The sequence below is a fragment of the Kitasatospora sp. NPDC087314 genome (assembly GCF_044744365.1).
In the GTDB taxonomy this organism is placed as follows: Bacteria; Actinomycetota; Actinomycetes; order Streptomycetales; family Streptomycetaceae; genus Kitasatospora.
On record NZ_JBIUYE010000005.1, the window covers coordinates 1 to 210,609 of the forward strand.

Below are 210,609 nucleotides of genomic sequence, written 5' to 3' on the forward strand. Positions count from 1 at the left end.
GGTGGAGCGGATGATGCGGGACGCGAAGATCACCCAGATCTACGAGGGGACCAACCAGGTCCAGCGCATCGTCATGGCCCGCAACCTGCCGTAACGGCGGCTCCGAGGTGTACCGACGGCCGGGCCGAGCACCGGTCCGGCCGTTCGGAGCCGATGCTATGTTCCGAGAATGAGCGAGAAGGAAGAGCAGGACCTGCCCATGAACGACGGGCCCTCCAAGCCGGCGATGCGCGAGGCGCTGGTCGCCGCCGCCTTCGAGCTCTTCCTGGAACGCGGCTTCGAGCAGACCACCATCGACGACATCGTCTCGCTCGCCGGGGTCGGCCGGCGCTCCTTCTTCCGCTACTTCCCGGCCAAGGAGGACGTGGTCTTCCCGGACCACGAGCGCAGCCTCGCCGAGATGACGGAGTTCCTGGAGTCCGGCACCGGCGAGGAGGACCCGGTCAAGCACGCCTGCGACGCGGCCCGGCTCGTCCTGCGGATGTACGCCGAGCAGCCCTCCTTCTCCGTCCAGCGCTACCGCCTCACCCGCAAGGTGCCCGGCCTGCGGGCGTACGAGCTGTCGGTGGTCTGGCGCTACGAGCACACCCTCGCGGCCTACCTGCGCGGCCGGTTCGCCGACCGTCCGGACGGCCCGCTGCGGGCCGACGTGATAGCCGCCGCCGTGGTCTCCGCGCACAACCACGCCCTGCGCACCTGGCTGCGATCGGGCGGGGAGAGCGACTGGGTGGCCGAGGTCGACGTGGCGATGGCCTTCGTCACCGGCACCTGGCGCGACCGCCCGGCCGAGGGCGGAGCGGACGACGAGGCCGGGGCGGACGACGTGGTGGTGCTGGTCGCCAGCCGCCGGGCGCCGCTGTGGCGGATGGTCCAGGGCATCGAGAGCGCACTCGGCGACGTCCAGCGGGTCTAGGGGTCTGTCCTCAAACCCCCGCCTGCGTGGCGACGCCGGGGCACGCGCCTCACTGGCTCACGCCTCGCCGCCTCACGCCTCGCCGCCTCACGCCTCACCCGTACGGCGCAACCACGGCCGCCCGGCGCCCGGCTGACGGCCGCACGCCGTGCGGTCCCCCCGCCTCCGGGCGAGACTCGGTCGCAAGACGGGGGCCGCGCGCCCCGGGAGCGCGAAGGAGCGGCGATGCCGGGGACACCCCAGCAGCAGAGTGGTGACCCCGTCCTGCGTCAGGTGCTGCTCGGCCGGGGCTATCTCGGCCTGCTGCTGGTCGCCGCCCTGATCGGAATCCCGGTCTCGCTGGTCGCCTTCGGCTTCGTCGGCCTGGAACACCAGCTCCAGCACTGGATCTGGGAGAGCCTGCCGGCCGCCGCCGGCTTCGACCGCGCCCCCTGGTGGTGGCCGTTGCCCGCACTGCTGCTGGCCGGCCTGCTGCTCGCGCCGGTGGTCACCCGGCTGCCCGGGCGCGGCGGCCACGTCCCGGTGGACGGGCTGGGCGGCCCGCCCACCCCGCCGAGCGCCGTGCCGGGCGTGGTGCTGGCCGCGCTCGCCTGTCTGCCGCTCGGCGCGGTGCTCGGCCCGGAGGCGCCGCTGATGGCGCTGGGCGGCGGCCTTGCGCTGCTCGCCGTCCGCTCCGCCAGGCGGACCGAACACCCTCAGCTGGTAGCGGTGTTGGGCACGGCGGGCGCGGCGGCGGCGATCTCCACCATCTTCGGGAGTCCGCTGGTGGCGGGCGTGATGATGATCGAGGCGGCCGGGCTGGGCGGCCCGCAGCTGATCGCGCTGATCCTGCCCTGCCTGCTGGCCAGCGGGGTCGGCGCGCTGGTCTTCACCGGCTTCGGCCACTGGACCGGGCTGTCGATCGGCGCGCTCTCGCTGCCGCAGGTGCCCCCGAGCGGCGTCCCCGACCCGGGCGACTTCCTCTGGGGCGTCCCGCTGGCCGCGGCGGTCGCCGTGGTCTGCGTGGCCGGGCAGGCCCTCGGCCGGCGGGTGAAGGCCTTCACCACGGGCGATCCGGACGGCCCCCGCCCGGCGCCGACCGCCCGTCAGACTGCCGTCCGGACGGTGCTGTGCGCGGTCGCGGTCGGCGCCTGCCTCGCCGCGTACGCCCTGCTCACCGGCCGTTCGCCGGAGGAGGCCGCGCTCTCCGGGCAGGCCACCCTCGGCGTGCTGGCGGCCGACCCGACGGCCTGGCCGATCGGCGCGCTGCTCGCCCTGGTGCTGTGCAAGACGGTCGGCTGGGGGATCGCCCTGGGCAGCCTGCGCGGCGGCCCGATCTTCCCGGCGATCCTGATCGGCGCCGTGCTCGGGGCGGCCTGCGCGCCGCTGCCCGGCCTCGGCTCCGCGCCGGCGCTGGCCGTCGGGCTGGCCGCCTCCGGCGCGGCCGTCACCCGGTTGCCGGTCACCAGCATGGTGCTGGCGGCGATGCTGCTGGGCGGCGATGCCGCCAACGAGATGCCGCTGCTGATCGTCGCGGCGGTGACGGCCTTCGTCACCGGCGAGCTGGTCCGGGGTCGGCGCAGGCGTGGTCCCGTCCCGGCCGACCGGGGCCTCCCGGCAGGCCGGTGACCCGACCGACTGTCGACGCCCGGCTCCGGCCCCTGCCGTCGGCCCGGAGGCCAACGCCCTGCGGCGCGAAAGCCCTTTCAGTGGACGGGAGATGAACACCTGGGGATGTACCGGAACCCGGTCGGCGGGGTGCGCGATAACGGAGGAAGCCCCGGCCGACCGGCCGGCGGGGAACCAGCGAACCGAGGAACCGCACCCATGCCGATCCGTGACTACGGCGTGCTCGCCGGCACCGCCGTCGACCGGCGCCGTGAAGGCGCCACCGACACCCCGCACTACCAGATCCACCTGCGCGATGCGCAGGGCACCGACTTCCGCGCGGCGGTCAACGTCCTCTCCCAGCAGGCCCCCGCCGACCTGCGCTACCTCGCGGTCGAGGACTTCCGGCACCCCGTCACCGCAGTCCTCCCGCCGGCCGGCAGCGGCTGGAACCCGCTCTCGTCGCGGCCGGGTGCGGCGAGCCTGGACTTCGTCCGCGGGCGCCTGTTCGACCCCGCGGCGATGCGCGTCCTGCCGCCCGACCTCCCGGGCCCGGACAACGACCTCGCCGACCTGCTCGACCGGCACGTCCAGCGGGCGATCGCCGACCCGGTGGCCGCGGTGTACGTGTTCGGGCAGCGCTTCGGACCCGAACCCGGCGTCCCCGACAAGGTGTTCGGCTTCCTGCCCGGTAACGGCGTGCACGACGTGCACATGAACCAGGGCAACGGCGGGCGGTTCCGGGCGGACGACGGGGTGTACCAGGACGGCGCGCTGCTCATCCACCTGCCGTCGGAGAACCGCTGGGCGGCGGTGTTCCTGGCCTTCCAGTCGCAGTCCTGGCACACCGACGACCGCACCGGGCACGCCCTGCCCGCCGCCGTCCCGCGCCCCACCCGCCCCCGCCAGGCGACCGGCCCGCAGCAGTAGCCGGCGCAACCGGGGCAGCGCAACCGGGGGCAGCGCAACCGGGGGCGGTGGCGCCAGGGCCGGACGGGCCCAAGGACGGGGCAACCGGTGCCGGACGGCCCCCGGTCCGCCCGGCCCGCGTCCTCAGCCCGCGCTGCGGGACTGGGCGAGCAGCCAGGCGTAGACCTCGGGGTCGTCGTACGTCCGCGTCCAGGAGTCGTGGCCGACTCCCGGGTAGCGGGTGAACCGCACCGGACCGCCCAACTCCCGCAGCGCCGCGACCAGTCGGTCGGTGTGCTCGACCGGGACGACGTCGTCCTCGTCGCCGTGGAAGGTCCACACCGGGAGGGCGGCGAGGCGCGGCGCGGCCTCCTGCAGCCAGGAGCCGCAGACCGGTACGGCCGCGGCGAACCGGCGCGGGTACCGGGCGGCGAGCGCCCACGCCCCGGCGCCGCCCATGCTGAGGCCGGTCACGTACCGCCGGTCCGGGTCGATCCGGTACGTCCGCGACACGTCCTCGACCAGGGCCGCCAGTGTGCTCAACTCCGCCACCCACGAACTGTGGGCCGGGCACTGCGGCGCCACCACCACGAACGGGAGCTTCGCCCCGTCGGCGATCTGCCGCACCGGCCCGTGCGCGGCGAGCGCCGCCAGGTCCTCGCCGCGCTCCCCGGCGCCGTGCAGGAACAGCAGCAGCGGCCACGGCCCGGGGCCCTCGTCGTACCCGTCCGGCAGGGACAGGACGTACCCCAGGTCGTTGCCGTCCTCGTCGACGGCGAACCGGTGGTGCTGAACAGGTGCGGACATCGGCTTCCTCCCAGGCATCAGGCGCTCCACGGGGCCGGCGCGCCCGCACCACCCTTACCCGGCCGACCCGCCGAATGTCGAGGTCCCGGCGTCACGGTCGACGTCGCAATCACGCCAGACCGGGGCCCGGGAGGGCTGGTGGACTCGTACGGAGACACCCGCCGATCGTCGGACAGGACCGCCGCCGTGCCCAGTTCCCCCCGCTCCACCCCGCCCGCCCCCGCCCCCGCGGCCGCCGCCCCGCCCGCCCCCGCAGCCTCCGTCCGGGTCCCGGCGCGCGGCTGGCTCGCCGTCGTCTCCGTGATGACCGGGATCTTCTCCCTCGTCACCACCGAGATCCTGCCGATCGGCCTGTTGACACCGATCGGCGCCTCGTTCCGGATCTCGGCCGGCACGGCCGGGCTGATGATGGCCCTGCCCGGGATCGTGGCCGCCGTCGCCGCCCCCGTGGTGACCGTCGCCACCCGGCGGACCGACCGGCGCACCGTGCTCTGCGTGCTGATGCTCGCCCTCGTCCTGGCCGACCTCCTCAACGCGCTGGCCCCCGCCTACTGGGCGGTGCTGGTGGCCCGGATCGTGCTCGGCCTGGTCATCGGCGCCTTCTGGTCGATCGGCGCCGGCCTCGCCCCGCGCCTGGTGCCCGAAGCCCGGCAGGCCAGGGCCAACGCCGTGATCTTCTCGGCCGTCCCGCTCGGCTCCGTCCTCGGCGTGCCCGCCGGGGTCTTCCTCGGCCACCTGGCCGGCTGGCGGACCGCCTTCGCGGCCATGGCCGCGCTGACGCTGATCGTCTTCGCCGCGCTCGCCGTGTCCCTGCCCCCGCTGCCGCCGCAGACCGTCACCAGCCTGTCCGTGCTGCGCGGCCTGCTCCGGACGAGGGGCGCACGCACCGGGATCGCGGTGACGTTCCTCGTCGTGACGGCCCACTTCGGCACGTACACCTACGTCACGCCGTTCCTGCAGGACGTCACCCACGCCGGCCCGAACCTCGTCACCGTGCTCCTGCTGGCCTACGGCGTCGCCGGCATCGCGGGGAACTTCCTCGTGGGCACCTGGGCCGCACGAGCCCTGCGCCCCGCGTTCGTCACGGCCGCCTGCCTGCTCGCCGCCTCGACCCTGCTGCTCCCCGTCATCGGGCGGACCACACCCGGCGCGACCGTACTCCTCCTCCTGTGGGGTCTCGCGTACGGTGCCGTCCCGGTCTGCTCCCAGCTCTGGTTCCGCACCGCGGCACCCCACGCGCCGGAGGCGGCGACCGTCGTCTTCACCTCCTCCTTCCAGGCCACCATCTCCCTGGGCGCACTGCTCGGCGGCGCCGTGGTCGACACCGCCTCGACCTCCACGGTCATGCTCCTCGGCGGCCTCACCGCACTCGCCACAGCGCTGGTGGTCCGACTCCACGCCGGCTCGCCGGACTGATCGTCACCCACCGGACCGCCGGTGCCGCCCTGCGCCCGGAGCCCCCGGAGCCACCTGAGCCATCCGGGACCGGGCGCTCCGGCAGCCCGAGCAAGGGCGCAGTGACGGCGGCGAGCCACCCGCTCGCCCCAGGCCGTCACCGCAGCCGCCCGCTGGCAGGCCCGGCCCACCGCCTCCGCACCAGATAGCCCCCCCCACCTGACGCGGCGCCCGAACCGCCCCCCCCGCAGCCCGGGCGCCGCCCAGGCCATACCCAACGCAAAATGCGGGCCAGGATATCTCCTGACCCGCATCTATGGTGTCCGAGGGGGGACTTGAACCCCCACGCCCGATAAAGGGCACTAGCACCTCAAGCTAGCGCGTCTGCCATTCCGCCACCCGGACGGGGTGTCGCCTTCGCGGCTTTCGTTCTCTCGTCGGCCGCGCTGACAGATGTAACTGTAGCAAAGATCGGCTTGGGCTCCCAAAACGGTTCCGGGTGGGGGATCGGGGGTGGTGGCGGAGGCAAGGGGGTGTGTGTGGCGGGGGCGTGACCAGGGGGTTTTGGGGGTGCGCGGGGGGTGGATCCGGTTCGGGGGCTGGGGGAGGATGGGCGGACGTGCTCGTACGGCCCGGGTGCAGGTCCTGGGGATGGCGCGCTGGTGCGTCGGTGCGGGCCAGAGACGAGGAGTGACCGTGAGCGAGCGGAGCGAGTCGGCGACGCCGAGGGTGACGGCTGAGTCGGAGGTCGCCGGGATCTGTCGCGATCTGATCCGGATCGACACCAGCAACTACGGGGACGGTTCCGGCCCGGGGGAGCGCAAGGCGGCGGAGTACGTCGCCGAGCAGCTCGCCGAGTTCGGGGTGGAGCCGCAGATCTTCGAGTCGGCGAAGGGGCGCGCCTCGACGGTGGTCCGGATCGAGGGCGAGGACCGTTCCCGCCCGGGCCTGCTGATCCACGGCCACACCGACGTGGTGCCGGCCAACGCCGCGGACTGGACGCACGACCCGTTCGGCGGGGAGATCGCGGACGGCTGCGTCTGGGGGCGCGGCGCGGTCGACATGAAGGACATGGACGCGATGACCCTCGCGGTGGTCCGCGACCGGCTGCGCACCGGACGCAAGCCCCCGCGCGACCTGGTGCTGGCGTTCGTCGCGGACGAGGAGGCCGGCGGCACGTACGGGGCGCGGTTCCTGGTGGACAAGCACCCGGAGCTGTTCGAGGGCGTGACCGAGGGCATCGGCGAGGTCGGCGGCTTCTCCTTCACGGTCAACGATCAGGTGCGGCTGTACCTGGTGGAGACGGCCGAGAAGGGCATGCACTGGATGCGCCTGACGGTCGAGGGCCGGGCCGGGCACGGCTCGATGGAGAACGACGACAACGCGATCACCGAGCTGTGCGAGGCGGTCGCCCGGCTCGGCCGGCACAAGTTCCCGCTGCGGATCACCAAGACCGTCCGGGCCTTCCTGGACGAGCTGTCGGACGCCCTCGGGGTCGAGCTGGACCCGGAGAACATGGACGAGACGCTGCGGGTGCTCGGCGGCATCGCCAAGATGATCGGCACCACGCTGCGCAACACCGCCCAGCCGACCATGCTCGGTGCCGGGTACAAGGTGAACGTGATCCCCGGCCAGGCCACCGCGCACGTGGACGGGCGCTTCCTGCCCGGCTACGAGGAGGAGTTCCTGGCGGAGCTGGACAGCGTCCTGGGCCCGCGCGTGAAGCGGGAGAGCCTGCACTCGGACCGGGCGATCGAGACCAGCTTCGACGGTGCGCTGGTGGAGGCGATGCAGACGGCGCTGCGGGCGGAGGACCCGATCGCCCGTGCGGTGCCGTACTGCCTGTCGGGCGGGACGGACGCGAAGTCGTTCCAGGACCTCGGGATCCGCTGCTTCGGCTTCGCGCCGCTGCAGCTGCCGCCGGAGCTGGACTTCGCCGGGATGTTCCACGGCGTGGACGAGCGGGTGCCGGTGGACGGGCTGAAGTTCGGCGTCCGGGTGCTGGACCGGTTCCTCGACGCCTGCTGAGCAGCTGCCGGACACCTGCCCGGCAGCTGGTGCGGACGGCCCGTTCCCGGGGTGCCGGGGGCGGGCCGTCCGCATTGTCCGAGCTAATGATTTGGGACGAGGTGGTGGAGATCATCAGAAACGATTCTGCAAGGGAATACGTGTCGAGTATGTGTGCGAGGCCTCACCGTTGCGGGTGAATGGCAAATCTGTTCCGTACCCCGTTTGCCACACCGTCGTTCATTCCTGTGCAGCCCGCCGAACGGGTTGCGTTGTCCATACAGGAGGAATGATGAAGGTCAAGAAGATCGCCGCTGTCGCCGCCGCCACCGGTGGCCTGGTGATCGCCGCCGCCGGTGTCGCGTCCGCTCACGGCGGTGCCGCCGCCGAGGGTGTGGCCGCCGGCTCCCCGGGTGTCGTCGCGGGCAACCAGGTCCAGGTCCCGGTGCACATCCCGGTCAACCTGTGCGGCAACACCGTCAGCGTGATCGGCGTGCTGAACCCGGCGTTCGGCAACCACTGCGCCAACTTCTGAGCCACGCTCCGAGCCCCTGAGGCTCGTTGAGCTGACTCACTCGGCCCCCTGTACGGCGGACGCGCCGCACGGGGGGCCGTTCGCATGTCCGGGGATTGGACGCTGAGGAGTCGAGGAGCTGAGGAGTGGAGTGGAGAGGGCGAGGAACCGAGGTATCGGGGAACCGAGGAGTCGCGGGCCGGACGGGGGGGCTCGCTCGATCGGGTGAAGCGCGCGCGTTCGGCTCAACCTCCCCGTCGCCCTCTCGTTAACTCCTGTGCAGTCGAAGACCTTGCCGGATATCTGGATATGCAGAAATTCCGACTTTCGGACGGCAGCCACGTCAAGGTCGTCACGTCGTTCTCGATACGTCAGGGGATAAAGATGAGGAATGTAGCCAAGAAGGGGATCCTCACGGTCGTGGCCACCGGCAGTGTCCTGGCCTCGACCGCCGGCTACGCCTACGCGGGCTCCGAGGCTCAGGGAGGTGCGGCCGGTTCGGCGGGTGTCGCCTCCGGAAACTCGGTGCAGGTGCCGGTCGAGGTGCCGGTCAACGCCTGCGGCAACACCGTCGACGTGATCGGCGTGCTGAACCCGTCCTACGGCAACCGCTGCGCCAACGTCAGCGGCCACCACGAGGCCGCGAAGCCGGGCGGCTCCCACGCGGGCGCCGGTTCCAGCTCCAGCTCCAGCACCGGCGCGGGTACGTCCGCCCCGGGCGCGTCCGCCTCCGGTGTCGCCGCCAACTCGCCCGGTGTGGTCTCCGGCAACAGCATCCAGGCCCCGGTGCACGTCCCGGTCAACGCCTGCGGCAACTCCGTGGACGTGGTCGGCGTCGGGAACCCCGCCTTCGGCAACGAATGCGGCAACGTCGCCCACTCCGCCCCGGCCCCGAAGCCGACCGACGACTGCCCCGAGGACCACAGCCCGTCCTCCCCGCCGCAGACCGGCGGCGCGGAAACCCCGGGCAACCCGCGCACCGGCGGCCCGATCGCCACCCCCCCCGGGGTCGGCTCGACCCCCGTCGCGCCGGTCGCGAGCGGTCAGGCCGTCCCGGCCGCGGCCCGCACCGCAGCCGCCTCGCCGAGCACCGCCGTCGGCGGCCAGCTGGCCTCCACCGGCGCCGGTGACGTCGAACTGCTCGGCGCCGCCGGCCTCGCCCTGCTGCTCGGCGGCGGCGTGCTCTACCGCCGCGCCCGCGCCGGCGCGCGTTGAGCCGCCGGTAGGCCACACCCCGCAGCGCCGCCGGAGCGCGTGACGCGCCCGCGGCCGCCCGTCCATCGGGCGGCCGCGGGCGCGTGAAAGCCCGGAGTGCAGTCTCGGGGGTGATGGCCTGGCATGAAGGCCTGGCGTGAAATCCCCGCCGGGGCGGGCACGTTCCTGGTCGGGCTTACCCCGCCCGGCCGATCCTCGCCCGAGGCGGATCTGCCCGTACGCCCCCCGCCCGTACGCCCCCGCCGTGACGGGCGGACTCAGGCGCGCCCGCCCGTCACCAGCTCCGGACCTGTCGGATGATCCGCCGTCGCAGCCGGACCGTCCGGCTCCCGTCGGGAAACAGCCGCAACCGGTCGAGTTCCCAGTGTCCGTACTCGGCGTGCTCGGTGAGCAGTTGGCGTGCCGCGTTGCGCGTGGTGCCGCGCGGCATCCGCAGTGACTGGTACTCGTACTCCGGTTGCCGGACCGGCTTCGGTGGGGTCAAAACGCTCCTCCTGAGGATCACCTGCACGCAAGCCTACGACCTGCCTCGGACAGCCGGACCGGGTATTTCCGGTCGTCCTCCCTGCCGTCGTTCCCGCAGTCATTCCTGCTGTCGTTCCCGTCGTCCTCCCGACCCGACGGGACCGGCCCGGACCGGCCCAGCTGACAGTGCATCAGTTCCGTTGTTCCTGTGGACGGGATACCCCGATCCCGGCGCGCGAAGCGGCACCCGATCGGCCTCGTCGGGCCCGGCCGCACGCCCTCTGCGCCGGGCATGCGCGGGGACAGAACCACGCGGATCGGACATCAGGGGGGAAGTTGCGGTGAAATCGCGGGTGTAGGTGACAACCGCTGTGCGTACCGACACCGCGGGGAGATAGCGTCTGCACCATGTCTGATGCCGCGCAGCCCACCATTGCCGAGGTACGCGCCGCCGCCGAGGCGGTCAAGGCCGCCATCGACCGTCATCTGGAAGCGGTGTCAAGCCCCAGCGCAGCGGATGATCCCGCTGTGTCCGCCGCCTACGAGCAGCTCGCGACGGCGGCCATCGCCTACGACCAACTCCTCTACGAGGTCTACGACGAGGTCACCCCCTTCGAGATCCCCGGGGACGAGGGCCCGGGCGGCTACCACGGCCCCGAACAGCCCGAGGCGATCAGCGTGCTGATCCGCCGGGACTACCACGTCGCCGACCCCAAGCGGCTGCGCGCCCAGGCCGAGCGGCTCGACGAGTCGCTGACCCCCGGCGGGGGCGGCACCAGCGGGGTGAACGCCGCGATCGGTGTGCTGTTCGGCGAGTACGAGCCGGACGAGATCGCCGCCCGCAGCGAGGAGTTCGGCCTGGAGGAGGCGGACTCGACGCTCTGGGTCGCGGCGGCGGAGCCGACCGAGCCGGGGGAGTGGCTGCCGGAGCCCTTCGAGCACGCCGACCCGCAGATGCTGATCTGCCGGTTCGACGTGAGCGAGGTCTACGACGACGAGGACCCCGACGACTGACCGGCTCGGACCGCAGCGGGCGGACCCCACCGGGTGTGGGGCCCGCCCGCTGTGTTCCCGGTCCGGCGTGTTCGGACCGGAGTGTCAACCGGTGTGCGCGGATCAGTACGCCGACGCGGCGTTCTCGGCGAGGATCGCCCGCAGCCGGGTGGTGCGCGGCTGCGCCGGGCGCTCGGCGACGGCCTGGGCGAGCGCCGGGCCCGCGGCGTGCACCACGGACAGGTGCCGCTCGCCGCGGCCGAAGGCGGTGTAGACCCACTGCCGGGTGAGCGCCGGGGCGGCGTCCTCCGGGAGCACGACCACCGCGCCGGGCCAACGGCGGCCGAGCGCCTGGTGGACGGTCAGCGCCCAGCCGTGCCGCAGCCGGGCGGCCTCGGCGGGCGGGACGGTCCGGCGCGAGCCGTCCGCGTACTCCAGGTGCAGGCCGGTGGCGTCGCCGTCCAGCACGCGGGCCGGGCGGGTGATGCCGGGGGCGGGGGAGTCGACCACCCGGTCGCCCGGGTCGAAGCCGCCGAACCGGCCGGGCCCCGGGTTGAGCCGGGCCTTCGCGGCGGCGTTCAGGCCCCGGGTGCCGGCCGGGCCGCCGTGGCCCGGGGTGAGCAGTACCACCTGCTCGGCGGGGATGCCGAGGGCGCGCGGGATGGAGTCGGTGAGCAGCTGGACGGCGCGGTGGACGGCCTCGCCGCCGTCCTTGGCGGTCAGGATGACCACCTCCTTGTCCGGCGCCTCGACCGGCTGGAGTTCGCCGATGCCGATGCCGGAGACCAGCTCGCCGATCGGGCCGAAGTCCGGGGTACGGGAGGCGACCGCGGGGCAGACCTTGGCGGCCAGCAGGTCGGCGAAGAACCGTCCGGGGCCGGCCGACCAGAGCTGGCCCGGGTCACCGCTGAGCACCAGGCGGGTGCCGTCGGCGAGCGACTCCAGGACGGTGGCGGCCAGTTCGACGTCCAGCAGCGGGGCGTCGAGGACGACCAGGACGTCCAGGGCGAGCGTGCCGTCGGAGGAGCGGCCCGGTCCGGCGGCGCCGGAGAGCAGGTCGGCGAGGGTGACCACGGCGGCCGGGGCGTCGATGAGCGCGGCGAAGGACTCCCGGCCCTGGTCGGTCCAGGTGACGGCCCAGGCCCGCAGCCCGAGGCCGCGGACTGCGGCCAGCAGCGCGGCGGGTTCGGCGCGGGCGGCCTCGCCGCCGGTGTGCAGCACCAGGGCGTTGTCGGCGACGGCCTGGATCAGGGCGGTGGCGGAGGAGGACGGCGCGGCTTCACCGGCGGCCGCCCACGCGGTCGGGCCGGGCATGGCGGGGGCCTGCGGAGCGCCCTCGCCCGAGCCGGCGGCCTCACCCGCGTCGGAACGCGCCTCCGAGCCGGCGGCCTCACTCAGGTCGGCGGCCTCGCCCGAGTCGGCGCCCTCACCGGCGTCAGCCTCCTCGCTCGGCTCAGGGCCCTCGTCCGGTACCGAGTCCTCGTCCGGTACCGAGTCCTCGCCCGGCTCCGGGTCCTCGCCGGGCACGAAGGTCGACATCAGCCGGACCAGCCCGTCCGCGAGGCTCTCCTCGGCCAGCGCGAGCCGCTCCAGGGCGAGCAGCGTCCGGGTCGGCGGCTCCTCGTCCTCGTCCCCGCCCGCCGCGTGGGCCTCGGGTCCGGTCAGCTCCTCCTGGAAGGGCATCGCGCGCCCGTCGAGGACGGCGGCCTGGATCGCCGCGGCCGAGTCCGGCAGCCCGTGGCGGTCGAGTCCGGCCGCGATCTCGGCGACCTCCACGGCGGAGTGGCCGCGCAGCGCCGCCTGCTCCAGCAGCCACGGCACCAGCGCCTGGGCGCGGCGCGGGTCGCCGGGGCCGGCGGCGGGGCCGAGCAGGCCGCGCGCGAAGCCGTCCGCGTGGTCGGGCCGGACGCCGGGCAGGGACAGCACCGCCCATGGGTCGGAGCGCAGCTGCTCGGCGGCGCCGTCGCCGAACTCGGCCACCGCGGCGGCCGCGAGCTCCGCCGGGGCGCCCCCGGCGGTCAGCACCTCAGCGGTGTCCTTGAGCGCCTGGGCGCGCTGTCGGTCGAGCTCCCCGGGGCCCGGAGCCGGGCCCGGAGTCGGGCCCGGAGTCGGCGCGGTGGCCGGGGCCCCGGCGCCCTTGGCGTCCTCGACGACGGCCGGGCGGTCCCCGCCCTCCGGCGGTGCGGCCTGCGGGCCGACGCTGCGGATCCGCTGCGCCAACTCGGCGATCGCCGCCGCCTTGTCCGCCGGGCGGGCCGAGCCGGCCGAGCCCCCGGTGGTCTCCTCCGGAGCGCCGTTCTCCGTGTCACTCATCGTCCGCTCCAAAGGTCACTCCACTGCCTGTTCATCAGGACGAGGGGCTACAGCTCGCTCCACCCCTGGTCCGGGTAGCGGTGCACGGGCGACGAGATGTCGTCCAGCGCACCACGGATCTCACCCGGAAGCGTAAGCGCCTCCACCGACAGCGCCGCCTGCAGCTGGGCCACCGTACGGGCTCCGACCAGCGCGCTCGCCACCCCGGGCCGGTCCCGGACCCAGGCGAGGGCGACCGCGAGCGGGCTGCTGGCGAGCCCGTCGGCGGCCGTGGCGACGGCGTCGACGATCCGCCGCGAGCGCTCCCCGAGGTACGGCTGGACGAACCCGGACAGGTACGGCGAGGCGCCGCGCGAGTCCTGCGGGACGCCGTGCCGGTACTTGCCGGTGAGTACCCCGCGTCCGAGCGGCGAGGAGGCGACCAGCCCGACCCCGGCGTCCTGGGCGGCGGGCAGCGCCTCGCGTTCGATGCCGCGCTGGAGCAGCGAGTACTCCAGCTGGGCCCCGGCCAGCGGCGTGCGCCCGTGGTGGGAGTGCTGCCAGGTGGCGGCCTTGGCGAGCTGCCAGCCGCTGAAGTCGCAGACCCCGACGTACCGGGCGCGTCCGGAGGAGACGGCGATGTCGAGGGCGCTGAGCGTCTCCTCGACGGGCGTCATGGGGTCGAAGGAGTGCACCTGCCACAGGTCGACGTAGTCGGTGCCGAGTCGGCGCAGCGAGGCGTCGAGCGCGGAGAGGAGATGCCCGCGCGAGCCGTCGAAGCGGCGGGTGGACTCCGGCACGCTGCCGGCCTTGGTGGCGATGACGAGTTCGGAGCGGGGGATCAGACTGTCGGTGAGCCGGGAGATCAGGTATTCGGCGCCGCCGTCGGCGTACACGTCGGCCGTGTCGAGCAGGTTGCCGCCGGCGGCGACGAAGTCCTTGAGCTGCTCGGCGGCCTCGTGTTCGTCGGTGTCGCGGCCCCAGGTCATGGTGCCGAGGCCGAGCCGGGAGACCTGCAGACCGGTACGGCCGAGGTGTCGCTTTTCCATCGGTCGGGCCCTCCTCTGGCCGGTGGCACCGGGAGCGCCGGTAGCCCTGAATACGCGCAGGTGGGAAGAGCGCTCCCCACGTCGGCTGAGCGTAGTCGCCGGTACCCGGGCAGGGGTGGCGACCCGCAGAACGATCACCGGCCACCGGGGGCCGGCAGGTGTGACCCAGACCACCACTACCGGTCAGTAGCATGACCGGTGAGTGCGCGGCTACCCTCGCCACCAACCCTCACCGACTGGAAGGTTCGGCACATGCGACTCGGAATCAACCTCGGCTACTGGGGGCTCGGCATGGACGCCGACAACATCGCCGTGGCCCAGGAGGCGGACCGGCTCGGCTATTCGGTGTGCTGGGCGGCCGAGGCGTACGGCTCGGACGCGGCGACCGTCCTGAGCTTCGTCGCCGCGAAGACCGAGCGGATCGACGTCGGCTCGGCCATCTTCCAGATCCCCGCCCGCACGCCGGCGATGACCGCGATGACCGCGGCGACCCTGGACACCCTGTCCGGCGGCCGGTTCCGGCTCGGCCTCGGCGTCTCCGGACCGCAGGTCTCCGAGGGCTGGTACGGCGTGAAGTTCGACAAGCCGCTCGCCCGCACCCGCGAGTACGTGGAGATCATCCGCAAGGCGATGTCCCGCGAGCGGCTGGTCCACGAGGGCGCGCACTGGACGCTGCCGCTGCCCGGGGGCCCCGGCAAGCCGATCAAGCTCACCGTGCACCCGGTGCGCGAGCACATCCCGCTGTACATCGCCGCGATCGGCCCGAAGAACCTGGAGCAGACCGGCGAGATCGCCGACGGCTGGCTCGGCATCTTCTTCTCGCCCGAGCACGCCGCACTCTCCCTCGACCCGCTGAAGGCCGGCCGCGCCAGGACCGGGCAGGGCCTGGACGGCTTCGACCTCTGCCCGACCGTCACCATCGCGGTCGGCGAGGACATCAAGGCCGGCGTCGACTCCCAGCGCTCCTACGCCGCGCTGTACATCGGCGGCATGGGCAGCAAGGAGAAGAACTTCTACAACCAGCTCACCCGGCGGATGGGCTACGAGCAGGCCGCCGACGAGATCCAGGAGAAGTACCTGGCCAAGGACTACGCGGGCGCCGCGGCCGCCGTCCCGCACGAGCTGATCGACGCCACCTCGCTGATCGGCGACACCGCCCGGATCGCGGACCGGATGCAGGCCTACGCCGACGCCGGCGTCACCACGCTCACCCTGGCCCCGTCCGGCTTCACCCTGGACGAGCGGATCCAGGCGCTGCGCACGGGCGTCGAGGCGCTGGAGCGCGCCGGCCTGGTGTAGCGGCGCCCGGCGCCACCGGCGAGCGGGTACCCGGTGAACCGGCACCCGGCGAAGCGGTACCCGGGTCTTCGAGCGGCACTACAGCCAGTCGTGCCGCTTGAACACCCGGTGCAGCACCAGGCAGACCGCCACCATCAGTGACAGCACCGCCGGGTACCCCCAGGGCTGGCGCAGTTCGGGCATGTCGACGAAGTTCATCCCGTACACGCCCGCGATCAGCGTCGGCACGGCAGCCAGCGCCGCCCAGGCCGAGATCTTCCGCATGTCGTTGTTCTGCTGCACGCTGACCTGCGCCAGGTTGGCGTTGAGGATGTCGGACAGCAGCCGGTCCATGCCCTCCACCTGGTCGGTCACCCGGGCCAGATGGTCGGCGACGTCCCGCAGGTAGGGCAGGGTCTCCGGGCGGACGTACGGTTCGCCGCCCCGGGCCAGGCGCAGCGCCGGCTCCAGCAGCGGGCCGGTGGCGCGGCGGACGGTCATCACCTGGCGTTTGTAGCCGTAGATCCGGCCGGCGGTGTCGCGACCGACCCGGCCGGGGGCGAAGACGTCCGCCTCCAGTTCGTCCAGGTCGGCCTGCAGCCCGGTGGCCACGTCCATGTAGCCGTCGACGACGGTGTCGAGGACCGAGTGCAGCACCGAGCTCGGCCCGTACCGCAGCAGTTCGGGCTGCTTCTCCAGTCGGGCCCGCAGGCCGGAGAGCGGGGTGTCGTCGCCGTGCCGGACGGTCATCACGAAGTCCGCACCGAGGAACACCATCACCTCGCCGATGGTCACCGCGTGGGCGCCGGGGTGGTAGCCGAGCGTCTTGAGGGCGACGAACAGGGAGCCCTGGTAGGGCTCGACCTTGGGGCGCTGGTGGGCGCTGACGGCGTCCTCGACGGCGAGCGGGTGCAGGGCGAACTCCCGGCCGACGTGGTCGAGTTCCTCGGCGGTGGGCTCGAACAGGCCTATCCAGACGAAGCCGCCGGGCCCGGCCGCGCGGGCGGCGGCGAGCGCGCCGGCGAGGTCGCCGGGGGCCTCGATCCGGTGGCCGTCGTGGTAGCTGGCACAGTGGACGATCATGCGGGCCATTGTGGCCCGGGACGGGGCGTCCGGTGTGAAGCCGGGCCAGAACGGCTGCGGGACCGGCGCCCCCGCCCGCGCCCCACGGTCGGGCCCCGCACCCCCGCCCCACGGCCGTCCCCGGAGGCCGTAGGCTAAGCCCCATGCCCACCCTGCTGCTCGTCCGCCACGGCCGCTCGACCGCGAACACCGCCGGAATCCTGGCCGGTTGGACGCCCGGCGTGGACCTCGACGACACCGGGCGCGCGCAGGCCGCCGCGCTGGCCGGCCGGCTCGCCGGGATCCCGCTGGCGGGGGTCGTCAGCAGTCCGCTGGAGCGCTGCCGGCAGACCCTGGAGCCGCTGCTGGCGGCCCGGCCCGAGCTGGGACCGCCGGCCGAGGACGAACGGCTGGGCGAGTGCCACTACGGCGAGTGGACCGGCCGGCCGCTGGCCGAGCTGGCGAAGGAACCGCTCTGGCGCACCGTGCAGGACCACGCGGCCGCCGCGGCCTTCCCGGGCGGGGAGTCGCTGCGCGAGCTGAGCCACCGCACGGTGAGCGCGGTCCGGGAGTGGAACGAGAAGATCGCCGCCGAGCACGGCGAGGACGCGGTCTGGGTGGCCTGCTCGCACGGGGACGTGATCAAGGCGGTGGTGGCCGACGCGCTCGGCCTGCACCTGGACCACTTCCAGCGGATCAGCGTCGAGCCCTGCTCGGTCACCGCGATCCGCTACACCCCGCAGCGGCCCTTCGTACTGAGGATGGGCGACACCGGCGACCTCGCCTCGCTCGCGCCGCGCACCGGCGCGGCCCCGGCCACCCCGGCCGGCGACGCGGTGGTCGGCGGCACCACCTGAGGCGAACCGCCCGCCGCGGCGGCCCGCCGCCCGAGGCGACCGCCCGCCGACACGACCCGCCACCCCGAGCCGGTCGTCAGGCCCCGCACCACCCGGCGGCACCGCCTGAGCTGGCCGGTGCCAGTCCGGCTCGGCTCCCCGACGGGGGCCCGGAGGTCGTAGGGTGACTAACGAGCCCCGCCGCGTGGCGAGCCCGCGCGCGGGCCGCCGAACGGCAGCCCGAGCCATGACCTCCCAGCGATCCCTGTGATCCCCACGAACGACACGATCCGGAGCGAGAGCGTGCCCCGTCAGGTCTTCTTCTACGACCAGCCCGAACGGTTCGTGGCCGGCACTGTCGGCCAGCCCGGCGCCCGGGCGTTCTACCTGCAGGCCAGCGCCCGGGGCCGGATCACCAGCGTCCTGTTGGAGAAGACCCAGGTGGCGGCGCTCGCCGAGCGGATCGAGGAGGTCCTCGACGAGGCGCTGCGGCGCAGCGGCGGCGACGTCTCCATCCCGGCCGCCGCCCCGCAGGACCTGCTCGACACCGCTCCGCTGGACCTGCCGCTGGAGCAGGAGTTCCGGGTCGGCACCATGGCCCTGGCCTGGGACAGCGTGGACGGCTGCCTGGTGGTCGAGGCGCAGGCGCTGATCGAGGGCGAGGACGACGACGAGGACAGCACCGCGGCGGTCTTCGAGGACGACGACAACGGCCCGGACATGCTGCGGGTGCGGCTCTCCGGCGCGATGGCCCGGGTGTTCGCCAAGCGGGCCCTGGACCTGGTCGCGGCCGGTCGCAAGCCCTGCCCGTTCTGCAACCTGCCGCTCGACCCGGAGGGCCACCTGTGCCCGCGCGCGAACGGCTACCGGCGCTGAACACCGAGACGCCGCCCCAGACGGACCCGGCGGCCGCCGCCGCCCTCGCCGCCGACGTGCCCACCGCGCTGGAGCTGCTGCGCGAGGGCGAGTTGACCGTGCACGGCCGCCTCACCGAGGCCTCCAACGCCGCGCTGTACTGCACCGTCACGCACGGCTCGCTGAGCGCGCAGGCCGTCTACAAGCCGGTGGCCGGCGAGCGCCCGCTCTGGGACTTCCCGGACGGCACGCTGGCCGGCCGCGAGGTCGCCGCGTACGAGGTGTCCGCCGCGACCGGCTGGGCGCTGGTCCCGCCCACCGTGCTGCGCGACGGCCCGCACGGGCCCGGCATGGTGCAGCTGTGGGTCGAGCCGGACCACGAGGCCGAGCCGCTGCTGGCCCTCCAGGACCCGCGCGGCCCCGAGGAGGGCTGGCTGCCGATCGTGCGGGCCGAGGTCGGCGAGGGCCGCACCGCGCTGCTGGTGCACCACGACGACCAGCGGCTGCGTCGGCTCGCCGTGCTGGACGCGGTGCTCAACAACGCCGATCGCAAAGGCGGCCACCTGATCCCGGCCGCCGACGGCCGGGTCTACGGCATCGACCACGGCGTCACCTTCAACACCGAGGGCAAGCTGCGCACCCTGCTCTGGGGCTGGGCCGGCGAGCCGCTGCCCGCCGAGGCGCTGGAGGTGCTGGCCCGGCTCGCCGAGCGGCTGGACGGTGAACTGGCCGAGCGCCTCGCCCCGCACCTGACCGCCGCCGAACTGGAGGCGACCCGCGCCCGGGTGGCCGGACTGCGCCGCACCGGCCGGTACCCGCTGCCCTCCGAGGACTGGCCCGCGATCCCCTGGCCGCCGGTGTAGCACCGGCGCAGGCAACGGGCCGGTTGATGGTCTGGACCTGTCACGTGAATCGGTCGCACACTGCTCCGATGGACGCGCGACGGACCACCCCCACCCCCCGAACCACGCCGGACCTGCCGTTGCACCGGCTGCAGGCCCGGCTCCCGTTCGCCATCGGCACCTTCGACACGATCGGCCCGCTCTCCCGCGCGGGCTTCCCGCACCGGCACTCGTTCTACGAGATCGTCCACGTCACCGGCGGCCGCGGCGCCCACGTCCTGGACCTGGTCCACCAGCCGTTGGCGCCACCGCAGTTGTGCGTGATCACGCCCGGCCAGGTGCACTACTGGTCGGACGCGGACGAACTCACCGGCCAGGTCGTCCTGTTCGACGAGGACTTCCTGCTCAGGAACCCGCAGGACCTCGCCGCGTTACGTGCGCTGGCGACCCGCCCGGCGCTCGGACTCGGCGAACAGGCCGGGTCGATCGGCGCGTTGCTCGCCGACATGGAGGACGAGTACCGGGCCGGGCAGCCCGGTTTCCAGGGCGTGCTGCGGGCCAGCCTGCACATCCTGATCATCCGGGCGCTGCGTGCCGCCGAGCGGGCCGACCGGCCGTCACCGCCCGGTCGGCCGACCGAACTGGCCGCCGCCTTCACCCGGTTGATCGCCCGGCCGGGCGGCGTGCGCCACTCGGTGGCCTCCAGTGCGCAGGAACTCGGCGTCTCGCCGGGCCACTTGCAGACCCTGGTCAAGCAGGCCACCGGCCGCACCCCGGGCAGGCTGATCCGCCGCCAGCAGACCCTGGAGGCCAAACGGTTGCTGGCCTGCACGGATCTGACGATTCGTCAGGTGGCGAAGGAGGCGGGATTCGCCGACCCCGCCTACTTCTGCCGCTTCTTCCGGCGGGAGACCGGGATGACGCCGGGGGAGTTCCGGGCCAGGGTCGACGGAAATCACCACGATCCCCGGATCGCGTCCATCGCGGCGGCTCCGGACGGCCCGTAACTTTGCTGCTGGCCACCGGTGGCCGGTCCGGTGCAGGTGGACGGGTGACCGGTCCGGTCCTTGTCATGCCCCCACCATGGCAAGGGCCGCCCCCACCTCCACCCCATCCCGGCTCCGTCACCCCCCATCCCAAAGGAGAGGGCGCATGCCCAGCCCCGACGGCATGATCAGCCGAAAGACCGTCCTGAAGGCCGCAGCCGTGCTCGGCGCGGCCCCGCTGCTGGTCGGCGGCGGTGTCGCGCTGGCCCGCGAGCAGGCCGGCACCGGCCGACCCCCCGGCTTCACCCCCGAGTGTCACGACGGCGACGACCCCACCATCGAGCAGACCGAGGGCCCCTATTTCAAGCCCGACTCCCCGCTGCGCAGTTCCCTGGTCGACGACGGCCCCGGCACCCGGCTGACCGTCAGCGGCTACGTCTTCGGCCGCGCCTGCCGGCCGATCCCCGGCGTCCTGTTGGACTTCTGGCAGGCCGACGACAACGGCGCCTACGACAACGTCGGCTACACCTTCCGCGGTCACCAGTTCACCGACGCGAACGGCGTCTTCAAGCTGGACACCATCGTCCCCGGCCTCTACCCGGGCCGGACCCGGCACCTCCACGTCAAGCTCCAGGCGCCCAGCCACCCGGTGATCACCACCCAGCTCTACTTCCCGGGCGAGCCGCGCAACAGCACGGACACCATCTACGACGCCCGGCTGCTGATGAACGTCCGCCAGAACGGCCCGGCCCGCGAAGGCAGCTTCGACTTCGTCCTGGACGTGCCGCAGACCCCGGGCACGCCGAGCCCGACGCCCACCTCCACCCCCACCGGAACACCCAGCACGCCGCCGAGCGGCAGCTGGAAGGCGGGGACCCCGTACAACGCGGGCGACCGCGTCACCTACTCCGGCGCCTCCTACACCTGCCTCCAGGCGCACACCGCCCTGGTCGGCTGGGAGCCGCCGAACGTGCCGGCCCTCTGGAAGCGGTCGTAGCGGCTCCGGCCGCGTCCCCCGGGGTGCCGGGCGCCCGGTCGGCGGCAGGGCCGGCCGGGCGCTCACCCGTGTCCGAAGACCTCCGGCGGGCTCGTCGGACCCGCTCTTTATCAGTCGAGAAGCGGTCCGGCAACGACAGGAAGCGAATCCAGTCGATCTTGCGTACTGGTTAGGCTTTCAAATGTTCGCAAGGTTAAAGTCGGTTCCATGCATGCCTGGCCCGCCTCCGAGGTTCCCGCCCTGCCTGGTCAGGGGCTCCCCCTTCGTATCTTCGACACCGCAGCGGGTACGGTCCGGGAGGTCGTGCCGCAGGACGGCACCGCCCGGATCTACGTCTGCGGAATCACCCCCTACGACGCGACCCACATGGGCCACGCCGCCACCTACAACGCCTTCGACCTGGTGCAGCGCGTGTGGAAGGACGCCGGTCACGACGTCCTGTACGTCCAGAACGTCACCGACGTGGACGACCCGCTGCTGGAGCGCGCCGTCGCCACCGGGCAGGACTGGACCGCGCTGGCCGAGCGCGAGACGGCCCTGTTCCGCGAGGACATGACCGCCCTGCGGCTGCTCCCGCCGGCGCACTACATCGGCGCCGTCGAGTCGATCCCGTGGATCGTCCCGCTGGTCCAGAAGCTGCTCGCGAGCGGTGCCGCCTACGAGGTGGACGGCGACATCTACTTCTCGGTCGACTCCGACCCGCACTTCGGCCAGGTCTCCGGCCTCGACCGGGAGGCCATGCGCCCGGTCTTCGCCGAGCGCGGTGGCGACCCGGACCGCCCCGGCAAGCGCCACCCGCTGGACGCCCTGCTCTGGCTCGCCGCCCGCCCGGGCGAGCCCGCCTGGGAGACCGAACTCGGCCACGGCCGCCCCGGCTGGCACATCGAGTGCGTCGCCATCGCGCTGCAGTACCTCGGGATGTCCTTCGACATCCAGGGCGGCGGCAGCGACCTCTCCTTCCCGCACCACGAGATGGGCGCCTCGCACGCCCAGGTGGCCACCGGCACCCACCCGTACGCCAAGGCGTACGTGCACGCCGGCATGGTCGGCCTGGACGGCCACAAGATGTCCAAGTCCCGCGGAAACCTGGTCTTCGTCTCGGCGCTGCGCCGCGAGGGCGTCGACCCGGCGGCGATCCGCCTGGCGCTGCTCTCGCGTCACTACCGCGAGGACTGGGAGTGGACCAAGGCGACCCTGGACGAGGCCGTCGAGCGCCTCGCCCGCTGGCGGGCCGCGGTCTCCCGGCCGGACGGCCCGGCCGCCGAGCGCCTGCTCGGCGAGGTCCGCACGGCGCTCGCGAACGACCTGGACGCGCCCGCCGCGCTGGCCGCCGTCGACCGCTGGGCGGCCCGGCAGGAGGCCGAGGGCGGCACGGACATCGGCGCGCCCGGCCTGGTCACCCGCACCGTGGACGCGCTGCTCGGCGTCGCGCTCTGACCGACGGCCGACGGCCGACAACCGCTCCGGACAACGCCGAAGGGGCGTCAGGACCAGGTGTCCTGACGCCCCTTCGGCGTTGTCCGGAGCGTGGGGCTACTCCTCGTCGCCGTCCTGGCTCTCCCGGGCCGCGCCCGGGGCCTCCGGCTCGGCCGGCCGCTCCGCCGTGGCGTGGCCGGACACCGGCTTCTCCCCGGTCGGGCCGACATTCTCCCGGCGGCGCAGGTAGCGCTCGAACTCGCGGGCGATCGCGTCGCCGGAGGCCTCCGGCAGCTCCGCGGTGTCCTGCGCCTCCTCCAACTGCTGGACGTACTCGGCCACCTCGCTGTCCTCGGCCGCCAGCTGGTCCACGCCCAGCTGCCAGGCCCGGGCGTCCTCGCCGAGCTCACCCGGCGGGATGCGCAGGTCCAGCAGGTCCTCCAGCTTGTTGACCAGGGCCAGCGTCGCCTTGGGGTTCGGCGGCTGCGCGACGTAGTGCGGCACGGCGGCCCAGAGCGTCACGGCCGGCACCCCGGCGTGCGTGCAGGCCTCCTGGAGCACCCCGACGATGCCGGTCGGGCCCTCGTAGCGGCTCTCCTCCAGGTCCAGGCGGCGGGCCAGCTCCGGGTCGGAGGTGACCCCGCTGACCGGCACCGGGCGGCTGTGTGGGGTGTCGCCGAGCAGTGCGCCCAGGATCACCACCAGCTCGATGCCGAGCTCGTGCGCGAAACCGAGCAGTTCGTTGCAGAACGAGCGCCAGCGCATGCTCGGCTCGATGCCGCGCACCAGGACGAGGTCCCGGGTGGTCGGCTCGGTCACCCGGATCACCGAGAGCCGGGTGGTGGGCCAGGTGATCCGGCGGATGCCGCCGTCCAGCCAGACCGTGGGCCGGTTGACCTGGAAGTCGTAGTAGTCCTCCGCGTCCAGGGCGGCGATGACCTTGCCGCCCCAGGTCTCGTCCAGATGCGCCAGAGCCGCGGAGGCGGCGTCGCCCGCGTCGTTCCAGCCCTCGAAAGCGCAGACCATCACCGGGTCGATCAACTCGGGAACATCTTCCAGCTCGATCACCCAGCGTCTCCCTCCGGTCGGCGGTCGGACCGGCGCCGCCTCGGCTGGCCTGCCGGGGCGCCGACGGGTCGGCTGCCGACTGTCGAACCTCTCGTCACCCATGGAACGCCTCGCCCCATGGTCCCTACCTGCCCAGCCTACGGGCTTTGATGCGCACCGCGGCCGGGCACCGGGACAGTCTGGGGGAGCGGACCGCCCCGATCCAGCGGATATCCGGACGGCACGGACTGACGGTCCGTCAGACGCCCGGGTCGGGTGCAGACCGTGCCGGAACGGCCACACAGCGCGAGGGCATCCCCTCGCCCAGGGGTCCTTAGACCTCCACCCACCCGCGCCGGTACGCCGCCCAGTGCTCCGGGGTGGCGGCGAAGTCCACGTACAGCGCGACGCCGAAGTTCCGCCGCCCGGGGTCCTGACGGCCCAGCCCCAACCGGACGCCCCGGACGGCGGCGGACACGGTCTCGGCGTCACCCCAGTGGCCCCACTTGTCGTCCCAGAAGAACGGCAGCCCGATCAGCAGGTCCACGCCCGCCGGCGTGGCCTCCAGCGCCAGCTCGGTCTGCAGGGCGACGTAGCCGCCGTACAGCGGCTCGGTCGGCATGCTGGTGTCGTACGTCATCACGGCGACCTGGTCGACCCGGCGGGCGGTCTCGGTGAAGTAGGCCCGGTCCCACCACTTGCCGTGGTCGGTGAGCAGGATGCCGGCGGTGTGCAGGCCGGGCACCGGATCGATCTGCGGGGCCGCCACCGAGAGCTTCGCGTCGCGCGCGGCCGTCACCGGGCGGACCTGGTCGAGCAGGGCCAGCCAGCCGGCGCTGCCGGGGCGGATCGGTTCCATGTCGAAGTGCACGCCGTCGAAACCGAGGTCCAGTACCTGTCGGGCGGAGGCGGTGACCCGCTCCCGGGTGGGGGCGTCCTCCAGGTCCAGGGCGTCCTTCTCCGGCTTGACCTCGTCGCCCAGCCAGCCCTGCAGCCGGACGTCCGGCAGCGCCCGGTGCACCGTGTCGGTGAACCAGCGGGCCCTGGGGTGGACGGTCGGCGGCAGTGAGCCGTCGTGTTCCAGCGGGCCGGTGTGCACGTACAGGTCGCGGATGCCGGTGCCGGCCAGCTGCCGCACCAGGGCGGTGACGTCGGCGTCGGTCTTGCGGCCGTCCACCCAGGCGTGGCCGAGCCAGAGCGCGTCCCGGCCGCGGGTGTGGGCCTCGGCGGACGGGTCGCCGGTGTACTGCAAGCGGATCGCGACGAAGGCCGAGCCGAGTGCGGCGGCCGGCACGGCCACCGCGAGGCCCAGCGCCAGCAGCGCCCGGCGCCACCAGGACCAGCTCCGCCAGCGTCTGCGCGCCGCCCGGAACGGGGCCGCCAGCGCCCCCGTCGTGCGCCGCGCGAAAGTCCGGAATCGGGCCACGCGGTTGCTCCCCCCTTGCGCTCGAACGCTCAGGATACGGAATGCCGCCGCAGGTCGGGGCGCGGGCCGGATACCCTGGCCACGTGCGGGCCCGAGTAAGCGGGCCCGCAAAGCCGACAGCCGTCGCACAGGGAGAAGCCCCATGGCCACTGCAGCCGATCCGTCCATCACTCAGCAGAGCCGCGCGAACGCGCTGCGTGAAGCACTCGCCACCCGGGTGGTGGTCGCCGACGGTGCGATGGGCACCATGCTCCAGGCACAGGATCCGACGCTGGAGGACTTCCAGAACCTGGAGGGCTGCAACGAGGTCCTCAACGTCACCCGGCCCGACATCGTCCGCTCCGTCCACGAGGCCTACTTCTCGGTGGGCGTGGACTGCGTCGAGACCAACACCTTCGGGTCCAACTTCTCCGCACTCGGCGAGTACGACATTGCGGAGCGGATCTTCGAGCTGTCCGAGGCCGGCGCCCGGATCGCCCGCGAGGTCGCCGACGCGCACGCCGCCGACGGCCGCACCCGCTGGGTGCTCGGCTCGATCGGCCCCGGCACCAAGCTGCCCACCCTCGGCCACGCCCCGTACGAGACGCTGCGCGACGGCTTCCAGCAGAACGCGGCCGGCCTGATCGCCGGCGGCGCCGACGCGCTGCTGGTCGAGACCAGTCAGGACCTGCTGCAGACCAAGGCCGCCATCCTCGGCTCCAAGCGCGCCCTCGCCGAGGCCGGGCTGGACCTGCCGGTGCTGGTGCAGGTGACGGTGGAGACCACCGGCACCATGTTGCTCGGCTCCGAGATCGGCGCCGCGCTGACGGCCCTGGAGCCGCTCGGCGTCGACTACATCGGCCTCAACTGCGCCACCGGCCCGGCCGAGATGAGCGAGCACCTGCGCTACCTGGCCAAGAACGCGCGGATCGGCCTGTCCTGCATGCCGAACGCGGGCCTGCCGGTGCTCGGCAAGGACGGCGCCCACTACCCGCTCTCCCCGGCCGAACTGGCCGACGCGCACGACGTGTTCACCCGCGAGTACGGCCTCTCGCTGGTCGGCGGCTGCTGCGGCACCACTCCCGAGCACCTGCGCCAGGTGGTCGAGCGGGTGCAGGGCCGCCCGGTCACCCCGCGCACCCCGCAGCCGGAGCCCTCGGCGGCCTCGCTGTACCAGGCGGTGCCGTTCCGCCAGGACACCTCGTACCTGGCGATCGGCGAGCGCACCAACGCCAACGGCTCGAAGAAGTTCCGGGAGTCGATGCTGGCCGGCGACTGGCAGGCCTGCGTGGAGATCGCCCGCGAGCAGATCCGGGACGGCTCCCACCTGCTGGACCTCTGCGTGGACTACGTCGGCCGCGACGGCGTCGCCGACATGAAGGAGATCGCCGGCCGGCTGGCCACCGCCTCCACCCTGCCGATCGTGCTGGACTCCACCGAGCCGCAGGTGCTGCGGGCCGGCCTGGAGGCGCTCGGCGGCCGCGCGGTGCTCAACTCGGTCAACTACGAGGACGGCAACGCCCCGGACTCGCGTTTCGGCCGGATCGCCTCGCTGGCCCGCGAGCACGGCGCCGGCCTGATCGCGCTGACCATCGACGAGGAGGGCCAGGCTCGCACCGCCGGGAAGAAGGTCGAGATCGCCGAGCGGCTGATCGCCGAGCTGACCGCCGACTACGGCGTCGACGAGGGTTCGATCCTGGTCGACTGCCTCACCTTCACCCTGGCCACCGGCCAGGAGGAGTCCCGCCGGGACGGCATCGAGACCATCGAGGCGATCCGGGAGCTCAAGCGCCGCCACCCGGCCGTGCAGACCACGCTGGGCCTGTCCAACATCTCCTTCGGCCTCAACCCGGCCGCCCGCGTGGTGCTGAACTCGGTCTTCCTGCACGAGTGCGTGGAGGCGGGCCTGGACTCGGCGATCGTGCACGCCTCCAAGATCCTGCCGATCTCCCGGATCCCCGAGGACCAGCGCGAGGCCGCCCTCGACCTGGTCTACGACCGCCGCCGGGACGGCTACGACCCGCTGCAGCGCCTGCTGGAGCTGTTCGAGGGCGTCTCCTCGGCCTCGGTCAAGGCCTCCAAGGCGGAGGAGCTGGCCGCGCTGCCGCTGGACGAGCGGCTGCAGCGCCGGATCATCGACGGCGAGCGCAACGGCCTGGAGGCCGATCTGGACGAGGCGCTGGCCGGGCGGCCCGCGCTGGAGATCATCAACGACACCCTGCTGTCCGGCATGAAGGTGGTCGGCGAGCTGTTCGGCTCCGGCCAGATGCAGCTGCCGTTCGTGCTCCAGTCCGCCGAGGTGATGAAGACCGCGGTGGCTCACCTGGAGCCGTACATGGAGAAGTCCGACAGCGAGGGCAAGGGCACCATCGTGCTGGCCACCGTCAAGGGCGACGTCCACGACATCGGCAAGAACCTGGTGGACATCATCCTGTCCAACAACGGCTACAACGTGGTCAACCTGGGCATCAAGCAGCCGGTCTCGGCGATCCTGGACGCCGCGCAGGAGCACAAGGCGGACGTGATCGGGATGTCCGGCCTGCTGGTGAAGTCCACCGTGATCATGAAGGAGAACCTGGAGGAGCTCAACCAGCGCAAGCTGGCCGCGAGTTACCCGGTGATCCTCGGCGGCGCCGCGCTCACCCGCGCCTACGTCGAGCAGGACCTGCACGAGATCTACGAGGGCGAGGTCCGCTACGCCCGGGACGCCTTCGAGGGCCTGCGGCTGATGGACGCGCTGATCGCCGTCAAGCGCGGGGTGCCCGGCGCGACCCTGCCGGAGCTCAAGCAGCGCCGGCACGCCCGGGTCGAGGCGACGGAGGAGGAGCCGGAGGTCAACCTCGGCCAGATCCGCTCCGACGTCGCCGTCGACAACACCGTGCCCACCCCGCCGTTCTGGGGCGACCGGATCGTCAAGGGCATCCCGTTCGCCGACTACGCCTCCTGGCTGGACGAGGACGCGCTGTTCAAGGGGCAGTGGGGCCTGAAGGCGGCCCGCAGCGGCGACGGGCCGTCCTACGAGGAGCTGGTGGAGACCGAGGGCCGGCCGCGGCTGCGGGCCTGGCTGGACCGGCTGCAGACCGAGGGCTGGCTGGAGGCGGCCGTGGTCTACGGTTACTACCCGGCCAACTCCAAGGGCGACGACCTGATCGTCTTCCACGAGGACGGCACCGAGCGGACCCGCTTCACCTTCCCCCGCCAGCGGCGCGGTCGCCGGCTCTGCCTGGCCGACTTCTTCCGCCCGGAGGAGTCCGGCGCCCGGGACGTGGTGGGCCTGCAGGTGGTCACCATGGGCAACCGCATCTCGGAGGCGGCGAACGAGCTGTTCGCCGGGAACTCCTACCGCGACTACCTGGAGCTGCACGGCCTGTCGGTGCAACTGGCCGAGGCGCTGGCCGAGTTCTGGCACGCCCGGGTCCGCTACGAGCTGGGCTTCTCCGGCGAGGACCCGCAGGACGTCAAGGACATGTTCGCGCTCAAGTACCGGGGCGCCCGGTTCTCGCTCGGCTACGGGGCCTGCCCGGAGCTGGAGGATCGCGCCAAGATCGCCGAGCTGCTGAGGCCCGAGCGGATCGGCGTGGTGCTCTCCGAGGAGTTCCAGCTGCACCCGGAGCAGTCCACCGACGCGATCGTGATCCACCACCCGGAGGCGAAGTACTTCAACGCCCGGTAACTCCGGTGCCCTGCTGCGTTCGCTCCTTCCGGGGGGTACGGGCGTATCCTTGATGATCCTGAACGGGCCGGTCCGCTCACCAGCGGGCCGGCCTGTGCCATCCCCAGGGTGCGCTCGGGCGCGCCCCGGGGGTACCGACGGAAGGACTCCCGCCATGACCACCACCTCCACCGCCACCCGGGTCCTCGACCACGGGGACGGCCGCGGCCTGCAGGCGGTGCTGCTGGACATGGACGGGACGCTGGTGGACACCGAGGACTTCTGGTGGCAGGCCGAGGTGACCCTGTTCGCCGAGCTGGGCCACGCGCTGACCGACGAGGACCGGGCCCAGGTGGTCGGCGGCCCGATGACGCGGGTGATCGACTACCTGGTCGGCACCACCGGGGTGGACCTCGCCCCGGCGGACCTGACGGCGCTGATCAACCAGCGCTTCGTCGACCTGCTGGCGGGCGGCGTGCCGCTCATGCCGGGCGCCGAGCGCCTCCTCAACACCCTTGCCGCGCACGGGATCCCGGCCGCCCTGGTGTCCGCCTCGCACCGGCACGTGATCGACATCGTGCTGCGTTCGCTGGGTGCCCACCACTTCGCCTTCACGGTCGCCGGGGACGAGGTGCCGCGCACCAAGCCGCACCCGGACCCGTACCTGGAGGCGGCCCGCCGGCTGGGTGCGGAGCCGGCCCGTTGCGTGGTGATCGAGGACGCGCCGACCGGGGTGCGGGCGGCCGAGGCGGCCGGCTGTCCGGTGATCGCGGTGCCCTCGGTGGCGCCGATCGAGCCGGCCCCGGGGCGGCTGGTGCTCTCCTCGCTGGAGCAGGTCGATCTTGAACTGCTGCGCTCGCTGGTCACCTCGCGAGTGTGATTGTCATCTCATTGCGGGAGTGGCCTACTCGCCGGTAAGTGGCCCGATCCGGTCGTGGCGGAGGGCCGCCCGGGGAGAAAACGGGCATTGCCTGACAACTCGTCGGGTGCGTCGCGATGCCCCCAACGGCCGTATCCCAAACGTCATCTGCACGGGTATCGGTCGTGCGTGTTCGATATGGCACGCTACTCCAGTTCGTTCCCCTCCCTCGCGCCCTGCCACCGCCGACGACGGGCAACCCCGTCCCGCCCGCGGTCGTACGGGCGCCGGGCCCGCGCACGCCTTCCGCACCCCGGAGCGCACTCGACGCGGGCCACCGACCCCGGTCGGACAGCACCCAGAAGGACGCGCCCCGTGAAGACTTCAGCTGAACGCCTGGCAGTACTCGGCTGCGCCGGTCTTGTCGCCGTGACGGCGGCCGGCTGCGGATCGGTCACCGACGCCGTCAAGGGGGAGGGCGGCAAGGCGATCACCATGGGCACCACGCAGCTGACCGGCGTGCTGGACCCGGCCGCCGCCTACGACTCCGGCTCCTGGCTGCTGCTGCGCAACACCTTCCAGTCGCTGCTCGCCTTCCCGGCCGCCTCCAGCGCGCCGTCCCCGGACGCCGCGCAGTCCTGTGAGTTCCCCGGCGGCGACGCCACCCAGTTCCACTGCACCCTGCGGTCCGGCCTGAAGTTCTCCAACGGCCACCCGATGACCGCCGCCGACGTGGTGTTCTCGATCCAGCGCACCAAGAAGATCAACGACGAGAACGGCCCGGCGGCCCTGCTCTCCTCGATCAAGAGCGTCGAGGCCAAGGGCGACACCGAGGTGATCTTCCAGCTGGCCGCGCCCGACGCGACCCTGCCGGCCAAGCTGGCCGGTCCGGCCGGCGCCATCGTCGACCACCAGGTCTACCCGGCCGACAAGGTGGCCCCCAACGACAAGCAGGTCGGCTCCGGCCCGTACCGCTTCGACTCGATCGAGAGCATGGGCGGCGGCAACGGCACCGCCAAGCAGCTGGGCAAGGTCGTGCTGGTGCCCAACGACAAGTACAGCGGCGAAGCCAAGCTGCGGAACAGCAAGTTCACCGTGCGGTACTTCGACAAGCCCGCCGACCTGAAGACCGCGCTGGACAAGGGCGACGTCGACCTCACCGACAACAGCCTGGAGCCGAACACCGCCGCCCAGATCCACTCCGACCAGCAGGGCGGCAAGACCGACCTGCAGGTCGTCGAGGGCGACAGCAACGACACCCGCTCGCTGGTCTTCAACACCAAGGACCCGGTCGGCGGCAACCTCGCCGTCCGCCAGGCCGCCGCCCAGCTGATCGACCGCAAGGCGCTCGCCCGCGACGTCTTCGCCCGCACCGTCCAGCCGCTGTACTCGATGGTCCCGGCCGGCACCACCGGCCACACCACCGCCTTCTTCGACCGCTACGGCGACCAGGACGCCGGCAAGGCCAAGAAGATCCTCACCGACGCCAAGGTGCAGATCCCGGTCAAGCTCACCCTCTCCTGGTCGCGCTCGCGCGCCGGCAACGCCGAGCCCGACATGCTGAAGAAGCAGTTGGAGGCCGGCGGCCTGTTCCAGGTGACGGTCCAGCAGGAGCCGGACTGGGACAAGTACCGGGCGGGCTGGGCCGAGGGCCGCTACCAGGCGTACATCATCGGCTGGTTCGCCGACTACCCGGACCCCGACAACTACACCGCCCCGATGCTCGTCGACGGCGGCGCCTACCACCACGGCTGGGACGACCCGCGGATCAGCCAGAAGCTGGTGCCGGACGGCCAGAAGCAGGCCGACCGCAGCGCCGCGGCGGCCGGCTACGCCCAGATCCAGCAGATCGTCGCCGAGAACGCGCCGCTCATCCCGCTGTACCAGAACAAGGCCTTCTACGCGGCCCGTTCGTCGATCACCGGCGTCGAGTCCACCGTCGACACCACCGGCGTGTTCCGCTTCTGGGAGATCAGCCGCAGCGGCAAGTAGGGTCCCTCGACACGGCGGCCCGCCCGCTTTCCCCCAGGGTGCACGGGGGAAGCGGGCGGGCCGCCGTCACGTCCGGGACCAGCCCTACAGGGCGCCCGGGCGCACCAGCCCGCTCTCGTACGCGTACACCGCCGCCTGCACCCGGTCGCGCAGCTGGAGCTTGGTCAGCACGTGGCCGACGTGCGTCTTCACGGTGGTCTCGCTGACGAACAGCTCGGCCGCGATCTCCGCGTTCGACAGCCCGCGCGCCACCAGCTTCAGCACCTCCAGCTCGCGCTCGGTCAGCGCGCCCAGCGCCTGCGGCGGCGCCTCCTCGCCCGAGGGCAGCTTGGTGGCGTACATGTCCAGCAGTCGGCGGGTGATGCTCGGCGCCAGCATCGCCGCGCCGTCCGCCACCACCCGGATCGCCTGCACCAGCTCCTCGGCCGGGACGTCCTTCAGCAGGAAGCCGCTGGCGCCCGCGCGCAGTGCCTCCACCACGTACTCGTCCAGGTCGAAGGTGGTCAGCACCAGCACCTTGGCCGGGCCGTCCCGCCCCGGGCCGGCGATCCTGCGGGTCGCCTCGACGCCGTCCATCCTGGGCATCCGGATGTCCATCAGCACCACGTCGGGCTGCAGCGCCCGCACCTGGTCCAGCGCCTGCTGACCGTCGCCGGCCTCACCGACCACCACCAGGTCGGACTCGGCCTCCAGGATCATCCGGAAACCGGTGCGCAGCAGCGGCTGGTCGTCGACCAGCAGCACTCGGATCGTCACTAGGACTCCTTGCTCATCAGATCCCCCGTGGGATCGTCTTCGTCAGACGTACGGCTCGATGTGTCGACCTGCACGGGCAGCGGGTACGGCGGGGGAGTGCCGCCGAACTCCGGGCAGCTGGCCTGGTGGTCGCACCAGTCGCAGAGGCGGTTGCGGGTCGCCGGGAAGTCCCCGGTGGCCACCGCGTGGGTGATCCGCTCCCAGAGTGCCCGCAACTTGCGCTCCACCGCGAGCAGGTCGGCCTCGTCCGGGTCGTAGCTGACCACGTTGCCGCCCCCGCCGAGGTAGACCAGCTGGAGCCGCTTGGGGACGACGCCCTTCCAGCGCCACACCACGAGCGCGTAGAACTTCATCTGGAACATCGCCTTGCCCTCGAAGTCCCGCGAGGGCGCCCGGCCGGTCTTGTAGTCCACCAGGCGGACCTCACCGGTCGGGGCGACGTCCACCCGGTCGATGTAGCCGCGCAGCAGCAGCCCCGACTCCAGGGCCGTCTCCACGTACAGCTCGCGCTCCACCGGGTGCAGCCGGGTCGGGTCCTCCAGCCGGAACCACTGGCCGACCAGCTTCTCGGCGTCCGCCAGCCAGCGGGTGAGCGCCGCGCCGTCCGGGTCGTCCGGGAAGAGCGAGCCCAGCTCCGGGCGCTCGCCCAGCAGCCGCTCCCACTGCGGGCGCAGCAGGCCCAGCGCCTGCTCCGGCGTCCGCTCGGCCGCCGGGCTGTCGAACAGCCGCTCCAGCACCGCGTGCACCAGCGTGCCCCTGGTCGCCGCCGCGCTCGGCGGCTCGGGCAGCCGGTCGATCACCCGCAGCCGGTACAGCAGGGGACAGGTCAGGAAGTCCCCCGCACGGGACGGGGACAGGCCGGTCGGGGGCGCCGCCGGGCGCGCCGGGGCCCCGGCGGCACTGGTGGTGTCGGTCTGCTGCATGCCTACGACCCTATTGCCCTTCGCTGTCATCCCGCTGCCACGGTGCTGCCACACCGGTCGGCACAGTGGGTATGAAGCCTGACAGAGGGGCGCGCGCCGCCGGAGCGCCGCGATCACGTAGCGTGGGCGCACCGGGGCACGACGGGGCAGACGACCGAAGGGATCACGGTGAGCGACAGCAGGGGGCAGCAGACCTCCGACCAGCCACCGCAGGACGACGGCAGCCGCCCCCCGGGGCGCCCGCCCCAGCCGCCCGAGCGCGGCGGCGGCCTCCTGATGGGCCGCCCCTTCGGCGTGCCCATCTACGTCACCCCGTCCTGGTTCGTCATCGCCGCGCTGATCACCTGGGTGTTCGGCGGCCAGCTCGGCGACGTCCTGCCGGAGCTCGGCGCCGCCCGCTACCTGCTCGCGTTCTTCTTCGCGGTCGCCTTCTACGCCTCCGTCCTGGTGCACGAGCTCGCTCACACCCTGGTCGCGCTGCGCTACGGACTCGGTGTACGGCGGATCCAGCTGCAGTTCTTCGGCGGCGTCTCCGAGATCGAGAACGAGGCCGAGACCCCGTGGCGCGAGTTCTGGCTGGCCTTCGTCGGCCCGCTGCTCTCGCTGGCGCTCGGCGGCCTGTTCTACCTCGGGCTGCAGGCCGTGGAGCTCTCCACCGTGCCCGGGGTGCTGCTCACCGGGCTGATGGTCTCCAACCTGGTGGTCGCCGCGTTCAACCTGTTGCCCGGCCTGCCGCTGGACGGCGGCCGGATGCTGCGGGCGGTCGTCTGGGCGATCAGCGGCAAGGCGATGACCGGCACGGTCGCCGCCGCCTGGGTCGGCCGGGCGCTGGCCGTCGTCGTCCTGATCGGCCTGCCGCTGGTCAGCTCCGCCCGCGGGATCGAGCGCACCACGACCGACACCCTGGTGGACGCGGTGCTGGCCGCCGTCCTCGCCGCGATCATCTGGAACGGCGCCACCGGAAGCCTGCGCAACGCCCGGCTCAAGGAGGTGCTGCCCGGCCTGCGGCTGCGCGAGCTCGCCCGCCGGACCGTCGAGGTCACCGCCGACACCCCGCTCGGCGAGGCGCTGCGCCGTGCCCGCGAGGCCCAGGCCGGCGCGGTCGTGGTGGTGGACGGCCGGGGCGATCCGATCGCCATCGTCCGCGAGTCCGCCGTCCGCGGGGTGCCGGAGCACCGCCGCCCGTGGGTCGCGGTCGGCCCGCTCGCCCGCGACCTCGAACCCGGCCTGCGGCTGGACGCCGACCTCGGCGGCGAGGACCTGCTGCGCGCCGTCCAGGCCACCCCGGCCGGGGAGTACCTGGTCGTCGAGACGGACGGCCGGGTGTTCGGCGTCGTCGCGCTCACCGACATCGAGCAGCGCCTCACCGCCGCCGTCAGCGGCCGCTGACCGGGGCCTGGTCAGGCGGGCCGGTCCGCTTCCCTTAGGATTGTCCGCATGTCCGAACCGACCGGTGCCACCCGCCGACGCGGGCCCTTCCAGGTCGGGGACCAGGTCCAGCTGACCGACCCCAAGGGCCGCCACTACACGTTCACGCTCCAGGCCGGGAACCAGTTCCACACCCACAAGGGTGCGTTCCCGCACGACGAGCTGATCGGCGCCCCCGAGGGCACGGTCGTGCGCACCACGGGTAACGTCCCGTACCTTGCGCTGCGCCCCCTGCTCCCCGACTACGTCCTGTCCATGCCGCGCGGCGCCGCCGTGATCTACCCCAAGGACGCGGGGCAGATCCTGGCGATGGCCGACATCTTCGCCGGCGCCCGCGTGGTCGAGGCCGGCGTGGGCTCGGGAGCGCTCTCCACCTACCTGCTGCGCGCCGTCGGCGACACCGGCATGCTGGCCTCCTACGAGCGCCGGCAGGACTTCGCCGACATCGCCCAGAGCAACGTCGAGCGCTACTTCGGCGGGCCGCACCCGGCGTGGAAGCTCACCGTCGGCGACCTGCAGGACAATCTGGTCGAGACCGACGTCGACCGCGTCATCCTCGACATGCTCGCCCCCTGGGAGTGCCTGGACGTCGCCTCCAAGGCGCTCGTCCCCGGCGGCCTCATCTGCTGCTACGTGGCCACCACCACGCAGATGTCCAAGACCGTCGAGGCGCTGCGCGAGCACGGCACCTTCACCGAGCCGCAGGCCTGGGAGACCATGGTCCGCACCTGGCACCTGGAGGGCCTGGCCGTCCGCCCGGACCACCGGATGATCGGCCACACCGGCTTCCTGCTCACCGCCCGCCGCCTCGCCGACGGCGTCGAGCCGCCGCTGCGCCGCCGCCGCCCGGCCAAGGGCGCGTACGGCGAGGACTACGACAACGGGGGCTCCGAGCCGAGCCTGCAGGAGCGCGCCGCGGCCCGTGCCGCCGCCCGCGCCACCGAGACCGAGCAGCCCGACCTCGGCTGACCCGGATCGCTTCGCCCAGGGGTGGTACGAGCCTGCTCGTGCCACCCCTCGGCATTCCGGTCGCCGGCGTGTGGGACGATGCTCGCGCACGCAGACCAGCTCCTGGGAGCACTGGAGGGGACGCCTGGTGGAGACCGCGGTCGGGATGACGGCTGGACAGCAGACACCGCGGGGCCGCACCGGGCCCGAACCCGCGCGCACCGCCCCCTGGCACTGGGCCCTCGCCCTGGCCGGCTGCGGCGCGGTGGTGGCCGCCGCCCTCGCGGCCGCGCCGGCCACCGGCACCCCGGTGCCCGTCCGCAGCACTCCCAAGGCCCTCGCCGCAAGCGCCGCCCCCGACCCGGCCAAGGCCCAACTTCCTTTGGAATGTGGCCCGTTCCCGATCGAGACGGTCATCGGCATGCCCGCCGACTTGGGCGACGGACGGCCCGGCACGGTGGTCGCCGCGCACTGCGCGGCCGAGACCGGCACCCCACCGGACGCCGTCTACCTGCTCGGATTCGGGCCCGGCGACCACCCGGTGGTGCTGACCACGCTGCTCTCCGAACGGGAGAACCTCACCGTCGGACGGCTCGCGCTGCGCTCCGACGGCGCCATCACCGGCCACGCGCAGGGGTATTCGAGCGAGGACGTGCCGCGGTTCCGTCCCGACATCTCACTCGATCTCACCTGGACGCGCAAGGGCGGCGGCTGGGAACGCTCCCAGACCGCCGCCCCGGTCAGCCAGACCTGACGGGAGGACGCGTCAGTCCGCGTCCGGCCCGTACACCTCGACCCGGTCGGAGACCCGGCGCACGTGGATGCAGTCGCCGGGGCACTCCTTCGCCGAGTCCACCACGTCCTGAAGGATCGTCAGCGGCACCGGGGCGGTCTCCCCGGGCTGCTGGCGCAGTTCGTCGTCCGGCCCCTTCACGTAGGCGAGGCCGTCGATGTCCAGCTCGAAGACCTCGGGCGCGTACTGCGCGCAGATGCCGTCGCCGGTGCACAGATCCTGGTCGATCCACACCTCCAGCTGCTCGGCCGTCGTGGCCGTGTGCTCGGTTGCCGACATGGTCCCCTGCCGTTTCTGTCCCGGGTCGCCCTATTCCTGGGGCAATCCCGCCATTCGTACAACGATCGGACCTAGCTGAGCGGTCGCGATCGGATATCACTTCGCTCGACGATACATCTGGCCCGCTTTGGGTGGTGCGCGGTGGGTATCCCCTTAGCAGAGGGGAAGCACGCTGGGGCGAAGATCGGACACGCCCGTTCCATCTTTCTTGATCTAGGGGTTTACGGACCCCTGGTCCCAGGTAGGGTCTGGAAGCGTCCAGCTCCCCGGAGGAGGTGAGGACCGTGGCAGCCCACGATGACGACTACAACCGCAGCACCGGCAGGCCCGCTCGTGGTTCCGACGAGACCGCTCAGGTCTCGTACCTTGAGCAGGAAATCGCCGTGTTGCGCCGCAAGCTCGCCGACTCGCCGCGCAATTCGAGGATCCTCGAAGAGCGGATCGTCGAGCTCCAGACCAACCTGGCCGGTGTGACCGCCCAGAACGAACGGCTCGCCTCCACCCTGCGTGAGGCCCGCGACCAGATCGTGGCCCTCAAGGAGGAAGTGGACCGGCTGGCACAGCCCCCGGCCGGTTTCGGCACCTTCCTCGAGGCCAACGAGGACGGCACCGCCGACATCTTCACCGGGGGGCGCAAGCTCCGCGTGAACGTCAGCCCCAACGTCGCCCTCGACGAACTGCGGCGCGGTCAGGAGGTGATGCTCAACGAGGCCCTCAACATCGTGGACGCGATGGCCTTCGAGCGCATCGGCGAGATCGTCACCCTCAAGGAGATCCTGGAGGACGGCGAGCGCGCCCTGGTCGTCGGCCACACCGACGAGGAGCGGGTGGTGCGCCTCGCCGAACCGCTGCGCGAGCTCACCATCCGGGCGGGGGACGCCCTGCTGCTGGAGCCCCGCTCCGGCTACGTGTACGAGGTGGTCCCGAAGTCCGAGGTCGAGGAGCTGGTCCTCGAAGAGGTCCCGGACATCGACTACCGGCAGATCGGCGGTCTGAGCAACCAGATCGAGCTGATCCGCGACGCGGTCGAGCTGCCGTACCTGCACGCCGACCTCTTCAAGGAGTACGAGCTGCGCCCGCCCAAGGGCGTGCTGCTCTACGGCCCGCCCGGCTGCGGCAAGACGCTGATCGCCAAGGCGGTCGCCAACTCGCTGGCCAAGAAGGTCGCCGAGGTCACCGGACGCCCCCAGGGGAAGAGCTACTTCCTCAACATCAAGGGCCCCGAACTGCTCAACAAGTACGTGGGCGAGACCGAGCGGCAGATCCGCCTGGTCTTCCAGCGGGCCCGGGAGAAGGCGAGCGAGGGCACGCCCGTCATCGTCTTCTTCGACGAGATGGAGTCGCTGTTCCGCACCCGCGGTTCCGGCGTCAGCTCGGACGTGGAGAACACCATCGTCCCGCAGCTGCTCGCCGAGATCGACGGCGTGGAGGGCCTGGAGAACGTCATCGTCATCGGCGCCTCGAACCGCGAGGACATGATCGACCCGGCGATCCTGCGGCCCGGCCGCCTGGACGTCAAGATCAAGATCGAGCGCCCGGACGCCGAGGCCGCGAAGGACATCTTCTCCAAGTACCTCAAGGACTCGTTGCCCTTCCACCCGGACGACCTCAAGGAGCACGGCAGCTCCGTCGAGGCGACGGTGGAGGCGATGATCCAGGCGGTCGTGGAGCGGATGTACACCGAGACCGAGGAGAACCGCTTCCTGGAGGTCACCTACGCCAACGGCGACAAGGAGGTCCTGTACTTCAAGGACTTCAACTCCGGCGCGATGATCCAGAACATCGTCGACCGCGCGAAGAAGATGGCCATCAAGGACTTCCTCGACCACGGTCAGCGCGGACTCCGCGTCTCCCACCTGCTCGCCGCCTGCGTGGACGAGTTCAAGGAGAACGAGGACCTGCCGAACACCACCAACCCGGACGACTGGGCCCGCATCTCCGGCAAGAAGGGCGAGCGGATCGTCTTCATCCGCACGCTGGTCACCGGCAAGCAGGGCGCCGAGTCCGGCCGCTCGATCGACACTGTCGCCAACACGGGGCAGTACCTGTAAGCACGCGGTGACCGGGCCGCCCGGCGGTCCCCGGAACAGCACGCACCCCGTCCGGCTGTGGCGCCTCGCGGCCCCGCAGCCGGACGGCGCGTCTCGGGGCCCGCCCGTCGGCACCGGGTTCTAGGCTCGACCCACCGTCCGCGGGCAGACCGCCGGCGTCGGTGTTGTTTCAGCGGTACGTCGGCGTGCTCCGCCCGTGGGGGGCGGCGCACCGGGCAAGGAGGGCCGCATGACCGTACGGCGCGTGATGGGCATCGAGACCGAGTACGGGATCTCCGTGCCCGGGCACCCCAACGCCAACGCCATGCTCACCTCGTCCCAGATCGTCAACGCGTACGCGGCGGCGATGCACCGGGCGCGGCGGGCCCGCTGGGACTTCGAGGAGGAGAACCCGCTGCGTGACGCCCGGGGCTTCGACCTGGCGCGCGAGGTGGCGGACGCCAGCCAGCTGACCGACGAGGACATCGGCCTCGCCAACATCATCCTCACCAACGGGGCCCGGTTCTACGTGGACCACGCGCACCCCGAGTACAGCTCGCCGGAGGTCACCAACCCGCGCGACGCCGTGCTCTGGGACAAGGCCGGGGAACGGATCATGGCGGCCGCGGCGCAGCGCGCGCTGGAGCTGCCCAACGGGCAGAACATCCACCTGTACAAGAACAACACCGACAACAAGGGCGCCTCGTACGGCACCCACGAGAACTACCTGATGAAGCGGGCGACGCCGTTCGCCGACATCGTCCGCCACCTCACCCCGTTCTTCGTCTCCCGCCAGGTGGTCACCGGTGCCGGCCGGGTCGGCATCGGCCAGGACGGTTCGGCGCACGGCTTCCAGATCAGCCAGCGGGCCGACTACTTCGAGGTCGAGGTCGGCCTGGAGACCACGCTCAAGCGCCCGATCATCAACACCCGGGACGAGCCGCACGCCGACGCGGAGAAGTACCGCCGGCTGCACGTGATCATCGGGGACGCCAACCTCTCCGAGATCTCCACCTACCTCAAGCTGGGCACCACCTCGCTGGTCCTGTCGATGATCGAGGACTCCTTCATCGCCGCCGACCTCGCCGTCGACCAGCCGGTGCGCACCCTGCACCGGGTCTCCCACGACCCCACGCTCAAGCACCTGATCACCCTGCGCAACGGGCGCAAGCTCACTGCCGTCCAGCTCCAGCTGGAGTACTTCGAGCTGGCCCGCAAGTACGTCGAGGACCGCTTCGGCAACGACGCGGACGAGCAGACGACGGACGTGCTGGCCCGCTGGGAGGACGTCCTCGGCCGGCTGGAGCGCGATCCGATGTCGCTCTCCAAACAGCTGGACTGGATCGCCAAGCGGGAGATCCTGGAGGGCTACCGCAGCCGGGACGCCCTGGGGTGGGAGAACCCGAGGCTGCACCTGGTCGACCTCCAGTACAGCGACGTACGGCCCGAGAAGGGCCTCTACAACCGCCTGGTGGCCCGTGGCCGGTTCGAGCGGCTGGTGACCGAGGAGGAGGTCGAGCGGGCCGTCTCCAAGCCCCCGGAGGACACCAGGGCGTACTTCCGCGGGCGCTGTCTGGAGCAGTACGCCGACCACGTCGCGGCGGCCTCCTGGGACTCGGTGATCTTCGACCTGCCGGGCCGGGACTCCTTGCAGCGGGTGCCCACGCTGGAGCCGCTGCGCGGCACCCGCAACCACGTCAAGGAGCTGCTGGACCGCTGCCGCACCGCGGAGGACCTGCTCCGGGTCCTCTCCGGCGGGTAACTTTTCGATCACCATGGGTGAACGTCCGCCGAATGGGAATCATCCGGGGTGGCAGCGGGTGTTGGACAGGAAGCGCCACCGGCAAACCGGGAGCGGTAGTCGCACCTTGTGTATAGGGTCGATGCAGCAAGCAACGACCAAACCGTGCCAGACGAATCGAGCGGGGTGAGGGAAATGGCGAGCAAGGACACCGGCGGCGGCCAGCAGCGGGCAAACCGGTCCTCCGAGGAGGTCGAGGAGCAGGCCGCGGAAACCCAGAATTCCGACGACCTCAAGGAGCGCCAGGAAAAGCTGAGCGACGACGTCGACGCGGTGCTGGACGAAATCGACGAAGTACTCGAGTCGAACGCCGAGGATTTCGTCCGGGGATTCGTGCAGAAGGGCGGGCAATAGCCCGTCGCCGGTATTCGGGAATTCACGGTCGCGACCGTCGGGGCGGCTGGGTGGCGAGGGCCGCCCGGCCGCCCGGCACCGGCCCCCTCCACGCGTGGACAGTGATCGTCGGGCGGGTAGGGTGCGGGCAGCGCGAGCTTCAAGCTACCTGGAAGGAATCGTGTGGAAGCCAACACTCGTGGCACCGGGCGTCTACCGGCTGCCTTCCTGACCCCGGGGTCCTCCTCGTTCCTGGACTTCCTCGCCGAGCACAGGCCGGAGCTGATCCCCGGCCACCGCGGGTTCCCCGAGGGTGCCGTGGTCGAGGCCCCGCACGGGACCACCATCGTGGCCGCGGTGTTCGACGGCGGTGTGGTGATCGCCGGTGACCGCCGGGCGACGATGGGCAACGTGATCGCCCAGCGCGACATCGAGAAGGTGTTCCCGGCCGACGAGTACAGCGCGGTCGGCATCGCCGGCACCGCCGGCCTCGCGGTCGAGATGGTCCGGCTGTTCCAGCTGGAGCTGGAGCACTACGAGAAGATCGAGGGCGCCGTGCTCTCCCTGGAGGGCAAGGCCAACCGGCTCACCAGCATGATCCGGGGCAACCTGGGCATGGCGATGCAGGGCCTCGCGGTCGTCCCGATGTTCGCCGGCTACGACCTGGACCTCGGCCGCGGCCGGATCTTCAACTACGACGTCACCGGCGGGCGCTCCGAGGAGCGCGGCTTCGCCGCCACCGGTTCGGGTTCGGTGTTCGCCCGCGGCTCGATGAAGAAGCTCTACCGCGACGACCTGACGGCCGAACAGGCCTCGACCCTGGTCATCCAGGCGCTCTACGACGCGGCCGACGACGACTCCGCCACCGGCGGCCCGGACCTCGCCCGCAAGATCTTCCCGATCGTCTCGCTGATCACCGAGGACGGCTTCCGCCGGCTCACCGACGCGGAGGTCGCCGAGATCGCGGTCTCGATCACCGACCAGCGTCTCTCCCACCCCAACGGCCCGCAGGCCCCGCTGCTCTAGCCGTCACCTCACAGGAAAGGGACGACCGCCGGTGTCGACACCGTTCTACGTCTCGCCCCAGCAGGCCATGGCGGACCGCGCGGAGTACGCCCGCAAGGGCATCGCGCGCGGCCGCAGCGTGGTCGTGCTCACCTACGCCGACGGCATCGTCTTCGTCGCCGAGAACACCTCCAGAGCGCTCCACAAGGTCTCCGAGATCTACGACAAGATCGCCTTCGCGGCGGTCGGCCGGTACAACGAGTTCGAGAACCTGCGCATCGGCGGCGTCCGCTACGCCGACCTGCGCGGCTACTCCTACGACCGGGCCGACGTCACCGCCCGAGGCCTGGCCAACGTCTACGCCCAGACCCTCGGCACCATCTTCTCCTCGGTCGGCGAGAAGCCCTACGAGGTCGAGCTGATCGTGGCCGAGGTCGGCCGCACCGCGGACGAGGACCAGATCTACCGCCTCACCCCGGACGGCTCGATCGTCGACGAGAAGAACTACGTCGTGGTCGGCGGCAACGCCGACTCGATCGGCAACTACCTGGGCCAGCGCCACCGCGCCGGGATGAGCCTCACCGAGGTGGTCCGGGCCGCCGTGGACTCGCTCGCCCGCGACCCCAACGGCGGCAGCCCGCGCACCCTCACCCCGGAGCAGCTGGAGGTCGCGGTCCTCGACCGCCAGCGCTTCCAGCAGCGCAAGTTCAAGCGCATCCTGGGAAACCAGCTCGCCCGGCTGCTCGACGGAGACCAGTCCGCGGAGTCGGACGACGAGGACAACCCGGCGGACACCGCGCCGGAGTAGCAGTGCCTGCGGAGTCCCGTACGGCGGCCGGACGGAGGCCGTACGGGGCTCCGGTGCCCCTGCGGCGGCCCAGTCGTCGTGGAGGCGGTTTCGGACAGCTCCGACCAGATAGGAGTGCTCATGGACCGCCGGATTTTCGGGCTGGAGAACGAGTACGGCGTGACCTGCACGTTCCGCGGTCAGCGGCGGCTGTCGCCGGACGAGGTGGCGCGGTACCTGTTCCGCCGCGTCGTCTCCTGGGGCCGCAGCAGCAACGTCTTCCTGCGCAACGGTGCCAGGCTGTACCTCGACGTCGGCTCCCACCCCGAGTACGCCACCCCCGAGTGCGACGACGTGATCGAGCTGGTGACGCACGACAAGGCGGGCGAGCGCATCCTCGAAGGGCTCCTGGTGGACGCCGAGCGGCGGCTGCACGAGGAGGGCATCGCGGGCGACGTCTACCTGTTCAAGAACAACACCGACTCGGCCGGCAACTCCTACGGCTGCCACGAGAACTACCTGGTGGCCCGGCACGGGGAGTTCTCCCGGCTGGCGGACGTGCTGATCCCCTTCCTGGTGACCCGGCAGTTGATCTGCGGCGCCGGCAAGGTGCTGCAGACCCCGCGCGGCGCGGTCTACTGCGTCAGCCAGCGCGCCGAGCACATCTGGGAGGGCGTCAGCTCCGCCACCACCCGCTCGCGCCCGATCATCAACACCCGCGACGAGCCGCACGCGGACGCCGAGCGCTACCGCCGGCTGCACGTCATCGTCGGCGACTCCAACATGTCCGAGACCACGACGCTGCTCAAGGTCGGCGCCACCGACCTGGTGCTGCGGCTGATCGAGGCCGGCGTGGTGATGCGCGACCTCACCCTGGAGAACCCGATCCGGGCGATCCGCGAGGTCAGCCACGACCTCACCGGCACCCACCAGGTGCGGCTCGCCAACGGGCGCGAGGCCAGCGCGCTGGACATCCAGGAGGAGTACTACACCAAGGCGTTGGAGTTCGCCGACCGCAAGGGCATCAACACCGGCACCATCGCCCGGGTGCTCGACCTGTGGGGCCGGACCCTGGAGGCCGTCCGCACCGAGAACCTGGACGGGGTGGCCACCGAGATCGACTGGATCATGAAGTACAAGCTCATCGAGCGCTACCGCGAGAAGCACCAGATGAGCATGTCCAACCCCCGGGTGGCCCAGATCGACCTCGCGTACCACGACATCCACCGCCGGCGCGGGCTGTTCTACCTGCTCCAGGGCAAGGGCCAGGCGCAGCGGGTGACCACCGACCTCAAGACCTTCGAGGCCAAGTCGATCCCGCCGCAGACCACCCGGGCCCGGCTGCGCGGGGACTTCATCCGGCGGGCGCAGGAGCAGCGCCGGGACTTCACGGTGGACTGGGTGCACCTGAAGCTGAACGACCAGGCGCAGCGGACGGTGCTCTGCAAGGACCCGTTCCGCTCGGTGGACGAGCGGGTGGAGAAGCTCATCGCCGGGATGTGATCCGCGGCGCCCTCGGGTTTGTGATCAAGGCGGTGTCCGGCCCCGGTGGTGTCTACCGGGGCCGGACACCGTCCGGGCATACGCTGTCCGTCGAGTCAGGAGAGCCGACCTCGAACGACAGTTAGGACCCCCGTGCGCCGCACCGCCGGTTTGCTTTTCACCCTGCCGTTGCTGCTGGCGGTCGCCTGCAGCAGTTCGCCCAAGGCGGCCGGCCCGGCGACTCCGTCCGCGCCGAGCGCGCCTCCGACGGTGCCCGCGCCGGTCGGCGAGGCGTCGCCGATGCCCGTGCTCTCGGGGGGCGGGTTCGGCAGCAAGGCCACCATCACCCTCCCCGAGGGCCAGCCCAGCGGCCAGTTCGTGGTGAACACCGTCAGCGAGGGCGACCGGCCGGCGGTCAACAAGGGCGACTGGGTGACGGTCAACTACACGGCGAAGGACTGGACCACCGGCAAGGACCTGCCCAGCTCGTACGACCCGAGCGGGAAGCCGCAGCTCTACCAGGCGGGCAGCGGGCAGCTGGTGCCGGCGCTGGACCAGAGCGTGATCGGCAAGAAGGTCGGCAGTCGGCTGCTGGTGGTGGCCCCGCCGACGGCGGCCTTCGGCGAGCAGGGCAGCACCCAGCTCGGCGTCAGCAAGGGCGACACCGTGGTGTTCGTCCTGGACATCATGGAGAGCCTGCCGCAGGACTCCACGCTGAGCGGCGCCATGACCCAGCCGCCGGCGAACCTGCCGCAGGTCAAGGACAACGGCAAGGCCCCGGTGACGATCACCGTCCCGGCCGGGCAGGCCGCGCCCACCGACCTCCAGCAGGCGGTGCTCATCAAGGGCGAGGGCAAGCAGGTCAAGACCGGGCAGACCCTGGTGGTGCAGTACACCGGGGTGCTCTGGAACAACGGCCAGCAGTTCGACGCCTCCTGGACGCACGGCGGCGCGCAGGCGGTGCAGATCGGCACCGGCAGTGTGATCGAGGGCTGGGACAAGGGGCTGGTCGGCCAGACCGTCGGCAGCCGGATCCAGCTCGTGGTGCCGCCCGGGCTCGGCTACAAGGACCAGGCTCAGGGCTCGGTGCCGCCCAACTCCACGCTGGTCTTCGTGATCGACATTCTGGAAGCGGTCTAGGAAGTCACCCAGGGGATTCCGTACGCTTGGGCGGACGCTCGTACAACGAAGCGTCCGCCCTCATCCTGAGCTGTCATACTGCCCTCGCACTGTGGCAGGCGCCGCCCGGCGCCAAGGCCGGGGCGGATGGTGCGACGGCAGGCCGGCGCTCAGCACGCCGGTCGCAGACCTGGAAGACCTCGTGGCGAGATGGATGGGGAGTCATGACTGAGAAGACGCCGAGCCCGGGCGGGGCCGGTACCGCGGCGAACGACAGCTCTGCGGGTGACCCGGCCGCCTCGCGTCCCGGCGGCCCGCTTCCGGGGGACGGTGAGTCGATCGTCGTCCCGCCGTCGATCCTGAAGCAGCAGGCCGGCTGGGCGCAGCCCGGCCAGCAGCCGCGTGCCACGGGCGGGACCAAGACCGACGACACCCCGCAGATCTTCGCCTCCACCGTGCGCCGGGGCGACACCTCGGAGGCCGGGTACGACGAGAACCCGCCCGGGGTGGGCCGACTGGGCGTGATCCTCGGCACGGTGCTGGCCGTACTGCTGGCCGGCAGCGCCGTGACGCTGTACCTGGTGAACAAGGACGGCTCCACGTCGGACACCGCCGCGAAGCCGGACGCGGCCAAGTCCGCGCCGCCCACTCCGACCGCCGACCCGGTGCCGCCGATCAAGGACAGCGCCAAGGTGCTGCCGACGGTCGCCGGCGACTTCGGCAAGAAGGCCGAGATCCAGGTGCCGGGCGAGGCGTCCGACGGCAGCTTCGTGGTCAAGGTGCTGTCCGAGGGCACCGGCCCCAAGGTGGACAAGAACTCCTGGACCTCGGTGGACTACACCGCCAAGGACTGGAACACCGGCAAGGACATCCCGAGCTCGTACGACAACAACGGCAAGCCGCAGATCTTCCAGGCCGGCACGGACGCGCTGATCCCGGCGCTGGACCAGGCCGTGGTCGGGAAGAAGGCCGGCAGCCGGATCCTGGTGGTGGCCCCGCCGGCCGCCGCGTTCGGCTCCCAGGGCAAGTCCGACATGTCGATCGGGCCCAAGGACGACCTGATCTTCGTGATCGACATCCGCAACTCCAGCGCGCCCGACGCCGTGGTGAGCGGTACCGTCACGCCGCCGCCGGCGGGCTTCCCGCAGGTCAAGGACAACGGCAAGAAGCCGGCCGAGATCACCCCGGTGTCCGGCGCGGCCGACCCGACCGAGCTGAAGACGCACGTCCTGATCCAGGGCACCGGGCCGAAGGTGGAGAAGGGCGAGAAGGTCGTCGTCCAGTACACCGGCGCGCTGTTCAAGGACGGCAAGGTGTTCGACTCCTCGCTCAGCAAGGGCCAGGCGTTCTCCTTCCCGGTCGGCGGCGGTCAGGTCATCCAGGGCTGGGACCAGGGCCTGGTGGGCCAGACCGTCGGCAGCCGGGTGGAGCTGGTGATCCCGGCCGCGCTGGCCTACGGCGACAAGGGCCAGGGCGACATCCCGCCGAACGCGCCGCTGGTGTTCGTGGTGGACATCCTGGACGCCGGTCAGGGCTGATCCACTTTCGGGTGACAATGGTGTGCGTGTGACCTTCGGGTCCGGCCGCGTGGCCGGACCCGTACGGGCGGCGGGCGCCCGTACCGTGGTCCGGGAACGGACCGGGGTGCGGGCGTCCGCCGCTTGGTCGTGACCGCAAGCGAATACGAGAAGCACGAGAAGAGGGACTGTGAGCCTCAACGAGAAGCCCGAGATCGACTTCCCGGGCGGTGACGCTCCGGCGGAGCTGCAGATCCGCGACATCGTCGTCGGTGACGGGGCCGAGGCCAAGCCGGGTCAGAACGTCAAGGTCCGCTACGTCGGCGTGACCTTCGAGACCGGCGAGGAGTTCGACGCCAGCTGGAACCGGACCCCGAACGAGTTCGCGTTCCCGCTGGGCGCGGGCCGGGTCATCAAGGGCTGGGACCAGGGCGTCGCCGGCATGAAGGTCGGCGGCCGCCGCGAGCTGGTCATCCCGCCGCACCTGGGCTACGGCAACCAGTCGCCGACCCCGCTCATCCCGGCGGGCTCGACCCTGATCTTCGTGGTCGACCTGCTGGGCGTCTGAGCCTGCTGTCGTGGGGGGGGGCCCCCCCCGGGGGGGGGGCCCCGCCGGGGGGGGGGGGGGGGGGGGGGGGGGCCGCCGGTGGAGTGGGTTACACTGAACGGGAAGGGGGGGACCCCCCGGGGCCTCCCCCACCCCCCCCCCCCCCGCGGGGGGGGGGGGGGGCGGGGGGGGGGGGGGGGGGGCGCGGGGGGGGGGGGCGGGGGGGGGGGGGGGGGCCCCCCCCCCGGGGGGGGCCCCCCCCCACGGCCGTGTCCTGAGGAGCAGGTGCCGGACGCCGCTTTTGCAGTGCGTACCGCTACCGGTACGGTCGGTCCCGCCGGGTGACGACTACCCGGCGGCGCACCCCGCGCACGGCGCGGCACACCGGAAGGGTCAGCGATGGCGATCGCCAAGGCAGAGCGGCTGATGAATCTCGCCCTGTGCCTGATGAACACCAGGCGTCCGCTCTCCAAGAAGGAGCTGCGGGAATCCATCGAGGCGTATCGCGAAGCCTGGCAGAACAGCAGCGAGGACGCCTTCAACCGGATGTTCGAGCGGGACAAGGACGACCTGCGCGAACTCGGCCTGGTGATCGACGTGGACGAGAACGCCCTGGACGGCGAACTCGGCTACCTGGCCCGCGCCGACCGCAACCGGCTGCCCGAGATCGCGCTGGACGCCGAGGAGGCGGCCGCGTTGACCCTGGCCGCCCGGGTCTGGCAGCAGGCCAAGATGTCCGGCGCGGCCAGCGGCGCGCTGCAGAAGCTGCGCGCGGCCGGGGTGCCGTTCGCCGAGCCCGAGGGCCGGACCGCCCTGGAGCCGCGCATCCCCGCCCGGGAGGCCGCGTTCGAGCCGCTGCTCACCGCCGCCCGGGACCGCCGAGCGGTCGGCTTCGAGTACCGCAAGGCCGGCGCCGCCGCCGTCGAACTGCGCAGCGTCGAGCCGTGGGCACTGGAGTGCTGGCGCGGGCACTGGTACCTGGCGGGGTGGGACCGAGACCGCGGCGACGCCCGGGTGTTCCGGCTCAGCCGGATCATCGGCAAGGTCCGGGCCAAGTCCGGCGCGTTCCTCGGCACCGTGCCCGAGCACGTGGACGTCCGCGCCACCGTCGCGAAGTTCGCCGGTGAGGGCGCCACCGCCACCGCCTCCGTCCGGGTCCGCCGGGGGGCGGGCTTCCCGCTGCGCACCAAGGCGCTGAGCAGCTCGCGGGTGGACGAGGACTGGGACGAACTGGAGATCCCGTACGGCAACGGGCTGGGCGCCGACCTCGCGGAGTTCGGGCCGGACGTGCTGGTGGTCGGCCCCGAGGAGCTGCGGGCCGACGTGATCGACCGGCTGCGGGCCGTCGCAGGGCTGAGTGAAGGAGTGCGGGCGTGAGCAACGCGATCGACCAGACCAGGCGGATGCTGTCGCTGGTCACCTACCTGCGCGAGCGCCCCGGCGCCGAGGTGGCCGAGGTGGCCCGCGCCTTCGGGATCTCCGAGCGCGAGCTGATCGGGGACCTCAACGTGCTGCCGATGTGCGGCACCAGCTTCCGCGGCGGCGACCTGCTCGACATCGACACCGACGGCGAGCGGATCTGGTGGCACAACGTCGACGACGTGGCCCAGCCGCTGCGCCTGGCCGCCGACGAGGCCACCGCGCTGCTGGTCGCCGCCCGTGCGGTGGCCGGCCTGCCCGGCCTGCGGGCGGGCGACCGCGAGGCGCTCACCCGGGCCGTCGTCAAGATCGAGAACGCGGCCGGCGAGAGCGCCGCCGGCAGCGCCCGGGTCGGCGTGACCTTCGAGGCGGAGGGCCACGTGTTCGCGGACATCGACCGCGCGCTCAGCGAGGGGCGCCGGCTGTGGCTGCGCTACTACTCGCACGGGCGCGGTGGGATGACCGAGCGCGAGGTCGACCCGATCCGGCTGCTCACCGAGGGCCACACCTACCTCGAGGCCTGGTGCCGCACCTCCGAGGACCACCGGATGTTCCGGCTGGACCGGGTCGCCGAGATCCGGGTGCTGGACGTCCCGGCCGACCCGCCCCGGCGCGAGCCGCGCGACCTGAGCGGAGGGCTGGTCAACCCGTCCGCGGACGACCCCGAGGTGGTCGTCGAGGTGTCCTCCGGTGGGCGCTGGGTGGCCGAGTACTACACCCACGACCGGGCCGAGGAACTGCCCGACGGCGGACTGCGGATCACCCTGCGCAGCGCCGACCCCTCCCAGCTGCGCCCGCTGGCGCTGCGGCTGGGCCGGGACGGCCGGATCGTCTCGCCGCCCGAGCTGGCCGGACAGGCCCGCGCGGCCGCCCTGGAGGCGCTGGCCGCCTACGGGGAGCCGACGGTCGGCGGGGAGCGGCAGGTCTGATCGGTGGAGCCCGGGACCAGATTCAAGGTGTACTGCTCCGAGTGCCGGGAGAAGGTCGAGCTCCCGGCCGAGGAGTTCCGGCTGACCCTCGGCCGCACCCCGGCCCAGGCGTACTACAGCTTCGGCTGTCCGCTCTGCGGGGCGCCGGTGCGCAAGCCGGCCGGGGAGAAGATCGTCGCGGCGCTCACCGGTGCCGGGGTCCGCACCATGCGGCTCGTCCCGGCCGAGGGGTAGCGCACCCGGCCGGAGCCGCAGGTGGGCCCGTATAGGGTGGGGCGCATGTCCTGGATGCTCGTCGCCGCCGTCCTGCTCGCCACCGCGGGCCTGCTGGTCCTCGGGGCACTCGCGATCCGGCTCTGGCTGGACGTGCGGGCGCTGGCCGAGGGCGTGGACGCGGCCTCGCGGGCGCTGGCCGAGGCGGCGGGGGACCTGGCCTCGGCCGTGCCCGGCCGGTAGGGCCGGTCCGGTAGCACAGTGGGGCCGTCGGTGGGACGGGGCTGCTGCCGGGAGGCCCGGGCGGGTTACGCTCTCAGGTGGCTCCTGCACTGCTTCTGGCGAACGGGGGTCGCTGTCCTGTTAGGGGGACCGTCGTCGTGGCGTCATCCGCAGCGGTTACCATCCGCGGCGGGCGGCCCGACGGGTCGCCATGAGTGAAGGTGGTCGCGCATGCGTATCTCGATGACCGCGATCGTGGTGGTCGTGGTTTTCGCCGTCCTGCTGTTCGGCGCGAAGCGGCTGCCCGATCTGGCGCGTTCGCTCGGGAAGTCGATGCGGATCCTGAAGAGCGAGGCCAGGGCGATGCGCTCGGACGGCGCCGAGGAGGGCGACGCCGCGACGCCGCCCCCGGCGGCGCAGGTCGACGGTGGTCCGGCGACGACCGCGGCCAGGACCATCCAGGCCGCTCCGGGTGCGTCGGGCACGGCCCGTCCGGTGGCCGAGCCCACCGCCGGGCCGTCCGCGCCCGACGGCGACCGCCCGCACTGAGCGCGGTGCACGTGACGAACGCGACCACGGAGGCCCGTCGACCGGCGGGCCTCGACGCACGAGTTGAGGACCGGGGTTGAGCAAGCTCTCCAAGGCGTCGAAGGCGTCCAAGGATCCTGAGGGGCGGATGGCCCTCGCCGACCACCTGCGGGAACTGCGCAACCGCGTGGTCAAGTCGGTCCTGGCGATCGTGGTGATCACGATCATCGCGGCGATCTACCACAAGAAGATCGAGGACTTCCTGCTCACGCCGCTGCCGCACTGCACGCCGGACACCGCCGACCAGTACCACGGCAAGTGCGCCCAGGTCTCCAACATCGGTCTGACCGCCGGTTTCACCTGGATGCTCAAGGTGTCGCTGACGGCCGGTGTGGTCGCGACCGTGCCGATCTGGCTCTACCAGGTCTGGGCCTTCGTGGCGCCCGGTCTGCACAAGCACGAGAAGAAGTACGCGGTCATCTTCATGGCCGCCGGGGCACCGCTCTTCCTGGCCGGTGTGGGCTGCGCCATCCTGGTGCTGCCGACCACCGTCGACGTGCTGATCTCGTTCACCCCGAACCACACCACGCCGATCCTGCCGCCCGAGGACTACCTCGACATCGCCACCCGGATGGTGCTGGTCTTCGGCCTGGCCTTCGAGTTCCCGTTGCTGCTCGTGATGCTGAACATGGTCGGCATGGTCACCGGCAAGCGGCTGCTCGGCTGGTGGCGCGGCATGGTCATGGGCATCACGGTCTTCGCGGCCTTCGCGACGCCGAGTGCCGATCCGGTGAGCATGCTCGTCCTGGCCGCGCCGATCTGGGCGCTCTACTTCATCGCGGTGGCCATCGCGTTGTTCAACGACAAGCGCAAGCTCCGCCGGAACCCCGATGCCGGGCTGAGCGACGAGGAGGCCTCGCAGCTGGACCTCTCGGTGCAGCCGGTGGCCGGTGCGGAGATGGTCGAGGCCTCGACCGCGCCGGCGGCCGGAGCCCCGGTGCCGGCCACCCGCCACGAGCAGATCGACGACATCACCTGAGCCGCTAGCGCATCGTGAGGACGTGTGCCACACGCCCGGAGCCCCGGCCCGCCGCCCGACGCGGCGGGCCGGGGCTTTTGCGCTGTTCCGGTCCGGTTCGGGATTCGGCCGGATGGTCTTGGCAGGGTGGATGGCATGTGACATATTACCGACGTGCTGAAGACCCAGAGACCTCCCCTGGACGTCGTCGTGGTCGGCGCCGGCGTGGTCGGCGCCGCCTGCGCCTACTACGCGGCCCGCGCCGGGCTCACCGTCGCCGTCGTCGACCGCGGGCCGGTGGCCGGCGGCACCACCGGCGCCGGCGAGGGCAACCTGCTGGTCTCCGACAAGGAGCCCGGGCCCGAGCTCGACCTCGCGCTGCTCAGCACCCGGCTCTGGCGCGAGCTCGCCGAGCGCTTCGGCGCGGCCATGGAGTACGAGCCCAAGGGCGGCGTGGTGGTCTCCGCCACCGCGGCCGGGCAGGACGCCCTGCGGGCCTTCGCCGCCGGGCAGGCCGCCGTCGGCGTCACCGCCGAGGAGGTCCCCGCCGAGCGGCTGCGCGACCTGGAGCCGCACCTCGCCCCCGGTCTGGCCGGCGGCTTCCACTACCCGCAGGACGCCCAGGTCCAGCCCGCCCTCGCCGCCGCCCACCTGCTGCGCGAGGCCCGCCGGATGGGCGCCGAGCTGATCACCGGCGAGACCGTCACCGCCGTGCGCCGGGGGCCGGACGGCGCCGTGCGCGGCGTGCGGACCGACCGCCGCCGGCTGGACGCCCCCGCCGTGGTCAACGCGGCCGGCACCTGGGGCGGCGAACTGGCCCGGCTGGCCGGGGTGCACCTGCCGGTGATGCCCCGCCGCGGCTTCGTCCTGGTCACCGAGCCGCTGCCGCGGATCGTCCGGCACAAGGTCTACGCCGCCGACTACGTGGCCGACGTCGCCAGTGGCTCGGCCGGGCTGCAGACCTCCGCCGTGGTCGAGGGCACCCCCGGCGGGCCGGTGCTGATCGGCGCCAGCCGCGAGCGGGTCGGCTTCGACCGGACCCTCTCCCAGGAGGCGCTGCGGCGGCTCGCCGCGCAGGCCGCGGCGCTGTTCCCGGTGCTCGCGGACGTCACCGTGATGCGCACCTACCGGGGCTTTCGCCCGTACCTGCCGGACCACCTGCCGGCGATCGGCGAGGACCCCCGGGTGCCCGGGCTCCACCACGCCTGCGGGCACGAGGGCGCCGGCATCGGGCTGGCCCCGGCGACCGGCCTGCTGATCAGCGAGCAGCTGACCGGCAAGCGGCCGGAACTCGACCTCGCGCCGTTCCGCGCGGACCGCTTCCCGGTGGACAGCGGTACGGACGCCTGAACCGGCTCCTCGACCTGCGTCCGACCCCCCTGCACCCCCTGCCGACCACCCCCGGAACGGAGAGGCCGCTGATGCGCCGCACCCCCGCCGAGCTGGTCGGGGCCGAGCCCGGCCCCGCCCACCACATCGAGTTCGACGGCCGACCCGTCCCGGCCCTGCCCGGACAGTCGATCGCCGCCGCGCTCTGGGCCGACGGCGTGCTCGCCTGGCGCACCACCCGGGTCGGCGGCCGGCCGCGCGGCGTGTTCTGCGGCATCGGCGCCTGCTTCGACTGCCTGGCCACCGTCGACGGCCGCCCCAACCAGCGCACCTGCCTGCTCCCCGCCGAGCCCGGCACCACCGTGACCACCCAGGAGGGCAACGGCCGTGCCGACCTCGCCGTCTGAGCCCGTGGAATCGCCGCAGTCCTCCCGGTACGACCTCGCGGTGGTCGGCGCCGGCCCGGCCGGGCTCGCCGCCGCCGTCACCGCCGCCGACCTCGGGCTGCGCTGCGTCCTGCTGGACGCCGGCCGCGACACCGGCGGGCAGTACTACCGCCACCCCGCGCCCGGCCTCGGTGCGGCCCGCCCGGACCGGCTCCACCACGGCTGGTCCGTCTACACCGGACTGGCCGACCGGCTCGCCGCGCATGAGCGGGCCGGGCGGGTCCGCTTCCGCGGCGGGCACCAGGTGTGGGCGCTGGAGCGGACCACCGACGGCTTCGCCGTGCACGTGACGCTCGGGCCGGAGGCCGCCGACCGGACCACCGTCCCGGCCCGCTCCGTGCTGCTCGCCACCGGCGCGTACGAGCGGCAGCTGCCGTTCCCCGGCTGGACCCTGCCCGGGGTGGTCACCGCGGGCGGCGCGCAGGCCATGCTCAAGGCCGGGCTGGTGCTGCCCGGGCGGCGGATCGTGGTGGCCGGCAGCGGGCCGCTACTGCTCGCGGCGGCGTCCTCGCTGGTCACCGCCGGGGCCGAGGTGCCCGCGGTGGTCGAGGCCACCGACTACCTCGGCTACGCCCGGCGTCCGGGCGTGCTGGCGGCCGTCCCCGCCAAGCTCGTCGAGGGCGCCGGGCACGGGGGCGCGCTGCTGCGGCACGGCGTCCGGCTGCGCCCGCGCAGTGCCGTCGTCGAGGCGCACGGGACCGAGCGGGTCACCGCCGTCACGGTGGCCCGGCTGGACGCCGAGTGGCGGCCGGTGCCCGGCACGGAGCGCCGGATCGACTGCGACGCCGTCGCCGTGGGTCACGGGCTGCTGCCGCAGATCGACCTGGCGACCGAACTCGGCGCGGCCACCCGGACCGCCCCGGACGGCGCGGTCGGACTCCGGGTCGACGCCCGGCTGCGCACCACCGTGCCCGGCCTGTGGTCGGCGGGGGAGACCAACGGCGTCGGCGGCGCGGACCTCGCGATCGTCGAGGGCGAACTGGCCGCGCACGCCGTGGCCGACCGGGTGCCGAAGCCCGCGCTGCTGCGCCGCCGGACCCGGCTGCGGAAGTTCGCCGAGCTGATGGCCGCGGCCCACCGGCCCGGCCCCGGCTGGACGGGCTGGCTGCGGCCGGACACCGACGTCTGCCGGTGCGAGGAGGTGCCGGTCGCGAGGATCCGGGAGGCCGTGGACGAGCTGGGCGCGGGCGATCCGCGCACCGTCAAGCTGCTCACCCGGGCCGGGATGGGCTGGTGCCAGGGCCGGATGTGCGGTCCGGCCGTGGCCTGCCTGGCCGGTCCGGGTGAGCCTGGGCCGGACCGGCGGCCGCTGGCCTGCCCGGTGCCGCTCTCGCAGCTGGCGGCCGGGCCGTCCGGCGAGGGACCCGATCCGGCCTAGGGCCGGTCTCCAAACCTGTGGGCCGGGGACTCTTGTCTCCGGCCCTTCCCTCTAATAAAATGTCACACCTCACCAAGGAGCTCATCGTGTCCAACACCCCGCGCGACACCACCCGGCCCTGGCGCGGCATCATGGTCGCCACCACGATCCCGCTGCGCCCGGACCTCTCCGTCGACTACGACGCGTACGCCGAGCACGTCCGCTGGCTGATCGAGTCCGGCTGCGACGGCGTCGTCCCCAACGGCTCGCTGGGCGAGTACCAGACGCTCACCGCCGAGGAGCGCGCCCGCGTCGTCGAGGTGGCCGTCGAGGCGGCCGGTGACGGCTCCCGGGTCATGCCCGGCGTGGCCGCCTACGGCAGTGCCGAGTCCCGCCGCTGGGCCGAGCAGGCCGCCGAGGCCGGTGCCGGGTCCGTGCTGCTGCTGCCGCCGAACGCCTACCGGGCCGACCACGCGTCCGTCCGCGCGCACTACGCCGAGGTCGCCAGGGCCGGCCTGCCGGTCGTCGCGTACAACAACCCGATCGACACCAAGGTCGACCTCGTCCCTGCGCTGCTCGCGCAGCTGCACGGCGAGGGCTCGATCGTCGCGGTCAAGGAGTTCAGCGGCGACGTCCGCCGGGCCTACGAAATCGCCGAGCTGGCCCCCGGGCTGGACCTGCTGATCGGCGCCGACGACGTGCTGCTGGAGCTGGCGCTGGCCGGCGCGGTCGGCTGGATCGCCGGCTACCCGAACGCGCTGCCGGAGGCCAGCGTGGCGCTGTACCGGGCGGCCGTGGCGCACGAGTTGGACACCGCGCTGCCGCTGTACAAGTCGCTGCACTCGCTGCTGCGCTGGGACTCCAAGACCGAGTTCGTGCAGGCCATCAAGCTGTCCATGGACATCGCCGGGCGCCCCGGCGGCCCGGTCCGCGCGCCGCGCCAGCCGCTGACCCCGGAGATCGAGGCGGCCGTCCGCGCGGCCACCGAGAAGGCGCTGGCCGAGGGCCTCGCCTAACTGCGGGACGTCGTCACCAGGCCGGCTGAGGGGGCAGCCGGCCCGGCCCACCCATCCGATCCCGTACGGTCGTCCCGTCCGTACGGCCACCCGACGGGAGTCGTAAGCCATGCGCAGCCGTCACGTGTTCCACGCCGTCGACTCGCACACCGAGGGCATGCCGACCCGGGTCGTCACCGGCGGCTTCGGCGTCATCCCCGGCGCCACCATGGCCGAGCGCCGGGTGCACTTCCAGCAGCACCTGGACCACTTCCGCACCCTGCTGATGTACGAGCCGCGCGGCCACGCCGCGATGAGCGGCGCCATCCTGCAGCCGCCGACCCGGCCGGACGCCGACTTCGGCGTGCTCTACATCGAGGTCTCCGGACTGCTGCCGATGTGCGGGCACGGCACCATCGGCGTCGCCACCGTGCTGGTCGAGACCGGCATGGTGCCCGTGGTCGAACCGGTCACCACGGTCCGGCTGGACACGCCCGCCGGGCTGGTGATCGCCGAGGTGCGGGTCGAGAACGGTGCCGCAACGGCGGTGACCATCCGCAACGTGCCCTCCTACTCGGTCGCGCTGGACAGCAAGATCGAGGTGCCCGGGTACGGCGCGGTCGGCTACGACCTGGCGTACGGCGGCAACTTCTACGCCGTCCTGCCGCTCGCCGAGTTCGGGCTGCCGTTCGAGCGCGAGCGCAAGCAGGACATCCTGGACGCCGGACTGGCCCTGATGAAGGCCATCAACGCGAGCCCCGACCGCCCGGTGCACCCGGAGGACGCGTCCATCCACGGCTGCCACCACGTCCAGCTGCTCGCGCCCGGCTCGACCGCCGAGCACTCCCGGCACGCCATGGCCATCCACCCCGGCTGGTTCGACCGCTCGCCCTGCGGCACCGGCACCTCGGCGCGGATGGCGCAGCTGCACGCGCGCGGCGAACTGCCGCTGGGGCGGGACTTCCGCAACGACTCCTTCATCGGGACGACCTTCATCGGGCGCCTGGTCGAGGAGACCGAGGTGGCCGGGCGGCCCGCCGTGGTGCCCACCGTCACCGGGCGGGCCTGGATCACCGGCACCGCCCAGTACTTCCTGGACCCGAGCGACCCGTTCCCGGCCGGATTCCTGTTGTGAGCGGTGCCTGCTCCGACGCCTGCTGAACCACCTCTGAAGGGCTGCTAGTTGTGACCATCACCTCGTACAACCCCGCCGACCCCGCGGACCTCGTCGTCGCCGTCGAGGAGCCCGGAGCGGAGGCCGTCCGGGCCGCCGTCGGGCGGGCCCGGGCCGCGCAGCCCGGCTGGCTCGCGGCCGGTGCGGGCGCCCGCTCGGCGGCGCTCGGCCGGATCGCCGAGGCGGTCGAGGCGCACGCGGAGGAACTGGCCGGGCTGATCGTGCGCGAGGTCGGCAAGCCGCTCGCCGAGGCGCGCGGCGAGGTCGCCCGCACCGCGGCGATCTGGCGGTACTACGCGCAGGCGCCGTTCGCGCCGTCCGGGGCGGTGCACGAGACCGCGGCCGGGCCCGGGCTGCTGCTCACCCGGCGCCGTCCGTACGGGGTGGCCGGGCTGATCGCACCGTGGAACTTCCCGCTGGCGATCCCGACCTGGAAGGCCGCGCCGGCGCTGGCGGTCGGCAACACCGCGGTGCTCAAGCCGGCGCCCGAGGCGACCGCCTGCGCGCTGCGGCTGGCCGAACTGGCCGCGGGGGCCGGGCTGCCCGAGGACGTGTTCACCGTGCTGCCGGGCGGCGCGGAGGAGGGCGTGGCGCTGGTCGACGCGGTGGACGTGGTCTCCTTCACCGGCTCGACCGGCGTCGGCCGGGCCGTGGTCCGGGCCGCCACCGAGCGCGGCGTGCCGGTGCAGGCCGAACTCGGCGGGCTGAACGCCGCGCTGGTGCTGCCGGACGCCGACCTCGCGCAGGCCGCCGCCCACATCGCCTCCGCCATCGCCGGGTACGCCGGGCAGAAGTGCACCGCCACCAGCCGGGTGATCGCGGTCGGCGCCGCGTACGAGCCGCTGCGCGACGCCCTGGTCAAGGCGCTGGAGCTGGTCGACGACGCGGCCTGCGGGCCGGTCATCAACGCCGCCGCCCGGGACCGGCTCACCGACGCCGTCGCCACCGCGACCGCCGCCGGGGCCACCCTGCTCACCGGCGGCCGGGCGCCCGAGCGGGACGGCTGGTACGTCGAACCGGCCCTGCTCACCGACGTGCCGGCCGAACACCCGCTGGCGCGTGAGGAGTTCTTCGGCCCGATCGCGCTGCTGCACGCCGCCGCCGACCTGGACGAGGCGATCGCGCTCGCCAACGACACCCCGCACAGCCTCTCCACCTCGGTGCACACCCGCAGCCTGGACGTGGCGCTGGCCGCCGCCGACCGGCTGGACGCGGGCATGATCCGGGTCAACGCGCCGTCCAGCGGCGTCGACTTCCACCTGCCGTTCGGCGGCGCCAAGGGAGCCGCCCACGGCGAGCGCGAGCAGGGCCAGGCGGCGCTGGACTTCTACACCGTCAGCCGCACGGTCAGCGTCCTGCCGGGTGGTGGTGCGTGATGTCCGTCCGCACCGTCGACTACCACGCGGCCGGTGAGCCGTTCCGGATCGTGCTGGACGGCGTGCCGGCGATCCCCGGCGACACCGTCGCCGAGCGGCGGGCCATCGCGCTCGGCGCCGGCGGCAGCGCGACCGCGCCCCGGCCGAGCGCGCTGGACGACGTCCGGCGGCTGCTCAGCCGCGAGCCGCGCGGCCACGCCGGGATGTACGGCGGGTTCCTGGTGCCGCCGGACGACGACGAGGCGCACCTCGGGGTGCTGTTCTGGCACAAGGACGGCTACTCGACGGCCTGTGGGCACGGCACCATCGCGCTCGGCGCCTGGGCGGTGGACTCCGGACTGGTCGCGGCCCCCGCCGACGGCGTGGCGCGGGTGCGGATCGACGTGCCGTCCGGCCGGGTCACCGCGCTGGTGCACCGGGCCGGCGGCCGGACCACCGGCGTGACCTTCCGCAACGTGCCCACCCGGGTCAGCGCGCTCAAGCTGGCGCTGGCCACCTCGCGGGGCACCGTGGAGGTCGCGGTGGCGCACGCGGGCGCCTGTTACGCCTCGGTGCCGGCGGCCGCCCTCGGCCTCGCGGTGGAGCCCGGGCAGCTGCCCGAACTCACCGCCGCCGGGCGGGAGATCAGGGAACTGCTGGCCGGCTCGGCGGCGGTGGCGCACCCGGCCGACCCGCTGCTGTCGGGCGTCTACGGGGTCATCCTCTACGACGAACTCCCGGCCGAGGGCGGGGGGGTGAACCAGCGCAACGTCACCGTCTTCGCGGACGGGCAGATCGACCGTTCGCCCTGCGGCTCCGGCACCTCGGCCCGGCTCGCCGTGCTCGCCGCCGAGGGGCGGCTGGCGCCGGGGGAGGAGCTGCGGCACGAGTCCGTCATCGGGACGGTCTTCACCGGCCGCGTCCTGCCCGGCGGCGACCCGCTGGGGGGCGGCGTCGTCACCGAGGTCACCGGCAGCGCGCACCGCACCGGCGAGCACGGGTTCGTCCTGGAACCGGACGACGACCTGGGTGCGGGGTTCCTGCTGTGAGCGGGCCCGTCCCCATTTCCCCCGTCCCGGTTTCCCCCGCGCAGCCCGGTGCGGCGGCTGAGCCGCTCCAGTACGCCGTGCCGGGTGTTGGTGAGGTCACGGCCGCCGGGGCCGTGGCGGCGATCGAGCGGGCGCTGCTCGACGGGTTCGATCCGGAGCCGGCCCCGGCCCGCTCGGCCGTCCCGGTCCCGGCCGGCGAGCTGCTGATGATGCCGGCCGCCGCCGGGCCGTACGCCGGCGTCAAGATCGCCGGGGTCGCGCCCGCCAACCCCGAGCGGGGGCTGCCCCGGATCACCGGCAGCTACCTGCTGCTCGACGGGCCCACCCTGCAGCCGCTCGCCCTGCTCGACGGCGCCGCGCTCACCACGCTGCGCACGCCCGCCGTCACCGCCGTCGCGCTGCGCCGGCTGGCCGTGCCGGACGCCGCGCACCTGGTGCTGTTCGGCTCCGGGCCGCAGGCGTACGGGCACCTGGACGCGCTGCTGGCCGTCCGGCCGCTGACCCGGCTCACCGTGGTGGCGCGCAACGCCGAACGGGCCGGGGCACTGGCCGCGTACGGGCGGGGGCTCGGGCTGGCGGCCGAGGTCGGCGGGCCCGAGGCGGTGGCCGGGGCGGACCTGGTGGTCTGCTGCACCACCGCGCGCACGCCGCTGTTCGACGGCGCGCTGGTGCCCGCGCACGCCGCCGTCGCGGCGGTCGGCTCGCACGAGCCGGACGCGCGGGAGGTGGACGAGGTGCTGGTCGAGCGGGCCGAACTGTACGTGGAGGCACGGGCGGTGGCGGCCCGGGAGGCGGGCGACCTGCTGATGGCCGGGGTCGCGGGGGGCGGGGCCGGTTCGCGGCGGGTGTGGAACCTGGCCGAGCTGGTGGCCGGGGAGGTGACGGTGCCGGCGGACCGGCCTCGGTTCTTCAAGAGCGTCGGCATGGCCTGGGAGGACCTGGCGGTCGCGGCGGCGGTGTACCGGAGCGCCGGGCGTGCGGAGGCGGGTGGAGCCGCCGGGAGTGCCTGACGCTCAGTCGCCGAGGAGGCGGAGCCGGCTGCCCGGGGCGGCGGCGTGTGCCGGGTGGTCGCCGGAGAGGTGCGGCAGCGTCGGGCCGGGCCGGCGGCCGGTGTTCGGAGGGCCGTCGTACAGCGCGATGTCGCTTCCCAAGTCCGTTACTCCGGGCGTTTGTTGGGAGTTGTGAAGCTGGGGTCGGCGCGGCGGGAAGGGATCCCCCGTCGCGCCGGCCCCGTTCGCCTGCCCGGGGAGAGCGCCGTGTGAGAATGCGTGGCAGATCGTGTGCCGCCGGCCGTTGTCACGGTCGGCGGCCGCTGCCACGATGGGTGTCGGCCGGATCGAAGCCGGCGAGGGCTCGGTGAACTGACAGTAGCTGACAGGTCGCTCGAATCGCGGAATGTTGCACACTCAACGTAACGTGACATTGTACACTGGTGTTCTGCACCCACCCGGAGGAACACCATGGCCGACCTCAAACCCCGCACCCTGATCTCCGTACAGGAGCGGCTTCGCGACCAGGTCGCCCACGCGCTCCGGGCGGCCCTGATCTCCGGAGAACTGCGCCCCGGCGTCGTCTACTCCGCACCCGCGCTCGCCGCCGACTTCGGCGTCTCCGCCACCCCCGTCCGCGAGGCCATGCTCGACCTCGCCCGCGAAGGCCTCGTCGAGGCCGTCCGCAACAAGGGCTTCCGGGTCACCGAGCTCACCGAGCGCGACCTCGACGACTACACCGAGATCCGCGCCCTGATCGAGGTCCCCACCGTCGGCCGGGTCACCCGCACCGCCACCAAGGAGCAGCTGGAGCGGCTGCGTCCGCAGGCGGAGGCCATCGTCGCCGCAGCCCGCAAGCACGACCTCATCGGCTACCTGGAGGCGGACCGGCAGTTCCACCTGGACCTGCTGGGGCTGGCCGGGAACGCCCGCCTCGTCGACGTCGTCAGCGACCTGCGCAAGCGCTCGCGGCTGTACGGCCTCAACCGGCTCGACGAGCGCGGTGAGCTGACCTCCTCGGCGGAGGAGCACCTGGAGCTGCTGGACCTGATGCTCACGGGTGACGTGGCGGCGGCGGAGGCCTGCATGACGCGCCACCTCAGCCACGTCCGCTCGCTGTGGGCGGGCCAGGAGGAGGCGACCGAGGAGGAGCGCCCGGCGCTGCGGCTGCGGGCTCGGTAAGGGCAAACCACTCGTTCGAGCGAAGAGCGCGTCCTGGTGCCGACCGAGCCGCAGGGCGGCGGGTACCGGGTGCACGCCGTCCACCACCCGGCGCAGTCGTTCACACTGCCGGAGTCGATCGGGGCGTCGGTGACGCCCGCGGTGGACGGCGTGCCGGCGGCGGGGAAGTAGCTCAGACCGCCGTCGCGGGCACCGTCAGGCGGCCGTCGTGGACCTCGGCGACCTGGTCGACGGCGGTCAGGTGGGTGCGGTCGTGGGTGACCAGGACGGTGGCGGTGGCGCGGCGGTGGGTGAGTTCGGTGATCAGGTCGAGGACGGCCGCGCCGCGCTCGTGGTCGAGGGCGCTGGTGGGTTCGTCGATCAGCAGGACGGTGGGGTCGTTCATCAGCGCGCGGGCGATGTTGACGCGCTGGCGCTGACCGCCGGAGAGCTGGTGCGGGCGGCGGCCGGCCTGGTCGCGCAGGCCGACCGCGTCCAGCAGGTCCAGCGCCCGGGGGAGGGCGGCGCGCGGGGAGCGGCCGTCCAGGTGGGCCATCACCTGGAGCTGTTCGGCGGCGGTCAGCGAGGGCAGCAGGTTGGCCTGCTGGAAGACGATGCCGATCCGGGTGCGGCGCAGCGCGGTCAGCTCGGCGCGGCCGAGGCCTGCGGTGTCGGTGCCGTCCACCACGACCCGGCCGGAGTCCGGGGCGATCAGGGTGGCGGCGACCGCCAGCAGGCTGGACTTGCCGGAGCCGGACGGCCCGACCACGGCCGTGATGGAGCCCTTGGGGACGGTCAGCGAGACGTCGTCCAGGGCGGTGAGCCGGTCGTCGCCGTCCGGGTAGGTGAGGGTGATGCGGTCGAGGTGCAGGCTCATCGGGCGCTCCCCAGGGCGGTCAGCGGGTCGACGGAGGTGATCCGGCGGATGGACAGGGCCGCGCCGACGGCGCCGAGCGCGATCATCACCACGGCCGGGAACAGGACGGTCGGGGCGTCCAGCACGAAGGGCACGGCGGAGCCGACCAGGGCCCCCACGCCCGCCGCGAGGGCGGTGCCGAGGGCGGTGCCGAGCACCAGCAGCAGGACGGCCTGGCCGAGGGCGTCGCGCAGCAGGTAGCGGGTGGAGGCGCCGAGGGCCTTCAGTACCGCGATGTCGCCGCTGCGCTGGATCGTCCAGACGGTGAAGAACGCGCCGATGACCAGCGCGGAGATGGCGAACAGGAAGCCGCGCATCAGTTGCAGCGAGCCGTTCTCGGAGGTGTAGGAGCCGATCGCGGCGAGGGCGTCGTCGCGGGTGCGGGTCACGGTGCCGTGGCGGGCGTCGGCGCCGCCCAGGTCGGCGCCCTTGGCGGTGCTGAGCGCGATGACGGTCGCGCGCCCTGCGCCGCCGGGGGCGGCCTGCTGCCAGTCGGTGAGGCTGGTCCAGATCACCGGGGTGTGGCTGTACGCGGCGTCGCCGTCGACGGCCGCGATCTGGAGGTGGTGGCCGGCCAGGGTGACGTCGGCGCCGGGGGCGAGCCCGCCCAGGTTCTCGGCGGCGGTCTTCGACAGGACGGCCTGGCCGGGGGCGATCCGGGCGCCCTGCGGGGCCAGCCCGGAGCCGTCCGGGACGCCGAAGGCGGACAGCGCGGCGGTGCGGGCGCCGGCGGCGGCCTTGGTGGTGGTGATGCCCAGCGGCTGGGCGGAGGTGACGCCCGGCTCGCGCGCCCAGGCCTGCCACTGCTCGGGGGTGACCTGGGAGTCGGTGAAGGAGAGCTGCTGCCCGTCGGCCGGTTTGCCGAACACCAGGTGGTCGGCGGGCAGGCCGGTGATCGCGGAGATGTTCTGCCGGCCGAGCCCGGCGGTCAGGCCGGACAGCAGGCCGACCAATACGGTGATCAGTACGATGACGGTCCCCATCAGGGCGAACCGCCCCTTGGCGAACCCCAGATCCCTCCAGGCGACGAACACGGTGGGCCTTTCTTGTGGACAGCTGCTTTCCGACGCTTCCACCGTCCCGGAGGAGGGGCCCCGCGGGCATCGCACCGGGGATTGCATCCTCGGCATCAAAGGGCAGAAGCGGAGTTCAACCTTTTGATTGATGCCGGGGCCCGGCGCGGAACCTAGGCTGGATGGATGGCGACCGAACGATCCCGCATCACCCCCGTCGCCCGCGTCCTCCAGGTCTGCCTGCACCTGCTCGTGGCGGGCCTGCTCGCACTCGCCGTCGCCCGCGCCGTGGTCGGCCGCGGCGCCGACCCGGCGTCCGTCGTCGCCGCGGCCACCGCGATGGCCGCCGGCTACGCCGTCGGGCCCCGACTGGCCGCCGTCCGCCGCTCGCGCCGGGCCGCCGCGCTCTGGCTGGCGCTGCTCGGCGTGACCTGGGTGGGCGTGCTGGTCGCCACCCAGGACGGGGTGTGGCTGGCGTTCCCGCTGTACTTCCTGGAACTCCACCTGCTCGGGCGGCGCGGCGGCCTCACCGCGGTCGGGCTGACCGCCGCCACCGCGATCGCCGCCTGGTCGTGGCACCAGCACACCTTCAGCCTGCCCGCCGCGATCGGGCCCGCGCTCGGCGCGGCCGTCGCCACCGCCACCGTGCTCGGCTACCAGGCGCTGTACCGGGAGAGCGAGGAACGGCGCCGGCTGATCGACGAGCTGACCGCCGCCCGTGCCGACGCCGCCGCCGCGCACCACATGGCCGGGGTGCTCGCCGAGCGGGAGCGCCTCGCGCGGGAGATCCACGACACCCTCGCGCAGAGCCTCACCTCCATCCAGCTGCTGCTGCGGGCCGCCCAGCGGGAACTGCCGGAACGCACCGAGGCCGCCGCCGGGTACGTCGAACAGGCCCGGCAGGCCGCCCAGGACAACCTGGACGAGGCCCGGCGGTTCGTCCGTGCGCTCACCCCGCCCGCGTTGGACGGCGACCCACTGCCGGTCGCGCTGGAACGGCTCTGCGCGACCACCACGGCGCACAGCGCCCTGCCCGTCCACCTGCACGTCTCCGGGGAGCCGGTACGGCTGCCGGTACCGCAGGAGGTCGCGCTGCTGCGGATCGCGCAGTCCGCGCTCGGCAACACCGTCCGGCACGCGCAGGCCTCGCACGCCGAGGTGACACTCAGCTACATGGAGGGCGAGGTGGCGTTGGACGTGTTCGACGACGGGGCCGGATTCGATCCGGCGGCGGTCGCGGGTCGCACCGGCGGGGACGGCGGATTCGGGCTGCCGTCGATGCGGGCCCGGGCGCGGGCGCTGGGCGGCACCTTCACGGTGGAGTCGGCACCCGGCGAGGGGACGGCGCTCGCGGTGCAGTTGCCCGTCGCGGGTCGGCCGCTTGTCGCGGAGGACTCGCCCGGTGCGGAGGGTCTGCCCGGTGGGGAGGAGCACGGATGAGCGGCGCGGTGATCCGGCTGCTGCTGGCGGACGACCACCCGGTGGTGCGGGCCGGGCTGCGGGCGGTACTGGAGGGCGAACCGGACTTCGCCATCGTCGCCGAGGCCGCGACCGCCGAGCGGGCCGTCGAGCTGGCGGCGGCGGGCGGGGTCGACGTGGTGCTGATGGACCTCCAGTTCGGGCCCGGTTCGGCCATGAACGGCGCCCAGGCGACCGCCGAGATCACCGCCCGGGCGGGCGCGCCCCGGGTCCTCGTCGTCACCACCTACGACACCGACGCCGACACCCTGCCCGCGCTGGAGGCCGGCGCCACCGGCTACCTGCTCAAGGACGCCCCGCCGGAGCAACTGGCCCAGGCCGTCCGGGCGGCCGCGGCGGGACGCTCGGCGCTGGCGCCGAGCGTCGCCGACCGGCTGCTGGAACGGATGCGGACGCCCGCGGCCGCGCTCAGCGCGCGGGAGACCGAGGTGCTGGGGCTGGTCGCGGACGGGCTGACCAACCAGCAGATCAGCCAGCGACTGCACCTGAGCCAGGCCACGGTGAAGTCCCATCTGGTGCACATCTACACCAAGTTGGGGGTGGACTCGCGTACTGCGGCGGTGCGGGCGGCGCGCGGGCGGGGGCTGATCCGCTAGGGCTTGTCCGGGCATAGGGTGGGGTCGTCCGTGCCCGCAGGAAGTGGAGGAAGCTCCGATGGCCGTGCGTCTCGACGAACTTGCCGTACCGGTGGTCGGCGCGCCGATGGCGGGTGGGGCGTCCACCCCGGAACTGGTGGCCGCGGTGAACCGGGCCGGCGGGCTGGGGTTCCTCGCCGCCGGGTACCGGAGTGCCGCCGCGATGGCCGAACAGATCGCACGGGTTCGGGAGTTGACCGATCGACCGTACGGCGTGAACCTGTTCGTCCCGGCTCCGCCCGGCGATCCGGCGGCCGTCGCCGCGTACCGGGAGCGGCTGCGGCCCGAGGCCGAGCGGTGGGGTGTGGCGCTGCCCGAGGAGATCGGGCCGGACCGGGACGACTGGGAGGCCAAGCTCGCCGTACTGCTGGCGGATCCGGTGCCGGTGGTGTCGTACACCTTCGGTCTGCCCGCGCCGGAGGAGGCGGCGGCGGTCCGTGCGGCCGGGACGTTCCAGGTCGGCACCGTCACCACGCCCGCCGAGGCGCGGGCGGCGGAGGCGGTCGGGATGGACGCGCTGTGCGTGCAGGGCCCGGAGGCCGGCGGGCACCGCGCCACCCACCGTGTCGAGGACGAGCCCGGGGCCGTCCCGCTGCTGGAACTGCTGCCCGCCGTACGGGCGGTGACGACGGGGCCGCTGATCGCGGCCGGCGGGCTCGGCGACGGCCCGGCGGTGGCGGCGGCGCTGCGCGCCGGGGCGGTCGCGGTGCAGCTGGGCACGGCCCTGCTGCGCGCCGACGAGTCCGGCGCCTCGGCGGCGCACCGGGCGGCGCTCACCGACCTCCCGGAGACGGCCGTCACCCGGGCCTTCACCGGTCGCCCGGCCCGCGGCCTGCGCAACGCCTTCATCGACCGCCACGGCTCGTACGCGCCGCCCGCCTACCCCGAGGTGCACCACCTCACCCAGCCGCTGCGCGCCGCCGCCACCCGTCGTGCCGACGTCCAGGCCATGCACCTCTGGGCCGGCACCGCCCACCACCTCGCCCGCACCGGCCCCGCGGCCGACCTGGTCACCCGGCTCTGGCGGTCCGCCCAGGGGTAGCGCGCCCCGCGCGCAGGCGCTGAGGCGTGTCGTCCCCCGCAGGACTCTTCGTCTTCGACCAGGAGCGGGAGGCGGTCGTCCTGGGGGAGGTGCGGCACGGACACAGCTCGGTAACGGGTGGCGTCACCTCTTGTGCAGTGCAATTTCACATTACTATGTTACGGGTCACACCGCGGAGTGGCCGGGCCTTGACGGTCGCCCTCCCGGTCGGGCCCCGGATCCCTGCCGGGGTGGACCACGGGCTTCACGGCAGGCCCCCCACAGCGGAGTTGCACATGACCAGGCGCACCCACGCCGCCCTCGCGGCGGCCCTCGCGGCGACCCTCACCCTCGGCCTCGGGGCCTGCAAGAACGACAAGAGCGACAGTGGCGGCGACGCCGCGCCCTCCAGCACCAAGGGCCCGGGTGCGGAGTCCGGGTCGATCGTCGGCGGCACCCCGGTCAAGGGCGGCACCCTCACCGTCCTGACCAACCAGGACTTCGCCCACCTCGACCCGGCCCGCAACTGGGTGGTGCCGCACATGGACTTCGGCACCCGGTTGATCTACCGCACCCTGACCACCTTCAAGTCCGAGCCGGGCGCGGCCGGCAGCGAGATCGTCCCGGACCTCGCCACCGACCTGGGCAAGTCCAGCGAGGGCGGCAAGGTGTGGACCTTCACCCTGAAGGACGGCCTCAAGTACGAGGACGGCACGCCGATCAAGTCCGCCGACATCAAGTACAACGTCGAGCGGTCCTTCTCCCCGGATCTCACCGGTGGCCCCGACTACGCGGCCCAGTACCTGGCCGGCGGCGAGAACTACAAGGGTCCGCTGAACGGCGAGCACCTGGCGAGCATCGAGACCCCCGACGACAAGACCATCGTCTTCCACCTGAAGCGCCCGGTCGCCGAGTTCTCGGACACCGTCACCCTGCCGACCTTCTCCCCGGTGCCGCAGGCGCAGGAGAAGGGCACCCAGTACGACGCCCGGCCGTTCTCCTCCGGCCCGTACAAGATCGAGACCTACGACCGCGGCAAGCAGCTGGTGCTGGTCCGCAACGACAGCTGGGACCAGGCCACCGACACCGTCCGCAAGGCCTACCCGGACCGGATCGTGGTCACCCAGGGCATCAAGGGCGGCCAGGCCGACGACCGGATCATCGCCAGTGACGGCGCCGACGCCAACGCCATCAACATGCCCTGGATGCAGCACGAGACCGTCGCCAAGGTGCTGCCCAAGGCGGACATCAGGTCCCGCATGGTCGCCGAGCAGACCGGCTGTACCGACATGCTCTACCTGAACACCGCCAAGGCCCCCTTCGACGACCCGAAGGTGCGCGAGGCGATGATGTGGGCGGTCGACCGCGAGGCGCAGGTGACGGCCTTCGGTGGCCCCGCGGTGACCGACGCGGCGACCTCCTACCTGCCGCCGTCGCTGACCGGCGGCGTCAAGTCCGACCCGCTGAAGATCCCGGTGGCCGGTGACCCGGAGAAGGCCAAGGCGATGCTCAAGGACGCGGGCAAGACCGACCTCAAGGTCTCGCTCACCGTCTCGCTCGGCGACAAGACCCGCGCCGAGGCGATCCAGCAGTCGCTGGCCAAGGCCGGCGTCCAGGTCACCGTCAACACCACGGACCCGTCCGCATTCGCCGACACCATCGGCGACACCAAGAACGCCCCCGAGCTGACCCTCAACGGCTGGTGCCCCGACTACCCCTCCGGCGCGACCTTCCTGCCGTTCCTCTTCGACGGCCGCACCATCAAGGAGAAGGGCAACCAGGGCAACTACAGCCAGTTCAAGGACCAGGCCACGATGGACCGGATGGACCAGATCGCGGCCATGACGGACGTCAACGAGGCCAACAAGGCCTGGCAGCAGCTGGACCAGGACCTGATGCAGAAGGCCCCGGCCGTCCCGCTGCTGTGGGAGCGCCGCCCGCTGCTGGTGGGCACCAACGTGGCCGGTGCGTTCGGCAACGCGGGCTTCGCCGGCATGATCGACCTGGCCACGGTCGGCCTCAAGGACCCCGCCAAGGGCAAGTGAGGGACCGGCAGCGATGAGTACCACCACTGAGCCTGCCGCCGTGGCCGAGTCCACGCCGGCGAGCGCCAAGAAGAGTTCCGGGCGGGGTCCGTGGCGGCTGGTCTGGGACCAGCTGTGGGCCAAGGGCCCGGCCCGGTTCGGGCTGATCACCGTCGGCGTGCTGGTCCTGGTCACCGCGTTGGCCGGACCGCTCAGCTCGCTCGGCGGCTGGACCCCCGAGGAGTTCGACAAACGCGCCATCGACCCGTACCTGGGCGGCCTGCCCCGGGGTGACTTCGGCGGCATCAGCACCCGGCACTGGCTGGGCGTCGAGCCGATCACCGGCCGCGACCTGTTCGCCCGGGTACTGCACGGAGGGCAGGTGTCCCTGCTGATCGCGTTCACCGCGACCGCCGTCGTCGTGATCGTCGGCACCCTGGCCGGCATCGCGGCGGGCTACTTCGGCGGGCGCGTCGACACGCTGCTGTCCCGGCTGATGGACCTCACGATGTCCTTCCCCTCGCTGATCTTCATGATCGCGATGATGTCGGTGGCCAAGGACGTCAACCGGATCCTGCTGATCACCCTGGTGATCGGTCTGTTCACCTGGCCCGGCATCGCCCGCGTGGTGCGCGGCCAGACCCTCTCGCTCAAGCACCGCGAGTACGTCGAGGCCGCCAAGGTCGGCGGGGCGCGCTCCTGGCGCATCCTCACCCGGGAGATCCTGCCGAACGTCTCCGGCCCGATCATCGCCTACACCACCCTGCTCGTCCCCGGCATGATCGCCACCGAGGCCGCGCTCAGCTACCTCGGCGTGGGCGTCCGCCCGCCGACCGCGTCCTGGGGCCAGATGATCGCCGAGAGCATCGTGCACTACGAGACCGACCCGACCTACTTCCTGATCCCGACGGCCTTCCTGTTCCTCGCCGTGCTCGCGTTCACCCTGCTCGGGGACGCACTGCGCGACATCCTCGACCCCCGGGGAGGCCGGTCGTGATCCTCTACCTCGGCCGCCGACTGCTCGGCGTGGTGGGCATCCTGCTCGCCATCTGCGCCATCACCTTCACCATCTTCTACCTGCTGCCCAACGACCCGGCGGCGGCTGCCTGCGGCAAGACGTGCAGCCCCGAGCGGCTCGCCGACGTCAAGGCGGCGATGGGCCTGGACAAGCCGGTCTGGGACCAGTTCCTCGCCTACCTCGGCGGCATCTTCGCCGGCCGCGACTACGGCTCCGGCCCCGGCGCGGTGCACTGCGGCTTCCCCTGCCTCGGCTACTCCTACGAGTACGGGCTGCCGGTGTGGGACCTGCTCACCGACCGGCTGCCGGTCTCCATCTCGCTGGCCCTCGGCGCGGCCGTGCTCTGGCTGGTCCTCGGCCTCGGCGCGGGCGTCACCTCGGCGCTGCGCAAGGGCAAGCCGATCGACCGGACGCTGATGGTGCTCTCGGTCGGCACCGCCTCGCTGCCGGTCTACTTCACCTCGATCATGCTGATCTGGGGCGTCGTCAGGACGGCCGGCGTGCTGCCCTACCCCTCGTACCACAAGTTCACCGAGAACCCCCTGGAGTGGGGCTCCAACCTGCTGTTGCCGTGGATCGCGCTGGCCCTGCTGTACGCGGCGATGTACGCCCGGCAGAGCCGCAACTCGATGATCGAGACGATGGCCGAGCCGTACATCCGCACCGCCCGGGCCAAGGGCCTGCCGTCGCGGACGGTCACGGTCAAGCACGGGCTGCGCGCCGGGATGACGCCGATCCTCACGATCTTCGGCATGGACCTCGGCGGCCTGTTGGCCGGTGCGGTCATCACCGAGTCCATCTTCGGCCTGCCCGGCGTCGGACGGCTGTTCTACGACGGTCTGGGCCGCTCCGACCAGCCCGTCATCCTCGGCGTCACCCTGCTCGCGGCCTTCTTCATCGTCGCGGCGAACCTGCTGGTCGACCTGCTCTACGCGTTCGTCGACCCGAGAGTGAGGTACTGATGACTCTGTTGGAGGTCGACGACCTCAGGGTCTCCTTCGACACGCCCCGCGGCCTCGTCCGGGCGGTGGACGGCATCTCCTTCGCCGTCGAGGCCGGGCGGACCCTCGGCCTGGTCGGCGAGTCCGGCAGCGGCAAGTCGGTCACCTCGCTCGCCGTGATGGGCCTGCACCGCGACGCCACCGTCACCGGCTCGATCCGACTGATCGGGCAGGAGCTCAACGGGCTCGGCGAGCGGGAGCTGGGCACCGTCCGGGGCCGCCGGATCGCGATGATCTTCCAGGACCCGCTGTCCAGCCTGCACCCCTTCTACACCGTCGGGGAGCAGATCGCCGAGCACTACCGGGTGCACTTCAAGGCCAATCGCAAGACCGGCCGCCAGCGGGCGATCGAGATGCTGGCCGAGGTCGGCATCCCGGAGCCGGCCCGCCGGGTCGACGAGTACCCGCACCAGTTCTCCGGCGGCATGCGCCAGCGCGTCATGATCGCCATGGCGCTCGCCTGCGAGCCCGAGCTGCTGATCGCCGACGAGCCCACCACGGCCCTCGACGTCACCGTCCAGGCGCAGATCCTCGACCTGATCGCCCGCATCCAGCAGGAGCGCGGCCTCGGTGTCGTCATGATCACCCACGACCTCGGGGTGGTCGCCCGGGTCGCCGACGAGGTGCTGGTCATGTACGGCGGCCGGGCCGCCGAACAGGCCCCGGTGGACCGGCTGTTCGCCACCCCCGCGCACCCGTACACCCGCGGCCTGCTGGACTCGCTGCCCCGACTGGACGACACCGACGACGCCCCGCTGCGGGCCATCCCCGGCAGCCCGCCGTCGCTGATCGCCCCCGCCCCCGGCTGTTCCTTCGCCCCGCGCTGCGCCCGCACCGCCGCCGCCACCACCGAGGAACACGCCCGCTGCCTGGCCGAACGCCCCGTGCTCGGCCCGCTCGCCCCCGGCCACCAGGCCGCCTGCCATCTGCCGCTGGTGCCGGAAGGAGCCCGGGCATGACCGAGACCCTGCTGTCCGTACGGGACCTGGTGAAGACCTTCCCCGGTCGGCGCGGGCGCACCGGCCGGCCCGGCGCCCCGATCCGCGCCGTCGACGGCGTCAGCTTCGACGTCGGCACGGGCGAGACGCTCGGCCTGGTCGGCGAGTCCGGCTGCGGCAAGTCCACCACCGGGCGGATGATCGTCCGGCTGCTCGACCCGACCTCGGGAACCGTCACCTTCGGCGGCACCGAGATCGGCGGGCTCTCCCAGGCCCAGCTGCGGCCGCACCGCAAGCACCTGCAGATGGTCTTCCAGGACCCGTACTCCTCGCTCAACCCCCGGCAGACGGTGGCCCGGATCATCTCCGAGCCGCTGCTGGTCCAGGGGTCGAGTGCGGCCGACGCGCGCAAGCGGGCCGGCGAGCTGATGGAACTGGTCGGGCTGATCCCCGAGCACATCGACCGCTACCCGCACGAGTTCTCCGGCGGCCAGGCGCAGCGCATCGGCATCGCCCGTTCGCTCGCGACCTCGCCGAAGCTGGTCATCGCCGACGAGCCGGTCTCCGCGCTCGACGTGTCGATCCAGGCGCAGGTGGTCAACCTGATGGAGCGGCTCCAGCAGGAGCTGGGCCTGGCGTACGTGTTCATCGCGCACGACCTCTCGGTGGTCAAGCGGGTCTGCGACCGGGTGGCGGTGATGTACCTCGGACGGATCGTCGAGATCGGCGACAAGAGCGAGGTGTACGGCAACCCGGCGCACCCGTACACCAATGCGCTGCTGTCCGCCGTGCCGCTGCCGGACCCGGCGGCGGAGCGCGCGCGGGAGCGGATCGTGCTGCTCGGGGACCCGCCGAGCCCGGCGAACCCGCCGTCCGGGTGCAGCTTCCACCCGCGCTGCGCGAAGGCGCAGGAGGTCTGCCGGACGGAACGCCCGCTGCTGCAGATCACCGGGGCGGGCAGCCGGCAGGCGGCCTGCCACTTCCCGGAGGCCTGAGCCTCTCCCGGGCCTGAGCCCTTCGGGAGCCTGCGGCTCCCCGAGGTCCGAGGCCACCACCAGAGCCGCCGTACCGCCCAGTTGCCCCCACGCCGGGCGGTACGGCACCCAACCGGCGAGGGACGTACCCCCTCGCCGCACACGCCCGGTCGGACGTGGCGGGGAACCTCACGAGGGCCGCGTCCGACCGGGTTCCGCCGTTGCTACGCCCCTGCCGCCCCGCCGGCCCCGCCCGCCGCACTGGCCTCGCCCGCCGTACCCGGCAGCAGCCGGCGCGGGCCCGGCCCCTCGGCGGCCAGTTCGTCCCCGGGGTTGAGCACCCGGCAGCGGCGCAGCGACACGCAGCCGCAGCCGATGCAGCCGGTCAGCTCCGCCTCCAGGCGCTCCAGCTCGGCCCGCCGGGCGCGCAGCTGCTCGGCCCACCGCCGCGAGATGCGGTCCCAGTCGTGCTTGCCCGGCATCCGGTCCTCGGGGAGCCCGGTGAACACCTCGGCCACCTCGGAGAGCGGGATGCCGAGCCGCTTGGCGACCAGGATCAGCGAGATCCGGCGCAGCACGTGCCGCCGGTAGCGGCGCTGGTTGCCCGTCGTCCGCTCGGAGGAGATCAGCCCCTGGTCCTCGTAGAAGCGCACCGCGGAGGTGGCGATCCCGGCCCGCCGGGCCACCTCGCCGACGCTCAGCAGATCGACCGGTGCGGTGTCCATGACGGCTCCTTGACTTCAAGTCCCCTTGAAGATCCAGCGTACCGGACGTGACCTGATCTCTCGCTGCACAGAGGGTTGCCGCCCTTGCCGAGCAGGACAGTTGCCTGACGGAGCCGGGGTCGAACGGACCCTCCGGCGGTTGGCGTGAACTGTTCTCGGGGCGATCCTGACCTCCGGCATCGCCGTGACCACCCTGCTGGGGGGTGGCCACGGCTGTGCTCACCGCCCGCCGCCGCGGGCGGTGGCCCCGACCGGCCCCGGGTCCCTTTTCGTCGGGGGGACCCGGGGCCTTCGTGCCCGGGTACGGCTCAGGAGGCCGGGCCCACCCGGACGGTGGTGATCCGCCCGCCCTGGGACTCCCGGACGACCTCGATCCTGGTGTTGGTGTCCGGCACCTTCACCGTGAGCTGCGGGGTGGCCGGGTCACCGTACCCGCCGGTGTGGTCGTTGAAGACCGGGACGGCCGGCTCGGACGGGATCCGCACCGCGACGCCGCCCTTGTGCAGGGTGAACGGCGTGGTCGGCTTGAGCGAGAACGGCGCGTCGTACGTCTGCGCCCGCGCGTTGACCAGTGTGCCGTCGGCGAAGCGGATCGGCGCCGGGTGGGCGTCGATCGGCAGGATCAGCCCGCCGCCGGGGTGGTCCTTGGTGTTGTTGTCGCCGTACGCGGTGTCCCACAGCCAGAGCAGGACGCCCTCCTGGTAGGGGTAGTTGTCGACGACGTTGGCCTTGCCCGTGACGCCGCCGTACCCGAAGTTGTACGGACCGGTCTTCAGGAACGCGCCGTAGCCGGTGTAGCGGCGGTTCTCGGCGAGGTAGGCGCGCGGGTGCTGCTTGACGGCGGTGCGGCCGGTGATGATGGTGAACCCGTTGGCGGTCCAGCCGTTGGCGCCGTTCTCGGCGCCGTCGGCGAACAGCTCGGCGCCGCCGGCGGTGACCTTCACGGCGTCGACCAGCACGCCCCGGCCGTGGGTGTTGTTGTCCGAGGTGGCGTGGAAACGCAGCCGGACCTGCTGGCCGAGGTAGCCGTCCAGCGGGATGTGCAGCTTCCGGTAGGTACCGGAACTGCCGCTGAGGCCCGGGGTGTTGGCGTTGGTGTTGCCGATCGGCGCGCCGTCGACGGTGCCGCCGAGGGCGGTCCAGTGCTTGCCCTGGTCGGTGGAGGCCTCGACGGTGAGGAAGTCGTAGTCCTGCTCGGTGTCGTACCAGGCCGCGGCGTCCAGGGCGGCCGGGCCGGTGGTGGTGCGCAGGTCGACGTCCCGGCTGAGGGAGTTGTCGAGGTTGTCGCCGGTGTCGCTCCACCACTGCTTGCCGCCCTCGTACGGGTCGGCGAGGTCGGTGCTGGTGGTGCCGTCCGGCAGGTGGACCAGGACGGCCTGGGCCTGGTCGGTGTTGTAGCTGCTCACCCCGAGGGCGTGGCTGGAGCGGGTGGCGGCCTGCGCCTCGTCGTAGTTGAGCCAGCCGAACTGGAGCTTGCTCCAGGCGTCGAGGTCGCCGGGGTAGCCGCCGGTGGTGTTCGGGCCCTTGCCCAGGTACGAGCCGGAGGACATCAGCGACCAGAAGTTGACGCTGTTGTCACCGCCGTTGGTGCTGTACAGGTCGGGCAGGCCGAGGTTGTGGCCGTACTCGTGGGCGAACAGGCCGACGCCGCTGTTCTCGCCGGCCTGGACGTAGTCGTAGACGTAGAGGCCGGTGTCGCCGACCGGCGCGCCGCCGATCTTGTTGCCCTCCGGGCCGGTCTGGCCGGTCGCGTCGGGGAAGGTCCAACTGCGGTGCGCCCACAGCGCGTCGGCGCCCTGGGCGCCGCCGCCCCAGGTCTCGTCGACGCCCGCGTGCACCACGATGACGTTGTCGAGGTAGCCGTCGGGCTGGTCGAACTCGCCGGTCTTGGTGTGGTCGTAGCGGTCCTGGACGTCGTACTGGGCGAGCTGCGCCCTGATGTCGGCGACGCTGCGGCCCTTGGCGATCTCGCCGTCGTACCAGGCCTTGACGGCGTCCCGGATGAACTCCTGCCCCTGGGTCCAGGCGCCGGAGCCCTGCGGGCCCTTGTTGCTGCCGTAGCGGGCCTCGTTGTACGGGACGGTGACCCAGTCGCTGACGGTGCCCTGGACGTCGTAGCGGCCGGAGGACTGGGTGCGGTAGTAGTTGCGCATCGACACGGCGCCGGGCGTGTCGTCGAAGAACATCTTCTGGTAGTAGTCGCGGCTGAAGTCCGAGGCCCACAGCGTGTGGTTGTCGTCCTTGCCCGGCTCGGGGATCTGGTTGTGGCGCGGGCCGGGGGTGCCGCCGTAGCGGGGCTGGCCGCCGTACTGGGTGGTGTTGTCGACCTCGTCGCCGAACTGGGCGAGGATCACGAAGACCTTGTCCGTGCGCTGGTGCGCCAGCTGGACGTAGTCGTTGCCGATCTTCACCTTGGCGGGGGCCCGCTTGTCGGCGGTCTTGGCGACCGTGCCCTTGTTGAGCTGTTCCAGGGCCTTGGTGCGGAGTGCCTGGCGCTCGCGCTCCTGGGGGGCGAGCGGCGCGGGCGGCGCTTCGGCGCCGCCGGCTTCGGCGCCTTGTTCGGCGGCGGCGGCGATCGTGGCGGGGGCGGGCGGTGCGGCCTGGGCGGGGGTGCCCAGCAGGGTGGCCGCTATCGCGCTCGTGGTGAGCGCGGCCGCGAGTACCGCGGACAGTCTGCGCAACTGACCGGTCCTTTCCGGGGGAGGGGAGTAATCGTCCGGTGAAGCGCAGGTAATATTTCACATGTCACGGGTCACGTGGAAGAGTCGGGGACGGCGAAGAGGGCGCCGCACCACCGGTGCGACGCCCTCTCCCGGACGGTCCGTCAGCGGGTGCTGTACTCCACCGCCACGCTGACCACCACCAGTGCCCCGTACACCGCCGCGAGGGTGGTCCGCCCGGTGCCGTACAGGGCGAGCGCGGCCGAGCCGAGGACGAGCAGCTTGAGCGCGATCTCCACGGCGAGCGGCTGCCGGAACCTCGGCCCGCCGGCGGCCAGGAACAGGCCCCAGAGCGCGGCGGCCAGGGCCGGCGCGCCGATCCCCAGCAGGATCCGGGCGGCCAGGCCGGAACCGGTCTTGAAGCCCCAGTAGCAGAGCGCGGCCAGCATCGCGAGCTCCAGCCCGAACGCGAGCCCGCCGTTGACCACGGTCAGCGGCGTCCACTGCCGCTGGCCGACCGGGCCGGGTCTGTCGATCCTCATCCGTGCGCTCTCCCCGTCTCCTCGCGCCGCCCGGGCCGGGCGGCGCTCACGCGGGAGTGTGGCAGTCCGGCCCGGGGGATTCAACGGATCAGCCCAAGGAAGCGCGCAGGAAGGCCAGTTCGGCCTGGGTGACCTGCTCGTTCACCCCGCCCGGGGTCATGTGGGTGACGCCCGGCAGCGGCAGCACGGCGTGCGGGCGGCCGGCCTTGGTGAGGGCTTCGGAGAGCAACAGGGTGTGCGAGGGGTGGACGTTGTCGTCGGCCAGCCCGTGGATCAGCAGCAGCGGCCGGGTCAGCCCCGGCGCGTCGGTGACCAGGCAGTCGTCGGCGTAGCCCTCGGGGTTGTCCTGCGGCAGTCCGAGGTAGCGCTCGGTGTACGCGGTGTCGTAGTGCCGGAAGTCGGTGGGCGGGGCGCCCGCGCAGGCGGCGTGGAAGACCTCCGGGCGGCGCAGCACGGCGAGCGCCGCGAAGTACCCTCCGTAGGACCAGCCGCGCACGCCGACCCGGCCGAGGTCGAGGTCGGGGTGGTCGTCGGAGAGCGCCCGCAGGGCGTTCACCTGGTCGTCCAGTGCCACCTGGGAGAAGCGGCGGAAGATCGCCCGGGTGAAGTCCGGCGAGACGAACGGGGTGCCGCGGTTGTCGGTGGTGACGACGGCGAAGCCCTGGTCGGCCCACCACTGGCGGAGCTGCCAGCGGCGCGGCTCGGCTGCCACGGCCTGGAAGCCGGGCCCGCCGTAGACGTCCAGCAGCACCGGCAGCCGGCGGCCGGGGGTGTGGTCGCGCGGGTACACCACCGCGGTGGGCAGGGCGAGTTCGGTGACCCGGGCGAGCTGCGGCCGGACCCGGTGGGGCAGGGCGGCGCTCAGGTCGGTGAGCGGCAGCTCGCGCCCGTCCAGCAGCAGGCGGCGGCGGATGCCGTCGGCGTCGGCGGTGGTGAGCAGCAGGGTGTCGGCGGCGGCGAGCGCGGAGTGCGCGCCGGGGCCGGTGGTGACGGCCTCGGGTGCGCCGCCGTCCGGGTCGATCAGGTGGACGTACTGGTCGGCCGGGTCGCCCTGGCCGGTCTCGCAGAGCAGCCTGCCGCGCAGCCGTCCGACCACCCGGCGGATCTGCAGGCCGGTGGTGTCCAGCGGCTTGCCGTCCAGGGCGAGGCCGCGGGCCTGCGGGGTGTCGTGGACGGTGAGGAGCCGTCCGTCGGCCAGCCGGGCGGGGGTGCCGGGCAGGTCGTCGACCCAGAACTCGTCGGTGGTGCGGGAGAGTTCGCGGGTCTCGCCGGTGGCCGGGTCGGCGGTCAGCAGCAGCACGTGCTGCTGCAGCCGGTCGGCGACGGTGAGCAGCACCTCGTCGTCCGAGGCCCAGGCGGCGGCGCAGAGGTACGGGAACGTGGCGGTGTCCCAGTACAGGCGGACCCGGCTGCGGTCGAGGCCGAGCACCCAGAGCTGGACGTCCGCGTTGGGGCCGCCGGCCAGCGGGTAGGCGAAGTCCTCGGCGGGCTCGCCGGGGTGGGCCGGGTCGGCGAAGTAGCGCCGGGGGAGAGCGGATTCGTCCACCCGGGCGGCCAGCAACGCGCCGCCGTCCGGGCGCCACCAGTGGCCGCGGGAGCGCCCGAGCTCCTCGGCGGCGGCGAACTCGGCGACGCCCCAGCGGGCGCCGTCGGCGGGCGAGAGCGGTTCGGGGTCGGGGGTGGCGTACAGGGCGTCGTAGGCGACGTAGGCGACGCGCTCGCCGGCGGCGTCCGGTCGGGGGTCGAACGCGGGGCCGGCGACGGGCAGTTCGGTGCCGGTTCCGGTCGCGGTGTCGATGCGGAACAGTCGGCCGTCGAGGGCGAGGACGGCGGTCGCGAGGTCGGCGGTGGCCGCGTACGTGCCGATGCCGGCGGCGACCAGGCGGGTGCGTTCGCGCAGGCGGCGCTCGACGGCGGGCAGGTCGTCACGGTGGCCGGTGCGTCCGGGCGCGAGCACCGCCGGGTCGGCGACCAGCCGTTCCTCGCCGGTGGTGGCGTCGAGCAGGTGGAGGCGGTCGACCGGGTCCTCGGGGCCGGTCGAGCGGAGCAGCAGCAGCCGGGTACCGTCCTCGGCGAGGGTGAACGCGCGTGGCGCACCGAAGGTGAACCGGCCGGTACGGGCACTGAGGGACAGGAAGGCGTCGGTGATGGTCACGGCCCGATCGTGGTCGCGGGGCGCGCCGCCCGACCAGTAGTCTGGCATGTGAAATGTCACACATCATTATCAGGGAGGATGCCGTGATCGAGGACCTGTGGACCGCCGAACCCCCTGCCCCGTTGCCTGCCGCCGACGGGCTGTTCAGCGTCTCGGCGGACGCGGCGCACCTGAACCACGGTTCGTTCGGCGCGGTGCCCGTCCCGGTGCAGCGGGTGCAGGAGCGGTTGCGGACCGAGCACGAGCTGGACCCGGACGACTTCTTCGCCGACCTGCCGGCCCGGGTCGGCGCGGCGCGCCGCCGGATCGCCGCCGACCTGGCCACCGATCCGGACCGGCTCGCCCTGGTCTCCAACGTCACCGAGGCAGCCGCGATAGCCCTGGACACCATCCCGTTCGCGCCCGGTGACCGGATCCTGGTCACCGACCACGGCTACGGCGCGGTCACCCAGGCGGTGGCCCGCAGGGCCGCCGAGACCGGCGCCGAACTGGTCGTCGCGGCGGTGCCCTTGGACGCTCCGGACGATCAGGCCGTCCGGGAGGCGGTGCTCGCCGCCGTCGACGAGCGCGTCACCGTCGCCGTGCTGGACCAGATCACCTCGCCCACCGCCCGCCTGGTCGCCGGCCCGGCCCTGCTCGCCGACCTGCGCGAACGCGGCGTGACCACCGTCGTGGACGGCGCCCACGCGCCCGGCATGCTGCCCGATCCGGTCGACCCGAACGCCGACTTCTGGTTCGGCAACCTGCACAAGTGGGCCTTCGCCCCGCGCGCCACCGGCGTGCTCTCCGTCGGCCCGCAGTGGACGGACCGGGTGCGCCCGCTCGCCCTCTCCTGGGAGCACGACAAGGGCTTCCCGGGCAACGTCGAGTGGCGCGGCACCTGCGACTACACGCCCTGGCTGGCCGCCCCGGCCGGGTTCGACCTGCTGCGCGAGCTCGGCGCGGAGGCGGTGGCCGCGCACAACGCCGGGCTCGCCCGGTACGGCCAGCGGGTGCTCGCCGAGCGGGCCGGTCTGGCGCCGCTGCCCGCGACGCCCGGGGTGTGGATGCGCTCCCTGCGGCTGCCGGCCGGGTGGGTCGAGGCGGAGCAGGACGTGCGGCCGCTGAAGGACGAGGTGCGGCGGCGCCTCGGCACCCGGATCGCGATCCGCCCGTGGGACGGCGGCGGGGTGCTGCGGATCAGCGCGCAGCTGTACAACCGGCCGCAGGAGTACGAGCGGCTGGCGGACGGGCTGGCCGCCCTGTTGAAGGGCTGACGGGTCTGAAGGGCTGGCGGGTCTGAAGGGTTGACCGGCCTGAAGGGCTGACCGGTCACCCGGATCACTCGGAGCCGGCCCGCAGCTCGGCGAGCAGCAGGTTCTGGTCGGCGAGCAGCCCGGTGAGGATCCGCCGGGCCGCTCGCAGCAGGTCGGCGACGTCGCCGCCGGCCAGTGCGTACACCACCGTGCTGCCCTCCCGGGTGGCGGTGACGATGCCGGACCGGCGCAGCACCGCGAGCTGCTGGGAGAGGCTGGAGCGTTCGACCTCCAGCTCGGCGAGCAGGCCGCGGACGGGCGTCGGTCCGGCCTGGAGCAGCTCCAGCACCCGGATCCGGACGGGATGGCCGAGCATCCGGAAGAACTCGGCCTTGGCCTGGTAGAGCGCTACCGCCACGAGGCCCCCCTTTCCTGGTGTCGGTCCGCTCAGACCTCCAGCGAGAGTTCGATCCGCCTGAGGTGGTGGCGGGCCATCGCCAGGTTGGAACGCCCGCGGTTGAGCGCCAGGAAGAGGAAGAGGCCGCGTCCGGTCGGCGTGGTGATCGGCCGGACCAGGTGGTACTGGTTGGTGAGGCTGATCAGGATGTCCTCGATCTCGTTGTCGAGGAGGTTGAGCATCTCCATCGCCCGCATCTTGGCGCGGACCACGTCGGTGTTCCCGGCGGCGGCGAGGTTGAGGTCCAGTTCGCCGCCGTCGCTGAGACTGCCGAGCGCCATGCCGCTGCTGTAGTCGACCAGCGCGACGCCGATCGCGCCGTCGATCGACATGGCCTCTTTGAGGGACGTCTCCAGGTTCGCCATCGTCGGTGTCCTCCCGTGAGTTGGTGGCTGTGGCACCGAAGGTAGGGAAGCGCCGCCGCGTTCCACCGGGGATGACCGGAGACGTCCGAAGCTGGTCGGACTCTGATCACTTGAAGATGTTTGCAACTATGGATGTGAGAGGGAAGTGATCCCGGAGTGATCCCGCAGCCGATCCCGCGCTGTGGAAAAACGGTGCTATCGATGTCAGTGCCGCCGGGTAACCTCTCGCTGAGATGCGAGATCACACCAACCACACCCGGACGGCGATGAACACCCCTGAGCCCCAGCCCCACGTCGACCAGGAGCTCAGCCCCGCCGAGGCGTACGCGGCCAGTCGCCGCCGGGCCAAGGAGCAGGCGGCCGCCCTCCACGGCTTCCAGCAGCTGTACGACTTCCCGCTGGACGACTTCCAGCTGGAGGCCTGCGAGGCGCTGGAGGCCGGCTCCGGCGTCCTGGTCGCCGCGCCCACCGGCTCCGGGAAGACCATCGTCGGCGAGTTCGCCGTGCACCTGGCCCTCCTGGGCGGGCGCAAGTGCTTCTACACGACGCCGATCAAGGCGTTGTCCAACCAGAAGTACGGCGACCTGGTCAAGCGCTACGGCGCCGCCAAGGTCGGCCTGCTCACCGGCGACAACACCGTCAACGGCGACGCCCCCGTGGTGGTCATGACCACCGAGGTGCTGCGCAACATGCTCTACGCGGGCTCCAGCACCCTCGACGGCCTCGGCTACGTCGTCATGGACGAGGTGCACTACCTCGCCGACCGCTTCCGCGGCGCCGTCTGGGAGGAGGTCATCATCCACCTCCCCGAGTCGGTCACCCTCGTCTCGCTCTCCGCGACCGTCTCCAACGCCGAGGAGTTCGGCGACTGGCTGGACACCGTGCGCGGCGGCACCCGGGTGATCGTCTCCGAGACCCGGCCCGTACCGCTGTGGCAGCACGTGATGGCCGGCAACCGGATGTACGACCTGTTCGCCAACCCCGACCGGGACGGCCGCCCCAAGGACGGCCCGCGCAACCCCGGCAAGGCCGTCAACCCCGAGCTGGTCCGGCTCGCCCGCTCCGAGCTCGACCGCAACCCGCGCGACCGGTTCGGCCGCGGCCGGGGCCGCAGCATGCCCAACGGCCGCCCCGGCAAGGTCTGGACGCCGGGCCGGGTGGACGTCATCGACCGGCTCGACGCCGAGGGCCTGCTGCCCGCGATCACCTTCATCTTCAGCCGGGCCGGCTGCGAGGCCGCCGTCCAGCAGTGCCTCAGCTCCGGCCTGCGGCTCAACAAGGACGGGGACCGCGCCCGGGTCCGGGCCATCGTCGAGGAGCGCTGCGCCGACATCCCCGACGAGGACCTGCACGTCCTCGGCTACTTCGAGTGGCTGGACGGGCTGGAGCGCGGCATCGCCGCCCACCACGCCGGGATGCTGCCGCGGTTCAAGGAGGTGGTCGAGGAGCTGTTCGTGAAGGGCCTGGTCAAGGCCGTCTTCGCGACCGAGACCCTGGCGCTCGGCATCAACATGCCCGCCCGCTCGGTGGTCATGGAGAAGCTGGTCAAGTGGAACGGCGAGACCCACGCCGACATCACCCCCGGCGAGTACACCCAGCTCACCGGCCGGGCCGGGCGTCGCGGCATCGACGTCGAGGGCCACGCCGTGGTGCTCTGGCAGCGCGGCCTCGACCCGGAGGCGCTGGCCGGCCTGGCCGGCACCCGCACCTACCCGCTCAAGTCCTCGTTCCGGCCCTCCTACAACATGGCCGTCAACCTGGTCTCCCAGTTCGGCCGGCACCGTTCGCGCGAACTGCTGGAGACCTCCTTCGCCCAGTTCCAGGCCGACCGCTCGGTGGTCGGCATCGCCCGCCAGGTCCAGCGCAACGAGGAGGGGCTGGAGGGCTACCGCGAGTCGATGACCTGCCACCTCGGCGACTTCGACGAGTACATGGAGCTGCGCCGCCGGCTCAAGGACCGGGAGAACGAACTCGCCCGCGAGGGCAGCAGCCAGCGCCGCGCCGCCGCCATCGAGTCCATCGAGCAGCTCAAGCCGGGCGACGTGATCCACGTGCCCACCGGCAAGTTCGCCGGCCTCGCCCTGGTCCTCGACCCGGGCCTGCCGCCGGTCAGCCGCAACGGCCGGGTCGGCGCCCGCCACCCCGACTTCCAGGACGGGCCGCGCCCGGTGGTGCTCACCGCCGAGCGGCAGGTCAAGCGGCTCGCCATGATCGACTTCCCGTACCCGGTCGCCGCCGTCGAGCGGCTGCGCATCCCGAAGTCCTTCAACCCGCGCAGCCCGCAGTCCCGTCGGGACCTCGCCTCCGCGCTGCGCACCAAGGCCGGCCACCTGGAGCCCGAGCGGTTCCGCCGGGGCCGGGCGGCCGCCGCCGACGACCCGGAGATCACCCGGCTGCGCACCGAACTGCGCCAGCACCCCTGCCACGGCTGCGACGAGCGCGAGGACCACGCCCGCTGGGCCGAGCGCTACCACCGCCTGCACCGCGACACCGAGCTGTTGGAACGCCGGATGCGCTCGCGCACCCACACCATCGCCCGCACCTTCGACCGGGTCTGCGGGCTGCTCACCGACCTCGGCTACCTGAGCGGCGACACCGTCACCGACGACGGCAAGCGGCTCGGCCGGCTCTACGGCGAACTCGACCTGCTCGCCTCCGAGTGCATCCGCGAGGGCGTCTGGAGCGGCCTGGACGCCGCCGAACTCGCCGCCTGCGCATCGGCGTTGGTCTTCGAGGCGCGCCAGGCCGACGACGCCACCGCCCCCCGGGTGCCGGAGGGCGCGGCCAAGGAGGCGCTGGGCCAGATGGTCCGGATCTGGGGCCACCTGGACGCCCTGGAGGAGCAGCACCGGATCAACACCGCCGAGGGCGTCGGCCAGCGCGAGCCCGACCTGGGCTTCGCCTGGGCCGCCCACCGCTGGGCCCTCGGCCACAGCCTGGACCAGGTGCTGCGCGACGCCGACATGCCGGCCGGCGACTTCGTCCGCTGGACCAAGCAGCTGATCGACGTCCTCGGCCAGATCCAGGACGCGGCCGGCGAGGACGCCGAACTGCGACGGACGGCCCGCAAGGCCGTCGACGGCCTGCGCCGCGGCATCATCGCGTACTCCTCGGTGGGCTGACACCGCACCCCGCAGGGGCCCGCACGTTCGACATCGAACGTGCGGGCCCTTCCGCGTGCCCGGTGCCTTCCCAACGCTGAACGGTGGAAGCCGCCAGGCCGCCACCCCCCACCGCTTCGGCTGCGCCTCGCCTCTCGCGGATGCCGTAGGCGCGATTGCTTCTGTCGAATGAGTGATGCCGGTCTTCGAGGAACTCGAAGACCGGCATCAGGCCCCGCGGTTACTGCCTTCGCCTACCTGCTCCGGACGATGACGGCTGACGAACTCGACTACCACGTCTGGTTTCGGCGGGCCTCGCTCGAGTCGAGCGAGGCCCGCCAACCACAACTCCCCCCATCCCCCGTCGCCGCTCCAACGGGAATGGAAGCGGCGAGGCGCAGCCCGAAGCCGCACGGGAGGTGCTGCGCGGGAAATCGACCCGGCCGACTTCCTAGTTCTGGGGGCGCCCCGACCCTGCGGCGTCGAGACGGCGGACCAGCTCGCGCAGGGCGCGGAGTTCGCGGTCCAGGGCCTGCGCGCCCTGCGTGGTGAGGGTGACCCAGGTGCGCGGGCGGCGGCCGGCGTAGCCCTTGGTGACCGTGACCAGGCCGGAGTCCTCCAGGACTTTCAGGTGCCGGGACAGGTTGCCGTCGGTGAGGCCCAGCTCCTGCTTGAGGAAGCCGAACTCGACCCTCTCGGCCTCGCGGGTGACGGTCAGCACGCCGAGCCGGACCCGTTGGTGGACGGTGTCGTCCAGGTCCAGGGTCGGGTGCTGTCCCTCGGGCTCCCCGGGTCCGTCGGGTCCTCCGGGCCCCGCGGCCTTGGCCTGGCCTTCTTGTCCGCCGCCCGTTCCGTCGGGCGCCTGCGCAACGCTCATGGGGTGACCGTACGGGACGGTGCCGGTTCGCGGCGGGCCGCGGTCCATTGGGCCAGCCCGGCGGCCAGCAGGATCGTGGCCAGCAGTAGTGCCTTGAGCTGCGGGCCGTCGGCCCAGCCACCGTCACCCCGGTCGAGCCACGGCAGCCAGCCGCTCTCCCAAGGTGCCGCGAGGTAGGCGGTGAGCAGCGCGGTGTGGGCGAGGCCGGCGCCGGCGACCAGCGGGCTGTGCTCGGTCAGGCCGAGGACGAGCAGGCCGATGCCGATCACGTACCAGGGCGAGGCGTAGCTGTTGGCCAGCAGGGAGAGTGTGAACGGCGTCCGGTCCGAGAAGAGCAACGCGAGCAGTACGGCGGCGATCAGGACGCCGGCACCGGCCGCGGCGCCGAGCCAGGTGGCGCGGTGCGGGACGACGCCGCGCGCCTCGCCGCGTCGCTTGTACCAGCGGGCCAGAGCGATCCACGCCAGCGGGAGCAGCGCGAACCAGATCCCCCAGCCGAGGAAGCGCAGGACCGCCCCGTCGAATTCGTGGGCATCGCAGGCGGCATCCGGCGCGTGGGTGACGCAGAGGTCGGTCAGCTGCGCGTACGCGAAGGCCGGGTACGACTCGACGTTCCGCCCGTTGGCGCCGAAGTTGTAGGCCCGTCCGGCGATCGGCGCGGCGGTCAGTGAGAGCAGGCCGAAGCCCAGGAGCGGCACCCCCGCGCCGCGCAGTCGGGTGCGGGTTCGGGCCCGCAACCCTTCGGTGGCGGCCAGCAGTTCGGCCGGGTTGCCGCGTTGCAGTTCTTCCATGATCCACCCCTGTTGTGCTTGATCGTGGAAGATACTTTGCAGTGCAAAGTAGATTGCGGTCAAGAGTTCATGGGGAGGCAAAGCAGAAGTCGGTCCGGGAACGCCGGAGGGGCCCGCCGCGCGATGCGACGGGCCCCTCCGGGCGCGGGGTCAGCGGGTGACGAGCGCCTCCAGGAGGCGTTCCAGGGAGGTGCCGAGGCCCCAGCGGGCGGAGAGGTGCTCCAGGGTCATCGGGTCCAGCGGCTCGCGGGGGAGTGCCGGGTCGACCTCGGGCAACGGGGCGTCGGCGGCGACCCGGACCACCGTCGGGGCGACGTCGAGGTAGGCCGCGCCCTCGACGATGTTGCGGCGGCGGGCCGGAGTCAGTCGGGAGCCGACGTCGAGTGCGGCGGCCCGGATGCCCGCGAGGTCCCCGTACTCGTCGATCAACTGGGCGGCGGTCTTCTCGCCGATGCCCTTGACCCCGGGCAGGCCGTCGCTCGGGTCCCCGCGCAGGGCGGCCATGTCGGCGTACTGGGCGCCGCGCACGCCGTACTTCTCCAGCAGCAGTGCGTCGTCGGTGACCTGGAGGTTGCCCATGCCCTTGACCGGGTAGAGCACGGTGATCCCGCGGGCGTCGTCGACCAGTTGGAAAAGGTCGCGGTCGCCGGTGACGATCTGCACCGGCCCCTTCGCGCGGGCGGTCAGGGTGCCGATCACGTCGTCCGCCTCGTAGCCGGGGGAGCCGATCCGGGCGATGCCGAGCGCGTCCAGCACCTGCTCGATCACCGGGACCTGCGGGGCCAGCGTGTCCGGCACCTCCTCCTCGCCGTCCTCGGCGGCCTCGGCGACCCGGTGGGTCTTGTACGAGGGGATGAGGTCCACCCGCCACTGCGGGCGCCAGTCGGCGTCCATGCAGGCGACGAGCTGGTCGGGGCGGTGGTCGTGGACCAGCCGGGCGATGAAGTCCAGCAGGCCGCGGACGGCGTTGACCGGTTCACCCTGCGGGGAGCGCAGGGTGTCCGGCACGCCGTAGTAGGCCCGGAAGTACAGGCTGGCGGAGTCGAGGAGCATCAGTCGCGGTGCGGTCACGGGTCAGATCATGCCGTACGGGGGCGACAGCCGGCGGTCTTCAGTGCTCGTGCGGGCCGGCGCGGTGCACCGGGCCGTGCGCGTCGGCGCAGTGCTCGGCCGGCTGCTCGCCCGGGGCGACGATCTGCAGCAGCGCGCCCGCCGCGTCCTCGCCGACGTGGTCGACCTGGAGCGTGCTGTGCGTGATGCCGTACTCGTCGCCCAGCCGGCGCTGCAGCTCGCGCCGGACGGCGTGGCAGTCGCCGCCGGGGGTGACCAGGATGTGCGCGGACAGCGCCGGCTGGCCGGAGGTGATCTCCCAGATGTGCAGGTCGTGGATCTCCTCCACCAGCGGCTGGGCGACCATCCGGTCGGCCACCGCGTCCGGGTCGATCCCGGCCGGAGCGGCCTCCAGGAAGATCCGCCCGGAGTCGCGGACCAGGCCGATGCCGGCCTTGAGCATCAGCGCGACCACGATCAGCGAGGCGATCGCGTCGGCCCGGGCGAAGCCGGTGGTCAGCATGACCGCGCCGGCGACGGCGGTGGCGATGAACGCGTACAGGTCGGTCAGCACGTGCTGGAAGGCGCCCTCGACGTTCAGCGAACTGCGGTTGGCCTTCGACATGCACCAGGCGGCGGCCAGGTTGACCACGATCCCGATCAGCGCGGTGACCAGCACCAGCGAGCCGGCGACCTCCGGCGGCTCGAACAGCCGGGTGATCGCCTCGTAGCCGAGCCAGGCGGACAGCACCAGCAGGGTGACGCCGTTGGCCTGCGCGGACAGGATCTCGGCGCGCTTGAGGCCGTAGGTGTAGCCGCCGCGGGCCGGGCGGGCGGCGAGGCGCATCGCGACCAGCGCGAGGACGATCGAGGCGGCGTCGGTGAGCATGTGCGCCGCGTCGGAGATCAGGGCCAGGGACTTCGCGGCGAAGCCGACCACGACCTCGCCGGCCATGAAGACGACGATGAGGGCGAGGGCGCCGAGCAGCCAGCGGCGGTCGGCGTCGGCGGCGACGCCGTGCGAGTGGCCGCCGTGGCCGTGACCGCCGTGCGAGTGCCCGCCGTGCCCGTGGCCGCGGTCTTTCGGGCCGTGGTCGTGCGCGGGCTGGTGGTCATGCGCATGATCATCGAGGGAATGCTCGTGCCCGGCCATCGAAGTCCTCTCTGGACGCACGGGTGGGAGGGGCGGGGTCGCGATCGCCCCGCATCCGAAGTGAACCTCAGATCGGACAAAGATCCAAAGGCTGTACTGGTGACCGTTGTCGTTGCCGTTCGGATGCCCTGCGCCGAACGGGTGGCGCGGCCCGCGGGGCGGCCTCCCGACTGCTCAACGCGGCCGCCCTCGGCGGGTTACCCGGGGCCGGTGGCGGCCGGATTGCCGGCGGCATAGACCCTGGTCAGAGCCGGATGACGGCCTCACTCGAACGGGTGAGGTGAGTTTGCGCGGCGACGCGGGATTCGACGACGATCATGGCCCGTGAGGATCGCTACTGCGGATACCGTCCGCTGGCTCGTCGAACTCGAGGCAACGGCCGAAGAGCTGATGAACCGTCACTTGGCGTCGGCTCGCGAGTGGTTCCCGTACCAGTACGTCCCGTGGAGCCTCGGCCGGGACTTCGACGGCCCGCTCGACGGCGAGCCCCGGCACCCCGGGCAGTCCGCGCTCAGCCCCGCCCTGCGCTCCGCCCTGGTCGTCAACCTGCTGACCGAGGACAACCTGCCCGCCTACCACTGGATCATCGGCGCGCAGACCTCCCGGGACGGCGCCTGGGGGGCCTGGCTGCACCAGTGGACCGCCGAGGAGGACCGGCACGCCTCCGCCCTGCGCGGATACCTGCACGCCGCCCGCGCCGTCGACCCGGTCGCCCTGGAACGCGCCAGGACGGCCCACCTGGGCACCGGCGCCGCGCCGGAGCCCGAGGGTGTCCTCGGACTGGTCGCCTACGCCGCCGTCCAGGAGCTGGCTACCCGGGTCAGCCACCGCAACGCCGGCCGGCTCGGCGGCGACCCGGTCTGCGACCGGTTGCTCGCCCGGATCGCCCAGGACGAGAACCTGCACATGGTGTTCTACCGGGAACTGCTGCGCGCGGCCCTGGAGTTGGACGCCGACCAGGTGCTCGTCACGCTCGACGAGACCGTCCGCGGCTTCGCCATGCCGGGCCAGGGCATGCCCGGCTTCGGCCGGATGGCCGTCGAGGTCGCGGTGGCCGGGGTCTACGACCCGCGGGTGCACCACGACGAGGTGCTCGTCCCGTTGCTGCGCGCCCTCCGGGTCCACGACCTGGCCGGGCTCGGCCCCGCCGGGGAGCCGGCCCGCGACCGGATCGCCGCGCACGTCGAGCAGCTGGACGCCCGGGCCACCCGCTTCGTCGAACGCCGCGCCCGGACCCTCGCCGTCCGGGCCCGCCATGCCGGATCCGCCTGAGCCCCGCCCCTTTGCCGCCCGATCGAACAGGAACCGCATGACCATCACCACCGCCGGCAGCAGCGCCGCCGACATCGAGTTCCACTACGACCTCGGCAACGACTTCTACGCCCTCTGGCTCGACGAGACGCTCGCCTACACCGCCGCCCGGTGGGACGGCATCTCCCCCGACGAGCCGGACGCCACCGCGCTGCCCCGCGCCCAGCGCGCCAAACTCGACCACCACCTGGACCTGGTCGGTGCCCGCCCCGGCGACGGCCTGCGGTTGCTGGACGTCGGCTGCGGCTGGGGCGCGATGCTGGAGCACGCGAGCCGCGACGACCGGGTCGCCGAGGCCGTCGGCCTGACCATCTCCCGGGCCCAGTACGAGTTCCTCGCCGCCCGCGCCCTGCCCGGCGTCGAACCCCGGCTGGAGAGCTGGGAGGACCACACCCCCGAGCGCGCCTACGACGCCGTCGTCTCGATGGGCGCCTTCGAACACTTCGCCACCGCCGGGATGGCCAGGGCCGAGCGGCTCGACGGCTACGCCCGCTACTTCGAGGCCTGCCACCGCTGGCTGCGCCGCGGCGGCCGGATGTCGCTGCAGACCATCGCCTACGACGGCGCCGTCGACGGCTCCGGCCCGGTCGGCGAGTTCGTCGGCAGCGACATCTTCCCGGGCGGCCGACTGCCCCGGCTGAGCGAGATCGCCGCCGCCTGCGACCCGTACTTCTCGGTGGTCGCGCTCACCGCCTCGGCCGAGGACTATTCCCGCACCCTGGCCTCCTGGTCGGCGCGGCTGCTGCGGGCCCGCGAGGAGGCCGAGCGGCTGGTCGGCCCCGAGGGCTACCGGCGTTACCGGCGCTACCTGCGGGCCAGCGAGGTGACCTTCCTGCGCGGCGCGGCCACGCTGTACCGGATCGGCTTCCGGCGGCGTGACGAACCGCTCCGGCTGCCGGTCTGAGGCCCGGGCGTGCACCCCTCGGACACGGTGCTCCCGCCGTACCGGGCCTGGGCGGCCGTCGCGGTGGTCTGCGCCGCGCTGTTCCTGCTCGGTCTGGACTTCACCGTCCTCAACGTGGCGATCCCCCGCCTGCGCACCGACCTCGGCCCCACCCTCGCCGAGACCCAGTGGATCGTCGACGGCTATGCCCTCGCGCTCGGCGGCTGCGTGCTGGCCGCCGGCGCGCTCGGCGACCGGTACGGCCGGCGGAAGGCCTTCCTCGCGGGCCTGGCGCTCTGCGCGGCCGCCTCGGCGGCCGGCACGCTCGGCACCGGTGCCGCCCAGCTGGTCGCCGCCCGCTGCGGGATGGGCCTCGGCGCGGCCCTGTTCATGCCCGCGACCCTCTCCACCGTCGTGCACGTGCTGCCCGAACCGGCCGCCCGGAAGCGGGCGATCGGGATCTGGGCGGCGGTGGCCGGGGTCGGCGCGGTGTTCGGCCCGGTCGCCGGCGGCCTGTTGGTCGAGCGGTACGGCTGGCAGTCGGCGTTCTGGCTGAACGTCCCGGTCATCGCGCTGATCGCCGCGGCGGCGGTCGTCCTGCTGCCCGAGTCCCGCGACTCCGATGCCCGCCCGCTGGACGGGCCCGGCGCGCTGCTGTCCTGCACCGGGCTGCTCGCGCTGGTCTGGGGCGTGATCGAGGCCCCGGGTCTCGGCTGGACCAGCCCCGGGGTGCTGGCCGCCGGCGCGCTCGCCGTCCTGCTGGTGGCCGCCTTCGTCCGGCGTCAACTCCGGTGCGCGGCACCGATGGTGCCCGTCCGGCTGCTCAGCGGCGGACCGGTCTGGCCGGCCACCGCCGCGCTCGCCCTGATGTCCTTCGCGATGTTCGGCGCGATGTTCCTGCTCACCCTCTACCTCCAGCAGATCCGCGGCCTGACCGCCTGGCAGGCCGGGATGCGGATGATCCCGCTCTCGCTCGGCCTCGCCGCCGGCGCGCTCCTCGGGCCACTGCTGGCGCGGCGGTCGGGCGCGCGGGTGCCGTGCGCCGGGGGACTGCTGCTGATCGCCGCCGGGTTCGTCCAACTCGGCGGGCTGGAAGCCGGGTCGGGGGACGTCCCGGTGCTGCTCTTCGAGGCCCTCGCCGGGCTCGGCGCCGGGCTGCTCGCGCCGGTCGCCACCGAACTGGTGATGGGCGCCGTCCCGGCCGCCGCGGCCGGCGTCGGCTCCGCGCTCAACGACGCCACCCGGCAGGTCGGTTCGACCCTCGGAGTCGCGGTGCTCGGCTCCGTCCTCGCCACCTCGCTCACCGACACCGCGCCCGGCGACCAGATCGCCTTCACCGAAGGCCTCACCGCGGCGGCCGTGGTGGGCGGCGCCGTCGCCCTGGTCGCCGCCGTCCTCGCCTGGTTCCGGCTGCCCGGGCGCCGGCCCCGGCCCGTCCTCGTGCCCGACCGTGACCTCTCAACCACCCAGAGATGAAAGGCAGTTCACCATGTCCACCGCCTACGAAACGATCCGCGCCAGCCTCGTCGACGAGTTCGACGTCGCCCCCGCCATGGTCACCCCCGACGCCACCCTCGCCTCGCTGGCGCTCGACAGCCTCGCCCTGGTCGAGCTCTCCCTGGTGGTGGAGGAGCGGCTCGGCGTCACCGTCGCCGACGTCACCCCGGACCGCACCCTCGGTGAACTCGCCGCCCACGCGGACGCCGCCCTGGCCGCCGGCGCCGTCAGTTGAGCGCCCGCGCGGTGGCCGTCACCGGGCTCGGGCTGGTCACGCCCGCCGGCACCGGGGCGGCCGCCGTCTGGGAGCGTTTCCTCGGCGCCGAGCCCACCGCCGGGACCGACCCCGAACTCGCCGGCCTGAACGTCGACTTCTCCTGCCAGGTGGCCGACTTCGACCCGTCCGCGCTACTCGGCGGGCGGCTCGCCCGCCGCCTCGACCGCTTCGCCCAACTCGCCCTGGTCGCCGCCCGGCAGGCCGTCGCCGACGCCGCGCTCGACCCGGCCGCCTGGGACGGTACCCGGGTCGGCGTGGTCCTCGGCGTCAGCGCCAACAGCGTGCAGACCTATGCGGTCGAGTACGCCCGGCTGGAGCAGGGCCGGGCCGACCGGGTCTCCCCGCTGATGCTGCCGCGCAGCATCCCCAACATGGCGGCCGGCGAGGTCGGCCTCGACCTGGGCATCCGCGGCCCCGGCCTGGTGGTCAGCACCGCCTGCGCCTCCGGCACCACCGCGCTCGCCCTCGGCGCCGACCTGATCCGGGCCGGCACCTGCGACCTCGTCCTCGCCGGCGGCACCGACAGCCCCCGCACCCCGATGACGGCCGTCGCCTTCGACCGGCTCGGCGCGCTCTCCCGCCGACGGCACGACCCGGCCGGCGCCTCCCGCCCCTTCGACGCCGACCGGGACGGCTTCGTCCTCGGCGAGGGCGCCGGCGTCCTCGTCCTCGAACGCGCCGAACACGCCCGGGCCCGCGGCGCGCGCCCCCGCGCCTACCTGGCCGGACACGGCGCCGCCGGCGACGCCCACCACTTCACCGCCCCACACCCCGGCGGCGACGGCCTCGCCCGCGCCGTCCGCGCGGCCCTCACGGACGCCGGGCTCGCCCCGCACGAGATCGGGCACGTCAACGCGCACGGCACCGGCACCCTGCTCAACGACCCCGCCGAGGCGGCCGCCCTGCGGCAGGTCTTCCACCGGCCGCCGCCGGTCACCGCCAACAAGAGCGTCATCGGCCACACCATGGGCGCGGCCGGCGCGATCGAGGCCGCCGTCACCGTCCTCACCCTTCAGCACCGGCTCATCCCGCCCACCGCCAACCTCGACCGGCTCGACGACGCGATCGACCTCGACGTGGTCGCCAAGGCGCCGCGCCCGCTCGCCGTCCCGGCCGCCCTGTCCGTCTCCAGCGGCTTCGGCGGGCAGAACGCCGCCCTCGTCCTCACCGCCGCCTGATCCCGGAGCACCGTCATGCGCCGCCCCGCCACCCGGCTCGCCCGGCTCGCCCGGCTGTACACCCACCTGCTGGCCCACCGCCCGCCCGCCGACTGGTCCGTCCCGGTCGCCGACGGACGGTACGGGCCGGCCGAACCCGCCGCCGAAGACCGGCCGCTCACCCTGCTGATGCTCGGCGACTCGCTCGCCCAGAGCTTCGGCGCCCACCGGCCCGAGCAGACCCTCGGCGCCCGGCTCGCCCAGGGACTCTCCGAGGGCACCGGCCGCCCGGTGGACCTCCGGGTCCTGGCCCGGGTCGGCGCCACCACCGCCGCGGTCGGCCGCCAGGTGTTGCGCGCCGCCCGGCTGCGGCCCGGCATCGCGGTCCTGATCGTCGGCGGCAACGACGTCCTGCTGCCGAGCCCGCTCGGCCGCTCCGCCCGCCGCTTCGCCCACCTCGCCCAGAACCTGCGCGACGCCGGCTGGCAGCTGGTCGTGGTGCCCTGCCCCGACCCCGGTCACGCCCCCGGCTTCCGCGTCCACGCCCGCTGGATCGGCCGCTACCGCTCCCGCCGCCTCGCCCGCTTCCACACCCGCACCGCCGAGCGGGTCGGCGCCCACCTGGCCGCCACCTCGGGCCCCGAGTTCCGGGACCAGGCGGCCCACCTCCTCGGCCCCGACGGCGTCCACCCCTCGCCCCACGGCTACGCCACCCACGCCGCCCGGATGCTGCCCACCCTGCTCGCCGCCGCCCACCACCCCGAACCGGCCGCGCACGTCTGACCCCGGAACACCGGGGCCCGCGAATGCGGAGGCCCCCGCGCTCCGGAGACGGAGCGCGGGGGCCTCCCGGGCCGAAACCCGACTCCCCGGCGGCCTGACGGCGGCGCCCCGGCTACCCCGGCAGCACCGCGTCCAACTGCGCCGCGGTGGCCGCCCGGACGAGGGCCCGCATGACCCGCAGGTCGTCCCCCTGCTCCGGGTGCCACTGCACGCCCAGGGTGAACCCCGGACCCTCGACCGCCTCCACCGTCCCGTCCGGCGCATGGGCGCCGACCCGCAGGCCCGTCCCGACCCGGTCGACGGCCTGGTGGTGGAAGGTCGGCACCTCCACCTCGCTCTCCGGCAGCAGCCCGCCGAGCAGCGTCCCCGGTACGGGCCGCACCAGGTGCGTCCCGTACCCGCCGTCGGTGCCGCCGTGGACGTCCACCGGCAGGACGTCCGGGAGGTGTTGGACGAGCGTCCCCCCGCAGACGACGTTCAGCACCTGCATGCCCCGGCAGATCCCCAGCAGCGGCATCCCGGCCGCCAGGGCCGCCCGGAGCAGGGCCGCCTCCCACTGGTCCCGTTCCGGGGAGTCGACCTCGGTGCGGGGGTGGGCGGGCTGCCCGTAGTAGGCCGGGTCGATGTCCGGCCCGCCGGCGATGACGAGGGCGTCGAGCCGGGCGAGCACCTCGGGTGCGCGTTCGGGGGCGTCGGGCGGCAGGAGTACCGCGATCCCGCCGGAGTCCTGGACGTACGCGGTGTACTGCTCGGGCACCAGGGCCACCCGGCGGCCCCGCCAGTTGCTCCAACTCGCGTCGACCACGTAGGTGCTGACGCCGATGAAAGGCCTGCGATCCATGGCGCGCATTCTCCTCCCGTACCGCCTGATCCCCCGTCAATCACGCACATCGGCGCGCCACACCCGCCCGCCCTCTTCCGCGCCGTCCGCCGCAGGCCGTACGGTTCGCTGTGACCGCTTGATCTCGAAGAGTGATCGAGGAGAAGGGTTCCGTCATGCCCGAGAACGCCGCCGCGGGCGTGTCGCCCCGTCCGCCGTTGACCCTGGACGAGCTGCGCACCCTGGTGGACACCGGAGAAGTCCACACCGTCGCGCTGGCGTTCACGGACATGCAGGGGCGCCTGCAGGGCAAGCGCTTCGCCGCCCGCTTCTTCCTGGACGAGGTGGTCGAGCGCGGCGCCGAGGCCTGCGACTACCTGCTGGCCGTCGACGTGGACCTGAACACCGTGGACGGCTACGCCTTCTCCTCCTGGGCGACCGGCTACGGCGACTTCGCGATGCGCCCCGACCTCGGCACCCTGCGGCTGACCCCCTGGCAGCCGGGCACCGCACAGGTGACCGCGGACCTGGCCCGGCACGGCGGCCACCCGGTCGACGCGGCCCCGCGCCAGTTGCTGCGCCGCCAGATCGCGCGGCTGGCGGAGTACGGGCTGGCCGCCGACATCGGCACCGAGTTGGAGTTCCTGGTGTTCCGGGACACCTACGAGCAGGCCTGGTTGGGCGGCTACCGCGGTCTGACGCCGGCGAACCTGTACAACGTGGACTACTCGATGCTGGGCACGGCCCGGGTGGAGCCGCTGCTGTCCCGGATCCGCACCGAAATGGCGGGCGCGGGCCTGGTGGTGGAGTCCGCGAAGGGCGAGTGCAACCTGGGCCAGCACGAGATCGCCTTCCGTTACGCGGACGCGCTGACCACCTGCGACCAGCACAGCGTCTACAAGACGGGCGCGAAGGAGATCGCCGCGCAACAGGGCTGCGCGCTGACCTTCATGGCCAAGTACAACGAGCGCGAGGGCAACAGCTGCCACATCCACCTGTCGCTGCGCGACGCGGTGGGCGCGCCGGCCTTCGCCGACCGGGACGGCCGGATGACCGACACCATGCGGCACTTCCTGGCCGGCCAGCTGACGGCGCTGCGCGAGTTCAGCCTGCTGTACGCGCCGAACATCAACTCGTACAAGCGGTACCGCCCGGGCTCGTTCGCCCCGACGGCGGTGGCCTGGGGCCGGGACAACCGGACCTGCGCCTACCGGGTGGTCGGCCACGGCCCCGGCCTGCGGATGGAGAACCGGGTGCCGGGCGGGGACGTCAACCCGTACCTGGCGGTGGCCGGGATGATCGCGGCCGGCCTGCACGGGCTGCAGCGCAAGCTGGAGCTGCCCGCGCCGTGCCTGGGCAACGCCTACGCGGTGCAGGAGTACGCCCGGGTGCCGGGTTCGCTGCGCGAGGCGGCGGAGCTGTGGGCGCAGAGCGAGACGGCCCGGGCCGCCTTCGGCGACGACGTGGTCGAGCACTACCTGAACATGGCCCGGGTGGAGCAGTGCGCCTTCGACGGGGCCGTGACCGACTGGGAGCGCTACCGCTCCTTCGAACGGATGTGAGGCCGATGACCGAGCCGGCTACCACCGGGCCCACCAGCAGCACCGTCCGCAATCCGACCACCGGCGAGGTGCTCGCCACCGTCCCGGACACCACCGCCGAGCAGCTGGAAGCGGCGGTGCAGCGCGCGCTGAAGGCCCAGTCGGGCTGGGCGGCGCTGGCACCGGGTGAACGGGCCCGGCTGCTGCGCCGGTTCGCCGACCAGGTCGAGGTGCATGTCCCGGAGCTGGCCGCGCTGGAGGTGCGCGAGGCCGGGCACACCGTGGGCAACGCCCGCTGGGAGGCCGGCAACGTCCGGGACCTGCTGGAGTACGCGGCCGGGGGAGTGGAGCGGCTGACCGGCCGCCAGATCCCGGTGGCGGGCGGCCTGGACGTGACCTTCCACGAGCCGGTCGGCGTGGTCGGGGTGATCGCGCCGTGGAACTTCCCGATGCCGATCGCCGCCTGGGGCTTCGCGCCCGCCCTGGCGGCGGGCAACGCCGTCCTGCTGAAGCCCGCCGAGGCGACCCCGCTGACGGCACTGCGCCTGGCCGAACTCGCCCTGGCGGCAGGGCTGCCGGAGGGCCTGTTCCAGGTGGTGCCGGGCGCGGGCGGGACGACCGGGCGGGCCCTGGTGGACCATCCGGCGGTCCGCAAGATCGTCTTCACCGGCTCGACCGTGGTCGGCAAGGAGGTGGCCGCCCGCTGCGCGGCCCGGGCCAAGCGGGTCACCCTGGAGCTGGGCGGCAAGAGCCCCAGCATCGTCTTCGCCGACGCCGACCTGGCCCGCTCCGCGGACCCGATGTCCTTCGCCGACAACAGCGGCCAGGACTGCTGTGCCCGCAGTCGGATCCTGGTCCAGCGGGAGGTGTACGACGACTTCCTGGCCCTGCTGCTGCCCGCCGTCGAGGCGCTGCGCACCGGCGACCCGGCGGACCCCGAGACCCGGCTCGGCCCGCTGATCTCGGCCGCCCAGGTGCGCCGGGTGGCCTCCTACCTCACCCCGGAGCTGCCGGTGCTGGCCCGCGGCGCGGTGCCGGACGGGCCCGGTTACTGGTACCCGCCGACGGTGATCGCGCCGCCCGACCCGCAGGTGCCGGCGGTCACCGAGGAGATCTTCGGTCCGGTCGCCGCCGTGCTGCCCTTCACCGACGAGGCGGACGCGCTGCGGTTGGCCAACGCCACCCGTTACGGCCTGTCCGGCTCGATCTGGACCAGGGACCTCGGCCGGGCGCTGCGGCTGGCCCGGGGCGTCGCGGCGGGCAACCTGTCGGTCAACTCGCACTCCTCGGTGCGGTACTGGACGCCGTTCGGCGGCTACGGCGAGTCCGGCGTCGGCCGGGAGCTGGGGCCGGACGCGCTGCGCCAGTTCACCGAGACCAAGAACGTCTTCATCCACAGCGAGGAGTAGCAGCCCGATGACCGACAACGACGCCACGGTGTGCCGCCGACTGGTCGACCGCACCGCCGTGATCACCGGCGCGGGCAGCGGGATCGGCCTGGCGGCCGCGCGCCGGCTCGCCTCGGAGGGCGCGAAGGTGGTCTGCGCGGACCTGGACGAGGAGTCGGGGCGGGCGGCGGCCAAGGAGGTCGGCGGCCTGTTCGTGCACACCGACGTCACCGACCCGTACATGGTCGAGGCGCTGTTCGACGAGGCCTACGAGAGGTACGGGAGCGTGGACGTCGCGTTCAACAACGCGGGCATCTCGCCGCCGGAGGACGACTCGATCCTGACCACCGGGCTGGACGCCTGGCGCAAGGTCCAGGAGGTCAACCTGACCTCGGTGTACCTGTGTTGCAAGGCCGCGCTGCCGTACATGCGGCGGCACGGGCGGGGCTCGATCATCAACACCGCCAGCTTCGTGGCCCGGATGGGCGCGGCCACCTCGCAGATCTCGTACACCGCCTCCAAGGGCGGGGTGCTCGCGATGTCCCGCGAACTGGGCGTGCAGTTCGCCCGGGAGGGGATCCGGGTGAACGCGCTGTCGCCGGGGCCGGTGGACACCCCGCTGCTGCGGGAGCTGTTCGCCGAGGACCCGGAGCGGGCGGCCCGCCGGCTGGTGCACATCCCGTTGGGCCGGTTCGCCCGGGCGGAGGAGATCGCCGCCGCGGTGGCCTTCCTGGCGAGCGACGACTCGTCCTTCATCACGGCGAGCGAGTTCCTGGTGGACGGCGGCATCTCGGGCGCGTACGTGACCCCGCTGTAGCCGCGCGGCGGCGCGGCGGGCCCCTTCTCACCGTAATCTCATCGAAAACCGCCGGAATTCCGGGCTGCGCTGATTTCGCGCTTATCCACGTGCCTTTAGATTCTCTGTTGTGAGTGAGCAGATTCCCGCCGGGTGGTACCCGGACCCGAAGGACACCGGCAGCGACCCGAGGCCGCAGCGCTGGTGGGACGGCAGGGGTTGGACGGCCAGCACCCGGCCCGCACCCTCGGACGCCCCGGAGCCGGTGCCCCCGGCGGCCGGGGCTCCGGGGCCGGGGGCGGCCGAGGAACCCAAGGTCCTGGAGGGGGAGGTGCTGGACAGCGGACCGACGGTCCGCTACCCGGAGCCGCCGCCCTTCGGCACCGCCTACGGTGCCGCGGCGCCGCCCCCGGCGCGGGGGCCCCGGCGCCGCCCGTCCCGGCTGGTGATCGCCGCCGCCGTGGCGGCGCTGCTCGGCCTGGGCGCCGGCTCCGGGATCACCTACCTGGCGATGGACGGCCACGGCGACAACCGCCCGCAGCGCAGCGCCCGACCGGTCGTGCCGAACGGCGAGAACGGGCCCTGGAACGGCTTCCCGGGCCTCGGCGGCGGCAACGGCGACAGCGGCAACGGTGGGAGCGGGGGCGGCGGCAACGGGAGCGGTGGCAACGGCGGCAACGGGAGTGGCGGCAACGGCAGCGGCAAGACCAGGCCAGGCGCCGGGAACGCGATCGACCCGGTGAACCGGCTCACCCTGCCCGTCCCCTCCGGCTGGCAGGCCGGCGCCACCAGCGACGGCTACGCCGCGCTCACCGTCGGCTCGTACACCTGCCCGGACGGCAGCCAGTGCACCCTCGGCGGCGTGACCACCGGCCGGATCGACGGCGGCGGCACCGACGCCCAGGCGGCGGCCAAGGCGGACATCGACAAGGCGGCCAAGCAGTCGTACGGCGACATCACCGGGCACCAGGAGCTGAAGTCCGAGGCGGTCAAGGTCAACGGCCAGGACGGCTACCTGGTCCGCTGGAAGGTCGACGCGCCCAAGGGCAACAACGGCTACGTGCAGACGGTGGTCTTCCCGTCCGCCGACGGCAAGGCGCTGGTCTCGGTGCACTTCGGCTTCGACATCGCCGACAAGGCGCCGGACCCCGGCGTGATGGACACCATCCTCAACGGCATCACCGACTACAAGGGCAAGCTGCCGTCCCTCCCGGGCGGCGGACTGCCCGGCGGCGTCCCCGGTGGCGTTCCCGGCGGTGGTGCCGCTGGGACCGGCGGCACCAGCACCTGAGCCACCCGCTCCTCACACGGGGTGGAGCCACGGAACCGGGTCGGACGGGGGCGTGGCCGGCCCGGCCCCGCGTCCGGCGTCAGGAGTCGCGTCGAACAGCCTCGATGCGACGGCGCCGGAGCACCATGCCGGCCCAGCCGACGCTGATCGCGGCGGCGCCGGCCAGCAGCAGCGGACCGGTGGCCGACGTGCCGACGGCCGCGGAGGTGGTCGGGATCACCGCGCCGGCCGGGGAGTTGGGGTCACCGCCGTGGCCGTGGTGGGCGACCGTGGACTTGGACGCGTCGGCCGCGATCTGCGCGTCGCTGGGCGCGGCCGGGGCCTGCGCGGCGAGCGCCGTGCCGGCCGGGGCGCCGGCCGTGCCGAAGTCGATGTCGGAGCAGCTGTAGAACGCCTCCGGGCTGTCGCTGCGCTGCCAGACCGTGTACAGCAGCTGGCGGCCGGTGCGTTGCGGCAGGGTGCCGGAGTAGGTGTAGAAGCCGTTGGTGGCGGTCCGGTCGACCTGCACCTGGGCGACCGGGGTCGGGTCGAGGTCCGACCACTTCAGCGGCTTGGTGGGGTCGTAGCTCGGCTTGGTGATGTAGACGGTCTGGGTACCGACGTGCGGTGCGGTGGTGCGGAACTGGAAGGTGAAGGCGCCCGCCCTGACCGCGGTGGCCGGCCAGTCGGTGCGCGGCCAGTCGAGGGCCTGGTACTTGTCGCGGTTGGCCGAGCAGAGCTTGCCGTCCGGGATCAGCGCCTGGTGGTTGCCGGCCGCGTTGGCGATGTTGACCTCGTTCCAGTCGTACAGCGGCTGGGTGCCGCTCGTGGCGACGAGGTCCTTGCAGACCTGGGACACCGGGTGCTCGGGGCCCTCGGCGTAGCAGGCGGCGACCCGGCTGACCGGGTTGGTCATCGTGCCGTGGGCGCTGGCGGTGCCGGCGGTGGAAACGGCCACCGCGAGGACCGCGGCGCCGACCACACCGACGGACAGGGCACTTCGCTTGATGGACATGGGGTGGGGACTCCTTGACCGTCGTTCCGGGCGAGTGTGGGGGAGCGGGCACGCCTGCCCGTTCGGGAGCCGCCGGCCCGGCGCACGGCCCCGGCCAGAGCGTAGAATTGGTCTGGACCAGAGTGCAATAGTCGTGCGCCGGCCACTTGTTGACGGACTGTAGGCCCCAGATCAGCGCAAAGGCCCGATGGAAGGCTGTGGTTAGCCGTTCCATCGGGCCCGCTTAAGGCTCCGGAAAGGTCGGGCGTCAGAAGTTCAGGCTGCCGTTGATCGTGTGGGCCTGGACGACCTTGCCGTGGACCGTGGCGGTGCCGCTGATCTCGTTGTGCACCGTACCGGGTTGAGCAGGCACCTGTGGCGCCAACTCATCCAGGATCTGCCGGAGTTCATCGACGGCCTCCGGGTTCTCGCGGAACAGCGTGCGCAGTCGGGTGCGCAGCACCGCGGTCTGGTCGTTGCGGGCCTCCTGGTCCTCGCCGGCCTCCAGCAGTCCGCTCCGGACCGCTTCCAGCTCGGCGCCGGCCTGCTCGTCGCTCGCGCCCCGCCCGAACAGCCGGGCGAACCGCGAACTGACCTGCTCCCAGGCCGCGGTGGCCATCAGCGTGGCCAGCGACGTGGCGCCCGACGTCACCATCTGTTGCACGATCTCGGCTTCCATGCGGCCCCCCTTCTCTCCCTGCTCCGCACTATCGGCACCACGGTAGAGCACGGACGGGGCGCCGGTCAGAGGAACGTCTTCCCCTCACCCCGGTATGTCGGGGCGGTCCGCACCACCCGATCCCCCTCGATCAGGTGCAGTTCGGCGAAGCGCTCGCACAGCTCGCCCGCCTTGGCGTGCCGGAACCAGACCCGGTCGCCGATCAGCAGGTCGTCCGCGGCCGAGCCGAGCAACGGGGTCTGCACCTCGCCGGCGCCCTCCATCGGGTCGTACCGCAGCCCCTGCGGCAGGTACGGCACCGGGGAGCGGTCCGGGCCGGCCGCGCCCGAGGCGGGGTAGCCGCCGCCGAGCACCGTCACCACCCCGACGCCGGGTCGGCGCACCACCGGCTGGCCGAACAGCGCGGCCGGACGGCCCTGGAACGAGCGGTAGTTGTCGAACAGCCGGGGCAGGTAGAGCCCGGAGCCGGCCGCGACCTCGGTGACGGCGCGCTCGGCCGCGGTGGACTCCACGCTGCCGGTGCCGCCGCCGTTGACGAACTCCAGCTCGGCCACCCGCCGCAGCCGCCTGACCACGGCCGCGCGCCGCTCGGCCAGCTCGGTCCGGGCCTTGGCCTGCATCAGCCGGATCAGCCGCGAGCGCGCCGGCCGTCCGGGCACCCGGTCGCCCACCCCGGCGACGTGCCCCTCGTAGGCCATCAGGCCGACCACCCGGAACCCCCGGCGGTGCTGGACGAGTTCGGCGAAGGCGCCGAGGTCCTCGGGGGTGCGCAGCGGGGAGCGTCGGGCGCCCACCCGGACGCGTCCGCCGAACAGGTGCAGCGCGGTGTCCAGTTCCAGGCAGACCCGCACCTCGGCGTCGCCGCCGCGGGCCTTGTCGATCAGGTCCAGCTGGGCGGGGTCGTCGAGGACGACGGTGATCTCGCGGGCGAGCGCCGGATCGGCGGTCAGCTCGGCGTAGCCGGTCCGGTCGGCGGAGGGATAGGCGAGCAGGATGTCGCGGACGCCGGTGCGCGCCAGCCAGAGCGACTCGTCGAGGGTGTAGCTCATCACCCCGGCGAAGCCGTCCACGGCCAGTGCGCGCTCCAGCAGGGCCCGGCAGCGCACCGACTTGCTGGCGACCCGGATCGGCTTGCCGGCGGCCCGGCGTACCAGGTCGGCGGCGTTGGCGTCGAAGGCGGCGAGGTCGACGACGGCCACCGGCCCGTCCAGGTGTGCGGTGGCCCGGTCGTACCGGTGGCGGTCGGAGACCGGGGCGGGGGCGGCGGTTTCGAGCATGACCATGCGCGCAGAGTGCCACACCGTCCTACCCGTGGGTAGGCCCCGCGTGCAGGGAAATGAGGTCGGGGGCGCGCGGTGGCATAGGGTCGGCGGGTGGACCGCAAGAACATCCCGAACCCCGGCTTCGCCGACGACGACGGCACCGCCGACCCGGCGCTCACCGAGGCCCTCGCCCGCTGGTCGCAGGACCGCGCGGCGGAGCCCGAGCTGCTGGCGGCGCTGACTCCGACCCGGCTGATGGTCCCGATCGTCGCCCTCCTGGGCGAGGTCGAGGTGGACGAGCACGGGCACAAGCACGAGAAGACCAGCGACATGGCCGTCCCGGTGCTGGAGGCCCCGGACGGGCGCCGCGCGCTGCCGGCCTTCACGTCGCTGGAGACGATGGCCCGCTGGCGCGCCGACGCCCGCCCGGCGCCGGTGGCCGCTCCGCAGGCCGCGATGGTGGCCTTCTCCGAGCGCGCCGACACCCTGCTGATCGACCCGGCCGGTCCGGTCGCCTACCAGGTGGCCGGGGCCCGGCTGCGGGCGCTGGCGGAGAACCGGCCGTACCTGCCGCCGGTGCGCGACCCCGAGGTGCGCGAGGCGGTACGGGCGCTGCTGGCGGCCGAGCCGCAGGTGCTCACCGGGCTGCTGGCGGCCGCTGAGGGCGCGGACGGGGTGCTCGCCGTGGTGTTCGACCCGGAGCTGGACCAGCCGGGCGTCCAGGCGGCCGCGCAGCGGGTGGGGCGGGCGGTGGCCGCGGACCCGGTGCTGCGGGTGCGGCTGGACCGGGGGCTGGACCTGGCGGTGCTGCCGGCGACCGCGCAGCTGCCCGGCGAGCCGCTCTACCGGCGGTAGGAACGGCTCGGGCGGTGGGAACAGAGCAGGGGCAGTGGCTCACGAGAGCCACTGCCCCTGCTGCGTACCCGGGTCAGGAGTAGACCGGCCCGGTGAACTTCTCGCCCGGGCCCGTGCCCGGGGCGTCCGGGACGATGGAGGCCTCGCGGAAGGCCAGCTGCAGCGAGCGCAGGCCGTCCCGCAGCGGCGCCGCGTGGAAGTTGCTGATCTCCGGGGCGCCGGCGGTGATCAGCCCGGCCAGCGCGGTGATCAGCTTGCGGGCCTCGTCGAGGTCCTTGTCCTTGTCGCCGCCCTCGGCCAGGCCGCACTTGACCGCGGCGGCGCTCATCAGGTGCACCGCGACGGTGGTGATCACCTCGACGGCCGGGACCTCGGCGATGTCCCGGGTGAGGTCGTCGAAGCCGATCGCGTCGTCGTCCGCGCCGGGGGTCTGGGTGGGCTCGCTGCTCAAGGGGGGCTCGTTCCGTCGTGCCGGTGTCCGTACCCCTGGAGCGTACAAGTTGGTCCGAAGTGGGGCGGAATAGTGTTCTACGGCGCAACGCTGTATGCTTCGAGACTGACCGGCCGGGATCCCGCAGGGGAGCCTGGCCAGCAAGAGGAGGCTCCACCCAGGAGGCCCGAGAGGGCAACCGCGAAAGTCTCCCACCTGGTCGACCTCGCGGTCGACGGGTCCCGGTCCGCGACGGGCGCCACGGCGCCGAGTCGCCGCAGCGCTCCTCACCAGGGCGCCGCCCCCGGTTGTGTGGAGCCCCGCTTGTACCGAGCGGGGCTTTTTTCGTGTCGCGGTGCACACGGTACCGAGCAGGTGCCTGGCAGCGCAGCACGAATGAAGCCCCGCCCAGTGGTCGAGTCCACTACGTGCGACCGCCGTCCGACGGCCGCATCGCAGAAGGTGCAACCGAGGAGGCCCCATCAGCACCGAGCCCCGCATCAACGACCGGATTCGCGTTCCGGAGGTGCGACTCGTCGGTCCCAGCGGCGAGCAGGTCGGCATCGTGCCGCTTGCCAAGGCGCTGGAGCTCGCGCAGGAGTACGACCTCGACCTGGTCGAGGTCGCGGCGACCGCCCGGCCGCCGGTGTGCAAGCTCATGGACTACGGCAAGTTCAAGTACGAGTCGGCCATGAAGGCCCGTGAGGCGCGCAAGAACCAGGCGCACACGGTCATCAAGGAGATGAAGCTCCGGCCGAAGATCGACCCGCACGACTATGACACCAAGAAGGGTCACGTCGTTCGGTTCCTCAAGCAGGGCGACAAGGTCAAGATCACGATCATGTTCCGCGGTCGTGAGCAGTCCCGCCCCGAGCTGGGCTTCCGTCTGCTGCAGCGGCTCGCCGACGACGTCCAGGACCTGGGCTTCGTCGAGTCCTCGCCGAAGCAGGACGGCCGAAACATGATCATGGTTCTTGGCCCGCACAAGAAGAAGACCGAGGCGATGGCCGAGGCCCGCGCGCTCGCCGACGCCCGCAAGGCCGAGCGTCAGGGCCGGACCCCCGGCTCCGACGCCGCCGCGGCTGACGAGGACGCAGCGCTCGAGGCCGAGAACGCCGCGGCCGAGGCGGAAGCCGACGAGGCTGACGTCGAGGACGCCGCCGAGGTCGAGCAGCCGGCCGAGGCCTCCCAGGACGCCTGAGCCGTTACGGCCAGGGCGGCCCGGGGGACCGGCCACCAGAGGTGACGGGGCGTCCCGCCCGGTCACCGTAGATCCATCCAGTTCACGCCCGCGTGGCTCAGGCCGCGCGGGCGCGGACGGGACCGACGAGGAGATACGGCGAAATGCCGAAGCAGAAGACGCACAGTGGCGCCAGCAAGCGCTTCAAGATCAGTGGCTCTGGCAAGGTGCTGCGCGAGCGCGCCGGCCGCCGCCACCTCCTGGAGCACAAGCCCTCGACGCTGACCCGCAAGCTGGCCGGGACCGTCGAGCTGGCCCCCGCTGACGCCAAGAAGATCAAGAAGCTTCTCGGCAAGTGATCGCCCTCCCGCTCGGCGCGAGCCCGAGCGGGGCAGCTGATCCTTCCCGACCCATTCGAATGACGGACCACGTGAAGTAGTCCGTGGTCCAATCCAAGGAGTAATCAAGTGGCACGCGTCAAGCGGGCAGTCAACGCCCACAAGAAGCGCCGGGTCATCCTGGAGCGCGCCAGCGGCTACCGTGGCCAGCGTTCGCGGCTGTACCGCAAGGCCAAGGAGCAGGTCACCCACTCGCTGGTCTACAACTTCAACGACCGCAAGAAGCGCAAGGGCGACTTCCGTCAGCTGTGGATCCAGCGCATCAACGCTGCGGCCCGTGCCAACGGCATCACCTACAACCGCTTCGTGCAGGGCCTGAAGGCCGCCAGCGTCGAGATCGACCGCAAGATGCTGGCCGACCTGGCCGTCAACGACCCGGGCGCCTTCGCGTCGCTGGTCGAGGTCGCCCAGAAGGCGCTGCCGGCCGACGTCAACGCCCCCAAGGCTGCCGCCGACGCCGCCTGATCTTCCGAGATCAGTCGAGCTCTGACCGGACCCGCAGGCCCTCCTGCGGGTCCGGTTCTGCGTTCCCCCGGATCTTCAGCGGTTTCCCCGGATCCTCAGAGCCGCCCGCCACAGAGAACGAGACCATGCCGAGCACCGACATCCCCCTGCTCACCTCCGTGCGCTCGCCGCGCGTCGTCGCCGCCCGCCGGCTCGCCAAGCGGAACCAGCGCACCAAGGAGCGCCGCTTCCTGGCCGAGGGCCCGCAGGCCGTCCGGGAGGCCGTCGCCTTCGGGCAGCTGCCGGGATCGGCCGAGCACGCCGTGGTCGAGGTGTACGTGACCCCGGAGGCCGCCGAGCGGCACGCCGGCATCGTCGAGGCGGCGCTGGCCGAGGGACTGCCGGTGCTGACCGCCACCGACGAGGTGATCGCGGAGATCTGCGACACGGTGACCCCGCAGGGCATCGTGGCGCTCTGCCGCTTCATCGACACCCCGTTCGCCGAGGTGCTCAAGGCCCGCCCGAGGCTCGTCGCGGTGCTCGCCCACGTCCGCGACCCCGGCAACGCCGGCACCGTGCTGCGCACCGCCGACGCGGCCGGCGCGGACGCCGTGGTGCTCACCGACGCCTCGGTGGACCTGTACAACCCGAAGGCCGTCCGGGCCTCCGTCGGCAGCCTGTTCCACCTGCCGGTGGCGGTCGGCGTGCCGGTCGAGGAGGCGGTCGGGCAGCTGCGCGCGGCCGGAGTCCGGGTGCTCGCCGCGGACGGCGCGGGGGAGCGCGACCTGGACCAGGAGCTCGACGAGGGCACCCTGGGCGCGCCCGGCGCGTGGGTGTTCGGCAACGAGGCGTGGGGGCTCCCGGAGGAGACCCGCGCGCTCGCCGACGAGGTCGTGCGCGTCCCGATCCACGGGCACGCCGAGAGCCTCAACCTGGCCACCGCGGCGGCCGTCTGCCTGTACGCCTCGGCCCGGGCGCAGCGTTCGCCCGGCGGCTGCCGCTCGAACGCCTGAACCGCGCGCTCGCGGCGCGCCCGGATCACCCCGCCGCGGGCCCTACTGCGGGGGGCTGCGAGGCGCTAGGGTCTGCCTCGGTGGGGGGAACGGCACGGTGGGTAATCGGGGAGGACACCCATGGTCGGCAGCGGGCCAGAGCTCGACCCGGACGACCTACCGGACGGCCTGGTGGTCGCCGACGGGCGGGGCCGGGTGGTCTGCTTCAACCGGGCCGCGGTCCGGCTCACCGGCGTGCTCCGGGAGGTCGCGCTCGGGCAGGCGCTGGAGGACGTCCTCCCGCTGGAGGACCTGGACGGCCGCCGCTGGTGGCAGCTGACCGACCCGTACGGCGGCCTGGCCACCCGTACCGGCCAGCCGGAGCGCAACCTGCTGCTGCCCGGCGGTCGCGAGGTGCTGGTCTCCGCCCGGTACGTCCGGGCCGTACCGCTGGGCCCGCCGGAGCGCCTGGTGATCGCGCTGCGCGGCACCGAGGCCCGGCGCCGCACCGAGCGCAGCCACGCCGAGCTGATCGCCACCGTCGCGCACGAGCTGCGCTCGCCGCTGACCAGCGTCAAGGGCTTCACGGCCACGCTGCTGGCGAAGTGGGAGCGGTTCACCGACGGGCAGAAGCGGCTGATGCTGGAGACCGTGGACGCCGACGCCGACCGGGTCACCCGGCTGATCGCCGAGCTGCTGGACATCTCCCGGATCGACGCGGGCCGGCTGGAGCTGCGCAAGCAGGTGGTGGACCTGGCCGCCGCGGTGCGCCGGCACGTCGAGCGCAAGGTCGCCACCGGCATCCCGGAGGAGCGCTTCGACGTCCGGATCAGCGAGTCGCTGACCGTCCTGTGGGCCGACCCGGACAAGGTCGACCAGGTGCTGGCCAACCTGCTGGAAAACGCGGTGCGCCACGGCGAGGGAACTGTCACGATCGAGGTGGCACCGGCCAAGGAGGTCGTCGAGGCACCCGTCTGGGAGCGCTCCGGCACCCCGCCCCGCATCGTGGAAGGCACCGCGGTCACCGTGAGCGACGAAGGAAGCGGCATCCCCGAGGAGTCGATGCCGCGCGTCTTCACCCGCTTCTGGCGCGGGTCCAAGCGCGGCGGCACCGGTCTGGGCCTGTACATCGTCAAGGGCATCGTGGAGGCCCACGGCGGTTCGATCCGGGTCGACCGCGCCCCCTGCGGCGGCGCCCGGTTCCGATTTATCCTGCCCGCCAGCGTTCCGGACTTCATGTTCTGAGGTCCCGCTGGACGGGCATCGCGGCAGGCGCGCTACGCGCTGCGACTACACTCGACCTTTGGCGTTGTGGGACGCCCTGTGCGGCTGAGCCGCGGACACCCCTCTTCCCCGTCGTGCGGAGAACGGCTGCCCGTGCCCCGGCCACGCCGGGCGTAGCGCAAAGGTCCCCTCCTGCCCGAGGGCGGGCGAGGAGGGAGAGCCACCCTTACCTGAGCACGGACGAGCAGGAGCACGGGAAAGATAGAGATGTCGGCACCCAACAAGTCGTACGACCCGGTCGAGGTCGAGGCCCTCAAGCCCGAGGTGGTGGAGCAGGCGCGGGACGAGGCCGTCGCCGCCTTCGCCGCCGCCAGCACGCTCGACGAGCTGAAGCAGGCCAAGGTCGCCCACACCGGCGACCGCTCCGCGCTCTCCCTCGCCAACCGCGAGATCGGCGCCCTGCCCCCGCACGCCAAGGCCGCCGCAGGCAAGCTGATCGGCCAGGCCCGCGGCGCCGTCAACCAGGCCCTCGCCAAGCGGCAGGTCGAACTGGAGGCGGAGCGCGACGCCCGCGTGCTGGTCGAGGAGGCGGTGGACGTCACGCTGCCGTACGACCGCGCTCCGCGCGGCGCCCGGCACCCGCTGACCACGCTGGCCGAGCGCATCGAGGACACCTTCGTCGCGATGGGCTACCAGGTCGCCGAGGGCCCCGAGGTCGAGGCCGAGTGGCTCAACTTCGATGCCCTCAACCTGGGCCCGGACCACCCGGCCCGCTCGATGCAGGACACCTTCTTCGTCCAGGCCCCGGACGGCTCCGCCGACTCCGGCGTGGTGCTGCGCACCCAGACCTCCCCGGTCCAGGCCCGCACCCTGCTCGACCGCGAGCCCCCCGTCTACGTCGTCTGCCCCGGCCGGGTCTACCGCACCGACGAGCTGGACGCCACCCACACCCCGGTGTTCCGCCAGGTCGAGGGCCTCGCGGTGGACGAGGGCATCACCTTCGCCGACCTCAAGGGCACCATCGAGGTGCTGGTCGAGAAGCTGATCGGCGGCGGCCTGGAGCTGCGCTGGCGCCCCTCGTACTTCCCGTTCACCGAGCCGAGCGCCGAGATCGACCTGCAGTGCTTCGTGTGCCGCGGCGAGAGCGTCGGCAACCCGGACCGCCCCTGCCGCACCTGCTCGTCCGAGGGCTGGATCGAGCTCGGCGGCTGCGGTGTGGTCAACCCGCGCGTGCTGGTCGCCTGCGGCGTCGACCCGAACCGCTACAGCGGGTTCGCCTTCGGCCTGGGCCTGGAGCGGATCCTGATGAATCGTCACAACGTCGCCGACATGCGCGACATGGTCGAGGGTGACGTGCGTTTCACCCTCCCGTTCGGGATGGAGATCTGATGCGCGTCCCGCTTTCCTGGCTGCGCGAGTACGTCGACCTGCCGGCCGGCGAGACCGGCCGTGACGTGGCGGAGCGCCTGGTCCGGGCCGGCCTGGAGGTCGAGACCGTCGAGCAGCTCGGCGGCGACCTCAAGGGCCCGCTGGTGGTCGGCGAGGTGCTCTCCATCGAGGAGCTGACCGGCTTCAAGAAGCCGATCCGGCACTGCTTCGTCAACGTCGGCGACGCCAACGGCACCGGTGAGCCGCAGGAGATCGTCTGCGGTGCCACCAACTTCGCCGTCGGCGACAAGGTCGTCGTGGTGCTCCCGGGCGCCGTGCTGCCCGGCCCCTTCCCGATCTCGGCCCGCCAGACCTACGGCCAGACCTCGGCCGGCATGATCTGCTCCGCCCGCGAGCTCGGCATGGGCGACGACCACGACGGCATCATCGTGCTGCCGCCGGAGTTCGAGCCCGGCACCGACGCGATCGAGCTGCTCCAGCTGGTCGACGAGGTGCTGGACATCGCCGTCACCCCGGACCGCGGCTACTGCCTGTCCCTGCGCGGCGTCGCCCGCGAGGCCGCCGCCGCGTACGGGCTGCCGCTGGCCGACCCGGCGCTGCTCGACGTGCCGCCGGCCAACTCCTTCGGCTACCTGGTCAAGGTCGCCGACCCGGCCGGCTGCGACCGCTTCGTGGCCCGTACGGTCGTCGGCGTCGACCCGACCGCCAAGTCCCCGATCTGGCTGCAGCGCCGCCTGCAGAAGGCCGGCATCCGCCCGATCTCGCTGACCGTCGACATCACCAACTACGTGATGCTGGAGGTCGGCCAGCCGCTGCACGCCTACGACAAGCAGCGCGTGGAGGGCCCGATCACGGTCCGTCGGGCGGAGCAGGGCGAGACCCTCACCACCCTCGACGGCGTGAAGCGCACGCTCTCCGCCGAGGACCTGCTGATCTGCGACAACAGCGGCCCGATCGGCCTGGCCGGCGTCATGGGCGGCGCCTCCACCGAGATCCTCGACCCGGCCGCCGGCCCGGGCACCACCGAGGTGATCATCGAGGCGGCGCACTTCGACGCGGTCGCCATCGCCCGCGCCGCCAAGCGGCACAAGCTGCCCTCCGAGGCGTCCAAGCGCTTCGAGCGCGGTGTCGACCCGGAGGCCGCCCGCGCCGCCGCCCAGCGCGCCGTCGACCTGCTGGTCCTGATCGCCGGCGGCACCGCCGAGGCCGGGGTCACCGACATCGCCGCCCCGCACCCGGTGCGCACCATCACCATCGCCGCCGACCTGCCCGACCGGGTCGCCGGCACCGCGTACGGCCGCGAGACCGTCACCCGGCGCCTGCAGGAGATCGGCTGCTCGGTCGCCGGCGCCGACATCCTGGAGGTCACCCCGCCGACCTGGCGGCCCGACCTCACCGACCCGTACGACCTCGCGGAGGAGGTCATCCGGCTGGAGGGCTACGACAACGTCCCCGCCCGGATGCCCAACGTGCCCCCGGGCAAGGGACTGACCGAGGCCCAGCGCACCCACCGCCGGATCGGCGTCGCGCTGGCCGGGGCCGGCTACGTCGAGGTCAACAACTACCCGTTCCTCGGCGAGAGCGCCTTCGATGCGCTCGGCCTGGAGCCGGAGGACCGGCGCCGCCGCACCGTCAAGCTGGTCAACCCGCTCAACGACGAGGAGCCGGCGCTGCGCACCACGCTGCTGCCGGGCCTGCTCGGCGCGCTGCGCCGCAACGTCGGCCGGGGCAACACCGACCTGGCGATCTACGAGACCGGCACCGTCTTCCTGCCCAAGGACGAGCTGACCGTGGCCCCGCGCCCGGCCGTCGACCACCGGCCGAGCAACGAGGAGCTGGCCGAGCTGGACGCCGCGCTGCCGGACCAGCCGCGCCGGGTCGCCGTCGCCCTCACGGGCGAGCGGCTGCCCTCCGGCTGGTGGGGCCAGGGCGCCCAGGCCTTCTGGGCGGACGCCGTCGAGGCGGCCCGCACGGTGGCCCGCGCGGCCGGTGTCGAGCTGACCGTCCGCCAGGGGCAGCAGGCGCCCTGGCACCCGGGCCGCTGCGCCGAGCTGGTCGTCGCCGGCACCGACCGGGTGGTCGGCCACGCCGGTGAGCTGCACCCGCGCGTCGTCAAGGCGCTCGGCCTGCCGGCCCGCACCAGCGCGATGGAGGTCGACATCGACCTGCTCACCGCCGACGGTGCCGAGAAGGTCAACGGCCCGGCCGTCTCCGGCTTCCCGGTGGCCACCCAGGACGTCGCGCTGATCGTCGACGCCGCCGTCCCGGCCGCCGACGTGGAGGCCGCGCTGCGCTCCGGCGCGGGCGAACTGCTGGAAGCCATCCGGCTGTTCGACGTCTTCACCGGCGAGCAGGTCGGCGAGGGCCGCAAGTCGCTGGCGTACGCGCTGCGCTTCCGCGCCGCGGACCGCACGCTGACCGCCGAGGAGGCGACCGCCGCCCGTGAGGCGGCCGTCGCCGAGGCCGTCGCCCGCACCGGCGCGGTGCTGCGCGGCGCCTGATCGCGCCCGGCCCAAGGGCCTCGTCCGGACCTCGGTCCGGGCGGGGCCTTTTGCCTTTCCTTGGGTTGACAGCCCGTCACCATCTCCACTTAGCTCATTAACTATGGAACTAGATAAAGGTGACCAGACCTCCCCGGTCGAGTTCCGTCTGGACCCGGCCTCCGGCGTCCCGACCTACCTGCAACTCGTGCAGCAGGTCGAACAGGCGCTGCGGATGGGCTGGTTGACCGAGGGGGACCGCTTGCCCCGGGTGCGCGAGGTGGTGGCGGGGCTGGCGATCAACCCCAACACCGTGCTCAAGGCGTACCGCGAACTGGAGCACCGTGGGCTGGCGGTCGGCCGGCGCGGCCAGGGCACCTTCGTGCGTGGGCTGCCCGCCGGAGTGGTGCCGCTGCGCGAACGGGCCGCGCTGCGGCGGGGGCTGCTGGACTGGATGCGCTCGGCGCGGAACGCCGGGCTGGACGAAGGGGGGATGGTCGCGGTGTTCGAGGACGCGCTGCGCGACCTGCGCGAGGGCCGGGACGGGGTGGTGGCCTGATGGCCGCGGACACGGTGATCGACTGCGGCGGGCTGGGCAAGCGCTACCGCCGCTCCTGGGCGCTGCGGGACTGCAACCTCGCCGTCCCGGCCGGGCACGTGGTGGCGCTGGTCGGCCCGAACGGCGCCGGCAAGTCCACCCTGCTGGGCCTGGCCGCCGGACTGACCCTGCCGAGCGAGGGCATGTTGTCCGTCCTCGGCGGTCAACTCCCGGGCTCGCCCGAGGGGTTGGACCGGATCGGCTTCGTCGCCCAGAACGCCTCGCTCTACCCGGGCCTGCCCGTCCGCGATCTGCTCCGGATGGGCGGCCACCTGAACCGCCGCTGGGACGGGGACCGGGCGCGTACCCACCTGGACGGCCTCGGCATCCCGCTGGACCGCAAGTACGGCCGGCTCTCCGGTGGCCAGCAGGCCCAGGTGTCGCTCGCCCTGGCCCTCGCCAAGCGTCCTGAACTGCTGCTGCTGGACGAGCCGTTGGCGGCCCTGGATCCGCTGGCCCGGCACGACTTCATGGCCGTGCTGCTGACGGCCGTGGCCGAGGACGGCCTGTCGGTGGTGTTCTCCTCGCACGCGGTCAACGAGCTGGAGCAGACCTGCGACTACCTGGTGGTGCTCGGCGGTGGCCGGGTCCAGGTGGCGGGGGAGGTGGACGACCTGGTCGGCGGCCACCGGATGCTGACCGGCCCGACCGCGGAGGCGGACGAGGTCGCCGACCGCCTGCCGGTGGTCCGCGAGCGCCGGGCCGGCGTCCAGTCCCACCTGCTGGTCCGCACCGGCGGCGTGGACGCGCCGGTCTCCGACGGCTGGCGCCAACAGCGTGTCGGCCTGGAGGAGTTGGTGCTCTCCTACTTGCGCGAGCCGGCCGCCTCCGCCCTGCCCGGCCCGCGCGGGGCCGTCCGTACGTCCGAGAAAGCGATGCTGTCATGAGTGCCGTCACCGCCGCTCCCGCCGCGCTGCCCCGCAGCGGGGCGATCCGGGCGGCCTGGCTCCGCCACCGGTCCGCGCTGCGGATCCTGCTGGGCGTCCTCGCCGGGCTCACCCTGCTGCTGGCCGTCACCGGGTACTTCCTGCACGCCGGGTTCGAGCGTTCCGGTGCGGGTGGCTGCGACATGGCGACGCGGGCCTGCAACGAGCGGTGGAAGGAGTTCCTGCGCGAGTACGGCACCGAGCTGACGGTCGGCGGGAACATCGTCTACTTCCTGGGCGGAGCCTTCGGCGCCTTCGTGGGCGGTCCGTTGCTGGCGCGGGAGTTCGAGCACGGCACGGTCCGCTTCGCCTGGACCCAGGGCGCCGGGCGGACCCGGTGGACGGTGGGTGTGCTGGCCGTCGTGGGCGGTGTGCTGGCGGCCGCGACGGTACCGGTGGCCGCGGTGTTCAGCTGGTGGATCGCGCCGATGGCGGGGGAGTCGGGCCGCTTCCTGCCCCTGCTCTTCTCGGCCGCTCCGCCCGCCCTGGTCGGCCGGGTCCTGCTGGTCTTCGCGGTGGCCGCGCTCGCGGGCGCGGTGCTGCGGCGGACCGTGGTGGCGGTCGGGATCGGTGTGGTGGCCTCGGTGGTGACCACTCTGGTGGCCGAGTCCCTGCGCTTCCACTACCGAACCCCGCTGGAGGACACGGTGCACACGCTGGCCCAGTCCTCGGTCGACCACCGCTGGGAGGGGAGCGTGTGGTACGCCGATCCGGCCGGGAACCGGCTGAGCGGTGGTGATGTCTACGACCTGGGACACGACTACTACGGCGCCGAGAAGCTGGTGAGCGAGGGGGGCTACTCGGTGCACGAGACGTACCAGCCGGACGGACGCTACTGGTCGTTCCAGTTCATCGAGCTGGGCTGGATGCTCCTGCTCGCGGTGGCGCTGTGCGCGGCGACGGTCTGGTGGGTGCGCCGCCGGGCGGTCTGAGCGGAGAAATCTGAAGAGGTTCTGTCAAAACCCTTGCGGGGGTGGGGGTTCGGGGCGCTAATTTCCCGTTAGGAAAGTTTCCTAACCTCCCGAGGAAACGGAGCATCGTATGCGTCCCCAGCACCACCGTGCCCTGCGCATAGCCCTCGCCGCCGCCCTGGTGGCCGCACCCGCCACGGTCGCGGCCGCCGGCGCGGCCGCCGCCGCCCCGGCGGCCGCGGCATCCGTCCAGCTCAAGGGAGTCGGGCTGGACGACCCGCACAAGAAGGACATCGCGATGCAGCTGGTGTCCAGCGCGGAGAACTCCTCGCTGGACTGGAAGGCCCAGTACAAGTACATCGAGGACATCGGCGACGGGCGCGGCTACACCGCCGGCATCATCGGCTTCTGTTCCGGCACCGGTGACATGCTCGACCTCGTCCAGCACTACACGGACCTCAAGCCCGGCAACATCCTCGCCAAGTACCTGCCGGCCCTGAAGAAGGTCAACGGCAGCGCCTCGCACTCCGGCCTCGGCACCCCCTTCGTCAAGGACTGGGCCACCGCCGCCAAGGACACCGTCTTCCAGAAGGCCCAGGACGACGAGCGCGACCGGGTGTACTTCAACCCCTCCGTCAACCAGGCCAAGTCGGACGGCCTGCGCGCGCTCGGGCAGTTCGCCTACTACGACGCCATCGTCATGCACGGCCCCGGCAACAGCTCGGACAGCTTCGGCGGCATCCGCGCCGCCGCCATGAAGAAGGCCAAGACCCCGGCCCAGGGCGGCGACGAGGCCACCTACCTCAAGGCCTTCCTGGACGCCCGCAAGGTGGTCATGAAGAAGGAGGAGGCGCACTCCGACACCAGCCGGGTGGACACCGAGCAGTCGGTCTTCCTCAACGCGAAGAACTTCGACCTCAACCCGCCGCTCAAGTGGAAGGTCTACGGCGACAGTTGCGCCATCAACAGCTGACGTGACGCAGGACGGGGCCCGGGAGCGGCATGCTCCCGGGCCCCGTCGCCGTCCGCCGGCCGGTGCTCAGGCGCTCGCGGTGTAGTCGTAGAAGCCGCGGCCGGACTTGCGGCCCAGCAGGCCCGCGTCGACCATCCGGGAGAGCAGCGGGGGAGCGGCGTACAGCGGCTCCTTGTACTCGTCGTACATGAGGCGTACTTGCATGACAGGCCGGTTGCAGCCGCCTTGCACCTCTTGAGCTGCGAATACAGTTCCTCATAATTCCTCAGCTTTTCTCGGGGGTCCTCGCTTCGGACCTCCCCAGGTGCTCCCCAGTTTCCCCGGGAACTCCCCAGATCTTCCCGCTCGGGACGTACGTGAGCCGCCCCGTACCCTCCACATGGGGGGTACGGGGCGGCATCAGGGGTCGGTAGGATCCCGACAGCCTCCCACAGCATGAGGGTCCCCTGCCGGCCCCGAGATCCCCGCTCCTCAGCGCCCGATGCAAGCGGGCACTGCGAAGCGGGAGTTTGAGGCCGGGCCGGCCGCCATCAGGCGGCCGGCCCGAGCTGCTAGCCCCAGATGGTGTCGTCGAGGGCGGCGGCGCTCGCTGTGACGGTTGGCGTGGGACTGGGCTGGGGCGGTACGGCCCCCCAGATGGTGTCCGCAACGTGCGTCGGGCTATCTACGGGCGTCCCCGCGGAGAGCCCGATGCCGACGGCGAGGCCGATGCTGGCCAGGATGCCGACGACGACGGCGCGGTAGGTCTTGCGCTTGGGCATGGCAAACACCCCTTTCGCTGCTGCTCGGCAGCCTGTGGTGTGGGTGGGTCAGGTGTGAAAACCCCGTGCACTCATGGTCCAGTTGGTTCGCCTTTGAATCAAGCGTTCACGCGATACGCTCCGAAGTGTGCACTCAAGTGCATCCAGACATTCAGGGGATAGCGTGCAAAGTAGGGTGAAGTCGGACGCTGATGATGGCTGATGATGGTCGACTTTTGCTTACGAGTGCATCAAAAGAGTTGTACTTGCGGATGCTTGACGGTGAGCGGGCCCCAGACGACGGCGCCGACCTCAGGCTGCTGATCCAGTCGCAGCTTGTGGAGCGCCACCCGGACACGGGTGAATGGGAACCGTCCGACGCCGACGTGGTCATCCACCAGTGGCAGACCACTCTGCAGACCATGGCAGGAACGTTCCTGGCCGAGGCCCAGTCGGTACCGATCCAACTGCGGGAACTGAGCGACGCCTACCGAAAGGCCCGCCCGAAGCTCACCCCGATCGAGTACGTGGTCGGCACTCAGGCCATCAACGAGCGAATCGGTGCGGCCGTGCGGGAAGCGCGTGAGGAGCTCCTCAGCGCCCAGGCCTCCGGTCCACGGCCGGCCCATGTCCTGGCCGCCTCCTACGTGCAGGATATGGCCGCACTCGAACGCGGGTTGAAGCTGCGAACGATCTACCTGCCATCGGCTCGCACGGACGAACCCACTGCGCGGTGGGCCAAGACAGTGACTGAGCGCGGGGCGCGGATCAGAACCGCAAGCCATCTCAGCCGCATGATCATCATTGACCGTCGGCTGGCCGTGACATCGGTGCTGACTCGCGGGGAGCCGGACCCGGTGGCAGTGGATCGTGCGGTCTTCATTTCGGACGAGACCGTAGTCCAGTTGCTGGTTGCCGCATGGGAACGGGACTGGGAACGTGCAGATCCCTGGGATGGCACCGACAGGGGCGTCACGCTCACGTCGTTGCAGACGGCGATCCTCGACGGCCTTGGGCGCGGTCTTGACTGGGAGGAGATCGGGGCCGAACTGCACATCTCGAAGCGGACCGTCGCCAACCGGCTCGCCGAACTGCGCGAGGCGACGGGGTCGCGTTCGATCGCCCAGCTTATGTACTGGTACGGCACGCGTCGTTGATCAGTCCTGATCAACCGGTGTTGTCCGGGGTGCAATGACGGCGGTGAAGGTGCCGCCAGCTGCCGTGAACTGCAGGTTCATCCGGCCGTCGCGCCGGATGTAGTCGTCCGCCCATGCGGGGTCACTGAGAATCAGGTCGAACCCGACGCGGTCCGTAGCGATGAGGGGAAGTTCGGCAAGGAGCTTTCGTAGGGCGGAAACCGCCGCTGCCAGCGTCTCGTGCTCAGACGGCTCGATCAGGCCCTCGACGGTGAGGGTGTAACTCACGTGTGCTCCCGGTTCAGTCCCCCCGGACTGCGGTGGGTCGATCCTATCGAACTAGTAATCGATAAATGGCGGCATATCGGTACAGACTTTTGATCATGATCCGGTCAGCGTCAAGAGGTGCCCGCCCCGTACAAACCTGATGACCAGCAGATCCGCGACCGACGGGACGTCGGGGCACGGATCCTCTCACTCCGACGACAAGCTGACCTCACTCAGGAACGGCTCGGAGAGCGGGCAGGCGTGGACCGAAGGACTGTCGGCCGCATCGAGAACGGCCTCGTCCCCCCGACGCTGGATCAGCTCAGCGCGATCGCACGGGCAATCGGGGTCCCGCTTTGGAGGCTGTTCCGCGACAGGTGACCCTGGCCGGCCGGCCCGCCGAGGCGGCCGGCCAGGGAGTCGGGGGGCTACTCGGTCGGCGGCGGGGGCGGCGGAGGGTCGGACTTGGGAGCCTTCGGGCCGCCGATCCCTCCACTTCCGCCGCTGGGGTCCTTCTGAGGGGTCATGTCGTCCTCCTCAATCTCCAGTGCCGCCGGACATGTCGGCGGTGGCATCAGGGGGTGTACACGCGACCGGTTGGGCCCGCGGGAAGCGCGGCCTCGCTGGTCGCGCCACCGGCCCTGGTCGTGCGGGTGGACAGTGCCGCTCATGGCGACCTCCTCTTGATGGTCGGACCCGCCATCGTGGCGCGTCCGCGATACCCCCGTGGCACGGTTCCGGTCATCCATCACGACCCCTCGTGGTCCACCTCCCGGAGCGCCGCCGCGACGTCGCCCGCTCGCCGGGACGCGTCGTCGTACGACGCCGCATCGGTTGCGGCCCGCCCGTCCTGGACGGCGTCCACCAGGTGGCCCAGCTGCTCGAAGAACGCGTCATCCGGGTCGCTCATGCACTTCTCCTTGGGTGACCCCAGGGCTAGCCCTGAGGGAGTTACTTCCGATCGGTGATCACGCCGTCTGACTCGCCTCTCCGTAATGCTGTGACCTACCGGTAGGCCAGAACCAGCAGCGCGGTCACAACCGCCAGCCCTGCCACGGAGACCGCGCACGCCGCCGCCAGGCAGTTGGGCGGACCTTCGCGATGCCTACCGGTCACCGGTGCTTTGCCTCGTGGTGACGGCGCATCCGAACACGTGCGTCCACTGCCCCCGCGTGGTCGCGCCGACGTTCAGCCTCGGCGTGCTGTCTGGCCAGCCGGGTGCACTCCGTACAGCGGGAACGGGGTGCGAGCAGGGTTCCAACCGGTGTTCCCCCGGCGGCGCTCACTCGGCGACCGTCCGCATCGGGAAGGCCCGGTACCCGGCGAGGTTCACCCGGCCACGGGTCCACTCATCGGCGCTCTCCCGGATCGAAAACTCAAGCGGCCGCGGCCCGGTGCCAGCGGTGACCAGGCCGCCGGTCTCGGCGTCCCGGATCACCCACGGGCGCCGCCCTCGCTGGTCGGCTGGCAGCTGCACGACGGTGTACCGGGCCGCGACGCGCTGCCGGCAGGTCAGCCCGTCGCCGTACGACACCCGTACGACAGCGACGGCATCCCCATCAAGGCCAAGCGTCCAATCGGTGGACTTGTCACCGTTCATCCAGCGCTCCAGGTCGCGCGTGTCGCCGCTGCCCACCAGCCGCTCCATCGCCCGCAGCTGGTACTCGCCGATCGGCAACTCGCGCAGCGTCTGCCACAGGATGTCCAGCGCCTGCAGCGCCGGCGCGGTGACCGGCTCCAGGTGACCGTCCACCGAAACGGTGAGATCGTCGGTCAACATGTCCTCTCCTTGATGGTGATGCACTTCGGGTGGGCCACGATTGCCCAGCCGAGCGGGGCCCGCCCAGGGCCGGTGGGGGTGTAGACGTGGCCGGCGGGGACCAACTCGCCGTCCTCGCCGCCGCAACAGATGCAAGCCTCGGCCTGGAGCTGAGCCCTGTTGGGCGCTGGCTGATGCGTCGTCACAGGCACAGCATCAACGCCCTGTGAGGACGTCACTAGGGTCACGGTGGGTACCCACCGTGACACCGCGGTGGCCGCTACCCTCGTGACACCATCAACTCGGGAGGCAACGTGTCCGCACCGGAACCGCTCCCCTCGCATGTCCTTGCCGACCCGGCGTTCGCGGCAGCCTGCTCTGCTCGCCGAATCGGCACCGTGTTTCAGACCGCCAGGCGTGCAGGCATCAGCCCGGCTCAGATCGCCCGTCGCACGGGCCTATCCATTAGCAGGGTCACCGAGATCATGAGCGGTCCTCGGGAGGTCTCCAGCATGGGGGTCATCGAGCGCATCGCCGACGGCATGCGAATCCCCGGACGCATGCTCGGCCTCGCCGACCGCCCGTGGGAGACAACCCCTGGACCGACGGCCTACCAGCCCGCCGCCGTACCTGAGACCTGGGAAGTCCTCGACATGCTGTCCCGTTCCACCGCGTCCGACGCTGCCCTCGCGAACCTTGAGATGGCCGTTGCCGACGTCGCCTATCGTTATCCCGAGACACCGCTCGATGAGTCCGTCTCCACACTCAAACGCCAGCTCGCCAGCGTGCACGAGCTGCTCAGCCGGCCTCAGACCCTCAAGGCTCGTCGGCGGTGCACCCAGATACTGACCGTCGTATCTGGGCTACTTGCGTTCGCGCACCACGACCTCGGTGACCGCGGGCGCTCCGACGCCCACTTTCACCTGAGCGCCGTAGCTGCGGGAGAGGGGGAGGCAGACGACTTGGCCGCGTGGCTGCTGACCATGCAGTCCATCGTTGAGTACACGGCTGGTCGCTGGGACACCGCCGCGACGCTGCTCCAGCAGGCCGCTGGCCTCTCCCAGGTGGCCAGTCCCCGACGGCGCGCTTGGGTTACAGCGAACCTCGCTCGGGCGCTCGCAGCCACAGGTCGGCAGGCCGAGGCGCTGGCCACGTTGGACGAGGCCACCTACCTGCTCGACATTGCCAGCACAGAGCCGCTCGGCGGGCTGGACTTCTTCACATCACCGCGCCTCGACGGTCTCGCTGGGGAGACCTACGCACACCTCGGTGAGCACAAAGCTGCTGCCAGCCTCCTAGAGACGGCCATCCGGTGCCGTGCCGAGGCCGACATCAAGGGGCGCTCCGTACTTACCGTCGACCTCGCAGAGTGTCAGCTGGGCCAGGGGGACCTCGACGCCGCATGCTCTACCGCCAATGCTGCCCTCGACCTGGCCGGGGACGCTGTTGCGCACCGGCTCGTCCTGCGCGCCCGCCAGTTCCAGGCTGCCCTTACCCCATGGCAGTCCGCACGCCCGGTGCGGGAGCTCACGGCGCGCGTGAGAGAGTCGAGGTACCAGCTTGCACGCGCGTGAGGAGGTCCCAATGCCGGGGTCGGAGTGGCCGGTCTACGGCCGACGGCAGGTCTACGGCTCCCCGTGGGTCGAGGTGTGGCTGGACGACGTCGACATCCCCGGAGTCGGCCGGATCGAGCATCACGTGCTCCGCATGCCCCGGGCCTCCACCACCGCCGTCGTCACTAACGACCAAGGCGAGTTTCTCCTGATCTACCGACACCGGTTCATCACCAACCGCTGGGGCTGGGAGGTCCCGGCGGGCTGGGCCGAGCCGGGCGAGGATCCAGCAGCCGCAATCGCCCGCGAGGTCGAGGAGGAGACCGGGTGGCGGCCCGGACGGGTCGAACTGCTGACCGAGTACGACGCCATGGCCGGCATCTCGGACGCCCATTTCCGCTCGTACCACGTCACCGGCTGCACGCGGGTCAGCGAGCCGGAGGACATCTCCGAGGCAGCCCGGGTTGAGTGGGTCCCGGAGGCCGAGGTGATCAAGTTGCTGACCACCGGAGAGATCTCCGACGGACCGTCCCACGCCGCGCTCTCCTACTATCTCGGCCCGCATCGGCTCACCGATCGCCCCTGAACTGCGTTGTCCGAGGCCGGTCGTACGATGACGCGACAACGAGCAGGCCTAACCGATTTGGTCACAGGTCGGCCACACGGTGAAGACCGGCGCCCGGCTGCCCGGTAGGTTCGTGGCCCACCGGCCACAGGAGGACCCATGCCCAAAGTCGTAACCCGCCGCAAGATGGGGCCGTTCGCCCTCACCGGCCACATCTTCATGATGTTCCTGACCTGCGGCCTGTGGATCCCGGTCTTCCTCATGGCGCGCCGCGGACGCAAGACCGTCACCAAGTACCACGGGTTCGACGGCCAGTACCCGCCGCAGGGCTGACCCCGAACACGACGAACGCCCCCGCCCGGCCCTCCCGAGGGAGAGCTGAGCGGGGACGCGCTGTGTCAGTGCGGCTGCTGTAGTCCCTTGACTGCCTCCTCGATCCGGTTCACCGCGTCCCTCAGAGACAGGCCCGAGTTGGGGTGGAGCTCGTGCTCAATCCGGTCCAACCGCTCCATCACGCCCGGACGCCCCGGGACGCCCGGGCGGGACGGCGTCCCCTGCCAGTCCTCGGTGAACGTCTCCATGACGTGAGTCAGCCGCCGCACCGTCCGCCAGACCACCGCCAGAGCGCCGGCGAGAGCAGTGCCTACCGCCGACCAGGCGACCAAGGTGTCAACGCTCACTGACCGCCCCGGATCTGCGGCACATCGGCCGCTCGCGCCGCGTTCACGTCCGCCCGCGGAGTGTGCCGGGCCTGGTACGCGGCCACCCCGGTGACGGCAGTCGGCAGCAGCGCCAGCAGCCACGGCGCCAGCCACCCCGGCAGCATCCCCAGGAGGCTGGGTTGGTCCTGCACCGTGGTGAGTACCTCCAGCAGGGCCGTCGACCCCAGGTAGGTGGCGAGCGTGGCCGCCTTGACCTTCGTCTCGATCGGTCCAGTTGTCATGATCATTGTCCCTTCTAGTCGGTGGTGGTGAAGCCGTGGGCGGCGCCGAGGCGGGCGAGACTGTCGTGACCGGGGATGCCGTCGGCGGCGGAGCCGCTGTAGCCGCAACGGTGCTGCCAACCGGAGTAGGCGGTGACCGTCAGGCTGCCGAACGAGCCGTCGACCCAGCGCTGTTCGAGGAGGCCCTCGTCCGCCAGTGCCTGCTCGACGATCTGCACCTCGGGCCCGTAGGTGGTGTGCCCCTGCTCGGCCGGCGGGTCCTGCTGGGCGGCGGCGATCACGTGCGTGAGGGACACCGTCCGGCTGCCGGGCAGGTTGCCGAGCAGCTGCCGCAGGGAGTCCGGGCCCGGGACGCCGTCCGCCGCCTGGCCGGTGTAGCCGAGGCTCGCCTGGTAGTCCGCGTAGTTCTCGGTGTCCGCGTCCGTCCAGTCCGGACCCGGGCCCTGCTGGTAGTGGGAGCCGAAACCGGCCGCGACCAGCGCCCGCCCGACCTCGGTCACCTGGTCGCCCTGGGCGCCGTAGCCGTACGCCAGGCCGTTGATGCTGGTCTGGTACCGGGCCGGAGTCGGGTCCGGCGTGGGCGAGGAGGTGGACGGCGCCGGGGGCTGGGGGGTGTCGACCTGCGCGGTCGGTGTCCCGCCGAGCGCCGGGTCCGCGCTGATCGTGCCCTCGGGGTAGTCCGGTATGCCGTAGCCGTACGGGCTGCCCTGGCCACGGCGGGGACGCTGGCGGGCGTACACTCCATCGCCCTGAGGCGACCCCCCGGAGTTCGTGTTGCCCTCGATGGTGTAGATCCACTGGTTGTCGTAGCCGGTGACCACGCCTACGTGGTCCTGGCCGGAGGTGCCCAGGTAGAACGGGCCGCCCAGCACGGGGTAGTCGGTCCAGCGGTTGTGCTGCTGCCACCAGTCCACCGCGGTGGCGCACGAGGCGGTGATCGGCCAGCGGTCGGCCATCCCCGACTGCGTCGCGCCCCAGGCGGTGAACGTCGCACACCACGCCTGCCCCTGCGACCACTCCAGGCCTGGGACGGCTGGGGAGTACTTCTGAATGTTGTTCCACGTGCCGTCGCTGTCGCGACCCTCGTGGTAGCCCACCTGACTGGTGAGCAAGGCGACGAACTCATCGCGCACGGATTCCTCCTGGGCATGAGAAAGCCCCCGGGCCGGTGGCACGGTGGCGGTGTGGGAGTTGAGGTCAGGTGAGTGGGACGGCCTGGTCGGTGCAGGTGGCGCCGAATGTGGTGTAGTGCCGCATGACGATGTCGAGGCCGGCGGCCGCGAAGGCCTGGGCGACCTGGCGGGGGTCGCGGATCCCGCCGGTGTAGTAGGACAGCCGGTCCGGCCAGCCGGGAATGTCAGCGTCGGACGTGAGCCCGTAGACAACCCACTCGCCCGGATCGAGGCTGGGTCGGGCGACGGCGAGTAGCCACAGGTCTGCCTGCTGCTGCGGGGTGTTCGCCTGTAGCGGGGACAGCCGTCCGGCGCGGCCTGCGAGGAACTCGGCGACGGCGAGCGGCACGAGGCGGTCGATGAGCTGCTGTGGGGTGTCAGCCCTCAGGGTGGTGACGGTGTACACGGGTCTCCTAGTCGAGGGCACGGATCAGCTGAACCTGGGCGTAGACCGAGCCGCCGCCGGACGTGCGCTGGGCCTCGACCGCGACCCGGTATTCGTCGCCGATGCGGATCGTGGCGGGCAGCTGGACGGTGACATCCAGCGGCAGGCCGGCGGCAACCGGCGTGCCCAAGGGGGTGCCGTTGACGCTGATTCGGACGTTTCCGGCGGTGCCGACGGAGACGGATGTAGCGGCCGCGATCCGCAGTTTCCGTTTCCAGGCGATGTTGCGGCTGGCCGCGATGGCGGTGTACGTGGCGGCGGTGGTCTGCGGCCATCGGCTGGTGTCGACGTCCACCGGTGCGAGGAGAGCATCAGCCGCGGACATGTCCGGCTGCCGGGCCCGCAGTTGGGCGATTTCGGCGGCGAGCTCTCCCAGTCTGCGGGCGAACGACGCGGCGTCCCGGGGCAGCTGGTCCAACCGGACGGTCACTGGTCCTCCAGGAGAATCGGTCGGATCCGGTCAGCCGTTGGGTCGAGTTCCCAGGCGTAGGCGCGGGCGACGGTCTCGGCGCCCTGTGGGTGGCGGGGCGAGGAGGCGACGGCGATGCGGACGCTGTCGCCGAGGCCCCAGGTGCTGCCGAGCCGCGGTGCCCGGGAGGCGACGGCGGTGACGGACCAGGCGCGGCTGCCGGTGCCCATCAGGGCGAGCGCCACGGCGGCATGCCGCTCCAACTGGTCCACGGACGTGATGCCCTGAGCGGGGGTCCATCGGTGTTCCCACAGTGGCCAGCCGGCGGCCATCAGGGCGTCGGCGGTGTGGGTGGTACTGGTGGCGCGTACGCCATCGGATCGGTCGCCGCGGGCGGTGACGCTCGTGGCGCCGCGGCCGCGTTCGTACGACTCAATCAACCGGTACTCACTCATGCAGCCTGGCATGTCGAAGACCGCCTCGGGGGTTGGGTCCTGGACACCGATCGTCGGCCGGATCCGCAGCACGAACTGGAACCGCGTCTGCGCGGTGTCCGCCCAGACCGTGTCCACGGTCCACTCCGGGGCGCCCTGCATCGCGCTGATCTCCTGCAGGTAGGAGAGGATCGTTCGGTCGTCGGTGTCGATGGCGGTGTAGTCGATCAGGGTGCCGCTGGTAGCGGTGTCGAGGACGATCGGCATGCCGCCGGACAGCGCCGGAGCAGCGAGCGCGGCCATGACGCTGGTCTGGTCTAGGCCAAGTGCCGTGTAATCCCCGGGGTACCTGCGGTCGAGGTAACACTCGATCGAAGCGACGCCAAGGTGCGCGGTCGTCGCGGAACCGCCCTCGCGAGTCAGGTTTGCCCCTGCCCAAACCGGCCAGCCAGTGGCGGTGTCCACCGCGACCATCACCGTACGGCCCGGATCCAGAGCGGCCTCCCAGCCGAGCGGAGCGCCTGCCAGCGCGAGGGACAGGCTCGCGGATGTCTGTGCGCCGAGACGCCGCTGCAAAGACTGCTCGGTCCGGACGGCCCGCAGCTCCTCGGCGATCACGCCGGTGCGCAAGTCACACCCGTACCAGGTGAGTTCGACCGCGCTCATGCGATCTCGTACGCCATCGTGGCTGAGATCGAGTTGTTGGTCGCCCAGGTCGTCGGCTGTCCGGGCCCGATCAGCACGCCGGGAGCTGAGGACTGCAAGAGCAGCAGCTTGTTGGCGAAGCCGACGTTCGACTGGCACAACGCCAGGGCGGCGTACCCGACGCCGACGGAGAGGTAGGAGGATCCCGCGAATCCTTCTGAGGGGTCCGTTGCCGCGGCTTGGTTGAACGGCAGTGTCCATGACCAGGTGCCAGTGGTGCCGCCCTGGTTGGTGGTCGACCCGATCTTCATGAAGATTTGTACCGTGCAGAGCCGGCCGACCAGGCTGTACCTGCCTTTGAGGATGCCGTTTCCGATGGACGGGACGCTGCTGCTGCCCCAGGTCGGCGTATAGGTCACCCAGTCGCCCTGAGCCATCCAGATGCTGCCGTTCCAGGTCTCCAGCTGTCCGCGAACAGTGTTGTAGCGGGTCTGGCCGGCATAGGTGCCGTTGGCGGCGATGTCGGCTGCGAGGCTGACTGGCAGGATCCCACCGGGGGCGACGGTGATCTGGCGCACCGCGCTGGACACCGTGGCGGCGCCGGTGCCGCCACCGCCGGTGGACGGCACGGTGATGGTGGCCAGCGGGATGTAGATTTCGGTCGCGCCCGGTGCCGGTGCCACCGGCGTCGCCGAAGCCGTTCCGGGCAGCAAGATTATGTCGGCCTTGCGGAAGCCGGAGGCGTCCACGCTCGTGTCCCAGACCCGCAGGTACACGAGGTCGATGCGGGAGAACGAGGCGCTCGCGGCGGCGAGGGTGCCTGGGCTGCTGGCGGGCAGCTGGGCCCGGTACAGGCCCTGGCCTGAGCGCCAGAGGGTGGCGGTGCCAGCGGAGACGTTGACGGTGGTCCCGCTGAGGGTGACCGTCAGACCCGGGTCGCCCGGCCGGATCCCGGGGCGCGCGCCGAGTGATGTTCCGTCCGACATGGCGAGCGTCAGGTCCATCTTGCGGAGCTCGGTCTCGTCGTAGGGCAGCGTTGGGAGCCAGAGCGGATCGGTGGGCACGGGGCGGCTCCTTACATCCAGGCGGATCGGACGGTTGCGGTCAGTAGGGCGGCCGGGTCGGATCCGGCGGAGTTCCACAGCACGGTGACGCCCTGGCCTGCGGGTATCTCGGGCCACGGGCCGGACAGGTAACGGCGGCGGCCGACCGTGCCGTTGAGGACGGCGGTGTGGGCGTCGGTGTCGATGACGAGGGTGTCGCCGACACCGAGGGTGTCCGTGTAGGCGAGCTGACGGACGGTGCCGTCGGGGTACTGCACGAGGATGTTGAAGCCGGGTACCGGGCCGACGGCGGCGAACACCGGGCGGGCGCCGATCGTCCCCTCGTTGGACAGGGTGAGGGTGCCGGAGCTGCTGCCGGCTGTGATGGTCAGCGGCAGCGTGATTGGCAGGACGACGCCTCCGGTCGAGACGGGCAACCCGGTGGATGCGGACTGCAGGACGGTCGAGTAGCGGCGCGGGTCGGCGGAGGTCAGCAGCATCGACCACCGGGCGACCGTGTCCGTCTCGTACTCCAGCAGCACCTCGCCCGAGCGCCGGACCATGGCCTGCTTGGGGACGCTCTCTGTCACGACCAGGGGGGTGTCCGTGAGTGCGGCCGCCGCGTACAGCTGCTCGGCGGCCGCATCCAGAGTGGCCAGATCGGGGGCGGTGATGGTGCCGGCCAGGGTGATAGTCCGCATGCCCAGGCATGTCGGGCCGGCCCAGGACCCGTGGTCGGCCTCCCGGTCGCTGTACTGGGTGCGGACTGCGGGGCCGGACCATCCCTTCAGGCCGTCCTTCGCGACGGTCCAGGCGACTCCGGCCGCGTCGACCTGGCCGAGAACGAGCGCGCCGAGCGTGATCTGGCGGCCGCCGAGGAGCTGCCCGGGGACGTAGCCCACTGGCCACCCCCTTTCAGGCGATGAAGTTCAAGTGCCGTGTAAGGTCGGCGAGTTGCTCCTCGGGCGACTGGCGGGCGCCGTAGAGGTTGACGGTGGTGGTGCGGTGCGCGGCCTGAGGTGCGGCGGCCGCCGCACCGGCGACCTGCCGGGCCGGGATGAGCTCGCCGGCCGTCGGGCGCGCTGGGATGAGCTGCTGGCCGAACATGCCGGCGACCTGGCCGAGGATCCGCATGCTGCGGTCGCGCTTGGCCTGCGCGAGCGGGATGTACGCCTCGCCGCCGGTCTCCGGCTCCGCCCACAACCTCATCGCGCCGGCCGGGGCGATCTGAGCGACATGCCGCTCCGCCCCGTCTGCGAACGCGGTGACGCCGCCGTTCGCGTATCCGGTGATGCCGCCGTCAGCCCAGCCGACGGGGATGTGCCGGTCCGCGTAGTCGGCGTTGTAGCGGACGTTGACGTTGACGGTCCGGTCCTGGATGCCGTTGATGACCTGCTGGATTCGGGCGGATCCGTTCACCGCGTCGGATGATGGCACGGTGATCTTGACGTCTTTGCCGCCGGGTAGTTGCTCGACGGTGTAGCCGATGGACTGCAGGTCCCGGATGGCGTCCTGACTCGGCGCCCGGACCGTGATGCTCTTGCCAGGCGGGACGTCCTCGACCCTGGACTTGACCTCCTGCAGGTCCCGGATGGTTTGCAGTGCGCCCGGATCGGTGACCTTGGTCTCTTTCGCTGCGGGCAGCTGGGCATACGCGGAGGTCAGACTGTCGATCTGCTCCTTGGTGAAGCCGGCCTGCTTCATGACGCCCTTGAGGGCCTCAATATCCTGGCCGAGCACGATGATGGCCTGCTCGCTCGACCCCGTCTGCTTCATCACCGCCTCGGCGTGGGCCTGGGCGGCGCCTGCAGCGTCGAGGAACGCTGACTTGACGTTTCGGCCCTTCTCGGTGGTGATGTCGAGACTCTTGCCGTTCTCCTTGATCTTGTCTTTGAGGTCGGAGAGCGACGACTGCATGCTGATCGCCGCCTTCGCGGCGGAGATGTTCATGCCGTTGAGGTTGTTCAGCGAGTCGTTGAGTTTCTCGACCTCGGACCGGGTGTCGGATAGATCCTTGGCGGTCACCTTCGCGGAGTCGCCGAGCTTGCCGGTGCTGTCAGCCGCGCTGCCGGTCGCCTCCGCCTCCCGTTTGGCCGCCTCGACGCTCTGCGTGATCTGCGGGCTGAGCCCGTTGAGGGCCTGGTCGACCTTGACGAGGCTTTTCGACCAGTCGTCGTTGCCGCCGCCGGCCTCCGCCGCAGCCTGGGCCTGGGCCTGGGCTTCGTCTCGCATCGGTCCGAGCTGATCACGGACACGCTGGATTGCGGACGCGTTGCCGAGGATGGCCTCGGTCAGATCCGCGGTGCTGATGCCGAGCGACTGGGACGCCTTGAGGACGCCGTCGGTCTCCAGACGGTGTGCCAACCAGGCCTTGACGTTGGCCCCGACCGCGTTGCTGTCCGCCTTGACGGCTTCGGTCAGGGACTCCTGCTCCTGCTTGGCGCCGTGCGAGGCCAGCCCGAACACCGCCAGCGCCGCAGTGGCGACGCCGAGGATGGCACCGAACGGGCCGCCGAGAAACCCGACCGCGCCGGAGGCTGCTGATGCCAGCCTGGGCATCGTCTCCGCGAGTGTGGCGACGGATGCCCGGAATGCGACGATCTTCGGCAGGGCCAACATCAGGCCGCCGACCACGATCGTGAGCGCGCCGCCGATGCCGAGAATCGCGGCGGCGGACGTCTGCAACCACGGAGGCAGATCTGAGTAGGCGTTGACCAGCTTGGTGACCCACTGGACCATGTCACGGAGCACGGCGTTGGCCGCGGTCCCGCCGTTGATCAGAGCGACCTCCAAGGAGCCCTTGAGCTGCTCGACGTCGCCAGCCAGGTTGTCCATCTGGGTCGCGGCCATGCGGGACGCGGCGCCAGAGTCGTTGACGGCGGCCCGGTACTTGTCGACACCATCGGCGCCCAGCTCGTACAGGATCGTCGCCGCCCTGACGGAGTCCGATCCGAAGATCGTCGCCATCGCCGCGTTGCGGGCCTCGGGAGTGAGGTTCGAGAACGAGGACTTGAGATTCCCGGCGAGCTTGGTCAGGCCGACGAAGTTGCCGCCCGCGTCGTAGGCGCTGAACCCGAGCTTGTTCATGATGCCGAGGGCCTCGTCGCTCTGCGGGACGAGTCGCTGCAGCATGACCTTTAGGGAAGTGCCGGCGTCCGACCCGATGAGCGCGTGGTCGGCGAAGGCGGAGAGCGCGCCCACCGTGTCCTCCAGGCTGAGCCCGGTCTGGTGGGCCAGCAGGCCGCCCATGCGCAGGGACTCACCGAGCCCGTGGACGTCGGCGGCGCTCTTGTTGGCGCCGGCGGCGAGGACGTCGGCAATGTGCTCGACATCCCGGCCCTTGAGGCCGAATGTATTCATCGCCTGCGCCGAAATGGTGGCAGCTTCGGCGAGGTCGAGCTGGCCGGCCGCCGCGAGCGACAGGGACCCGTGCAGGGCGCCCCCGAGGATGTCGGCAACGCTGACACCAGCCCGGGCGAGTTCGCCTTCGGCGTCGGCGGCCTGGCTGGCACTGTACGCGGTGTCGCGGCCGGCCACGATCGCCGCTGTCCGCAGCTGGCTCAGCTGCAAGGTCGATGCGTCGGCGACCGCCGCCACACCGGACATCGACTTTTCGAAATGGGCGGCGGTCAGCGAGGCTGCGGCGAACGCACCGAGCATCAGCAGTCCGGTGGTGCGGACGGTGCTGAACGCGGTCTCGGCCCGCTCGCCAGCGGTCGCCACGCGGGACAGCGCCCCGGCCTGGGCAGTCGCGGAGGACGTGGTGGACGCGGCGAGCGCGCCCTGCTGGGCCATCACCGCCTCGCCTGCGGCCAGGCGCATCGCCAGGGACGACCGGATGCCGGCCGCAGAGGCGGCGGTGGCCTCCGACATGCGCGTCTCGGCCGACACCACCGACGTGGCGGCGCCCTGCGCGGCTGCGGCCATCTCGCCCATAGCGCGCGAGGAGATCGCCGCGGCCGAGGCGAACGTGGCGGGGACTTCCTCGGCCGCCACGGCGAGTCGGCCCATGCTCGCAGTGGTCGCGGTGACGGCCTCCTGCGTGGCCCGGCTGGACGCCCGCGCCACAGTGGTAGTGCGCTCGAACGAGGCCTGCTCGGTGGCGGCCGCCCGCTGCACGGCGTTCTGCTGCTCGGCAGCCGAGGCCACCGCGGCCTGGGCGAGCCGCCGGAAGTCCTGCTCCGACTGGACCGTGCTCCGGCGGGCACCGGCGTTGTCCAGGTTGAGGCGGACGTTGACGACGCGGTCAGCCATGGCGCGTCACCTCCGATGCCGTACGTGGATGTGGGCGCCGCCGAGGTCGCCGCCGTCCTTCTGGAACTGCGTGGAGCGTTGGTGTGCGGTGGTGCAGGCGTGGCAGCGGATGACCTCTGCCGTCCACGCGTTCTCGGCGTCCGCGTCGGTCGATTCGGTGAGTGGCTGGCCGCAGCCCCGGCATGTGTCCTCCTCGACGGTGAGGAGGGCGAGCGCCCACGCCCGGTCGGAGTCCGTCCACAGGGGCTCGCCCGCACCGACCACCCGGCCGAGGAACACTGACCGGGGCACGCCCCAGGCCCGGGCAGCCTCTACTTCTCGCCGGTTGGGGAGGCGGCGGTCGCGGAGGCGAGCAGCGAGAAAGGGACCTGCTGGGCCGCCTTCGTGTTGAGGTCCCAGACCGTGTTGAGCAGGGCTTCCTGCTGGCCGTGGTTGAGCCGTTTGGCCAGCCGCTGGTACTGGTCGACGGTCATGGCCGGTTCGACCGCGCACGCGGCGACGGCAGCCGGTCCGAAGGTCTTCGGGTCGAAGGCCTGGACGCCGGTGCCCGGGTGGGCGGCGATCAGGTCGGACCAGGCCTCGTCGCCGAGGGCGCGCAGGCGGAACTCGACCGTGTGCTCGGCCATCTCGGCGCGGAGTTCCTCCATGCGGGCGGCAATGTCGACTCGCGGGCCGCCGGCCAGGGACTGGCCGACCAGGGCAGCGGCGTCCGAGAGCTGGCGCTCCAGCGCCTCGTAGTCGCCGAGCAGGTCGCCGGCCAGACACAGCGGCACCCGGGCCTCGCGCAGCGTGGCGCCCGCGATGATGTCCTCGATGTCCTGGGGCATCAGGCGACCGTCGCGTTGGTGGCCGGCTCGGTGGGGACGAACATCGGAACGCTGTACTTCATGACCTCGTTCGGGGCGGTCGCCTTGTTCTGACGCTCACCACAGACGGTCGGGTACACCTCGACCTGCTGGCCGGATGCCCACGCGGTCGTGTAGTCGACGGCGCGGCGCACGACCATGAAGCCGCGCGCGCCCTTGACGAGAGTGCCGTAGGCGAGATCCTCCGGGGCGGTGTTGCCCCGCTTGAGCGTCAGCTCGTTGGTGAACTTGACGCGGCCGGCCTCCTCCGTGTCGAAGGTGGAGGCGAGGGAGCTGGTGTTGACCGCGGCGGTGGCCGGGTCGGTCTTCAGTCCGTCCGGGGTGATGCGAACGGTGATGTCCATGGCGGCAGTGAGTTCTGCCGCAGTCGGGGCGTTGATGTTGGCGATGGACGTAGCCCAGGCCACCCGGACCTTGCCATCACCGATGACGTCAGACATGAGCCCTCCTGGGCATACAGAAGCCCGGCCAAGTGGCGGGGCACGTTGGTGGAGCTGGTCAGATGCGGAGCGCGGCGGCCGTCACGGTGGCGGTCGCCGAGTAGCCGATGGCAGCGAGGCCGTCGGTGGCGCCGGCGAACAGGTCCGCGGTGAGCGGGCCGATCATGCGCTCGCCGGAGGCGGGGACGGAGACGGTCGGCGAGGTGACGGCCTGGCCGCGCACGCTGCCGGTGGCGGTCAGCGTCACGGTGATGCTGCTGGCGGAGGCGTTCTTCACGTGGATGAACGTGCGCTCGCCGCAACTGACCTTGTCGCCGGACGCTCCGGCTGCGGTGTAGGTGGGGGTGAGGCCGGCAATGGAGACGACCTGGGGTGTCAGGGTGGCCATGGGGCCCTCCTCTATGCGGGTATGGATCGGAGTCGGTACTGGACCGGCTGGTGGTAGAGGGGCGGGGTGACGTCGTTGTCGCGCTGGAGCGGCGGCCCGCCGAGTTCCTCGGGGCGCCAGGTGGCGCGGCCGTCCACGGCCAGTGAGGCGGAGAGCGCCGTGCGGGTCCGGTCGGCCGTGCCGAGGGCGCCGTCGGGGGTGGTGGCCACGCAGGTGACCTGCAAGAGCAGGTCGAGGACGGTGCGGTCGTCGGCAATCGACGCGGCGCCGGACGCCCCGGGCCCCGGGTAGAGCACGACGTAGGCCTTGGGCAGCGGCGCGGGCCCGGCCGGCGCGCCGCCGAGATACACCGTCAACCCAGCGGCCGCCAGCGCGGCCTGGACGGCGGTGATGTGTGGCAGGGTGGCGGGCGTGGTCACAGCAGGTCCCGGGCGAGCTGCTCAACTGCGGTCAGGAACCGGGGCTCCTCGGCCAGCAGCGCGCGCCCGCCATCGTTGTGGCCGCCCTGCCGCGAGGTGCCGTACTCCAGGATGTTGCCGAGTGGCCCCTGCGGGCCGGCCTTGTCCGGGCCGATGACCGCGCTCGCACCCAACGGTGTGACCTCAAGGTCGTAGCCGATGGAGGCGGGGTAGTGCGGCGCGTACCGGCCGCTGGAAGCTCGGGCGTTCTGTTGCCAGTCGCGTTTGATGTTGAGCGCGCCCCGGGAGACGACGGCCCTGGCCTGCCGGTCCAGCGTGGCGCCGGCGCGGGCGAGTTCGGCGGCGAATGCCTCCAGGCCGCTCACGTCCACGGTCATGAGCGGTCCTCCACTCCGAGGTGCCACGCGGTAGCAGTCGACGACTCTCCGACCGACGTCACCCACAACGTCATGCCAGCCAGCCGTGGGTCCGGTGAGGCATCCACGATCAGCTGGTCGCCGGCCACCACCCGGTCCACCGCCAGCGGCATGGCGGACCACGGCAGCGCGACTTGGTAGCGACGCAGGACGACCTCGCGCTGCCCGGCCTGAACGTCCCGCTCCTGCACGACGTTCGGCTTCACCCTGGCCGGACCCTGGTAGAGGACCCGGGCGTCCGGCTGGCCGGTGGCGCCGGTCGCCGGGTCGTAAACGTCCTTGCCGGGGCGCACCAGGCGAACCGTGTCCAGCATCAGGGCCTCGTGAGCCACCCGGCCAGCGGCCAGCGCCGGACCTGGGTCGATCACGACGTCACCACCGGCGGCATGACGGGCGTGATGCTGAACGCCGAGGTACGGATCGGCCGGAGGGTGTCCAGTTCGTGCTCGGTGATGTACAGCTCCCCGGCCGAGCGAGCGCTGTCGACGGTGTAGGAGTAGTCATCGATCTGCTCGCTCCGCTTCCCGTCCGGGTTGCGGAGTACCCGCAGCACCATCGCGCTGCACACTGCGGTTGAAGCGGCGGTCGGCGTGGTGGCGTACCGGGGGAAGCGGTCGAGGATGACCGCGGTCGCGTCGTGCAGGAGGGCGGTGGCCTGGCGGGACTCGGTCGGCGTGAGGTCCCGCCCGAGCCGGTCCGCCAGGTCCGTGAGCGTCGCCAGGTCTGTCACCGCTTACTTCGGAGGGGTCTCGGCCGGGGCGTCCTTTACCTCGGCGACCTCGTAGTCGTCGGGCAGGGTGCGTAGGCGCTTGATGGTGGACTGGTCGGCGGTCTCGCAGGCGCCGTCCGTGAACTGAGCCCAGATGCCCTTGTCGTCCTGCAGGCTGAGCCCGGGATAGCGTGTGGTGGTGAACCGTGCCATGGCGGCGGTCTCCTTAGGTCAGGTCCTTGATGAGGCCGTGGTAAGCCTCAGCGCCGTACTCCAAGCCGATCTCGCCGTACAGCTGCCACTTCTCGGAGGCGCCGACCTTGGCGAGCTGCTCGGCGAACAGCAGGCCCTTACCGGGGATCTCCAGCCACACCGGGGCGCACACCGACAGGTCTACGATGGCGATCTGGCCGGTGGGCATCCAGCGGTCGAGCATCACGCCGAAGGTGCCGAAGTCGGTGACGAGGGTGTCGACCGCGACGCCGCCGACGTTGCGGGTCATGGTCGGCTGGTTGAGGGAGCCGGTGCCGTACAGGTTTGACAGGGCGACCTTCTGGCCGGGGCCGAGGAGGAACACCGTGCTGTCTTGCGGCATGCGGGCGCCGTTGCCGAACATGGTCTGCAGGGTGGTGTCGACGATGGCCTTGGATAGGGCCCGGCCGGTGCCGCCGTTGGCGTTGACGTTGGTTGCGATGGCGGTCAGCAGGCCGCGGGTCTTGCGGGCCGTCGAGTTGTTGGCCGGCTTTTGGTAGGTACCGGTCAGGAACGACATCTCGACGTCAACAGCCATCGACTCCAGCTCGACGCGGATCTGGTGGTCGAGCTCGTCGCCGACCGGGTTGTCGTCCTGGCCGATGTTGATGCCGGAGTACATGCCGGTCGCGGCCTGCCGGGTGTACGAGACCTCGACGGCGGACTGGTGGATCTCCACCACGTTGGAGACGTTGGAGCGCGAGCGGGCGACTGCGGTCGGGGCGGGGGCGCCCTCCACGACGGTGTTGTTCGCGGTGGAGGCGCGGCGGTCCTCGGTCTGCCACTCGAACTCGACGCTCCGGGTGCGCTTGCCGCCGGTCAGGCCGCCAATCGCGGACAGGAACGGGGTCTCGGTCGGGGTGACCTTGTACAGCTCACCGTGGTAGTTCGGCAGGTTGTAGGTCGTCCCCTGCCCGGAAACAGCGCCCATGAAGGGCTCCTCTCAGATGGGGCAGGCGACGGCCTGCCGTGCTACTTGCGGTTGGTCTGGAGTTCCCGCAGCTGGCGGGACTTGAGGGCGATCGACGCCTGGACGTCGCCGCGGGACTCGGCGTCGGAGATCTGCTGGGCCAGCGTGGGTGTGCTGTTCGGCCGGGCGCCCTGAGCGGGGTCGGGGGCCGGGGTGCGCGGCCCGGTCGGCCCGGCTGCGGCCCAGTGGGGCTTGCGCTCCAGGAGGGCGGTCAGGGCCTGCTCGATGGCGGTGGCGTCGATCTGGCCAGCGTCGTCGAGGAAGCCGCCGCCGAGGGCGTCGACGGCGTCCTGCGGGTCGGCGAACCGGCCGGTGGCCATGGCCTCGACCCGGGCGGCCACGGCCAGCCGGGTGGCGGCGGTGGCGCGGTCCTCCGCTGCGGCGAGGCGCTCGGTGAGCTTCTCGGTCTCGCTCTTCTGGGCATCCTCGATCTCGGCGAGCCGCTTCGCTGCGTCCGCGTTGGTCTTGGCCCGTGTCTCGTTCTCGCGGGACAGGCGCTTCCACTTCTCCGATTCGGCCTGCCAGTCCTTCGGGGCCGGCTCCGGGGCGTCGGGCGGCGTCGGCGGGTCGGCGGCCGGCGGCTCCGGAGTGGGTGGCGGGGTCGGGTCTGTGGGTGTGGACATGGTGGGCTCCCGTTGCGGGTGAAGTGGTCCGGCCCCGTTGCGGGGTCAGATGAGGTAGCCATAGCGGCGGAGCATGCCGATCAGCTCGTCCCGGCTGCCCGCGCGCTTGTAGATCTCCTCCGGCAACAGCCGGTGGGCGGTCAACCGAAAGCCCCGGCCGGACGGCGGGATCAGGCCCCGGTCGATCGCCCGCTGGCGCTCGATTCGGAAGAATCTGCCGCGCTTGGTGGTCGCGTCGTACGTCGACTTCAGGCGCTGCCCGTAGGCGTCGGCGGTGTACATGCTCCGGCGGGCGTTGACGATCTGCCCGATGTCCGCGCCGTCCCGGATCGCCTGCGCACCAGCCTGCGTGAAGATGCGGTCCTGCTCGGCCCGCGTGAGGCTGCGGAAGTAATCCTTCGGGTCCGAGGCTGCGCGGCCCTTGCTGTAGCGGGTGACCGGAAGGTGGACGCAGTCGCACCTCGGATGGCGCTGGAACCCGGCGTTGTAGCGGTAGCGGATGCCGGCCAGGACCGCACATCTTGCGCAGGACGGGGGGTTGAGCACGCGCACATAGCCGCGGGTCGCCCGGTTGCTGGCCAGGCTCACCCCGGCTGCCCCACGGCCAGCATCGGGCACCTCGGTGCCGACCTGGCGGATCAGCGTGGCCAGGCCGCCGCGCATTGCCTCAGGCCTGGCCTGGCCGGCCGCAAGGCGCCACCGGGTCTCGATCCACGGCTCGTACAGCAGGCTCGACAGCGACCGGCCGTCCGCGGCCCGCCCGGCGAACGCCTCGACGGCCAGGCGTCCGCCCGGCTCCGTTGCGGCGCCGTCCGCGGAGACCACCGCGGTGACATAGCCGTCGGCCGGGGCCGCCGCACGGCGCTGGCCGTCCGCGACCGTCCGTACGAGCAACGGTCCGGACGCCCGCCACGACTCGTCGAGAGCGTCGACGTCGACCGTCCGCCAGATCGCCTGGGCAGCGGCCGCGGCCTGTCGGGTGGTGACCTGTTGGCGGCGGTAGTAGGCGGCCGCGATCTCCTCGGCGCTCTGCTCAGCCACCGGGCACCGGTTTGACCGCCGGGGGCGGCGGCTTGGGGCCAAGCAGGGCGGCGAGATCACCTTCCATGGCCCGGTCCAGAGCGGAGGCCTGCATCTGCTTCATCCGCTCCTGCTGCACCGCGGTGAAGCCGAGTACGTCCCAGGACATCTCGACCGGCAGGATCCCGGCGGCCACCAACTTCACGGTGGCGTCCGCCTTCTGCGCGAACGTCGGTACCGCCGGGTCTCGCCAGCGGGTCTCCAGTGATCGAGCCCGGGGGGCCCATACGCCGTCGCGGAACCGCAGCACCAGGCGCATCACCTGCTCGTACGAGCCGCCCCAGGCGCGCTGCCGGCGTTCAGCCCGCTTCACCAGGCGGATCTCCGAGGAGCGGATCGCGTCCGCCGACGGCGGGTTGTCGGTCGACAGGCCCATGAAGTGCGGCGGCAGCCCGGCGAGCGCGGCAACCGTCCGCGCCAGCTGGTTCAAGGTGGCGTGGAAGTTGTCCAGCGCAGCCTCGGGGAACTGGCCGACCTCGACCCCGTCGTCGCGCTTGTTCTTGGCAGTCGCCCAGATCCGGCCGGCGAGCTGGGTCCACGCCGAAACGGGCTTGCCGTCGGCGTCGACGAAGTCCTCCTGGTCGAAGCCGAGCGCGTACCTGCGCGGCATGGCGTGGTACTCCGCGGCGATCATCATGTCCGTCGCCACCTTGCACGCGGCATCCGACAGCGGGATCACGTCCGCGAGTTCGGACACGCCGCCCGGGTTGAGCAGACGCCCGCGGTTGACCAACGGCACCACCGGCACCACGCCCAGCTCGTGAACGTCCTCGCTCTGCTGAGTCCAGCCGTTCGGCACGGTCTTGGCGTAGTGCATGGTGCGGTCGGGCAGGTAGATCGTCGCCTTCTCGTCCCGGATCGCGCCGGTTACCGGGTCGACCTCGTACCAGCGCTTCATCGCCGCCCGCACCGCGCGGGTGGCCGGCTCGTAGTCGACCTCCATCTGCAGCGGCGACTCCACCGTGATCAGCGGCGTCGACGGGTCGGAGGGGTTCGAGCCGACGATCATGAACGAGCGGCGCATCACCAGCGCGTCGACGTGCGCCTGCTGGCTGCCCTCGTCGAGGTTGTTGGCCTGCCAGATCCGCCACAGATCGTCGGCCGTGGCCTCGTCCTGCTCGTCCTCCGCGGCCGTCGAGTCGGGCACCGCGAAGCGGAACCCCTCGACGTCCAGACGCTCCTCAAGGGAGTCGACGACCAGGCGCGGCCAGTTGATGACCACCTGCCGCAACTGGTCGCCGATCTCCGTCACCAGCTGGGGGTGCATGTACGAGAGCGGCTGCAGACCCTCGTAGTAGCGGTCCAGGGCCTGCAGGTCCGGCAGGAGCTGGGTGTGGCGGCGCGTCAGCAGCGTCAGCCACTCGTCCGGGCTCAGATCCATCAGCGCATCACCACCATCCGGCTCGACTTCTTCGGCTTGTTGAGGCCCGCGGTGATGGCGTCGCGCCTGGCCTCCCAGGACAGGCACCCGGCCATGGCGGCGTCGATCTTGCGTGGCGAGTCGTGGCGGTCCTTCTGGATCGCCCACATCGGCTTGCCGTCGTCGTCGCGCACCCGGGCGTCCCGCTTCACCGCGTTGGCGATGTGCCGGGCGTACAGCGTGTCGCCGTCGTGCGCGAGCGAGCCGTCGGTCTGGGCGGTGCGGAACGCGCGCAAGGCGAAGGCCATCTGCCGGGGCCGGTGCGTCCACCACTCGACGACGATCCGCTCGCCGTATTTCCCAGCCCACGCCGCCACGGTCTCCTCCCAGTACGGCGGGTCCGCGTAGACCCGCACCACGCGCCACTGGTCGAAGGCCGCTTCGAGGGCGGCGTTCACCTCGGCAGCCGGGACCTCCCACTGCTCGGCCTCGTCCGGTCGGACAGGAGACTCCCAGGCCCCGAGCACCCACTGGTGCCCGGTCTCCAGGTGCGTGCCGACCAGCGCGGTGGCGTCCCGCCAGCGGGCGCCGTCGAAGCCGACCACGATCAGCTCCTTCCTCGGCACCACGAAGTCCGGATTCGCCAACTCCGCCCAGCGGCCCGCATCGAAGGCCTTCGCCGACGCGGTGCCGGGCTGGTTGAGGAAGTAGCGTCGGGCATCCGCCGGATCGGTGTCCGGCTCGCGCATGTCCGCTGCGATGCGCTCCAGGTCCATCCACCCGGCCGCATCCCCGTAGACGTACTCCAGCGCGGGCAGCAACTGGGCGTCGTCCATGAGGTCTTCGACGTGCGGGGCTTGCCGGTGGTCGAAGAGGAGGCCGCCGTCGCGCACCTTGCCGGCCTTGACGGCCTCGTAGTACTGGTGGGTGGCCTCGGCCACCGAGCTCTCGCCGACCGCGTACATCGTCGAGGTCTCCAGCGACCACGGCTCGGCCTGGCGACGCTTCACCAAGTTGCGCCGCACCGTCTTGTGCATCGCCCGGGTCTCCGGCAGCACGTACAGGTGCGTCTCGTCGAAGACCCCGAACGTCTCCTTGCCGCCGTCCTTCGACGCCGAGGACGCCGTCGAGGGGACGATCTCGCCGCCGCCCTCGATGAAGATCCGGCTCGACGTCTGGGCGTTGCGGCCCAGGTCGATCCCGGGGAACTCGTCCCCGAAGTGCTCAACCAGGTGCTCCAGCATCGTGGCGACGTTGTCGTAGGTGTTGCCGGCCTGGCCCTCCTCGGTGGCCATGCACCGGATGAACGGGTACGTCTGCACGCGGCCCACCGGATCGCCGTTCGCGTCCCAGCCGTCGAACCGGCACGGGCCGAGCGCCTCGAAGCACACCAACGCACCGGCCAGCTCCGACTTGGCGCGGCCCTTCGGCCGGGACAGGAACGCCCGGTTGACCCTCCGGCGGCCTGTCGCCGGGTCCAGCTCGTACGCCTTGACGATGAACGCGGCCATCTCGTCATCGATGACGAGCGGCTGGCCCTGGACGTCGCCCGGGCCGTGGCAGAGGTAGTGCTCGATCCAGTCGATGGCGTCGAAGCCTAGGGAGACGAACCGAGTCGGGTCAGCTTTCCGCCTGGCCATCAACCACTCGCAGCACTCGGTCCCGTCGGGAGGCCGCAGCACGGCCTGCGGCGGCGCGCTTCCTCACCGGAACTTCCGGCTCGGCCACGCTCCAGCGCAACCGGGCCCGGTCGGCCGCTGTCGCGCCGAGGGCCGCCTCGTTCAGCCGGATCTCCGACAGGAGTTCCTTCTTCGGCTCGATCCAGTACTGCTCGACCAGCTGGGCCAGCATGTGCAGCCGCTGCCAGTCCGTGGCCAGGAACAGCGCGGCCTGCGGCGAGCTCCGCCACGTCTCGTACCAGGCGAGCGTGCGGCTGTCGTAGTCGTGGCCTCCGGGCAGAACCGGGGTCGGTCCGTCGGGGCCGGCAGCAGGCAGGACCGCTCCGGCGACCGGATCGGCGTTGCGCCGGCGTCGCTGCGAGGGGTCCTTGGGGGCGGGGCCGACACCGGCCATCGTGATCACCTCTCCGGGTGCCGTTGCGGCACGTCAGCACCGGCCGTTGCGGCCCGCGCAGGGGTCACACTGAGTTACGAAAGTGGGGCTGCGGAACCTTCCAGACCCGTACGCACCGCGAGCTCCCTCCCCCGCGGGTCCCTGGCAGATGGCCAGAGGGGGTCACCCCCCTGGGTCCTGTCACCCTGGGTGACTGACCTGGGGTGGCTGGCAGTTAGTGGTCACTGGGCGTTCCAGCCTCCTGGCTGGTGCCTGGCCGTCTCCCTGCTGTGGCAGCTGTGGCAGAGCCCTCGACCATGCTGCGGGTCATCTGGGTCGTGGCCAGCGTCGACCAGCTCGCGCCTGCTGAGCGGCCAGTGGTCGGCGTGCTGGCTGGCCTGCTGGTGGCAGAGCACGCAGACCGGGTCGCGGGCCAGGACTCCGGGTCGGAAGCGGCGCTGGTGTCCGGTGCCGTAGCCACGCTGGGTGCGGGTGCCGCGGGCCTGTTCGGCTGCGGCCTGGTGGGTGGGGCAGCGGCCGCCGGTGGTGAGCTCAGGGCAGCCGGCCACGGTGCAGACGGTGAGTGCGCGATGTCTGGTCATGGTCGATCACCTGCCCTACGCTGTGCGGCCTGTCTACGACGGGGGTTGGTTGTGTCTCAGGTGACACAGGGTGTGGCGCTGGCTGGTGTGGTGTTGGCGGCCGGGGGTGCGGTGCTGGGCCTGTACCCGGCAGGGGATGAGTGCGGGTCGCCGTGGTCGCCGAAGGAGTCGGTGTCGATCTCTCGGGATGTGCCGGTGTCGTGCTCGGCGAAGATCAGCGAGCGGCAGGGTGTGTCCTGGCTGCTGGTGGTTGGTGGTGCCGCCGCCCTGGTGGGCGGCCTGGTTGCTGGCCGTGACTCGCTGCCGGCTGCCTCAGCTGCGAGGCAGTCTGGTAGTGAGGGCCCGTTGGTTCCGTAGCTACGGCAGCCAGGGCCCGATGGCGGTGAGCCAGGTCTGGGCCATGGTGAGGTAGGCGGCATCGAGGGGGTGCATGCCGTCGGCGGTCCAGTGCTGGGTGATGACGCTCATGTCGGCGGCGGCGACGCGGCCGGTGCGCTGCCGGGACTGGACGACGGCGTCCACGGCGGCGTTGACACTGTCCACGGTGCTGGTGGCGATGCCCCGGTAGTAGGGGATGCGGGCGCAGGCGACGCGGACGGCGGGGCTGCTGGCGAGGATCTGGTCGACGAATTGGCCGTATCGGCTTTGCCAGTCCGTGAAGTCGCCGCCCATGTCGTTGGTGCCGAGGTCGATGAGGACGATGTCGGGCTGGGCGGTCGGCAGCGCGGCAAGCGTGGGCGGCGCCATGGTGCGGACGGTCTGACCGCCTTGGGCGAGGGTGGTGAGCTGGGCGGAGATGCGTCGGCGGGCGAGGAGGTCGGTGATCCAGGGGCGGTAGCCCTGCCCGATGCCGTTGCCGTAGCGGTCGATCTGGCCGCCGGGGCCGGTGCTGCCGGAGCCGACGGTGATGCTGTCGCCGACGCACATGATTCGGATGTTCCGGGTGGGCGGGGCAACGACGGCCCGTAGGGCGGCGAGGTTGTCCCGCAGGTCCGTGAGCAGGGTGGCGGTGCGTTGTTCGATCGACCGCTGGTTGTAGGAGACGACGGCGCCGTCCCATGGGACGCCGGTCTCGTCGACCCATCCGTCCGAGGTGGCGCCGATGGCCAGCGCTGTCGCGGTGGCGGGGCTGTACGGGGTGTCAGTCACTGGCTCTCCTCATGCGGCGAGGACTCGGCCGGCCCGCTTGCGGGTCCGCACTTCGGCTCGGGCGACGTCGAGTTGCCGGTAGAGGGGCCGACCGTGGTGGTCGAGGCCGGCGGGCTGCAGGTGGCCGCGGCGCTTCCACTGCCGAATCGCCTCTGGCGTGACGCGGCAGAGGTTTGCGGCTTCGGGTCCGGTGAGCAGGGTATCCATGGCCGCCTCCCGGGAATGCGGAAGGGCCCGACCGTGGCGGTCGGGCCCTTCGCTACGTGGGCGCACGTGTGGTGCTGTCAGCAGCGTGACACAGGTGCGGATCTTGTGCAAGCGGAGCGCTTAGCGGTCGACGGGGTGGCAGGTATGACCGGGCTCGACCCACCAGCGGCAACTGGGGCAGAGGTACGCGGCCAGGGCGATGATGCGGCTCACCGGCCGGTCTTCCTCGGGAGCGCGTGGCAGGCCTTGGCGTGTTTCTGCGCGGTGTCGAGGGTTTCCTGCCGCCCGCAGGCAGCCAGGGGCTGTTCGGCGCGGCAGCCGGGGCAGGACCAGATGTAGATCTCGTAGTCGCCGTCGAAGTCGGTGCGGGCGATGACGTCGATGACGGCGCCGCCAGCGGTGCGGTAGCTGGCCTCGATGGTCTCGGTGGTCTCGTTCATGATGCTTCCTTCCAGTGGACGATGGAGTGGGCGGGGTTGGCCGGGTCCGCCTTGATCAGGAACCCCTCTCGGGGCGCTTCTACGGGTTGTTGTTGCTGTTGTTGTTGCTGGTCAGGCTCGGCAACAACGCCTGAGAGGGTTTGGTGGTCAGGGTTGGGGAGTGGGGGTAGGTCGCGTCGGTAGATGCCCTTGGAGGGGCCTCGGCCGGGGACGCGGCAGTCGGTGATGGGGATGCCGGTGTCACTGAGGAGGGCCCGGATGGGGGAGGTGTCGGTGGGGTTGTCGGACCAGGCGTCAGCGATCTGGACGAGGTGGATCCGGTCGTCCCTGCCGGGCGTGGTGCCGGGCATCAGGTGGTACAGGAGAGCGAGGAACTCGTCCTGCTCGTTCGGCTCTTGGTCTTGGGTCGCTTGGGTCGCTGACGGCTCGGCCCCAGGTTTCTGTGCTGCCTCTTTCCCGGGTTCGGGAAGAGGGGCAGGGTGTCCTGCTCGCCATGCTGCCCAGGTCCAGGCTGCTGCGGTGCCGACGGGGATGAGGGGCTGGTGGTGGGCGGCGTCGAGGAGAACGGGGGCGCCTTTCCAGAGGAGGGCTCCCCCGCCGATCTTGACGCCGACGCTGGTGCCGGCCGCCCACCGGCCGAGGCGCCGGGCTACCTCGGCCGATCCGGCGTACAGCCTTTCGGCGGCCCGGCGCTGGATGGTGGTCACCGTCCGAGGCTGGTCTGGGTGATGGTGGTGCCGGTCTGGTCGGCGGTGTTGCGGACGGTGTCGAGGAGGCTGCCGACGATGCCGGATCCGCCGTAGAGGCAGGCGGTCATGATGACGGCGACGATGATGCTCTTCTTCTCGCTGTCGGACAGCTTGTCGTTGCGCCACTTGGTGATGAGGACAGTGGCGAGGATGAGTCCGATGATGAGGGCGCCGCCCATGGCGCCGTTGACCTCGACGGCGGGGGCCTTTTCGGGGGCGGCGAGCTGGTACTGGGCGGCGGTGTCAATGGCGGTGGCGAGGTGGTGGTCCATGGCGGGCCTCTCAGAGGACGTAGGGGAGGAGGAGCAGGACGGCGATGGCGAGGGCGGTCCAGCGGAGCCAGAGGAGGGCTGCCTGCTTGATCCGCTTCGGAGCGAGCGCCAAGAGGAGCAGGATGGCGAGGGGCCACATGGCCGGCCCCATTTGGTAGGGCGGCATGTCAGCTCCGGAGGAGGAGGGGGAGCGCGGCGATGATGAGGGCGGTCCAGGCGCTGGCGGCGTCGAGCAGCAGCACGGTGCGGTAGCCGCGCGGGGCGCGGATGGTGAGCACGGTGAGTGCGAGCGCGGCGGGGACCGCCCACCACAGGGCGGCGGGCATGGCGGTCTAGTCGAGCGCTGCGACGGTGGCGGGGTGAAAGAGCAGCCTGCCGTCACTGTCGCGCTGCACCGAGGGCAACTTGTTGCGGTGGTGCCACGACCGCACGGTGCCTTCCGCAACGCCCTTGGCGGCGGCAACTTCCGGGACGGTCATGAGCGTGACGGTCTCGGTGTCGTCTGCGACGGGCCGCATGGCTTCTTCGACGTCCTGCCACACCAGTGCATCGGCCATTGCGGGCGGTGCAACGGGCTGTTCGGGCTGGCTGTCGTCGTAGACCGACTCGTCGTCGCTGGGCGAGCTCTGTGGGGTGAGGTACTCGTGCACCTGTCGCATGAGTGCGCCGAAGGCGAGGAGGGCCGCGATGGGCGGCACCGCGGCGACGACGTAGGTGAGGCGCGGGGCTCCGGCCCCGACGCCGGCGACGTTGAGGGCGATGCTGGCACCGGACCCGGCGATCGTGAGGGCGATGGCCCATCCGTCGACGCGGGCGGCGAGGCTGGCGCGCAGGATGAGGAGTTCGCCGACGATGATGAACAGATCGACGGTGGCGGGCCAGGCCCAGCTACGGGCGACGGCGCCCTGGAGGCCGTTGGTGGCGGCGACGTCGTGGAGGTGCTCGTAGGAGAGCCAGAAGGCGGCTGCGGTGAGCACGGTGCTCGTGATGGCGGCGCCGATGGCGAGCCAGGTGCGGGCGTCGCGGGGCGGGGGGTTGATCGGCGCCGTTGCGGTGGCGCTATCGTTCTGGGTGGCCATGGGAGGTCGTGACTCCTGTGGTCGGGCGGTCCCGGTCGGGTGGTTGCAGCCACGCCGGCCGGGGCCGTTGTTGTTATGGGGTTGTGGTGTGGCCCGTTGCAGCGGGCCGGTTCTTGCGCATCGCCTTGCTGACTGCGGGACGGCTGATGCCGAGTTCCGCAGCGACTGCTTCGACGCTGCCGAGCTCGGCGACGCCCTGGTACAGGGCTTCTGCGCGGCGTTGTCCGGCGTGCGACATTTTGGTTCGGAGCTGTTGCAGCAGCTCGTCTTCCTGTTGCACCCGGTCTTGCCATCGGCTCGGGTTCATTGCTTCGACCGTAGCGTAACCCTGGGGTTACGGTCAATCAGTTCGTGTTGTGCGCCGCGCTGTTGCGCGCCACCTTGGCTGCGTTGCGGATAGTCGCAACGCAGCCGCTGGGCATCGATTCACGCCGCGTCGTGTAGCGCGAGGTACTGCTCGACACGCCACTCGTACTCGGCCTGGCTCATGAGGTCACGCGGGCAGGCGTCGTTGCCGCATCGGATGTCCTCGCCGTCGATTTGGGACAGGGAGAGCAGTCCGCACCGCGGGCAGGGTAGCTGCAGCGGGCGCCGGCGGGCGCGGGTGGCGGCGTAGGCGTCGAGGGTGCGCCAGGCGTCGTGGATTTCGGCGGCGTACTCGTCGGCCCACATGCGGGTGACGGCCCACGCGAGGACGTCTCGACGACCGAGGTAGGTGAGGAGGCCGCCGATGGTGGCGTCGGCGGGGGCGCCGAAGCGGCTGCACTCCTCCAGGTGGATGCGGGCCCAGGCGGTGAGGGTTCCGGCGAGGGGCACGATGCCGTCCTGGTCGCCGTAGGGGTCGCGGACGTCGCCGCTGGCGGGGCCGAGGTAGGACGCGATGTCGAGGCGGAGCGGGACACGGGCTCCTCGCGGGCTGGCGCCGGAGACACGGGCTCCTCGCGGGCTGGCGCCGGGTTGGATGGCGAGCTGGGCCTGGATGGCGAGCTGGGGCATTTCGGCGAGCTCGCGGGTGAGGCGGGCGCCGATGGCGAAGTCGAGCATTCCGGTCTCCGGTCTCCGTGCGGTTCAGTGGGCGGGCTGGCCGTTGTGTTGACAGGTCACAGCTGTGCGTGCTCGCGCCGGATGTGGGCGATGCACTCGGCGTACGCGGCCTGCAACTCGGCCTGTGGCTGGTCGGCCTGCTCGCAGGTCTCATCGGGGTGAGCGGGGTGGTAGCAGTCGGGGGTCGAGGCCGTCAAGCAGGGCCTCGTCCTTCCAGCCGTCTCACTCGTCGTCGGGGCAGCTCACGGCCGGGCCTCGGCGCCGTCGAGGGCGCGGATCGTTGGACACGGCCACGGCTCTGGGTAGTCGGGGTTGTAGCAGTCGCCGCCGGTGTCCGCGAGGTACTGGCACTGGGCGCGTGCCTCGTCGGCCTGCTGGCGCATGATGGGGCCACCGGTGCCGTCGGGGTGGCGCTGGTCTCCCCACCGGGCAATCTGGCGGGCGCGTTCGGCGTCGATTTCCTCGGCGACCCGGGCGAGGCCGGGGGTGGTGAAGAGGTTGGGGTACACGGCGTGCTCCTTGGGGTTGGGGCCGCCCGCGGGTTGCGGGCGGCGTCGGGCGTCAGGGGGTCAGTTGCCGTCGGGGTCGATGAGCTGCAGGCCGAGGGCCTCGCGGTGTTCGTCGCTGAGGATGAGGGCGACGGGCCGGCCGTCGTCGGTGAGGCAGCAGACGATGGTGTCGGCGCCGGGCGCGGTGGGGAGGATGGTGCGGTCCCAGCGGATGGTGATCGGGTCCATGGCGTGGCCTCAGTTGGTCGTGGTACGGGCGGTGTCGAGCGCGGTTGCGGTGTCGCAGGGCCAGGGGCGGGTGATGTGGCCGATGCGGCTGCATTCGGTGCAGATCTGCCAGCCGCCGTGGTCGCGCACTTGGTGGAGCTGCCGTACGGCGCCGATGGCGGCTTGGAGGCGTTCGCACTCCTCGACGGCCACGCGATGGGCGGCGGCGTTGGTCCGGGCGACTGCCGTCAGGGTGTCCAGCTCGGCGCGGAGCCGGTCTTCCTCTGCGAAGGCCTGCCAGGCAACGCGGGCGGGCACGTCGTTGGCGCTTTCCAGCGCTGCGGTCAGCCTCGAAACTCGCTCCTCCAAAAGCGGGATGCGGTCCAGCTCGGGCTGCACCACGGCCAGCACGGCGGCGGCGAGCCCCTCAGGGCTTCCCTCGATCCGGACGACGTAGCGCCACGGCTCGGGCCGACGGACCGGGTGGGCGGCCTCGCACTCCTGGTCGGTGGCGCGGCAGTCGGTGCCGTCGCAGGAGTAGGCGACGGTGCGCAGGGCGTCGGCGATGCGCTCGGTGAGGGTGGGCGGCGGGGTGTCGGTCACCGGGTACCGCTGACGGTCACGGCGCGAGCGGCCTGCTCAAGGACATCGTTGACGTGGTGGTCAACATCGTCGAGCGGCTCGCGGATCTTCAGGGCGCGGACGCGTTCGGCAGCTGCGGCGAGGATCTTGCGGGTCTCGGCGTCGGTGGGCTGGGACATGGCGGGTCTCCGTGGTGGGTGTGTGTGGCGAGGTTGTGGGGGCGCGTGGCGGGCTGGGCGCGCCCCCGTGGTGTCCGTGGTCCGGTGCGGTGCTGTTCGGCCGTCAGGCGGCCGTCTGCGGGCCGCTGGGGGCGGGCTCCGGGTCGGTGGCGTCCCGGCCGAAGACGTCGTGGCGGGCGACGAACACGCCGGTGTGCTCGCCGTCGTCAAGGAGTTCGAGGCCCCACGCGGTCTCGTGCCAGCCCGGGATGAAGCCCTTCGGGCGGTCGCTGCCGTCGTACTCGGACTCGGACCAGATCTGGATGGCGGCGGCCTTGGCATCGGCTTCGGTGGTGCAGAGCGTGTGGTCGCCCTCTTCGGCCCAGGCTTCCCAGACGTGGCGGCCGGAGTAGGAGCTGCGGTTGGCGCGGGCCAGCTCGGCCTCCAGTTCCCGGACCCGGGCGAGCAGGGCCTCGACGTCGGTACGGGCGGCTGCAACGAACGCGGCGTCGCCCTCGGTGCGGTTGCCGAGGTAGCCGAAGTTGATGCCGAGGGTGCCGTCGAGGGTGGCAACCCATCGGGTGTAGTCCCGCCGGTCCTCCTCGACGTGCCAGGGTCCGGGGGTGGCCGCCTCTGCGCGGGCCTGGATGGCGTCGAGGTCGAGGGGCGCGTCGGGCTGGGGCTGGGTCATGGCTCAGGCCTCCTGGGCGCCGTGGTGGTGGTAGGCGGCGATGTGGCTGGGGTGCAGGGGCCCGTCGAGGTACGGGCCGAGGTCGCCGGCGATGCCGGCCGGGTCCTGGCTGACGTCGACCGCGGCGAGGGTCTGCTCGATGAGCCAGAGGCGGACGCGGGCGCCCTCAGCCTGCTCGCGAAGCTGCTAATTCTCGGCGAGCAGGGCGTCGTTCTGTCGGCTCAGACCGTCGATGACGGTGATGGTGTCGGCGTCGCCGCGCTGGCCGGCGTGGTTGAGCACGGACTCGGTGGCTCGCCAGTCCAGGCCGTCGGGGGTGGGCACGTCGGTGGGCTGCCATTCGCCGTTGCGGTACGCCTCGGTGACGCCGATGGTGCGGCGGTAACGGATGGTGGTGTTGGCGGCGTCCCGGCCCTGGTGCCAGTTGTCGCGGTGCCCGCGGGACAGTTCGCACCTGAGGAGCAGGTGCCAGTGGGTGGACGGGCAGCGGGTCTGCTCGCTGGCGGCGGGCTGGGGCTGGTTCATCGGGTGGGCTCCTCGGTGATGGCGAGCAGGTCGGTCGCGGCGTCACGGATGCGGGCCGGAGCGACCCAGACGAGGGCGCCCGGGTCGATCAGGTCAGCCACGGTGCCGATCAGCGGGCGAACGGCGGCGAGGTGTTCGGGGAGGATGTCTGCGGCGGCCCGCTGCCGGGCGGCCTCCTTGGCAAGTACCTCCTTGCGGTAGGCGTCGAGGAGGCCCTCCGGAGTCCTGCCCCGGTTGGCGCACTCGGTGACGCTGATGACGTCGAGCAGGAGGTCACGGGCAGACTGCTGGGTACTCATCGGGTGGTCTCCTCGGCGGTGGCGCGCCAGCCGGCAAGGCGGGCAGCCTCGCGGATCGCGGCGATGAACTCGTCGATCGCGTCGAGGGGCACGTACACGCCGTTGTCGCTGGTCTCGATGTAGACGGCGGCACGGGTCCGGTCGTCGGCGACGATGCCGGCGGGGGTGATGGTTGCGGTGTCGCCGTCGCGGTCGACGAACTGGACGCGGCCGAGTCCGTTGAGCGGGAGGAATCTGCTGGTGTCGGGCGTGCTCATCGGGTGGTCTCCTCGGTGGTGGGCTCGACCATGGAAATGACGTCGACCTCGAAGCGGTGACCGTCCGGGCACTCGACGTACATGCGGGCCCCGGTCGTGCCGTACAGGGTGGTGACCTCGAAGGTGTCGCCGAGGTCGAGCGTGCAGTCGGGGCGGGGGCACGGGATCACGAGCGCACCTCGGTGGCGGCTTGGACGGTCCAGGTGCCGTCGGTGTGGCGGGTGATGGTGTCGCCGAACCGGGCAACGGTGCGCGGCATGCCGTTGTGGGCCCAGATGGTGAGGCCGTCGACCTCTGTCCGGCCGTTCATGGCGGCGTAGTGCGGCTTGGACGGCCCGATCAACTCCCACAGTTCGGCGAGATTGGCCGGGGTGAGGGTCCATTCGGTGCGGTCGACCTCGACGCACACGAGGCACGGGGTGTGGGTGCTGCTGTTGGCGGTGATCTGGAGGACGGTGCCGCCGGTGTTGAGGCGGGCGCTGTCGAGGGCCTGGCAGGCGGCGTCGGCGTGGTAGCGGCTGCTGCCGCGGACGACGAAGGCGGTGGTCACGGTGGTCTCCTCAGGCGGCGGGCTGGGTGGTGAACTTGGCCTCGGCGTGCGCGGTCAACACATCCACGTCGATCCCGATGGCGACCGCGTCGACGTACGCGGCCTCGTGCGCGTCGCCCATCTGCAGCTCTTCGCTGATGTCGTCGAGCAGGTCGGCGAGGGCCGTCGCAGGCATAGCGGTGGCGAGCGCACCGAGAAGGCGGTGGGCCCACCAGGCGTTGACGGATGCGTCGGAGTGGGCACCGGTCGTCCCGCGCGGGCCGCGGGCAACGCCGACGCCGTGCGCGATGGTCTGACGGAGGAAGATCTCGTGCCGGGCGCGGGTGATGTCGATGGGGTTCATCGGGGTCTCCTCAGGCGGCGGGACGGTCGGTGGTCTGGTGGGTGCACTCGCCGAGGACGCAGGCCCGAACGGAGCGCCAGGTGTCGGGGCTGACGAGGCGGTAGCGGACGCCGCGGCGGTACTCGCGGTCGCGGTCACGCCGACTGGCGGTGAAGTGGATGGCGGCATCCTCGGGGGTGGTGGCGCGGGTGCCGTGGATGGATCCGGTGGCACATCCGTTGGCGGTGTAGCGGACCCACCGGCAAGCGGCGAGGGGCCAGTTGGCGTTGTCGAGGGTGACGAACAGCAGCAGGGTGTCGGGCATGGCGGTGGCTCCGTTCAGGCGGCTGCGGGAATGCAACCGGGGTGGTGGTCCGGTCGACCGGGGCGGGGCAGCATGTGCCGGCCGCAGACGGTGCAGGAGATCCAGTCCGGTGGCGGTGTGGGGTACTCGGCTGATTGATCGTTTTCGCGTGGCTCGTGCGCGCGTACCTGTGGCTGAGGTGGGTGATCAGCCGTGTCGTGGTGGTGGAGTGGGTCCCTACCGGAGGTAGGGGTACTGGTAGGGGCCGCTACGGACGCTGTCCGGATGGCGTCCACGGACGCTGTCCGGGGGCGTCCACGGACGCTGTCCGAATCCTCGGATGGCGTCCACGGACGCTGTCCGGAAACCCCGCTGTGGACGCTGTCCGGAAGGCAGTCCACGGACGCTGTCCGGATGGCGTCCACGGACGCTGTCCGGGGGCTGAGCGCAGCTTCCATCTCGCGTGCCTTCTTCGCCGCGTACGCCCGCTTCTGCCGCGTCTCCGTGAACAGCGGCATCGCTGCCGCCCAGTCCAGGCGTTGGCCGGTCGGCATCAGTAGCCGATACACCTGCGAGGCGTTCGGCCGACGGCGTCGCTCCAGGATTCCCACCGCCACCAGCACCGCCACGGCCCGCGTCACGGCTTCCTTCGTGCAGCCGCACAGCACCGACAGAGTCTCCCGAGACGGCCACGCGTTGTCGCCGTCCGCGTCCGCGTAGGTGGCGATCCAGTGTCCGACCTGCGCTACCCGAGCCTGCTCCCGCTCTGCAACGCGCAGAGTCTCGGCACGGAGCGCGTTGATCCACGCGTTCCGCACGGACTGCGTGCGCTCGGCGGGTCGGTCAGTGGCCACGGGGCGGGCTCCCAGGTTCGGGGTGGTGAGGGTTGGTGGCCTGGGGCGGGGGACGGTGCCGCCCCGCCCCAGGCAGTCAGCGGGTTGCGGTGCAGGTGCAGCGGTTGGTGACACCGTTCGTGAAGCCGCACAGCTCGTTGTGGACGGCGAGCACCTCGGCCGCAGCCTCGGCGTCGAGGCGGTCGGCGACCTGGCGCAGGATGTACGCGGCCTGGGCCCTGGTCAGGCCGCTCCCGCCGTGCTCAAGGGTGACGTTGGAGCCGCTGGCACCCTGGGCGCCGGGGCGGACGATCAGGAAGAACAGGGCGTCGCGGCCGTCGATGGCGACCATCGAGGTGTTCTGTTCGGTGCTCATCTCAACTCCGTTGGTGTCGAGGGTGGGTCGTCGTGGCCGGCTGGTCGAGGTCGAGAGCGGCCAGCAGCAGCCGCTCGTCCGCCTCGTCGAGGGCTCGGCGGGCCACGTACCGGCGGGCGCTCTCCCGGTCCTCCTCGGGCACCGTGGCGGCCGTCATGGTGGCGCCGAATTCCTCTGCCCGGTCGGCCGGATCCCGGTAGCGCTGGACGGTCACGCTGCCACCCCGACCCTGCGCATCCGGTGCACCGTGCGCTCGTTGAGTCCGGTTCGGACCGCGATCTCCCGCGGCCCGAACCCAACCCGGGCTAGGTGCTCGACCGTGCGCCGTTGCTCGTCCTCGAACAGCTCCTCGACGTCGATGCCGCCGTAGCAGTCCTCGGCGATGTCGCGCAGGGTGCGGGTGGCACCGGTCGGCTTCACGCGGTGGCCGTGCTCGTCCCAGGTCAGGTAGCCGAGCACGTCGCGCAGTCGGGCGTTCGGGTCGACTAGGCCGGCCAGGACCACGATCAGCGCGTCCCGCTCGGCGTCGTCGAGTTGGACCAGGGCGTGCCGGATCTCGTCCGGGCCGCCGTCGCCGTGGACGACGCACGCGAGGCCGGCCGCGAGCGGCAGCAGTCGCTGGGCGAGGTCGCCGCGCTCCTCGGGGGTCACGCCGTTACCCCCTGCCGGGGGATGAGCGGCCAGTGGCCGTCCACGACTGCGGCGGGGTCGGTGCGGCGCTTGTGCGCCTGTCGGGCCGCCGCACGCTCCGCCGCCCACTTGACCTGGGCCTCGTGGACCTCGGCCAACGTCATGGCCTGCAGCTGCGGAAAGTGGCCGACGATCCGGTACGCCACCGCAGCCGCGGCCGCCGCGTCGGCGTCAGCCCGGTGCGGGCCGCCGTGCTCGACCTCGTAGTGTCGGCACAGGTCCTCCAGCCGCCGACGGCCCTCCCGGAACGGGTCGAGCCGCCAGTCGAGCAGCAGCGGGTCCAGAACCCGCATTACCTCCGGCGCCCTGTATGAGGTCCGGTGGAGCTCGCAGGCGAGCATCGTTAGGTCGAACGGCGCGTTCGCCACGACCACGGGCGCCCGGTCATCGGCAGCCACCGACATCAGGCCCGCGACAGCGTGCGCGACCAGCCCGGTCGGCCGCCCGTACCGGTGTGCGTGCCGCGTCGTGATCCCGTGGATCTTCGTGGCCTCGACCGGGATCTCCTGCCGGCCAGCGTCAGCCAGCCAGGTGCGGGTCTCGAACGGCACCCCACGCTCACACCACGCAGTCGCAGCCGAGACGATCCGGTCGGCCTTCGGATCCAGGCCAGTGGTCTCCAGGTCCACCGCCAGCCACTCATCCGTCCACCAGCTCACTCGGCACCCCCGAGCTGCAACTCGATGCCCAGGGCGTCCAGCATCAGGGTCAGATCGTCAGGGTCTTGGGCCCACGCCTCCAGGTACTGCCGGGCGGCCGCCAGCGTCTCGTCGGACAGCGGGAGCGCCGTTAGCACCGTCCTCATGCCGCCGCCTTGGCGGTGCCGGCGTTGATGGTGGCGATCGTCCGCTCGTCGTACAACGCGTTGTCGAGCTGGGCGAGTGCGCCGTCGCGGTCCTTGCGGAGCTGGTCGATCTCGCGCTGCTGCTGGCCGACGCGGCGGACCAGCTGGGCGTGGCCGTCGCGGAGCGCGAGGCGCATCTGGTCGAGGGCCTCTTCGGCCTGGTCGGCGCGGCGCGTCTCACCTCGCAGGCGCGCGGCCAGCTGCACGTTCTGCTGGTGGGATTCGGCGAGTTCGGCCTGCAGGTGGCGGACTCGGGGGTCGTCGGTGACGGTACGGCGGAACAGCATCAGGACTCCCGGTTGGTGCGCTGGCGGGGGAAGCGGGCGAGGTAACGGTGTTCGGCCTGCTCGGCGGTGGGCGGCTCGTAGACGTGCCAGCCGGGCCCGGGCATCCACCCGCGGACGTGGTCACGGCGCGGCAGGCCGCAGGTGGCGTAGTCGGTGTTGTCGGGGATGGTCACTCGGCACCGTCCGTGCCCTCGACGCGCAGCTGGGCGACCGCTGCCGCGTAGTCCAACGTCGCCTGCTCCGACCAGTCCGCGGGGACACCGTGGTCATCCATCCAGCGGGCCATCAGGTCGTCCTCGCCGGGCATCGGGTGGCGCACCGGCAGCTTCGGCACCGGGGTGCTCACCGGGCACCACCGATCCCGCGCGACTTCGCGTAGAGGACCCAGCCCCTGGCGTCGTGCTTCCGGTCGAACGTCCTCGAGTGCCGCTTGCCGTCCGTGTCGCACCAACGGGCCCGCCACTTACCGGACGGCAACTTCGACACCGAACCCGTCACCGCCTTGGGCTCGTACCGCGCACGCAGACGTTCGACCTCGTCCTCCGAATCCGACAAGGCGCCGTCCAACGCGTCGATCTCGTCCAGCAGCTTCACGACGACAGCGGCGTCCTCGTCCGTCCGGGCGCTGTACCGGTCACGGAGCTCGTCGAGGTACTCCTCGCTCTGGATCTCGTTCACCGGGCACCGCCCGTCCGCGCCTCGAACTCGGCGACCAGCAGCTCCGTCTGCGGCGACCACGCCGGCAGCTCCGGCAGCGGGCCGAACAGGTGGTCGAGGATCAGGTAGTTCAGCTCGTCGTAATCGCTGCCCAGGTCCGGGCAGCGCGGCAGCGACGGCGAGGCCAGCCGGGACAGTGCCGCGTCCAGCGGGGCGTTGACGATGCTCTCCCGGACCGCAGTGGCGGTCTCCGGGAACGTGTAGGGGATGATGGGGGACAAGACGTCCACCTCTCTGTGCAGTAGGGGTGGGGTCCAGGGCTCTCACTGGCGGCATCCGGGTGCGACCGGGTGTCTGCCGGGCGGGGGCCCGACCCATGTCAGGGGTGGCTCAGGCGGCGAGCGGCTGCGGCCGGCGCTTCGTGCGGCGCAACTCCGGGGCCTGGCGGGTGGGGTCCAGTTCAGGGTTCGACCTGGAGTCGAGGGCTTCGTGGGCGGCGAGCCACTCGTCGAGGGCGACGATGCGGTACATCCGTCGGCCGCCGAGACGGAAGGACGGCGGGCCCATCCGCCGGTCGTTCAGGCAGTACAGAGCCTTCGGAGTACGGCCGATGTAAGCAGCGGCCTGGTCGTGCTGGAGCAGGGGCGACGATGCCTCAATGGCACCCATCACTTACCTCCATTGCTCAGGTTGGTAGGTCGGCGATGTCCGAGACAGCCGCGTTGAGCTTGTCGGCTATGCGCCTCACCACCTCGGGCTGGGCGCCTCGCAGGTCTCGCTCAAGGCGGGACAAGTGCGAGGCAGAGATGTCGACTTGGGCTGCAAAGTTGCGTAGGCCATGGCCCGCTAGTTCGCGCCTTCGCCGGATTTCTGCGCCTCGCATTCTCACGACTGAAGACTATGCGCAGCGGTGAGCAATGGCAAGCCCGAATGGGCATTGATGAGCAATGTGTGCCGCGACCTGCGGAAATGGCGGGAACCTGACGCGCATCGGTGGGCAGCGATCTGCGATGCTGTTGCCTAACGTTGTCCATCAAGAGGAACCCGGGGGCCGTGATGAGTGCAGCCAAGCAGGCTGACCTCGACTGGGCCGCGATCGGCCACATGATCCGGCGCGAGCGGATCAAGAGCGGCATGAACCAGTCGGAGCTTGGCGCTGCGGCCGGCCTTGATCGGAAGTCGATCAGCAACTACGAGAACGGCCGGGCGCCCGCCAGGGCTGACCGGGTTCCCGACGGCTACTACAAGGTCGGGGCGATCCTCGGCTGGACCCCCGACAGGGTCGATAGCTATCTGCGGGGCGAGCGGCCAGTGTCACCCGAGCCGGCTGCCGAGGCCCCGGGGGTCAGTGGCCTGTCTCCCACGGAGCTGTTTCCGGCCGTTGGTCGGTTCGCCCGCGCTGCTGTCCAGGCTGGCGGCGACCCGAGACTTCGCGACCTGCTGGAAGATGCAGCGGACCGACTCTTGCAGTCAATCCCGCGAGGAGCCGCCACTCAGCAGACCTCCTACGGCCTCGCCGCATACCGGCCGCACGGCTGGGCGGAGGGCGACCCGGGCGTCCCAGGCGACGATGCAGCCCGGATCCGCCAGGCCCTCGATGAGTACGAGCGGGGCCGACAACAGCCGTAACTCCCCAGCGCGTCTGCGACACGCGTGACTTTACGTGGCTATTTCCTCACGTTTACTCGCGCGCATATGCCAGAATCGGCTCTCCGGCATGCCTCCCACACGTCAGGACTCAGGGGGAGAGGCATGCCCACAGCCGTCGGCACCGTCGCCGAGGTAGCGCAGCAGTACGACCCGCTTGCCACGTTGGAACAGATGGGCATACCCGTCATCCGCCAGTGGCTTCGGGACACCTGGGGCGCGTGGTCCCCGACCCACCGCGTCGTGATCCTCGCCCAGGGCCTCAGCCCCGTCCAAGAGCGCTGCGTGCTCGCGCACGAGATCGAGCACATCCTCGCCGGTGACATCGGCTGCGGCGGCGTAGCCGGCCTGCGGGCAGAGCGCCTCGCCGACCTCCACGCCAGCCGCAAGCTGATTGGACTGTCCGACTTCTGCGCGGCTGTGCAGTGGGCAACATCTGAGGCCGAGCTCGCCGCCGAGCTCGGCGTGACCGGCTGGATCCTCCGCACCCGTGCGGCCGACCTGGAAGGGGGTGCCCAGTGGCTGGGTACGTCGAAGATCGGTGGCTGAACAAGAGGCCCGACCCGGAGACAGGTAAGCGAAAGCGCACCGACCGCTGGGGCAAGGGAAAGCGGTACCGTGTCGGCGGGATCCCGGGAGTCAGGGATGCATCGTTCGACCGGCTGTCTGACGCGCAGGCCTGGAAGTCCACGGCGGAGACCGACTCCCGACGGCTTACATGGCTGGACCCGCGCGAAGGCGAGATGACGCTCAAGGAGTACGTCGAGGAACACTGGTGGCCCGGTCGGAACGACCCGGTCAACACCAGCATCCCCATGAAGTCGAAGATCTGGAACCACATCCTCGGGCCCATCGGCGCACTGCAACTACGACAGATCGATGAAGGCATACTCCGCATCTGGCTCAAGGAACTGAGGACGAAGGGAACTCTCAGCGAGAGCACCCTTGAGGTGATTTGGGTCCACCTCTCCTCCATCCTTGGCTCCACGGTGGGAAAGCGGTTGGCATCGAACCCCTGCCAACTCGCGCTCCACCTGCGGCCGTCGGGCGGTGGAGACACCAAGGCTCGAGCCTGGACTGTCGATGAGGTCTTCGGCATCAAGGACGGCATGCGACCGCGCTACCAGATCTCGCCGGACCTCGGCGTCCGGGCCGGCATGCGGCAGGCGGAGATGTTCGGATTCAGCCCCGACGACATCGACGAGCGGGCGATGATGATCCACCTTCGCCGCCAACTGCTGTGGGAGAACGGTACACGCCCCTACTTCAAGCTTCCCAAGGGGAAGAAGGAGCGAGACATTCCGTTGTCGCCCGGGCTTTTGCAGGCCATTCGTGAGCACGAGGAGCTGTTCCCGCCAGTGACCGTGACTCTGCCGTGGTATGGGCCCGGAAACGGCAAGCGGAAGGAAGCGACAGTTCGGCTCCTGGTGACGACCCAGTGGGGCAACCGCCTCCACTCGTCTATCTACAACCAGAAGATCCTTAAGCCAGCACTTGCGACCGCTGGGCTGATCCTCCCCAAGGGCGAGGACGGCTGGGAGCCGTCACGCGAGGAGATGTTCCATCGGTTCCGCCACACCTACGCCAGCGTTCAACTCCGACGGGAGGATTCGGTCGCCGTCTCGAAGTGGATGGGTCACGCATCGCCGGAGATCACGCTCAGGGTCTACGCTCACTTCATCCCCGAGGACGGTCAACGGGGCCGGAGCGCCGTCGATGACTGGCTCAGCACGGCCAGCCGCTGAAACTCCCCAGACTCTCCCCAGAAGGGACGGCGTGGATCTACTGGTAGCCGCCCCTTCGTCGCAAGAGATGCGCCGGTCGGCCGATCGCGAGATGGGCCGACCGGCAAACCAGCAGCTCAGGCGCTCGCGGTGTAGTCGTAGAAGCCGCGGCCGGACTTGCGGCCCAGCAGGCCCGCGTCGACCATCCGGGAGAGCAGCGGGGGAGCGGCGTACAGCGGCTCCTTGTACTCGTCGTACATCGACTCGGCGATCGAGACGATGGTGTCCAGGCCGATCAGGTCGCACAGCCGCAGCGGGCCCATCGGGTGGGCGCAGCCGGCCTCCATGCCCTTGTCGATGTCGGAGGCGGTGGCCACGCCCGACTCGAACATCCGCACCGCGGACAGCAGGTAGGGCACCAGCAGCGCGTTGACCACGAAGCCGGCCCGGTCCCGGGCGCGGATCGGCTCCTTGCCGAGCTCCTGCGAGGCGAAGGCCTCGACCCGCTCGGTGGTGACCGCCGAGGTGGTCAGGGTCGGGATGACCTCGACCAGCTTCTGCACCGGCGCGGGGTTGAAGAAGTGCAGGCCGATCACCTGCTCGGGGCGGGAGGTGGCGGCGGCCAGCTTCACGATCGGGATCGAGGAGGTGTTGGAGGCGAGGATCGCGTCGCGGCGCTCGACCACCTGGTCCAGGGTCTGGAAGATCTTGACCTTGACGTCCTCGCGCTCGGCGACCGCCTCGACCACCAGGTCGCGGTCGGCGAAGTCGGACAGCTCGACGGTGAAGGTCAGCCGGGCCATCGCCTCGTCCCGCTGCTCGGGGGTCAGCTTGCCGCGCTTGACCGCCGTGTCCAGGGAGTTGGTCAGCCGGGTGCGGCCGAACTCCAGCGCCTCACCGCTGGCCTCCGCCACCAGGACGTCCAGCCCCGCCCGGGCGAAGACCTCCGCGATGCCCGACCCCATCAGGCCGCAGCCGATCACTCCGACGCGCGCGATGTCACTCACTCAGTTGCCCTTCGGTGGTGCTGGGGGTCGCCCAGCGACTGGTGGCCCAGCGAGTTGCTGGTCAGCGGGCCGGAGCACCGGAATGGGTGCACCGGTCACCGCCCCGACGACGTTACTACTCCGTACCGGCCAGTAGGTCACCCCCTCCCCGGGCGGGTGCCACCGCTTCTGATCGCCCGATCGGGTGAGGCCGCGCCCGCCGCCCGTGCGCCCGGGGGCTCGCCCGCCCGGTGGCCGCGAGAATGCCGCAGACGGGGGCCGGGGACGGGAAGGGAGCACGCGGTGTCGACGGGATTGCTCACAGGGCAGGTCGCCCTGATCACCGGCGCAGGCCGGGGCATCGGCCGGGAGATCGCCATCGGCCTGGCCGCCGAGGGCATGGCCGTCGGTCTGGTCGGCCGCACCCACGAGACGCTGACCGACACCCTCAAGGAGTGCGTCCGGCACGGCTCCCGGGGCGTCGCCGTCACCGCCGACGTCACCCGCCCGGGCTCGGTCCGGGAGGCCGTCCGGCTCGTCGAACGCGACCTCGGCCCGGTCGACCTGCTGATCAACAACGCCGGCCTGGTCGACCGCGCCGAGGTGCCGCTCTGGGAGACCGACGCCAACCAGTGGTGGCAGGTGATCGAGACCAACCTGCGCGGCCCCTACAACCTGCTGCGCTGCGTCCTGCCCGGCATGGTGTCCCGGCGGCACGGCCGGGTGGTCAACCTCAACTCCGGCTTCGCGCTGCGCCCGGACGGGAACTACACCGCGTACGCCACCTCCAAGGGCGCGCTGCTGCAGCTCTCCGACAACATGGCGGACTCGCTCGCCCAGCACGGCGTCGTCATCCTCGACATCAGCCCGGGCGCGGTGGCCACCGACATGACCGCCGGGATGCCGATGTTCAAGGACAAGAAGACCTGGGGCTCCATCCCGTACATGGTCGCGGTCACCGCGGACGTGGCCCGCGGCCGCTTCGACGGCCTGCACGGACGGTTCATCCACGCCGAGCGGGACGACCTGGAGGAGCTGGTCAACCGGGCCGAGGAGATCCGTACGGCGGACGCCAGGACGCTGCGGCTCCGCCCGTACAAGGAGGACGACCCGATGGGCTGAACGGGCCCGGTCGGTCTAAGCACACAGCTGACTGGCGGTCACCGGCTTCAGGCCCGCCTTGGCGAGGCCGTCCAGGATGGCCGGCAGCGCGTCCACCGTGCACTGGTGGCCCATGTGCAGGGCGACCACCGAGCCGCCGCGCACCGAGCCCAGCACCCGGCGCTGCAGCTCGGCGGCCGTCGGGTCGGTGTAGTCGCGCGGGTCGACGTCGAAGGAGAGCACGTGCTCGTAGCCGACCGCCCTGGCCTGCTCGCGCACCATCCGGTTGGCGTACTGCGTGGCGGACGGGCGGAACCAGCGGCCGATCGAGCCGGTGAGCCGCTGCAGCCGGTCGGCGCACTGGGCGATCTCGGCGCGCGCCTGGTCGGGGCTCATCGCGGAGATGTTGAGGTGGTTCTGGGTGTGGTTGCCCAGCTCGTGGCCGGCGTCCAGGATCCGGCGGGCCATCTGCGGCTGCTGGTCGAGCCAGCTGCCGACCGCCATCACGGTCAGCTTGGCACCGCGCTGCTCGGCGGCCTCCAGCAGTGCGGTGGCCAGCTTCGGATCACCGCTGCCGTGAACGGTGAGTGCCACGTTCTTGCCGGTGCGCGGCCCGTTCACCACCTCGACCGGGGTGCCGGGGGCGAGCGGCGGCAGCGCGGGCGGCGTCGGCGGCTGGGTGGCGGCCGCGGTGGCCGTTTCGGTCGCGGTGGGCTGCGGCTGCGGATCCGGCGGGGCGCTCGGCGCGGCGGAGGCCGGGCCCTCGCCGCCGTTCCAGGCCGGGTCGGTGGTGTGCTGCGGGTCGACGGTGCCGGGGTGCACGGCGAGCGCTCCGGTGTCGGCCCGACGCGGGGTGCCGCTGGTGCACGACGTCAGGAGCCCGCCGGCGGCGGTCAGGGCGGCCAGCTGGGCGACGGTGCGCAGTACGCTGCGGCGGTCGGCAGTCATCGGCAGCCAGCATAGAGAGGGTGGACCTCCGGGGCGATCCGGGGAGCGTCCGGATACCGCCGTTGACGTGCACACACTCCACCGGCCGGGTATTGCGTAAACCTGAACTCCCGCTGTTTCCCCGGCGTGTCGTCGGATACGATCACGGCGCACCGTACGCCACACAACGGTGGCGGGGCCGGAGGATGGCCAACCGGCCGTACCGGACGGGCCCGCCGACCGCCGCGGCGGTGACCATTTCCGGCAGTGAGCATGGCATTGGGGGCGGAACAGGATGCACGAGGACACCGCGGCGGTCGGCGAGGCCACCGGCACCGACTGGGGCTGGGCCAGAGCGGACGACTGGCAGCCGCCGAGCGAGCTCGACACCGGCGTCCCGCACACCGCCCGGATGTACGACTACTACCTGGGTGGCAAGGACAACTTCGAGGCGGACCGCAAGGCCGCCCAGGCCGCGATAGCCGCCTACCCCGCGCTGCCGCTGCTGGCCCGCACCAACCGCCGGTTCCTCGGCGACGCGGTCGAGTTCGCCGCCGGTCGGGGCATCCGCCAGTTCGTCGACATCGGTACCGGCATCCCGGCCGTCGGCTCCACCAGCGAGGTCGCCCAGCGGGTCGCCCCGGACGCCCGGGTGGTGTACGTCGACAACGACCCGATCGTCGCCACCCACGCCCGCGCCCTGCTGGCCGGCCACCCCGCCGGGCACACCTCGGTCATCGAGGCCGACCTGCGCGACCCGGCCGAGATCCTCGACCACCCGGGCCTGCGCGCCGCCGTCGACCTGTCCGAGCCGGTCGCGCTGATGCTGGTCGCCGTGCTGCACTTCATCCGCGACGAGGACGGCGCCCAGCAGATCGTCCGCACCCTGCGCGACGCGCTCGCCCCCGGCAGCGCGCTGATCCTCTCCCACGGCAGCCCCGACTTCGCCTCCCGGGAGAGCGCCGCCGAAGGCACCCGCATCTACCGCAGCGCCAGCGCCCCCCTGGTGCTGCGCCCGCGCGCCGACGTCGAACCCTTCTTCGGCGACTTCGAGTTCGCCGGCCCCGGCCTGGTCCAGCTCCCGCTCTGGCGCCCCACCTCCGGCCACGTCCCGACCACCGAACTCCCCGAGGGCTGGCAGGACGTCTCCGCCTACGCGGGCGTCGCCTTCAAGAAGTAGCACCCGCGGACCGGTCCCGGCGCCTCCCTCCTGCGCCGGGACCGGGCCCGCACACCGAACTCTAGGGTCGGGCACTGACAGCCCGTCACCCGGCCCCGGGGACGTAGCGGGATAAATTGCTGCGACACCGTGTCCGGGCGGGTGTTAGCTTCCGCAGCATGGAACCCCTGAGCGAGAACGAGATCCGCGCGTCCTTCGTCAACTGCTCCAAGGGCGAGGCCCGTCGGCTCGGCCTTCCCCGGGGCCTGGCCGAACTTCCCTGGCAGAACCTGGACTTCCTCGGCTGGCGGGACCAGGGCGCGCCCGACCGGGCCTACCTGGTGGCGCCGTACGCGGGCGAGCCGGTCGGCGTGACGCTGCGGGTGCCGACGATCCGCCGCAGCCTCACCAAGACGAACGTCTGCTCACTGTGCATCACCGCGCACGCCGGCTCCGGCGTCGCGCTGCTCGCCGCCCGCCGGGCCGGGGCGGCCGGGCGCGAGGGCAACACCGTCGGCACGTACATCTGCGCCGACCTCGCCTGCTCGCTGTACGTGCGCGGGCTGAAGAAGTCCACCTTGATCACCAGGCCGGACGAGTCGGTGCCGCTGGAGCTGCAGATCGACCGGACGGTCGGCAACCTGGACGCGTTCCTCGCCAGGGTGCTCGGCGACACCGCGCTCTGACGGGTTCAGCGCCCGCGCAGGTGGTTGAGGTCGCGCCGTTCGCGCTTGGTCGGGCGCCCCGCGCCCCGGTCCCGCTCGCCGGCCGCCGCGACGACCTCGCGCGGCGGCCGCGGCGGGCTGTTGTCGATCAGGCACTCCGCCGCCACCGTGGCGCCGACCCGCTTGCGGATCAGCTTCCGCACCACGACGACCCGCTCGTAGCCCTCCTCGCGCACCCGCACCTCGTCCCCGGGGCGCAGCGCCTGGGCCGGCTTGACCCGCTCGCCGTTCACCCGCACGTGCCCGGCCCGGCAGGCGGCGGCCGCCAGCGCCCGCGTCTTGGCGAGCCGGACCGACCAGATCCAGCTGTCCACCCGCACGCTTCCCTCGTGTTCAGCCATCCCTGGAGCCTACCCAGCGCGGGCCGAGACCGGCCGGGCCGACCCGGGTGCCGGTCGGTCTAAGCCGCCTGCGGCGCCTCCTGGACCGCCCAGCCGTTGCCGTCCGGGTCGCTGAAGAACACGAAGGAGTTCCACGCCTCCCCGTGCCCGTTCACCCGCACCCCCGCCTCGAAGTGCTGGACCGGGCTGACCTCGACGCCCCGCGCCGCGAGTTCGTCGTGGGCCCGCTCGATGTCCGGCACGACCAGCTGCAGCCCCTTCACCGATCCGGGTGGCGACGCGATCACCCCGGTGCCGACCACGATGGAGCACGCCGAGCCCGGGGGAGTCAGCTGGACGACCCGGACCCCGTCCCGCAGCCGGGTGTCGTGGTCGACCGTGAAGCCGGCCCGCTCCTCGTAGAACAGCTTCGCGCGGTCCACGTCGGACACCGGGACCACCAAGACCTCGAGCTTCCAGTCCATCGCCCTCACCCCTCTCGGCCGGGCTCTTTCAGTATCCGTCGAAACGGTTCCCCGTCGGGGTGTCGGATAGCCTGAGAACACGATGAATCCCGAGATCACGCCCGCCGCGGCGACCCCGTTCAGCACGCCGTGGGGCGTCTTCGACCTCACCCGCTTCCCCGAGGACCCGCGCGAGCGGCTGCGGGCCTGGGACGCCGCCGACGAGTACCTGCTGCGCCACCTCGCGGGCGAGGCGGGCGGCGCCGACGGCGCCACGGACCTCGCCGGCCGCCGGATCGTCGTCCTGGGCGACCGCTGGGGCGCGTTGACCACCGCGCTCGCCGCCCACGAGCCGGTCCAGATCGCCGACTCCCACCTCGGCCGCCGGGCGACCCTGGCCAACCTGGCCCGGGCCGGCGCCACCTCCGACCCGGCCCGGCTGCTCACCACCCGGGACACCCCGCCGGAGCGGATCGACGTCCTGCTGGTGCGCGTCCCCAAGAGCCTGGCCCTGCTGGAGGACCAGCTGCACCGGCTCGCCCCCGCCGTCCACCCGGGCACCGTGGTGATCGGCACCGGCATGGTCACCGAGATCCACACCTCCACCCTCCAGCTCTTCGAGCGGATCCTCGGCCCGACCCGCACCTCGCTCGCCGCCCGCAAGGCCCGGCTGATCTTCTGCACCCCGGACCCGGCGCTGGACCCCGGCCCCAGCCCGTGGCCGCACCGCTACGCACTGCCGCCGGACGTCGGCCCGGTCTCCGGGCGCACGGTGGTCAACCACGCCGGCACCTTCTGCGCCGAGCGCCTCGACATCGGCACCCGCTTCTTCCTCGGTCACCTGCCGACCCCCGCCCCCGGGGCCCGGGTGGTCGACCTGGGTTGCGGCAACGGCGTGGTCGGTACGGCCGCCGCGCTGGCCGGGCCGGGTGCGGAGCTGGTGTTCGTCGACGAGTCCCACCAGGCGGTGGCCTCGGCGGAGGAGACCTTCCGCACCAACCTGGGCCCGGACGCCCGGGCCGAGTTCCTGACCGCCGACGCGCTCGCGGCGGAGGTGATCGCCCCGGGTTCGGTGGACCTCGTCCTGAACAATCCGCCGTTCCACTCGCATCAGGCCACCACGGACGCCACCGCCTGGCGGATGTTCACCGGCTCCCGGCGGGCGCTGAAGCCGGGTGGGGAGCTGTGGGTGGTCGGAAACCGCCATCTCGGTTACCACGTCAAGCTGCGCCGTCTCTTCGGCAACTGCCAGCTGGTGGCGGGGAACCCCAAGTTCGTGGTGCTGCGCGCCGTCAAGCGGTAGTCCGGCGCCCGCCCGGTCCGCCGGGCGGGCGAGGGGCGGTTTTCGGGCGTTCTCCGCGGTCCCGGCAGGAGCTTCTTGCATGGATGTTCCGTGCTGCGTATATTCATGCCACAACCAAGGAGGAACGCCATGGCATTGCGAGTCGCCGTCGCCGGCGCGAGCGGATACGCGGGCGGCGAGGTGCTGCGCCTGCTGCTCGGCCACCCGGAGGTGGAGATCGGGGCGCTGACCGGCGGCTCGAACGCGGGCACCCGGCTGGGCGCGCTCCAGCCGCACCTGATCCCGCTCGCCGACCGCATCCTCGAACCCACCACCCCCGAGGTGCTGGCCGACCACGACGTGGTGTTCCTGGCGCTGCCGCACGGCCAGTCCGCGGCCGTCGCCGAGGCGCTCGGCGGCAACGTCCTGGTGGTCGACTGCGGCGCCGACTTCCGGCTCCGGGCCGCCGCCGACTGGGAGCAGTTCTACGGCTCCGCGCACGCCGGCACCTGGCCCTACGGCCTGCCGGAACTCCCCGGCCACCGGGCCGCGTTGAAGGGCAGCAACCGGATCGCCGTACCCGGCTGCTACCCGACGGCCGTGTCCCTGGCGCTGTTCCCGGCGTACGCGGCCGGGCTCGCCGAGCCGGAGGCCGTCGTGGTCGCCGCCTCCGGCACCTCCGGCGCGGGCAAGGCCGCCAAGACCCACCTGCTGGGCAGCGAGGTCATGGGCAGCGTCAGCCCGTACGGCGTCGGCGGCGTGCACCGGCACACTCCGGAGATGGTGCAGAACCTCACCCCGGTCGCGGGCGAGCCGGTCACCGTCTCCTTCACGCCGACCCTCGTCCCGATGCCGCGCGGCATCCTCGCCACCTGCTCCGCCAAGGCGAAGCCCGGGGTGACGGCCGCGAGCCTGCGCGCCGCCTACCGCGACGCGTTCGCGGCCGAGCCGTTCGTCCACCTGCTGCCCGAGGGGCAGTGGCCGCAGACCAGCAGCGTCTACGGCGCCAACACCGCGCTCGTCCAGGTCGCGCTGGACGCCACCGCCGGGCGGATCATCGCGATCAGCGCGATCGACAACCTCGTGAAGGGCACCGCGGGCGGCGCGGTGCAGAGCATGAACATCGCCCTGGGCCTGCCCGAGGAGCTGGGCCTTCCCGTGAACGGAGTCGCACCGTGAGCAGCAGCACGAACGTGGGGGTGACGGCCGCCAAGGGCTTCCGCGCCGCCGGTGTCACCGCCGGCATCAAGGCCTCCGGCACCCCGGACCTCGCCCTGGTGGTCAACGACGGCCCCGCGCTCGCCGCCGCCGGCGTCTTCACCGCCAACCGGGTCAAGGCCGCGCCGGTCCTCTGGTCCGAGCAGGTCCTCAAGGGCGGCCAGGTCTCCGCCGTGATCCTCAACTCCGGTGGCGCCAACGCCTGCACCGGCCCGCTCGGCTTCCAGGACACCCACGCCACCGCGGAGAAGGTCGCCGAGGAGCTGAAGCTCAACGCCGGCGAGGTCGCCGTCGCCTCGACCGGTCTGATCGGCGAGCGCCTGCCGATGCACGTCCTGCTGCCCGGCGTCACGCTGGCCGCCCAGGAGCTGAGCGCGACCGGCGGCGAGACCGCCGCGATCGCCATCAAGACCACCGACACCGTGCACAAGACCGCCCAGGTCACCAGCCCGGCCGGCTGGACGGTCGGTGGCATGGCCAAGGGCGCGGGCATGCTCGCTCCGAGCCTGGCCACCATGCTGGTCGTGATCACCACCGACGCCGACCTGGACAGCGCCGCCCTGGACGCCGCGCTGCGCGGCGCCACCCGCACCACCTTCGACCGGATCGACTCCGACGGCTGCATGTCCACCAACGACACCGTGCTGCTGCTCGCCTCGGCCGCCTCCGGCGTCACCCCGGACCAGGCCGAGTTCGCCGAGGCCGTCCGCACCGTCAGCGCCGACCTGGCCCGCCAGCTGATCGCCGACGCCGAGGGCGCCAGCAAGGAGATCCGGATCGACGTCACCGGCGCCGCCACCGAGGGCGAGGCCGTCGACGTCGCCCGGACGATCAGCCGCAACAACCTGCTCAAGTGCGCCATCCACGGCGAGGACCCCAACTGGGGCCGGGTGCTGGCCGCCATCGGCACCACCGACGCCGCCTTCGACCCGGACCGGCTGGACGTGGCCATCAACGGCGTCTGGGTCTGCAGGAACGGCAGCGTGGGCGAGGACCGCGACCTGGTGGACATGAGCGGCCGCGAGGTCGTCATCACCGCGAACCTCAACGCCGGCACGGCGAGCGCCTCGCTGTGGACCAACGACCTCACCGCCGACTACGTCCACGAGAACAGCGCTTACTCCACCTGATCCGCGACACCTGACGCGCGACACCCGTTCGGACGAGGGACACCCGTGAAGATCGCACCCAAGGGCGAACAGGCCCGCAACAACACCGCGTTGCCCAAGGCGATGACGCTGATCGAGGCGCTGCCGTGGCTGGAGCGCTTCCACGGCAAGACCGTCGTGATCAAGTTCGGCGGCAACGCCATGGTGGACGAGGGCCTCAAGGCGGCCTTCGCCCAGGACGTCGTCTTCCTCCGCTACGCCGGCCTGCACCCCGTCGTGGTGCACGGCGGCGGCCCGCAGATCAGCGCCCAGCTGGACCGGCTCGGCCTGGAGTCCAACTTCACCAACGGGCTGCGGGTGACCACCCCCGAGACCATGGACGTGGTCCGGATGGTGCTGGCCGGCCAGGTGCAGCGCGAGCTGGTCGGCCTGCTCAACGGGCACGGCCCGTTCGCGGTCGGCATGACCGGCGAGGACGCGCACACCATGACGGCGGTCAAGCGGTACGCGGTGGTGGACGGCGAGCAGGTCGACATCGGCCTGGTCGGCGACATCGTCAACATCGAGGCCGGCGCGGTGAAGGCGCTGATCGCCGACGGCCGGATCCCGGTCATCTCCTCGATCGCGCGCGGCGCCGACGGCCACGTCTACAACATCAACGCCGACACCGCCGCCGCCGCCCTGGCGGTCTCGCTCGGCGCCGAGATGCTGGTGGTCCTGACCGACGTCGAGGGCCTCTACAAGGACTGGCCGAACTCCGACGACGTGATCAGCCAGCTCAGCGCGAGCGAGCTGGAAGAGCTGCTGCCGGGCCTGGCCAGCGGCATGCTCCCCAAGATGGAGGGCTGCCTGCGCGCCGTCCGCTCCGGGGTGGGCACCGCGCGCGTCCTGGACGGCCGGGTGCAGCACAGCCTGCTGCTGGAGATCTTCACCGACGAGGGCATCGGCACGATGGTCGTGCCGGACGACGAGACGATTGTGACCGGGGGACTGGCATGACCGCGAACGAGCAACTGACCGGCCGGTGGCAGCACACCTTCACCGACAACTACGGCACCCCGCGGATCCCGCTGGTGCGCGGCGCCGGCGCCAAGCTCTGGGACGCCGACGGCAAGGAGTACACCGACCTGCTCGGCGGCATCGCCGTCAACGCCCTCGGCACCGCCCACCCGGCGGTCGTCGAGGCGGTCAGCCGGCAGATCGCCACCCTCGGCCACGTCTCCAACCTCTTCATGGCCGAGCCGACCATCGCCCTCGCCGAGCGGCTGCTGGCGCTGGACGGCCGGGAGGGCGGCCGGGTGTTCTTCTGCAACTCCGGCGCCGAGGCCAACGAGGCCGCGTTCAAGATCAGCCGCCGGACCGGCCGCACCCATCTGGTCGCCCTCCAGGGCGCCTTCCACGGCCGGACGATGGGCGCTCTCGCGCTCACCGGCCAGCCCGCCAAGCAGGAGCCGTTCCGCCCGCTGCCCGGCGACGTCACGCACGTCCCGTTCGGCGACGTCGAGGCGCTGCGCGCGGCCGTCACCACCGAGACCGCGGCGGTCTTCCTGGAGCCGATCCAGGGCGAGAACGGCGCCATCCCGCTGCCCGAGGGCTACCTCCGGGCGGCCCGCGAGATCACCCGGGCGACGGGCACCCTGCTGGTCCTGGACGAGATCCAGACCGGCGTCGGCCGCACCGGGCACTGGTTCGCCCACCAGGCCGTCGAGGGCGTCGAGCCGGACGTCGTCACCCTCGCCAAGGCGCTCGGCGGCGGCCTGCCGATGGGCGCGGTGCTGGCCTTCGGCGAGGCTGCCGAACTGCTCACCCCGGGCCAGCACGGCACCACCTTCGGCGGCAACCCGGTGGCCGCGGCGGCCGGGCTCGCGGTGCTGGACACCATCGAGTCCGAGGGCCTGCTGGAGCACGTCCGCAAGCTGGGCGAGCGGCTGCGCCACGGCGTCGAGGCGATCGGCGACCCGCTGGTCTCGCACGTGCGCGGCGCCGGCCTGCTGCTCGGCATCGTGCTCACCGAGCCGGTGTCGGCGAAGGTGCAGGCCGCCGCGCAGGAGGCGGGCTTCCTGGTCAACGCGGCCGTCCCGGACGCCGTCCGACTGGCCCCGCCGCTGGTGCTGACCGAGCAGGAGGCGGATGCCTTCCTCGCCGCGCTGCCGGGCCTGCTGCAGGCGGTGCGCGAGAGCGCCCCGGCCGATGCGAGTTGACCGTCGTCCGGGAGAATAATCACATGACCGCTTCCCACTCCGGCCCGTCCGCCGCAAGCCCGTCGCCGCAGGTGCCGCAGACCCGCACCGCGCGGCACCGGCGGATCGTGGACCTGCTCACCCGCCAGCCCGTGCGCTCGCAGAGCCAGCTCGCCAAGCTGCTCGCCGACGACGGACTCGTGGTCACCCAGGCGACCCTCTCCCGGGACCTGGACGAGCTGGGCGCGGTCAAGATCCGCAACCGGGACGGCGCGCTGATCTACGCCGTCCCGGCGGAGGGCGGCGACCGTACGCCGCGCGCTCCGATGGGGGAGTCGGCCAGCGAGGGCCGGATGGCCCGGCTGGCCGGCGAGCTGATGGTCTCCGCGACGGCCTCCGGCAACCTGGTGGTGCTGCGCACCCCGCCGGGGGCCGCGCAGTTCCTCGCCTCGGCGATCGACCAGGCCGAGGTGTTCGAGATCATCGGCACCATCGCCGGCGACGACACCGTCCTGCTGATCAGCCGCGATCCGGCGGGCGGCCAGGCGCTCGCCGACCACCTCATGCAACTCGCCCAGGCCAAGGCGCAGTAGCGCGGCACCCCCGCAGACCCCGGCCGGTGGATTCCACCGGTCGGGGTTTTGTGTTTCATACGGAGTAGTGCATACTTATGCCCATCGCCGCAAACCTGTACGCCTTGTACGCAGCACAGTGAGGAGAAAGCCGTGGCCGAGCGCGTCGTACTCGCCTACTCGGGCGGTCTGGACACGTCCGTCTGCATCGGCTGGATCGCCGAGGAGACCGGTGCCGAGGTCATCGCCGTCGCCGTCGACGTCGGCCAGGGCGGCGAGGACCTGGACGTCATCCGTCAGCGCGCGCTGGACTGCGGCGCCGTCGAGGCCGAGGTCGCGGACGCCCGCGACGAGTTCGCCGACGAGTACTGCCTCCCGGCCGTCAAGGCCAACGCGCTCTACCAGGGCCAGTACCCGCTGGTCTCCGCGCTCTCCCGGCCGGTCATCGTCAAGCACCTGGCCGCCGCCGCCCGCAAGCACGGCGCCACCACCGTCGCGCACGGCTGCACCGGCAAGGGCAACGACCAGGTCCGCTTCGAGGTCGGCATCAACTCCCTGGCCCCCGGCCTGAAGTGCATCGCCCCGGTGCGCGACTACGCGATGACCCGGGACAAGGCGATCGCCTTCGCGGAGGCCAGGGGCCTGCCGATCGCCACCACCAAGAAGTCCCCGTACTCGATCGACCAGAACGTCTTCGGCCGGGCCGTCGAGACCGGCTTCCTGGAGGACATCTGGAACGCCCCGATCGAGGACGTCTACGAGTACACCCAGGACCCGGCCGCCCCGCGCGAGGCCGACGAGGTGGTCATCACCTTCGACGCCGGCGTCCCGGTCGCCGTCGACGGCCGCAAGGTCACCGTCCTGCAGGCGATCGAGGAGCTCAACCGGCGGGCCGGCGCCCAGGGCATCGGCCGGCTGGACATGGTCGAGGACCGGCTGGTCGGCATCAAGTCCCGGGAGATCTACGAGGCCCCCGGCGCGATCGCCCTGATCACCGCCCACCAGGCCCTGGAGAACGTCACCGTCGAGCGCGAACTCGCCCGCTACAAGCGGCAGGTGGAGCAGCGCTGGGCCGAACTCGTCTACGACGGCCTCTGGTTCTCCCCGCTCAAGCGCGCGCTGGACGGCTTCGTGAACGAGGCGAACCAGCACGTGTCCGGCGAGATCCGGATGGTCCTGCACGGCGGCCGGGCCGTGGTCAACGGCCGCAAGTCCGCCCAGTCGCTGTACGACTTCAACCTCGCCACCTACGACACCGGCGACACCTTCGACCAGTCGATGTCCAAGGGCTTCATCGAGATCTTCGGGATGTCCTCGAAGCTCGCCGCCCGCCGTGACCTGGCCTGATCCCGCTGACCCCCTCAACTCCCGCCCACTGCAAGGAGCCCACGCGATGACCGCCGATCAGAACGCCGACGTCCGCCTCTGGGGCGCGCGCTTCGCCGACGGCCCGTCCGAGGCGCTGGCCAAGCTCTCCGCCTCGGTCCACTTCGACTGGCGCCTCGCGCCGTACGACATCGCCGGCTCCAAGGCCCACGCCCGGGTCCTGCACAAGGCCGGCCTGCTGTCCGACGACGAGCTCGCCGCGATGCTGGCCGGCCTCGACGCCCTGCTCGCCGACGTCCAGGCGGGCACCTTCACCGGCACCGTCGCCGACGAGGACGTGCACACCGCGCTGGAACGCGGCCTGCTGGAGCGCCTCGGTGCCGAACTCGGCGGCAAGCTGCGGGCCGGACGCTCGCGCAACGACCAGATCGCCACCCTGTTCCGGATGTACCTGCGGGACCACGCGAGGACCATCGGCGCCCTGGTGCTCGACCTCCAGCACGCCCTGGTCGGCCTCGCCGAGGCGCACCCGGACACCGCGATGCCAGGCCGCACCCACCTCCAGCACGCCCAGCCCGTCCTCTTCGCCCACCACGTCCTCGCGCACGTGCAGGCCCTCGGCCGGGACGCCGAGCGGCTGCGCCAGTGGGACGCCCGCACCGCCGTCTCCCCGTACGGCTCCGGGGCGCTGGCCGGCTCCTCGCTCGGCCTCGACCCGCAGGCCGTCGCCGCCGACCTCGGCTTCGAGGGCGGCTCGGTCGGCAACTCCATCGACGGCACGGCCTCGCGCGACTTCGTCGCCGAGTTCGCGTTCGTGACCGCGATGATCGGCATCAACCTCTCCCGGATCGCGGAGGAGGTGATCATCTGGAACACCAAGGAGTTCGGCTTCATCACGCTGCACGACGCCTTCTCCACCGGTTCCTCGATCATGCCGCAGAAGAAGAACCCGGACATCGCCGAGCTCGCCCGTGGCAAGTCCGGCCGGCTGATCGGCAACCTGACCGGCCTGCTGGCCACCCTCAAGGCCCTGCCGCTCGCCTACAACCGGGACCTCCAGGAGGACAAGGAGCCGGTCTTCGACTCCTGCGACACGCTGGAGGTGCTGCTGCCCGCGTTCACCGGGATGATGGCCACCCTCACCGTGCACCGGGAGCGGCTGGAGGAGCTGGCCCCGGCGGGCTTCTCGCTCGCCACCGACATCGCCGAGTGGCTGGTCAAGCAGGGCGTGCCGTTCCGGGTCGCGCACGAGGTGGCCGGCGCCTGCGTCAAGGTCTGCGAGGCCGAGGGCATCGAGCTGTCCGACCTGACGGACGAGCAGTTCGCCGCGATCTCGGTGCACCTGACGCCCGACGTCCGGTCGGTGCTCAGCGTGCACGGCGCCATCGCCTCCCGCGACGGGCGCGGCGGCACCGCGCCGTCGGCGGTGGCGGTCCAGCTCGCCGAGGTGAAGGCGGACCTGGCGCGGCAGCGGGAGTGGGTCCAGGGCTGACCTCCGGTCGACCGGGGGAGGGGGCGCGACGGTCCGACCGTCGCGCCCCCTCCCGGGTCCGCGCCCCCGGCCGGGCGTAACCGGCCCCGCCCCGGCCCGTCATGCACGGTGTGTGCACAACCCTTCCGCCCGTTCCCTCCGCCGAGGACGTCTACCTCGCCGAACGCCGCCGCCGCGTGGTCCGCGAGACCGTGGCCGCCCTGCCGGGCCGCTGCCCCGAGCTGGTCGCCGCCCTCGCCGAGGACCCGCCGCCCACCTACCGGGAGCTCTCCGAACGCCTCGGGATGCCGCGCGGCTCGATCGGGCCCACCCGATCCCGCTGCTTCGCCTGCCTGCGCGTCCTCCTGCACGCCGAGCGGTTCCTGTGAGTCGAGGGGCGGGGGTGACGCTTCTCGTGCCGGTCACCCCGGAGGCCGGCTCCGGCCGGGTGACGCCCCTCGCGTCCGGCCGTCGCCGCTTTCCGACCCGTCCTCCGCGCGGCGCCCGCCACCCGCCCGGATCTCCGCGTGACCCTCGCCACGTCGAACGCCCTGGAGGTTGAGAGCAGCTGACGCGCGGGTAGAGCGCTGGCGAACGTAGCTCTTGACGGTGCCGCGATCACTCGGATACTGAGCGTGAGCGCGTCGCCGTCGACCCGGGTCACTTCCGGGCCGGCGGCTGGTACGTTCGTGCGCCACCCCCGGTCAGGGCAGATCCCCGGCCGGGACATCTCCGGCAGGGCATCCGGTGCGGCACCCTCACGTTCGCGCGCCGGGCACGACGATGGGGAGGCCCCAGCACATGGGCATGAGCGTGATCATCTCGGCGGCGGGCGTCGAGGACGCGGAGCAGATCCTCAAGCTCCAGTACCTCGGCTACCAGCCCGAGGCGGAGCTGTACGGCGACTGGGCGATCGAGCCCCTGACGCAGACCCTGGAGAGCCTGCGCGCCGAGCTGTCCGAGCAGCACGTCCTGGTCGCCCGGCTCGGCGACGAGGTGGTCGGCACCGTGCGCGGCCGGGTCGACGCCGACGGCGTCGGCCGGATAGGGCGCCTGGTCGTCCACCCGAGGATGCAGCGGCACGGCCTGGGCGGCCGGCTGCTGGACGCGCTGGAGCGTCGCCTCGCCGAGGGCGGCCGCCCGCTGACCTCCTACCGCCTGTCCACCGGCCACCGCAGCCTCGGCAACCTGCGCCTGTACGCCCGCCTGGGCTACCGGCAGGCCGCGGTCGAGCCGATCAGCGACCGGCTCAGCATGGTGCACCTGGAGAAGCCCGTCGTGGTGCCGCTCGCCGCGACCGCCTGAGTCCTCCGCCCGTTCCCGCCCGCCCGGCGCCGCCACCATCCGGACATCCCGGTGGCGGCGCCGAGTCGTATCGTCGCTGGTGGCGGAGCCGGCCATCCGCATTGCGGACATCACATCCAAGTAATTGGGCCCAAATCGGCCCATCTGATTTACTGGCTCACATGACTGCGACGACGAAATGGACCCCCACCGGCACCCTGCCGGCAGGTGAGCGCGCCATGTGCCGTCGAATGTGTCACCGCTGAGGGCCATCGCCCCCGGCACCCGACCGAGGGTGCCCCACCTCGCGCCCCGAAGCGAGACCCGGCGTCGTTCCCGTCCGTAGGAGCGCGCCCAGCCTGCCGCACCCCTCTCCTCCCCTGCCCCCCCCATGGGCGGGTAGTCGTCCACGGCTCCTCGTGCCCGATGACTCGTAAGGGCCACGCCGTCGCGCGGCCCGGCCGTCCAGCGGCCACGATCAAGAGGTGGCAGGTCCGGATCCCCCTGGCGAAGCGCCGTGCGCACCGCCGACCGCAACCCGGTCGGGTGGCCGCCCGCCGCCCGCCCCCGACCCACGGAAGCAGCTGTGATCACCACCACGGACCTCACGAAGGTCTACCGCTCGCGAGGCCGCGAGGTGACCGCCCTCGCCGGCGTCGACCTGCACGTCCGGCCGGGTGAGGTCTACGGAGTCGTCGGCACCAGCGGCGCCGGGAAGTCCACCCTCATCCGCTGCGTGAACATGCTGGAGCGTCCGTCGTCCGGCACCGTCACGGTCGACGGGCTCGAGCTCACCGCGCTGTCGGGCGGCGAGAACCGGGCCGGCCGGGAACTGCGCGAGGCGCGGCGCCGGATCGGCATGGTCTTCCAGCACTTCAACCTGCTCTCCTCGCGCACCGTCCAGCAGAACGTCGAGCTCCCGCTGGAGATCATCGGCCTGGACCGCACCCAGCGACGCCGCAAGGCCGCCGAACTGCTCGACCTGGTCGGCCTCGGCGACAAGGCCCGCAGCTTCCCCAACCAGCTCTCCGGCGGCCAGAAGCAGCGCGTCGGCATCGCCCGTGCCCTGGCCGGCGACCCCAAGGTGCTGCTCTCCGACGAGGCCACCTCGGCGCTCGACCCGGAGACCACCCGCTCGATCCTCAAGCTGCTGCGCGACCTCAACCAGCAGCTCGGCCTCACCGTCCTGCTGATCACCCACGAGATGGACGTCATCAAGTCCGTCTGCGACTCCGCGGCCCTGATGCGCGGCGGCCGGGTGGTCGAGTCCGGCGAGCTGACCGACCTGCTGGCCAAGCCCGGCTCCGAGCTGGCCCGCGAGCTGTTCCCGCTCAGCGAGTTCGGCACCGGCCACCCCGGCTCGACCGTGCTGGAGATCACCTTCCAGGGCGACACCTCGGCTCGGCCGTTCGTCTCCCAGCTGGCCCGCACCTACCAGATCGACATCAACATCCTCGGCGCCGCCGTGGAGACCATCGCCGGCCGGATGGTCGGCCGGATGCGGGTCGAGCTGTCCGGCGGCCACCAGGACAACGTGGTGCCGATCGGCTACCTGCGCGAGCAGGGCCTGCAGGTGGACGTACTCGGCGCGGCGGACGGAGCGGTGGCATGACCTGGGACCAGATGCAGGAACTGATGTGGCCCGCCACGCAGGAGACCCTCCAGATGGTCGGGGTGTCCACGGTCGTCACCGTGCTGATCGGCCTGCCGCTGGGCGTCCTGCTGGTGCTCACCGACAAGGGCGGCCTGCTGGCCAACCGGGCCGTCAACAAGGTCCTCGCCTTCGTGGTGAACATCGCCCGCTCGGTGCCGTTCATCATCCTGATGATCGCGCTGATCACCTTCACCCGCTGGCTGGTCGGCACCTCCATCGGCTGGCAGGCGGCGACCGTGCCGCTCACCATCGGCGCCATCCCGTTCTTCGCCCGCCTGGTCGAGACCTCCGTCCGCGAGGTGGACCGCGGCCTGGTCGAGGCCGTCCAGTCGATGGGCGGCAGCACCTGGACGATCGTCCGCAAGACGCTGCTCCCCGAGGCGCTGCCGGCGCTGGCGGCCTCGGTGACCACCACGATCATCACGCTGGTCAGCTACTCCGCGATGGCCGGCGTGGTCGGCGGCGGCGGCCTCGGCACCCTCGCCGTCAACTACGGCTACTACCGCTTCGAGACCGCCTTCATGTGGGTCATCGTCGCGGAGCTGGTGATCATCGTCCAGATCATCCAGATGCTCGGCGACTACGCCGTCCGCCGCCTCGGCAACCGCGGCCGGTCCGGCCTGTTCGGCTCCCGGGACCGCACCCCGGCCGCCCCCGACGAGGACCTCGTCGCCTCCTAGACCTCCCTCGTCCGACTCCGGACGCGGCTCCCCGTATCACGCAGAAAGGCACTTTTCGTGCGCAACGCCCTGAAGTTCACCAGCATCCTCGCCACCGCCGGCATCGCCCTCTCGCTGGCCGCGTGCGGCAGCTCCGGGTCGTCCTCCTCGGACCCGAACGCGCCGCTCAAGGTCGTCGCCAGCCCCACCCCGCACGGGCAGATCCTCAAGTTCGTCAAGGACAACCTCGCGGAGAAGGCGGGCCTCAAGCTCGACATCAAGGAGGTCACCGACTACGTGACCCCCAACACGGCGGTGCAGGACGGTTCGGCCGACGCCAACTACTTCCAGCACGTCCCGTACCTGGAGGACTTCAACAAGAAGCACGGCACCGAGATCGTCTCGGTCGAGCCCGTGCACCTGGAGCCGCTGGGCGTCTACTCCAAGAAGGTCAAGGCGATCGCCGACCTGCCGGACGGCGCCACCGTCGGCCTGCCCAACGACGCCACCAACGAGGGCCGCGCGCTCAAGCTGCTCGCCGACAACAAGCTCATCACCCTCAAGGACGGCGCCGGCACCGCCGCCACCCCGGCCGACGTGACGGGCAACCCGAAGAACCTCAAGTGGAAGGAGCTGGAGGCCGCCCAGCTGCCCCGCTCCATCGCCGACCTCGACGCCGCCGTCATCAACGGCAACTACGCGCTCGACTCCGGCCTGAAGCCGGCCACCGACGCGCTGGTGCTGGAGAAGGCCGAGGGCAACCCGTACGCCAACATCCTCGCCGTGAAGAAGGGCAAGGAGAACGACCCGCGCGTGAAGAAGCTCGCCGAGCTGCTGCACTCCGACGAGGTCAAGAAGTACATCGACGACACCTTCCAGGGCTCGGTCATCCCGGCCTTCTGAGCCGCCACCCGATCCACGCCCTGACCCCGACCGGGCCCCCGCCGCACCTCGGCGGGGGCCCGGTCGGGCAGGATGCACCAGGGACGCCCTGGCCGGTGGCGCTCTGACGCACCGTCGAGCGGCCGGCGCACCGCCTGGTACCCCGGGCGCGGCGGAGGCGTACGGTGTTGTGTTCACGACCCGGCGAGGAGAGACGGCATGGCAGCGAGCTTCCCCGAGACCGCCATCAGCACCGAACGGCTTCTGCTGCGGCCCCTTGCGGAGGACGACGCGCCCGGCCTGGCCGAGATGATGGCCGACGACCTCGTCCTGGCCTGGACGGACCTGCCGCACCCGTTCACCGAGGCGTACGCGGCCGAGCTCGCCCGCACCCTCGCCCCCGCCCACCGGGCCGCCGGCCGTGGCATCGTCTTCGCCGTCACCGAGCACCTCACCCAGCGCCTGGTCGGCCTGGTCGAACTGCGCAACACCGACTGGCGGCTGCGCACCACCGAGATCTCCTACGTCACCGCCCCCTGGGCCCGCGGCGAGGGCTACGCGCCGGAGGCCGTCCTCGGCGTCGCCCAGTGGCTGTTCGAGGACCGCGACTTCCTGCGCCTGGAGATGCGCACCGCCGCCGGGAACACCGCCGCCCAGCAGGTCGCCCAGAAGATCGGCGGCATCAGCGAGGGCGTGCTGCGCAGCGCCTGGATAGTCCGCGGCGAAACCGGCGAGGTCGTCGTGGAGAGCCGCAGCGACCTCATCCTGTGGAGCCTGCTCCCGGAGGACATGGAGGCGCCCGAGCCGCACCCGGGCGGCTGGCACGGCGACCACCGGTACGTGCTGCGGGACTGAGCCGCCCGGTCCGCGAAGGCCGCCCGAGCCGCCCGAGCCGCCGACCCGCCACCCGCCCGTCACGGACATGTGTACGAGATGTCGGCGTCGAGGGGATCACACCCGGTAACCTCTGGACCGGCGCCGCACACCGGCGCGGTTTGTCGGCGCACCGAGGCGCGTACCGGTTGGCACCACAGGGGCACACCGGACCGCCTGCCGGGTCGCGCACCGAGTCGAGGGAGAACGGCCGCAGATGGCTGACCGGATCACGGTCATCGGGTGGGACGGCACGCCGCTGACCGAGGCCGCCGGTGCGGCGCTCGCCGCCGCGACCCTGGTGGCCGGAGCCCCCTACCAGCTGAGCGCCCTTCCGGTGCCGGACGCCGCCGAGCGGATCACGCTCGGCAACGTCCAGCAGGCCGCCCGGCGGATCGCCGAGCACCGGGGCGCCGCCGTCGTGGTCGCCGAGGGCGATCCCGGCTTCTTCGGCGTCGTGCGCGCGCTGCGCCGCCCCGAGTACGGCCTCGAACTGGAGGTCCTGCCCGCCGTCTCCTCGGTCGCCGCCGCCTTCGCCCGGGCCGGCATGCCCTGGGAGGACGCCCAGGTGGTCAGCGCCCACGGCGGTCGGCTGCGCCGCGCGGCCAACATCTGCCGGGCCCACCCCAAGGTCGCGGTGCTGACCGCGCCGGGCGCCGGCCCGAGCGAACTGGCCCTCATGCTGCGCGGGGTGCACCGGACCTTCGTGGTCTGTGAGGCCCTCGGCACCCCGGACGAGGACGTCACCGTCCTCACCTCCGACCGGATCGCCGACCACGTGTGGCGCGACCCCAACGTGGTGCTGGTGATCGGCGGCAACAGCGGCGGCCCGCAGTCCGGCGGCGTCGGCGCGGCGGCCGGCTGGCTGGCGGGGCGCCCGGTCGGCTTCCCCGGCGCGGACCGCGGCTGGGCGCTCCCCGGCGACGCCTACGCGGGCGCCGGGCGCGCGGGGGACGAGCCGGGCGCGTCGGGGGCGCTCCCCGCGCACGTGCGCGCCCTGGTGCTGGCCCGTCTGGGTGCTCGTCCCGGGGACCTGGTCTGGTCGGTCGGCGCGGGCAGCGGCGCCCTCGCGGTGGAGGCGGCCCGCTTCGGCGCCGCCGTGGTCGCGGTCGAGGCGTCCCGTTCGGCCTGCGCCCGGCTCGCCGTGAACGCCCGCCGGTACGGCGTCGAGGTGGAGACCGTGCACGGGCAGGGCCCCGAGGTGCTGGGCGGCCTGCCGGAGCCGGACGCGGCGGTGGTGGAGTCCGGCGGCCTCGACGTGGTGCGTGCGGTGCTGGCCCGCCGGCCGGAACGGTTCGTCGCGCTGCCCCGGACCCTCGCCGAGGCGGAGAAGGTGCACCGGGCGATCGCCGAGGCCGGTTACCGGGCGGACGGCGCGCTCCTGCAGTCCACCCCGCTGCTGGCGGCCGACGGTGACGGTGGTGGGGGGTTGGCGCTGGGGGCGGGCGGAACCGGTGTGCTGCTGCTCTGGGGTGAGCAGATCGCGTGAAGGCCTCGGGCTCGTCCTGTGCTGCCGGGTGGCCGCAACGGGGCCCGGCGGTGATCCAGGTCGCATCCGGACACCGATTCGAGAGGTGACCGTGCGGGGCCGGTAGTGTGGCGTCCTGGGCCGCTGCGACGGTCGGTGACCCACCCGATTCGGTCGGTTTGTCGCCTTTTTGACGCGGTGCAACCAGGTTCCGCTCGAAGTGTGGGCAATTCGACGGGCCGCGTGCCGGACCTGGAGAATGCCGTAGGGTCCGGTGCGGTCGTGCCGGTTGCCCCGGGTTGTCGTTGTTTCAGATGGTGCGTCGCCCGTGCGGGCGGCGCGCGGGCCGGGGTGCCGCAGCGCGCCGGAAGGACTTGGGCCGCAGCGCCTCGGCGCGGCGGCCGCGTGTGGTTGAGGAGCGGGTCGGTGCAGGCCCGGCCCGTGCGGATGGGCGCTGCGGTCGGTGATCGTGTCGCCAAGGGCGCGGCAGCGGCCTGGAAGGAGCGTTTGACAATGACCGATGGCGGCCACGTCCCGGGCGAGGGACTGCCGGAGCACCTGCACGCCGGGCCGGACCCGCTCGGCGGACCGGAGGGCGTCGCGGGCGTTGCACCCCTGCAGGGCGTCGCGACGGACGGCGGCGTGATCCCGAACCCGACGGTGCCGGGCCACGGCCTGGCCGGAGCGGTGCCCCCCGGCGCGGGCCTCATCCCGCCGCAGGGCCAGCCGCTGGGCGCGTCCGGCTTCGGTGTTCCGGCCCCCGGCATGTCAGGGGCCGGCGTTCCGGCTCACGGCGTGCCCGGTGAGGGCTGGGGCGTCGACCAGGGCGCCCCGCGCCCGGCCTTCCACTTCCTCGACCAGCCCGACGGGCCGGACCTGCTGGACGACGAGGACGACGTGCTGCTGATGCCCGGTCCGCAGGGCTCCTGGGGCGAACCGCTGGCGTCCGTCCCGACCGAGCAGACGCCGCTCGCACCGCAGCAGGACGGCATGCCGGTCGAGCCTTCGTGGCCGCCGCTGGAGCCGCCGGCGCTCGGCGCCGAGCCGGCGCAGCAGCCCGCTCACGCCGCCCCGCCGCACCTCCAGACCCCGGAGGCGATGACGGCGGCTCAGCCGCCGCGCCGCCCGCTGCACGCCGGCCCGCCGATCCCGGACCCGTCGCTGATGACCGGCCAGGTCCCGGTCCGTTCGCTCGCCGACCGCGGCCCGTCGCAGGGCGGTACGCCCGCGCACGGCATCCCGGTGGTCGGTCGGCCGCCGATGGCCGAGGCCGTCGCCCCGGCGCAGGCCGCCGTGCCGCAGGCGGTTCCGGTGGCGCCGGTGCCGGTGGCGCCCGTGACTCCGGCGGCTCCGCCGGCGGAGGTTCAGGAGTTCCAGCAGGTGCCGCTGGCCTCACAGCCGGTCGAGGCCGTGCTGGCCGTCGAGACGGTCGGGGCGATCGAGGTGATCGAGGTCGTCGAGTCTCCGGAGACCGTCGCTGTCGCCGAGGCCGTGGCGGACGACTCCCGGGCCGTCGTCGCCGAGCCGGTTCCGGCGGAGGCCGGTCGGCCGGTCGCCGATCCGGCGGGCACGCCGATCGCCTCGTCCCTCGCCGGGGCCGTCGTGCCGGCCCCGGCCGAGGGTGCCGTCGAGCCCCTGGCCGAGGTGGCCGAGCAGGTGGCCGCGCCCGTGGAGCAGGCCGCCCCGGCCGGCCCGCCGCGGCGCATCTCCGCGTTCCTCGCCGCACCCACCCCGCACGGCCTGCCCCCGGTCTCGGCGGCTGGTCAGGCCCCGGTGGCCCCAGTGGCCGAGGAAGCCGCGCCGCAGCAGCCCGCTCCCATAGCGGCCGCCGAGCAGGCCCAGGCCGTCCCGCCCGCCGAGGCCGGTGAGACCGTGGAGTCCGCGCCGGAGCCCGTCGTCGAGGCGGTGGCCGAGACCGCCGCCGGTACCGGCGAGATGCCGTCCGGCCAGGCGGTCGGCGAGCCCGTCGTCGAGCCGGTCGTCGAGCCCGTCGTCGAGGGCGAGCAGCCGCAGCAGGAGGTCGTCGCGGTCGAGGTGCCGGCCGAGCCGGTGGTGGACCAGGCCGCCGAGGTCGCGGTCGAGCCCGCCGCCGAGCCCGTCGTGGCCGAGCCCGAGGCCGAGGTCGTCGCACCGGAGGCCGGGGCACAGCCGGCCGCTGGCGCGACCGAGGTCGCCGAGCCTGCAGCCGTACCCGCCGAGACCGCCGCCGATGCCCCGGCGACGTCGGAGGCTCGGACCCCGGCCCAGGCGGAGCCCGTCGCCGAGCCGGCCGCCGAGCCCGTCGTGCCCGCCGAGCAGGCCCCGGCCGCCGCGGAGTCTGCCGTCGCCGAGCCCGTCGCCGTGGAGGCCGCCCAGCCGGAGGCCCCGGCCGCCGACCAGGCCCCGGAGACCCCCGAGGCCCCGGAGGCCCCGGAGGCCCCCGAGACTCCTGAAGCCGCTGAGACCCCCGAGGCCGCCGCCGAGGAACAGCCGGCCCAGCAGCCCGCCGAGCAGTCGGCCGCCACCCAGGTCGACGAGCAGCCGGCCGAGGACCCGCAGGCCGAGGACCCGCAGTCCGAGGAGCCGGCCGAACCGCGCGGCCCGGCCGCCGCCGGCTTCGACGAGATCGGCCGCGAGGCCGTTCACCAGGTCATCCGCGAGCGCCGCGACATCCGCAACGGCTTCCGCCCGGACCCGATCCCGCACGAGGTGCTGATCCGCGTCCTGGAGGCCGCCCACACCGCGCCCAGCGTCGGCTACTCGCAGCCCTGGGACTTCGTGGTGATCCGTTCGGCCAAGACCCGCCGGCGGATGCACGCCCTGGCCGAGCGCCAGCGCGAGGCGTACGCGGACTCGCTGCCCAAGGGCCGGGCCAAGCAGTTCAAGGAAATCAAGATCGAGGCCATCCTCGAGACGCCGGTCAACATCGTGGTGACGGCCGACCGCACCCGCGGCGGCCGGCACACGCTGGGCCGGCACACCCAGCCCCAGATGGCCCCGTACTCGGCCGCCCTGGCCGTCGAGAACCTCTGGCTGGCCGCCCGCGCCGAGGGCCTGGGCGTCGGCTGGGTGAGTTTCTTCGACGACGAGGAGCTGGTCCGCGAGCTCGGCCTGCCCGAACACCTGGAGGTCGTCGCCTACCTCTGCGTCGGCTACGTCGATGCCTTCCCGGACGAGCCCGAGCTGCAGCAGCAGGGCTGGGCCAAGAAGCGCCCGCTGTCCTGGGTCGTCCACGAGGAGCAGTACGGCAACCGCGCGCTGCCCGGCGAGGAGCCGCAGAGCCTGCTCTCCGAGACCCTGCGCGGCATCCGCCCGCTGGACGCCAAGGCGCTCGGCGAGGCCTGGGACCGGCAGAAGCGGATGACCAAGCCGGCCGGCTCGCTCGGCATGCTGGAGATCATCTCGGCCCAGCTGTGCGGCCTGTCCCGCAAGTGCCCGCCGCCGATCCCGGAGCCCGCCTGCGTGGCGATCTTCGCCGGCGACCACGGCGTGCACGCGCAGGGCGTCAGCCCGTGGCCGCAGGAGGTGACCGCCCAGATGGTCGGCAACTTCCTGGCCGGGGGAGCGGTGATCAACTCCTTCGCCAAGCAGATCGGCACCGAGGTCTGCGTGGTCGACGTCGGCGTCGCCGCCGAGCTGCCGGACGCCATCCAGCAGGGTCGCACCACCGGCCTGCTGCCGCGCAAGGTCAAGCCCGGCACCGCCGACATGACCCAGGGCCCGGCGATGACCCGCGAGGAGGCGCTCAAGGCCATCGAGGTCGGCATCGAGACCGCCCGCGACCTGGTCGCGGCCGGCAACAAGGCACTGGTCACCGGTGACATGGGGATCGCCAACACCACCGCCTCGGCCGCCCTGATCTCGGTGTTCACCGGCCTCGACCCGGCGGAGGTCACCGGCCGCGGCACCGGCATCGACGACGAGACGCACGCCCGCAAGATCGAGGTCATCCGCGCCGCGCTGGCCCTGCACCGGCCCGACCCGGCCGACCCGATCGGCGTCCTGGCCGCCGTCGGCGGCCTGGAGCACGCGGCCCTCGCCGGCTTCCTGCTGGGTGCGGCCTCGCTGCGCACCCCGGTGGTCCTGGACGGTGTCATCGCGGGTTCGGCCGCGCTGGCGGCCAAGGCGATCGCCCCCGAGGTGCTCGCCGCCTGCATCGCCGGGCACCGATCCGCCGAGCCCGGCCACCAGGCCGCGCTGGCGAAGCTGGGCCTGCGCCCGCTGATCGACCTGGACCTGCGGCTCGGTGAGGGCACCGGTGCCCTGCTGGCCCTGCCGCTGGTGCAGAGCGCGGCCCGGGCGATGCACGATGTAGCCACCTTCGACTCCGCCGGGGTCACCGAGAAGGCCTGACGCTCGACGTCACCACTCCGCGGACCGGCCCGAGGGCGCGCCGGTCCGCGGAGCGGCATCACGCCGCACCCGCACCCACACCCTCATCCCCGATCAGGAGCACCGCCGATGACCGCGCCCACCCCGCACCCCAGCACCGAAGGCCGTACCCCGTACCCGGTCGGCCTGCTGCTCGCCGGCCGCCGCGTGGTCGTGGTCGGTGGCGGCCAGGTCGCGCAGCGCCGGCTCCCGGCGCTGATCGCCACCGGCGCGGAGCTGCACCTGATATCGCCGGACACGACCCCGGCCGTCCAGGCGATGGCCGACGCGGGCGAGCTCACCTGGCACGCCCGCCCGTACCAGGACGGCGACCTGGCCGGCGCCTGGTACGCCCTGGTCGCCACCGACGACCCGGCGGTCAACGGCGCGGTCAGCGCCGAGGCCGAGCGCGAGCGGGTGTTCTGTGCCCGCAGCGACGACGCCTCCGCCGCGACCGCCTGGACCCCGGCCAGCGGTCGTGACGCGGGCGCCACCGTCGCGGTCCTCACCGGCGACCCGCGCCACTCCGCCGCCCTGCGCGACGCCATCGTGGACGGCCTGCGGGACGGCTCGCTGGCCGTCCGCCAGTTCCGTGCGCACGGCGTCGGGGGCGCCTCCGGGCTGCCGGGCCAGGGGAGCGTCGCCCTGGTCGGCGGCGGCCCGGGCGACCCGGACCTCATCACCGTGCGCGGCCGCCGCCTGCTCGCCGACGCGGACGTGGTGGTCGCCGACCGCCTCGCCCCGCGTGAGCTGCTCGCCGAACTGCCCGAGCACGTCGAGGTGATCGACGCGTCCAAGATCCCGTACGGCCGGTTCATGGCCCAGGAGGCGATCAACCGGACGCTGATCGAGCACGCCAAGGCGGGCCGGTTCGTGGTCCGGCTCAAGGGCGGCGACCCGTACGTCTTCGGGCGCGGCGGCGAGGAGCTGCTGGCCTGCGCCGAGGCCGGGCTCCCGGTCACGGTCGTCCCGGGCATCTCCAGCTCGATCAGCGTCCCGGCGGCGGCCGGCGTCCCGGTCACCCACCGGGGCATGACGCACGAGTTCACCGTGATCTCCGGCCACGTCGGTCCGGACGACGAGCGCTCGCTCACCAACTGGGAGGCCGCCGCGAAGATGCGCGGCACCCTGGTGCTGCTGATGGCCGTGGACAAGATCGGCGCGATCGCCGCGAAGCTCGTCGAGCACGGCCGCCCGGCCGACACCCCGGTGGCGATCGTCCAGGAGGGCACCACCGCGGCCCAGCGCCGGGTGGACGCCACCCTGGCCACCGTCGCCGCGACCGTCGAGGCCGAGGGGATCAAGCCCCCGGCCGTGATCGTCGTCGGCGACGTGGTCAACGTCCTGGCGGCCGCCTTCCGGCACTGAGCGCCACGGAGTGGGAAGTCGGTCCCGCCGACTTCCCACTCAGGTCCGGCTACTCCAGCGGCTGCTCCGTCCAGATCACCTTCCCCGTCGCCGTGTAGCGAGTCCCCCAGCGGTCCGCGAACTGCGCGACCAGGAACAGCCCGCGCCCGCCCTCGTCCGTGGTCGCCGCGTACCGCAGGTGCGGCGAGGTGCTGCTGCCGTCCGACACCTCGCAGATCAGCGTCCGGTCCCGCAGCAGCCGCACTCGGATCGGCCCGGTGCTGTACCGGATCGCGTTGGTCACCAGCTCGCTCAGGATCAGCTCGGTGACGAACGCCACCTCGTCCAGCCCCCAGGCCGCCAGCCGCTCCGCCACCGCGGCCCGGACCTGGCCCACCGCCGCCGGCTCGGACGGCACGTCCCACTCCGCCACCTGGTCCGGCGCCAGCACCCTGGTCCGCGCGACCAGCAGCGCGATGTCGTCCAGCGGATGCTCCGGCAGCAACGCCCCGAGCACGTCCGAGCAGGTCTGCTCCGGCGTGCGCGGCGGCCCGGTCAGCGCCGCCCGCAGCAGGTCGATCCCCACGCCGATGTCCCGCTCGCGGTCCTCCACCAGCCCGTCCGTGTACAGCACCAGGCGGCTGCCCTCCGCGAGGTCCAGCTCGACCGTCTCGAACGGCAGCACCGACAGCCCCAGCGGCGGCCCGGTCGCCAGCTCCGGGAACACCACCCGCCCGTCCGGGTCCACCACGGCCGGCGGCGGATGCCCGGCACTGGCCAGCGTGCACCGCCGGGATACCGGGTCGTAGATCGCGTACAGGCAGGTCGCCCCGGCCAGGGCCGAGCCCTCGCCGCTCGCGGCCTCGTCCTGGTCGATCCGGTTCACCAGGTCGTCCAGGTGCCCCAGCAACTCGTCCGGCGGCAGGTCCAGCGTCGAGAAGTTGTGGATCGCCGTCCGCAGCCGCCCCATCGTCGCCGCCGCGTGCAGCCCGTGCCCCACCACGTCCCCCACCACCAGCGCCACCCGCGCGCCCGGCAGCGGGATCACGTCGAACCAGTCCCCACCCACCCCGGCCTGCGCCGGCAGGTAGCGGTGCGCGACCTCCAGCGCGTTCTGCGGCGGCAGGTTGCGCGGCAGCAGGCTGTGCTGCAGGGTCACCGCCATCGCGTGCTCGCGGGTGTAGCGGCGCGCGTTGTCGATGCACACCGCCGCGTGCGCCACCAGCTCCTCGGCCAGGGTCAGGTCTTCCGCCTCGAACGGCTCCGGCCGATCCACCCGCCAGAACCGGGCCACGCCCAGCAGCACCCCGCGCGCCCGCAGCGGCACCCGCACCAGCGAGTGCACCCCGTACGCCAGCACCTGCGCGGACCGCTCCGGATCCTGCTCCCGCCACCCCGCGGCCTCGGCCAGCCGAGGCTCCAGCCCCGGGGCCCCGCTGTGCAGCGCCCCGGCCAGCGGGGTGGCCGGCACCACGTCCAGCACGGTGTCCACCGGGTAGAACGGCGAGTCGTCGCGGATCCCGGCGACGGCCGCGCGCCGCATCCGCCGCAGCGAGGAGCCCGGCGGCGGCTCCTCGCCCGTCAGCACCTCGTCCGCCAGGTCCACCGTGACGAAGTCCGCGAACCGGGGCACCGCGACCTGCGTCAGCTCCTCCGCCGTCCGCGTCGCGTCCAGCGAACTGCCCACCGTCACCCCGGCGTCGTACAGCAGCCGCAGCCGTCGCTGCGCGCCCTCGGCCCGGCCGGACAGCGCCAGCAGCTCGGTGGAGTCGCGCAGCGTGGCGACGCAGCCCGGCGGGCCGCCCGCCTGGTCGGTGAGCCGGACGTTCACCGCCAGCAGCCGCTCCCCGGCCAGCACCACCTCGTCGGTCACCGGCCGGTCGCCGGTCAGCAGGGCCAGCGGCGCGGGCTCCAGCCCCAACCCGGCCACCGGCCGGCCCTCGGCGTCCGGCGGCAGGTCCAGCAGGCGCCGCGCCTCGTCGTTGCAGAGCAGCAGCCGACCGTCCACGCCGACGATCACGACGCCCTCGCGCACCGCGTGCAGCACGGCCGCGTGGTGCTCGTACATCCGGGTCATCTCGGACGGGCCCAGGCCGCGGGTCTGGCGCCGCAGCCGACGGTTGATCAGCGCCGTGCCGAGGACGGCCAGCCCGACCGCGCCCGCGGCGGTGCCCAGCACCACCGGCAGCTGCCGCCCGCTCGCGCTGCTGACGTTCTTCACCGTGATGCCCGCCGAGACCAGCCCGGCCACCGAGCCGTCCGGCGCGTACACCGGGACCACCGCCCGGACCTGCGGGCCGAGCGTGCTGGTGACCTGCTCGGTCATCACCTGCCCGTGCAGCGCGGGCAGGTAGGCGCCGACGAATTTCCGGCCGATCAGGTCCGGGTTGGGGTGGGTGTAGCGGATGCCGTCGTCGTTCAGCACGACGATGAAGTCGACGCCCGACCCGACCCGGGCGGCCTCCGCCTTCGGTTGCAGGATCGCGGTCGGATCGGGGGAACGGAGGGCCTCGACGATGCCCGGCGAGTTGGCGAAGGTCTGCGCGACCGCAACGGACCGGCTGCGCGCCTCGTGGTCGGCGTCGCCGTGCGACTGCACCACCAGCGCGACCGCGGCCGCCGCCACCAGCAGCAGCACGACGAGGATCTGTAGCGCGAACACCTGCCCGGCCACCGACCGGAGCCGCACGGGCCACGGCCGCTTCGGGCGTGGCAGCTGTTGCCGACCGTTTGGGCGCCCACCGGAGGAGCCGGCGGAACCAGTAGCACCAGAGGCCGACGGAGCCCAGGATCGGCCCGGAAACTGGGCCATACGATCATATTTGCACCATGGCTGGCGCAGGGCCAAGGCCAGCCCACCCTGCGGCTTGGGCCGTTTGGCCTTCCCCGTCCGGCCTTGGCAAGATCGCAGGGTGTCCGAACCCAGCACCGTCACCGACCCCGCCGACCCCCGCCTCGGCGACTACACCGGCCTCACCGACGTCGAACTGCGCCGCCGGCGCGAACCCGCCGAAGGCCTGTTCATCGCCGAGGGGGAGAAGGTCATCCGCCGCGCCCTCGCCGCCGGCTACCGGATGCGGTCGATGCTGCTGACCTCCAAGTGGCTGGACGTGATGGCCGACGTCATCGCCGAGGCCGACGCGCCCGTCCACGTCGTCGAACCCGCGCTCGCCGAAGCCGTCACCGGGTACCACGTCCACCGCGGCGCGCTCGCCTCGATGGAGCGCAGGCCGCTGCCGCAGGCCGCGGAGCTACTCGCCGGGGCCCGCCGGGTCGCCGTGTTCGAGGACATGGTCGATCACGCCAACATGGGGGCGGCCTTCCGGAACGCGGCCGCCCTGGGCGTTGACGTCATCCTCCTCACCCCGCGCTGTGCCGATCCCCTCTACCGCCGGTCCGTGAAGGTGTCGATGGGCGCCGTCTTCCAGGTGCCGTGGACTCGCCTGGAGGCCTGGCCGAAGGGCATCGAGATCCTGCGTTCCGCAGGCTTCACGGTCGCCGCACTGTGCCTGAGCGACCAGGCGATCACCCTCGATGAACTCGCTTCGCGCGACGACGAGAAGCTCGCCCTGGTCTTCGGCACGGAGGGCACCGGCCTCGCCGCCACGACACTCGCTTCGGTCGACGAGCATGTCCGCATCCCGATGGACGCCGGTGTCGACTCGCTCAACGTCGCAGCGGCCTCGGCGGTGGCCTTCTACGCGACCCGCCCGCGAGGTGAGCTGGTCCGGTAGATCACTCAGGGCGCCGCACCGTCGGGGCTGAGGGTGTGGAGTGCGGTGAGGCAGGCGGCGATCGCGGGTTCGTGTGCCGTGCCGTGGCGGACGGCGGTCTCGATCGTGCGGGTGAGCGTGCTGTCCGTCACCGGTCGTGCGGTCAGGGTGGGCGGGAGGTGAGCCGCGGCCATGCGGGGGATGAGGACCGTGTGACCGCCGCTCGCGGCGAGGGCGATCATGGCGGAGAAGTCGGTGCAGGTGTGCCGCACCTGCGGGGTGAAGCCGGCCGATCGGCAGGCCTGGAGGACGGCGTCCCCGCAGGCGGTCTGCGGCGGGGCGGTGATCCACGGGGTGCCTGCGAGCTCCCGCAGCCCGATCGGAGATCCCTCGGCGTGAGCTGCCGGGTGATCGCTGGGCAGGACCGCGACCAGCGGATCGGTCCGCAGGACGTGGGTCTCGACGCCCGGGTGCGGGGGTGTGGCGAGGTTCGTGTAGCGGTAGACCAGGGCGATGTCGACGCGGCGCTGGTGCAGCAGCCGTACGGCGGTTTCGGGTTCCGCCTCGGTGATGTGGAGTCGCAGCTCCGGGTGGGCGCCTTCCAGGGCATCGCCGAGCGGGGCGGCCAAGGGCACGAGGGCGCTGGGGAAGCAGGCGAGCTGGAGCGGGCCGGACGGTTTCCCGGTTCCGGTGTACAGGCGGCTCCGGGCCTGTTCGAGAGCCGCGAGGACGTGCTCGGTGTCCATGGCCAGTTGGTGCCCGGCGGCGGTGAGGTGGATGGAACGTCCGGTGCGTTCCAGCAGTCGGGTGCGGGTCTCGTCCTCCAGAAGCCGTAGCTGCTGCGAGACGGCGGAAGGGGTGACGCGGTGGAGCTCGGCCACGGCGGTCACCGTGCCGTGCACGTCCAGGTCGCGCAGGAGAACGAGCCGTCGAACATCGAGCATTAGTTCATCTTAAAGGTGTGCTGTAGAGGATGTAGCTGGACGCGGGAACGTGTGTGCGGCGAACCTGACTGCCTCAACCCAGGTCTTCGAACAGTGCGGGAGTGCTTTCGTGCGTGCCACCGTGATCCACGGCCCCAACGACATCCGGATCGAGGAGGTGCCCGACCCGGTGCTCCGGCGGCCGACCGACGCCGTGGTGCGGGTGGTCAACGCCTGCATCTGCGGCAGCGACCTGTGGGCGTACCGGGGAGTGGCGTCCCGGGTCGCCGGGCAGCGGATCGGCCACGAGTTCCTCGGCATCGTCGAGGAGGTCGGCTCCGAGGTGACCGGCTTCACACCGGGCGACTTCGTGGTCGCCCCGTTCGTCTGGTCCGACGGTACCTGCGACTTCTGCCGCGAGGGCCTGCACACCTCCTGCCCGAGGGCGGCTTCTGGGGCGAGGTCGGCTCCGACGGCGGTCAGGGCGAGGCCGTCCGGGTGCCGTTCGCCGACGGCACCCTGGTCAAGCTGCCCAGGGAGGCGGCCGGCGAGGAGAAGCTGCTGCCCGGCCTGCTCGCGCTGTCGGACGTGATGAGCACCGGCCACCACGCCGCGGTCGCCGCCGGGGTCCGGCCCGGCGCCACGGTGGCCGTGGTCGGAGACGGCGCGGTCGGTCTGTGCGGCGTGCTCGCCGCCCAGCGGCTCGGCGCCGGGCGGATCATCGCGCTGGGCCGGCACGAGCGGCGCACCGCGATCGCCCGCGGCTTCGGTGCCACCGACGTGGTCGCCGAGCGTGGCGAGGCCGCGATCGAGGCGGTCAAGGAGCTGACCGGTGGTCAGGGCGCGCACGCCGTGTTGGAGGCCGTCGGCACCGAGGAGTCCATGCGCACCGCCATTTCCATCGCCCGCGACGGCGGCGCGGTCGGCTACGTCGGCGTGCCGCACGGCGGTAGCGCCGGTGTCGACATCGGCCAGATGTTCAACCGGAACGTGACGCTGGCCGGCGGTGTCGCCCCCGCCCGCGCCTACATCCCCGAGCTGCTGCCGGACGTGCTTTCCGGCGCCATCGACCCCGGCCTGGTCTTCGACCGAACCGTGGACCTCGACGGCGTCCCGGACGGCTACCGCGCCATGGACGACCGCACGGCCCTGAAGGTCCGCATCGCCTTCTGACGCGTGGGGTCTGCCACGGTCGGATCGCCCGGCGTCCGGGCCGGACGCCCACCCACCTCGACGCCCTGGCCGAACCCGCCCGGAGCTGAACCACCCCCGGTCCGGCCGCCCGGCAGGTGCGGTGCCCGGTCCACACTCTCACCCCAACCGCGCCGAGTGTTGCCCCCCGGAGCGGAGTGCCGGATCTTGGAAGGACCCCGCTCAGGCGGCGCCTCCGCCATGTCCGCGGCCCGGCTGCCGTCTCGGCCGTCGTCGCCCGCCTCCCGGCGCCGCAGGCCGACAGCCGTCCAGCGGGGGAGGAGCGGTACCCGACGGGCGTCGGGGAGCGGCCGCGCGCGAGGGAGCGGGCTGCTTGCCCCAGCAGGAAGGCGGTGCCGGATGCGTGGCCTGGAAGTCACCGTGGTGGTCCTCGCGGCCGTGCTGACCATGACGTGGCTGGCTCGCCGCCTGCAGTGGAACGAGCCGGTCCTGCTGGTGGCGGGCGGCTGCCTGATCGGCCTGACCCCCGACTTCCACAGCCTGGCCCTGCCTCCCGAGGTGGTCCTGCTGCTGTTCTTGCCCCCACTGCTCTACTGGGAGTCGCTGACCACCTCGCTCCGTGAGATCCGGACGAACCTGCGCGCCATCGTGCTGCTCGGGACCGGCCTGGTGCTGGCCACCGCTGCCGCCGTGGCCGCGGTAGGGCACGCGCTGGGCCTCTCCTGGCCGCTCGCCTGGGTCCTGGGTGCTGTCGTCGCCCCCACCGACGCCATCGCCGTGGCGACGGTCGCCCGGGAGCTGCCCCGCAGGGTCCGGACCATCCTCCGGGCGGAGAGCCTGATCAACGACGGCACCGCGCTCGCCCTGTACACGGTGGTGGTCGGCGTCGCCGTTCAACAACTGGCCGTCAGCTGGTCGGGTACCGCCGTGCGATTCCTGATCGCCTACGTGGGCGGTGCCGCGATCGGCTCCGCATGCGCCGCCGTCGTGGTGGCCCTGCGCAGGCGGTTGCGTGACCGCACGGTGGAGAACGCCTTGGGCGTGCTCACCCCGTTCGCCACCTATCTGCCCGCGCAGGCCGTGGGCGTCTCCGGCGTCCTGGCGGTGGTCACCTGTGGTCTCGTCCTCAGCCAGGCGGGCCCCAAGGTGATCAGCGCGGGCGCGAGAGTGCAGATCACCTGCTTCTGGGAGGTGAGCACCGCCATCCTCAACAGCGCTCTCTTCGTCCTGGTCGGCATCCAGACGCCCGCCATCGTCAGCGCGATCGGCTCCGTCTCCCCGGGACACGCGGCCATCACCGCCTTGCTGGTCAGCGGCGTGGTGATCGCCACCCGCCTGCTGTGGCTGTACTCGGTGCCCTACCTCATCCGCGCCGTCGACCGCCGCCCCGTCCAGCGCACGCTGCGTGCCGGTGCCCGGCAGAGGTTCCCACTCGCCTGGAGCGGGGTGCGCGGGGCCGTGTCGCTGGCGGCCGTCCTCGCCGTCCCGGCCACCACCACCGCGGGCCGGCCGCTCGCGGGACACGGTCTGCTGGTCCTCACCGCCGTCACCGTCATCCTGGTCACCCTGGTCCTCCAGGGGACGACCATGCCTGCGGTGATCCGCTGGTCCGGACTGCACGGAGATCCCGACGAGACCACCGAGGAACGCCGCGCCCACCGCCACATCGCCGCCGCCGCGATGGAAGCTCTCCCCGAGCACGCCGAGCGCCTGCAAACGCCGCCGAAGACCGCCGAGGCCATCCTGAGCGAACTGCGCCAGTACGCCGCCGAGGACGCGGAACCACTGGACGATTTCGGCGCGCGTGCCGGGCTCGAACTGCGCCGCGCCCTGATCGGCGTCAAACGCGGCGCCCTGATCCGCCTGCGGGACCAGCGCAGCATCGACGACATCGTCCTGCGCCGACTGCAGCTGCTCCTGGACCTCGAGGAGATCAGGGTCGAGCTGGCCCTGCGTGACTTCACCGATCCGCCGCCGTGACCACCGGCCGGCGAAAGCGGGGCCCGCACGGGCGGCCGCCCGGGATCGGCGTCGGGGGTCAGCCCCGCGCGTCCCGGCGGGCGAGCAGGCGGTAGGCGTTGGACAGCCGCGCGCGTCCGGCGAAGCGGGCGACCAGGCGGTCGAGCACGGCTGCCGACAGCAGCACCGGGGCGCCGACCAGGAAGAGGGCGCCGCGCAGCAGCCGCCGCAGCCGCCCGGGCGGCGCCCCCGGCAGCCACGGCGCGTCCTCGCGCGGTGCGACGGCGTCCAGCAGCAGCCAGCAGGCGGCCAGCAGGTCCACCGGGTCGTGCGGCTCGCCGTGCTCTTCCAGCACCACGTCGAAGCCCAACTCGCCGAGGCGGCGGCGCAGGTTGGCCGCCGGCATCAGGTTCAGGTGCTGCGGCTGCAGCCAGGGCAGCCACCACCGGCCCAGCAACCGGGCGAAGCGGCACTGCGGGTCGGGGACCTCGATCAGCAGGAACCCGCCGGGGCGCAGCGCCTCCCGCGCGGCCGCAAGTTCCCGCGCCGGGTCCGTGCTGTGCTCCAGGTAGTGGAACATGCTCACCACCTCGTACTGCCCGGCCATGGTGGGCGCCAGCTCGGCGAAGGAGCCGCGGAAGCCGCGGGCCAACCGGCCCTCCCGCTCGGCCAGTTGAACGCCCTCGCTGAGGTCCAGGCCGTCGAACGGCGTGTCGGGGAAGACCTCGCGGGCACGCTCGCAGAAGTGCCCGTGTCCCGTCCCGACGTCCAGCCACCTGCTCGGCGCGGTGGTGAACGGGGCCACCGACCGGGCGCGGCTCCGGTAGACCCCGGCCCGGGTCGCGAACACCCCGCCGAGCCGCTGCTCGCCGAGGCCGTCGTAGAAGTCGCGGTAGTAGAACTCCAGTCCGGCACCGGTCAGCCGGGGATTCTGGAAGACGTGCCCGCAGTCCCGGCACGCGTCCAGCACGAACCGTCCCGGCTTGTGCTGCAGCAGGTCGCGGGTGCGCAGGCGGACCCGCAGCAGGGTGGAGCCGCACCACGGGCAGTCGGTGCGGCGCGGTTCGAAGAACCGGTCGGTGCCGTCGGCCAGGTCGGCCTGGTAGCCGGGACGGAGCGCGGCGACCCGCTCGGCGCGGGCAGCCGCTTTGCCCGTGGACGGGCGGGCTGCGGACGGTCCGGGTGCCGGCGGGCCTGCTTCGGTCGTGGTCATCGGGTCTCCCTGTCCGTCTGCCGCGGGCCTGCGGGCAGCAGCTGTTCGAGGTGGGTGGCGGCCGCGGCCGCGCCGCCCGCGGACCGGAAGGAGGCACCGATCCGGCGCGCCGCGACCCGGTGGGCGGGATCGTCGAGCACCGCGTCCAGCGCCTGGCCGAGCCGGGCCGCGTCGGCCCGGCCGAAGCGCACCCGGACGCCGGCTCCGGCCGCCGCCACCTGGCCGGCCACCACCGGCTGGTCGTCCCGGATCGGGGCGACCACCAGCGGTACGCCGTGCCACAGTGCCTCGCAGACGGTGTTGTGACCGGCGTGGCAGACCACGGCGGCGGTGCGGGCCAGCAACCGCAACTGCGGTACGGAGGGCAGTACCAGGACGTCGGGGTCGGGTGCGGGGCTCCCCAGGGCCCCGCCCGGGTCGACGATCACCGCCTGCAGCCGCTCGGCACGGGCCCGCAGTGCCTGCCGAGCGGCCGTCAGGAACGCGGCGCCCGTGTCGGTGTTGACCGTACCGAGGCTGACCAGCACCGTCGCGCGGTCCGGGTCCAGCCAGTCCCAGGGGAACGGCGGCGCCGTCGGGCGGCTCGTGATCGACGGGCCGACGAACCGGATCGGGCCCGCCGGTGACGCGACGGGCCCGGCGAGCTCCGCGGTGGTGAAGGCGAGGGTCAGCAGCGGGGAGAACCGCGGGTCGGCCGTCCCGTTCGGGTCACCGATGAGCTTGCGCAGGCCGGCGAGGAGGCCGGAGACCCAGGCGTCCACCAGGGGCATGCCGTCCAGCGCGCCGGCGAACTCGGCCGAGGTGGTCGCCGAGGTGGCCCACGGCAGTCCGAGTCGCTCGGCGACCAGCGCGCCGGCGACCGCCTGCTGGTCCACCACGACCACGTCGGGGCCGAAGCGCCGCACCGCTTCCGCCACGCCGGGTGCCATCGCCTCGGCGAGCGGGACCAGGAAGTCCTCCCAGAGGAACTTCAGCGCCGCCGGCCCGCGCAGCTCCGGTGGCCGCTGCGCCTCGTCCGCCGCGGGGACGGCGCAGGGGAAGACCTCGGCATCCGGGCCGGCGAGCGCGCCGACCACCTCGGGCAGCCCCGCCCAGGCCGTCGTGTGCCCGCGGGCGGCCAGTTCGGCCGCGACGCCCACGGCCGGGTTCACGTGCCCGACCAGCGGCGGGACGACGAAGAGGAAGCGGCTCACCGGACGGCTCCCCGGGCAGGCTCCCGGACTGCTTCGCGAACGGGCGGGTCGGCGGCCAGGCCGCGCAGCTCCGCGCCCTGCTCGCGCAGCCAGGACAACGTGAGTTCGCGGACCACGTCCGGGGTTTCGATCAGGACGGAGTGCTCCTGCCCGGGGACGAAGGCGCTGCGGCAGTCGGGCAGCAGCCCGTCCAGCCAGGCGGCCTGGGCGGCCAGATCGGACCGGGTGCCGTAGACGGCCAGCACCGGGCAGCGGATCGCCCGCAGCTGCGCCTCGTCGGGCAGCCGGCTGGCGGGGATCTCCCGCGCCAGCGAGGTCTCGGCCAGGATCGTGCCGGCCGAGCGGGCGAGCCGGGCGGTGTGCCGGCCGCGTTTGGCCGCCACCCAGGCCAGCGTGGACTTCTTGACCAGCTCGGTCTCGGCCCGCCGCAGGATGCCGTCCAGCTTGGCGGCCCAGGCCGCGGTGGCCGGCTCGGACTCGATGGCCAGGATGCCGACGACCTGCTCCGGCCGCCGGGCGGCGAGGCCGAACGCCACCGTGCCGCCGAAGGAGTTGCCCAGCAGGTGGACGGGCCCGGTCACCTCCAACCGGTCCAGCAGGGCTTCCAGGTCGTCGACGAACCGCTCCAGCCGGTAGCCGGTCGGCGGCCGCCCGGTGCGGCCGTGGCCGCGCTGGTCGTACATCAGCACCTCCACCCCGGCGGCGGCGAGCGCGGGGGCCAGGGTGAAGTAATAGCTGGCGAGGCTGTCGGTGAGCAGCCCGTGCAGCAGGACGACGGTCGCGGCGGGCGGGCCCGTGTCCTGCGGGCCGAGCCGCTGCACGTGGAAGCGGAGTCCGTCGAGGTCGATGAAGACCATGGTCAGCTCAGCTCCGCGGTCCGCAGCCGGTCCGCGACGTAGCCGACCAGCCGGCCCACCGTCAGGCCGATGATCTCTTCGAGCTCCATGCCCGCGATGAACTCGGCGAAGTTGATCCGGGCGCCCCAGCGTTCCTGGAGCTTCCCGGCCAGGGTCACCAGGTCGATGCTCTCCAGTTCGAGGTCCTCGGTGAATCGGGCCTCCATGGTGACCTCGGCCTCGTCGAGGCCGTACTCGCCGAGCACGGTGGCCAGCATGCCGGCGATCTCGCCGAGGATCTCCTGCTCGGTGGGCGGGTGCCGCTCCATGGTCTGCTCGCTGACGGTCACTTGGTCACTGCCCCTTCGTGCGTCTCGGCAAGGTGGTTCACCACGAGGTCGTTCTCGGTGGTGCGGTTCTCGGTGTGTCGGCTCTCGGCGTCGTCCGTGGTCCAGGCCACGACGTAGCGGCGGTCCGGGAGGCCGGGCGGGCTGCCGACCAGCGTGCAGCGCACCCGGTGGGCACGGGGGCCGCCGGGTCCGGCGACCATGACCAGCAGGGCGGTCGGATCGGCGCGGACCACCGTGACGTCGCGTGGCCGACCCCGCGATCCGGTGCCCTCGGCCTTGGCCACCGCCTCCTTCGCGGCCCTGAGGCGGGCGGACCAGAGCGCTTCGGTGCCGCCGTGGGCCGCGCGGCAGGCCGCCAGCAGAGCCGGCTCCGCCGGACCTGGCGCGACCGGCGGCGGCTGGACCGGACGGTCCGCCACCTCCTCCAGGCCGATGCCCGTGCCCGTCCCGCCGGCGGCCCCGGGCGGTCGGACGAGGGCCACCGCCACCCCGTCCCGATGCGCGAGGCAGACGTCGAGTTCGGGGACCTGTCGGCCGTGCAGCCCGACCACCAGGGGCCGGCCGCCCGGGTCGTCGCGCACCTCGATCTCGGCGGGGAACACCGGACCCTCGCCCTGCTCCCACAGCCACCGCCGCACCGCGTCCTTCACCGCGATCCGCCCCAGCAGCCACGCCCGGCGGCCGCGCGGCGGCTGTTGTTCGTACCGGGCCCGTTCGGCGGCACCCAGGTGGTTGCGCATGATCAGGTCGCGGGAGGCGAGGTCGGGCCAGCGCTCGTGCAGCAGCACCCAGCCGCCGCGCTGCGGCGTCGAGAGGGTGTTGCGCTCGACGAACCGCTCGACCGGGCGGGCCTCGGGGTGGCTGTCGAAGCGGCGGTCCTGCCAGCCGCGCACCTGGGCCCAGACCGTGCCGCCCGACCGCAGCTGCACGTCGGCTTCGAGGGTGGTGTCGGTGAGTTCGGTGATCCGGATGTGGCAGTGGAGCTCGGTGCCGGGCCGCGGCGGCCGTCCGTGGAAGCGGAGCTCTCGCAGGCCGACGGGGAAGACGACGGTGCGATCGGTGCGGGTGGCCATGATCCAGTAGCCGAGCAGCTGGCCGACGTTGTCCAGCAGCGCGCCGGGGGCGGGCGGCGCGGTGATCACGCCGCGTACGTGCCGCTCGCCGAGCGCGGTCAGCTCGGTCAGCCCCTGGAACGCCGGGCCGTGGAACATCCACCGCTCCTCGTACAGCCCGGCGGCCGTCAGCTCCGGGGTGCGCTCGCTGTCCGGGTCCACCGGCCAGGGGGCCGGCGGTGGATCATGGCGATCCGTCAGTTCGACCGTGCCGCGCGCGTATTCGCCGAACGACGCGGTGTACCGGCCCGGGCCGGCCTCCCGCAGGGTGAGTGGCACGTCCATCGGTGTCGCGGCCGGTACCCACTGCCCGAACCGCATCTCCCGCACGCCGCCGGCCACTCGGCCGGGCTCGGCCCGCTCGGCGGCGTCCACCAGGTGCTGCACGATCGTGGTGGCCGGGACGACGGGCCAGCGGTCCGCCAGGTCGGGCCAGTCGGGGCGCTGCCGGAAGAAGCAGTGGTCGCGCAGGTAGGGCATGGCGTCGCACGAGATGTGCACGCTGCTGGTGCGCACGGACGGCGTCCGGTCGGTCAGCGGCTGCGGCCGATCGCTCACCGGCTGCGGCGGTTCGCTCACCGGCCGCCCCGCGCCGAGCAGTTCGACTGCGGCCCGCTCGGTGTCGCGCAGCAGCGCGTCGAGTTCGGCCGCCACCGGGAAGCGGTCGGCCAGCGCGGCGAGGTCCGCACCGCCCGGGCCCGGCCGGTGCGGCGGCGCAGCGGGCGGGCCCGACTTCCGCGCGCCGGCGACCAGTTCGGCGCGGAGCCCGCCGAGCGCGGCCGCGTCCAGCGAGACGAGCGCGCCGCCGAGGTCCAGCCGTACCGCCGGGTGCGCCCGTTCCACCACCCCGGCGCCGGCCACCGCGGCGCGGGCATCCGCCGGCAGCAGCGCGTCCGTGTCCGGTTCGGCGCCGTCCGCCCAGAGCGCGGCGGCGACCCGGCGCAGCTGGGCCATCCCGTCGCGGTGCGGGGAGTTCGCCGCGACCGCCAGGTGCTCCCGGTCGCCCAGCGTGTCGCCCACCAGCGAGGCGAGCTGCCCGCCGCCCAGCTGGACGAACGTCCGGAAGCCGGCCGCGTACAGGGCTTCGACCAGCGGACGGAACCGCACCGGCTGCACCAGGTGACGGAGGAACAGGGCGCGCACCTCGGCCTCGGCGGCCGGGAAGGGCGCGGCCGTCGTGCCGGACCAGACGGGCACGGTCGGCCGGTGGAGTTCGAATCCCTCGGCCGCCCGCTGGATCGGCGCCAGGTACGGGGCCAGCATCGGCGTGTGGAAGCCGGACCGGAACGGCAGCACCTGGCCCAGCACGCCGTGCGTGCGGAACCAGCGCACCAGCTCGGCGACGGGCCGCTCCGGACCGCAGACGATCGACTGCTGCGGCGCGTTGTCGTGCGACAGCACGACCTGCGACATGCCGTCCACCGTCGCCAGCGCGTCGAGCACCCGGGCGACCGGGGCGCCGAGCGCGGCGAAGGCGAGCCCCGGGACGCGGAGCGTGTCGGGGTCGAACGCCTCCAGGAAGGCGTCCACCGAGGCGCCGGAGTAGAGGCCGCCGGCGGCCATCGCCGTCCACTCGCCGACGCTGTGCCCGGCCACGGCGTCCGGCCGCACGCCGATCCTGCGCAGGGCCGCGTCGAGCAGCCGGCCGACGGCGAAGACCCCGACGCCGTGCCGCCCGATGTCGCCCACGCCGCCCGTCAGGACGGGGCGGGGCAGGCCGAAGTGGTCGGCGACGTCGTCCACCCGCGGGGCGAACTCGGCCTCCAGGCCCGGGAAGAGGAACGCCACCCGGCCCGCCCGGCCGCCCCGGTCGGCGGCGAGCAGCGGCTCGGGCGCGAACCAGACGTCGCTGCGCCCGCGCCAGGGCCGCCCGTTGGCGACCGCGCGGCGAGCCAGCGCCAGCCGCTTTCCGGTCGGGTCGGCGATCGCCACCCGGCAGCGCGGCGCGGGGCCGCCCTGCTCGGGCAGTCCGGCGGCGAGCAGCGTGCGGTCGTCGGCCGCGAGCAGCTCCGCGAGCTGCTCGGGTCCGTCGGCGGCGAGCCGCAGCACCCGCTCGGGTTCGGCCACGACCGCGGTGGGCCGCGCGGCCGTCGCGCCTACCCGGGCCGGGCCCGGGGCCTGCTCCAGCACCACGTGGGCGTTGATCCCGCCGAAGCCGAAGGCGTTCACCCCGGCGCGCCGGGGCGTGCCGTCGGCACTCTCCCAGGGCTGCGCGGTGTCGACGGTCCGGAACCGGGTGCGGGCCAGCGCGGGGTGCGGTTCGTCGCAGTGCAGGGTGGGCAGCAGGACCGCGTGGTGCACGGCCAGCGCCGCCTTGACCAGTCCGGCGACGCCGGCGGCCGGCATGGTGTGGCCGATCATCGACTTCACGGAGCCGAGCACCGCCCGCTCCTCACCCGCCACCGCAGGGCCGAAAACCTCGGCCAGCGTGGCGAGTTCGGCCGCGTCCCCGGCCGGGGTCGCGGTGCCGTGGGCCTCCAGCAGGCCGAGCGCGCCGCCGGCCGCCGGGTCGAGTCCGGCCGCCCGCCAGGCCGCCCGCACCGCCCGGCTCTGGCCACCCGGGTCGGGGGTGGCCGGCCCTGCGGTCCGGCCGTCGCTCGCCACGCCGGTGCCGCGGATCACCGCGTACACCCGGTCGCCGTCGCGCTGCGCGTCGGCGAGCCGCTTGAGCACCACCACGCCGGTGCCCTCGCCGATCAGCAGCCCGTCGGCGCCCCGGTGGAACGGGCGGATCCGCTGGCTCCGGGAGAGCGCCCGCAGCTGCGCGAACACGCTCCACAGCGTGATGTCGTGGCAGTGGTGCACGCCGCCCGCCAGCACCAGGTCGCAGCGCCCGCCCGCCAGCTCGCCGACCGCCTGGTCCACCGCGACCAGCGACGACGCGCAGGCGGCGTCCACCGTGTACGCGGGGCCGCGCAGGTCGAGCCGGTTGGCCAGCCGGGAGGCCGCGAGGTTGGGCACCAGGCCGATCGCCGACTCCGGCCGGTCCGGGCCGAGCCGGTCGGTGAACGCGACCCGCACCCGGTCGAGTTGGTCGGCGGTCAGCTCGGGCAGCAGCTCGCCGAGGGTGCGCACCAGCTGGTGGGCACCGCGGACCCGCTGGTCGAGCCGGACCAGGCCCGGCGTCAGGTAGCCGCCCCGGCCCAGCACCACGCCGACCCGGTCGCGATCGGGCAGCCGCTCCGGGCCGCCCGCGTCGGCGATGGCGGCGGCGGCGACGTGCAGCGCGATCAACTGGTCGGGCTCGGTGCCGGGCACCGAGTTCGGCATGATGCCGAACCGGGTCGGGCGCACCTCGGCCAGTTGGTCCACGAAGCCGCCGCGCCGGCAGTACAGCCGGTCCGGCGCGGCCGGTCCGGCTGCCGCCGCCGGGTCGTAGTAGTCCGCGTCCCAGCGGCCCTCGGGGACGTCGGTGATCGCATCGACACCGCCCACCAGGTTCTGCCAGTACGTCGCGAGGTCCGGCGCGCCGGGCAGCAGCACCGCCATGCCCACCACGGCCACCGGCGGCAGTTGAGTGCCTGTCACCGCTCCCCTCACCAGCCCGAGGCGGTGTAGACCACGGACCGGACCGACTCCTCGCCCCAGGCCAGCTCGCGCAGCAGCGCCAGCGTGCCCGCACCCGGGTCGATCAGCCGCACGCCCCGGCGGGCGTAGTCCCGGGCCAGCTCCGGCGAGACCATGCCGCCGTGCGGGCCGGACGGTGCCCACGGGCCCCAGTGGACGGTCAGCGCCCGGCGTCCGGTGCGGTCCGACCAGCGGGTGCCCAGCTCCTCCAGCGCGTCGTTGGCCGCCGCGTAGTCGGCCTGCCCGCGGTTGCCCAGGGCGGCGGCGATGCTGCCGAAGAGCACCGTGAAGCGCGGCCCGGCCGGCAGCTCGGCCAGCGCGTCGAGCAGGGCCCGCGCGCCGTCCGCCTTGGTGGCGAAGACCCGCCGGAACGACTCCGGGGCCTTCTCGGCGAGCACCTTGTCCTCGATCACGCCCGCGGCGAAGACGACGCCGTCCAGCCGGCCGTGTTCCGCGTACACCTCCTTGACCGCCTGCCGCAGGGCCGCCGGATCGGCCGCGTCCACGACCTGGTAGCGAGCCGTCGAGCCCAGCGCGGACAGCTCGTCGAGCGTCGCCGCGACCTCGCGGCCGGCCAGCAGCCCGGCGGCGGTGCGGTCGACGTCGGCCAGCGGCACACCCTGCCGGGCGAGCACGGCCCGCAGCGCCGACCGGTCCCGGGCGGCGGCCACCGCCGGGGCCTCGACGCCCTCCGGCGGTGCGGTGCGGCCCAGCAGTTCCAGGCGGCAGCGCGAGGCCGCCGCGAGGGCCGCGGCGAACCGCGCGGTGATGCCGCGCGCCCCGCCGACCAGCAGCACCACCGCGTCGCGGTCCAGACCCAGCGCGGCGGCCTCCGCCACTCCGTCGCCGGCCGGCCCTGCCCCGGTACTGCCCAGCACTCCCAGGCCGCGCTCCACCAGCGCCAGGCCCTGGCGCCCGTCCGGCCCGTGCAGCACCACCGGCTCGCGGTCCTCGGCCAGCAGCTCGCCGACCAGCGCGTCCGCCACCTGCGCCGGACCGACCCCGATGCCGAACTCGACCAGCCGGGCGGTGGTCTGCGGGTACTCGCGACTCAAGGTGCGGAACAGCCCGCGCAGTCCGTCCGTCCGACCGCGGCCGGCCGGTGCCGCGGTGCGGGCGCCGAGCAGCCAGCGGGGAGCACCGGCCAAGGCGCTCTGGAGCGCGGGCACAAAGCCCGGCAGCACCGGCGCACCGTCCTCGCGGAGCGGGTCCAGCAGCAGCACACCGTCCACCGGGCCGTCCGCCGTGGACAGTTCGTGCCCGGCGTCCAGGGCCAGCAGCTGCGCGCCGGCCGCGGCGAGCCGCGCCGCCAGGGCCTCGGCGACCGCGCCGCCGTCCGAGCCCAGCACGGCGAAGCGCCGGCCGGCCAGCGACTGCGGTGCCAGGGCGGGCCCGGCCAGCGGCACGGCGGCGAACTCCAGGCGGGCGGGCTCGTCACCGACGACGTCCGACGGCTCGGGCAGCTCCGCCGCCGACCCTGCTGCCACCGTCGGCTCCGGGGCCGGCCTGCGCTCGGGAGCGGCCCCGTCCAGCCGGTCGGTCAGCCAGCGGGTGATGGCGGCGGCGGTGCGGGCGCCGGAGAGCTGCTCCAGCCCCTCGTCGCCGAGCGTGACGAGCTCGCCGCCCGGGCCCGCGGCCAGCCGGCGGGCGAGTTGGCCGATGATCTCGGTGCGCTTGATCGAGTCGATGCTGAGGTCGGCTTCGAGGTCCAGGTCGGGTTCGATCATGTCGGCCGGGTAGCCGGTGCGCTCGCTGATCACCTCGACCACCGTGCGCAGGACATCGGCCTCACCGAGGGCGGGCCGCGCCCCGTCCTGCGGCTGAGCCACCGGCACGGCAGCGGGTGCGGCCGCGGGCTCGGGCAGGGCCGCCGCCCTGACCGGCATCGGCAGGACCTGCGTCACCGGGTACGGCGTCGGCGGGACCGGCAGCGGGACGGCCGGCGCGACGCCCGACCCGCCGAGATGCGTGAGCAGCACGTCCCGCTGAGCCGCGATCATCTCCCGGCTGCTCCGCAGGAACTCCGACACCAGGGCGTCCCCAGCGGACTGCTGACCGTTCGCGTGCGGTTCCTGCGTCGTCATGAGGGCTCCAGGTACGGGTCGGGCCGGTGCCAGCGCACCGGGCAGAAGTTCTCCGGCGGCGGTGCGCACCAGCTGCCCGTCCACCGTCCAGCCTGGCCGGCGCGCGCTCCGCGTCCGGCCCGCGGCCACCGCGTCACGGCCGCGCAGCAACCGGCCGGTACGCACCGGCACTCCGGCGACGGCCAGCTCGGCCAGCGCGTCGAGGAAGCCGTGCAGGCCGCCGCGCCGCCCCTCCACCGAGACCGCCCGGTGCGGCCGGTCGCCCAGCACCGCCGAGACCAGCCGGGTCAGCACCGACCCGGGGCCGGCCTCGACGAACACCCGGGCGCCCGCCTCGTACATCGCCTCGATCTGCTCCGCGAAGCGCACCGGGGCGCCGAGCTGCGCGGCTAGCTCGCCACGCACCGCGGCGGGATCAACCGGATAGCGCGCGGCCGTGCGGTTCGACCAGACCGGGAACTCCGGGCTGCGCACCGTGCGGTCGGCCAGCGCCCGGGCGAACCGCTCGCCCGCGCCCGCGACCAGCGGGCTGTGGAAGGCGCAGGCGACCGGCAGCCGCTTCGCGCCGTACCCGGCCTCCGCCAGCAGTCGCACCGCGGCGGTCATCTCCGGCGTCCCACCGGAGACGACCGTCTGGCGCGGTGAGTTGCGGTTCGCCGCCACCACGCGACCCGCCAGCCCGGCGGCCACCAGCACCTGCTCGACCTGCTCGGCGCCGGCCGCCACCGCGGCCATCGACCCTGGGTCGCCGCCCTCGCCGACCGCGTCCAGGATCGCGCGCGCACGATCCGCGCTGATCGAGGGCAGGTCCTCGGCCGCCAGCGCGCCCGCCGCGCACAGCGCCACCAGTTCGCCGTAGCTGTGGCCGGCCGCCAGTTGCGGACGTACCCCCGCGAGCCCCAGCAGCTCGTACGCCGCCAGGCCGGTCATCCCGAGCGTGGGCTGGGCCACGGTGGTGTCGGTCAGCGCGGCACGCTGCCGTTCGCGTGCCTGCGGTGTGAAGGCCATCGGCGGGTACAGCGCGTCCGCGTACGCCTGCCCCAGCAGCAGATGCCGCCGCACTGCGGGGAACGTCGAGAACAGCTCCGCGAACATCCCCGGACGCTGGCTGCCCTGCCCGGGGAAGAGGAACGCCACCTCGCCCTGCGCCACCTCGCCCTGCGCCACCTCGCCCTGCGCCACCTCGCCCTGCGTCGCCTCGCCCTGCGCCACCTCGCCCTGCGTCGCCTCGCCCTGCGCCACCTCGCCCTGCGTCGCCTCGCCCTGTGCCGCGCAGTCCGGCTCGGCCAGGTGCAGCCCGGCCGCCGGGTCGCCCTGCCCCGCCATCGCCCGCCGCAGCAGCGCGGCCAGCTCCGCGACGTCCGAGGCCACCACCGCCACCTGGACCGGCCCGGCCGCCGACTCCGCCCGCTCGGCGGCGGCCAGTGCCAGGTCGCGCAGCCGCCACGGCGACCCGTCCGCCTCGACCTGCCGCAGCAGCTCCGCCACTGTGCGCAGCGCCCGTGCCCGATCGGTGCCCCGGAAGGTGAAGAGCTCGGCCGGCCACTCCTGCAGCCCGTGCACCGGCGGCGGTCCGTCGTAACCGCGCAGCACCGCGTGGAAGTTGGTGCCGCCGAAACCGAACGCGCTGACACCGGCCACCCGTTCGGCGGGCGGTGCGACCCACGGCCGGGCCTCGGCGTGGAACGCGAACGGGCTGACGTCCTCCTGCCACGCCGAGTTCGGCTGCGTCAGGTGCAGCGTCGGCGGCTTGATCCCGGTGTACAGCGCCAGCGAGGCCTTGATCAGCCCGGCCAGACCGGCCGCGCACTTGGTGTGTCCGATCTGCGACTTCACCGACCCCAGCGCGCAACTCTGCGGCGCCGCACCCGCCTCCGCGAAGACCGCGCTCAGCGTGGCCAGTTCGGTACGGTCGCCGACCACCGTCCCGGTGCCGTGCGCCTCCACCAGCCCCACCTCGGCCGGCCCGATCCCGGCACTGCGGTAGGCGCGCTCCAGCGCTGCCCGCTGCCCCTCGGGCCGGGGAGCCGTCAGGCCCAGCGACCGGCCGTCACTCGCGCTGCCGATACCCCGCACCACCGCGTACACCCGGTCGCCGTCGCGCTCCGCGTCCGCCAGCCGCTTCAGCACCAGGCAGCCCACCCCCTCGCCGAGTGCGATCCCGTCCGCCGACGCGTCGAACGGGCGGGAGCTGCCGGTCGGCGAGAGCGCGTGCACCGAGGCGAAGAGCAGGTAGTCGTTGATCCCGTTGTGCAGGTCCGCTCCGCCGCACAGCACCAGGTCGCTGGTGCCCGCGACGAGTTCCCGGCACGCCACGTCCAACGCCGCCAGCGAGGAGGCGCACGCCGCGTCGACCGTGAAGTTGGCGCCGCCCAGGTCCAGCCGGTTGGCGATCCGCCCGGAGATGACGTTGGCCAGCATGCCGGGGAACGAGTCCTCGGTGAGCTTCGGCAGCTGCTGCGCGATCTCCTCCGGGACCGTGTCCAGGTAGGCGGGCAGCACCGCCGACAGCACCCCGGCGTTCGAGAGGTCGCTGCCCGCCTCCGCGCCGAACACCACGCTGGTCCGCGAGCGCTCGAAGGCCCGGCCGCCGCCCTCTCCGCCGCCGTCGTACCCGGCGTCCAGCAGCGCCCGGCGCGCCGCCTCCAGCGCCAGCAGCTGCACCGGCTCGATGCTGCCCAGCGCGGTGGGCGGGATGCCGTAGCTCAGCGGGTCGAAGGGGATCCGCGGCAGGAAGCCGCCCCACTTGGACGGCGTGGTGCCGGGCCCGCCGTCCGCCGCGTGGTAGCGCGCCGGGTCCCAGCGCTCGGCCGGCACCTCGGTCACCGCGTCCACCCCGCCCACCACGTTCGCCCAGAACGCGGGCAGGTCGGGAGCCTGCGGGAACATGCCCGCCATGCCGATCACCGCGATGTCCAGCGGCGCGGGCGCCGGCTCCGGTTCGGCGAGGGGGAGCAGGCCCAGGCGCTCCGTCAGCTCCACGGCCCGGGCGGCCAGGAAGCCTGCCGCCCCGGTGCTCACCGTGGCGTGCAGCTCGGCCAGCGTCGTGGTGGCCGAGCGCAGCACCGCGACCTGTCCGGCCATGAACATGCCCTGGTCCAGCTGTCCCTGCTCGTCCACCTCGGTCAGCGCCCCCGCCACCCGGTCGACGCCCTTGGCGGCGATCCGCAGCCGGCCGACGTTCAGCCGTTCCAGCTGCTCCCAGGCCTCCCGGTCCGGCACCCCCTCCGCCCGCAACCGCTCGCGTGCCTGGCGGAACTCCACCGTGAAGGGGCTCGGCACACAGCGGGTGGCGTGCCCCGGCGCCGTCTGCAGCAGCTCCGTCCCGCGCGCCGCCAGCACCTGCCGCTGGAACTGCGGCCGCACCGCTCCGCAGGCCACCGCCTCCTCGGTGAACAGGTACGCCGTGCCCATCAGCACCCCCGCGGCGACCCCCCGGGCCGTCAGCGCTGCGGCCATCGCCGCCACCATCGCCGCGGAGCGCGCGTCGTGCACGCCGCCCGCGAAGAGCACCTCCACCTGCGGGTCGGCCTGCGCGGTGGCCAGGAAGTCCTCCAGGACCGCCAACTGCGCCTCCCAGAGCGGGAAGCTGTGCCGCGGCCCGACATGCCCGCCGCACTCCGAACCCTCGAAGACGAACTTGCGGGCCCCGTCCTCCAGGAACTGCCTCAGCAACCCCGGCGAGGGTACGTGCAGGAAGGTGCTGATGCCCGCCTCCTCCAGCACCCGTGCCTGCGACGGCCGCCCACCGGCGATCACCGCGTGGCTGGGTCTCGCGACCAGGACCTCCGCAAGCTGGGCGCTGCGCACCTCCTCCGGCGCGAATCCCAACACGCCGACACCCCAGGGGAGTCCGTCGACCGTCGCGGCGGTCCGGGCGAGCAGCTCGCGGGTCTGCTCCGCGCCGGCCAGCGCCAGCGCCACGCACGGCAACGCGCCGGCCGCGGCCACCGCTGCCGCGAATGCCGGCTGGTCACTGACCCGGGTCATCGGCCCCTGCACCACCGGCAGCCGAGTGCCCAGCGCCTCGCCCAGCCGCGCCCCGGGCCCGAGCAGGTCCGCCGCCGCACCCGGCTCCGCCGCCGCCCGCAGGCCGTCCAGGACGGCCTCCCGTACGGCCCGCACCGCGCGTGGGACCGTCTCCCAGCGCTCGGCGAACCGTTCGGCCAGGAAGCCGTCCTGACCGACCGTCAGCTCAGTCTGCGGGGCCGCGCCCGGCCGGCTGCGGCGCAGCACGCGTCGCCCGTCGACCACGACGGTCTCGGAACCGTCCATGCCGCGCACGGCCGCCGCGATCTCCTCCGGCACCGCCGACTCCGCCAGCAGTGCGAGCTGGCTGTCCAGCACCACCCCGGCCGCCCCGCCGGCCACGGCCGCCATCGCCGTGCGCGGCCCGATCCCGCCCCAGGCCCAGACCGGTGCCTCGATCCCGGGCGCGGCCAGCAGCTGCTGCAGCAGCACGAAGGTGCTCAACTCCCCGACCCGGCCGCCACTCTCGCAGCCGCGCGCGATCAGCCCGTGGACCCCGGCGCGGACGGCGGCCAGGGCCTGCGCCAGGTCCGTCACCTCCACCAGCAGGCGGTACTCGGCACGGAGCGCCGCGATGTCCCAGCCGGGCGTGTCCACCGCCAGCACGACCACCTGCGGGCCGGCGCCCCCTGCGGAGCGGAGCTCCTCGGGCACCATCCGGCAGCCGGGGCCCACCCGGACACCGAACCCGGCCGGGGCCCGCTCCCGCAGCCTGGCGAGCTCCTCGCGCGACCGCCGATCACCAACTCCCAGGTCCAGCACGCCCAGTGCGCCCGCACGGCAGACGGCTTCGGCGAGCCCGGCGTCCGGTAGGTGGAACGGGGTGATCCCGATGACGACGTCGGTCAGTGAGCAATGGGGTCTCATGGACTCTCCGGTATGCATCGTGGTGCAGGTCGGGGCATGAGCGAATTCGGAAGGGTGCCACGGGCAACCCCTCACCGCGGACGCGAGGGCACCATTGCGCCATCCCGTGATCCGGTCCAACATCGAGGCTACTGAGTGGTAAGGCCCGCCAGGTTAAACCCACGTGGCGAGTGCATGTCAACAGATCGGGAGAGGGGAGCCGCTCGAACCCGGATCCAGCCCGACCGCCGGCCCCACGGCGCCGCTCCGGCCCGCGAGCCCCACGCTGGGCCGATCGCCGCCTTCCACCGGCGTCCGTCGACGACCGACATCAGAAAGTCAGCCCACCCGACTTCCTGCGCTCCCCGGGGCCCACCACCCGGCGTGCGTCCCACGCACGGGAAGTCGGCCCACCTCTGCGTGCTGCGCACCCTCCGGGCCGGGCGCGCGGCCGCTGGGCGCCCTGCCCTGGGCCCGGTTCACGCGCGGGAAGTCGAATCAGCCGACTTCCCGCGCTCAGCCTGCCGGGGCGGTGGGCGGGGCCGGGGCGGCGGCCGGGGGCGGCGCGGCGGGGCCGGAGGTGGAGGCGCCGGGCCAGGACTCCTCCAGCGTGCCGTCGGCGCGGACGGTGTAGCGGGTGGAGGTGGCCGCGCCGGTCGCGGCGACCCGCTCCTCCCGCACGACCGTCCCGCCGTCGAGCCGCCAGGCGGCCGTCGCCTGCGGGTCGGCCGCCGAGGTGCGGGAGGTGGCGGCGACCGGGGTGTCCCCGGTGAAGGTGAAGAGTTGGACGAGGTCGACGGGCACCGAGCCTTCCGCCCGCCGCAGCACGACGACCGCTGCCGGGGCGCCCTTGTACCGGGCCGGCAGTACGGTGCTGAGGGCGACCTGCGGGCCGGCCCCGACCGATCGGCCGTCCCGCAGCGCGATGCCGGGCCCGCCGGCCCCGTCGGGGTAGCTGCGGTTGGGCCAGTCCACCACCGGCCCCGCTCCCTGAGGCGGCGCCAACGGGCTGTCGCCCGGGCCGCCGTGCGCGGCCGCCGCGAGCGGCGTGACCGACGACTGGGTGGCGGCGGGCGACGGGACGGCGGCGGGGGGCCGGGCGGCGGTGGAGGCCACGGCGACCCCGTCCACCGAAGTCCCGTCCACCGAGGTCCCGGTCAGCGCTCGCTCACCGGCCGTGGCCAGCGCACTGGCGGTCGATCCTCCCGAGGGCCGCAGACCCTGGTTGCTGCGGTTCTCGCACCCCTGCGCGGCCGCGATGGCCAGCGCGACACCGACCGTCACGGTGACGAAGACGATGAGGCGCTGCCGCAGCAGCCGCTGCCGCGCGCCGACGGGCCGCCCGCCCGGGGCGGGGGTGTGCTGGCGGTCCCGGGGCCGCCCCCGGTCATGGGCGCCGGGCCGGCCGGGGGGAGGGGTCTGCGGCCGGGCCCGCAGCGGGCGGGTCACCGGTGTCGCCTCGGGCCGGGGGAGCGGGGCGGTGGCCCCCTGCGGGTGCCGCGCCGCAGCTGCGGCCGCAGCCCGGGCCCGCGCGGGGGCGGCGGGTTCGGGGGAGCGTCCGGGTGCGGGCACGCCGTGCCGCGCGCCGTCGGGGGCGGACGGGGCCGTCGGGCCTGCCGAGGCCTGGGCTGCGGCCCGCCCGTGGCCGGGCCGTGCACTGCGCGAGCCGCTGCCGGCTCCCGTCGCCGCGCCGCGCGCCGCCAGTTCGCTGAGCCGCTCGTGCAGGGCGGCCGCGCCGGGCCGTTCGGCGGATTCCTTGGCGAGGCAGGCCCGGATGAGCGGTGCCAGCTGCGGCGGTACGGCCGACAGGTCGGGTTCCTCGTGGACGACCCGGTAGAGCATGACCTCGGAGGACGCGCCCGACCCGAACGGGGTGTCCCCGGTGAGCGCGTAGGCGAGGGTGGCCCCGAAGGCGAAGACGTCGGTTGCGGGCGTGACGGCGGCTCCGCGCACCTGCTCGGGCGCGAGGAAGCCGGGTGAGCCGACCGCGGTGCCGACGTGGGTGAGCGTGCTGGCGCCGCGCGACCAGGCGATGCCGAAGTCGATGATGCGCGGGCCCCGGGGCGACAGCAGGATGTTGGAGGGCTTGAGGTCGCGGTGGACGACCCCGGCCTCGTGCACCTTGACCAGCCCGTCGGCGAGTGCGGCGCCGATCCGGGCGGCCTCGGGCCAGCTCAGCGGCCCCTCGTCGCCGACCCGCTTGTAGAGCGAGGGCCCGGGCACGTACGCGGTGGCGAGCCAGGGGCGGTCGGCCTCGATGTCGGAGCCGACGACGCGGGCGGTGCAGCCGCCCCGGATGCGGGAGGCGGCGGCGATCTCCCGGGCGAAGCGGGTGCGGAACTCCTGGTCCTCGGCGAGTTCGGCGCGGATCAGCTTGAGGGCGACGCGCTGCCCGCGGCGGTCGGAGCCGAGGTAGACCACACCCATGCCGCCGGCGCCCAGTCGCCGGTGCAGGCGGTACGGCCCGACGATGCGGGGGTCCTCACGCCTCAGCCGCATCATCGCCATGTTCCGTTCCCCGTCAGCCTGTGGGTGGGGCCCCGTCGGGTGGGGCATCGTCAGTTCCTGTCTGGCACAGCTTACGGACTGCCCACTGCGGTGTGCTGATACGCAACGCCTCAACCGACCGTGCGATTGTCGGATCTTGCGTTGACCCGCAGGTCATAGGGGTGCCGAATCGTTTCTCGGGGTTGCCCCTCAGGGTTCCCCCGGGGGTGCGGGCGAGGCTCTCTCCCCCTGCGGTAGTACACCTTGGGTCTGAGCGTCATACTCCGGGATGCCCGAGGAACAGTACGACGGCATGACGCCTGGACGGCCCCCTGAGCAATAGCGTTGTGTTCAGCGGTGGACGGGGAGCTCGTCCCCCGAGGTAAGCCGTCCACCGCGCCAACTCGACCGGATCACAGGAGTAAGGGCATGGCACCGCAGCTCACGGGAACCTCCCGCCGCCGTCGGCCGGCCGTCACCCAGTCCCGGTCGACGGAGCAGCCCACCCGGCACCCGGCCGTGGCGTTGGCCATGGCCCTGCCGTGCGCGGTGCTGCTGGTGATGCTGTTCGGCGGCTGGGACCAGATGGCGAACCAGGCTCAGGCCGTCGCCGATCTGATCGGACGCTGAGATCACGCCGGCCCCGACGGGGTCGGCCACAGAACGGGCACTGGTCCCCTGGGGACGGGGAGCAGTGCCGCCGGGGAGGCCGCGGCCGCAGTGACACGCGGACGGGCGTGAGTGGTGCGCAGAGCGCCCCGGCAGGCGGAGACGCCGCGTACGGACGTCGGTGAGGGCGACCGTACGCGGCTCTTCTCTTTTCCCGATCTCCTCCCGACCGTCTGTCCTGACGGTCGGACAGCCCTGCGGCCCGAGGCTGCGGCAACGCCAAAACGGCCGGGGCCGCAACCCTTACGGATCGCGGCCCCGGCCGTTACTGTGCGCGATACA

The 210,609-nt window shown here is 72.8% G+C and carries 215 protein-coding genes, 1 tRNA gene and 3 pseudogenes; 111 read left to right on the top strand and 108 right to left on the bottom strand.

Annotated elements, in window-relative coordinates; genetic code table 11:
* From ACIO5E_RS11850 to ACIO5E_RS11865, 4 genes are all read left to right on the top strand, one after another.
* Positions 1 to 94: acyl-CoA dehydrogenase family protein (locus ACIO5E_RS11850; protein ID WP_132919430.1), on the top strand; the 94-nt coding region annotated here is incomplete at its 5' end.
* Positions 95 to 169: 75 nt separating this feature from the next.
* Positions 170 to 913 carry a TetR family transcriptional regulator gene (locus ACIO5E_RS11855; protein WP_400666297.1) on the top strand — a complete coding sequence of 248 codons (744 nt, stop codon included), beginning with the start codon at positions 170 to 172 and terminating at the stop codon, positions 911 to 913.
* 225 nt (positions 914 to 1,138) lie between these two features.
* The gene (locus ACIO5E_RS11860; protein WP_400666298.1) at positions 1,139 to 2,521 is read left to right on the top strand and encodes a chloride channel protein; all 1,383 of its coding nucleotides are present in this window, start codon (positions 1,139 to 1,141) and stop codon (positions 2,519 to 2,521) included.
* 198 nt (positions 2,522 to 2,719) lie between these two features.
* Positions 2,720 to 3,430, top strand: a complete 711-nt coding sequence (locus ACIO5E_RS11865; RefSeq protein ID WP_400666300.1) for a DUF2278 family protein — start codon at positions 2,720 to 2,722, stop codon at positions 3,428 to 3,430.
* A gap of 123 nt (positions 3,431 to 3,553) precedes the next feature.
* Here ACIO5E_RS11865 and ACIO5E_RS11870 read toward each other — a convergent pair whose 3' ends face one another.
* Positions 3,554 to 4,216, bottom strand: coding sequence for a prolyl oligopeptidase family serine peptidase (locus tag ACIO5E_RS11870; protein WP_400666302.1), 663 nt, complete (start codon positions 4,214 to 4,216; stop codon positions 3,554 to 3,556).
* Positions 4,217 to 4,519: 303 nt separating this feature from the next.
* Between ACIO5E_RS11870 and ACIO5E_RS11875 the strand changes: the two genes are divergently transcribed.
* Positions 4,520 to 5,632: an MFS transporter gene (locus tag ACIO5E_RS11875; RefSeq protein ID WP_400667055.1), complete on the top strand. Its 1,113-nt coding sequence runs from the start codon at positions 4,520 to 4,522 to the stop codon at positions 5,630 to 5,632.
* Between the two features lie 296 nt (positions 5,633 to 5,928).
* On the opposite strand, the gene ACIO5E_RS11880 is transcribed toward ACIO5E_RS11875, so the two are convergent.
* Positions 5,929 to 6,016 (bottom strand) — tRNA-Leu (locus tag ACIO5E_RS11880).
* 291 nt (positions 6,017 to 6,307) lie between these two features.
* On the opposite strand from ACIO5E_RS11880, the gene ACIO5E_RS11885 reads away from it, so the two are divergent.
* From ACIO5E_RS11885 to ACIO5E_RS11895, 3 genes are all read left to right on the top strand, one after another.
* Complete coding sequence (locus ACIO5E_RS11885; RefSeq protein WP_400666305.1) at positions 6,308 to 7,639, top strand: M20/M25/M40 family metallo-hydrolase; 1,332 nt, start codon at positions 6,308 to 6,310, stop codon at positions 7,637 to 7,639.
* Positions 7,640 to 7,910: 271 nt separating this feature from the next.
* On the top strand, positions 7,911 to 8,153 hold the full coding sequence (locus ACIO5E_RS11890) for a chaplin (protein WP_400666307.1): 243 nt from the start codon (positions 7,911 to 7,913) through the stop codon (positions 8,151 to 8,153).
* Positions 8,154 to 8,516: 363 nt separating this feature from the next.
* Positions 8,517 to 9,347 carry a chaplin gene (locus tag ACIO5E_RS11895; RefSeq protein ID WP_400666309.1) on the top strand — a complete coding sequence of 277 codons (831 nt, stop codon included), beginning with the start codon at positions 8,517 to 8,519 and terminating at the stop codon, positions 9,345 to 9,347.
* A 274-nt stretch (positions 9,348 to 9,621) separates the two neighbouring features.
* On the opposite strand, the gene ACIO5E_RS11900 is transcribed toward ACIO5E_RS11895, so the two are convergent.
* Positions 9,622 to 9,831, bottom strand: coding sequence for a DUF5703 family protein (locus tag ACIO5E_RS11900; RefSeq protein ID WP_280681853.1), 210 nt, complete (start codon positions 9,829 to 9,831; stop codon positions 9,622 to 9,624).
* A 389-nt stretch (positions 9,832 to 10,220) separates the two neighbouring features.
* On the opposite strand from ACIO5E_RS11900, the gene ACIO5E_RS11905 reads away from it, so the two are divergent.
* Positions 10,221 to 10,826 (top strand): hypothetical protein, encoded by a 606-nt coding sequence (locus ACIO5E_RS11905; protein WP_280681851.1) that lies wholly within the window; start codon positions 10,221 to 10,223, stop codon positions 10,824 to 10,826.
* Between the two features lie 102 nt (positions 10,827 to 10,928).
* On the opposite strand, the gene ACIO5E_RS11910 is transcribed toward ACIO5E_RS11905, so the two are convergent.
* Complete coding sequence (locus tag ACIO5E_RS11910) at positions 10,929 to 13,118, bottom strand: helix-hairpin-helix domain-containing protein (RefSeq protein WP_400666312.1); 2,190 nt, start codon at positions 13,116 to 13,118, stop codon at positions 10,929 to 10,931.
* Positions 13,119 to 13,165: 47 nt separating this feature from the next.
* Positions 13,166 to 14,146 (bottom strand): aldo/keto reductase, encoded by a 981-nt coding sequence (locus ACIO5E_RS11915; protein ID WP_400666315.1) that lies wholly within the window; start codon positions 14,144 to 14,146, stop codon positions 13,166 to 13,168.
* Between the two features lie 252 nt (positions 14,147 to 14,398).
* On the opposite strand from ACIO5E_RS11915, the gene ACIO5E_RS11920 reads away from it, so the two are divergent.
* Positions 14,399 to 15,445 carry an LLM class F420-dependent oxidoreductase gene (locus ACIO5E_RS11920; protein WP_400666317.1) on the top strand — a complete coding sequence of 349 codons (1,047 nt, stop codon included), beginning with the start codon at positions 14,399 to 14,401 and terminating at the stop codon, positions 15,443 to 15,445.
* A 78-nt stretch (positions 15,446 to 15,523) separates the two neighbouring features.
* Here the strand turns inward: ACIO5E_RS11920 and ACIO5E_RS11925 are convergent, their stop codons facing one another.
* The gene (locus tag ACIO5E_RS11925; RefSeq protein WP_400666319.1) at positions 15,524 to 16,507 is read right to left on the bottom strand and encodes a magnesium and cobalt transport protein CorA; all 984 of its coding nucleotides are present in this window, start codon (positions 16,505 to 16,507) and stop codon (positions 15,524 to 15,526) included.
* Between the two features lie 143 nt (positions 16,508 to 16,650).
* Between ACIO5E_RS11925 and ACIO5E_RS11930 the strand changes: the two genes are divergently transcribed.
* The 6 genes from ACIO5E_RS11930 (at position 16,651) to mshC (ending at position 22,439) form a co-directional block, all read left to right on the top strand.
* Entirely contained in the window at positions 16,651 to 17,343 is a 693-nt protein-coding gene (locus ACIO5E_RS11930) for a histidine phosphatase family protein (protein WP_280681840.1), read from the top strand.
* A 282-nt stretch (positions 17,344 to 17,625) separates the two neighbouring features.
* Entirely contained in the window at positions 17,626 to 18,198 is a 573-nt protein-coding gene (locus ACIO5E_RS11935) for a DUF3090 domain-containing protein (RefSeq protein ID WP_400666322.1), read from the top strand.
* A gap of 68 nt (positions 18,199 to 18,266) precedes the next feature.
* Positions 18,267 to 19,040 (top strand): SCO1664 family protein, encoded by a 774-nt coding sequence (locus ACIO5E_RS11940; protein WP_400667057.1) that lies wholly within the window; start codon positions 18,267 to 18,269, stop codon positions 19,038 to 19,040.
* Between the two features lie 68 nt (positions 19,041 to 19,108).
* Positions 19,109 to 20,026: an AraC family transcriptional regulator gene (locus ACIO5E_RS11945; RefSeq protein ID WP_400666324.1), complete on the top strand. Its 918-nt coding sequence runs from the start codon at positions 19,109 to 19,111 to the stop codon at positions 20,024 to 20,026.
* A gap of 145 nt (positions 20,027 to 20,171) precedes the next feature.
* Entirely contained in the window at positions 20,172 to 21,002 is an 831-nt protein-coding gene (locus ACIO5E_RS11950) for a carbohydrate-binding protein (protein ID WP_400666326.1), read from the top strand.
* A 207-nt stretch (positions 21,003 to 21,209) separates the two neighbouring features.
* Positions 21,210 to 22,439: a cysteine--1-D-myo-inosityl 2-amino-2-deoxy-alpha-D-glucopyranoside ligase gene (gene mshC / locus ACIO5E_RS11955; protein WP_400666329.1), complete on the top strand. Its 1,230-nt coding sequence runs from the start codon at positions 21,210 to 21,212 to the stop codon at positions 22,437 to 22,439.
* A gap of 96 nt (positions 22,440 to 22,535) precedes the next feature.
* Here the strand turns inward: mshC and ACIO5E_RS11960 are convergent, their stop codons facing one another.
* Together ACIO5E_RS11960 and ACIO5E_RS11965 are read right to left on the bottom strand one after the other, a co-directional pair.
* Positions 22,536 to 23,486, bottom strand: coding sequence for a PAC2 family protein (locus ACIO5E_RS11960; protein ID WP_280681829.1), 951 nt, complete (start codon positions 23,484 to 23,486; stop codon positions 22,536 to 22,538).
* A 313-nt stretch (positions 23,487 to 23,799) separates the two neighbouring features.
* Entirely contained in the window at positions 23,800 to 24,891 is a 1,092-nt protein-coding gene (locus ACIO5E_RS11965; protein WP_400666332.1) for a hypothetical protein, read from the bottom strand.
* 142 nt (positions 24,892 to 25,033) lie between these two features.
* Here ACIO5E_RS11965 and metH point away from each other — a divergent pair, with 142 nt between their 5' ends.
* The 3 genes from metH (at position 25,034) to ACIO5E_RS11980 (ending at position 31,373) form a co-directional block, all read left to right on the top strand.
* Positions 25,034 to 28,543, top strand: a complete 3,510-nt coding sequence (gene metH, locus ACIO5E_RS11970; RefSeq protein ID WP_400666334.1) for a methionine synthase — start codon at positions 25,034 to 25,036, stop codon at positions 28,541 to 28,543.
* 154 nt (positions 28,544 to 28,697) lie between these two features.
* Positions 28,698 to 29,402: an HAD family hydrolase gene (locus ACIO5E_RS11975; RefSeq protein ID WP_400666336.1), complete on the top strand. Its 705-nt coding sequence runs from the start codon at positions 28,698 to 28,700 to the stop codon at positions 29,400 to 29,402.
* Positions 29,403 to 29,756: 354 nt separating this feature from the next.
* Positions 29,757 to 31,373, top strand: coding sequence for an ABC transporter substrate-binding protein (locus tag ACIO5E_RS11980; RefSeq protein WP_400666338.1), 1,617 nt, complete (start codon positions 29,757 to 29,759; stop codon positions 31,371 to 31,373).
* 84 nt (positions 31,374 to 31,457) lie between these two features.
* Here the strand turns inward: ACIO5E_RS11980 and ACIO5E_RS11985 are convergent, their stop codons facing one another.
* Both ACIO5E_RS11985 and ACIO5E_RS11990 read right to left on the bottom strand, forming a co-directional pair.
* Complete coding sequence (locus ACIO5E_RS11985) at positions 31,458 to 32,129, bottom strand: response regulator transcription factor (protein ID WP_280681821.1); 672 nt, start codon at positions 32,127 to 32,129, stop codon at positions 31,458 to 31,460.
* A complete protein-coding gene (locus tag ACIO5E_RS11990; RefSeq protein WP_400666340.1) occupies positions 32,129 to 33,052 on the bottom strand; it encodes a RecB family exonuclease in 924 nt (307 codons plus the stop codon). Before ACIO5E_RS11990 ends, ACIO5E_RS11985 begins: the two co-directional genes overlap by 1 nt.
* A 168-nt stretch (positions 33,053 to 33,220) precedes the next feature.
* On the opposite strand from ACIO5E_RS11990, the gene ACIO5E_RS11995 reads away from it, so the two are divergent.
* The 3 genes from ACIO5E_RS11995 to ACIO5E_RS12005 all read left to right on the top strand — a co-directional run bounded on the left by ACIO5E_RS11995 (position 33,221) and on the right by ACIO5E_RS12005 (position 36,182).
* Positions 33,221 to 34,441, top strand: coding sequence for a site-2 protease family protein (locus tag ACIO5E_RS11995; protein ID WP_400666342.1), 1,221 nt, complete (start codon positions 33,221 to 33,223; stop codon positions 34,439 to 34,441).
* Between the two features lie 48 nt (positions 34,442 to 34,489).
* Complete coding sequence (locus tag ACIO5E_RS12000) at positions 34,490 to 35,449, top strand: tRNA (adenine-N1)-methyltransferase (RefSeq protein WP_280681815.1); 960 nt, start codon at positions 34,490 to 34,492, stop codon at positions 35,447 to 35,449.
* 127 nt (positions 35,450 to 35,576) lie between these two features.
* Positions 35,577 to 36,182 (top strand): hypothetical protein, encoded by a 606-nt coding sequence (locus ACIO5E_RS12005; RefSeq protein ID WP_400666345.1) that lies wholly within the window; start codon positions 35,577 to 35,579, stop codon positions 36,180 to 36,182.
* A gap of 12 nt (positions 36,183 to 36,194) precedes the next feature.
* Here the strand turns inward: ACIO5E_RS12005 and ACIO5E_RS12010 are convergent, their stop codons facing one another.
* Entirely contained in the window at positions 36,195 to 36,500 is a 306-nt protein-coding gene (locus ACIO5E_RS12010; RefSeq protein ID WP_400666348.1) for a ferredoxin, read from the bottom strand.
* Positions 36,501 to 36,784: 284 nt separating this feature from the next.
* Here ACIO5E_RS12010 and arc point away from each other — a divergent pair, with 284 nt between their 5' ends.
* The 23 genes from arc to ACIO5E_RS12125 all read left to right on the top strand — a co-directional run bounded on the left by arc (position 36,785) and on the right by ACIO5E_RS12125 (position 60,165).
* Positions 36,785 to 38,551 (top strand): proteasome ATPase, encoded by a 1,767-nt coding sequence (arc, locus tag ACIO5E_RS12015; RefSeq protein WP_280681809.1) that lies wholly within the window; start codon positions 36,785 to 36,787, stop codon positions 38,549 to 38,551.
* Positions 38,552 to 38,780: 229 nt separating this feature from the next.
* Entirely contained in the window at positions 38,781 to 40,292 is a 1,512-nt protein-coding gene (dop, locus tag ACIO5E_RS12020; RefSeq protein ID WP_280681807.1) for a depupylase/deamidase Dop, read from the top strand.
* Between the two features lie 174 nt (positions 40,293 to 40,466).
* Positions 40,467 to 40,685: a ubiquitin-like protein Pup gene (locus ACIO5E_RS12025; RefSeq protein ID WP_031069167.1), complete on the top strand. Its 219-nt coding sequence runs from the start codon at positions 40,467 to 40,469 to the stop codon at positions 40,683 to 40,685.
* 162 nt (positions 40,686 to 40,847) lie between these two features.
* A complete protein-coding gene (gene prcB, locus ACIO5E_RS12030) occupies positions 40,848 to 41,690 on the top strand; it encodes a proteasome subunit beta (protein ID WP_400666352.1) in 843 nt (280 codons plus the stop codon).
* 31 nt (positions 41,691 to 41,721) lie between these two features.
* Positions 41,722 to 42,477, top strand: coding sequence for a proteasome subunit alpha (gene prcA / locus ACIO5E_RS12035; protein WP_400666354.1), 756 nt, complete (start codon positions 41,722 to 41,724; stop codon positions 42,475 to 42,477).
* 120 nt (positions 42,478 to 42,597) lie between these two features.
* Complete coding sequence (pafA, locus tag ACIO5E_RS12040) at positions 42,598 to 43,959, top strand: Pup--protein ligase (RefSeq protein WP_280681800.1); 1,362 nt, start codon at positions 42,598 to 42,600, stop codon at positions 43,957 to 43,959.
* A 132-nt stretch (positions 43,960 to 44,091) separates the two neighbouring features.
* Positions 44,092 to 45,078, top strand: a complete 987-nt coding sequence (locus tag ACIO5E_RS12045) for an FKBP-type peptidyl-prolyl cis-trans isomerase (RefSeq protein WP_400666356.1) — start codon at positions 44,092 to 44,094, stop codon at positions 45,076 to 45,078.
* 203 nt (positions 45,079 to 45,281) lie between these two features.
* Positions 45,282 to 46,595 (top strand): FKBP-type peptidyl-prolyl cis-trans isomerase, encoded by a 1,314-nt coding sequence (locus tag ACIO5E_RS12050; RefSeq protein WP_400666358.1) that lies wholly within the window; start codon positions 45,282 to 45,284, stop codon positions 46,593 to 46,595.
* A gap of 169 nt (positions 46,596 to 46,764) precedes the next feature.
* Positions 46,765 to 47,142, top strand: coding sequence for an FKBP-type peptidyl-prolyl cis-trans isomerase (locus tag ACIO5E_RS12055; protein ID WP_280681794.1), 378 nt, complete (start codon positions 46,765 to 46,767; stop codon positions 47,140 to 47,142).
* 378 nt (positions 47,143 to 47,520) lie between these two features.
* Positions 47,521 to 48,498, top strand: a complete 978-nt coding sequence (locus tag ACIO5E_RS12060) for a helix-turn-helix transcriptional regulator (protein WP_400666361.1) — start codon at positions 47,521 to 47,523, stop codon at positions 48,496 to 48,498.
* Positions 48,499 to 48,524: 26 nt separating this feature from the next.
* Positions 48,525 to 49,469, top strand: coding sequence for a WYL domain-containing protein (locus ACIO5E_RS12065; protein WP_280681883.1), 945 nt, complete (start codon positions 48,525 to 48,527; stop codon positions 49,467 to 49,469).
* 3 nt (positions 49,470 to 49,472) lie between these two features.
* Entirely contained in the window at positions 49,473 to 49,703 is a 231-nt protein-coding gene (locus tag ACIO5E_RS12070; protein ID WP_400666363.1) for a hypothetical protein, read from the top strand.
* A 45-nt stretch (positions 49,704 to 49,748) separates the two neighbouring features.
* The gene (locus ACIO5E_RS12075; RefSeq protein ID WP_400666366.1) at positions 49,749 to 49,925 is read left to right on the top strand and encodes a hypothetical protein; all 177 of its coding nucleotides are present in this window, start codon (positions 49,749 to 49,751) and stop codon (positions 49,923 to 49,925) included.
* Positions 49,926 to 50,135: 210 nt separating this feature from the next.
* Complete coding sequence (gene tatA / locus ACIO5E_RS12080; RefSeq protein ID WP_280681789.1) at positions 50,136 to 50,453, top strand: Sec-independent protein translocase subunit TatA; 318 nt, start codon at positions 50,136 to 50,138, stop codon at positions 50,451 to 50,453.
* Between the two features lie 127 nt (positions 50,454 to 50,580).
* Complete coding sequence (gene tatC / locus ACIO5E_RS12085) at positions 50,581 to 51,471, top strand: twin-arginine translocase subunit TatC (RefSeq protein WP_400667061.1); 891 nt, start codon at positions 50,581 to 50,583, stop codon at positions 51,469 to 51,471.
* 153 nt (positions 51,472 to 51,624) lie between these two features.
* Positions 51,625 to 52,800, top strand: coding sequence for an NAD(P)/FAD-dependent oxidoreductase (locus tag ACIO5E_RS12090; protein ID WP_400666370.1), 1,176 nt, complete (start codon positions 51,625 to 51,627; stop codon positions 52,798 to 52,800).
* Positions 52,801 to 52,871: 71 nt separating this feature from the next.
* A complete protein-coding gene (locus ACIO5E_RS12095) occupies positions 52,872 to 53,186 on the top strand; it encodes a (2Fe-2S)-binding protein (RefSeq protein WP_280681783.1) in 315 nt (104 codons plus the stop codon).
* 4 nt (positions 53,187 to 53,190) lie between these two features.
* Positions 53,191 to 54,603 carry an NAD(P)/FAD-dependent oxidoreductase gene (locus ACIO5E_RS12100; protein ID WP_400666373.1) on the top strand — a complete coding sequence of 471 codons (1,413 nt, stop codon included), beginning with the start codon at positions 53,191 to 53,193 and terminating at the stop codon, positions 54,601 to 54,603.
* 131 nt (positions 54,604 to 54,734) lie between these two features.
* Positions 54,735 to 55,598 carry a dihydrodipicolinate synthase family protein gene (locus ACIO5E_RS12105; protein ID WP_400667063.1) on the top strand — a complete coding sequence of 288 codons (864 nt, stop codon included), beginning with the start codon at positions 54,735 to 54,737 and terminating at the stop codon, positions 55,596 to 55,598.
* Positions 55,599 to 55,707: 109 nt separating this feature from the next.
* Complete coding sequence (locus tag ACIO5E_RS12110) at positions 55,708 to 56,712, top strand: proline racemase family protein (protein WP_400666375.1); 1,005 nt, start codon at positions 55,708 to 55,710, stop codon at positions 56,710 to 56,712.
* A 50-nt stretch (positions 56,713 to 56,762) separates the two neighbouring features.
* A complete protein-coding gene (locus tag ACIO5E_RS12115; protein ID WP_280681776.1) occupies positions 56,763 to 58,127 on the top strand; it encodes an aldehyde dehydrogenase in 1,365 nt (454 codons plus the stop codon).
* Positions 58,127 to 59,155 (top strand): proline racemase family protein, encoded by a 1,029-nt coding sequence (locus tag ACIO5E_RS12120; protein ID WP_400666378.1) that lies wholly within the window; start codon positions 58,127 to 58,129, stop codon positions 59,153 to 59,155. The genes ACIO5E_RS12115 and ACIO5E_RS12120 overlap by 1 nt, the downstream gene beginning before the upstream one ends.
* A 77-nt stretch (positions 59,156 to 59,232) precedes the next feature.
* Positions 59,233 to 60,165, top strand: a complete 933-nt coding sequence (locus ACIO5E_RS12125) for an ornithine cyclodeaminase family protein (RefSeq protein WP_400666381.1) — start codon at positions 59,233 to 59,235, stop codon at positions 60,163 to 60,165.
* Between the two features lie 3 nt (positions 60,166 to 60,168).
* On the opposite strand, the gene ACIO5E_RS12130 is transcribed toward ACIO5E_RS12125, so the two are convergent.
* Positions 60,169 to 60,306: a hypothetical protein gene (locus tag ACIO5E_RS12130; RefSeq protein ID WP_400666383.1), complete on the bottom strand. Its 138-nt coding sequence runs from the start codon at positions 60,304 to 60,306 to the stop codon at positions 60,169 to 60,171.
* Between the two features lie 309 nt (positions 60,307 to 60,615).
* On the opposite strand from ACIO5E_RS12130, the gene ACIO5E_RS12135 reads away from it, so the two are divergent.
* Both ACIO5E_RS12135 and ACIO5E_RS12140 read left to right on the top strand, forming a co-directional pair.
* Positions 60,616 to 61,326, top strand: coding sequence for a GntR family transcriptional regulator (locus ACIO5E_RS12135; protein WP_400666385.1), 711 nt, complete (start codon positions 60,616 to 60,618; stop codon positions 61,324 to 61,326).
* 36 nt (positions 61,327 to 61,362) lie between these two features.
* Entirely contained in the window at positions 61,363 to 61,497 is a 135-nt protein-coding gene (locus ACIO5E_RS12140; RefSeq protein ID WP_400666387.1) for a hypothetical protein, read from the top strand.
* Between the two features lies 1 nt (position 61,498).
* On the opposite strand, the gene ACIO5E_RS12145 is transcribed toward ACIO5E_RS12140, so the two are convergent.
* Positions 61,499 to 62,182, bottom strand: coding sequence for an ABC transporter ATP-binding protein (locus tag ACIO5E_RS12145; RefSeq protein ID WP_400666390.1), 684 nt, complete (start codon positions 62,180 to 62,182; stop codon positions 61,499 to 61,501).
* A complete protein-coding gene (locus ACIO5E_RS12150; protein WP_400666392.1) occupies positions 62,179 to 63,255 on the bottom strand; it encodes an ABC transporter permease in 1,077 nt (358 codons plus the stop codon). Before ACIO5E_RS12150 ends, ACIO5E_RS12145 begins: the two co-directional genes overlap by 4 nt.
* A gap of 165 nt (positions 63,256 to 63,420) precedes the next feature.
* Between ACIO5E_RS12150 and ACIO5E_RS12155 the strand changes: the two genes are divergently transcribed.
* From ACIO5E_RS12155 to ACIO5E_RS12190, 8 genes are all read left to right on the top strand, one after another.
* The gene (locus ACIO5E_RS12155) at positions 63,421 to 64,674 is read left to right on the top strand and encodes a sensor histidine kinase (RefSeq protein WP_400666394.1); all 1,254 of its coding nucleotides are present in this window, start codon (positions 63,421 to 63,423) and stop codon (positions 64,672 to 64,674) included.
* The gene (locus ACIO5E_RS12160) at positions 64,671 to 65,309 is read left to right on the top strand and encodes a response regulator transcription factor (protein ID WP_400666396.1); all 639 of its coding nucleotides are present in this window, start codon (positions 64,671 to 64,673) and stop codon (positions 65,307 to 65,309) included. Before ACIO5E_RS12155 ends, ACIO5E_RS12160 begins: the two co-directional genes overlap by 4 nt.
* A gap of 58 nt (positions 65,310 to 65,367) precedes the next feature.
* A complete protein-coding gene (locus tag ACIO5E_RS12165) occupies positions 65,368 to 66,390 on the top strand; it encodes a nitronate monooxygenase (protein ID WP_400666398.1) in 1,023 nt (340 codons plus the stop codon).
* 275 nt (positions 66,391 to 66,665) lie between these two features.
* Positions 66,666 to 68,414 (top strand): ABC transporter substrate-binding protein, encoded by a 1,749-nt coding sequence (locus ACIO5E_RS12170; protein ID WP_400666400.1) that lies wholly within the window; start codon positions 66,666 to 66,668, stop codon positions 68,412 to 68,414.
* Positions 68,415 to 68,427: 13 nt separating this feature from the next.
* On the top strand, positions 68,428 to 69,390 hold the full coding sequence (locus tag ACIO5E_RS12175) for an ABC transporter permease (protein ID WP_400666403.1): 963 nt from the start codon (positions 68,428 to 68,430) through the stop codon (positions 69,388 to 69,390).
* Positions 69,387 to 70,373: an ABC transporter permease gene (locus tag ACIO5E_RS12180; RefSeq protein ID WP_400666406.1), complete on the top strand. Its 987-nt coding sequence runs from the start codon at positions 69,387 to 69,389 to the stop codon at positions 70,371 to 70,373. Before ACIO5E_RS12175 ends, ACIO5E_RS12180 begins: the two co-directional genes overlap by 4 nt.
* Positions 70,373 to 71,371 carry an ABC transporter ATP-binding protein gene (locus tag ACIO5E_RS12185; protein ID WP_400666408.1) on the top strand — a complete coding sequence of 333 codons (999 nt, stop codon included), beginning with the start codon at positions 70,373 to 70,375 and terminating at the stop codon, positions 71,369 to 71,371. The genes ACIO5E_RS12180 and ACIO5E_RS12185 overlap by 1 nt, the downstream gene beginning before the upstream one ends.
* A complete protein-coding gene (locus tag ACIO5E_RS12190; protein ID WP_400666411.1) occupies positions 71,368 to 72,345 on the top strand; it encodes an ABC transporter ATP-binding protein in 978 nt (325 codons plus the stop codon). Before ACIO5E_RS12185 ends, ACIO5E_RS12190 begins: the two co-directional genes overlap by 4 nt.
* Before the next feature lie 203 nt (positions 72,346 to 72,548).
* Here the strand turns inward: ACIO5E_RS12190 and soxR are convergent, their stop codons facing one another.
* From soxR to ACIO5E_RS12210, 4 genes are all read right to left on the bottom strand, one after another.
* A complete protein-coding gene (gene soxR / locus ACIO5E_RS12195; protein ID WP_280681747.1) occupies positions 72,549 to 73,049 on the bottom strand; it encodes a redox-sensitive transcriptional activator SoxR in 501 nt (166 codons plus the stop codon).
* Positions 73,050 to 73,357: 308 nt separating this feature from the next.
* Positions 73,358 to 75,730, bottom strand: a complete 2,373-nt coding sequence (locus ACIO5E_RS12200; protein ID WP_400666414.1) for an immune inhibitor A domain-containing protein — start codon at positions 75,728 to 75,730, stop codon at positions 73,358 to 73,360.
* 143 nt (positions 75,731 to 75,873) lie between these two features.
* Complete coding sequence (locus tag ACIO5E_RS12205) at positions 75,874 to 76,251, bottom strand: YrdB family protein (protein ID WP_400666416.1); 378 nt, start codon at positions 76,249 to 76,251, stop codon at positions 75,874 to 75,876.
* Between the two features lie 88 nt (positions 76,252 to 76,339).
* A complete protein-coding gene (locus tag ACIO5E_RS12210) occupies positions 76,340 to 78,406 on the bottom strand; it encodes a prolyl oligopeptidase family serine peptidase (protein ID WP_400666419.1) in 2,067 nt (688 codons plus the stop codon).
* An 83-nt stretch (positions 78,407 to 78,489) separates the two neighbouring features.
* On the opposite strand from ACIO5E_RS12210, the gene ACIO5E_RS12215 reads away from it, so the two are divergent.
* Positions 78,490 to 79,662, top strand: coding sequence for an aminotransferase class V-fold PLP-dependent enzyme (locus ACIO5E_RS12215; protein ID WP_400666421.1), 1,173 nt, complete (start codon positions 78,490 to 78,492; stop codon positions 79,660 to 79,662).
* A 64-nt stretch (positions 79,663 to 79,726) separates the two neighbouring features.
* Here the strand turns inward: ACIO5E_RS12215 and ACIO5E_RS12220 are convergent, their stop codons facing one another.
* Together ACIO5E_RS12220 and ACIO5E_RS12225 are read right to left on the bottom strand one after the other, a co-directional pair.
* A complete protein-coding gene (locus ACIO5E_RS12220) occupies positions 79,727 to 80,059 on the bottom strand; it encodes a metalloregulator ArsR/SmtB family transcription factor (RefSeq protein WP_280681733.1) in 333 nt (110 codons plus the stop codon).
* Between the two features lie 29 nt (positions 80,060 to 80,088).
* Positions 80,089 to 80,463, bottom strand: coding sequence for a hypothetical protein (locus tag ACIO5E_RS12225; protein ID WP_280681732.1), 375 nt, complete (start codon positions 80,461 to 80,463; stop codon positions 80,089 to 80,091).
* Positions 80,464 to 80,729: 266 nt separating this feature from the next.
* Between ACIO5E_RS12225 and ACIO5E_RS12230 the strand changes: the two genes are divergently transcribed.
* The gene (locus ACIO5E_RS12230) at positions 80,730 to 83,585 is read left to right on the top strand and encodes a DEAD/DEAH box helicase (RefSeq protein ID WP_400667065.1); all 2,856 of its coding nucleotides are present in this window, start codon (positions 80,730 to 80,732) and stop codon (positions 83,583 to 83,585) included.
* A gap of 430 nt (positions 83,586 to 84,015) precedes the next feature.
* Here the strand turns inward: ACIO5E_RS12230 and ACIO5E_RS12235 are convergent, their stop codons facing one another.
* The 4 genes from ACIO5E_RS12235 to ACIO5E_RS12250 all read right to left on the bottom strand — a co-directional run bounded on the left by ACIO5E_RS12235 (position 84,016) and on the right by ACIO5E_RS12250 (position 87,435).
* The gene (locus ACIO5E_RS12235; RefSeq protein WP_400666425.1) at positions 84,016 to 84,441 is read right to left on the bottom strand and encodes a winged helix-turn-helix domain-containing protein; all 426 of its coding nucleotides are present in this window, start codon (positions 84,439 to 84,441) and stop codon (positions 84,016 to 84,018) included.
* A complete protein-coding gene (locus ACIO5E_RS12240; protein WP_400666427.1) occupies positions 84,438 to 85,232 on the bottom strand; it encodes a hypothetical protein in 795 nt (264 codons plus the stop codon). The genes ACIO5E_RS12235 and ACIO5E_RS12240 overlap by 4 nt, the downstream gene beginning before the upstream one ends.
* A 150-nt stretch (positions 85,233 to 85,382) precedes the next feature.
* Positions 85,383 to 86,285 (bottom strand): 5'-3' exonuclease H3TH domain-containing protein, encoded by a 903-nt coding sequence (locus ACIO5E_RS12245; protein WP_400667067.1) that lies wholly within the window; start codon positions 86,283 to 86,285, stop codon positions 85,383 to 85,385.
* 58 nt (positions 86,286 to 86,343) lie between these two features.
* Positions 86,344 to 87,435 (bottom strand): cation diffusion facilitator family transporter, encoded by a 1,092-nt coding sequence (locus tag ACIO5E_RS12250; protein ID WP_400666429.1) that lies wholly within the window; start codon positions 87,433 to 87,435, stop codon positions 86,344 to 86,346.
* 324 nt (positions 87,436 to 87,759) lie between these two features.
* On the opposite strand from ACIO5E_RS12250, the gene ACIO5E_RS12255 reads away from it, so the two are divergent.
* Genes ACIO5E_RS12255 through ACIO5E_RS12280 form a run of 6 tightly spaced genes read left to right on the top strand, consistent with a single transcriptional unit; the run spans position 87,760 to position 93,343 of the window.
* Positions 87,760 to 88,707, top strand: coding sequence for an acyl-ACP desaturase (locus ACIO5E_RS12255; RefSeq protein ID WP_400666432.1), 948 nt, complete (start codon positions 87,760 to 87,762; stop codon positions 88,705 to 88,707).
* Positions 88,708 to 88,744: 37 nt separating this feature from the next.
* Entirely contained in the window at positions 88,745 to 89,650 is a 906-nt protein-coding gene (locus tag ACIO5E_RS12260; RefSeq protein WP_400666434.1) for a class I SAM-dependent methyltransferase, read from the top strand.
* Positions 89,651 to 89,659: 9 nt separating this feature from the next.
* Positions 89,660 to 91,105 (top strand): MFS transporter, encoded by a 1,446-nt coding sequence (locus tag ACIO5E_RS12265; RefSeq protein WP_400666436.1) that lies wholly within the window; start codon positions 89,660 to 89,662, stop codon positions 91,103 to 91,105.
* 13 nt (positions 91,106 to 91,118) lie between these two features.
* Positions 91,119 to 91,361 (top strand): acyl carrier protein, encoded by a 243-nt coding sequence (locus ACIO5E_RS12270; RefSeq protein WP_400666438.1) that lies wholly within the window; start codon positions 91,119 to 91,121, stop codon positions 91,359 to 91,361.
* Positions 91,358 to 92,581, top strand: a complete 1,224-nt coding sequence (locus tag ACIO5E_RS12275; protein WP_400666440.1) for a beta-ketoacyl-[acyl-carrier-protein] synthase family protein — start codon at positions 91,358 to 91,360, stop codon at positions 92,579 to 92,581. Before ACIO5E_RS12270 ends, ACIO5E_RS12275 begins: the two co-directional genes overlap by 4 nt.
* 15 nt (positions 92,582 to 92,596) lie before the next feature.
* Complete coding sequence (locus ACIO5E_RS12280) at positions 92,597 to 93,343, top strand: SGNH/GDSL hydrolase family protein (protein WP_400666442.1); 747 nt, start codon at positions 92,597 to 92,599, stop codon at positions 93,341 to 93,343.
* Positions 93,344 to 93,455: 112 nt separating this feature from the next.
* On the opposite strand, the gene ACIO5E_RS12285 is transcribed toward ACIO5E_RS12280, so the two are convergent.
* Positions 93,456 to 94,184, bottom strand: a complete 729-nt coding sequence (locus tag ACIO5E_RS12285; RefSeq protein ID WP_400666444.1) for a gamma-glutamyl-gamma-aminobutyrate hydrolase family protein — start codon at positions 94,182 to 94,184, stop codon at positions 93,456 to 93,458.
* Positions 94,185 to 94,339: 155 nt separating this feature from the next.
* Here ACIO5E_RS12285 and ACIO5E_RS12290 point away from each other — a divergent pair, with 155 nt between their 5' ends.
* The 4 genes from ACIO5E_RS12290 (at position 94,340) to ACIO5E_RS12305 (ending at position 99,179) form a co-directional block, all read left to right on the top strand.
* A complete protein-coding gene (locus ACIO5E_RS12290; protein WP_400666446.1) occupies positions 94,340 to 95,725 on the top strand; it encodes a glutamine synthetase family protein in 1,386 nt (461 codons plus the stop codon).
* Between the two features lie 5 nt (positions 95,726 to 95,730).
* Positions 95,731 to 97,113: an aldehyde dehydrogenase family protein gene (locus ACIO5E_RS12295; RefSeq protein WP_400666448.1), complete on the top strand. Its 1,383-nt coding sequence runs from the start codon at positions 95,731 to 95,733 to the stop codon at positions 97,111 to 97,113.
* 7 nt (positions 97,114 to 97,120) lie between these two features.
* Positions 97,121 to 97,909: a 3-oxoacyl-ACP reductase gene (locus ACIO5E_RS12300; protein WP_400666450.1), complete on the top strand. Its 789-nt coding sequence runs from the start codon at positions 97,121 to 97,123 to the stop codon at positions 97,907 to 97,909.
* Positions 97,910 to 98,018: 109 nt separating this feature from the next.
* A complete protein-coding gene (locus tag ACIO5E_RS12305; protein ID WP_400666452.1) occupies positions 98,019 to 99,179 on the top strand; it encodes a DUF2510 domain-containing protein in 1,161 nt (386 codons plus the stop codon).
* Between the two features lie 79 nt (positions 99,180 to 99,258).
* Here ACIO5E_RS12305 and ACIO5E_RS12310 read toward each other — a convergent pair whose 3' ends face one another.
* The 3 genes from ACIO5E_RS12310 to ACIO5E_RS12320 all read right to left on the bottom strand — a co-directional run bounded on the left by ACIO5E_RS12310 (position 99,259) and on the right by ACIO5E_RS12320 (position 102,114).
* Positions 99,259 to 100,173, bottom strand: coding sequence for a lytic polysaccharide monooxygenase (locus ACIO5E_RS12310; RefSeq protein ID WP_400666454.1), 915 nt, complete (start codon positions 100,171 to 100,173; stop codon positions 99,259 to 99,261).
* Positions 100,174 to 100,420: 247 nt separating this feature from the next.
* Positions 100,421 to 100,831 (bottom strand): hypothetical protein, encoded by a 411-nt coding sequence (locus ACIO5E_RS12315; RefSeq protein WP_400666457.1) that lies wholly within the window; start codon positions 100,829 to 100,831, stop codon positions 100,421 to 100,423.
* Positions 100,832 to 100,896: 65 nt separating this feature from the next.
* Positions 100,897 to 102,114, bottom strand: a complete 1,218-nt coding sequence (locus tag ACIO5E_RS12320; RefSeq protein WP_400666459.1) for an alanine racemase — start codon at positions 102,112 to 102,114, stop codon at positions 100,897 to 100,899.
* Positions 102,115 to 102,204: 90 nt separating this feature from the next.
* On the opposite strand from ACIO5E_RS12320, the gene ACIO5E_RS12325 reads away from it, so the two are divergent.
* Positions 102,205 to 102,948, top strand: coding sequence for an SseB family protein (locus ACIO5E_RS12325; protein WP_280681705.1), 744 nt, complete (start codon positions 102,205 to 102,207; stop codon positions 102,946 to 102,948).
* A 73-nt stretch (positions 102,949 to 103,021) separates the two neighbouring features.
* Here the strand turns inward: ACIO5E_RS12325 and ACIO5E_RS12330 are convergent, their stop codons facing one another.
* Entirely contained in the window at positions 103,022 to 103,399 is a 378-nt protein-coding gene (locus ACIO5E_RS12330) for a DUF1844 domain-containing protein (protein WP_280681703.1), read from the bottom strand.
* 460 nt (positions 103,400 to 103,859) lie between these two features.
* Here ACIO5E_RS12330 and infC point away from each other — a divergent pair, with 460 nt between their 5' ends.
* The 11 genes from infC to ACIO5E_RS12385 all read left to right on the top strand — a co-directional run bounded on the left by infC (position 103,860) and on the right by ACIO5E_RS12385 (position 114,893).
* Positions 103,860 to 104,579 carry a translation initiation factor IF-3 gene (gene infC / locus ACIO5E_RS12335; RefSeq protein WP_280681875.1) on the top strand — a complete coding sequence of 240 codons (720 nt, stop codon included), beginning with the start codon at positions 103,860 to 103,862 and terminating at the stop codon, positions 104,577 to 104,579.
* A gap of 143 nt (positions 104,580 to 104,722) precedes the next feature.
* Positions 104,723 to 104,917 (top strand): 50S ribosomal protein L35, encoded by a 195-nt coding sequence (gene rpmI / locus ACIO5E_RS12340; RefSeq protein WP_030055648.1) that lies wholly within the window; start codon positions 104,723 to 104,725, stop codon positions 104,915 to 104,917.
* Between the two features lie 108 nt (positions 104,918 to 105,025).
* Positions 105,026 to 105,421: a 50S ribosomal protein L20 gene (rplT, locus tag ACIO5E_RS12345; protein ID WP_030055649.1), complete on the top strand. Its 396-nt coding sequence runs from the start codon at positions 105,026 to 105,028 to the stop codon at positions 105,419 to 105,421.
* A 125-nt stretch (positions 105,422 to 105,546) separates the two neighbouring features.
* The gene (locus ACIO5E_RS12350; RefSeq protein ID WP_400666462.1) at positions 105,547 to 106,413 is read left to right on the top strand and encodes a TrmH family RNA methyltransferase; all 867 of its coding nucleotides are present in this window, start codon (positions 105,547 to 105,549) and stop codon (positions 106,411 to 106,413) included.
* 120 nt (positions 106,414 to 106,533) lie between these two features.
* Positions 106,534 to 107,637, top strand: a complete 1,104-nt coding sequence (locus tag ACIO5E_RS12355) for an ATP-binding protein (RefSeq protein WP_400666464.1) — start codon at positions 106,534 to 106,536, stop codon at positions 107,635 to 107,637.
* Positions 107,638 to 107,883: 246 nt separating this feature from the next.
* Positions 107,884 to 109,005, top strand: coding sequence for a phenylalanine--tRNA ligase subunit alpha (gene pheS / locus ACIO5E_RS12360; protein WP_280681692.1), 1,122 nt, complete (start codon positions 107,884 to 107,886; stop codon positions 109,003 to 109,005).
* Complete coding sequence (gene pheT, locus ACIO5E_RS12365; RefSeq protein WP_400666467.1) at positions 109,005 to 111,506, top strand: phenylalanine--tRNA ligase subunit beta; 2,502 nt, start codon at positions 109,005 to 109,007, stop codon at positions 111,504 to 111,506. The genes pheS and pheT overlap by 1 nt, the downstream gene beginning before the upstream one ends.
* A gap of 103 nt (positions 111,507 to 111,609) precedes the next feature.
* The gene (locus ACIO5E_RS12370; protein ID WP_400666469.1) at positions 111,610 to 112,044 is read left to right on the top strand and encodes a GntR family transcriptional regulator; all 435 of its coding nucleotides are present in this window, start codon (positions 111,610 to 111,612) and stop codon (positions 112,042 to 112,044) included.
* Positions 112,044 to 112,970, top strand: a complete 927-nt coding sequence (locus tag ACIO5E_RS12375) for an ATP-binding cassette domain-containing protein (protein WP_400666471.1) — start codon at positions 112,044 to 112,046, stop codon at positions 112,968 to 112,970. Before ACIO5E_RS12370 ends, ACIO5E_RS12375 begins: the two co-directional genes overlap by 1 nt.
* Positions 112,967 to 113,941, top strand: a complete 975-nt coding sequence (locus ACIO5E_RS12380) for an ABC transporter permease subunit (RefSeq protein WP_400666473.1) — start codon at positions 112,967 to 112,969, stop codon at positions 113,939 to 113,941. The genes ACIO5E_RS12375 and ACIO5E_RS12380 overlap by 4 nt, the downstream gene beginning before the upstream one ends.
* Positions 113,942 to 114,050: 109 nt before the next feature.
* The gene (locus ACIO5E_RS12385) at positions 114,051 to 114,893 is read left to right on the top strand and encodes a chitosanase (protein ID WP_400666476.1); all 843 of its coding nucleotides are present in this window, start codon (positions 114,051 to 114,053) and stop codon (positions 114,891 to 114,893) included.
* 66 nt (positions 114,894 to 114,959) lie between these two features.
* Here ACIO5E_RS12385 and ACIO5E_RS12390 read toward each other — a convergent pair.
* Positions 114,960 to 115,115 (bottom strand): annotated as a pseudogene (locus ACIO5E_RS12390) (3-hydroxyacyl-CoA dehydrogenase family protein); the annotation flags it as partial.
* A 329-nt stretch (positions 115,116 to 115,444) separates the two neighbouring features.
* Positions 115,445 to 115,654 (bottom strand): hypothetical protein, encoded by a 210-nt coding sequence (locus ACIO5E_RS12395; RefSeq protein ID WP_400666478.1) that lies wholly within the window; start codon positions 115,652 to 115,654, stop codon positions 115,445 to 115,447.
* Between the two features lie 245 nt (positions 115,655 to 115,899).
* Between ACIO5E_RS12395 and ACIO5E_RS12400 the strand changes: the two genes are divergently transcribed.
* On the top strand, positions 115,900 to 116,790 hold the full coding sequence (locus tag ACIO5E_RS12400; protein ID WP_400666480.1) for a hypothetical protein: 891 nt from the start codon (positions 115,900 to 115,902) through the stop codon (positions 116,788 to 116,790).
* On the opposite strand, the gene ACIO5E_RS12405 is transcribed toward ACIO5E_RS12400, so the two are convergent.
* Positions 116,791 to 117,057, bottom strand: a complete 267-nt coding sequence (locus tag ACIO5E_RS12405; protein ID WP_400666482.1) for a hypothetical protein — start codon at positions 117,055 to 117,057, stop codon at positions 116,791 to 116,793.
* A 117-nt stretch (positions 117,058 to 117,174) separates the two neighbouring features.
* On the opposite strand from ACIO5E_RS12405, the gene ACIO5E_RS12410 reads away from it, so the two are divergent.
* Positions 117,175 to 117,417 (top strand): helix-turn-helix domain-containing protein, encoded by a 243-nt coding sequence (locus tag ACIO5E_RS12410; protein ID WP_400666484.1) that lies wholly within the window; start codon positions 117,175 to 117,177, stop codon positions 117,415 to 117,417.
* 367 nt (positions 117,418 to 117,784) lie between these two features.
* Here the strand turns inward: ACIO5E_RS12410 and ACIO5E_RS12415 are convergent, their stop codons facing one another.
* Together ACIO5E_RS12415 and ACIO5E_RS12420 are read right to left on the bottom strand one after the other, a co-directional pair.
* Complete coding sequence (locus tag ACIO5E_RS12415; protein ID WP_400666485.1) at positions 117,785 to 117,946, bottom strand: hypothetical protein; 162 nt, start codon at positions 117,944 to 117,946, stop codon at positions 117,785 to 117,787.
* A 372-nt stretch (positions 117,947 to 118,318) separates the two neighbouring features.
* The gene (locus tag ACIO5E_RS12420) at positions 118,319 to 118,813 is read right to left on the bottom strand and encodes a hypothetical protein (RefSeq protein WP_400666487.1); all 495 of its coding nucleotides are present in this window, start codon (positions 118,811 to 118,813) and stop codon (positions 118,319 to 118,321) included.
* A 296-nt stretch (positions 118,814 to 119,109) separates the two neighbouring features.
* Here ACIO5E_RS12420 and ACIO5E_RS12425 point away from each other — a divergent pair, with 296 nt between their 5' ends.
* From ACIO5E_RS12425 to ACIO5E_RS12435, 3 genes are all read left to right on the top strand, one after another.
* Positions 119,110 to 120,369, top strand: a complete 1,260-nt coding sequence (locus tag ACIO5E_RS12425; protein WP_400666489.1) for a helix-turn-helix domain-containing protein — start codon at positions 119,110 to 119,112, stop codon at positions 120,367 to 120,369.
* Positions 120,370 to 120,379: 10 nt separating this feature from the next.
* A complete protein-coding gene (locus ACIO5E_RS12430; protein WP_400666491.1) occupies positions 120,380 to 120,934 on the top strand; it encodes an NUDIX hydrolase in 555 nt (184 codons plus the stop codon).
* A 138-nt stretch (positions 120,935 to 121,072) separates the two neighbouring features.
* Positions 121,073 to 121,246, top strand: a complete 174-nt coding sequence (locus ACIO5E_RS12435) for a hypothetical protein (RefSeq protein WP_400666493.1) — start codon at positions 121,073 to 121,075, stop codon at positions 121,244 to 121,246.
* A 65-nt stretch (positions 121,247 to 121,311) separates the two neighbouring features.
* On the opposite strand, the gene ACIO5E_RS12440 is transcribed toward ACIO5E_RS12435, so the two are convergent.
* From ACIO5E_RS12440 to ACIO5E_RS12740, 61 genes are all read right to left on the bottom strand, one after another.
* Positions 121,312 to 121,494, bottom strand: coding sequence for a hypothetical protein (locus ACIO5E_RS12440; RefSeq protein WP_400666495.1), 183 nt, complete (start codon positions 121,492 to 121,494; stop codon positions 121,312 to 121,314).
* Positions 121,495 to 121,589: 95 nt separating this feature from the next.
* Positions 121,590 to 121,856 carry a holin gene (locus ACIO5E_RS12445; RefSeq protein WP_400666497.1) on the bottom strand — a complete coding sequence of 89 codons (267 nt, stop codon included), beginning with the start codon at positions 121,854 to 121,856 and terminating at the stop codon, positions 121,590 to 121,592.
* Positions 121,857 to 121,870: 14 nt separating this feature from the next.
* Positions 121,871 to 122,989 (bottom strand): peptidoglycan-binding protein, encoded by a 1,119-nt coding sequence (locus ACIO5E_RS12450; protein WP_400666499.1) that lies wholly within the window; start codon positions 122,987 to 122,989, stop codon positions 121,871 to 121,873.
* Positions 122,990 to 123,053: 64 nt separating this feature from the next.
* On the bottom strand, positions 123,054 to 123,434 hold the full coding sequence (locus ACIO5E_RS12455) for a hypothetical protein (protein WP_400666501.1): 381 nt from the start codon (positions 123,432 to 123,434) through the stop codon (positions 123,054 to 123,056).
* A 7-nt stretch (positions 123,435 to 123,441) separates the two neighbouring features.
* Entirely contained in the window at positions 123,442 to 123,903 is a 462-nt protein-coding gene (locus ACIO5E_RS12460) for a hypothetical protein (RefSeq protein ID WP_400666503.1), read from the bottom strand.
* On the bottom strand, positions 123,900 to 124,982 hold the full coding sequence (locus ACIO5E_RS12465; protein WP_400666505.1) for a hypothetical protein: 1,083 nt from the start codon (positions 124,980 to 124,982) through the stop codon (positions 123,900 to 123,902). The genes ACIO5E_RS12460 and ACIO5E_RS12465 overlap by 4 nt, the downstream gene beginning before the upstream one ends.
* The gene (locus ACIO5E_RS12470) at positions 124,979 to 126,025 is read right to left on the bottom strand and encodes a hypothetical protein (protein WP_400666507.1); all 1,047 of its coding nucleotides are present in this window, start codon (positions 126,023 to 126,025) and stop codon (positions 124,979 to 124,981) included. Before ACIO5E_RS12470 ends, ACIO5E_RS12465 begins: the two co-directional genes overlap by 4 nt.
* A gap of 11 nt (positions 126,026 to 126,036) precedes the next feature.
* The gene (locus ACIO5E_RS12475; protein ID WP_400666509.1) at positions 126,037 to 126,906 is read right to left on the bottom strand and encodes a hypothetical protein; all 870 of its coding nucleotides are present in this window, start codon (positions 126,904 to 126,906) and stop codon (positions 126,037 to 126,039) included.
* Positions 126,907 to 126,919: 13 nt separating this feature from the next.
* A complete protein-coding gene (locus ACIO5E_RS12480) occupies positions 126,920 to 130,153 on the bottom strand; it encodes a phage tail tape measure protein (RefSeq protein WP_400666512.1) in 3,234 nt (1,077 codons plus the stop codon).
* A gap of 111 nt (positions 130,154 to 130,264) precedes the next feature.
* Entirely contained in the window at positions 130,265 to 130,549 is a 285-nt protein-coding gene (locus ACIO5E_RS12485) for a hypothetical protein (RefSeq protein WP_400666514.1), read from the bottom strand.
* Positions 130,550 to 130,569: 20 nt separating this feature from the next.
* Positions 130,570 to 131,085, bottom strand: a complete 516-nt coding sequence (locus tag ACIO5E_RS12490) for a hypothetical protein (protein WP_400666516.1) — start codon at positions 131,083 to 131,085, stop codon at positions 130,570 to 130,572.
* Positions 131,085 to 131,564, bottom strand: a complete 480-nt coding sequence (locus ACIO5E_RS12495) for a hypothetical protein (protein WP_400666518.1) — start codon at positions 131,562 to 131,564, stop codon at positions 131,085 to 131,087. Before ACIO5E_RS12495 ends, ACIO5E_RS12490 begins: the two co-directional genes overlap by 1 nt.
* 58 nt (positions 131,565 to 131,622) lie before the next feature.
* Positions 131,623 to 131,952 (bottom strand): hypothetical protein, encoded by a 330-nt coding sequence (locus ACIO5E_RS12500; protein ID WP_400666520.1) that lies wholly within the window; start codon positions 131,950 to 131,952, stop codon positions 131,623 to 131,625.
* A gap of 11 nt (positions 131,953 to 131,963) precedes the next feature.
* Complete coding sequence (locus tag ACIO5E_RS12505) at positions 131,964 to 132,371, bottom strand: hypothetical protein (protein ID WP_400666522.1); 408 nt, start codon at positions 132,369 to 132,371, stop codon at positions 131,964 to 131,966.
* The gene (locus ACIO5E_RS12510; protein WP_400666523.1) at positions 132,368 to 132,748 is read right to left on the bottom strand and encodes a hypothetical protein; all 381 of its coding nucleotides are present in this window, start codon (positions 132,746 to 132,748) and stop codon (positions 132,368 to 132,370) included. Before ACIO5E_RS12510 ends, ACIO5E_RS12505 begins: the two co-directional genes overlap by 4 nt.
* Entirely contained in the window at positions 132,745 to 133,155 is a 411-nt protein-coding gene (locus ACIO5E_RS12515; RefSeq protein ID WP_400666525.1) for a DUF6093 family protein, read from the bottom strand. Before ACIO5E_RS12515 ends, ACIO5E_RS12510 begins: the two co-directional genes overlap by 4 nt.
* Positions 133,152 to 133,517: a Gp19/Gp15/Gp42 family protein gene (locus tag ACIO5E_RS12520; protein ID WP_400666527.1), complete on the bottom strand. Its 366-nt coding sequence runs from the start codon at positions 133,515 to 133,517 to the stop codon at positions 133,152 to 133,154. The genes ACIO5E_RS12515 and ACIO5E_RS12520 overlap by 4 nt, the downstream gene beginning before the upstream one ends.
* 3 nt (positions 133,518 to 133,520) lie before the next feature.
* Positions 133,521 to 133,709, bottom strand: a complete 189-nt coding sequence (locus ACIO5E_RS12525; protein WP_400666529.1) for a hypothetical protein — start codon at positions 133,707 to 133,709, stop codon at positions 133,521 to 133,523.
* A gap of 13 nt (positions 133,710 to 133,722) precedes the next feature.
* Positions 133,723 to 134,679 carry a DUF5309 family protein gene (locus tag ACIO5E_RS12530; protein ID WP_400666531.1) on the bottom strand — a complete coding sequence of 319 codons (957 nt, stop codon included), beginning with the start codon at positions 134,677 to 134,679 and terminating at the stop codon, positions 133,723 to 133,725.
* A gap of 41 nt (positions 134,680 to 134,720) precedes the next feature.
* Positions 134,721 to 135,341, bottom strand: a complete 621-nt coding sequence (locus ACIO5E_RS12535) for a hypothetical protein (protein WP_400666533.1) — start codon at positions 135,339 to 135,341, stop codon at positions 134,721 to 134,723.
* Between the two features lie 45 nt (positions 135,342 to 135,386).
* Positions 135,387 to 136,382 carry a hypothetical protein gene (locus ACIO5E_RS12540; RefSeq protein WP_400666535.1) on the bottom strand — a complete coding sequence of 332 codons (996 nt, stop codon included), beginning with the start codon at positions 136,380 to 136,382 and terminating at the stop codon, positions 135,387 to 135,389.
* A complete protein-coding gene (locus ACIO5E_RS12545) occupies positions 136,375 to 137,802 on the bottom strand; it encodes a phage portal protein (protein WP_400666537.1) in 1,428 nt (475 codons plus the stop codon). The genes ACIO5E_RS12540 and ACIO5E_RS12545 overlap by 8 nt, the downstream gene beginning before the upstream one ends.
* Positions 137,802 to 139,421: a terminase gene (locus ACIO5E_RS12550; protein WP_400666539.1), complete on the bottom strand. Its 1,620-nt coding sequence runs from the start codon at positions 139,419 to 139,421 to the stop codon at positions 137,802 to 137,804. Before ACIO5E_RS12550 ends, ACIO5E_RS12545 begins: the two co-directional genes overlap by 1 nt.
* The gene (locus ACIO5E_RS12555; protein ID WP_400666541.1) at positions 139,402 to 139,854 is read right to left on the bottom strand and encodes a hypothetical protein; all 453 of its coding nucleotides are present in this window, start codon (positions 139,852 to 139,854) and stop codon (positions 139,402 to 139,404) included. The genes ACIO5E_RS12550 and ACIO5E_RS12555 overlap by 20 nt, the downstream gene beginning before the upstream one ends.
* 221 nt (positions 139,855 to 140,075) lie before the next feature.
* Entirely contained in the window at positions 140,076 to 140,435 is a 360-nt protein-coding gene (locus ACIO5E_RS12560; protein WP_400666544.1) for a holin, read from the bottom strand.
* Between the two features lie 357 nt (positions 140,436 to 140,792).
* A complete protein-coding gene (locus ACIO5E_RS12565; RefSeq protein ID WP_400666546.1) occupies positions 140,793 to 141,584 on the bottom strand; it encodes an SGNH/GDSL hydrolase family protein in 792 nt (263 codons plus the stop codon).
* 9 nt (positions 141,585 to 141,593) lie between these two features.
* Entirely contained in the window at positions 141,594 to 141,791 is a 198-nt protein-coding gene (locus ACIO5E_RS12570) for a MerR family transcriptional regulator (RefSeq protein WP_400666548.1), read from the bottom strand.
* Between the two features lie 209 nt (positions 141,792 to 142,000).
* Positions 142,001 to 142,231: a hypothetical protein gene (locus ACIO5E_RS12575; protein WP_400666550.1), complete on the bottom strand. Its 231-nt coding sequence runs from the start codon at positions 142,229 to 142,231 to the stop codon at positions 142,001 to 142,003.
* Complete coding sequence (locus tag ACIO5E_RS12580) at positions 142,228 to 142,938, bottom strand: hypothetical protein (RefSeq protein ID WP_400666552.1); 711 nt, start codon at positions 142,936 to 142,938, stop codon at positions 142,228 to 142,230. The genes ACIO5E_RS12575 and ACIO5E_RS12580 overlap by 4 nt, the downstream gene beginning before the upstream one ends.
* Positions 142,935 to 143,252: a hypothetical protein gene (locus tag ACIO5E_RS12585; protein WP_400666554.1), complete on the bottom strand. Its 318-nt coding sequence runs from the start codon at positions 143,250 to 143,252 to the stop codon at positions 142,935 to 142,937. Before ACIO5E_RS12585 ends, ACIO5E_RS12580 begins: the two co-directional genes overlap by 4 nt.
* Before the next feature lie 10 nt (positions 143,253 to 143,262).
* A complete protein-coding gene (locus ACIO5E_RS12590) occupies positions 143,263 to 143,418 on the bottom strand; it encodes a hypothetical protein (RefSeq protein WP_400666556.1) in 156 nt (51 codons plus the stop codon).
* Position 143,419: 1 nt separating this feature from the next.
* On the bottom strand, positions 143,420 to 143,578 hold the full coding sequence (locus ACIO5E_RS12595; RefSeq protein WP_400666558.1) for a hypothetical protein: 159 nt from the start codon (positions 143,576 to 143,578) through the stop codon (positions 143,420 to 143,422).
* A 6-nt stretch (positions 143,579 to 143,584) separates the two neighbouring features.
* On the bottom strand, positions 143,585 to 144,331 hold the full coding sequence (locus tag ACIO5E_RS12600) for a DUF2637 domain-containing protein (protein WP_400666560.1): 747 nt from the start codon (positions 144,329 to 144,331) through the stop codon (positions 143,585 to 143,587).
* 73 nt (positions 144,332 to 144,404) lie between these two features.
* Positions 144,405 to 144,638, bottom strand: a complete 234-nt coding sequence (locus tag ACIO5E_RS12605; protein WP_400666562.1) for a LysR family transcriptional regulator — start codon at positions 144,636 to 144,638, stop codon at positions 144,405 to 144,407.
* Between the two features lie 119 nt (positions 144,639 to 144,757).
* On the bottom strand, positions 144,758 to 145,375 hold the full coding sequence (locus ACIO5E_RS12610) for a hypothetical protein (protein WP_400666564.1): 618 nt from the start codon (positions 145,373 to 145,375) through the stop codon (positions 144,758 to 144,760).
* Positions 145,376 to 145,431: 56 nt separating this feature from the next.
* Positions 145,432 to 145,572, bottom strand: a complete 141-nt coding sequence (locus ACIO5E_RS12615) for a hypothetical protein (protein ID WP_400666566.1) — start codon at positions 145,570 to 145,572, stop codon at positions 145,432 to 145,434.
* Positions 145,573 to 145,617: 45 nt separating this feature from the next.
* On the bottom strand, positions 145,618 to 145,884 hold the full coding sequence (locus tag ACIO5E_RS12620; RefSeq protein ID WP_400666568.1) for a hypothetical protein: 267 nt from the start codon (positions 145,882 to 145,884) through the stop codon (positions 145,618 to 145,620).
* Positions 145,885 to 145,944: 60 nt separating this feature from the next.
* Positions 145,945 to 146,112, bottom strand: a complete 168-nt coding sequence (locus ACIO5E_RS12625; protein ID WP_400666570.1) for a hypothetical protein — start codon at positions 146,110 to 146,112, stop codon at positions 145,945 to 145,947.
* 9 nt (positions 146,113 to 146,121) lie between these two features.
* Positions 146,122 to 146,694, bottom strand: a complete 573-nt coding sequence (locus ACIO5E_RS12630; protein ID WP_400666572.1) for a hypothetical protein — start codon at positions 146,692 to 146,694, stop codon at positions 146,122 to 146,124.
* Positions 146,691 to 146,852 (bottom strand): hypothetical protein, encoded by a 162-nt coding sequence (locus ACIO5E_RS12635; RefSeq protein WP_400666574.1) that lies wholly within the window; start codon positions 146,850 to 146,852, stop codon positions 146,691 to 146,693. The genes ACIO5E_RS12630 and ACIO5E_RS12635 overlap by 4 nt, the downstream gene beginning before the upstream one ends.
* A 103-nt stretch (positions 146,853 to 146,955) precedes the next feature.
* The gene (locus ACIO5E_RS12640; RefSeq protein WP_400666576.1) at positions 146,956 to 147,522 is read right to left on the bottom strand and encodes a hypothetical protein; all 567 of its coding nucleotides are present in this window, start codon (positions 147,520 to 147,522) and stop codon (positions 146,956 to 146,958) included.
* A gap of 186 nt (positions 147,523 to 147,708) precedes the next feature.
* The gene (locus tag ACIO5E_RS12645; RefSeq protein WP_400666578.1) at positions 147,709 to 148,047 is read right to left on the bottom strand and encodes a hypothetical protein; all 339 of its coding nucleotides are present in this window, start codon (positions 148,045 to 148,047) and stop codon (positions 147,709 to 147,711) included.
* Entirely contained in the window at positions 148,044 to 148,346 is a 303-nt protein-coding gene (locus tag ACIO5E_RS12650; RefSeq protein WP_400666580.1) for a hypothetical protein, read from the bottom strand. The genes ACIO5E_RS12645 and ACIO5E_RS12650 overlap by 4 nt, the downstream gene beginning before the upstream one ends.
* Positions 148,343 to 148,603: a hypothetical protein gene (locus ACIO5E_RS12655; RefSeq protein WP_400666582.1), complete on the bottom strand. Its 261-nt coding sequence runs from the start codon at positions 148,601 to 148,603 to the stop codon at positions 148,343 to 148,345. The genes ACIO5E_RS12650 and ACIO5E_RS12655 overlap by 4 nt, the downstream gene beginning before the upstream one ends.
* Positions 148,600 to 148,773: a hypothetical protein gene (locus ACIO5E_RS12660; protein WP_400666584.1), complete on the bottom strand. Its 174-nt coding sequence runs from the start codon at positions 148,771 to 148,773 to the stop codon at positions 148,600 to 148,602. The genes ACIO5E_RS12655 and ACIO5E_RS12660 overlap by 4 nt, the downstream gene beginning before the upstream one ends.
* Positions 148,770 to 149,153, bottom strand: coding sequence for a hypothetical protein (locus ACIO5E_RS12665; RefSeq protein ID WP_400666586.1), 384 nt, complete (start codon positions 149,151 to 149,153; stop codon positions 148,770 to 148,772). Before ACIO5E_RS12665 ends, ACIO5E_RS12660 begins: the two co-directional genes overlap by 4 nt.
* Before the next feature lie 10 nt (positions 149,154 to 149,163).
* Positions 149,164 to 149,496 (bottom strand): hypothetical protein, encoded by a 333-nt coding sequence (locus ACIO5E_RS12670; RefSeq protein ID WP_400666588.1) that lies wholly within the window; start codon positions 149,494 to 149,496, stop codon positions 149,164 to 149,166.
* A 10-nt stretch (positions 149,497 to 149,506) separates the two neighbouring features.
* Positions 149,507 to 149,800, bottom strand: a complete 294-nt coding sequence (locus tag ACIO5E_RS12675; protein ID WP_400666590.1) for a hypothetical protein — start codon at positions 149,798 to 149,800, stop codon at positions 149,507 to 149,509.
* A 14-nt stretch (positions 149,801 to 149,814) separates the two neighbouring features.
* Positions 149,815 to 150,747 (bottom strand): helix-turn-helix domain-containing protein, encoded by a 933-nt coding sequence (locus tag ACIO5E_RS12680; RefSeq protein ID WP_400666592.1) that lies wholly within the window; start codon positions 150,745 to 150,747, stop codon positions 149,815 to 149,817.
* Positions 150,710 to 150,988, bottom strand: coding sequence for a hypothetical protein (locus tag ACIO5E_RS12685; protein ID WP_400666594.1), 279 nt, complete (start codon positions 150,986 to 150,988; stop codon positions 150,710 to 150,712). The genes ACIO5E_RS12680 and ACIO5E_RS12685 overlap by 38 nt, the downstream gene beginning before the upstream one ends.
* A gap of 1 nt (position 150,989) precedes the next feature.
* On the bottom strand, positions 150,990 to 151,202 hold the full coding sequence (locus ACIO5E_RS12690) for a hypothetical protein (protein ID WP_400666596.1): 213 nt from the start codon (positions 151,200 to 151,202) through the stop codon (positions 150,990 to 150,992).
* Positions 151,199 to 151,639 carry a hypothetical protein gene (locus tag ACIO5E_RS12695; protein ID WP_400666598.1) on the bottom strand — a complete coding sequence of 147 codons (441 nt, stop codon included), beginning with the start codon at positions 151,637 to 151,639 and terminating at the stop codon, positions 151,199 to 151,201. Before ACIO5E_RS12695 ends, ACIO5E_RS12690 begins: the two co-directional genes overlap by 4 nt.
* Positions 151,636 to 152,337 (bottom strand): exonuclease domain-containing protein, encoded by a 702-nt coding sequence (locus ACIO5E_RS12700; protein ID WP_400666600.1) that lies wholly within the window; start codon positions 152,335 to 152,337, stop codon positions 151,636 to 151,638. Before ACIO5E_RS12700 ends, ACIO5E_RS12695 begins: the two co-directional genes overlap by 4 nt.
* Complete coding sequence (locus ACIO5E_RS12705) at positions 152,334 to 152,483, bottom strand: hypothetical protein (RefSeq protein WP_400666603.1); 150 nt, start codon at positions 152,481 to 152,483, stop codon at positions 152,334 to 152,336. Before ACIO5E_RS12705 ends, ACIO5E_RS12700 begins: the two co-directional genes overlap by 4 nt.
* On the bottom strand, positions 152,480 to 152,809 hold the full coding sequence (locus tag ACIO5E_RS12710; RefSeq protein WP_400666605.1) for a hypothetical protein: 330 nt from the start codon (positions 152,807 to 152,809) through the stop codon (positions 152,480 to 152,482). Before ACIO5E_RS12710 ends, ACIO5E_RS12705 begins: the two co-directional genes overlap by 4 nt.
* Positions 152,809 to 152,982: a hypothetical protein gene (locus ACIO5E_RS12715; protein ID WP_400666607.1), complete on the bottom strand. Its 174-nt coding sequence runs from the start codon at positions 152,980 to 152,982 to the stop codon at positions 152,809 to 152,811. The genes ACIO5E_RS12710 and ACIO5E_RS12715 overlap by 1 nt, the downstream gene beginning before the upstream one ends.
* A complete protein-coding gene (locus ACIO5E_RS12720; protein WP_400666609.1) occupies positions 152,979 to 153,155 on the bottom strand; it encodes a hypothetical protein in 177 nt (58 codons plus the stop codon). Before ACIO5E_RS12720 ends, ACIO5E_RS12715 begins: the two co-directional genes overlap by 4 nt.
* The gene (locus ACIO5E_RS12725; RefSeq protein ID WP_400666611.1) at positions 153,152 to 153,487 is read right to left on the bottom strand and encodes a hypothetical protein; all 336 of its coding nucleotides are present in this window, start codon (positions 153,485 to 153,487) and stop codon (positions 153,152 to 153,154) included. The genes ACIO5E_RS12720 and ACIO5E_RS12725 overlap by 4 nt, the downstream gene beginning before the upstream one ends.
* The gene (locus tag ACIO5E_RS12730) at positions 153,484 to 153,747 is read right to left on the bottom strand and encodes a hypothetical protein (RefSeq protein ID WP_400666613.1); all 264 of its coding nucleotides are present in this window, start codon (positions 153,745 to 153,747) and stop codon (positions 153,484 to 153,486) included. The genes ACIO5E_RS12725 and ACIO5E_RS12730 overlap by 4 nt, the downstream gene beginning before the upstream one ends.
* Positions 153,748 to 153,856: 109 nt before the next feature.
* Positions 153,857 to 154,135 carry a DNA-binding protein gene (locus tag ACIO5E_RS12735; RefSeq protein WP_400666615.1) on the bottom strand — a complete coding sequence of 93 codons (279 nt, stop codon included), beginning with the start codon at positions 154,133 to 154,135 and terminating at the stop codon, positions 153,857 to 153,859.
* 16 nt (positions 154,136 to 154,151) lie between these two features.
* Positions 154,152 to 154,349: a helix-turn-helix domain-containing protein gene (locus tag ACIO5E_RS12740; protein ID WP_400666617.1), complete on the bottom strand. Its 198-nt coding sequence runs from the start codon at positions 154,347 to 154,349 to the stop codon at positions 154,152 to 154,154.
* 173 nt (positions 154,350 to 154,522) lie between these two features.
* Between ACIO5E_RS12740 and ACIO5E_RS12745 the strand changes: the two genes are divergently transcribed.
* From ACIO5E_RS12745 to ACIO5E_RS12755, 3 genes are all read left to right on the top strand, one after another.
* Complete coding sequence (locus ACIO5E_RS12745) at positions 154,523 to 155,095, top strand: helix-turn-helix domain-containing protein (RefSeq protein WP_400666619.1); 573 nt, start codon at positions 154,523 to 154,525, stop codon at positions 155,093 to 155,095.
* A 123-nt stretch (positions 155,096 to 155,218) separates the two neighbouring features.
* Positions 155,219 to 155,662, top strand: coding sequence for an ImmA/IrrE family metallo-endopeptidase (locus ACIO5E_RS12750; RefSeq protein WP_400666622.1), 444 nt, complete (start codon positions 155,219 to 155,221; stop codon positions 155,660 to 155,662).
* Positions 155,632 to 156,858: a tyrosine-type recombinase/integrase gene (locus ACIO5E_RS12755; protein WP_400666624.1), complete on the top strand. Its 1,227-nt coding sequence runs from the start codon at positions 155,632 to 155,634 to the stop codon at positions 156,856 to 156,858. Before ACIO5E_RS12750 ends, ACIO5E_RS12755 begins: the two co-directional genes overlap by 31 nt.
* Before the next feature lie 116 nt (positions 156,859 to 156,974).
* Here the strand turns inward: ACIO5E_RS12755 and ACIO5E_RS12760 are convergent, their stop codons facing one another.
* Positions 156,975 to 157,844, bottom strand: coding sequence for a 3-hydroxybutyryl-CoA dehydrogenase (locus ACIO5E_RS12760; protein WP_280681667.1), 870 nt, complete (start codon positions 157,842 to 157,844; stop codon positions 156,975 to 156,977).
* Positions 157,845 to 158,126: 282 nt separating this feature from the next.
* Between ACIO5E_RS12760 and ACIO5E_RS12765 the strand changes: the two genes are divergently transcribed.
* Positions 158,127 to 158,945, top strand: coding sequence for an SDR family NAD(P)-dependent oxidoreductase (locus ACIO5E_RS12765; RefSeq protein ID WP_400666627.1), 819 nt, complete (start codon positions 158,127 to 158,129; stop codon positions 158,943 to 158,945).
* 15 nt (positions 158,946 to 158,960) lie between these two features.
* Here ACIO5E_RS12765 and ACIO5E_RS12770 read toward each other — a convergent pair whose 3' ends face one another.
* Entirely contained in the window at positions 158,961 to 159,872 is a 912-nt protein-coding gene (locus ACIO5E_RS12770; protein WP_400666629.1) for a polysaccharide deacetylase family protein, read from the bottom strand.
* A gap of 274 nt (positions 159,873 to 160,146) precedes the next feature.
* Here ACIO5E_RS12770 and ACIO5E_RS12775 point away from each other — a divergent pair, with 274 nt between their 5' ends.
* Both ACIO5E_RS12775 and ACIO5E_RS12780 read left to right on the top strand, forming a co-directional pair.
* Positions 160,147 to 161,031, top strand: coding sequence for an SAM-dependent methyltransferase (locus ACIO5E_RS12775; RefSeq protein ID WP_400666631.1), 885 nt, complete (start codon positions 160,147 to 160,149; stop codon positions 161,029 to 161,031).
* A 158-nt stretch (positions 161,032 to 161,189) separates the two neighbouring features.
* The gene (locus ACIO5E_RS12780; protein WP_400666634.1) at positions 161,190 to 161,696 is read left to right on the top strand and encodes an FBP domain-containing protein; all 507 of its coding nucleotides are present in this window, start codon (positions 161,190 to 161,192) and stop codon (positions 161,694 to 161,696) included.
* A 5-nt stretch (positions 161,697 to 161,701) separates the two neighbouring features.
* Here the strand turns inward: ACIO5E_RS12780 and ACIO5E_RS12785 are convergent, their stop codons facing one another.
* Positions 161,702 to 162,076, bottom strand: coding sequence for an RNA-binding S4 domain-containing protein (locus tag ACIO5E_RS12785; protein WP_400666636.1), 375 nt, complete (start codon positions 162,074 to 162,076; stop codon positions 161,702 to 161,704).
* 59 nt (positions 162,077 to 162,135) lie between these two features.
* On the bottom strand, positions 162,136 to 162,540 hold the full coding sequence (locus tag ACIO5E_RS12790) for a VOC family protein (RefSeq protein ID WP_400666638.1): 405 nt from the start codon (positions 162,538 to 162,540) through the stop codon (positions 162,136 to 162,138).
* An 82-nt stretch (positions 162,541 to 162,622) separates the two neighbouring features.
* On the opposite strand from ACIO5E_RS12790, the gene ACIO5E_RS12795 reads away from it, so the two are divergent.
* The 17 genes from ACIO5E_RS12795 (at position 162,623) to cobA (ending at position 184,215) form a co-directional block, all read left to right on the top strand.
* Positions 162,623 to 163,822: a methyltransferase gene (locus tag ACIO5E_RS12795; protein WP_400666640.1), complete on the top strand. Its 1,200-nt coding sequence runs from the start codon at positions 162,623 to 162,625 to the stop codon at positions 163,820 to 163,822.
* Positions 163,823 to 163,951: 129 nt separating this feature from the next.
* Positions 163,952 to 164,980, top strand: a complete 1,029-nt coding sequence (argC, locus tag ACIO5E_RS12800; protein WP_400666642.1) for an N-acetyl-gamma-glutamyl-phosphate reductase — start codon at positions 163,952 to 163,954, stop codon at positions 164,978 to 164,980.
* Between the two features lie 14 nt (positions 164,981 to 164,994).
* The gene (gene argJ, locus ACIO5E_RS12805; RefSeq protein WP_400667070.1) at positions 164,995 to 166,149 is read left to right on the top strand and encodes a bifunctional glutamate N-acetyltransferase/amino-acid acetyltransferase ArgJ; all 1,155 of its coding nucleotides are present in this window, start codon (positions 164,995 to 164,997) and stop codon (positions 166,147 to 166,149) included.
* A 102-nt stretch (positions 166,150 to 166,251) separates the two neighbouring features.
* Entirely contained in the window at positions 166,252 to 167,127 is an 876-nt protein-coding gene (gene argB, locus ACIO5E_RS12810; protein WP_400667072.1) for an acetylglutamate kinase, read from the top strand.
* Positions 167,124 to 168,329 (top strand): acetylornithine transaminase, encoded by a 1,206-nt coding sequence (locus ACIO5E_RS12815; protein ID WP_400666644.1) that lies wholly within the window; start codon positions 167,124 to 167,126, stop codon positions 168,327 to 168,329. Before argB ends, ACIO5E_RS12815 begins: the two co-directional genes overlap by 4 nt.
* 23 nt (positions 168,330 to 168,352) lie before the next feature.
* Entirely contained in the window at positions 168,353 to 168,901 is a 549-nt protein-coding gene (locus tag ACIO5E_RS12820; protein WP_400666646.1) for an arginine repressor, read from the top strand.
* A 132-nt stretch (positions 168,902 to 169,033) separates the two neighbouring features.
* A complete protein-coding gene (locus ACIO5E_RS12825; RefSeq protein WP_400666648.1) occupies positions 169,034 to 170,227 on the top strand; it encodes an argininosuccinate synthase in 1,194 nt (397 codons plus the stop codon).
* Positions 170,228 to 170,273: 46 nt separating this feature from the next.
* Positions 170,274 to 171,698: an argininosuccinate lyase gene (argH, locus tag ACIO5E_RS12830; RefSeq protein ID WP_400666650.1), complete on the top strand. Its 1,425-nt coding sequence runs from the start codon at positions 170,274 to 170,276 to the stop codon at positions 171,696 to 171,698.
* Positions 171,699 to 171,808: 110 nt separating this feature from the next.
* Complete coding sequence (locus tag ACIO5E_RS12835; protein WP_400666652.1) at positions 171,809 to 172,066, top strand: hypothetical protein; 258 nt, start codon at positions 171,809 to 171,811, stop codon at positions 172,064 to 172,066.
* A 412-nt stretch (positions 172,067 to 172,478) separates the two neighbouring features.
* Positions 172,479 to 172,982: a GNAT family N-acetyltransferase gene (locus ACIO5E_RS12840; protein WP_280681639.1), complete on the top strand. Its 504-nt coding sequence runs from the start codon at positions 172,479 to 172,481 to the stop codon at positions 172,980 to 172,982.
* Positions 172,983 to 173,547: 565 nt separating this feature from the next.
* On the top strand, positions 173,548 to 174,573 hold the full coding sequence (locus ACIO5E_RS12845) for a methionine ABC transporter ATP-binding protein (protein WP_400666655.1): 1,026 nt from the start codon (positions 173,548 to 173,550) through the stop codon (positions 174,571 to 174,573).
* Complete coding sequence (locus ACIO5E_RS12850) at positions 174,570 to 175,295, top strand: methionine ABC transporter permease (RefSeq protein ID WP_280681635.1); 726 nt, start codon at positions 174,570 to 174,572, stop codon at positions 175,293 to 175,295. The genes ACIO5E_RS12845 and ACIO5E_RS12850 overlap by 4 nt, the downstream gene beginning before the upstream one ends.
* A 57-nt stretch (positions 175,296 to 175,352) precedes the next feature.
* Positions 175,353 to 176,177, top strand: coding sequence for a MetQ/NlpA family ABC transporter substrate-binding protein (locus tag ACIO5E_RS12855; RefSeq protein ID WP_280681633.1), 825 nt, complete (start codon positions 175,353 to 175,355; stop codon positions 176,175 to 176,177).
* 198 nt (positions 176,178 to 176,375) lie between these two features.
* Positions 176,376 to 177,011, top strand: a complete 636-nt coding sequence (locus ACIO5E_RS12860; RefSeq protein ID WP_400666660.1) for a GNAT family N-acetyltransferase — start codon at positions 176,376 to 176,378, stop codon at positions 177,009 to 177,011.
* A 235-nt stretch (positions 177,012 to 177,246) separates the two neighbouring features.
* Entirely contained in the window at positions 177,247 to 178,518 is a 1,272-nt protein-coding gene (gene cbiE / locus ACIO5E_RS12865) for a precorrin-6y C5,15-methyltransferase (decarboxylating) subunit CbiE (protein ID WP_400666662.1), read from the top strand.
* A gap of 492 nt (positions 178,519 to 179,010) precedes the next feature.
* Positions 179,011 to 182,829, top strand: coding sequence for a nicotinate-nucleotide--dimethylbenzimidazole phosphoribosyltransferase (gene cobT / locus ACIO5E_RS12870; protein ID WP_400666664.1), 3,819 nt, complete (start codon positions 179,011 to 179,013; stop codon positions 182,827 to 182,829).
* Positions 182,830 to 182,937: 108 nt separating this feature from the next.
* Complete coding sequence (gene cobA / locus ACIO5E_RS12875; RefSeq protein ID WP_400666666.1) at positions 182,938 to 184,215, top strand: uroporphyrinogen-III C-methyltransferase; 1,278 nt, start codon at positions 182,938 to 182,940, stop codon at positions 184,213 to 184,215.
* A gap of 49 nt (positions 184,216 to 184,264) precedes the next feature.
* Here the strand turns inward: cobA and ACIO5E_RS12880 are convergent, their stop codons facing one another.
* Complete coding sequence (locus ACIO5E_RS12880; RefSeq protein WP_400666668.1) at positions 184,265 to 187,006, bottom strand: SpoIIE family protein phosphatase; 2,742 nt, start codon at positions 187,004 to 187,006, stop codon at positions 184,265 to 184,267.
* A 100-nt stretch (positions 187,007 to 187,106) separates the two neighbouring features.
* Between ACIO5E_RS12880 and ACIO5E_RS12885 the strand changes: the two genes are divergently transcribed.
* Positions 187,107 to 187,928 (top strand): TrmH family RNA methyltransferase, encoded by an 822-nt coding sequence (locus ACIO5E_RS12885; protein ID WP_400666670.1) that lies wholly within the window; start codon positions 187,107 to 187,109, stop codon positions 187,926 to 187,928.
* Positions 187,929 to 187,933: 5 nt separating this feature from the next.
* On the opposite strand, the gene ACIO5E_RS12890 is transcribed toward ACIO5E_RS12885, so the two are convergent.
* A complete protein-coding gene (locus ACIO5E_RS12890; protein ID WP_400666672.1) occupies positions 187,934 to 188,851 on the bottom strand; it encodes a LysR family transcriptional regulator in 918 nt (305 codons plus the stop codon).
* Between the two features lie 109 nt (positions 188,852 to 188,960).
* On the opposite strand from ACIO5E_RS12890, the pseudogene ACIO5E_RS12895 reads away from it, so the two are divergent.
* Positions 188,961 to 190,003, top strand: a pseudogene (locus ACIO5E_RS12895) (zinc-dependent alcohol dehydrogenase family protein).
* A 378-nt stretch (positions 190,004 to 190,381) separates the two neighbouring features.
* A complete protein-coding gene (locus ACIO5E_RS12900) occupies positions 190,382 to 191,962 on the top strand; it encodes a Na+/H+ antiporter (protein ID WP_400666674.1) in 1,581 nt (526 codons plus the stop codon).
* A 58-nt stretch (positions 191,963 to 192,020) separates the two neighbouring features.
* Here the strand turns inward: ACIO5E_RS12900 and ACIO5E_RS12905 are convergent, their stop codons facing one another.
* The 7 genes and pseudogenes from ACIO5E_RS12905 to ACIO5E_RS12935 form a co-directional block, all read right to left on the bottom strand.
* On the bottom strand, positions 192,021 to 193,154 hold the full coding sequence (locus ACIO5E_RS12905; protein WP_400666676.1) for a class I SAM-dependent methyltransferase: 1,134 nt from the start codon (positions 193,152 to 193,154) through the stop codon (positions 192,021 to 192,023).
* Positions 193,151 to 194,347: a glycosyltransferase gene (locus ACIO5E_RS12910; protein ID WP_400666678.1), complete on the bottom strand. Its 1,197-nt coding sequence runs from the start codon at positions 194,345 to 194,347 to the stop codon at positions 193,151 to 193,153. Before ACIO5E_RS12910 ends, ACIO5E_RS12905 begins: the two co-directional genes overlap by 4 nt.
* Positions 194,344 to 195,204 (bottom strand): alpha/beta fold hydrolase, encoded by an 861-nt coding sequence (locus ACIO5E_RS12915; protein WP_400666680.1) that lies wholly within the window; start codon positions 195,202 to 195,204, stop codon positions 194,344 to 194,346. Before ACIO5E_RS12915 ends, ACIO5E_RS12910 begins: the two co-directional genes overlap by 4 nt.
* A gap of 2 nt (positions 195,205 to 195,206) precedes the next feature.
* Positions 195,207 to 195,512: an acyl carrier protein gene (locus ACIO5E_RS12920; RefSeq protein WP_400667073.1), complete on the bottom strand. Its 306-nt coding sequence runs from the start codon at positions 195,510 to 195,512 to the stop codon at positions 195,207 to 195,209.
* A 17-nt stretch (positions 195,513 to 195,529) separates the two neighbouring features.
* Complete coding sequence (locus ACIO5E_RS12925) at positions 195,530 to 200,173, bottom strand: beta-ketoacyl synthase N-terminal-like domain-containing protein (protein ID WP_400666682.1); 4,644 nt, start codon at positions 200,171 to 200,173, stop codon at positions 195,530 to 195,532.
* A gap of 8 nt (positions 200,174 to 200,181) precedes the next feature.
* Positions 200,182 to 207,192, bottom strand: coding sequence for an SDR family oxidoreductase (locus tag ACIO5E_RS12930; protein ID WP_400666685.1), 7,011 nt, complete (start codon positions 207,190 to 207,192; stop codon positions 200,182 to 200,184).
* A 1,215-nt stretch (positions 207,193 to 208,407) separates the two neighbouring features.
* Positions 208,408 to 209,679 (bottom strand): annotated as a pseudogene (locus tag ACIO5E_RS12935) (protein kinase); the annotation flags it as partial.
* A gap of 408 nt (positions 209,680 to 210,087) precedes the next feature.
* On the opposite strand from ACIO5E_RS12935, the gene ACIO5E_RS12940 reads away from it, so the two are divergent.
* Positions 210,088 to 210,288, top strand: a complete 201-nt coding sequence (locus ACIO5E_RS12940; protein ID WP_280681610.1) for a hypothetical protein — start codon at positions 210,088 to 210,090, stop codon at positions 210,286 to 210,288.
* Positions 210,289 to 210,609 lie beyond the last annotated feature (321 nt).

Coding starts and splice junctions, on each gene's coding strand:
- ACIO5E_RS11855 (WP_400666297.1), top strand. CDS start 170: ATGAGCGAGAAGGAAGAGCAGGACCTGCCCATGAACGACGGGCCCTCC.
- ACIO5E_RS11860 (WP_400666298.1), top strand. CDS start 1,139: ATGCCGGGGACACCCCAGCAGCAGAGTGGTGACCCCGTCCTGCGTCAG.
- ACIO5E_RS11865 (WP_400666300.1), top strand. CDS start 2,720: ATGCCGATCCGTGACTACGGCGTGCTCGCCGGCACCGCCGTCGACCGG.
- ACIO5E_RS11870 (WP_400666302.1), bottom strand. CDS start 4,216: ATGTCCGCACCTGTTCAGCACCACCGGTTCGCCGTCGACGAGGACGGC.
- ACIO5E_RS11875 (WP_400667055.1), top strand. CDS start 4,520: ATGACCGGGATCTTCTCCCTCGTCACCACCGAGATCCTGCCGATCGGC.
- ACIO5E_RS11890 (WP_400666307.1), top strand. CDS start 7,911: ATGAAGGTCAAGAAGATCGCCGCTGTCGCCGCCGCCACCGGTGGCCTG.
- ACIO5E_RS11895 (WP_400666309.1), top strand. CDS start 8,517: ATGAGGAATGTAGCCAAGAAGGGGATCCTCACGGTCGTGGCCACCGGC.
- ACIO5E_RS11905 (WP_280681851.1), top strand. CDS start 10,221: ATGTCTGATGCCGCGCAGCCCACCATTGCCGAGGTACGCGCCGCCGCC.
- ACIO5E_RS11910 (WP_400666312.1), bottom strand. CDS start 13,118: ATGAGTGACACGGAGAACGGCGCTCCGGAGGAGACCACCGGGGGCTCG.
- ACIO5E_RS11915 (WP_400666315.1), bottom strand. CDS start 14,146: ATGGAAAAGCGACACCTCGGCCGTACCGGTCTGCAGGTCTCCCGGCTC.
- ACIO5E_RS11920 (WP_400666317.1), top strand. CDS start 14,399: ATGCGACTCGGAATCAACCTCGGCTACTGGGGGCTCGGCATGGACGCC.
- ACIO5E_RS11925 (WP_400666319.1), bottom strand. CDS start 16,507: ATGATCGTCCACTGTGCCAGCTACCACGACGGCCACCGGATCGAGGCC.
- ACIO5E_RS11930 (WP_280681840.1), top strand. CDS start 16,651: ATGCCCACCCTGCTGCTCGTCCGCCACGGCCGCTCGACCGCGAACACC.
- ACIO5E_RS11945 (WP_400666324.1), top strand. CDS start 19,109: ATGGACGCGCGACGGACCACCCCCACCCCCCGAACCACGCCGGACCTG.
- ACIO5E_RS11950 (WP_400666326.1), top strand. CDS start 20,172: ATGCCCAGCCCCGACGGCATGATCAGCCGAAAGACCGTCCTGAAGGCC.
- mshC (WP_400666329.1), top strand. CDS start 21,210: ATGCATGCCTGGCCCGCCTCCGAGGTTCCCGCCCTGCCTGGTCAGGGG.
- metH (WP_400666334.1), top strand. CDS start 25,034: ATGGCCACTGCAGCCGATCCGTCCATCACTCAGCAGAGCCGCGCGAAC.
- ACIO5E_RS11975 (WP_400666336.1), top strand. CDS start 28,698: ATGACCACCACCTCCACCGCCACCCGGGTCCTCGACCACGGGGACGGC.
- ACIO5E_RS11990 (WP_400666340.1), bottom strand. CDS start 33,052: ATGCAGCAGACCGACACCACCAGTGCCGCCGGGGCCCCGGCGCGCCCG.
- ACIO5E_RS12000 (WP_280681815.1), top strand. CDS start 34,490: ATGTCCGAACCGACCGGTGCCACCCGCCGACGCGGGCCCTTCCAGGTC.
- ACIO5E_RS12010 (WP_400666348.1), bottom strand. CDS start 36,500: ATGTCGGCAACCGAGCACACGGCCACGACGGCCGAGCAGCTGGAGGTG.
- dop (WP_280681807.1), top strand. CDS start 38,781: ATGACCGTACGGCGCGTGATGGGCATCGAGACCGAGTACGGGATCTCC.
- ACIO5E_RS12025 (WP_031069167.1), top strand. CDS start 40,467: ATGGCGAGCAAGGACACCGGCGGCGGCCAGCAGCGGGCAAACCGGTCC.
- pafA (WP_280681800.1), top strand. CDS start 42,598: ATGGACCGCCGGATTTTCGGGCTGGAGAACGAGTACGGCGTGACCTGC.
- ACIO5E_RS12050 (WP_400666358.1), top strand. CDS start 45,282: ATGACTGAGAAGACGCCGAGCCCGGGCGGGGCCGGTACCGCGGCGAAC.
- ACIO5E_RS12060 (WP_400666361.1), top strand. CDS start 47,521: ATGGCGATCGCCAAGGCAGAGCGGCTGATGAATCTCGCCCTGTGCCTG.
- ACIO5E_RS12065 (WP_280681883.1), top strand. CDS start 48,525: ATGCTGTCGCTGGTCACCTACCTGCGCGAGCGCCCCGGCGCCGAGGTG.
- ACIO5E_RS12075 (WP_400666366.1), top strand. CDS start 49,749: ATGTCCTGGATGCTCGTCGCCGCCGTCCTGCTCGCCACCGCGGGCCTG.
- tatA (WP_280681789.1), top strand. CDS start 50,136: ATGCGTATCTCGATGACCGCGATCGTGGTGGTCGTGGTTTTCGCCGTC.
- tatC (WP_400667061.1), top strand. CDS start 50,581: ATGGCCCTCGCCGACCACCTGCGGGAACTGCGCAACCGCGTGGTCAAG.
- ACIO5E_RS12095 (WP_280681783.1), top strand. CDS start 52,872: ATGCGCCGCACCCCCGCCGAGCTGGTCGGGGCCGAGCCCGGCCCCGCC.
- ACIO5E_RS12105 (WP_400667063.1), top strand. CDS start 54,735: ATGGTCGCCACCACGATCCCGCTGCGCCCGGACCTCTCCGTCGACTAC.
- ACIO5E_RS12110 (WP_400666375.1), top strand. CDS start 55,708: ATGCGCAGCCGTCACGTGTTCCACGCCGTCGACTCGCACACCGAGGGC.
- ACIO5E_RS12120 (WP_400666378.1), top strand. CDS start 58,127: ATGTCCGTCCGCACCGTCGACTACCACGCGGCCGGTGAGCCGTTCCGG.
- ACIO5E_RS12135 (WP_400666385.1), top strand. CDS start 60,616: ATGGCCGACCTCAAACCCCGCACCCTGATCTCCGTACAGGAGCGGCTT.
- ACIO5E_RS12145 (WP_400666390.1), bottom strand. CDS start 62,182: ATGAGCCTGCACCTCGACCGCATCACCCTCACCTACCCGGACGGCGAC.
- ACIO5E_RS12155 (WP_400666394.1), top strand. CDS start 63,421: ATGGCGACCGAACGATCCCGCATCACCCCCGTCGCCCGCGTCCTCCAG.
- ACIO5E_RS12160 (WP_400666396.1), top strand. CDS start 64,671: ATGAGCGGCGCGGTGATCCGGCTGCTGCTGGCGGACGACCACCCGGTG.
- ACIO5E_RS12165 (WP_400666398.1), top strand. CDS start 65,368: ATGGCCGTGCGTCTCGACGAACTTGCCGTACCGGTGGTCGGCGCGCCG.
- ACIO5E_RS12170 (WP_400666400.1), top strand. CDS start 66,666: ATGACCAGGCGCACCCACGCCGCCCTCGCGGCGGCCCTCGCGGCGACC.
- ACIO5E_RS12175 (WP_400666403.1), top strand. CDS start 68,428: ATGAGTACCACCACTGAGCCTGCCGCCGTGGCCGAGTCCACGCCGGCG.
- ACIO5E_RS12185 (WP_400666408.1), top strand. CDS start 70,373: ATGACTCTGTTGGAGGTCGACGACCTCAGGGTCTCCTTCGACACGCCC.
- ACIO5E_RS12190 (WP_400666411.1), top strand. CDS start 71,368: ATGACCGAGACCCTGCTGTCCGTACGGGACCTGGTGAAGACCTTCCCC.
- soxR (WP_280681747.1), bottom strand. CDS start 73,049: ATGGACACCGCACCGGTCGATCTGCTGAGCGTCGGCGAGGTGGCCCGG.
- ACIO5E_RS12205 (WP_400666416.1), bottom strand. CDS start 76,251: ATGAGGATCGACAGACCCGGCCCGGTCGGCCAGCGGCAGTGGACGCCG.
- ACIO5E_RS12225 (WP_280681732.1), bottom strand. CDS start 80,463: ATGGCGAACCTGGAGACGTCCCTCAAAGAGGCCATGTCGATCGACGGC.
- ACIO5E_RS12230 (WP_400667065.1), top strand. CDS start 80,730: ATGAACACCCCTGAGCCCCAGCCCCACGTCGACCAGGAGCTCAGCCCC.
- ACIO5E_RS12235 (WP_400666425.1), bottom strand. CDS start 84,441: ATGAGCGTTGCGCAGGCGCCCGACGGAACGGGCGGCGGACAAGAAGGC.
- ACIO5E_RS12240 (WP_400666427.1), bottom strand. CDS start 85,232: ATGGAAGAACTGCAACGCGGCAACCCGGCCGAACTGCTGGCCGCCACC.
- ACIO5E_RS12245 (WP_400667067.1), bottom strand. CDS start 86,285: ATGCTCCTCGACTCCGCCAGCCTGTACTTCCGGGCCTACTACGGCGTG.
- ACIO5E_RS12250 (WP_400666429.1), bottom strand. CDS start 87,435: ATGGCCGGGCACGAGCATTCCCTCGATGATCATGCGCATGACCACCAG.
- ACIO5E_RS12260 (WP_400666434.1), top strand. CDS start 88,745: ATGACCATCACCACCGCCGGCAGCAGCGCCGCCGACATCGAGTTCCAC.
- ACIO5E_RS12270 (WP_400666438.1), top strand. CDS start 91,119: ATGTCCACCGCCTACGAAACGATCCGCGCCAGCCTCGTCGACGAGTTC.
- ACIO5E_RS12280 (WP_400666442.1), top strand. CDS start 92,597: ATGCGCCGCCCCGCCACCCGGCTCGCCCGGCTCGCCCGGCTGTACACC.
- ACIO5E_RS12285 (WP_400666444.1), bottom strand. CDS start 94,184: ATGGATCGCAGGCCTTTCATCGGCGTCAGCACCTACGTGGTCGACGCG.
- ACIO5E_RS12290 (WP_400666446.1), top strand. CDS start 94,340: ATGCCCGAGAACGCCGCCGCGGGCGTGTCGCCCCGTCCGCCGTTGACC.
- ACIO5E_RS12295 (WP_400666448.1), top strand. CDS start 95,731: ATGACCGAGCCGGCTACCACCGGGCCCACCAGCAGCACCGTCCGCAAT.
- ACIO5E_RS12300 (WP_400666450.1), top strand. CDS start 97,121: ATGACCGACAACGACGCCACGGTGTGCCGCCGACTGGTCGACCGCACC.
- ACIO5E_RS12310 (WP_400666454.1), bottom strand. CDS start 100,173: ATGTCCATCAAGCGAAGTGCCCTGTCCGTCGGTGTGGTCGGCGCCGCG.
- ACIO5E_RS12315 (WP_400666457.1), bottom strand. CDS start 100,831: ATGGAAGCCGAGATCGTGCAACAGATGGTGACGTCGGGCGCCACGTCG.
- ACIO5E_RS12320 (WP_400666459.1), bottom strand. CDS start 102,114: ATGGTCATGCTCGAAACCGCCGCCCCCGCCCCGGTCTCCGACCGCCAC.
- rpmI (WP_030055648.1), top strand. CDS start 104,723: ATGCCGAAGCAGAAGACGCACAGTGGCGCCAGCAAGCGCTTCAAGATC.
- ACIO5E_RS12350 (WP_400666462.1), top strand. CDS start 105,547: ATGCCGAGCACCGACATCCCCCTGCTCACCTCCGTGCGCTCGCCGCGC.
- ACIO5E_RS12355 (WP_400666464.1), top strand. CDS start 106,534: ATGGTCGGCAGCGGGCCAGAGCTCGACCCGGACGACCTACCGGACGGC.
- pheS (WP_280681692.1), top strand. CDS start 107,884: ATGTCGGCACCCAACAAGTCGTACGACCCGGTCGAGGTCGAGGCCCTC.
- pheT (WP_400666467.1), top strand. CDS start 109,005: ATGCGCGTCCCGCTTTCCTGGCTGCGCGAGTACGTCGACCTGCCGGCC.
- ACIO5E_RS12370 (WP_400666469.1), top strand. CDS start 111,610: ATGGAACTAGATAAAGGTGACCAGACCTCCCCGGTCGAGTTCCGTCTG.
- ACIO5E_RS12375 (WP_400666471.1), top strand. CDS start 112,044: ATGGCCGCGGACACGGTGATCGACTGCGGCGGGCTGGGCAAGCGCTAC.
- ACIO5E_RS12380 (WP_400666473.1), top strand. CDS start 112,967: ATGAGTGCCGTCACCGCCGCTCCCGCCGCGCTGCCCCGCAGCGGGGCG.
- ACIO5E_RS12385 (WP_400666476.1), top strand. CDS start 114,051: ATGCGTCCCCAGCACCACCGTGCCCTGCGCATAGCCCTCGCCGCCGCC.
- ACIO5E_RS12395 (WP_400666478.1), bottom strand. CDS start 115,654: ATGCCCAAGCGCAAGACCTACCGCGCCGTCGTCGTCGGCATCCTGGCC.
- ACIO5E_RS12415 (WP_400666485.1), bottom strand. CDS start 117,946: ATGAGCGACCCGGATGACGCGTTCTTCGAGCAGCTGGGCCACCTGGTG.
- ACIO5E_RS12430 (WP_400666491.1), top strand. CDS start 120,380: ATGCCGGGGTCGGAGTGGCCGGTCTACGGCCGACGGCAGGTCTACGGC.
- ACIO5E_RS12435 (WP_400666493.1), top strand. CDS start 121,073: ATGCCCAAAGTCGTAACCCGCCGCAAGATGGGGCCGTTCGCCCTCACC.
- ACIO5E_RS12440 (WP_400666495.1), bottom strand. CDS start 121,494: ATGGAGACGTTCACCGAGGACTGGCAGGGGACGCCGTCCCGCCCGGGC.
- ACIO5E_RS12445 (WP_400666497.1), bottom strand. CDS start 121,856: ATGACAACTGGACCGATCGAGACGAAGGTCAAGGCGGCCACGCTCGCC.
- ACIO5E_RS12465 (WP_400666505.1), bottom strand. CDS start 124,982: ATGAGCGCGGTCGAACTCACCTGGTACGGGTGTGACTTGCGCACCGGC.
- ACIO5E_RS12490 (WP_400666516.1), bottom strand. CDS start 131,085: ATGCCCCAGGACATCGAGGACATCATCGCGGGCGCCACGCTGCGCGAG.
- ACIO5E_RS12495 (WP_400666518.1), bottom strand. CDS start 131,564: ATGTCTGACGTCATCGGTGATGGCAAGGTCCGGGTGGCCTGGGCTACG.
- ACIO5E_RS12500 (WP_400666520.1), bottom strand. CDS start 131,952: ATGGCCACCCTGACACCCCAGGTCGTCTCCATTGCCGGCCTCACCCCC.
- ACIO5E_RS12510 (WP_400666523.1), bottom strand. CDS start 132,748: ATGACCGTGGACGTGAGCGGCCTGGAGGCATTCGCCGCCGAACTCGCC.
- ACIO5E_RS12525 (WP_400666529.1), bottom strand. CDS start 133,709: ATGGCACGGTTCACCACCACACGCTATCCCGGGCTCAGCCTGCAGGAC.
- ACIO5E_RS12530 (WP_400666531.1), bottom strand. CDS start 134,679: ATGGGCGCTGTTTCCGGGCAGGGGACGACCTACAACCTGCCGAACTAC.
- ACIO5E_RS12535 (WP_400666533.1), bottom strand. CDS start 135,341: ATGTCCACACCCACAGACCCGACCCCGCCACCCACTCCGGAGCCGCCG.
- ACIO5E_RS12545 (WP_400666537.1), bottom strand. CDS start 137,802: ATGGATCTGAGCCCGGACGAGTGGCTGACGCTGCTGACGCGCCGCCAC.
- ACIO5E_RS12550 (WP_400666539.1), bottom strand. CDS start 139,421: ATGGCCAGGCGGAAAGCTGACCCGACTCGGTTCGTCTCCCTAGGCTTC.
- ACIO5E_RS12555 (WP_400666541.1), bottom strand. CDS start 139,854: ATGGCCGGTGTCGGCCCCGCCCCCAAGGACCCCTCGCAGCGACGCCGG.
- ACIO5E_RS12560 (WP_400666544.1), bottom strand. CDS start 140,435: ATGACCAGACATCGCGCACTCACCGTCTGCACCGTGGCCGGCTGCCCT.
- ACIO5E_RS12570 (WP_400666548.1), bottom strand. CDS start 141,791: ATGGATACCCTGCTCACCGGACCCGAAGCCGCAAACCTCTGCCGCGTC.
- ACIO5E_RS12575 (WP_400666550.1), bottom strand. CDS start 142,231: ATGAACGAGACCACCGAGACCATCGAGGCCAGCTACCGCACCGCTGGC.
- ACIO5E_RS12585 (WP_400666554.1), bottom strand. CDS start 143,252: ATGGACCACCACCTCGCCACCGCCATTGACACCGCCGCCCAGTACCAG.
- ACIO5E_RS12590 (WP_400666556.1), bottom strand. CDS start 143,418: ATGCCGCCCTACCAAATGGGGCCGGCCATGTGGCCCCTCGCCATCCTG.
- ACIO5E_RS12595 (WP_400666558.1), bottom strand. CDS start 143,578: ATGCCCGCCGCCCTGTGGTGGGCGGTCCCCGCCGCGCTCGCACTCACC.
- ACIO5E_RS12600 (WP_400666560.1), bottom strand. CDS start 144,331: ATGGCCACCCAGAACGATAGCGCCACCGCAACGGCGCCGATCAACCCC.
- ACIO5E_RS12605 (WP_400666562.1), bottom strand. CDS start 144,638: ATGAACCCGAGCCGATGGCAAGACCGGGTGCAACAGGAAGACGAGCTG.
- ACIO5E_RS12610 (WP_400666564.1), bottom strand. CDS start 145,375: ATGCTCGACTTCGCCATCGGCGCCCGCCTCACCCGCGAGCTCGCCGAA.
- ACIO5E_RS12625 (WP_400666570.1), bottom strand. CDS start 146,112: ATGGACCCGATCACCATCCGCTGGGACCGCACCATCCTCCCCACCGCG.
- ACIO5E_RS12635 (WP_400666574.1), bottom strand. CDS start 146,852: ATGTCCCAGCCCACCGACGCCGAGACCCGCAAGATCCTCGCCGCAGCT.
- ACIO5E_RS12640 (WP_400666576.1), bottom strand. CDS start 147,522: ATGACCCAGCCCCAGCCCGACGCGCCCCTCGACCTCGACGCCATCCAG.
- ACIO5E_RS12645 (WP_400666578.1), bottom strand. CDS start 148,047: ATGAACCAGCCCCAGCCCGCCGCCAGCGAGCAGACCCGCTGCCCGTCC.
- ACIO5E_RS12650 (WP_400666580.1), bottom strand. CDS start 148,346: ATGAGTACCCAGCAGTCTGCCCGTGACCTCCTGCTCGACGTCATCAGC.
- ACIO5E_RS12655 (WP_400666582.1), bottom strand. CDS start 148,603: ATGAGCACGCCCGACACCAGCAGATTCCTCCCGCTCAACGGACTCGGC.
- ACIO5E_RS12670 (WP_400666588.1), bottom strand. CDS start 149,496: ATGAACCCCATCGACATCACCCGCGCCCGGCACGAGATCTTCCTCCGT.
- ACIO5E_RS12675 (WP_400666590.1), bottom strand. CDS start 149,800: ATGCCCGACACCCTGCTGCTGTTCGTCACCCTCGACAACGCCAACTGG.
- ACIO5E_RS12685 (WP_400666594.1), bottom strand. CDS start 150,988: ATGAGCACCGAACAGAACACCTCGATGGTCGCCATCGACGGCCGCGAC.
- ACIO5E_RS12705 (WP_400666603.1), bottom strand. CDS start 152,483: ATGAGGACGGTGCTAACGGCGCTCCCGCTGTCCGACGAGACGCTGGCG.
- ACIO5E_RS12710 (WP_400666605.1), bottom strand. CDS start 152,809: ATGCTGTTCCGCCGTACCGTCACCGACGACCCCCGAGTCCGCCACCTG.
- ACIO5E_RS12735 (WP_400666615.1), bottom strand. CDS start 154,135: ATGGGTGCCATTGAGGCATCGTCGCCCCTGCTCCAGCACGACCAGGCC.
- ACIO5E_RS12740 (WP_400666617.1), bottom strand. CDS start 154,349: ATGCGAGGCGCAGAAATCCGGCGAAGGCGCGAACTAGCGGGCCATGGC.
- ACIO5E_RS12745 (WP_400666619.1), top strand. CDS start 154,523: ATGAGTGCAGCCAAGCAGGCTGACCTCGACTGGGCCGCGATCGGCCAC.
- ACIO5E_RS12750 (WP_400666622.1), top strand. CDS start 155,219: ATGCCCACAGCCGTCGGCACCGTCGCCGAGGTAGCGCAGCAGTACGAC.
- ACIO5E_RS12770 (WP_400666629.1), bottom strand. CDS start 159,872: ATGACTGCCGACCGCCGCAGCGTACTGCGCACCGTCGCCCAGCTGGCC.
- ACIO5E_RS12775 (WP_400666631.1), top strand. CDS start 160,147: ATGCACGAGGACACCGCGGCGGTCGGCGAGGCCACCGGCACCGACTGG.
- ACIO5E_RS12780 (WP_400666634.1), top strand. CDS start 161,190: ATGGAACCCCTGAGCGAGAACGAGATCCGCGCGTCCTTCGTCAACTGC.
- ACIO5E_RS12785 (WP_400666636.1), bottom strand. CDS start 162,076: ATGGCTGAACACGAGGGAAGCGTGCGGGTGGACAGCTGGATCTGGTCG.
- ACIO5E_RS12790 (WP_400666638.1), bottom strand. CDS start 162,540: ATGGACTGGAAGCTCGAGGTCTTGGTGGTCCCGGTGTCCGACGTGGAC.
- ACIO5E_RS12795 (WP_400666640.1), top strand. CDS start 162,623: ATGAATCCCGAGATCACGCCCGCCGCGGCGACCCCGTTCAGCACGCCG.
- argC (WP_400666642.1), top strand. CDS start 163,952: ATGGCATTGCGAGTCGCCGTCGCCGGCGCGAGCGGATACGCGGGCGGC.
- argB (WP_400667072.1), top strand. CDS start 166,252: ATGACGCTGATCGAGGCGCTGCCGTGGCTGGAGCGCTTCCACGGCAAG.
- ACIO5E_RS12815 (WP_400666644.1), top strand. CDS start 167,124: ATGACCGCGAACGAGCAACTGACCGGCCGGTGGCAGCACACCTTCACC.
- ACIO5E_RS12820 (WP_400666646.1), top strand. CDS start 168,353: ATGACCGCTTCCCACTCCGGCCCGTCCGCCGCAAGCCCGTCGCCGCAG.
- argH (WP_400666650.1), top strand. CDS start 170,274: ATGACCGCCGATCAGAACGCCGACGTCCGCCTCTGGGGCGCGCGCTTC.
- ACIO5E_RS12840 (WP_280681639.1), top strand. CDS start 172,479: ATGGGCATGAGCGTGATCATCTCGGCGGCGGGCGTCGAGGACGCGGAG.
- ACIO5E_RS12850 (WP_280681635.1), top strand. CDS start 174,570: ATGACCTGGGACCAGATGCAGGAACTGATGTGGCCCGCCACGCAGGAG.
- ACIO5E_RS12860 (WP_400666660.1), top strand. CDS start 176,376: ATGGCAGCGAGCTTCCCCGAGACCGCCATCAGCACCGAACGGCTTCTG.
- cbiE (WP_400666662.1), top strand. CDS start 177,247: ATGGCTGACCGGATCACGGTCATCGGGTGGGACGGCACGCCGCTGACC.
- cobT (WP_400666664.1), top strand. CDS start 179,011: ATGACCGATGGCGGCCACGTCCCGGGCGAGGGACTGCCGGAGCACCTG.
- cobA (WP_400666666.1), top strand. CDS start 182,938: ATGACCGCGCCCACCCCGCACCCCAGCACCGAAGGCCGTACCCCGTAC.
- ACIO5E_RS12880 (WP_400666668.1), bottom strand. CDS start 187,006: ATGGCCCAGTTTCCGGGCCGATCCTGGGCTCCGTCGGCCTCTGGTGCT.
- ACIO5E_RS12890 (WP_400666672.1), bottom strand. CDS start 188,851: ATGCTCGATGTTCGACGGCTCGTTCTCCTGCGCGACCTGGACGTGCAC.
- ACIO5E_RS12900 (WP_400666674.1), top strand. CDS start 190,382: ATGCGTGGCCTGGAAGTCACCGTGGTGGTCCTCGCGGCCGTGCTGACC.
- ACIO5E_RS12905 (WP_400666676.1), bottom strand. CDS start 193,154: ATGACCACGACCGAAGCAGGCCCGCCGGCACCCGGACCGTCCGCAGCC.
- ACIO5E_RS12915 (WP_400666680.1), bottom strand. CDS start 195,204: ATGGTCTTCATCGACCTCGACGGACTCCGCTTCCACGTGCAGCGGCTC.
- ACIO5E_RS12920 (WP_400667073.1), bottom strand. CDS start 195,512: ATGGAGCGGCACCCGCCCACCGAGCAGGAGATCCTCGGCGAGATCGCC.
- ACIO5E_RS12930 (WP_400666685.1), bottom strand. CDS start 207,192: ATGAGACCCCATTGCTCACTGACCGACGTCGTCATCGGGATCACCCCG.
- ACIO5E_RS12940 (WP_280681610.1), top strand. CDS start 210,088: ATGGCACCGCAGCTCACGGGAACCTCCCGCCGCCGTCGGCCGGCCGTC.